Source organism: Mycobacterium sp. NPDC050551 (genome assembly GCF_040674075.1).
Classification (GTDB): Bacteria; Actinomycetota; Actinomycetes; order Mycobacteriales; family Mycobacteriaceae; genus Mycobacterium.
Window position 1 is genome coordinate 626,304 of sequence record NZ_JBFARC010000001.1, and the last position, 230,686, is coordinate 856,989.

Genomic DNA, 230,686 nt, shown 5'->3' on the forward strand with positions numbered 1-230,686 from the left:
CTCCGGGGAGTGCTCGTCGAAGATCACCACGGCGTCGACACAGGCCAGCGCCGACAGCACCCGGGCCCGGTCCTGCTCGGGCATCACCGGGCGGCGCTCCCCCTTCAGCGCCCGGACCGACGAGTCCGAGTTGAGCAGCACCACCAGCGCGTCGCCGAGTTGGCGGGCCTGGTGCAGCAGTCGGATGTGGCCGGTGTGCAGCAGGTCGAAGCATCCGCCGGTGGCCACCAGCGTGCCGCCGCGGCGGCGCAGCCTGTCGCGGACCTCGTCGAGGTCGCCGGTCAGGGCATTCGAATGGCCGGTGCCGGTGTGGTTCCCGCCGACGGGTGCCGCGCTCGACACTCCGACCGCGCCGCCGGTGGCCACGAACCGGCTTGCCGCCTCCACCGCGGTCGCAACGGCCGTGGGCACGTCGTCACCGGCGCCGAGTGCGACGGTGGCCGCGATCGCGAACCGGTCGCCGGCCCCGCAGGTGTCGCGGCGGCCGGTGGTCGCACCGGATGCGGCGGGCACCGGCACATGCGTGCTGCCCGACTCGGTGGCCAGCACGGCGCCACCGGCGCCGAGGGTCACGCAGACCGCACCGGCCCGCCACCGCTGCCGCAACCGCTCGGCGGAGTGCGCATCGCTGTCACCGCGTTCGGAGAAACGTTCCGCCTCGGCCTGATTGGGGGTGACCAGCCAGCAGCCCTGTGTCGGTGCGGCGCCGCGCGGGTGCGGATCCCAGACCACAGGAGTGCGTTCGGCGACGCGCGTCAGCAGTTCCCGCATGCCGGGGTGGGCGGTCACCCCGCGTCCGTAGTCGGCCACGCAGATCGACCGGGCGCCGTCGAGCACCTCGGCCACCTCTGCGGGCAGGTCACCGCCTGCGGCCGCGCCGTCACCGTGGTCCAGGCGCAGCATCGACTGGCCGCCGGCACGGATCCTCGTCTTGCACACGGTGCTACCCGTCATGGGCAGGGCGACCACCCGGACCCCGGCCGCGTCGAGCAGGCCGGTGAGCGCGCGCCCGTCGGCGTCGTCGGCGACCGGCGTCACCAACACCACGTCGCGATCCACCCGGGCCGCCAGCACAGCGGCGAGACCGGCGCCGCCGGGGCGGTGCCACACCCGCTCGGCGTCCACCACCGGTACAGGTGCCTCCGGGCTGAGCCTGGTTGCGCTGCCCTCGATGTCGACGTCGAGCATCGAGTCGCCCACGATCACCACCGGTTCAGCCATGGTTGCTCCCCAGCAGTTCGGCGTCCAGCGCGATGCACAGTCCGTGCACCAGCATCAGGTGGATCTCCTGGACGGTGGCGGTGGTGCCCGCCTCGACGCAGATCGCGTCGTCGCACATGGCGGCCAGTGGATTGGGTGCGGGACCCGCCAGCGCCCAGGTGGTGAGCCCGTTCTCATGGGCCGCCTTGACGGCGGCGAGGACGTTGGGACTGGTGCCGCTGGTGGACAACGCCACCAGGACGTCCCCTGGCCTGCCGTGCGCCCGCACGCCGCGGGCGAACATCTCGTCGATGCCGTAGTCGTTGGCGATCGCGGTGAGGGCCGAGGTGTCGGCATGCAGCGATATGGCGGACAACGGGATTCGCTCGTCCTTGAAGCGGCCGACGATCTCGGCGGTGAGGTGCTGCGCCTCTGCGGCGCTGCCTCCGTTCCCGCATGCCAGCAACCGGCCGCCGGCGGTGAGCACGCCGGCCAGGTGGCGGCCCCACGCGGTGACCCGTGGCGCCTCGACCCCGATGCGGTCCACGGCATCGGCCAGCGCGGAGATGTGTGTCTCGATCACGGCGTACCTCCCAGTCTGTCGACGGCGGCCAGCAGGTCGGCATCGGCGATGCCGTCCAGGCAGGGGTGTCCGGGCACGGGACACGTCCTGGCCCGGGTCAGCCGGCACGGCGCCTGCTGATCACCGAGCCGGATCACGTTGCGGCCGTAGGGGCTCCACTGCGATGCGGGCACGACCGGCGCGAAGAGTGACACCACAGGAGCGCCGACGGCGGCAGCCAGGTGCGCAGGCCCGGTGTTGGGTGTGACCACGACCGAGGCGTGCGCATACACCGCGCCGAGGGTGGCCAGTGTGGTGCTCCCGCCGAGGTCGGTGGCGCCGGCGACGGCCACCGCAGCGGTGAGTTCACGCTCCCCGGGGTCTCCGGTGACCACGACGCGGTGACCGGCGGCCCGCAGCGCCGCCACCATGCCTGCGCTGCGTTCCGCCGAGGGCCTGCGGGCAGGCACGGCGGCGCCGGGATGGAACACCACGAACGGCCCGTCGGCGACGACGGCGGCGAGGTCGCCGGACAACTCCGTCTGCCGGACCATCAGGGCGCCGTCGTCCCCGGCGGGCAGTTCGCAGCCGCCCGCGCGGGCCAGGGACAGCGCCCGTTCCGGTTCCGGAATGCCCTCGGGCACATGGTGGCGCAGGTCGAGCAGCGTCCCCGGGTAGTCCTCGCAGATCGCGCCGACCCACGGCACGGCCGCCATCCGGCAGATCAGCGCCAGCGGCAGCGGCGACTGGTGGAACGACGTGAACACGAACACCCGGTCGGGGCGGATGTCGCGCAGCTGCTTCACCAGCGACTCGACGTGATCGGACGTCAGTCCCGGCGAGTCGAAGTCCACCCACGGCGCCTGCCATTCGACGATCTCGTCGAGGCCGGGCAACAGTTCGGCGGCCGCCCGTCCGCGCGGACCGCAGAGCATCGTCACCGCGTCGTGTGCCGCGGCCACCGCGCGCACCGCGGGGCCGGTGATCAGCACGTCACCGGCGCTGTCCAGCCTGGCCACCAGCGCGGTGCTCATCGGCAGTCCCGGAGGACGAGGTCGACGGCGTCGACGAGCGAGGGTGCGACGCGGGCCAGCGAGCGGGCCTCGTCGACCTCGTGGGGCAGGGTGCGCTGCGTCGGCACCAGCACCGCGTCGGCGTCCGCGGACAGTGCCGCCGCCACGTCACCGCCGGTGTCGCCGATCATCACGCACCGGGCGGGGTCCACGCCCAGCGCCTCGGCGGCCGCCCGGACCATGCCGGGCGCCGGCTTGCGGCACCCGCATCCGTCGTCGGCGTCGTGGACACAGACCTGCCAGGTGTGGAACGGCCCGAGCTCGGCGTCCACCCTGGCGTTGACGGCGTCCAGCTCTTCCGTGCTGATCAGCCCCTTGGCCACCCCGGACTGGTTGGTGACGACGGCGAGCAGTAGTCCCTTGTCCCGCAACCGGTCCAGCGCGGCCGCCGCACCGGGCATCGGCCGCACCCCGGCGGGATCGTTGAGGTACGGGCCGTCCTCGATGATCGTGTCGTCGCGGTCCAGCAGCACCGCCAGCGGCGGATCGCGGCGCGCGGTGCGGAACATCCACTCGCCACGCAGCCGGTGCGCGACGGCGACGGGCGGAATCAGCGTGCTGGTCAAGGTCATCCGGCCGGCCTCGGCAATGGTGTGCGGTCCGGCCCAGAACCGGCGGATCGCGAACTCGGCGGTCAACGCGGCCCACGCGGCACCGGCCCATCGCGCCGTGCGCCATTGGCGGCCGAGCAGCGCGCCGGTCGCACCCACCAGTGCGGCCGTCGTCGCGGTGTGCAGCGGCAGCCGTCCACGGCCCTCGCCCACGGCTACCCGCCAGGTCCGGCCGTGCTTGCGGCGCATCAACGCGTTGTCGCGATTGCCGATCTGTGCGCGCACGCTGCTCATCAGGGTCGCCTGCGCGACCGGATGGGTGGACCGCCTGCCGCCGACGACGATGGTGTCGCCGCGCTGGGTGATGCGCAGCGCCAGGTCCGAGTCCTCGCGGTAGGCCCGCGGAAAGCGGTCGTCGAACCCACCGACGGCGACGAGCGCGGACCGCAGGTAGGCCATGTCGGCGGTGATCCAGCGGGCGTCCGCCAGCCGCTGCGTGCGCTTCTCGTCGTCGGTGGCGCGACGGCCCGGTGTCGCCGGCACCTCGATCACGGCCTGCGAGCCCGCGGCGCCCTCGGCGTCCGCGGCGGCCAGGTCCTCGGCGAGGCGCTCGAACCAGTCGGATTGGGGCAACACGTCGTCGTCGACGAAGCAGATCCAGCGCGCCCTGGTTCCGCGCCAGCCCACGTTGCGGGCGGCCGCCGGACCGCGGCCGCGGCTGCGCAGCACCGTCACCGACAGTGCGGTGTCGAACTGCAACGCCGGATGCGGATCCGGCCGGTCGTCCACCACCACGATGTCGGTGGGCTTCACACCGTCCTGCCCGTCGAGCTCGGCCAGCAGCCGGTGCAGCGACGGACGGCCGATCGTCGGGATCACGATGGCGAAGTCGTCGCTTCTCACCGCGGTCTCCGCACCAGGAACGGCCCGATCGCCAGCACGTCGATCGGCGAGCTGCCGAAGCACTCGAGGGCGTCGCGCGGGCTGTCGACCATCGGCCGGCCCGCGGTGTTGAAACTGGTGTTGACGACCACCGGGACCCCGGTGCGCTCGGCGAACCGGCTGATGGTGGCGTGCAGCACCGGCTGGTCGCGGTCGACGGTCTGGATGCGGGCGGTGCCGTCGACGTGGGTGACGGCCGGAACCCGGTCACGCCACTGCTCGGCGACGTCGTGGACGAACAGCATGTACGGGCTGGGAATCGGCCCTCCGGAGAAGATCTCGGCCGCGCGCTCGGCGAGCACCATCGGTGCGACGGGACGGAACTGCTCGCGACCCTTGACGTTGTTGAGCCGTTCCAGGTTGTCGATGCGGCGCGGGTCGGCCAGCAGTGACCGCGATCCCAGCGCCCGCGGCCCGAACTCCGAGCGGCCCTGGAACCAGCCGATCAGCAGGTCGTCCGCCAGGGCGTCACCCACCGCCGCGGCGAAATCGGCGGGCCGCTCGAACGGCACCGCCGCCTCGCGGAGCACGGCCTCGATCTCGTCATCGGACCAGCCCCGGCCCAGCGCCGCCGACGGCATCGGTGCGATCGGCTCGCCCGCCTCGCCGGCCAGCGACAGCGCCGCGCCCAGTGCGGTGCCCGCGTCACCCGCGGCCGGCTGCACCCATACGTTGCGAAACCCGCTGCGCTGAAAGATCTTCGAGTTCGCCACGCAGTTCAGCGCGACACCGCCGGCGAGGCAGAGGCTGTCGCTGTCCGTGCGGGCCCGCAGCCAGCCGGTCAGCTCGAGCAGCACCTCCTCCACGACGGTCTGCACGCTGCACGCCAGGTCGGCGTGCTCGGGCTCGGGCCGGGCCAGTGCATGCCCCTTGCCCGCGCCCGCCTGGCGTCGGGGCGTGAACGAGTCCCAGTCGACGGGTTCGGTGCGGAATCCGCCGTCTCCGGTGGCGTAGACCAGTTCTCGGAACCGGTCGGCGAAGCGCGGCGCCCCGTAGGACGCCATGGCCATCACCTTGTACTCGTCACTGGACCGGGTGAAGCCGAGGTGCTCGGTGAGCTCCTCGTAGAACAGGCCGAGCGAATGCGGCAGCGCCTGTGTGGCCAGCACATCGATCTTCTGGTCGCGGTAGCTGCCGGCCAGCATCGACGTCCGCTCGCCACGGCCGTCGACCACCAGCACCGCGCAGTCCGGATACGGCGACGCCAGTGCGCTCGAGGCGGCGTGGGCGACGTGGTGGCGCACATAGCGCACGATCCCCGGATCCAGACCGGGCAGCGCGCTCTGCAGGAAGCGCGGCGCCCGCTCGGCGTAGAGGGTGCGCAGGTATTCCCAGTCGCGGTCCAGACCGGCCAGATCCGCTGTGCTCTCGTCCATCAGGCGGGGGTCGTAGGAGTACCCGACGGCGTCGAGGTCGGCAGGGGTGAGGCCGGCCTGCTGCAGGCACCAGCGCGCCGACTGCACCGGCAGCTCCCAGGTCGAGAAGGGCACCGCCTGCTTGCCGTGCTTGCGCCGGGAGAACCGTTCCTCCTCGGCGGCCGCGACGATCTGTCCGTCCACCACCAGGGCCGCTGCGGGATCGTGGAACACCGCGTTGATTCCAAGAATACGCACGAGCTCCCCTAGACTCTCGAACCTGACTGCAGGACAACGGATCCGTCGACGGCATCGGTTTTCTGCCGACGGAACCACTCGACGGTGCGGGCCAGGCCGTCCCGGTAGCCCACCTGCGGTTGCCAGCCCAGCCTGTCCCCGGCGGCGGTGATGTCAGGGCAGCGCCGCTGCGGGTCGTCCTCGACGGCGGGCAGGAAGTGGATCTGCGATTCGTCACCGGCGAGGTCGCGGATGAGTTCGGCGATGTGCAGCACCGACAGTTCATGGGAGTTGCCGATGTTGAACGGGCCTGCGTGCTCCGAACGGGCGAGAGCGATCAGTCCGGCCACGGTGTCGTCGACGTAGCACAGCGAGCGGGTCTGGGCGCCGCTGCCGGTGACCGTGATCGGTTCGCCGGCCAGTGACTGGCGGCAGAACGTCGGCACCATCCTGCCGTCGTCAGGACGCATGCGCGGTCCGTAGGTGTTGAAGATGCGTGCCACCCCGACGTCGGATCCGCGGTCACGCCGGTAGGCGAACGTCAACGCCTCGGCGAACCGCTTCGCTTCGTCGTAGACGCTGCGCGGCCCGATCGGATTGACGTTCCCCCAGTAGGTTTCGGCCTGAGGATGCTCGAGGGGGTCTCCGTAGACCTCGCTGGTCGAGGCGAGCACCAGCCGCGCCCCGCACCGCCCGGCGAAGTCCAGCGCGTTCGCCGTCCCGATCGCGCCGGTGCGCAGTGTGTGCACCGGCAGCCGCAGGTAGTCGGCGGGCGACGCCGGGGACGCGAGATGGAACACCGTGTCGACGTCCGCGGCCGGCACGGTCAGCGGCTCGTTGATGTCTGCCTGCACGAACTGGTAACCGGGCCGGTCCAGCAGCAGCTTCTCCGCGTCGTGGGCGCTCGTCGACAGGTCGTCGACGCTGATGACCTCGGTCCCGTCGGCCAGCAGGCGTTCGCAGAGATGGCCGCCGACGAAACCGGCTCCACCGAGCACCACGACCTTCTTCAGTTCACGCATCATGCGCAGGTACCCCCGGCTCGATCTTGGAAACGCCGTTTGCACCCGGCCGCCCGCCCACGTCGAAGAGTCGCTGGCGATGCTGGAAGGCGGCCGAGGCGGTCATCCGGACGACACGCTCGAAGTGGTCGGGACGGTGACCGGCATCGCAGGCGCCGGGACGAGCCGGTCGTAGATGCGCACGGTGTCGCCGGCGATGCGGTCCCAGGAGTAGCGCGCCCTGGCCCTGTCGCGTCCCGCTGCGCCGAAACTCTGCCGCAGGAAATCGTCGTGCAGAAGCTGATTGACCGCATCGGCCACCTCGCCGGGACGCTTGGGCTGCACCAGCCGGCCGGTGACGTCGTGCACGATCGTGTCGAGCATCCCGCCCACCGCCGAGGCCACCACCGGGATGCCGCAGGCCATCGCCTCGAGCGGCACGATGCCGAATGGCTCGTACCACGGGGTGCACGCCACCACGTCGGCCGACCGCAGCAGGGCAGGCATGGCCTCACGTGCCACCGCGCCGTGGAAGTGCACCCGATCGGCGACCCCGAGTTCGACGGCGAGCTGACGCAGTCGACGCGCCTCGGGATCGGCGTCGAGGCCGGCCACATCCGGGCCGCCGACGATCACCAGTTCGGTGTCCGCGATCGCAGGCAGCGCACGCACCACCACGTCGAATCCCTTGCGCGGGACGAACCTGCCGACACTGACGATGCGGTGCTTCGCGCCCTTCTCGGCGCGGGGCCCATCCGGGGTGAACAGGTCGAGGTCCACGCCGCAGGGCACCACCGAGATGCGGGACCGCGCCCGGCCGAGCCGCATCAGTTCGAACACCTCGTCGGTGCAGGTGGCGGCCACCCAGGTGGCGGTACGCGCCACCATCGCCTCGAGTTTGAGCCGGTCCTGCGGGCTGGTGTCCTGGACACCCTGGTGTCTGCGCTTGACCACCCCGAGCGCATGGAAGGTCTGCACGGCGGGCAGATCGAGGTGGCGGGCGGCCAGCTGGGTGGCGATGCCCGACATCCAGAAATGGGCGTGCGCCACGTCGGGCCGGTCGGCCGACCACTGCTCGTCGAGGTACTGCGCGAACGGGCCCATGTGGGCCAGCAACTCGTCCTTGGGCAGCCGTTCCGGCGGACCGGCGGGCACGTGCACGACGGTGTAGCCCTGCGGCGTCTCGACCCGTTCCGGCAGGTGCGGGTCGTCGCGACGGGTGTAGACGGTCACCTCGTGGCCGCGGCGGAACAGCGCCGCCGACAACGCCGCGACGTGGACGTTCTGACCGCCTGCATCCACGCCGCCCAGCGCGGCCAGCGGGCTGGCATGTTCGGAAACCATCGCGATCTTCATCGCAGGTCCTCCCTCGAGATCACGCACAGACCTCGTCGACCAGGGCATCCCAGTCGGCGAGGAAGCGATCGAGCGCGAAGTGCGCCGCCGCGAAATCACGGGCCGCCTTACCCGCCGCGGTGGCCGCGGGCAGATCGGTGACGAAACCCTCCAACGCGTACGCCAGCGTCTTGACGTCCGCACTCACCACTCCCGCCTCGGCAGGCACCACCAGTGGCGCCATCGTCGAGGCCACCGCCACCACCGGCATGCCGAGGTACATCGCCTCCACCAGCGACAACCCCAGCGACGTCCAGCGGGCGGTGTGCACGTAGACCCGACGGCGTGCGACCTCGGGCAGGAGCGCCGCGGTGGGCACGTCGCCCATGCCGCGCACGCCGGGCCACCGCTTGTCGTCCAGCGCGCCGGTGTCGATTCCCCACACGTCGACGGGCGCGTGCTCGCCGAGTTCGGGCAGCAGGTCCGCGCCCACCGTGCGCCACCGCCGCAGCGGTTCGTTGATCATCGTCGCCGCGGCGGGGATCTCCCCGCTGTACAGCGCGCCGGGATCGGCGATGCCGTGGTCGATGACCCGCGTCGGGGCGCGGCCGCTGTCCCACATCAGCTGGTTGAAGTCGGTGACGTGGACGACGGGGATGTCGGAACGGTCGGCCATCGGGTGCACGCTGTCGACCGCCGAGGGCCGCGGCGCGTTGTGCTCGACGTACACCGCGGGTACGTCGACGCCCGGCTGGCGGCCCAACCAGCGCGCCGCGAGGTCGACTTCCTCCGGCCGCTGCAGGACCACCAGGTCGACGTCGCGGTCACCCAGCTCGTCGAGCGGAACTTCCTGCGCACGCGGCCAATTGCGGCCGAGCAGGCCCTTGCCGTCGGCGTCCTTGGCGGGGCTGACGGGTATCAGGTAGCGGTGCGGACCGGCCACCAGCGATTGGGTCCACGATCCGTGCACGTGCCAGACGAGCAGCACACGCGCACGGTCGGTCATGCGGCGACGGTTATCCGACCCCTCAGGGCCATAAACGTCGAACGTTAGAGATTTCGCAAAGCGACCGGGCCGGGTTCGCAAAGTGGATTTCATCGGCGCGACAGGTCGTTTCGACCAGCTGGGGACGGATACCCGACGCATGGACATCGACGCCCCGACGCGAGGAGAACACGTGACTGAACCCGAAGGCGTCATCGCCTATCCCGGCCGGACGGCGGACATGGACCGGGCGCCGCGCGACGAGATGCGCGACTACGTCGGCCGCGACCTGCTCGCCGGCAAGCGGGCGCTGATCACCGGAGGCGATTCCGGCATCGGCCGCGCCGTCGCCGCAGCGTTCGCCAAGGAGGGCGCGGACGTCGCCATCGCCTATCTCGACGAGGACGACGACGCCCGCCATACGGTGTAGCTGGTGGAGGCGGCGAGCCGGCGAAGCGTGCTGCTGCCCGGCGATCTCGGTGACGCCCAGCACTGTCGAGATGTGGTGTCCCGCACCGTCGATGAGTTCGGCGGCCTCGACATCCTGGTGAACAACGTCGCGTATCAGAATCCCACCGAGGACTTCACCGACATCAGCGACGAGCAGTGGCGGCGCACCTTCTCGGTCAACATCGACAGTTATTTCCGGGTGACCAAGGCGGCGCTCGCGCATTTGCCCGACGGCGGCGCCGTCATCAACACCGGATCGATCAACGGCCTGCGCGGCAACAAGACACTGATCGACTACTCGGCGACCAAGGGCGCGATCCTCGCGCTCACCTACTCGCTCGCACAGTCGTTGGCGGATCGCAGGATTCGAGTCAACTGTGTGGCGCCCGGTCCGGTGTGGACACCGCTGATCCCGGCCACGATGGATGCCGAGAAGACCGAATCCTTCGGTGAACAGACGCCATTCGGCCGGGCGGCGCAACCCGACGAGATCGCGCCGTCGTACGTGTTCTTCGCGTCCGGCACGATGTCGTCGTACTACAGCGGCGAGGTGCTCGCCCCGATCGGTGGCGAGACGCTTCCGGGCTGACGCAGTGGTCAGCGCCCGCACAGCCGACCAGCAGGCGCGACGGGTTTACCCGCAGCGGTCCTCGGGAACACTGCGTCCGTGGGGACGTGCCCCGTCGTGAACACTCACGATCAAGTCGGAAGGTGAGTATGACCGAGAAGAACAGTGGTCCCGAAGAAGGCATCAAGGGCGTCGTCGAGGACGTGAAGGGTAAGGCCAAGGAAACGGTCGGTACCGTCACCGGACGTGACGACATGGTCCGCGAGGGCAAGGCCCAGCAGGACAAGGCGGACGCACAGCAGGACGCCGCGAAGAAGGAAGCCGAAGCAGAGTCGGCCCGCGCAGGCGCCAAGACAGCCGAAGAACGGCAGAAGTCCGAGCAGTAGAACGGACACACGAAAGAGGCCCAGCCGATCGGCTGGGCCTCTTTTGTGCGTGCGGTCAGCCCTAGCTGCTGGGGGTCTGCCGCGAGGTGTCGGGGTGCTCGGCATGCCAGCGCTCCTCGATCCCCCGCACCCGGCGGTGCTCGACGAGGAACCAGACGCCGGAGACGACGAACACGACCGCCGAGATGGAGCCCAGGATCACGCCGACGTCACCATGGCCGCTGGCGGTCGCGGCCAGCGCCCCCACGAACGCGGCCATCGCGATGCCGAGCAGGATCAGTGCCGGCAGGTTCTTGGTGTCCTTCATCGTCTCGCCGGCATGCGGACGGGTGGTCCGTGCGTGGTCGACGGGGTCCTCAGGGCTCTTCATGGTGACTCCTTCAATCGAATGCGGTGACGGCACGCGAGGTGGCGGGCCGTTTCGTCAGCCGAACACCGGTCCGGCAAGGGCCGGCGTGCTGGTGGTGAGCACGAGCAGCATCAGCGTGAGCAGGACCCACCCGGCGCCCTGCCAGGCCCACGACGCCTCGTTGCGCCGCCAGCTCTGATATGTGCGCACGAATGCGCGCAGCCCGCCGAGCAGCAGGATGGCCGGCGCGCCCATGGCGAGCATGGTGCGTTGCGGGGCTCCGCAGGCCAGGGCGTCGGCCACCGAGCCGCTGCAGGTGCTCACCCAGACGGCGGCGACGGCCAGAAACCCTGCTGCGGCCACCGCGACGACGAGCGCGAAGCGCAGGGCGTCACGAACACCGGCCTCAGCCGAACGCAGCTCGTTGGGGTTCTGCAACACGCCGGGGATATTCCCTGACCAGCGACGGGATAAACCTCAGGACCGCACGCGCAGGTGTGCCGTCAGCAACAATCGGTCGTATTCACCGCGCGCCGGCAGCGTCTCGTCGTACTGCAGCGCGAGGAAGTCCTCGGCGATCTGCTCCGACAGCGTCCGCAGCTTGACGTTGGTCTCCTGGGAACGCCACTTCAGCAGCTCGAACGCCGACTCGGCGGTGATCCGGTAGACCACCATGAGCATGCCCTTGGTCTGTTCGATCGCGCCGCGGGCCTCGGCGATCTCCGCCACCGCTTCGGTGATGCCCTCGTTGTGTGACGGGGTGACGTCGACGTAGAAGCCGTGGGTGCCGATCACCGCACCGAACTCGCCGTGCAGGTGGTCGCCCACCACCACGACGTGATGCACCTCCCCGTGCGTGTCGATGATGCGGTGCCGCGTACTGAACGCGCCCGCGGTCCGCCGGATCTCGTCGAGGGTGGCCGCAACCTCCCGGTAGTCGTCGGGGTGCTTGTGCGACAGCACGAGCGCGGTGGTCGGCTCCGCGGTGCCGGGCTCGTAACCGTGCATCCGCTCGACCTGGGGCGACCATTCCCAACGTTCGTCGTCGAAGTAGAACCGGAACCAGCCGACCCGCTGCGACTGCCCGCTCGCGAAAGCGTGCTCGAGTGGGGCCATCCTCCCGTCGCCGTCGGCCAGCTGATCGGTCATGACCTGCAGATTATCGCTCGGTGTGGACCGGGAAATTCGTTCCGACAGCCAGAATGCGCATCGTTTTGTGGATATGGATCACTTGCCCGGTCGGCATGCGGACGGTGTGGTGCGTGACTACCGTCGATGAGTGGACCTCAACACCGTCGGGGTGGTCGACTTCCCCACCGACCGCGATGGGCTGTGGCCGCTCGGCCTCGGCGATGCGGTGTTGGCCGGCGGTACCTGGTTGTTCTCCGAACCGCAGCCCCAGGTGCGCCGCCTGGTCGACGTGACGGCACTGGGCTGGCCGTCGATCACCGTGGGTGACACGGGTGTCGAGCTCGCGGCGACGTGCACGGTCGCCGAGGTGTCGGCGCTGAGCGCGCGGCTGGCGGCGGACAGGCCGGACTGGTCTGCGGCGCCGTTGCTGCACCAGTGCTGCAGCGCGCTGCTGGCGTCGTTCAAGATCTGGGGCGCGGCGACAGTCGGTGGCAACATCTGCCTCGGCCTGCCCGCCGGCGCGATGATCTCGCTGGCCACCGCGCTCGACGGTGTGGCGACGGTGTGGCGCGCAGGCGGCCACGACTACCGCATCTCCGTCGGCGAACTGGTGATCGGTGCAGGCAGCACGGCGCTGGCCGTCGGCGACGTGCTCAGGTCGGTGCATCTGCCCGCCGCGGCGCTCCTTGCCCGCACTGCCTTCCGCAAACTCGCCGCCGCGCCGCTGGGCCGCTCCGGCGTGGTGGTGATCGGCCGCCGCGATGCCGGCCCCGACGGTGGGGCGTTCGTGCTGTCGGTCACCGCCGCCACCGTGCGCCCGTACGTGTTCCGGTTCGACGGTGTGCCTGATCCCGACTCGCTGAGGACGGCACACGCCGGCATTCCGGACACGGCGTGGACCCGCGACGCGCACGGCGATCCGGACTGGCGGCGCGCGATGGCGCTGCTGCTGGCCGGTCAGGTCTGCGCGGAGCTGGCATGAGGTTCGAAATCAACGGCGACGCGCTGGAGGCCGACCCCCGGCCGGGCCAGTGTCTGCGGACGCTGCTGCGGGAGCACGGCCGCGTCGAGGTCAAGAAGGGCTGCGACGCCGGGGACTGCGGAGCCTGCTCGGTGCTGCTCGACGGCGCGCCGGTGCACTCCTGCGTGGTGCCGGCGTTCCGGGCCGCGGGCAGGCGCGTGACCACGGTGGCGGGTCTCGGCACCCCCGGTGACCTGCACCCGATGCAGCGCCGCTTCGTCGAGGCGGCCGGATTCCAGTGCGGCTTCTGCACCGCGGGGATGGTCACCACCGCCGCCGCCCTCACCGAGGAGCAGATGGCGGACCTGCCGCAGCATCTGAAGGGCAACCTGTGCCGGTGCACCGGCTACCGCGCGATCACCGACGCCCTGGTGGGTCGTGTCAACACCGACAAGTCGGCAGGCCACGGTGACACCGGCCGGTCGATCGGTGCGCCTGCGGCCATCGGGGTCGTCACCGGCGCCGAGCGCTACACCATGGATGTCACCCCGGCGGGACTGCTGCACATCGCGGTGCTGACGAGCCCGGTGCCGCACGCCCGCATCGAGGCGATCGACACCACCGCGGCCGCGGGGCTGCCTGGCGTGCACCTGGTGCTCACCCACCGCGACAGTCCGCCGGTCGCGTTCTCCACCGCCCGCCACGAGAACCGACTCGACGACCCCGACGACACCCGGGTGCTCGACGACACCGTCCGCTTCGTCGGCCAGCGGGTCGCCGCGGTGGTGGCCGACAGCCCCGGGATCGCCGAGCAGGCCTGCCGGCTGATCGCCGTGGAGTACCGGGAGCTGCCCGCCGTGTTCGATCCGGACGAGGCCAGGACTGCGGGCGCGCCGCTGGTGCACGGGGACAAGGGCGCCGATTCGCGTATCGCCGACCCGGCGCGCAACACCGTCGCGGAATTTCACGGCGGCGCAGGCGACGTCGAGGCCGGCGTGGCCGAGGCGCTCGCCGGTGGCGGCGCGGTGGTGCGCGGCCGGTGGACGACGCAACGCGTGCAGCACGCGCACCTGGAGACCCACGGCTGCACCGGGTGGACCGACGACCGGGGCCGGCTGGTGATCAGGACCAGTTCGCAGGTGCCGTTCCTGGTGCGCGACGAACTGTGCCGCGTCTTCGGGCTGGCCCGCGAGCAGGTGCACGTGGTCACCGGCAGGGTGGGCGGCGGATTCGGTGGCAAGCAGGAGATGCTCGTCGAGGACCTGGTGGCGCTGGCGGTGCTCCGGCTGGGCAGGCCGGTGCGCTTCGAGTTCAGCAGGACCGACGAATTCACCATGGCGCCCTGCCGGCATCCTTTCCGGATCGAGGCGACGGTCGCAGCGCGAGCCGACGGCGTGCTCACGGCCCTGGCCGTCGACGTGCTCAGCGACGCAGGCGCCTACGGCAACCACAGCATCGGCGTGCTGTTCCACGGGTGCAGCGAGTCGGTGGCCGTGTACCGCTGCGCGAACAAGAGAGTCGACGCCCAGGCCGTCTACACCAACAACCTGCCGTCGGGGGCGTTCCGCGGATACGGCCTGGGACAGCTGATCTTCGCCATCGAGTCGGCGCTCGACGAGCTGGCTCAGCGGCTCGGCGTCGACCCGTTCGACCTGCGCCGGCGCAACGTGGTGGTGCCCGGGGACCCCTTCGTCGACGCGACCTCCGCGCACGACGACCTGACGTTCGGCAGCTACGGACTCGACCAGTGCCTCGACCTCGCGCAGGCCGCGCTGGCGGCGGGCAACGGAGTGGCGCCGCCTCCGGGCGCCCAGTGGCGGGTCGGCGAGGGCATGGCGGTGGCGATGATCGCCACCATCCCGCCGCGGGGCCACTTCGCCGAGGCGTCGCTGAGCGTGGACACCGACGGGATGTACACGTTGAGCGTGGGCACCGCCGAGTTCGGCAACGGCACGTCCACCGTGCACACCCAGTTGGTGGCCGACGAGATGAACACCACCGCCGACCGGGTGCGGTTGCGCCAGTCCGACACCGACAGCACCCGTTACGACACCGGCGCGTTCGGTTCGGCCGGGACGGTGGTGGCCGGCCGCGCGGTGCTCGACGCGTGCCGCGAGCTGCGGGCCGCGGTGCTGGCCGATGCGGCCGACCGCACCGGCGCCGACGTGTCGGCGTGCACGCTCACCGCGTCGGGTGTGCAGTGCGGCGAGCGCTTCGTGTCCTTCGCCGGCCTCGGCGGCAACACCGCCGGCTACGGCAGGCACGACGGCACGCCACGGTCGGTGGCGTTCAACGTGCAGGCGTTCCGGGTGGCGGTCGACGTCGAGACCGGGCGGGTGCGGATCCTGCAGTCGATCCAGACGGCCGACGCCGGCGTCGTGCTCAACCCCGAGCAGTGCCGCGGGCAGGTGGAAGGCGGTGTGGCACAGGCCATCGGCTCCGCACTGTACGAGGAGATGCACGTCGGCCCGGACGGGACGGTGCTCACCAGGGAGCTGCGCAACTACCACATCCCCCAGCTGGCCGACGTGCCGGTGACCGAGGTCTACTTCGCCGACACCTACGACGTGCTCGGTCCGCGGGGCGCCAAGTCGATGAGCGAGTCACCGTACAACCCGGTGGCTCCTGCGCTGGCCAATGCGATCGCCAGGGCCTGCGGCGTGCGGCCGCACCAGCTGCCGATGACCCCGGCCCGGGTGTGGCGGGGTATCCAGGAGGGCGACGGCTCGCAGTAGTCGGCCGCGGTAGTTGTCGGCACCCGCTCCTACGATTGCGCCGTGGCGCGCGTCAAGTGGTTCGTGCTGCTCGCCGCCGTCGCGGGCGTGGCCTCCTTTCTGTGGGGCCTCGATCCGGTGTGGTGCCTCGCCGCAGGAGTTGCCGCACCTGTGGTCGCGGTGGCCGCCGCGCACTTCCTGCGCGGCGCGATCGCCGGTGCGGGCACACCGGGGCCGCGTGAGGATCCGGCGGCGGCGATGTCGGGCACCGAGTTCGAGGACCACGTCGCGCGGATCGCCAGGTCCTGCGGGGTGCCGGTGATCATGACCGCGATCACCGGCGACTGGGGCGTCGACATCATCGTCGGACACCGGCCCAACCGGCTGGCCATCCAGTGCAAGCGCCAGGCGAGGCCGGTGGGCACCGCCGCCGTTCAGGAGGTGGTTGCCGGCGCACCCATGCAGGACTGCGTCCGGACGATGGTGGTCACCAACCACGACTTCACGCCTGCTGCACGGCGACTCGCCGAACGGCACGGCTGCGAACTGGTCGGCCGCGACGAGCTGCCCCGGCTGCGCTCCATCATCCGGCGCGCGACGAGCTGAGCGCGGTGCGCACCGCCGCGAGCGCGGCGTCGATCTCGTCGCGCGTCACGGTCAGCGGCGGCCGGAACCGCACGGAGTCGGCTCCGCTGGCGAGCATGATCACCCGCAGCTCCCACAGCCGCGCGATCAGCGCGTCGCGCTGCGCGGCCGACGGCAGGCTGAACGCGCACATCAATCCGCGGCCGCGGACGTCGCCGACCACGCCCGGGAAGTCGGCGGCCAACCGGTCGAGTCCGTCGCAGAGATACCTGCCGGCCTTGCCTGCGCGTGCCATCAGGTCGTCGGACTCGATCACCTCGAGGATGCGGCGGGCGCGCACCATGTCGGTGAGGTTGCCGCCCCACGTCGAGTTGATCCGCGAGCCGACCCGGAACACGTTGTCGGCGACCTCGTCGACCCGACGGCCCGCCATCACCCCGCACACCTGGGTCTTCTTGCCGAAGGCCACCACGTCCGGTGCCACGCCCAGTTGCTGGTAGGCCCATGCGGTTCCGGTCATCCCGCAACCGGTCTGCACCTCGTCGAAGATCAGCAGCGCGTCGTGCTCGTCGCACAGATCGCGCATCGCCGCGAAGAACTGCGGCCGGAAGTGCCGGTCACCGCCCTCACCCTGAATGGGTTCGGCGAGGAAACACGCGACGTCGTGCGGATGCGCGTCGAAGGCGGCGCGGGCCTGCTGCAGCGACTCGGCCTCGAGCGCGGTCATGGCGTCGTCGTCCAGACCCGGTCGCAGACACGGTGCGTCGATTCGCGGCCAGTCGAACTTCGGGAACCGCGCCACCTTGTTCGGGTCGGTGTTCGTCAGCGACAACGTGTATCCGCTGCGACCGTGGAACGCCCCGCGCAGGTGCAGCACCCGCGTCCCGAGCGCCGGGTCGATCCCGTGCGCCTCGTTGTGCCTGCTCTTCCAGTCGAAGGCCACCTTCAAGGCGTTCTCGACGGCCAGTGCCCCGCCGTCGACGAAGAACAGGTGCGGCAGCGCCGGATCGCCGAGCACCCGGGCGAACGTGTCGACGAAGCGGGCCATCGGGACGGTGTACACGTCGGAGTTGCTCGGCTTGTTCACGGCGGCCGCCGCGAGTTCGGCGCGGAACGCGTCGTCGTCGGCCAGGGCCGGGTGGTTCATCCCCAGCGCCGACGACGCGAAGAACGTGAACATGTCGAGATACCGGTCCCCGTTGCGGGCGTCGACCAGGCACGCCCCGCGGGAACGCTCTAGGTCGAGGACGAAGTCCAGACCGTCGGTGAGCAGGCTGCGGCCGAGCACGTCACGGACGTCGTCGGCTGCGAGGCCGGGGCGCATCATCAAGTCGGTCATTCGGGCATCCTATCGTAATATTTCCTTTGGTTCACACGTGCAACCACAAGTATTCCTATTGACGCGTGCGTGTGGCGCATGTAATCAGCGGGTACCGGCAAGGGATGCTCAAACCTCCCGGCTACGGACTGCTGACCGCTCCGCTCCGCGCCGCCGAGACGTTGAGCCGCACCGCCGCCGCCGTGGCCCTCGAGGCCGTCGGCGGCCCACCCGCCCGTCGCTGCCAGGCCCGTGGCGGCCGCTGCTGGGTCGAGGTGCGAGGACTCGGCGGGCCACACGGCAAGGCCATTGCCGCAGAGGCCATCCGAGCGGTCAAGGGCATGACCGGCGTGCGGTCGGCGTCGCTCAACACGACCGTCTCGCGCATCGTGGTGAGCATCGACGAGGACGGACCGTCGCTGCCCACGCTGTTGCGTGCCGTCGACGCGGCCGAGCGGGCCGCCGACTCCGACGCGCGCCGCAGCCGGCCGGTGAACCTGCCCGGTGACGATGCGGTGCTGGCCGCGCGCACCGCGGGGGCCGCGGTCGCGCTGGCGAGCCTCGGCCTCTCGGTGACCGGCACCGCGCTGCGGCTACGCGGGCTCCCCGACGTGGTGTCCGCCCTTCCGACCCTCGCCGACCACATGCCGCGACTTCGCAAGCAGGTCGAGGGTCGGCTCGGCCCCGACGGCACCGACCTGTTCTTCGCCACCGTCCACGCCGCTGCCGCGGCCCTTGCGGTCTCGCCGGTGTCGGCCGCCGCGGAGTCGGCCCAACGCACGATGCTGGCCGCCGAGGCGTGGAACGACCGGTTGGCCTGGCGCCGACACGAGCCGCGACTGGCCCGGCACGCAGATCACGACCGCCCGCCGACGAGCCGCGTCGCACCGGGGGAAGGCCGCGCCGACCACTACGCCGACCGATCCGCCGCGGTGGGCACCGCAGCGGGCGTGGCGCTGGGTCTGCTGTCCGGCAGCCTCGCGACCGCAGGCGAGGCCGCGGTGGTGGCCGCGCCCAAGGCGGTGCGCACCACGCGGGAGGCATTCGCCTGCGCGCTGAGCCGCGGGCTCACCGCCCGCCACGGCGGACTGGTGCTTCATCCGCGGGCGCTGCGCACCCTGGATCGGATCGACACCGTGGTCGTCGATCCGCGCGCACTGCACACCGACGAGCTCATGGTCAGCCGGGTGCGGGGCGTCACCGACGCCGACCGTGGCCGCGCGTGGGACGCCGCGCGCCGGGCACTGGCGGGCGGAAGGCTCGACGCCGGATGGCATCCTGTCGCCGACATACCGGACGCGGGCGACGACGGCGAGGTGCTCGTCAGTCATGTCCGTGATCCGCACGCGGCGGCGGTGGTGGCCGAGGCACGCCGGTCCAAGCCGCGGGTGGTGTCCATCGCCGACGACGGATTACGCTCCCTGGCACAGGGTTTCGATCATCTGCACCCCCTGGAGGAGTCGATCGACGATGCACTCGCCGATGCCGTGTCGGCGGCCAAGGCCGACGGCGCCACCGTCGCTCTGCTCACCATCGCCGACATGACGACACCCCACGGCGCGGATATCACCGTCGGCGTGCTGCGCGACGGGAAGCCGCCGGTGTGGAGCGCCGACCTCCTCGTCGACGACCTCACCGGTGTGTGGCGGCTGCTGCACGCGCTACCCGCCGCCCGCGATGCCAGTGACAAGGGCGTTCGGCTGTCCCTGTCCGGCTCGTCGCTGGGTGCGCTGATGCTGATCCCCGGCGTACCCGGCCGCGGCCCCGTCTCGGTCCATGCCAGCGCGATGGCCGGGCTGCTGTCGGGCTACGCCGCGGGCAACCGGGTGATGTCGGACGCGCTGCCCAACCCCGAACCGGGCCACGACTGGCATGCGCTGCCCGTCGACGAGGTGCGCGAGCTGCTGCCCCAGCCCACCGACTCCGATTCCGGCGAGGACTCAGTGATCCCGGTGCCGAAGCCACTACGTGCCGCGGCCGTCGGAACATGGCGGCTGGCAGCAGACTTCGTCGGCGCGATGCGCACCAACCTGTCCGATCCGCTGACACCGATCCTGCTGACCGGCGCGATGGCGAGCGCCCTGCTCGGCTCCCCCTTCGACGCCGCCCTCGTCAGCAGCGTGCTGCTGGGCAATGCGGCGCTGTCGGCCGAACAGCAGGTGCACGCCGAGCGCGTGCTGCGCCGTCTGCTCGCTGTGCAGGACCCGCCGGCGCGCCGCCGCATCGCAGACGGCAACGACGAGGAGGTGCCCGCCAAGCGGCTGCAGCCCGGCGACATCATCGAGATCCGTTCCGGCGAAGTCGTTCCCGCCGACGCCAGGGTCATCGAGGCCATCAATGTAGAAGTCGACGAGTCGTCGCTGACCGGGGAGTCCCTGCCGGTGACCAAGCAGACCGGTGCGACGCCCGGGGCGCCGCTGGCCGAGCGTGCGGGCATGCTGTTCGGCGGTTCGACCGTGGTCGCGGGCACGGCCGTCGGCATCGTCACCGCGGTCGGGTCAGCGTCGGAGATGCAACGCGCCATGGCGATGGCGCCGTCGACATCGCGTGAGATCGGGCTGCAGGCCCAGCTGCGCCACATCACCGGCCGCGCGCTGCCCTGGAGCCTCGGCGGCGGCGCCCTGGTGGCGGTGTTGAGCATGCTGCGCCGCACGCCGCTGCGGGAGTCGGTGTCCAGCGCGGTCGGGGTGGTGGTGGCCGCCGTCCCCGAGGGGCTGCCGCTGGTCGCGACGCTGGCGCAGCTGGCCGCCGCACGCAGGCTCTCCGGGGAGTCGGTGCTGATCCGCAACCCGCAGTCGATCGAGGCGATGGCCCGGGTGAAGGTGGTGTGCTTCGACAAGACCGGCACCCTCAGTGAGAACCGGTTGCAGGTCAAGGCCCTTCGCGCCGTCGAGGGACGCATCGAGGACGACGTGCTCGCCGGCGCGGCGGCCACGATCGTCGTCAAGAACGGTCAGCGCACAGAGCACGCCACCGACGACGCCATCCTGCGTGCCGCGGGCGTGGACGGCAGTGCCGTGCCCGACGCGGTGCTGCCCTTCCAATCCGGCCGTCCGTTCGCCGCGGCGCTCACCGGTACCCGGCTGACCATCAAGGGCGCGCCCGAGCGGATCCTGCCCGGACTCGCCGCCGACGGCGAGGAGATGTCGCGGCTGCTCGACGAGATGACCGCCGACGGGCTGCGCGTGCTCGCCGTCGCCGAGTGCGACCTGAGCGACGAGGAGGCCCGCGCGGCGGCCGCGGATCCCGATGCGTTCGAGCGGGTGTGCGGCTGCAACCTGCGGCCGCTCGGAGTGGTCGGCCTGGCGGACACCCTGCGACCCGCGGCCCGCGAACTGCTGGCGCAGCTCGACCAGCGCGACATCGGGGTGCGTCTGCTCACCGGTGACCACCCCGTCACCGCGGCGGTGGTGGCCAACGACCTCGGACTCGACGTCGACCCGGACGACGTCGTGACCGGCGACGCGTGGGAGAACATGTCGGCCGAGGAGCGCGCCGATGCGGTGGCATACCGCGTGGTGTTCGCCCGGATGTCGCCGGAACACAAGATCGACGTGGTGCAGGCGCTCGAGCGCATCGACCTGGTGACCGCGATGGTCGGCGACGGCGCGAACGACGCCGCGGCGATCCGGGCGGCCAGTGTGGGCGTCGGGGTGGCCTCCCGGGGCAGCGATCCGGCCCGCACCGCCGCCGACGTGATGCTGCTCGACGGGCACATCGAGGCGCTGCTCGACGCCATCGACGAGGGCAACCAGCTGTGGCGGCGCGTGCAGTCGGCGGTGTCGGTGTTGTTGGGCGGCAACGCCGGTGAGGTGTGCTTTGCGCTGATCAGTTCCCTCCTCACCGGCCGATCGGTGCTCAACGCCCGGCAGATGCTACTGGTCAACATGCTCACCGATGCGCTCCCGGCCGCCGCACTGGCGGTCAGCCAACAGACCGAGAACGGGCGGGCCGACCGCGACGAGGACGCGATGTGGCGCGCCATCGCCATCCGCGGCGCGGCCACCACCGGCGGCGCCACCGCGGCGTGGCTGATGGCCAGGGTCACCGGGACCCAGCGCCGCGCCGCCACCGCCGCCCTGATCGGGCTGGTGTCCACGCAGATGTTGCAGACCCTGATCGATTCGCGCGCACCGCTGGTGGTGGCCACGAATGTCGGCACGTTCGCGGTGATGATCGGGGTGATCAGTGTGCCGGGGATCAGCCACCTGTTCGGCTGCACACCGGTCGGCCCGGTGGCGTGGGGTCAGGCCTTCACGGCGGCACTGGCGGCCACGGCGGCGTCCGCGGTGGCTCCCGGCGTGCTCGCCCGCGTCACCGGCGTCGGCTCAGTCGTCCTCGATGACGACCACGCCGGCACGCACCAGCAGGGCGTAGAGGTCGCACAGCGGAGGAGTGAGGACCCGGACGGCGCCGCCGAGGAGCGCGTCCTGTCCGAGGCCGGCAAGTAGGTTGCCCATGACTTCGCAAGGTAGAGGCCGCGATCGCCGCTCCGGTGAGGGACACGCCACACACCGGACAACGGAAGGTGACGAACAGGTGACCGAGAACCGGGACTCCCATCGGGAGACCGCCCGCCGCGTCGCAGGCGCGGACCGCTTCGCGCTCCAGCTGCCGGTGCTCGGCCGGGTGCCGTTCCCGCGCCCCGACCAGCTGGCCTTCTACGGCGCGCTGGCGGCGCTGGTGGCGGTCGAACTCGTGGAGTGGCCGGTGGCGGTGGCGATCGGCGCAGGCCATGCGCTGATCACCGGCCGACCTGCGGATAAATCGGACGATCAGGCGACACGACAGGAATAATTACGGCACGCTTTGCCGTCCGTCGTAAAATGTCTGTAAGATGATCGTGCTTCGAGTGCGAACGTTCGCCGCGGTGCGGATCTCCTGGAGCAGGTCTTCGAGTGCCCGCGCCGAGCCGACCCGCACCAGCAGCATGTAGCTCTCGTCGCCGGCCACCGAATGGCAGGACTCGATGGCCGCTATGTGCTCGAGCCGGGTGGGCGCATCATCGGGTTGGGACGGATCGAGAGGGGTGATGGCGACGAACGCGGACAGTTGGTGGCCGACCGCCTCCGGGTTCAGCCGGGCCTGGTACCCGGTGACGACGCCACGGGACTCGAGCCTGCGCACGCGTGACTGCACGGCCGAGACCGACAGGCCCGCACTCGCCGCGAGATGGGCCAGCGTGGCCCGCCCGTCGGCCACCAGCTCGCGAGCCAGGATCCGGTCGATCTCGTCGAGCGGCGCCGACCGGTGCGGATGTTCGTCGGCATCGACCATGGCCGCACTGTATCGCTCCACACCCCGGGAAGAAGGGACATCATGACCACCACGACCACCACGGCGCCGCTGCCGACCGCCGCCGAACTGCGCGGCCGGGTGGCGGACGCGTTGCGCGCCATCGGCTCCCGTGTCGAGCTCGGCGAAGCCGGCGGACCCGGCATGCCCGCGAGCACGCCGATCACCGGCGAGGTGCTCGGCACCGTCACCGAGACCACGGGCCCGGAGACCGACGCGGCCATCGCCGAAGCGGCGCAGGCGTTCACGGTGTGGCGCACCACACCTGCGCCGGTGCGCGGCGCCCTGGTGGCGCGGCTCGGTGAACTCCTCGTCGAGCACAAGTCCGACCTCGCCGCCCTGGTCACCCTGGAGGCGGGCAAGATCCGCTCGGAGGCCCTGGGCGAGGTGCAGGAGATGATCGACATCTGCCAGTTCGCGGTGGGGTTGTCGCGCCAGCTCTACGGCCGCACCATCGCCTCTGAGCGGCCCGGCCACCGGCTGATGGAGACGTGGCACCCGCTCGGAGTGGTCGGCGTGATCACCGCGTTCAACTTTCCCGTCGCCGTGTGGGCGTGGAACACCGCCGTGGCGCTGGTGTGCGGCGACACCGTCGTGTGGAAGCCGTCCGAGCTGACCCCGCTGACGGCCGTCGCGTGCCAGGCCCTGATCGAGCGTGCCGCCGCCGACGTCGGCGCGCCCCCTGCGGTCAGCCGGCTGGTGCTGGGCGGCCGCGAGGTCGGCGAGCGGCTCATCGACGATCCGCGGGTCGCCCTGGTCTCGGCGACCGGCTCGGTGCGCATGGGCCGTGAGGTCGGACCGCGGGTCGCCCAGCGGTTCGGCAAGGCGCTGCTGGAGCTCGGCGGTAACAACGCCGCGATCGTGACGCCCTCGGCCGACCTGGATCTCGCCGTCCGCGCGATCGTGTTCTCGGCGGCCGGGACGGCGGGCCAGCGGTGCACGACGATGCGCAGACTGATCGTGCACCGGTCGGTGGCCGACGAGCTCGTCGACCGCATCGTCGCCGCGTATCGCCAGTTGCCGGTGGGTGATCCGGGTGCCGACGGCACCCTGGTCGGGCCGCTGATCCACGAGACCGCGTACCGGGACATGGTCGGAGCCCTCGAGCAGGCCCGCGCCGACGGCGGCGAGGTGTTCGGCGGTGAGCGCTGCATATTCGACGGCGACTCGGGCGACACCTCGTTCTACGTCACGCCCGCCGTGGTGCGGATGCCCGCGCAGACCGACCTGGTGCACAACGAGACCTTCGCACCGATCCTCTATGTACTCACCTACGACGGGCTCGACGAGGCGATCGAGTTGAACAACGCGGTACCGCAGGGGCTTTCGTCGGCCATCTTCACCGTCGACGTGCGGGAGGCCGAGCGGTTCCTGGCCGCCGACGGCTCGGACTGCGGCATCGCCAACGTCAACATCGGCACCTCGGGCGCCGAGATCGGCGGGGCCTTCGGCGGCGAGAAGCAGACCGGCGGCGGCCGCGAATCCGGGTCGGACTCCTGGAAGGCCTACATGCGCCGGGCCACCAACACGGTCAATTACTCGTCGGAGCTGCCGCTCGCCCAGGGTGTGCACTTCGGCTAGACATAGGAGTGATTTCGGCGCGTTCTCGTTCGCTGAGTGAACGAACGCGCGCCGAAATCGCGGGGTGGGGCTAGCCGCGTTTCTTCGCGGCGGACTTCTTGGCGGGTGCCCTCTTGGCGGTCGCCGTCTTCGCGGGCGCCTTCTTCGCGGGGGCCTTCTTCGCGGGAGTCTTTTTCGCGGGCGCCTTCTTGGTGGCGGTCTTCTTCGCGGCGGGTGCGGTCCTCGCCGGTGCGGCGGCCTGCTTGACCGGAGCGGGGTCGGGCACCGGCGTCAGCACACGAACCGCGGGAGCCGGCGACGGCGGCGGCGCACTCCCCCGCCGGCCGATCCGGCGTGCCACCAGCGCAGCGCCACCGACGGTCACCAGCACCGGCCACTCGACAAGTCCGGCGGCGCCGACTGCGCCGAACGTCAGCAACGCCGCGGGCGTGGAGTGGGATCCGTCTTTGAGCCCGTTGCGGATTCCGGCGGCGGTACCGGTGACGCCGCCCACGATGCCGTTGATCGCGGCGCCGCTCACCGCGCCGGCCGCGGCCGTGGCAGCATTCGCCGTCCCGGCCACGAACCGCGCCGCGCTGCGGACGATGTCCATGGTGATCACCTGCCTCATCGTTTGAAGACGAGGAGTACCCGCATCGCGAGACCCGTAACCGACCAGACTGGTGGCATGCAGATCCAAGACAGCGTCGTCATCGTCACCGGAGCGGGGTCCGGCATCGGCCGGGCGCTGGTCGCCGAATTCGCTTCACACGGGGCCGCCGTCGTGGCCGGCGACATCGACGCAGCAGCCGTGCAGGGTACCGCCGCCCAGGTCGGTGGGCGCGTGGTCGCGATGCGGGCGGACGCCGCGGACACCGATGACATCGCCGCGTTGATCGCCCAGGCCGACAACGAATTCGGTCCGGTGGACTGCTATGTCGCCAACGCCGGCATCATCGGGGCGTCCGGTCTCGGCGACGAGCGGGCCTGGGACCGGATCCTCGACATCAACCTGCGAGCCCACATCCGCGCCGCGACCGTGCTGATCCCCGAGTGGGTGCAGCGCGGCGGCGGGCACTTCGTCGCGGTGGCGTCGGCGGCGGGGTTGCTCACCCAGATCGGCGCGGCCGGCTATGCGGTGAGCAAGCACGCCGCCGTGGGGTTCGCCGAGTGGCTCGCCATCACCTACGGCGACGACGGCGTCGGGGTCACCTGTGTCTGCCCGATGGGCGTGGACACCGCGCTGCTGCGGGCGATCCGGGCCTCGGCCGACACCGCGGTGCGCCTGAGCGCGGACTCCGTCGTCAACGCGGGCAACGTCGTCGAACCCGCCGATGTCGCGAGGCTGACGGTCCAGGCGGTGCGCGACGGCACGTTCCGGGTGCTGCCGCATCCGGAGGTCGCGGGAATGGTGGCGCAGAAGGCAGCGGACCACGACCGCTGGATCACCGGGATGCGGCGCTACCAGCGCTCGCTGCTCAACGACTAGCGGCGGTGTAGTTCGAGCCGGAACCCGCGCGGCATCATGGTCAGCCGCTCGGCGACCTGCAGTTCGTAGTCGGGTTCGGGAATGAGGTCGTAGCGCCGGATCAGCGCGGCCAGCATCAACACGCCCTCGTGCAGCGCGAACTGCCTTCCGATGCATGACCGCTCGCCGGTGCCGAAGGGTTTGTACAGCCCGCCGGGCCGGGCCCGGACCCGCTCGGGTGCGAACCGGTCCGGGTCGAATGCGTCCGGGTCGGGACCCCACCGGGCGTCGCGGTGCAGGGTCGCGGTCAGGGCGAGCGCCCAGTCACCGGCCTTCATCGGGTGCACGCCGCCGAGCACGGTGTCGGCGCGGGCGGCGCGGTAGTAGCCGGGCACCGTCGGCTGCAGCCGCAGGGATTCGTCGAGCACGCGGCGCACGTAGCGCAACTTGGCGATCCGGTCGAAGTCCGGGCGGTCGTCCTCGCCCCACACCTCGGCCACCTCGACGCGCGCCCTGGCCGCCACCTCCGGGTGCCGTGCAAGATAGAACAGTGCGAAAGACATTGCCCCCGAAGTTGTTTCATGTCCGGCGATCAGGAAGTTGAGCAACTGGTAGCGGATGTTGGCGGCGTCCAGATCGGAGCCGAGCATCGTGTCGAGCAGGTCGTCGTGGCGGCCCAGGCCCACCGCTCGGCGTTCGGCGACGATCTCGTCGGCCAGGGCGTGCAGATAGGCCGCGTGGCGGCGAACTCGCCGCTCGGCGATGCGGGTGACGGCGTCGGGCAGGAAGGTCTCCCGCAGCACGCCCACGTAGTCCGAGCCTTTGAGCGCCGCGATCATGTGGTCGACGAACGGGTGGGTCTGCTCGGTGGCGAAGCAGCCGAAGGAGTATCCCGCCGCGCAGCGGCCGATGGTCTCGAGGGTGGCACGGGTGGTGTCCGCCGAGACGTCGACGGTCCTGCCGTCGCGCGCCCGGTCGTCCCAGCGGGCGGTCAGTTCGGCGGCGACGTCGAGCATCACGGCGTGGTAGCGCCGCATGGCGGCCTGGCTGAACGCCGGCATCAACAGGTCATGGGCCCGACGCCAGTTCGGCTCGTCGTTGTATGCGGTGAACAGCCCGTCGCCACCGATCACCCGCAGCGCCTCGATGTCGGGCCCGATGTGCTTGCAGAATCGCGTCTCGTCGTTGAGGTCGGCCACCACGTCGGCGGCGGCCGCGACCACCCAGCGCGCGCCGAGGAAGGTGAACTCGAAGATCGGCCCCAGCCGCGCCATGTCGACCGCCGACTGGCTCGGCGTGTCGGCATGGAAGCCGAACACGTCACCGAGCAGGGGGACCCGCCACGGCGGGTGCGGAAGCGCCGGGTCGCGCCTGTGACTTCTCATGGTTCGGTGTCCCACCGCGAATCGTTGACGGGCAAGCGACGCTCAGCGTCTCACGTGACGCTCGCAACCATGTGCCTCACCTGCGCCCGCGCCGCGGCGTTCGCCGTGCCTTCCACGTCCCGACCGTGAACAGACCAGCATCCAGCGTCGGTATCGGGTTCCGTCTGGCACTATCAGCAATCAAATGCATCGATCAGCCACCGAGGGCAGGAGCGGCGTGCGCAGTTACGTGGTCCGTTGCGCGAGCACCTCGTGAGGCGCGCCGAGACCGCATGGCCGCCGTCGCGCCGTGAGCTGGACGCCGCAGCGGCCGGCGAGGGTCTCGAGACGGTGTTCCAGCCCATCGTCTCGCTACAGGACGGGGGGCGAGTCGGGTTCGAGGCCCTGGCACGGTGGACCCACCTCGGCGCCGGTGACGCCGGCGACGTCTTCGCCCACGCCGCACGAACCGGCCGGGCGGGTGCGCTGGAACGCAAGTGCATAGAGACGGCCGTCGTCGGCGCGCTGGACGCCGGCCTGCCACCGGGCAGCGCCGTGTTCATCAACTGCGAGGCGACAACGCCCTATCTCAGCCCTGCCGACAGCCGGATACTGGCGCACGGCGCCGAGCGATTCCAGATCGTCTTCGAAGTGACCGAACGCAGCCTGCTCACCCACCCGCCCGATCTACTGCGGAAGGTGGTGGCGATGCGCCGGGACGGGTTCGCCTTCGCGCTCGATGATGTCGGCGCGGAACTGAGCTCACTGGCCCTGCTCGACGTCCTGGCACCTGATGTCATCAAACTCGATCTCGCGCTCGTGCAGTCACAACCGCATTACCGACAGGCACGGACCTGGGCGGCGGTGCTGGCGCACCATGAGCACGCAGGCGCGCAGGTGCTGGCCGAAGGAATCGAGACAGCCGAGCACCTTCATCGCGCTCTGGCGCTGGGCGCGACGCTGGGGCAGGGCTTCCGGTTCGGGCATCCCAGCCCGTTGAGCCCCGGGGCCGGCACCGGTGTGCTGCCGCCGGCGATCAGGACCCAGTCTCCCTGCGTGGATCCGGGATCCCCGTTCGCGGCGGTGGGAGGCAATCCGATACTGCGTCGACAACGCCGGGACACCGTCCTCGCTCTGTCGTTGTCCCTCGAACAACAGGCGCTGGAAGCACCCGATCCCCCGATGGTGCTCGCAGCGCTGCAAGACGCACGATTCTTCACCGGAGACACCCGCACCCGCTACCGACGTCTCGCGACACACAGTCCGTTGGTCGCCGTGTTCGGCTGCGGCCTCGACGAAGACCTCGGCTGCGGCATCAGAGGGGTGCGATTCGCGCCGGGGGACTCTCTCGAGAGCCAGTGGATCGTCCTCGCGTTGGGGGCGAACATCGCCGCCGCCCTGGTGTCCCTCGAAGTCACCGATTCCGAGCGCGCGAGCAACGGCACTGACCGACGTTTCGATGTGGCGCTCACCAACGACAGGACACTCGTGACCAAGGTCGCGCGTCAGCTCCTCACCCGCATGCTGACACCTCCGGCGCCGGACCGTTTGTGTTGACGATGGTGCGGCCCACCAGGCGCTAACATCCCCGTAAATTAGTTGCTGTGCCACGCGTGCGGTTCGCCGCCGAGCGGACACAGCGCAGGTCGGTGGTGAGTGCCGCTCATGGGGGTTCAGGGTTGCTGGCGTCGTCGAGAACTACCGTGTTCGGCCGCCTCGTGCGCGAATGGTGGTGTGAACCGATCGATTACACCGCACAGGTGCAGTACTTCAAACGGGCGATGTCCGGAGCCGTCCAGCTCCTGATCGGACTCGGCACCGGGTTCGACGCGGTGATCTCGGCGGTGATCCTGTTGCCGTCCGCGAGCACCGTCGCGTCGCGGGTCGCCGTGGCGGTGTTCGTCGCGCTACAGGCCTTCTGGGCGTGGGTGTGGGTGTCCCGGGAGTGGCCGTCGCGGCGGATGTCGCTCGCATTCGTCGTATCCGCCGACATCGCGATCACCGTGATGGTGCTGCTCGATGCGAACTGGGTGCTCGGCTCGTTCGGGTTCAGCTTCTTCACCATGCTGTCGGTCTACTTGATCTTCTTCGACGGACCGAAAGCACTTGCGGGACACATACTGTGGATCCTGGTGACCGTGGCGGCCTTCGCCGTGCAGGTCGGAGCACAAGCGCAGATCGACGTCACCGGGTTCACCGTGAAAACGGTCGTCTCGGTGGCGCTGGTGGTCGGGACGCCGCTGGGGATACAGGCAGCGATCTGGGCGCTGCGCAACGACGCCAACGAGTCCGTCACCGATCCGCTGACCGGGCTCCTCAACCGGCGTGGGCTGCACCTGCAGGTCGAAGACCTCGTGCGCGACGCCGCCACGACGGGCAGCGAGGTGACCGTGATGGTCGTCGACCTGGATCGCTTCAAGACGATCAACGACAGATTCGGTCACACGGTCGGCGATACCGTCCTGGTGCGCAGCGCGCGCCGGATCAAGTCCGCGGTTCGGGGCAGCGCACTGGTGGCGCGCCTCGGCGGCGAGGAGTTCGTCATCGTCGACCTCGCGGACCCGAACAGCAGGACCCAGCAGGACTTCGATCGCGTCCGTGACGCGATCGCCGCACCGACCGAGCACGCGATCACCGCAAGCGTCGGCATCGCCACCACCGCCGTCACCGACCCCGCTGCGAGGACCGTCGACGCTGTGGCGTTGCTCGACGCCATGATCGAGCGAGCCGACCGTGCGATGTTCGACGCCAAACGCAACGGCGGCAATGCCACGGTGCAGTTGCACCGGTGAGGCGTCCGCGCACCAGTCAATCACCCTGACACGACCCGGCCGGAGTGAACGCACACACGACGGGGTAGTCGGGCGGGATGACTTCTCCAGGACTGATCGTCATCGGCAGCGGGCCGGCCGGTGTGAGCGCCGCTGAAGCGTTCCGGCAACGGGATTCACGCTCGCCGGTCACCATCTTCACCGAGGACGCGGCGCTGCCCTATCAGCGGCCGCCGCTGAGTAAAGAATTCCTGCGCGGGGAGGCCGAAGCCGGCGAGGCGGAGCTGCACCCCGACGACTGGTTCGCCGAGCACGACGTGCGCATCGTGCGGAGTTCGGAGGTGGAGGCCGTCGACGTCGCGGGCCGCACCGTGCGGGTGGACGGGACGACTCACCCCTACCGGTCGCTGGTGATCGCCAGCGGCGCCGGCCCGGTCGCGCCGTCGTTCCCCGGTGGTGACACCGCGCTGCTGCTGCGCTCGATGGCCGACGCACAGCGCCTGCGCGAGACCGCGGAGCGCTCCACGTCGGCGGTGGTGATCGGCGCCGGCTTCATCGGCTGTGAGGCGGCCGCCTCACTGGCGATGCGGGGCATCTCCGCGACCCTCGTCGCGCCCAGCGCCGCGCCGCAGGCCAAACGTCTCGGGGAACGGGCGGGCGCCCGGATCGTCGACATGCTCGCCGCGGCAGGCGCCCGCTACGTGGGCAGCGTCAAGGTCGAGGCCGTCGAGGACGGCGCCGTCCGCCTCGACGACGGCACCTCGATCTCCGCGGAGCTGATCCTGGCGGCCACCGGCGTCCAGCCGCAGTCGACGCTCGCCGACTCCGCCGGACTGGCCGTCGACGACGGGCGCATCCTGGTCGACGCCGGTATGCGGACATCGGCCGACGGCGTGTTCGCCGCCGGCGACGTGGCGTGGGCACACAATTCCGCGGCGGGCCGTCGCATCGCGGTCGAGCATTGGCAGGACGCGGTCGACCAGGGCACAGTCGCGGGCGCCAACGCCGCGGGCGCCGCCGATGAGTGGTCCTCGGTCCCGGGATTCTGGACGACGATCGGCGAGGCGACGCTGAAGTACCACGCGTGGGGCGACGGCCACGACGAGGCACATTTCGTCGAACACGAGGACGGCTTCACGGTCTGGTACGAGCGCGCCGGCGCGGTCGTCGGCGTATTGACCCACAACGCAGACGACGACTACGACCGCGGCGAGGAACTGGTCGAGAAGGGCCGGCCGCTGCCCGCCGACGTGCGCGGCTGAGCTCGTCGGGAGGACTTGTCGGTGGGTGCGGGCACCATGGTGGGGTGGCTGTGCAGACCGATCCGCTCTCCCGCTTCAGTGCGCTGACGCGGGAGTGGTTCGCGGGCACCTTCCCGGCGCCCACCGACGCGCAGACCCAAGCCTGGCAGGCCATCGCCGACGGGCACAACACGCTGGTCATCGCACCCACCGGCTCCGGCAAGACGCTCGCGGCGTTCCTGTGGGCCATCGACCGGCTGGCCGAAGCCGAGCCTCGGCCCGCCACGGCGGGCACCCGGGTGCTCTACGTCTCGCCGCTCAAGGCGCTGGCCGTCGACGTCGAGCGCAACCTGCGCACCCCGCTGACCGGCATCGCCCGCATCGCCGAACGGCACGGCATGCCCGCGCCCGACATCAGTGTGGGCGTGCGCTCCGGTGACACAACGCCCGCCCAGCGCCGCGAACTGATCACCCGCCCGCCCGACGTCCTGATCACCACACCCGAGTCACTGTTCCTGATGCTCACCTCGGCCGCCCGCGACACGCTGGCCGAGGTGCAGACGGTGATCGTCGACGAGGTGCACGCCGTCGCGGCCACCAAGCGCGGCGCCCACCTGGCGGTGTCACTGGAGCGGCTGGACCAGTTGTTGGACCGCCCCGCGCAGCGGATCGGGCTGTCGGCGACGGTGCGGCCGGCGGAGGAGGTTGCCAGGTTCCTGTCCGGCCAGGCTCCGGCCACCGTCGTCGCGCCGCCCGCGACCAAGACGTTCGACCTTGCGGTGCAGGTCCCGGTTCCCGACATGGCCGACCTCGAGAACAACTCCATCTGGCCCGATGTCGAGGAGCAGATCGTCGACCTGATCGAGGCGCACCGGTCGTCGATCGTCTTCGCCAACTCGCGTCGGCTCGCCGAACGCCTGACGTCGCGGCTCAACGAGATCCACGCCGAACGTGCCGGCGTCGACCTCGGCAACGAACCCAACGGCAAGGTCGGTGGCGGCGCGCCCGCCCAGGTGATGGCGAGCGGGGTGTCGATGGGCGCGGATCTGCTGCTCGCCAAGGCCCACCACGGGTCGGTGAGCAAGGAGCAGCGGGCGATCGTCGAGGACGACCTCAAGAGCGGGCGGCTCAAGGCCGTCGTCGCGACCTCCAGCCTCGAATTGGGCATCGACATGGGCTCGGTCGACCTGGTGATCCAGGTGGAGTCGCCGCCGTCGGTGGCCAGCGGCCTGCAGCGCATCGGCCGCGCCGGACACCAGGTCGGCGAGATCTCCCAGGGCGTGCTGTTCCCGAAGCACCGCACCGACCTGATCGGCTGCGCGGTCACCGTGCAGCGAATGCTGGCCGGGGCGATCGAGACCATGCGGGTGCCGGCAAATCCGCTGGACGTACTGGCACAGCAGACCGTGGCGGCCGCCGCGCTCGAGCCGCTCGACGCCGACCGCTGGTTCGAGGCCGTCCGGCGCAGCGCGCCGTTCGCAACGCTGCCGCGCAGCGCGTTCGAGGCCACGCTGGACCTGTTGTCGGGCAAGTACCCGTCAACCGAGTTCGCCGAGCTCCGTCCGCGGCTGGTCTACGACCGCGACACCGGCACGCTGACCGCACGGCCGGGCGCGCAACGGCTGGCGGTCACCTCCGGTGGCGCCATCCCCGACCGCGGGCTGTTCACCGTCTACCTCGCGACCGACTCCGAGAAGCCGTCGAGAGTAGGCGAACTCGACGAAGAGATGGTTTACGAGTCGCGGCCGGGCGACGTCATCTCACTGGGCGCCACAAGCTGGCGTATCACCGAGATCACCCATGACCGGGTGTTGGTCGTCCCGGCGCCCGGGCAGCCCGCGCGGCTGCCGTTCTGGCGGGGCGACGGCGTCGGCCGGCCCGCCGAGCTCGGCGCCGCCGTCGGCGCGTTCACCGGCGAACTCTCCGGGATGAAGGCCGACGACTACGTACAGCGTTGTCATGCAATGGGTTTCAACGACTATGCCACCGACAACCTGCGGCGCCTGCTCGACGACCAGCGTGAGGCCACCGGCGTGGTGCCCACCGACACCACCTTCGTGGTGGAGCGGTTCCGCGACGAGCTCGGCGACTGGCGGGTGATCCTGCACTCCCCCTACGGCCTGCGGGTGCACGGCCCGCTGGCGCTGGCGGTCGGGCGACGGCTACGTGAGCGCTACGGCATCGACGAGAAGCCCACGGCCTCCGACGACGGCATCATCGTGCGGCTGCCCGACACCGATGTCACCTCCGGGGAAGCGATCTCGTTCGCCGACCTGTTCGTGTTCGACGCCGACGAGATCGAGCCGATCGTCACCGCCGAGGTGGGCGGCTCGGCTCTGTTCGCCTCGCGTTTCCGTGAATGCGCGGCCCGCGCCCTGCTGCTGCCGCGCCGCCATCCCGGCAAGCGGTCGCCGCTGTGGCATCAGCGCCAGCGGGCGGCACAGCTGCTCGATGTGGCCCGCAAATATCCTGACTTCCCCATCGTGCTGGAGGCAGTGCGCGAGGTCCTGCAGGACGTGTACGACGTGCCCGCCCTGATCGAGCTGATGCATCGGGTGGCCCAGCGCCGGCTGCGGATCGTCGAGGTCGAGACCGCCACGCCATCGCCGTTCGCGGCGTCGCTGTTGTTCGGCTACGTCGGCGCGTTCATGTACGAGGGCGACAGCCCGTTGGCCGAGCGGCGTGCCGCCGCACTGTCATTGGACAGCGTGCTGCTCGCCGAACTGCTCGGCCGGGTGGAACTTCGCGAGCTGCTCGACGCCGACGTCATCGCCGCCACCATCCGCCAGTTGCAGCACCTCGCCGAGGACCGGCGCGCCCGCGATGCCGAAGGGGTGGCCGACCTGCTGCGGCTGCTGGGGCCTCTGACCGAGGCCGAGGTCGCCGAGCGTGCGACCACCGACGACGTCGCCGGCTGGCTCGACGGACTGCTGGCCGCCAAGCGTGCGCTGCGGGTGAACTTCGCCGACCGGACCTGGTGGGTCACCGTCGAGGACATCGGCCTGCTGCGCGACGGGATCGGCGCGGCGGTGCCCGTCGGGGTGCCCGCGACGTTCCTGGCCAACGTGGCCGACCCGCTCGGTGAGCTGCTCGGCCGCTACGCCCGCACCAACGGACCGTTCACCACCGGGGAGGCGGCGGCGCGCTTCGGCCTCGGCGTCCGGGTCGCCGCCGACGTGCTGGGCCGGATGGCGGTCGACGGGAAGCTGGTGCGCGGCGAGTTCACCGATGTGGCGTCGCCCGGCGCCGTGGGCGGCGAACAGTGGTGTGACGCCGATGTTCTGAAGATCCTGCGCCGCCGCTCGCTGGCTGCGCTTCGGGCGCAGGTCGAGCCGGTCAGCACCGCCGCCTACGCGCGATTCCTGCCGGCGTGGCAACAGGTCGGGTCCGCGCACAGCTCGGGGATCGACGGCCTGGCGACCGTGATCGATCAGCTCGCCGGGGCGCCGATACCGGCGTCGGCCATCGAGCCGCTGGTGTTCGGCCAGCGGGTGCGCGACTACCAACCGGCCATGCTCGACGAGCTGCTGGCCTCAGGCGAGGTGACCTGGTCAGGGGTGGGTCCGATCGGCAGCGGCGACGGCTGGATCGCGTTCCACCCGGCCGACTCCGCGCCGCTGACTCTGACCGCCCCGATGGAGATCGAGTTCACCGACACGCACCGGGCGATCATGGAGACTCTGGGCGGCGGCGGCGCATACTTCTTCCGCCAGCTCACCGGCGACGACGGCGAGTCCGTGAAACAGGCTCTGTGGGAACTGATCTGGTCTGGATGGGTCACCGGTGACACGTTCGCGCCGGTGCGCGCGAAGCTGACCGGCCCCAGGCGTTCGGGCGGTCGGCGGGCAGGCGCCCCGGCGCACCGGCAGCGTCAGCGGGCGCCGCGGTTGAGCCGCTACAGCGTGGCGCACGCGCAGGTGCGTACGTCGGACCCGACGGTGGCCGGGCGGTGGTCGGCACTGCCCGCGGCCGAACCGGACTCCACGATGCGCGCGCACCTGCTGGCCGACATGATGCTCAGCCGGCACGGGGTGCTGACCAAGGGTGCGGCCGCCGCGGAGGGCGTGCCCGGCGGATTCGCGATGCTCTACAAGGTGCTGACGGCCTTCGAGGATGCCGGCCGGTGCCAGCGCGGCTATTTCGTCGAGTCGCTGGGCGGCGCACAGTTCGCCGTGGCGTCCACCGTCGACCGGCTGCGGACCTATCTCGACGGCGTGGACCGGGAGCGGCCCGAGTACCACGCGGTGGTGCTCGCCGCGGCGGACCCCGCCAACCCGTACGGCGCGGCGCTGCCGTGGCCCACCCGCAAGTCGGCCGACGGCGACGGACGGGAGGACCCCACACACCGGCCGGGCCGCAAGGCCGGCGCGCTCGTCGCCCTGGTGGACGGGGAGCTGACGTGGTTCCTCGAGCGCGGCGGACGATCGCTGCTCAGCTTCACCCAGGACGCCGAGGCCCACCACGCGGCGGGCGCCGCGCTGGCCGAACTGGTGGCCGCCGGCCGGGTGCCGTCGCTACTCGTCGAAAAGGTGGACGGGGCGGCGGTTCTCGACCCGGGCGCCGGCGGGCAGCACGCCGCGGTGCAGCAGGCGCTGACCGATGCGGGCTTCAGCCGCACCCCGCGCGGCTTGCGGTTGCGCTAGCTGCCTCAGGACGCGGGAGCCGACGAGCGATCGGTGCTGTTGCCGGAATCGGACCGCTCTGCGCTCTCGGAGTCGGCATCGTCCTGCGAGTTTGCGCCGCGGGTACCCGACTTCGTGCGGGTGAGGGATTCGACGGCCTTGCGCACCGAACGGAGTCCGTCGCCGGGCTTGTAGCCACCGGACGTCGACTTCTCGGTGGACGCAGACTTCGAGGCAGGCGTGGCGCGGTTGATGCGCCACGACTTCTTCGGCGGCGCCGGCTCGGCGGCTGTCTTCGCGCCGAGGTCGGAGTCGGCCGCCGCGGTCGCGGGCGCCGGCGGCGTGTTGGCGGTGGTTCGCGCATTGTCGGTGTCCCGCAGGGTTGTCGAGGGCGATCCCAGCGAGCCCAGCTTCTGCACGGTCTCAACCGCGCCCGAGGCGACCGACTGCGCGTCGCCTGCCCACTGGTCGGGGCTCGGCAGCAGCTTGAAGCGCACCGGCTGGCTCGGGGCGGTTTCGCCGTCCGGGGTGCGGTCGTAGCCGGTCTCGATGACCGCCCGCAGGAACGGGTCGAGCGCCTCGATGACGTCATCGGGCACGCCCAGCGACCGCAGCGGCTGCGTCAACGGCAGTTGTCCGACCGCGTTGGGAAGCAGGATGTCGGTGACGTTGCCGTCGGTGGAGACGACAGCGCCGGCCGGCGGGTTCTCCGGGTCGATGTCGACGTCCTGGTAGTAACCGCTGTGGAGGTAGACGTACCCGAGGATGGCGTTCGCATCGGCGACGGGGTTCAGGAAGTACACGGGGGCGTCGGCCACACCGTCGTACTGCTTGGTGACCTGGATGATCTTCGTCTCGCCGGACGTCGTGCCCTCACCGAAGGTCGCGCCGACAAGGGGCAGCGTGAAGGCGGGGAACCTCGTGAGCAGGCCGCCGTCGTTGCGCCGCGGGTTCGCGGCGAGGATCACGACCACGTTCTTCGGGTCGTAGCCCGATTCATCGTCGGCTTCCAAGTCCTTGATGGCCCGCACCACGGCGCTGGCGCCCTGCGAGTAGCCGACGACGTACAGGGTGTCGGCGCCCTCGTCGGCGAGGATCTCGGCCTTGAGCTTGTCGACGGCTTCCTGCTCCGACTCGTCGAACGTCGGTGCGCCCAGGCCATGGCTGAGGATGCTCACAATCCCCAAAGAGCCGGGGTAGTCGACGAACACGTTGTTCGGGTCGTTGTCGTACTGACCGGCGAAGCTCCTCGCCATCCGCTCGGATGCCGAGCCGGGGAGCTCGTCCCTGTCGGTCAGGAACGGCGACACTGTGCCGTCGACGAAGATCGAGTGATCGGCCGCCAGTCCCACCTCGGCGATGGTCGGGTTCGTCGCGTACACGGCTGCCAGCGCTCCGGCCACCGGAAGCGCGAGCCCGGTTGTCACGACTGGCGCGAGCTTCATCCGCCGCGACAGTTTGCGATGTTTCCCCACAGCGAACCCCACCAAGCTCCCAGCCCCACCTGGCGGTCGCTCAGGTCCGCACGAAGTGTAGCCGTCTCCCCAGGGGATACGCACTATTTGAAAAGGCCGAGAACCACCGCGGGCGCAAGCATCGAATCGGCCGAACCGGAATCACAAGATCATTTGCGGGCCGGTCGCATAACTCATACGCCGCCGCTTCGGCGGACCGTCGTCAAGCAGACCCACAGCTAGCATTTCAGCAGGACCGTCCACCGCGACCGAGGAGCAGTGCAGCGATGCCCGAGGGGGACACCGTCTACCGCACCGCCACCGCCCTGCGCGAGGGACTGATCGGCAAGACGGTGACCCGCTGCGACGTCCGGGTGCCGCGCTACGCCGCGGTCGACCTCACCGGCGACGTCGTCGACGAGGTGCTCACCCGGGGCAAGCATCTGTTCATCCGCATCGGCGCGGCGAGCATCCACTCACACCTGAAGATGGACGGAAGCTGGAAGGTCACCCCGGCGTCCCGGCCCAGCCGCGCCGGCCATCGCATCCGGATCATCCTCGAGGCCGGCGAGGGCGCAGACGCCGTGCAGGCCGCGGGCATCGACCTGGGGGTGCTAGAAGTGCTCGAACGAGCCGGCGACACCGACGCCGTCGCGCACCTCGGGCCGGACCTGCTCGGCGACGATTGGGAGCCGCGGATCGCGGCGGCCAACCTGGCTGCCGACCCCAGCCGGCCGCTGTCGGAGGCGCTGCTCGATCAGCGGGTGATGGCGGGCGTCGGGAACGTGTACGCGAACGAGATCTGCTTCGTCTTCGGGCATCTGCCGACCACACCGGTCGGCGAGGTCAAGGATCCGCTGCGGGTGGTGCAGAGGTCGCGGGACATGTTGTGGCTCAACCGGAACCGGTGGAACCGCACCACCACCGGCGATACCCGACCGGGCCGCGACGTCTGGGTCTACGGCAGGTGGGGAAAGCCGTGTCGCCGCTGCGGCACACCCATCAGGCGTGACGACAGCGGCGACCGGATCAGCTACTGGTGCCCGAACTGTCAGCGTTGACCGGGCACCGGAGCGGTCATTTCGGCAAGGCGAGCCGGACGATCTTGCGCACCACGGTCGCGAACTGGCGCGGCAGCGGACCGCTGTTGTAGGGAACGCCGTAGCGGCGGCAGATGTCCTGCACCTGGGTCGAGATCTCGGCATGGCGGAAGGCCGGGATGTCGGGGAACAGGTGGTGCTCGATCTGGAACGACAGGTTGCCGCTCAGCAGGTGGAACAGCTTGCCGCCGGTGAGGTTCGCCGAACCGAGGACCTGGCGGAAGTACCACTGGCCGCGGGTTTCGGCCTTGGTCTCCTCGATGCTGAACTCCTGGACGTCCTCCGGGAAGTGGCCGCAGAAGATGATCATGTACGACCACACATTGCGCATCAGGTTGGCGGTCAGGTTGCCGGTGAACACCCAGGGGGCGAACGGGCCGGCCAGCAGCGGGAATGCCACGTAGTCCTTGAGGGTCTGACGCTTGGTCTTCGCCCAGATACCCTTCAACACCTCACGCTTGTCGGCGATCGAGATCTGACCGGACGTGATGCGCTCGGTCTCCATCTCGTGCAGCGCGACACCGTACTGGAACAGCACCATCAGCAGGAACGCGTAGACCGGGTTGCCCAGGAAGTACGGCTTCCACCGCTGATCCTCAGTCATCCGCAGGATGCCGTAGCCGATGTCGCGGTCCATGCCGACGATGTTGGTGTAGGTGTGGTGCATGTAGTTGTGCGAGTGCCGCCACTGGTCGGCCGGGCAGGCGGTGTCCCACTCGAACTTCTTGCCGGACAACGCCGGATCGCCGGTCCAGTCGTACTGGCCGTGCATGATGTTGTGGCCGATCTCCATGTTGTCGATGATCTTCGACAGGCCGAGCATCGCGGTGCCGGCCAGCCAGAACGGCGGGAAGATGCCACCGAACAGCAGGGCCCGGCCGCCGACCTCGAGGGTGCGCTGCGCCTTGATGACGCGGCGGATGTAGGTGGTGTCGCGCTCGCCGAGGTCGGCGATCACGCGCTCACGCAGTGCGTCCAGCTCGCGGCCGAAGGCCTCGGTCTGTTCGGGCGTCAGCCGGATGGTACGTCCGGCGACGGTCTTCTCCAGAGTTCTCTGGGCGGGATTCGCGGTGGGAGTCTCGGTTTCGGGGGTGGTGATCTCGGGAGTGGTCGTGATGGTCATGACTTTTCTCCTTTCTTAGAGCGCGAGGTCGACGTCACCGACGGGGACGGACACGCAGATCTGCACGTCCTCCTCGTCGGTGCCCGACACCGCGCCGGTGATCAGGTTCTTGACGGCGCCGCGGGTCTTGCGGCGGGTACAGCTGTGGCAGATGCCCATTCGGCATCCGCTTTCCGGGGTGAGTCCGGCCGACTCGGCCTGTTCGAGCAGCGGCCGTCCGTCGTCGGTGACCTCGACCTGACTGTCGGCGAAGGCGACTCGGCCGCCGGTCGACCCACCCGACAGGTCGAAGACCGGCGGCACGAAGCTCTCCGCCAGTGCGTTCGGGAAGTGCCGGCGCACCGCCTCGACGAGTGCCGGCGGCCCGCACACGTAGACCGCGTCGGGTTCGGGCATCGCGGCGGCGATGTGCTCGACACCGAACCGGCCGTTGAGGTCACTGCCGGCGGTGTCGCGGGTGAAGCCGTGCAGCACGCGCACCCCGGACATGGCTCGCAGTTCGTCGCGGTAGCAGGCCTCAGCGGCGCTGCGGGCGTAGTGAACGAAGGCGATCTTGCGGTCGGACCCCTCGGCACGCATGGTGCGCAGCATCGACATCACCGGCGTGATGCCGCTGCCGCCGGAGACGAACAGCACCCGTCGCGGCCGCGCAGCGGGCAGCGTGAACTCGCCGCCGACCGAGTCGAGACCGACGATCATCCCGGGCCTGGCGTGGTGGAACAGGTGCGTCGACACCAGGCCGCCGTCGTGGCGGCCGATGGTCAGTTCGATGTGGCGGGCGCCCTCGGCGCTGGCCGGTGAATAGCAGCGGGTGCGGCGACGGCCGTCGATCTCCACCGACAGGTTGATGTGCTGCCCCGCCCGGAATCCGTGGAAGGCCTGGTTCGGCTCCAGGGTCAGGGTCACGCTGCGCGGCGTCTGGCGCGCCACAGCGATCACCTTCGCCCTGGCGTCGCCCATGGTCCAGGTCGGTGTGACCAGTTCGGTGTAGCGGTCGACGCCGTGCGGCCCCGTGAGCAGGTCGACCAGCGGCGAGGCGAGCACCCTGTCTCGAAAGCCTCGCGTCAAAGTTTCAGTGAACATGTGTACACCGTGCAGCAGTACGGTAGGGTTCGTCAATGATATGAGTGCAGATAGTGGTGGGTTTCACACAGTGAACAGTCGTTCGCCGAAGTCACATACAGGCAGGTCAGGAAAGTCCCGCTCACGGGATGCCCTCACGCGCGAGGAGCGTAAGGAGGCCACCCGCCGGGCCATCGTCGCCGCGTCCCTGGCACTCCTGGAGAACCGCAGCTTCAGCGCGCTGAGCCTGCGGGAGGTCACCCGTGCCGCCGGCATCGCGCCGACGGCGTTCTACCGGCACTTCGAGTCCATGGACGCTCTCGGCCTCGTCCTCATCGACGAGTCGTTCCGGTCTCTTCGCGACATGCTTCGCGGCGCCCGCGCAGGCAAGCTCGACCCGAACCGGGTGATCGAGTCCTCGGTCGAGATACTCGTCGCCGGCGTCAACGCCCGCCGCGAGCACTGGCGCTTCATCGGTCGCGAGCGGTCCAGCGGGGTGAGCGTCCTGCGCTACGCGATCCGCACCGAGATCCGCCTCATCACCTCGGAGCTGGCGATCGACCTCGCCCGCTTCCCCGGCCTGACCGGATGGAGCAGCGAGGACCTGAACATCTTGGCGAGCCTGTTCGTCAACGCGATGATCTCGATCGCCGAAGCCATAGAAGACACGGCGGATGCCTCTGGTCCCGCACTCGACGAGATCAAGCGGACCGCGATCAAGCAGCTGCGGATGATCGTCATCGGGATCGCCGGCTGGCGCAGCGCGGACTGACCGCTCAACGCGTCAGACGGTTAGCGTGGCGGCCATGACCACCCTGGACCTGTCCCATCCGCGGCCCGACGTCACCGTCATCACCCTGAACCGGCCCGAGAAGCTGAACGCGCTGTCCTACGAACTCGTCGAGGATCTGCACGGCGCGATCGACGGCATCGTGGCCGACAACGACTGCCGGGTGGTGGTGCTCACCGGCGCGGGCCGCGGGTTCTGCTCGGGCCTGGACCTGACGGCGCCGAACCCACCGGAAGCCGCAGGCGGAACGGAGTTCCCGCGCTCAGGGATGCGCTGGCAGGAGCGGATCGCCGAACTCACCACGCGGCTGCACCGGTTGCGCCAACCGGTGATCGCCGCGGTCAACGGGCCGGCCTACGGCGGCGGATTCGCAATCGCCCTGGCCGCCGATATCCGCATCGCCGCCGAATCCGCCCGGTTCTGCACGCAGTTCATCAAACTCGGCCTCGGCGGCTGTGACATCGGGGTCAGCTACACCCTGCCTCGGATCGTCGGCGCCGGGCCCGCGTTCGACCTGATCCTGACCGCCCGCGACGTCGACGCCGCCGAGGCGTTGCGCCTTGGCATCGTCTCCCGGCTGTCACAGGACGGATCGGTGCTCGACGATGCGCTCGCGGTGGCCGAAACTCTGTGCAGCTACGGCACGTTCGGTCTCGAGTCGACCAAGCAGGTGCTGTGGGCGAATCTGGACGCCGGCTGCCTCGAGACGGCGCTGCAGGTGGAGAATCGGAGTCAGATCCTGGCATCCACCAGCGGCGAGATGGCCGCGGCGAGTGAGGCGTTCCGACACCGGCGCCGGTGACCGGTCATTCGAGGAGCCAGAGGACGAGCGCAATGAGGACGGGGACGGCGCACAGCCCGTACAACGCATACCGTGGCACCCGCTCCCACCGCGGCGAGACGACCATCAGCAGGATCGCGCCCAAGCACCCGACGACCAGCAGCGCCGCCTTCACCAGAGACATCCCGAAGGACACCGTCGCCACCCCGATGCCGACGAGGATGCCGGGCAGCAACACCAACGGCACCTGACGATTCGGGATCCCCAGCGGCAGCGGCGCCAGCGACGCCGATTCGGGCAGGTCGAGATCCGGCCGGTGATGCCGAAGCCAGTCGCCGATCGGTCCGGCCGTCCACTGTGTGTCGAATTCGTGCGGGAAGATCACCCCGCCATTGCGGCCCAGGATCGCCCACGCGCGGGCCGTCGACCACCGCGGCGACATCGGCAACAACTCGATGCTCTCGATGCCGCGCCAGGAAACCTCGGTGACCTTTCCTCGCCGCGCCAGCAGCAGACCGCCGGAGTGCAACGTCAGGCGCTGGGCGGCTTCGCCGCGACGGATCCGGGTGCTGTCCGATCCGTCCAGCTCGACCGGCTCCTCGAAGGGTTCGTCCACGATGTCTAGCGGGGAGTCCCGCCGCCATCCACGATGATCGCCTGGCCGGTCAGATAACTGCCCGCATCGGAGACGAGTAGCAGTGCAGCGCCCACCATCTCGTCCGGAGAGGCGAGCCGCTTCTGCAGGGTCGCATTCGCCATGCCGTCGATCACGTCGGTCGGGTTGTTGCGCATCATGTCGGTGTCCACAGGGCCGGGCGCCAGTGCGTTGACCCGGATGCCGAAGGGTGCGTACGCGGCGGCCATCGATCGCGTGAACGACAGCAGCGCCGCCTTGCCCGCGGCGTACATGGACACTCCGGGCGCGAAGTTGAACGCGCCCACCGACACGGTGTTGAGCACCGCCGCCGCGGGGCTGGCCTTCAGGTGCGGCAGCGCCTGCTGCACCAGGAACACCGGTCCGCGCAGGTTGACCTCGAACGACTTCGTCCACGCCTCCGGCGTCATCTCACCGAGCGGTTGGGCGAGCGCGTTGGCCGCATTGTTGACCACCACGTCGATGCCGCCGAACTCGTCGGCGGAGCGGGTGACCAGTGCCTCGAGGGAGTCGAGGTCACCGAGGTGCGTGGGTACGCCGATGGCGCGGCCGCCGAGGCCGCACAGGTGCGCCGCGGCCCGTTCGCAGGCGTCGGCTTTGCGGCTGGCCACCACGACGTCGGCGCCTGCGAGGACGAACCCTTCGGCGAGTGCGAGTCCGATGCCGCGGGTGCCGCCGGTGACGACGACGGTGCGGCCGGTGAGGTCGAAGAGACGGTCGAACGCTGCGCGGTCCACGGCGTCAGTGAATCACGCGCCGTCCGTCAGGCCGCGAGAAGCGGTCAGATGCAGCCGCTCACGCTGATCCGTCGTCCGACGTTGGCGCACACGTCGACGTTCGGCCGCGGCGGCGGGGGCACCCACACCGGCGGCGGTGGCGGTGGGGGTGGAGGCGGCGGAGGCGGTGGCGGGGCTCCCGGCGGCGGTGGCGGGGGCGGCGGGGGCGGCGGTGGCGGTGGCGGGGGTGGCGCCAGCGCGTCGTTGAGGTAGTACAGCGGGTCGGCGCAGGTGCTCACGTCGACGTGGCGACCGCCGACCGAACCGCACAGCGTGGCATCGGCGACGGGCGTGATCGGGGTGACGAGACCACCGACGAACAGCAGCGCGGTCACGGCAACGGCGAGGCGCCTTGAGGTGTGCACGTGAATATGTTGCGTCATGGGGATCTCCCCGACGACTGTTCCGCCGTTTTGCCTCGAGCTTTTGGTGCAGCGCGAGGCGTCGAGGTCTGCATCGCACAGATCGGTGAGGCCTGAGAACGGTTCGCTGACTTCCGCCGATCTTCGCTGATTCAACTAGAAACCACTTTGCTGCATCCCAATTATCAGCGGATTGATCGTGAAATCCGCCGCCGGAGAGAAATTCGGCGCGCAGCCCCGAACCCCACTCAGCTATTTCTCAGGAAGCCGGACAGGAGTGCCGCGGGAACTTCGCCGGCCCCGGCCCGCTTCATGATCAACGACTCTCCGGCGCGATGAAGGAACGTCACAAACTCTGTCAGGCAATGACATTGCGGCAGTCCTTTACTTCGCGTGTCGCGCCGAGCCGCATGGCGGCGGGGTGAAATCTCCAGCCGCAGATACTGAGAAGGAGCAACCTCAGGTTTGTTGCCCGAGGAAGAATAGGGCGCCTCGCAACCACTCAGCTCCCGCCGTGACCGCTCCGCACGTTTTTCAAACGTACTTTTCCGGGTTTTCTGAAACAGCTATCGATCTTGGCAGTTCTGAACTTAAAGTTTGCTGAACCCGCGTTGGGGGCCTCGAGTCGAGGATCAGGGAGTAGGGGAAACCGGGATGGCTGCTGCCCAAAATCGCCAAGCACGTCGGCGTCAGCGTCGTGAGAGCAAGGCGGCGCGCATCTGCCCGCCTCAGGCGGTGGCTCCGAGCGCCACGCTCGCGCGGATTCCCGCGTCCGCCCCGATGCCCGGCTATGCCCGGTTCATCGGCCGTGTGGGTGCTTTGGCGGTCGCGCTGGGTGTGGGTGCGGCGGTGGCGACCGGTTACGGCGTGCCGGTTGCCCACGCGGACGACACGACGCAATCGTCGAACGACAACGACAAGGGCGACGGAGATTCCGGCCAGGACAACAACAACAACAACAACAACAACGAGAACGAGAACCAGGGCGACGACGACGGGGACGCCGACGACGACGATGATTCGCGGGACGCGAAGGGCGACGACACAACTGTCGGCGACCATGAGGAAGGCGACGACAGCCAGGCCAAGCTGTCTGAGGACGACCTCGACACGGACGACGGCATAGGTGACGATGAGCAGCAAGAGCAGGTCGGTGGCACCCTCCTGCTCCAGGGTGACCCGATCGGCGGAGCTCCTGCGCCGGCGAAACTCCCCGTAACCCCAACGCCGCCAGTGGATGTTGCGCCCCCTGCGCCGCCGGCCGATCCACCGCCGCCTGTCCCGATCCCGGAGGCACCGAAAGCGCCGATCGACGTGATCCAGCCCGCGGTGGGCGATCCCAATGCTGATGCGGACCAGCACGTTCCCGTTCCCGTACCCGGCGGAGGTGCACCTCTCGAGGCCGACACCGGCCCGAGTGGAGTCGACCAACTACTCGAGGGTGCCACCCCGGTCGAGTTCACTGTCGAGGAGCTCGGCAACGGCGCCGCCAACAGGGTGACCACCTTCAACGTCGAGGATTCGCAGGGATTCTCGGCCCTGATCGCGCCCGAGCCGAACATCATCGAGCCCGAGCAACCAGATCTCTTGGCCGGCCTTGCGACGTTCCCCAGCGTCGTCGCCCGGTTGGCGTACACCATCACCGCAGCGTTCCTGTCTCCATTGCTGGTGGGGGGTCCCACCGCACCAGCACAGCCGCCGCTGTTGTGGGCGGTGCTCGGTTGGGTCCGCCGAGAGTTCCAGCGCACACTGGACAATCAAACCCCCACCGCCGTCGATGACCCGGCAGTCACCACCAGCGAAGACGTAGCCGTGACGATCTCTGCGTTGACCAACGACGCCGACACCGACGAAGACCCGCTGACCGTCACCGACTTCACGCAGCCGGAGCATGGCACCGTCACCTACGACGCGACGATCAAGCAATTCACCTACACCCCCGACGAGGACTTCCACGGCACAGACACGTTCCAGTACGCGGTCTCCGATGACGGCGCCGCACCGCACCAGCACGGAATCCTGGGCGGCCTGTACAACGTCGGCCACCAGGACACGGCCACCGTCACGGTGACGGTCACACCGGTCGACGACGCACCGGTCGCGCAAGACGATGCCGCAACGATCGCCGAAGGCAGCTCTCAGAACATCGCAGTCTTGTCGAACGACACGCTCTCCAATCCGAATTCCACGATCAACCCTCAGACGGTTGCCATCACCCGACACCCGACCTTCGGCACCCTGACGGTCAACAGCGACGGCACGATCACCTACCAATCCAATGGTGCCGAGGTGACAGCGGACAGCTTCGAGTACACCGTCGACGACACCCTCGGCGCCACGAGCAACGCCGCCGCGGTGACCATCACGATCACACCGACCAACGACGCACCGGTGGCGGATGATGAAACAGCATCCGTGGATGAAAATGGATCGACCGTCATCGACATCCTCACCGGCGACTCCGACGTCGACGGAACCATCGATCCGTCGAGCGTGCTCATCGTTCAACCGGCCAATGGAACGGCGACACTCAACGCAGACGGAACCGTGACCTACCTGTCCAATGGCGCCGACGTTCCCACGGATTCGTTCACGTACACCGTGAAGGACAATCTGGGAACGTCCAGCAATGTCGCGACCGTCACGATCACCATCACACCGGCCAACGACGATCCGACAGCCAAACCGGACGACATCTCGGTCGGCGAGGACAGCACCGGCTACACCATCAATCCTGCGGATCTCCTGGCCAACGACACCGACGCCGACAACCCCAACAGCGATCTCACCATCACCAGTCTCGTCGGCAACGCAGGCGGCGGCACCATCACCACGAACGGCTCCGGCGGCTGGACCTACACACCACCGGCCAGTGCCCAATCACTTGCGGTCAATGAAACATCGACCGAGACAGTGACTTACACCGTCAGCGACGGCGCCGGAGGCACCGCCCAAGGTACCGTCAAGATCACCATCGTCGGCGCCAACGATGCGCCCACCGCTGACGCCCTGGTGGGATTCCTCCGCGAGGATCAAGAGGTACCGCTGACCGACGAAGTCCTGCTGTCCTTCACCAACGATCCAGACACCAGCGACACCCTGGTGATCACGAATATCAGCGACCCGGCCAACGGCACGGTGATCGACCACGGCGACGGTACCTACACGTACAAGCCCGACCTCAACTTCAACGGGCAGGATTCGTTCGAATACAGCGTCTCCGACGGAACCACCACGACCACTGCGACTGTCACGATATACCTGTCGGAGGTCGACGATCCTGCAGTCCTGGAAAGCGACTCGGCCACTGTGGCCGAAGACTCCGGCGCCACCACAATCGAGGTGCTGGACAACGATAGAGACGACGACGGCGCACTGACCATTTTCAGCGTGACCCAACCCACCGGTGGCACCGTCACGATCAACCCCGGGGGGACATCACTCAGCTACACACCCGACCCCGAATACAACGGTGGCCCCGACTCCTTCACCTACACCGTCAGCGACCCCGACGGGCATGTCGCCACCGGGAGCGTCACCGTCACCGTGACCGCCGTGCCAGATTCTTCGATCGCCAACGACGACTCCCTCGAGGTCGCCGAGGACTCCGGTACCACCACCATCACGGTGCTCGAGAACGACTTCGACCCCGACGGCCCTCTGACGATCACCGACGTGACACAACCCGTGGGTGGCACCGTCGCCATCACCGGTGGCGGCACTGCGCTCACCTACACCCCTGACGCGAACTTCAACGGCGGTGACAACACCTTCACGTACACCGTCTCCGACGGAACGAGCACCGCAACCGCCACGGTGACCGTATATGTCACGCCTGTCGCTGATCCCACCATCGCGGGCAACGACGCCATCACCGTCACCGAGGACTCAGGTTCAACGACCATCGATGTGCTCGCCAACGACTACGACCCCGACGGCCCTGTGTACGTCACCAGCGTCACGCAACCCGTCGGCGGCACCGTGGCCATCAATCCCGGTAACCTCTCGGTGCGGTACACCCCTAATCCGAATTTCAATGGCGGCCCGAACACGTTCACCTACACCGCCACCCAGAACGGGGTGAGCACGACGGCAACTGTCACCGTCACGGTCACCGCCGTCAATGATGTGCCGGTCGCCAATGTCGACTCCTTCACCACAAACGAGGACACCGGGGTCACAAGGACCCTGCCTGCGACCGATGCCGACGGCGTGGGCGGTCTGACCTACTCGTTGGTCACCAACCCGACCCGGGGCACCATCACGAATTTCAATCCGGCCAACGGCACGTACACCTACACCCCCAACCCTGCACAGCAGGGCCTGGACACCGGCGAAAGCGCACCCGACAGCTTCACGTACCGCGTGAACGACGGCACGGTGAACAGCAACACCGCTACGGTGAACATAACGATCACCGGTGTCAACGACGCTCCGGTGACCGGCGGCGACGTAACCATCACCACCGACGAGAACACGTCGATCACGCGCACGCTCCCCGTCGGCAGTGACGTCGACGGCGAAACGCTGACTTATCAACTCGTCACCCCAGCGACCCACGGCACTGTCTTCAACTTCAACGGCGTCACCGGTAGCTACCTCTACTCCCCCAACTCCGCCCAGCAAGGTTTGGACACCGGCGAAACTCGAACCGACAGCTTCACCTACCGCGTCAACGACGGCACCACCGGCAGCACCACGTCAACCGTGTACGTCACCATCACCGGCGTCAACGACGCGCCAGTCGCAGTGGGCGATTCGTTCACCACCACGGAGGACACGGCAGTCACCCGAACGCTGCCCGCGGGCACCGACGTCGACGGCGAGACGCTGACCTACGTCCTCGATACGAACCCGACCCACGGCACCATCTCGAACTTCAACGGCGCGACTGGCTCGTACACCTACACGCCGGCGGCCAACTACCTCGGACCCGACAGTTTCAAAGTCCGGGTCAATGACGGCACCGTCGACAGCGCGAACGCTGCGACCGTCACCATCACGATCACCACCAACGACAATGCCGACGACAACGAAATTTCCGGGACCATCACGGTAGCCGGCACACCGACAGACGTGGTCTTCAGTCCCGATGGAACGAAGGCTTACACCGCCAACGCCAACGGCACGATATCGGTCATCAACACCTCGACCAGAACACTGATCGACACCAACACCTCGACGGGAGCAGTCGACCCGATCACGCTGCCGGTGAACCAAATTCCGCAAGCAATAGCGGTGAGTCCGAATGGCACACGCCTATATGTGGTGACGAGGGATTCCAACACCGGCGCAGGACAGATGCGGATCTACCGCACCGACACCTACACGCAGGTGGCCACCTTCGGTGTCGGCGGCAACCCGGTCGACATCGCCGTCGACGGAACCCGGGTCTACGTTGCGAACAATCCCGGCACCGGCTCCGGCTCGATCACCGTCATCAATGCCAACACCGCCACCGACAACTACGCCATCATCGGATCGATCACCCAGCAAATCGGACAGCCTGTGGCCTTGGCGGTCAGCGGTGGCCGGCTCTACGTCGTGGACGCCGACAGCCAGACCGGTACCACATCAAGCGTCATCGAATACAGCACCACCGGAGCCTCGAACACCTTGCCGACTCGCATCGGACAGGTGGACTTCAGCAACTATGACCAGAACGGGTTCGTCGTCAATCCTGCCACCAACACGGGGTACGCAGTCGGGACCGTGACAGGAGGCACATCCTATGCCACGGTGGCGCTCTACAATTTGAATGGCACTATCGACTTCATACAGGGAAGTGACATCGCCCTGCTCGGCGGCTCACCCGCGGGGCTCGCGTTGAAGGGCAGTCGGCTCTATGTCGCCGTCGGTGACGGCAGCACATGGGTGGTCAACACCACAACCAACGCGGTAATCGATGCCGACCCGAATGCGTTCGGCAACAATGCGATCACGCTGCCCAACGGGGTCGACGCGACCGACGTGGCGATCTCTCCCACTGGTGCCTACGCGTACGTCTCGGGAAGCGACGGCAAACTGTATATCGTCAACATCATTCCCTCGGTCTGATCTCGACGCCAAAGGCGGGGATTCGCACAGCGATTCCCCGCCTTTGGTCATGTCAGAGCGCCCGCGCGTCCAGCGCCGCCGCGATCGCCCCGCGCCGCGGCGGCACCTGCTCGACGCGCACTGCGTCGCCGACACGCACCACCCCAGTGCGCACGACGTCGGCGTACGCCCCGACCGACGGAGAGTCACCACGCACTGGCACGTCGCGCTGGCGGTCGCGGGTGATCGTGCGCAGGATCCGCTGATCGCGGGCCAGCCCGGGCTGGGCTCGGGTGGTGACGATGCACCGCGGCGTTGGCATCACCACGTGCAGCAGCACTTCGGCGCCGATGTGCAAGTCACAGCCGAGCCAGCCGTCCTCGGCGTCCGGTTCCGCGTCGACGAGCAGATTGGGCCGAAACCGTCGGGCATCCCAGTCTCCGTCGGGATGCCGGTCGGCCAGCCAACGCAAGGTGCCCGTCGCCGCGAGATGTACCGGCGCCAGATCCACTAGCGCGCCCGGGTTTTCGGTCGCCAGGCGTACCTCGACGCCGAGCAGCTCGGATACCCGTCGGGTCAGTGCGTCGTCGTCGTCCTGTATCACCGCGCCGTCACCGAACTCGACCTCGATGGGCGGCGCCGGATCGTCGGTCGTCGGCTCCCGCAGATACCGGGCATGCCAATTCAGCAGCTTGCCATGCTGTTTGGCGCTGATCCGCTCACCGGACTCCACGGCGAAGAATGCCCGCACCCGGTCACCGAGCACTCCCCCGTCGACGAACGTCAGGTGGTCGGGCTGCTCACCCCACATCGACTTGACCGGGTGGCGCCAGAGCCGTTCGATCACGCCCACAGTGTCTGTCCCGTCGTGAAGCACCGGGTCGCGCCGGTGAGTGGGTCCTCGAATTCGAGGTGCTGCGCCAGGAGCTGCAGTGGCCGGCCGAAGTCGTCTGCGGCCACGTCGAGCACCCGGGGGTAGAGGGGGTCGTTGGTGATCGGCACGTCGAGCGAGTTCATGTGCACCCGCAGCTGATGTGTGCGGCCGGTGCGCGGCGTCAGGCGGTACCGGTCGTCGCCGAGATGCTCGACCACCGTCTCGGCATTCATGTCACCCGGCTCCTCGTAGGCCTGCAACCGACTGCGCTGCTTGACGATTCGGCTGCGCAGCACGATCGGCAGCGCGACGGTCGGCGTTCCGGCGGCCCGCGCCAGGTAGGTCTTGCGCACCGCGCCGCGGGCGAACATCGTCTGGTAGGCCCCCCGCACGTCGCGGCGCACCGTGAACAGCAACACCCCCGCCGTCAGCCGGTCCAACCGGTGCGCCGGCGACAGGTCCGGCAGCGAAAGCGATCGGCGCAGCCGCACCAGCGCGGTCTGCGCGACATGACCACCGCGCGGCATGGTGGACAGGAAGTGCGGCTTGTCGACCACGACGATGTCGTCGTCGCGGTGCAGCACCGGCACGTCGAACGGCACCTCCACCTCGTCGGGCAGGTCGCGGTACAGGTAGACCAACGAATTCGGCGGCAGCACAGTGCCCGCCGTCACCACACTGCCGTCAGCCGCCAGCACCTCACCGCCGAGCACCTTCTCGGCCGCGGCCTCACCGAACCGCGAAGCCAATTCGACGAGCACGGCACCGCCGCGCAACCGGACCCGCGCGGGACCCACGCCGTCACGCACCGGCAGCGGCGCCGCCCGCCGCGTCACTTCAACGGAACCGGTTCGAGGATCTCGGCACGCGCCTCGGGTGCGGCGGCCCGCAGCGCGTCCGCCGCCTCGTCGTCGTCCTGCGACTGGGACAGCACCTCGGCCTCCACCCGGGCCAGGTACGTGTCGACCTCACGGTCGATGTCCTCGGCGCTCCAACCCAGCACCGGCGCAACGATTTCGGCGACCTCGCGGGCGCAGTCGACGCCACGGTGCGGGTACTCGATCGAGATCCGCATCCTGCGGGCCATGATGTCCTCGAGGTGCAGCGCACCCTCGGCAGCGACGGCGTAGGCCGCCTCCACCTTCAGGTAGACCGGCGCCTCGGTGATCGGGGTCAGCAGCTCGGGATCGCCGTCGGCAAGGGCGAGGACGTCACCGATCAGCGAGCCGTACCGGTCCAGCAGGTGGCGCACCCGGTAGGGATGCAGGCCGTAGCGCGCACCGACGCTCTGGGTCTGGTTGATCAGCGCGAAGTACCCGTCGGCGCCCATCAACGGCACCTTCTCGGTGATCGACGGCGCCACCCGGGCCGGGATGAACTCGGCGGCCGCGTCGATCGCGTCCTCCCCCATCACCCGATAGGTGGTGTACTTGCCGCCCGCGATGGCCACCAGGCCCGGGGCCGCAACGGCGACCGCGTGCTCGCGGGACAACTTGGAGGTCTCCTCGCTCTCGCCTGCCAGCAGGGGGCGCAGTCCGGCGTAGACGCCGTCGATGTCGTCGTGGGTGAGCGGAGTGGCCAGCACCGTGTTGACCGTTTCGAGGATGTAGTCGATGTCGGCCTTGGTGGCGGCCGGATGCGCCAGGTCGAGATTCCAGTCGGTGTCGGTGGTGCCGATGATCCAGTGCGTGCCCCACGGGATGACGAACAACACCGATTTCTCGGTGCGCAGGATGATCGCGACCTCGCTGACGACACGGTCGCGGGGCACCACGACGTGCACGCCCTTGGAGGCCCGGACCCGGAACCGGCCGCGCTCCTTGGACAGCGCCTGGATCTCGTCGGTCCACACGCCGGTGGCGTTGACCACGACGTGGCCGCGCACATCGGCGACCTCACCGTCCTCGGAGTCACGGACACGCACCCCGATCACCCGGTCGCCCTCGCGCAGCAGCGACACCACCTGAGTCGAGGTGCGGACCACCGCGCCGTAGTGCGCGGCGGTGCGGGCCACCGTCATCGTGTGGCGGGCATCGTCGACGACGGTGTCGTAGTAGCGGATGCCGCCGATCAGCGAGCTGCGCTTGAGCCCGGGCGCCAACCGCAACGCTCCCGACTTCGTCAGGTGTTTCTGCGCGGGGACGGATTTCGCGCCGCCGAGCTGGTCGTAGAGGAAGATGCCCGCGGCCACGTAGGGGCGCTCCCACCAGCGGTTGGTCAGCGGGAAGAGGAACGGCATCGGCTTCACCAGGTGCGGCGCCAGGGTGGTCAGCGACAGCTCCCGCTCGTGCAGTGCCTCGCGCACCAGCCCGAACTCGAGTTGTTCGAGGTAGCGCAGACCGCCGTGGAACATCTTGCTGCTGCGACTCGAGGTGCCGGAGGCGAAGTCGCGTGCCTCGACCAGCGCCACCTTGAGGCCACGGGTGGCGGCGTCCAGGGCGGCGCCCGCCCCCACCACGCCGCCGCCGATCACCACCACATCGAACTGCTCGGTGCCCAGCCGCTGCCATGCGTCAGCGCGATATACAGGGCCCAGGAAGGTCTGTCCGCTGCCTGCGATCGGGTCGCCCACTGGAGATCCTCGCCTAGTTACTCGTCGGTACGGTTTGCTCGTACCCCAGGTTACGTGCGGTCAGTCCAGATCGTCGTGTCTCATCAGGCGGCGGCCGGCCTCGGTGATGGATCCCGACAGCGATGGATACACCGAGAAGGTCTGCGCGAGGTCTTCGACGTCGTTGCCGTTCTGCACCGCCAGCGCGATCGGCACGATCAACTCCGAGGCGATGGGCGCCACCACCACACCCCCGATCACCACGCCGGTCGCCGGTCGGCAGAAGATCTTGACGAAGCCGCGGCGCAAGCTCGACATCTTGGCCCGCGCGTTGGTGTTGAGCGGCAGCATCACGGTGCGCGCGGGCACCGAGCCGTCGTCGATCTTGGACTGCGGGACGCCGACGGCGGCGATCTCCGGCCGGGTGAACACCGCGGCGGCCACCGTGCGCAGCCGGATCGGTTCCAGGCCCTCCCCCAGCGCGTGGTACATCGCGATGCGGCCCTGCATGGCCGCCACCGAGGCGAGCAGCATCAAGCCGGTGCAGTCACCGGCGGCGTAGATGCCCGGCACCGACGTGCGGGACACCCGGTCCACGTTCAGGTAGCCGCCCCCGCCCAGCTCGATGCCGACCCGCTCCAGGCCCAGTCCGGTGGTGTTGGGCACCGAGCCGACCGTCATCAGCGCATGGCTGCCCTCCACGGTGCGACCGTCGGTCATCGTCACCAGCACCCCGGTGTCGGTGCGGGTGACGGACTCCGCCCGGGCGTTCTTGACCAGCGTCACGCCGCGTTCGAGCAGGGCGTCCTCCAGCACCGCCGCGGCGTCGGAGTCCTCGTGCGGCAGGATCTGGTCGCGGCTCGCCACCACGGTGACCTTGACCCCGAGTTCGGTGTAGGCGTTGACGAACTCCGCGCCGGTCACCCCCGACCCGACCACGACCAGGTGTTCGGGCAGCGCGTCCAGGTCGTAGAGCTGGCGCCAGTTGAGGATGCGGTCGCCGTCGGGCTCGGCGCCCTTCAGGACGCGCGGCCGGGCGCCGGTGGCGATCAGCACGACGTCGGCCTTGAGTTCGCTCTCGGTGCCGTCGTGCGCGGTGACCTTGACGGTGTGTGCGGCCATCCCGGGCATGTCGTCGACCAGTTCGCCGTGGCCTGCGATCAGCCGGACGCCCTCGTTGCGGAGGCGTTCGGCGATGTCGGCGGACTGCGCTGCCGCCAGAGTCTTCACCCGCTCGTTGATGCGCGGCAGTGAGATCTTGGCGTTGTCGAAGTCCAGCGCGTAGCCGAGATCGGGCGCCCGGCGGAGTTCGGTGCGCACGCCGGTGGAGGCGATGAAGGTCTTCGACGGCACGCAGTCCCACAGCACACACGCCCCACCCAGCCCGTCGGTGTCGACGATGGTGACGTCGACGTCGTCTGGACCGCGTGCGGCCGCCACGAGCGCTGCCTCATATCCGGCGGGCCCGCCGCCGATGATCACGATGCGGGTTGCCACCGCTCCAACCTATCGTCCGCCGCCGCCCGCGGCCGGGTGGATCGCATCCACACCGCAACCCGCGCTGCCCGCGGTTGTGAGATTCGCCGCCGGTCCTGTTCGCGGACGGGATCGGATTATGCTCTCCTACCGTGCCGCTCTACGCCGCTTACGGCTCCAATATGCATCCCGAGCAGATGATGGAGCGCGCACCGCATTCCCCGATGGCGGGCACGGGCTGGCTGCACGGCTGGCGATTGACCTTCGGCGGGGCGGACATCGGCTGGGAGGGCGCCCTGGCGACCGTCGTCGAGGATCCGCTGTCGAAGGTGTTCGTCGTCCTCTACGACATGACCAAGGAGGACGAGGACACCCTCGACCGCTGGGAGGGCTCCGAGCTCGGCATCCACAAGAAGATCCGCTGCCGGGTGCACCGGCTGTCCTCGGACACCGACACCGATCCGGTGCTGGCCTGGCTGTATGTCGTGGACGCGTGGGAGGGCGGCCTGCCGTCCGCGCGCTATCTGGGGGTGATGGCCGACGCCGCGGAGATCGCGGGCGCCCCGGCCGAATACGTCCACGACCTGCGGACCCGGCCGTCGAGCAACATCGGCCCCGGGTCCAGCTCGAGCTAGGCCGTCAGCAGCTCGACGCGGTCGGCCCGCAGCCGGTCCAGCCGGGCGGTCGCCTCGTCGATGCGCGCGGCCACCCTCTGCTGGATGCGGTGCACCCCGGTGATCGCCTCGGTCACCTTCTCCTGCGCCTCGATGATGCGGTCACGGACCGCCAGATCGGTGAAGAAGTTGTCGAACCAGACGTCGAAGACCCTGGTCAACTCGTCGAGTTCGACGAGCCGGACGCCGGCCATGTGCACGTCGGACAGTTCGGCGGTGAACGCGCGCAATGCGGAGTCGGCCGCCCGCAGCAGCGCCGCCACCTCGTCGAGCCGGTCGTTCTTGACCATGCTGGCGATCATGCCGCCGTCGAACCAGGTGTCGTAGGCCGACCAGGACCGTGCGCTGTCGAGCGTCTCGGACGCCGCGCGCAAATGCTCCAGCGCGGCCTCACCGGTGTCGAGCGCCTGTCCGAGCTCGCCGAGTTCGGCCGCCGCGCCGCCCTGCTGCCGGGCGATCTCCACCAGCCTGGCCGCCTGCGGGTCGTTGTGCTGGCGCATCCAACGCTCCTTGTCGGCCAACGCGCGGCCGAACCGCGCCTGCACGTCGCCGAGGCGGGCGCGGCGCCGCTCGAGGTGGTCGACCACCGTCCGGTCGGCGTCGGCGCGGGCCTGCCGGGTGCGGTACTCGTAGTCGGCGGCCTGGTGTTCGGCTGCCTCGCGGGCGAGGTCGTCGTCGTGAGATCCCTTGAGATACGCGAGGATCGACGTGAGCGACATCTTCTCCAAGCGGGTGACGTCGGCTTGCTCGTCGGCCAACCGGGCGCGCGCCTGCGCCGCCGCGGACGCCGACGCGTCGGCCTGCTGCTGCGCGGACTCCAGCTTGCGGCCCAGCGACCGGTGTTCGGCGAGCGCGGCCGCCGCAGAGGCCAGTTCGTCGTCGTGCGAAGACGTCATGGTGGCAGCCTAAGGCCGCTCAGGAGGGGCGCTTCGCACCAATTCCCCTGCCGCGCTCCTCAGATCAGGCCGGCCTGCTCGATGATGTTGACCAGCACCCGCACGCCGACGCCCAGCGCCCGCTCGTCGAGGTCGAAGTTCGGCTGGTGTAGATCGAGCTGCGGGCCGCGGCCGCTCCACACACCGAGGCGGGCCATCGCGCCCGGCACTTCCTCCAGATACCAGGAGAAGTCCTCCCCGCCACCGGACTGGCGGGTGTCGGCCAACGCGTCCGGCCCGGTGGCTTCGATGGCGTGGGTCAGGATGCGGGTGGCGACCACGTCGTTCACCACCGGCGGCACGCCCCGCCGGTACTGCACCGTGTGTTCCAGGTTCAGCGGCGCCAGTAGTGAGGTGACCGCTTCGGTCACAATGGATTCCAGCGTCAGCCAGGTCTCCCGGCTCGCGGTGCGGATGGTGCCGGCCAGTACGCCGTTCTGCGGTATCGCGTTCGCGGCCACCCCGGCGTTCACCGCACCCCACACCATCACCGTGCTGTTGCGCGGATCGATGCGCCGCGACAGCACCCCGGGCACCCCGGTGATCAGCGTGCCCAGTCCGTAGACCAGGTCACCGGTCAGGTGCGGGCGCGAGGTGTGCCCGCCGTGCGACTGCAGGGTGATCTCGATCTGGTCGGCGGCCGACGTGATGGGCCCCGGCCGAACCGCGACCTTCCCGACGGCCAGCCGCGGGTCGCAGTGCAGGGCGAAGATCCGCGACACCCCGTTCAGCGCCCCGGCGGCGATCGCATCGATGGCGCCCCCGGGCATCAATTCCTCGGCGGCCTGGAAGATCAGCCGCACGCCGACCGGCAGATCCGGCACCGACGCCAGCGCGAGCGCCGCGCCCAGCAGCACCGCGGTGTGGGCGTCGTGGCCGCAGGCGTGCGCGACGTTCGGCACCAGCGAGGTGTACGGCGCGCCGGTGCGTTCGGCCATCGGCAGCGCATCCATGTCGGCGCGCAGCGCGATCCGCGGGCCGACCTCAGGGCCGAAGTCGCACGTCAGCCCGGTGCCGCCGGGGAGCAGCTTTGGCTTGAGGCCCGCGTCGGCCAGCGCGGTGGCGACGAACTGGGTGGTCGCGAACTCCTGGCGGCCCAGTTCGGGGTGGGCGTGGATGTGCCGTCGCCAGGCCACCAGGTCGCCGTAGTGGGTGGCCAGCCAACGGTCGGCGGCGTCCTGCAGCGTCATCGCACCCGCCTCGCCTGGCGGTCGAGCACGCGGTCCCGCTGCTCGGGTGACTCGGCCAGCGCGACCACCGTGCGGGCCAGCATGGTGGCGCCCTCGACGACCGCGGTGTCGGCACTGGGTCCCGCGGCGGCCGCGGTGAACGCGGGCTGGTGGATCGAGGCGCCGCCGGCGTCGATGCCGATGACCGGATGGATGCCCGGCAGCACCTGGGTGACGTTGCCCATGTCGGTGCTGCCCAGCGGCACGGACGCCTCCAGCTCCTGTGCCAGCGGTTCGCGGCCCAGTCGGCGCATCTCCGCGCGGAAGGTCTCGGCCAGCCAGCGGTCAGGGGTGAGCTCGGCGTACGGGGGCGCGGTCTCGGCGACCTCGTGGCGACAGCCGGTGGCAACGGCACCGGCGGCGAAGCAGCCGGCCATCCGGCCCTCCAATTCTTCTAGCGACGGGGAGTCGACGGCGCGCATGGTGTAGCGGAGTTCGGCGTGCGCGGGGATGACGTTGGTCGCCTGGCCGCCGTCGGTGACGATGCCGTGCACCATCTGACCGGGCGAGAGCTGTTGGCGCAGAAGGCCGATCGCCACCTGTGCGACGGTGACCGCGTCGGCGGCGTTGATGCCGAGATGCGGCGCGACAGCCGCATGGGACTCGCGGCCGGTGTAGGTGACCGACACCTCCGAAAGCGCGAGCGATCGTGCCGCGGCGATGTCGACCGGTCCGGGGTGCAGCATCACGGCCGTCGCGACGTCGTCGAACGCACCGGCGGCCAGCAGCAGCGCCTTTCCGCCGCCGGCCTCCTCGGCCGGTGTGCCGATCAGCGCCACCGTGAGCCCCAGTTCGTCGGCGACCTCGGCCAGCGCGAGCGCCGTACCGACCGCCGATGCGGCGATGATGTTGTGTCCGCAGGCGTGGCCGATGCCGGGCAACGCGTCGTACTCCGCGCAGATTCCCACCACCAGCGGACCGCTGCCGAAGTCGGCGCGAAACGCCGTGTCGAGACCGCCGAGGGGCGTCGTGACCTCGAAGCCGCGCTCGGCGACCAGGGCCGCCGTCTTGGCGCAGCTGCGATGCTCGGCGAAGGCGAGCTCGGGCTCGGCATGGATGGCGTGTGACAGCTCGACCAGGTCGCCGCGGCGGCGTTGCACGACGTCCTCGACGCGTGACGACGCGGTGGCGGTGGGCATTTCCGCAGTATCTCACTTGAGCTTTGCCCGCGCCGCGGGCGTCGTCGCGGCGCGGGAACGGCAGCTAAGCTCGCCTACCGTGACTTCACCGGACGCGGCCGCAGCCGCCGCGGCGGCCGCGATCACCGAACGCACCGGTGTCGACGCCCACGACGTCGCGGTGGTGCTCGGGTCGGGCTGGGCGCCCGCGGCCGATGCGCTGGGCGACCCGGTGGCGACGGTGCCGATGGCCGAACTGCCCGGATTCACCCCGCCGAGCGCGCAAGGCCATCGCGGTCAGGTGCTCTCGATGCAGATCGGCGGCCGGCGGGTGCTGGTCCTGGTCGGGCGGATCCACGCCTACGAGGGACACGACCTGCGCCACGTCGTGCACCCGGTGCGGACCGCATGCGCGGCGGGCGCCGCGACGGTGGTGCTGACCAACGCCGCGGGCGGTCTCCGGCCCGAGTACACCGTGGGGCAGCCCGTGCTGATCAACGACCATCTCAATCTGACCGCCAGGTCGCCACTGGTCGGCGCACAGTTCGTCGACCTGGTGGACGCGTATTCGCCGCGGTTGCGTGCGGTCGCCCGCGAGATCGAGCCGTCGCTGACCGAGGGCGTGTACGCCGGGTTGCCCGGGCCGCACTACGAGACGCCCGCCGAGATCCGGATGCTGCGCACCCTCGGCGCCGACCTGGTCGGCATGTCGACCGTGCACGAGACGATCGCGGCGAGAGGGTGCGGCGCCGAGGTGCTGGCCGTCTCGCTGGTGACGAACCTGGCTGCCGGCATGACCGGGGCACCGCTGAGCCACGAGGAGGTGCTCGCCGCAGGGCGTCACTCCGCCACGCGGATGGGTTCCCTGCTCGCGGGAGTCATCTCGCGGCTCTGATCGTCGCCGCTGTCCCGGCGGCCGAGTCGCCGACCGAGGCGCACCATCGCGCGGGCGAGCAGCGGCGCCGCGAACAGCATCAGCAGCACCCGCAGCACCTGGGCGGCGATGATGAACGTGACGTTGGAGCCGGTCTCGACGGCGGTGGCGAGCACCGCGTAGACGCCGCCCGGGCTGGTGGCGAGGTAGCCCTCGAGCGGGGTCAGCGACGTGAAGTGCGCCAGCAGGACGCCGAGACCGGCGGTGCCGACGCCGAGGGCGACGATGAGGCCGACGGCCGTGGGCAGGATCCGGGCGATCGCGCGCAGCGACTCGGTGGTGAAGGCCAGGCCCGCCTGCCAGCCGATCATCATGTAGGCGACCTGGACGAGCACCATGGGCACCGACAGCCCGAACGACAGCCCGGAGAGCTGCAACGCCACGGTCAGTCCCAGCGGGCCGAGCAGTCCGGCGCCCGGTACGTGCAGGAGCCTGCCGCCGACGGCGCCGACCACGACGAGCGCGGCCATCATGGCGAGACTGAGATACCAGGGCGCGGTGTCCGCGGGCACGATCGAGGCCGGATGGGACCGGTCGGCCTGGTAGACGAGGGTCACGACCACGGGCATCGAGGCGGTGACCATGGCGACGCGCAGGTACTGCACCACCGACACCACCCGGTCGTCGCCGCCGAGTTCACGCGCGATGGCGACGAGTCCGGAGGCACCGCCTGCGACCAGTGCCAGGCTGCCGGTCAGGGGGCTGACGTCGCGGTGCAGTCCGAGCACCGCTCCGGCGATGAGGCTGAGCACCAGGGTGGCCACCACGACCGCGAGCACGATCGGCCAGTCCGCGCCCAGCGTGGCGGCCGCGTCGTGCTGGACCATGGTCCCGATGTAGACGCCGAGGATGCCCTGTGCGGCGACACCGGCCCGGCGCGGGATGCGGGCGGGAGCCAGCGAGGCCAGTGCGAGCGCGATACCGACGACGAGGGCGGCGAAGAGCGCGGCGGAGGGCACGTTGATGAGCGTCAGCGGCACGGTCACGCCGACTGTCGCCGCCACCAGGAGCAGCCACTTCAGCGCCCGCCGCATCGCACCTCCTCGTTTCACGCACTGTTCGACATCAAGTATGTCCTTGGTAATACATGATCGCAACACTGCTGAATCTCACTAGACTCAGCAAAGAACCAAGGTATAACTTGGCTATGGCCAGAATCGACGCCTCCGACACCGCCGCCACCGAACTGCGCGAGGCGGTCATGGGGGTGGCCCGGCAGCTGCGCCGGCACCGCCCGGATCACGGGCTCACCCTCAGCCAGATGGAAGTGCTCGGCGAGGTCAGCCGGTCCGGGGTGACCACCCCTGCCGAACTCGGAGCCCGGATGCAGGTCAGGGCGCAATCGCTCACCGACGGCATCAACGAACTCGTCGGCCGTGCGCTGATCGCTCGCAGGCCTGACGAGCGGGACCGGCGGCGCCAGTTGATCGAGCTCACCCCGGCGGGGACGGCGCTGCTCGAGGCCGACCGCGCCGAGCGCGACGCGTGGTTGCAGGCGACCATGCGCGACGTCCTGTCGGATCTGGAATTCGACCTGCTCATGCTCGTCGCACCAGTGCTCAGGAAGCTGGCTTACACCGACGGTAAATTGGGCACACTTGGCCCATGACTCAGTCGGTGACCTCGACGACCGTGCAGGAGTGGATCGCGCACGACCCCGACCCCGAGACCGCGGCGGAGTTGTCGGCGTGTAGCGAAGAGGAACTCGACGAACGCTTCCGGCGGTCGTTGACCTTCGGCACGGCGGGTCTGCGAGGCCCACTGCGCGGCGGGCCGAACGGCATGAACCTCGCCGTCGTGCTGCGCACCACCTGGGGTGTGGCGCAGGTCCTCGAGCGGCGCGGCCTGGGCGGCACCCAGGTGGTCGTCGGCCGCGATGCGCGCCACAAGTCCGACGAGTTCGCCCTCGCCGCGGCTGAGGTGCTCACCGCCCGGGGGTTCGAGGTGATGCTGATGCTGGCCGCGGTGCCCACCCCGATCGTGGCGTTCATGGTGCGGCACATGCACGCCACCGCCGGCATCCAGATCACCGCGTCGCACAACCCGCCGGGCGACAACGGCTACAAGGTGTACTTCGAGCACGGTCTGCAGATCAACTCGCCCATCGACGAGGAGATCGAGTCCGCGATCGCCGAGGCGCCGCCCGCAGACGAGATCCCGCGGGCCAAGGTCGAAACCGGTGGGATGGAGGAGATCCGGCATTACATCGCCCGCGCGGCGAACGTCCGCCACACCACCGACGATGTGCGGGTGGCTCTGACGCCGCTGCACGGGGTGGGCGGCGACTACGCGCTCGACGCACTGGTGCGGGCCGGGATCACCGACATCCACGTGGTGGAGAACCAGTTCCAGCCCGATCCCGACTTCCCGACGGTGGAGTCACCCAACCCCGAGGCGCCCGGGGCCACCGACGCCCTGCTGGAACTCGCGGCGGACAAGGACGCCGACATCGCCATCGCGCTGGACCCCGATGCCGACCGCTGCGCCGTCGGCGTCCCGACATCCGATGGCTGGCGCATGCTGTCCGGCGACGAAACCGGTTGGCTCCTCGGCGATTACATCCTCACGCAGATCGATCCCGGGCCGGTGTCGGAGGACGTGCTGGTGGCGAGTTCGGTGGTGTCGTCGCGGATGCTGGCCCGGATCGCCGAGGCGCACGGCGTTCAACACCTGGAGACGCTGACCGGGTTCAAGTGGCTGGCGCGCGCCGACGATCAGATACCGGGGTCGACCCTGGTCTACGCCTACGAGGAGGCGATCGGACACTGCGTCGACCCGTCGGCGGTGCGCGACAAGGACGGCATCAGTGCGATGGTCCTCGCGTGCGACCTGGTCGCCGCGCTCAAGGCGCAGGGCCGCACCGTGCAGGATGCGCTGGACGCGCTCGCGCGCCGGCACGGGGTGCACACCACCGCCGCGGTGTCGCGGCCGGTGGCCGACACCGACGAAGCCGCCGACGTGCTGACCCGGCTGCGCGACACCCCGCCGGACCGGTTGTGCGGCCACGAGGTGACCGTCACCGACCTGCTGCAGGCGGACGGCCACCAGCGCACCGATGCGCTGGTCTTCACCGGCGGCGACGCCGAGACCTCCGTTCGGGTGGTCGTCCGGCCGTCGGGCACCGAGCCGAAGGTGAAGTCCTACATCGAGGTTCGGGTGTCGTGCCACGACGACGAAGACCTGGAGGCCGCCCGCGGCCGGGCCAGGGAGCTGCAGGACGAATTGAGCGCCGTCGCCGGACGGTGGTGAGGCCTCAGCGCGGCCCGAACTGGCGGTCGCCGGCGTCCCCGAGTCCCGGCACGATGTAGGCCACGTTGTTCAGTCCCTCGTCGACGGCGGCGGTGTACAGCCGCAGGTCAGGTGCCACCCGCTCGAGCGCGGTCAGCCCCTCGGGCGCGGCCACCACGCAGATGGCGGTGATGTCGACGGCGTCGCGGGCCTGAAGCAGGCCGAGGGTGTGCGCCATCGAGCCGCCGGTCGCCAGCATCGGATCGAGCACGAAAACCGGCCACCGGCTCAGGTCGTCGGGCAGCGACTCGAGGTAGGGCGCAGGCTCGTGGGTGTCCTCGTTACGCGCGACCCCGACGAACCCCACCCGTGCCTCGGGGATCAGCGCGTGCGCCTGGTCGACCATCCCGAGCCCGGCGCGCAGCACCGGAACCAGCAGCGGTGGATTCGCCAGCCGGTGACCGGTGGTGTCGGCGAGAGGGGTGCGCACCGCGATCGCCTCGGTCTCCGCGTCGCGGGTCGCCTCGTACACCAGCATCAGGGTCAGGTCGCGCAGCGCGGCACGGAACCCGGCGTTGTCGGTGCGCTCGTCACGCATCGTGGTGAGCCGCGCCGCGGCCAGAGGGTGGTCGACGACTCGGACGTCCATCACCGAACCCTATCGGCGATCGCGGCGCCGGGACCGGTGGAACCGGCGGACGGTGCCGGCCGTCGTAATCCGCATGCACGCCGACACCCTGCTCGCCGACACCGGGGCGATCCGCGCCTTCGGTCGCGCCGCCGACGTCCAGGCCGCCGAATTGCTCGCGGCGGCCGCCACCCTCGCGGCCGCCCCGGCGCCGACGGGACTCGGACCGGTCGCGGCGCGGTTCCTGACCGCCCTCGCCGAGGCGATGTCCGCCGGATCGCGTGAGATCGCCGCGCTCGGCGAGCGGGTGTCGGCCGGCGCCGCGGCGGCCGACGTGTCGGCGATGAATTACGACGCCGGCGCGCAGCGCGGCGCCGATCGACTGGTCAGGGCGGTCTGACCATGCCGAGCGCGCTGGTCGCGGCGCTGTCGGCGCCGATTCGCGACGTGCGATCGATGGTCGGGCCGGGCTGGTCGGGCGGCGAGCCCACGGCGGTGCTGGACGGCGTGCGCAATGCGCTGACGGGCGTGTCGGCGTCCGTGGGCGAGGCCGCACACGACGTCGCCGGAGTGTGGCGGGGCGCCGGAGCCGACGGGGCGACAGCCTTCACGGCGTCGGTCGTCGCAGCCACCGATGCGCTCGCCGCCCACGCCGAACGCATCGGCCATGCCGCGCGTGATGCGGATGCGGCGGTCGCTGACGCGCGCGCACGGCTGGATGACATCGTGGCCGGGTTCGAGGCCCGGGCCGCCGCACTCGAACCGCATCTCGACGATCCGGGCGTCGCCGAGGAGTTGGTGGCCGAGGCGAGGCGGTCGTTGCGGGAGGCGATCGCGGTGGTGGAGGACCTCCGCGCGCAGCTCGACGCGCGGGCCGCCGACGTGACGGCGCCGTCGGGCGCGCCCGCGCCGACCAGTCCGGCGGGGTTCTCGGCGCCGTCGGTTCCGGGCATGGGTTCGGGATCGGGTGGCGGACCGGGTGCGGGTGGCGGCTTGTCGGAGCTGGGGTCCGGGGCTGGGGCGGGTGTGGCGGCGCTGGCGTCGGCGCGCCGCCCGTCCGCCGCGCCGACGCCGGACGCGCGAACCTTCGGCGACGGGGCGGCGGTGCGGTTGCCCGACGGCAGTACCGCGACGGCGCCCAACAAGGTGGCCGCGGACGCGGTGCGCCACGCGCTGACCCAACTCGGCGTCCCCTATGACTGGGGCGGTACGACGCCGGGGGTCGGCCTGGACTGCAGCGGCCTCACTCAGTGGGCGTACGGCCAGGCGGGGTTGGACATCCCACGGTTGGCCCAGGAGCAGGACATCGGCGTCGCCGTCGACGCCGGGTCACTTCTGCCCGGCGACCTGGCGGTCTGGGACGGACACGTGGCGATGGTGGTCGGTGACGGCACGATGATCGAGGCGGGTGACCCGGTGCAACTGTCGGCGATTCGAACCACCAACGCGGGTCAGGGTTTTCAGGGCTTCTGGCGACCGACGGCGTGAGCGTCTTCGTCATGCCATGGCGTCGGCGAATGACGCCGTCAACGGATGAGCCGGTGCACCGCCGCGGACAGCTCGCCGTACAGAGACAACTCTGCCCGCAGCGGAGAGAGGACGAACTCCTCGCCCACCGCCTCGACCCGCCGGCCCAATTCGGCGGTCGCACGCCGCCTGCGACGGGCCGCCCCGACGGCCACGAAAGGTCTGATCAGTACTCGGAGTACCAATCCCAACGCGAGTCCACCGACGAGCAGCACCGTCGGCCATGCGAACGGCCCGAGTGAGGGCGCGTCGAGACCGATCTGCAGGTACGCCAGCACTGCGAGCAGCCCGAGCCACACGCCGCCCGCGACTGCAGCAGCGAGTAGCGCCCACTGGACGGCCCCGACCAGACGCCACCACCGCGGTGGCCGATTCGTCCCGAGGTCCGCACCGCCGACCGCCCGGTCCAGTGCATCGGGCACCGCCCCGGCTCGTGACTTCGCCGCTTCGAGCAGCATCCGCGGCCATGGCGCCGGTAGCCCGCTCGACGCGGTGTCGGCAAGCGAGCGGACCGCGCTGTCCACCCCCGCCCGCGATGCCGCAGAAGCCGAGGGCAACGAAGTCCGGCGAAGGACTTCGTCCCCCACGCTGGACTGACCTATTCCCAGTCGGCGCAACGGATCTGGTCGCAGGTGGTGTATCCACCGCAGCGGCGGCCAGCCAACCGCCGCGAGACCCCGCCGCTCATAGGCTCGGCCGACGGCACCGACTACGGCGGGAACCCCTGCGGCCCCGGCGAGGGTGCTCTGCAGCCGTCGCTCCGCGTCGCGCAGGGCCGGCACCGATCGGGGCGGCGGCACCAGCGGCGCGAGCCGTGCTGCCGTCGTGTCCAGATCCGCGCTCACCCGCGCCGTTCGCGCCTTGTGGTTCGCCACGGTCGCGACGAGGAATTCTCGCAACGGCGCAGCCCCATCCGGTGTCACCGCTGACGTCGCGAGCACCCGCACGCCGCCCAGCCCATCCTCGGCCAGCAGGCGGTCGAGGTCTCGCACACAAGCAGCCACGTCGGGAGCGGCCAGCCGGTCCGACTGGTTGAGGGCTACCACCATCACGTCACGGTGCGCGGACAACGGGCGCAGGTAATCGTCGTGCAGAACCGCGTCGGCGTACTTCTGCGGGTCCAATACCCAGATGAAAGCGTCGACGAGGCGGACCAGCCGATCCACTTCGGCCCGATGTGACACTTCGGTGGAGTCATGGTCGGGCAGGTCGAGCAGCACCAACCCGGAGAGCTCCGGAGCAGCTGACGCGTCGCCGTGCTGCCGGGACTGGATCTCCAGCCAGTCCAGTAGTTCCGTGGCGCCGTCGGGGCCGAAGACAACAGCTTGGGTGGCGGAAGTGGTCGGCCGCCGAACACCGACCTCGGCAAGCGAGGCCCCGGCGACGACGTTGAACAACGAGGACTTTCCGCTCCCGGTCGCTCCGGCCAGCGCGATGACGGTGTACTCACCCGACAACCGCAGCCGGCTGCCCGCCCGCTGGTCCAGGTCGCGCAGATCCCTCAGGACGTCGTCGGGCAGCCGGCCGGTCCCGAGGGCTACCACCGACGACAGCGCCGCCAACCGATCGACGAGCGTCACCGCAGCACCGTCGCGACGCGATCGGCGGCCGCTCGCAGTTCGTCACCCGACACCAGTTCCGACTCGGCGCCCAGCACGTCGCCATATCGGGCGGCGTCCTGGTGCAGGAGACCGTCGACTCGAGCCAGTAGTTCGTCACGGGCCTGTCGGGCCAGTCCGCGGACGGCCTGCTCACCGAAGATCGCCTCGAGCACCTTCTGGCTGGCCACTGTGGTGCCTCCGGCTACCGCGATCTCGGCGCCGGTCAGTCCGGCCGTCTGACTGAAGACCGCGAGCATGACGACCAGACCGGCGCCGTTCACGCCGTACGACGCCAATCGCGCCCCCGACCGCTTCGACGCGCCTTCGGTACGGACCAGTTCGAGCACGTATTCCTGCCAGTCGCGGACCAGCCGTTCGACGGCCTCACCAAGCCCGGAGGCCGGCCGGGCCAGCTCGTCGGTCAGTAGTGGCGCACCGGCCTGGTGCCGCGCCCAGCAGCCGTAGGACAACTCAGCAGCCTCCTCGACTGCGGCCCGAATCACGGTCGCAATGCCGGTCTCCAACGCCTCACCGAGCTCCTCGATCGGAGTGGACCGCCCGGTGACCGCCGCCACCACCCGGTCGCGGACCCGCCCCACCCGCGACTCCAATTTGCGTAGGAACTCGCCCGTGCCGACCACGTCCTGCCAGCGAGCCAGCACCTCACCGCGCAGCAGCGCGCCGTCGCGAACCGCCTCGTCCACCCTCGCGAGCGCGCTGCTGTATGCCGACGACACGCACGACTCCAGCTGCGTGCGCACCGCGAACTGTCCGTCGGCCGCATCGGCCAGCGCGTACGTCCGTGGCGGCAGGCTGCGCAGCGCACCGTCGAGCGTGTAGCGCACCACCGCCGCCCGCTGCTCCGAGTCGGCCGTCAAACTGGCCAGCCACGAGCCGATGGGTGCGGTCGCCTTCTCACGCAACCGCCCGGCGCGTAAGCCCTGCTCGGCGATCACGAACAGCGGCGCCTCGCGCAAACCGTTTGCAGCCAGCATGTCCGACAGGTGCGCGGCCACATCCCTGATCGCCTCCTGCGGGCAACGATTGAGCACTATGGCGATTGCGGTGCCACGGTCGCGGGCAGTGTGAAGCATCTGCCACGGCACCGCGTCGGCGTAGCGGGCGGCGGTCGTCAGGAAGATCCACAGATCGGCGGCAGCCAGCAGTGTGGCCGCGAGCTCGCGGTTGGTGCTCACGACGCTGTCGATGTCCGGGGCGTCGAGCAGTGCGAGGCCGGGGCCGATTCCCGGGTGCGGCGCGAGGCGCAGGCCGTCCGGCCCGGACGAGCGCGGCAAGTGCGGCAGGATCCGGTCATCGGTGAACCAGACCAGGTCTGACGGATGACACACGATCACCGGGCCTCGGGTGGTTGGCCGCAGCACACCGGCCTGGCTCACGTCGTCGCCGACCAGCGAGTTGATCAGCGTCGACTTCCCGGCGCCCGTGGACCCGCCGACCACCGCCAAAAGCGGGGCGTCGATGGTGCGCAGCCGGGGGATCAGGTAGTCGGCCAGCTGCCCGGTCAGCTCCCGGCGGTCAGTTTCCGCCGGCCATGCCGACGGCGCCGGCAGCGGAAACGTCGTCCGCCCCAGCACTGCGCCCAGAGCAGCCACCGCGTCGATGAGGTCGACGGCTCCCGTCATCGCTTCAGCCTGCCCTAGATACGTCGCGAAGGCGGGTCGGTTCGCGCCGAAAGGTCCGCCGCCGGCGGTCAGGCCTCGACGACGACCTTGATGCGTTCCAGGGTGGTGCGCATGTCGCGGAGATTGCGTCGCTTGCGCGGATACCCGAGGAACTCGATCGGCCGCAGGAACGGCGACTCGATCGTCCGGAACGACTCGGTCACGGCGGTTCCGTCGCCGTCCGGCGCGAAGGCGTAGTGCCAGTTGTTGACCGCCCGGTCACCGGCCAGGACGGCGAAGCCGAACTCACGACCCGGTTCGCACGCTGTCACCCGGCAGGTCGCCCAGTAGACGGGGCCGATCTCGTTGCGCTTGACGTGGCCACGGAACCGGGCACCCACCGCCGGACCGTTCGCGCCGTCGAGCCATTCGGCCTCGAACACCTCGGGCGAGAACCGCCCGGTGTTGCGGACATCGGCCACCAGACTCCAGATGTCCATCGCGGGCGCCTTCATGTGGACAGTCACAGCTCCGCGCATCCGCCGAGACTAGCCCGGCCCGCGGGTGTCGGTCGGCGGCCGGGACGGAACCTGACGGTTGCCATTGCCGTCTGAACGACATGGACGACTTCGAGGCGACGATGGCCCGCGCGCGGGCGCAGGCCGCAATGCTCGACGGTGCCGCCGAGGCACTCTGCGACGCCGAGCGGGCCGAGGACGCGACCCGCCTGCTCGAGGCTTTGCGCGCCGACCTGGAGCGCTAACCCGGCACGAGCCTCACGACCCGCCAGGGCACGTCGTTAGGCTGTGCCGCATGGCTGCTGACATCGTGCCGGTTCGGCTCGGGCTGACCAAGGGTGATCTGTACACACTGTGGGCTCCTCGCTGGCGGGATGCCGGCGACGAGTGGGAGGCGTTCCTCGGTGCGGGCGACGACCTCTACGCCTTCGAGTCGGTGGCCGACCTGGTCGCATTCGTGCGGACGAACACCGAGAACGACCTGACCGACCACCCGGCCTGGACGAAGCTCACCGAGGCGAACGCGCACCGGTTCACGCCCGCCGACGACCGCACGCACGACATCGTCGGCGTGCCCGAGGTCGTCGCCGACAAGCCGACCGAGGAGTCGGTGAAGGCGCTGCACGCCACACTGGCGCTGGTGTCGTCCATCGGCTCGGTGTGTGACATGCCCGCGGTCACCAAGTTCTTCAACGGCAACCCGGTGGTGGGCTCCCTCGGCGGCGGCGTCGAGGCGTTCAGCGGCCGGGCCGGACGCAAGCGGTGGGGCGAGATCGAGGCGGCGGTGGGGCGCGGCTGGGACGGCGTCCTCGACGCGATCGACGAGATCGTCACCATCCCCGACGTCGACTCCGCGGCCGCCGAGAAGGCCGGGGCCGAGCTGCTCGAGCCCGCGCCCGAGGTGGAGGACGAGGACGTCGCGGCGTCGGTCGAGACCGCCGAGGACGACGACGAGGCCGAGGTGGTCGAGGGCGACGCGCCCGAAGACCAGGCAGCCGGCCTGGTGCTCGGCAGCGACGACGACTTCTGGCTCAAGGTCGGCATCGACCCGGTACGCATGATGACCCGGTCGGGCACGTTCTTCACGCTGCGCTGCTACCTCGACGACGAGCCGGTGTTCCTCGGCCGCAACGGCCGGATCAGCGTGTTCGGCTCCGAGCGGTCGCTGGCCCGCTACCTGGCCGACGAGCACGACCACGACCTGTCCGATCTGGCCACCTACGACGACATCCGCACCGCCGCCACCGACGGCTCGCTGGAGGTCGTGGTCAGCGACGAGAACGTCTACGTGCTGAGCGGCATCGCCGACGACATCTCCGACGGACCCGACAGCCTGGACCGTGAACAGCTCGAACTGGCCGTCGAACTGCTGCGCGACGTCAGCCAGTACGCGGAGGACACCACCGTCGAGGAGAAGCTCGGGCCGGGTCAGCCGCTCGGCAAGGTGATCGCCTTCGCGCTCGACCCCGACTCCGCTGACCGCCCGAAGCCGCCGTACGCGAAGGCCGTGGCGCAGTGGGAGGAGCTGGAGAGCTTCGTCGAGTCGCGGCTTCGCGAGGAGTAGCGGTCCGGCGATGACTTCCGGCGCCCGGGCCGGTCGATAGTGGCATGACCCGATCGATCTCAACGCACACCATCGACGTCCCCGGCGCCCGCCTGTACTACGAGGTGCGCGGCGAAGGTCCGCTGCTGCTGGTCATCGGCTCGCCGATGGCCTCGGCGGAGTTCGCGCCCCTGGCCGACGCGCTCGCCGACCATCACACCGTCGTCACCTACGACCCCCGGGGTTATGCCGCCAGCACGGTCGACGACCCGGACGCACCGTGCGGTGTCGAACAGCGCGCCGACGACGTGGCGGCGGTGCTCGACGACCTCGGCGCCCAGACCGCCGACCTGTTCGGCTCCAGCGGCGGAGCGGTCACCGGCTTGGCGTTAGCCGCCCGTCGTCCCGGCCGGATCGGCACCCTGGTCGCCCACGAGCCGCCCGTCATCGAACTGCTGTCCGACGCCGAGGAGCAGCGTGCCGGCGCGCGGGCGGTCATCGACACGTTCCATCGCGAGGGCTTCACCGCCGGTTGGGCACACTTCATGCGCAACGCCGGGTTCGAGGTGTCGGTGGACGATGCGCCGCAGCTTCCGGAGGAGCAGTCACCCGACGAGGCCCGTCAGATGGCGAGGTTCTTCGACATCGATCTCCTGCCGACATCGCTGTACCTGCCCGACATCGAGGCGCTCACCTCCGGCTCGACCCGCGTCATCCTCGGGGTCGGCGTCGAATCCGGCGCCCTGATCACCCACCGGACGTCCCTCGCGCTGGCGGAGCGGCTTGGTGCGCCGGTCGCGCAGTTCCCCGGTGACCACGGCGGTTTCATGGGCGCGCCGGCGGAGTTCGCCGATGCGCTGCGCGAGGTGCTGACGTCGTCGCGCGCGGCTCAGCCGACGAGGACCGCGTAGCGCGGCTTGATGACGTCGTCGATGAGCGCCAGCCGTTCGTCGAACGCGATGAACGAGGACTTCATGGCATTGATGGTGAATCGCAGCAGATCGCTCCAGCCGTAACCGAATGCCTCGACCAGCCGCAGCATCTCGTTGCTCATCGTGGTGTCGCTCATCAGCCGGTTGTCGGTGTTGACGGTCACCCGGAAGCGGGACCGGGCCAGCAGGTCGAACGGGTGCTCGGCGATGCTGTTCACGGCACCGGTCTGCACGTTGGAGCTCGGGCACAGTTCGAGCGGAATTCTCTTGTCGCGCAACAGCCCCGCCAATCGTCCCAGCCGCACCGACCCGTCGCCGGCCACGGTGATGTCGTCGACGATCCGCACCCCGTGGCCGAGCCGGTCGGCGCCGCAGAAGGCGATGGCCTCGTGGATTGAGGGCAGTCCGAACGCCTCCCCCGCGTGAATCGTGAAGCGCGCGTTGTTACCTCGCATGTATTCGAACGCATCGAGATGACGGGTGGGCGGGTAACCGGCCTCGGCGCCCGCGATGTCGAAACCCACGACTCCCCTGTCGCGGAATCGGATCGCGAGCTCGGCGATCTCGCGGGACCGGGCGGCGTGGCGCATCGCGGTGACCAGACACCGCACGGTGATCGACCGACCCTCGGCGGCGGCCGCCTTCTCGCCGTCGGCGAAGCCGGCCAGCACCGCGTCGACGACGGCGTCGAGCGACAACCCGCCGTCGATGTGCAGTTCGGGTGCGAACCGGATCTCGGCGTACACCACGTTGTCGCCGGCCAGGTCCTCGACGCACTCGAAGGCGACGCGGTGCAGTGCCTCCGGTGTCTGCATCACCCCGACCGTGTGGGCGAACGGCTCGAGGTAACGCACCAGCGACCCGCTGTGCGCGGCGGTCCGGAAGAAGTCAGCCAGGTCGTCGACGTTGTCGGCGGGCAGGTCCGCGTAGCCGTACTGCCCGGCGAGCTCCAGAACGGTGCCGGGCCGGAGACCGCCGTCGAGATGGTCGTGCAACAGCGCCTTGGGTGCCTGCCGGATGTTGTCGATCGTCAACGGCAGCGGTCCGGTCGTCGTCATGGCTCCATCTTCCGTCCGGTCAGGTGATTCGGTCGAGGATCAGCGGGCGGTGCGGTGGCGCGGCGTCGCCGACGGCCCAGCCGCCGTCCAGTTCGGCCAGGGCGGGCCCGAGCCGCTCCGGGGTGTCGGTGTACAGCGTGAACAACGCCTCGCCCGCCGACACCGGCTCGCCGGGCCTGCGGTGGATGTGGACGCCGGCTCCGAACTGCACCTGCTCCCCCGGCGCGGAACGGCCCGCCCCGAGGCGCCACACCGCCAGGCCCACCGCCATCGCGTCGATGCGGCCCATCGTGCCGCCGCGCGACGCCGTGACGGTCTCGGTGTGCGCGCCCAGCGGCAGCGGCGCCGTCAGGTCCCCGCCCTGCGCGGAGACCAGGTCGCGGAACCGGTCCATCGCGGTGCCGTCGCGCAGGGTGTCGGCGGGGTCAACGCCGTCCAGTCCGGCCGCATCGAGCATCTCGGCGGCCAGCGCGAGCGTCAGTTCCACGACGTCGTCGGGGCCGCCGCCGGCGAGCACCTCGAGCGACTCGGTGACCTCGACGGCGTTGCCCACGGCGCGGCCCAGCGGCACGTCCATGTCGGTCAGCAGCGCGCGGGTGGCCAGCCCGTGCGCGGCGCCCAGGTCGACCATCGTGCGGGCCAGCGCACGCGCCTCCTCCTCGGACGGCAGGAACGCACCGGAACCCACCTTGGTGTCCAGCACGAGCGCCCGGGCGCCCTCGGCGATCTTCTTGCTCATCACGGAACTGGCGATCAGCGGCAGCGACTCCGTGGTGCCCGTCACGTCGCGCAGCGCGTAGATCTTACGGTCGGCCGGTGCGAGGTCGCCTGCGGCGAAGACGGCGGCGCCCAGGTCGCAGAGTTGTTGACGGATCTGCTGTTTGGACAGTTCGGCGGAGAAGCCGGGGATCGCCTCGAGCTTGTCCAGGGTGCCGCCGGTGTGGCCGAGCCCGCGACCGGCGGCCTGCGGGACGGCCCCGCCGCAGGCCATCACGACGGGCACCAGCGGGATGGTGATCTTGTCGCCCACCCCGCCGGTGGAATGCTTGTCCACCAACGCCAATGGCCTGCCGTCACGGCGCAGGCCGGTGAAGTCGAACCGCTCACCCGAGGCCACCATGGCCGCCGTCCACCTGGCGATCTCGGCGTCGGTCATCCCCCGCAGGAAGATCGCCATCAGCAGGGCGGCCATCTGACCGTCGTCGACGCGGCCGCGGGTGTAGCCGTCGATCACCCAGTCGATCGCCGCGTCGGACAGCACGCCGCCGTCCCGCTTGGTCCGGATGACCGTCGGCGCGTCGAATGTGAACTGCGTCACGGGCTTTCCCCCGCGTCACGACGGGTCATGTCCTCGGGGCCGAACGCGTCCGGCAGCAGCTCGCCGAGCGGGCGGGGGCCACGGGGGTGGTCGATCAGCAGGCCCGGTCCGCCGTGCTCGAGCAGCACCTGGCGGCAGCGCCCGCAGGGCATCAGCACCTCGCCGTCGGGGCCCACACACGACAGCGCCACAAGCCGTCCGCCGCCGCTGGAATGAAGGTCGCAGACCACAGCGCACTCGGCACAGAGACCCAGGCCATATGAGACATTCTCCACATTGCATCCAGCCACCAGCCGGTGATCGTCGACCAGCGCCGCCGCGCCGACACGGAACCGCGAGTACGGCGCGTAGGCATGCGCCGATACGGTAATCGCCTTGCGGCGCAACATGTCCCAGTCGATCTCAGCGGTCATGCCGGGCCGTCCGAGCCGTTTCTGAATCCATTCCGAACACCTCGTCCCGTAACCCGAAGTCCCAGATAGGGCACCCTAATTTCGCCCTCCTGATCGGGGCATACGGCTACACGCTAGTTCGTTCGTCAGTACAAAGGGGATTAGAGTCGCCCCGAGGTTTGGGGCCCGGATTTCAGGGCCGAGCCCCAGGCGTCCACCGATGGCGTTGGAGGGTCACATGAGTACCGCGACATCACCCGATACGGACATAGCCGCGCCGCGGTCACAGCCGGCGAAACGCCGGACCCTGTACCGCGGCGACCCGGGCATGTGGTCGTGGGTGCTGCACCGCATATCGGGCGCGACGATCTTCTTCTTCCTCTTCGTCCACGTGCTCGACACCGCGCTGGTGCGCGTCAGCCCGCAGGCCTACAACGAGATCATCGAAACCTACAAGTCGCCGATCATCGGCCTGATGGAGATCGGCCTGGTGGCCGCGGTGCTCTATCACGCGCTCAACGGCATCCGGGTGATCCTGATCGACTTCTGGGCGAAGGGCCCGCGCTACCAGCGGCAGATGCTGTGGGTGGTGGCCGGCGTCTTCCTCACCGTGCTGATCGCGTCGCTGGGCGTCATCGGCATGCACATGGCGGAGCGATTCCTATGAGTGGCGAGAACCCCTACGACCACATCAGCGACCGCGGCGGTATCGCCCCGGTGATGCAGCGCAGCCACGACCGGCCTGCCGGGCTGGACAACCCGCGCGCACCGCGCCGCGCCGCCGGCATGCCCAACTTCGAGAAGTACACCTGGCTGTTCATGCGAATGTCTGGTGTCGTCCTCATCTTTCTCGCGCTGGGCCACCTCTTCATCATGTTGATGTGGGAGGACGGCGTGTACCGCATCGACTTCAACTACGTCGCCGAACGCTGGTCGTCGCCGTTCTGGCAGACCTGGGACCTGCTGCTGCTGTGGCTGGCGCAGCTGCACGGCGGCAACGGCATGCGCACGATCATCGCCGACTACGCCCGCAAGGACTCCACCCGGTTCTGGCTGAACACCGTGCTCGCGCTGTCGATCCTGTTCACGCTGGTGCTCGGCACCTATGTGCTGGTGACGTTCGACGCGAACATCTCATGATCGGGAGCTTCTGAATGATCCAGGAACATCGCTACGACGTCGTCATCGTCGGGGCAGGCGGCGCGGGCATGCGCGCGGCGGTCGAGGCCGGTCCACGCGCCCGCACGGCGGTGCTGACCAAGCTCTACCCGACGCGCAGCCACACCGGCGCAGCACAGGGCGGTATGTGCGCCGCGCTGGCCAACGTCGAGGACGACAACTGGGAGTGGCACACCTTCGACACCGTCAAGGGCGGCGACTACCTCGCCGACCAGGACGCCGTCGAGATCATGTGCAAGGAAGCCATCGACGCGGTGCTCGACCTCGAGAAGATGGGGATGCCCTTCAACCGCACCCCCGAGGGCCGCATCGATCAGCGCCGGTTCGGCGGCCACACCCGGGACCACGGCAAGGCGCCCGTGCGGCGGGCCTGTTATGCCGCTGACCGCACCGGCCACATGATCCTGCAGACCCTCTATCAGAACTGCGTCAAGCACGACGTCGAGTTCTTCAACGAGTTCTACGCGCTCGACATCTCGCTGACCGAGACGCCCGGTGGGCCGGTGGCCACCGCGGTCATCGCCTACGAGCTGGCCACCGGTGACATCCACATCTTCCACGCCAAGGCGATTGTGTTCGCGACCGGCGGTTCGGGCCGGATGTACAAGACCACGTCGAATGCGCACACACTGACCGGCGACGGGCTGGGCATCATCTTCCGTAAGGGACTTCCCCTGGAGGACATGGAGTTCCACCAGTTCCATCCGACCGGCCTGGCCGGGCTGGGCATCCTGATCTCCGAAGCGGTGCGCGGCGAGGGCGGGCGACTGCTCAACGGCGAGGGTGAGCGCTTCATGGAGCGCTACGCGCCGACGATCGTCGACCTCGCACCCCGCGACATCGTGGCGCGGTCGATGGTGCTCGAGGTGCTCGAGGGCCGCGGCGCCGGGCCGAACAAGGACTACGTGTACATCGACGTGCGCCATCTCGGCGCCGACGTGCTCGAGGCCAAGCTGCCCGACATCACCGAGTTCGCCCGCACCTACCTCGGGGTGGATCCGGTGACCGAACTGGTGCCGGTCTACCCGACCTGTCACTACGTGATGGGCGGCATCCCGACCAACATCAACGGCCAGGTGCTGCGCGACAACAACAGCGTCGTCCCGGGCCTCTACGCCGCAGGCGAGTGTGCGTGCGTCTCGGTGCACGGCGCCAACCGGCTGGGCACCAACTCGCTGCTGGACATCAACGTGTTCGGCCGCCGCGCCGGCATTGCCGCGGCCAACTACGCCGCGGGCCACGACTTCGTGGAGATGCCGGAGAAGCCTGCCGACATGGTCGTCGGCTGGGTCGGCGACATCCTCTCCGAACACGGCAACGAGCGCGTCGCCGACATCCGCGGGGCCCTGCAGCAGTCGATGGACAACAACGCCGCGGTGTTCCGCACGGAGGAGACCCTCAAGCAGGCGCTCACCGACATCCACACGCTCAAGGAGCGTTACGCACGCATCTCGGTGCAGGACAAGGGCACACGCTACAACAGTGATCTGCTGGAGGCGATCGAGCTGGGCTTCCTGCTCGAGCTGGCCGAGGTCACCGTGGTCGGCGCGCTCAACCGCAAGGAGTCGCGCGGCGGCCACGCCCGCGAGGACTACCCGAACCGCGACGACACCAATTACATGCGCCACACCATGGCGTACAAGCAAGGGGCGGATCTGCTGAGCGACATCCGGCTGGATTACAAGCCGGTGGTGCAGACCCGCTACGAGCCGATGGAGCGGAAGTACTGATGAGCGCGCCCGCAATCGAGAAGAACGACGCCACCACACCTCCCGTGCCGGAGGGCTCGGTGATGGTGACGCTCAAGATCGCCCGCTTCAACCCGGAGAACCCGGACGCCGCAGGCTGGCAGAGCTTCCGGGTGCCCTGCCTGCCGAGCGACCGGCTGCTCAACCTGCTGCACTACGTCAAGTGGTATCTCGACGGCACGTTGACGTTCCGGCGGTCGTGCGCGCACGGCGTCTGCGGAAGCGACGCCATGCGGATCAACGGCGTGAACCGGCTGGCGTGCAAGGTGCTGATGCGCGACATGCTGCCCAAGAAGGCCTCCAAGCAGCTGACGATCACCATCGAGCCGATCCGCGGGTTGCCCGTGGAGAAGGACCTGGTGGTCGACATGGAGCCGTTCTTCGACGCCTACCGCGCCGTCAAGCCGTTCCTGGTGACCAGCGGCAACCCGCCGACCCGCGAGCGCATCCAGAGCCAGACCGACCGCGCCCGCTACGACGACACCACCAAGTGCATCCTGTGCGCCTGCTGCACCACCAGCTGCCCCGTTTTCTGGACCGAGGGCTCGTACTTCGGACCGGCGGCGATCGTCAACGCGCACCGCTTCATCTTCGACAGCCGTGACGAGGCGGCGGCCGAGCGGCTGGACATCCTCAACGAGAAGGACGGCGTGTGGCGCTGCCGCACCACGTTCAACTGCACGGAGTCCTGCCCGCGTGGCATCCAGGTGACGCAGGCGATCCAAGAGGTCAAGCGCGCCCTGATGTTCGCCCGCTAGGTTCTCTTCTCCGCCGAGCGTGAGCTTGTTCGTCAGTTCCGGCGGAATTCTCGCGCACTAGCTCACGTTCGGCGCTCGAACGTCAGGACTCGGCTTCAGCCGGCTCTGGTTCGGGCTGCGGTTCGGGCGGGTCCTCGCCGGCCTGCCTGCCCACCTGTTCGCCGTAGTAGCGGATGATCACCGCCGCCGCGGCGGCCACCGGCACGGCCAGGAACGCACCGACCACCCCGAACGTCGAGGCGCCCAGCGTCACCGCCAGCAGCACGATCACTGCGTGCAGCTTCATCGACTTCGACTGCAACCACGGCTGCAGCACGTTGCCCTCGAACTGCTGCACGGCCAGGATGATCCCCAGCACGATGAGCGCATCGACCGGTCCGTTGGAGACCAGCGCGATGAGCACGGCGAGGCCACCGGCGACGAAGGCGCCGACGATCGGCACGAACCCGCCGATGAACGTGATGATCGCCAGCGCATAGGCCAGCGGGACGCCCACGATCACCAGCCCGATCCCGATGAGCACCGCGTCGACGAGACTCACCAGCGCCTGGGTCCGGATGAATCCGCCGAGGCTCGTCCAGACCCGGTCGAGGACCTCTGCCAGGTGGGGTGCGGCCGGCTTGCCGACGATGCCCCGCAGCCACGGGATGAAGCGTGGGCCGTCCTTGAGCAGGAAGAAGGTCACCACGAGCGTGGTGAACACGGTCACCAGGGCCGACGTGGCGGCGCCAACGCCGGTGAACACGCCCGACGCGATCTGCGCGCTGCTCGAGTTCAGCCGATCGGTGACGGCGGCGACGGCCGAGTTCAGTTGCGCCTCACTGATGTTCAGCGGCGGCCCACCGAGCCAGTCCTGTATCTTCACCACGCCCGCCGAGGCCTGTTCGGCCAGTTCCGTGGACTGCTCGACGATCGCCGGCGCCACCGCGGCGACCACACCGGCGATCACCCCCATTGCGATCAGCAGGACCACCGCGACCGCCGCCGCCGGAGGGACACCCCTGTCGCGCAGCCAGCGCGCCGGTGGCCACAACACCGTGCACACGATCAACGCCAGCACGACGGGCAGGATGACCACCCACGTCTTGCCGACCACCCACGCCAGACCCCACAGTGCCGCGGCGACCGCGACGAGCTGGACCGCCACCACCGCGGTCGACCGGAGGTGCGCGCGATAGATCGACCCACGGCTGGGCAGCGCCGTCGTGTTGTCAGTCACCCCTGACTTCTACCCGCGATCGGACGATCCGAGTACTCGATGGCCGAATTCGGTGTCACACTTTCGCGGGCTGTCTCGTCTGAAGGGTATGACCATGAATCATTCGACATCACGCATCGAGCCCGTCACCCCCAAGCGCGCGTCACTGCTGACCAAGCTGATGTACCGGACGGCCAGGCGCCGCTTCGGCGAGGTGCCCGAGCCCTTCGCCGTCGCCGCCCACCACCCGCGGCTGATGCTGGCCAACCTCGTCCACGAGGGCATGCTGCAGTCCGGATCGAAGAAGCTGCCTTCCAGCGTCCGCGAACTGGCCGTGTTCTGGGCGGCGCGCACCGTGGGCTGCTCGTGGTGTGTTGACTTCGGGGCAATGCTGCAGCGCCTCGACGGACTCGACGTCGACCGGCTCAAGGAGATCGACGACTACGCGACGTCCCCGCGCTACACCGACGACGAGCGAGCCGCGATCGCGTACGCCGACGCGATGACCACCGATCCGCACACCATCACCGACGAGCAGGTGGCCGATCTGCGGCAACGCTTCGGCGACGACGGGGTGATCGAATTGACCTACCAGATCGGGGTGGAGAACATGCGTGCCCGCATGTACTCGGCACTGGGGATCACCGAGCAGGGCTTCAGCTCCGGCGACGCCTGCCGGGTGCCGTGGGCGACGGAGGGCAGGAACGAAGCGGAGAGCCGGTGAACTTGTCGGGGTTCGCGACATCCCAGATGGCGCAGACCTTCCCGTCGCGGACGGTGACCGCCTGGATGTGCGGCGCCATCTCCGGCCATTCGCCGTCGGCGGCCAGACCCGCGGTGTAGAGCCCGATCTCACCGTTGACGAGGGCGAGCTGCCCCGCCTCGAAGAATCGCGGGCCGTAGCGGCGGGCCAGCCCGAAGATGAACCGGGCGACCTTGTCGGCGCCGTGGATGACGCGGGCAGCCGTGGGTGCCTTGCGATTCGAGTCGCCGGTGAAGGTGACGTCGGGGTGCAGCAGCTCGACGACGGCGGCCATGTCACCCGACGCCATGGCCGCCATCAACTTCCCCACCACCTCGTCGTGGGACGGGTCGCGGGCCGGCGCCTGCGCATCGGCGACGATTCGCCGTGCACGCGAGCCGAGTTGGCGGGCCGAGGCTTCGGTGGTCCCGAGCACCGCGGCGATCTCGCCGAACGGCAGCGAGAATCCGTCGTGCAGCACGAAGGCGACCCGCTGGTCGGGTGTCAGCAGTTCCAGCACCACCATGGCCGCGAATCGCGCGTCCTCGGCGGCGACCACCGCGGCGAGCGGGTCGCTGTCGCCGAAGCCGGTGACGACCGGTTCCGGCAGCCATTCGCCGACGTAGGTCTCCCGCCGCCGGGCAGCCGAGCGCAGGCGGTCGAGGCCGATGCGGCTGACCACCGTCGTCAGCCAGGCGCGTGGGTCGGCGATTCGGGCGCGGCCGTCGCCCAGCGCATCCCATCGCAGCCACGCGTCCTGCACCGCGTCCTCGGCGTCGGCCACGGAGCCGGTCAGCCGGTAGGCCACCGAGAGCAGGTGCGGGCGGGCCTGCTCGAAGTCCAGGGTGCGCTCGGCGGTGGTCACGTCCCAAGGGTAGGTCCGCGGGCCACGGTCGGGTAGTGCACTACTCACGCCAGGTGCAACGGCAGACGCGATGCTTCGACCCATGGCGGCGAACGACGATGGACGGTTCTGCGATCGCGTGCTTCGGACCGGTGGTCGGGTGGGTGACGTCCCGGATCCCGGACCGACGGACCGGATGTGTTTCGCCGTCGTCCGTCGCGACTCTCACCGCCGCGGTCGGCGTGGCCGCGGCGGTGAAGACCTCCGACGGTGAGCGGCCCGGGTCTACTCGGGCTCAGCAGCAGGAATCGGCGCCGGCCGGCTCGGCCGCCCCGGACTCAGCGGAGCCGCCGCAGCACACCCCGTCCTGCGCCTCGCCCGACTCGTCGAGATGTTGCGGGCTGGTGCCGAAGGTGTCGGAGTCGGACAGCACGGTGTAGACCTCCCACTTCTCCCCGGCCGGTCCGGTCACCCAGACCTTGTCCTGGGTTGCGAAGCAACACGTGGTGCCGATCTCCTCGTCGGTGAACAGACCCTCGTCGGTCAGCCGGGCGATCTCGGCGTGCACCTGCTCGCTCGACGCGACCTCCACGCCGAGGTGGTTGATGGTGCCGCCCTTGCCGGGGTTCTCCAGCAGCACCAGCTTCAGTGCCGGCTCGGTGACTGCGAAGTTGGCGTAGCCCGGCTTCACCTTCGCCGGGGTGGTGCCGAACAGCTTGGAGTAGAACGTGATCGCCTCGTCGAGGTCGTCGACGTTGAGGGCCAGTTGGACACGGGACATGATGAACCTCCATTACGGATGAGACATATATCGAACTGACGCGTCGGACTCAGGATGCCACCTTTTTGATATATGTCAAGACAGATGGCATGATGGCCCCATGCCCAAGGCGCTGCCCGTCATCGACATGTCGGCCCCGGTGTGCTGCGCCCCGGTGGCCGCAGGCCCGATCAGCGACGAGGACGCCCTCGCCGTCGCGATGCGACTCAAGGCGATCGCGGACCCGATGCGGGTGAAGATCATGTCGCACCTGTTCAGCTCCGATGCCGGCGAGGAGACCAGCGGCGGCCTCGCCGCCGTGCTCGACCTCAGCGAGTCCACCGTCAGTCACCACCTCGGCCAGTTGCGCAAAGCGGGTCTGGTCGAGTCCGACCGACGCGGCATGAATGTCTTACATCGAGTCAAACCCGAAGCGCTGCAAGCACTCTGCGTCGTTCTCGATCCCTCCTGCTGCACGTAGCGGGAATCCGCGGCGGCACGGGGCCTGCACAGTCGATTCACGCGAGACAACGTGGGTCAGGCAACCGATTCCGTCGCTGTGTTACCCATACGAAAACTAATCCGTTGTATCGACCCACGTACACCACCGGAACCGTATATTTCCGGCATGGCAATCAAGGAACCGCCGACCTCGGCTGTCGGCGACAAGGGGCTGCAGGCGGGGGCCCTTGGCCTGGTCGGCAACATCGTCATCGGCCTCGGCGCCGTCGCACCGGCGTACAGCCTCGCCGCGACGCTGGGCTTCGTGGTGCTGGCGGTCGGCGACAAGGCGCCTGCGATGTTCGTGCTGGCGTTCATCCCGATGCTGTTGGTCGCCTTCGCCTACAAGGAGTTGTCCCAGGACACGCCTGACTGCGGAACGACCTTCACCTGGGGCACCAAGGCGTTCGGCCCGTGGATCGGCTGGATCGGCGGGTGGGGTCTGGCGGTATCGGCGATCATCGTGCTGGCCAACGTCGCCGAGGTGGCGGCGATCTACCTCTACCGCTTCCTGGGCACACTCACCGGCGGCGAGGAGAACAACTTCTTCAACAGCCTCGCGGACAGCCTGACCGCCAAGGTGCTGCTCGGCTGCTTCTTCATCCTTGCCATGACGGCGGTGAGTGCCAGGGGAATCGTTCTCTCCGAACGCATTCAGAACGTGTTGATCGGAATCCAGTTCGTCGTGCTGGTGGGTGTCAGCGTCGTCGCACTGGGTCGGGTGTTCGCCGGCAACGCGGGCGAGCAAGCCATCAGCCCGTCGCTGTCGTGGCTGTGGCCGGGCGGTCTGGACTCCTCGTCCATCGCCGCGGCGGTCATCCTGTGCATCTTCATCTACTGGGGCTGGGACGCCTGCCTGGCCGTCGGCGAGGAGACCAAGGACCCCGGCCGGACGCCGGGCATCGCCGCGGTGATCACCACGCTGATCCTGGTGTGCACCTACGTGCTCGTCGCCTTCGCCGTGCAGTCCTTCGCCGGGTTCGGCACCGAGGGCATCGGCCTGAAGAACGAGGAGAACGCCGACGACGTGCTGACCATCCTCGGCGATCCGGTGGCAGGGATCGTGGTGTCCGCGCTGTTGATGCTCACCGTGTCGATCTCGGCTCTGTCCTCGACGCAGACCACGATCCTGCCGACGGCGCGCGGAACCCTGTCGATGGCGGTGTACGAGGCCATTCCGCAGCGCTTCGCCCGGGTGCATCCCCGGTTCATGACCCCGGCGTTCGGCACCATGGTGATGGGCGTCGCGGCGCTGTGCTTCTACCTCGTGCTGTCGTTCGTCAGCCAGAACGCCCTGCAGGACTCCGTGGCGTCCCTTGGCCTTGCGGTCGCGTTCTACTACGGCATCACCGCATACGCCTGCGTCTGGTACTTCCGGCGAACCCTGTTCACCTCGGCCCGGAACCTGTTCTTCCGCGGCATCTTCCCGCTGCTCGGCGCCGCGGCGATGACGTGGGCGTTCGTCAAGAGCGCGATCGACATGGTCGCCGAGGACTACGGCGAGACCGCGTACGGCGGTGTGGGTGGCGTGTTCGTCCTCGGTGTCGGCATGCTGGCTCTCGGGGTTCCCCTGATGCTGGCGTGTTTCGCATTCGGCACCAAGCGGTTCTTCCGCGGTGAGACGCTGACCGCGAGCACCGAAGTCAAGGTTCCCGACACCTTCTGATGTCGTCGCCTCGAGAGAAGGACCAGTCATGCATCTGACAGTCGGATATCTGGCCACACCGACCGGCGACGACGGTGTCGCCCTTGCCAGCGCACTCGCCAGGACCTTCGACGCCACCGTGGACGTGGTGCTGGTGGTCCGCGAGGAGATGCCCGACGGCAGCCCGGGCCGCAGCGAGTACCAGCGGTTGCTCGTCGAGCGCGGCGAGGAGTGGGTGTCGCGCGCGGTGGATGCGTTGGCGGCCAAGGGTGTCAGCGCCGGATCGGCGGTCACCGTCGGCGAGTCCTTCGCCCAGTCGCTGCTGCAGTTCGCCGAGGAGAAGTCCTCGGACCTCATCGTGGTGGGCGGCGCCCGCGACGGGTTCTTCGGCGGCCACACCATCGGCCCCGTCACCGGTGCGCTGCTGCATTCCTCGCCGATCCCCGTGGCGCTCGCACCGCGCGGTTACGCCGAGGATCCCGACGACGACATCGCCGCCATCACCGCGGCGGTGCCCACCCGGCCCGGCGACGACAACCCGCTGCCGTTCGCCCTCACCCTGGCCAGCGCCGCCGGTCTGCCGATCCGCATGCTGTCGCTGGTGTCGGCGGAGAATCTCGCCGAGGCCGAGAGCGTGAAGGAGGTGCGGCAGTTCCAGATCGCCGCCGCCGAGGAGAACCTCGCCGTCGCGGCGCGCGCCCTGCCCGACGCACCCGAGATCGAATCCCTGGTCGCCGAGGGCATGACCCTGGAGTCCGCGCTCAAGAAGCTCAGGTGGGACGACGGCGCCCTGCTCGTCGTCGGTTCCAGCCGGTTCGCCGCACCGAGGCGGATCTTCCTGGGGTCCACGGCCGCCCGCATCCTGGCCGGCGTCGACGTCCCCGTGATCGTGGTGCCCCGCGAGTGACGGTGGTCAGCGCCGCCTGAAGATGGTGCGGTGCCACTCCTTTTCGGCAACCCCGGTGATGTCGCTCATCACGTGTTTGACGGTGAGGTACTCCTCGAGGGAGTAGTCGCTCATGTCCTTGCCGAAGCCCGATGCGCCGACGCCGCCGTGCGGCATCTCGCTGATGATCGGGATGTGGTCGTTGATCCACACGCAGCCGGCCTGGATCTCGCGTGACGCCCGCTGGGCGCGGTACACGTCACGGGTCCACGCCGACGCGGCGAGCCCGTAGTCGGTGTCGTTGGCCTGCCGCAGGGCGTCGTCGTCGTCGGTGAACGGCCGCACGGTGAGCACCGGCCCGAAGATCTCGTCGCGGTACACCTCGGAGTCCTCGGCCACGTCGGCGATCAGCGTCGGCGCGTAGAACGAACCCGGAAGGTCCGGTGTGGTGCCACCGGTGACGATCCGCCCGCCCTGGCCGGGCGCCCGCTCGACCATGCCGGCCACCTTCGCGCGGTGTGCCATCGAGATCAGCGGGCCGAGGTCGGTGTCGGGGTCGTGCGGGTCGCCGACGACGATCTTGCTCATCACCTCGGCGACCCCGGCGACGAAGTCGTCGTAGAGGTCGCGTGCCACGATCGCCCGGGTCGCGGCCGTGCAGTCCTGGCCCGTATTGATCAGCGCGCCGGCCACTGCTCCCTGGATCGCGGCGTCGAGGTCGGCGTCGTCGAACACCACGAACGGCGCCTTGCCGCCGAGTTCCAGCTGGGTGCGGTGGCCGTACGCGGCGGCGGCGGCCATCACCTTGCGGCCGACCGGCGTTGACCCGGTGAACGTCACCAGGTCGACGTCGCGGTGGCCGGCCAGTGCGCTGCCGACGTCGTGTCCCGCACCGGTGACGACGTTGAGCACACCCGCGGGCAATCCGGCCTCGGTGGCCAGCCGGGCCAGGGTCAGCGTGGTCAGCGGGGTGATCTCGGCGGGCTTGATCACCACCGCGCACCCGGCGGCGAGCGCGGGCAGCACCTTCCACACCGCCATCTGCAGCGGATAGTTCCACGGCGTGATGGTGGCGACGACGCCGATGGCCTCGCGCCGGATGCTCGAGGTGTGGTCGCCGGAGTACTCCGCGGTCGCCTTGCCCTCGAGATGTCGCGCCGCGCCCGCGAAGAAGTCGATGTTGTCGACGCTGCCCGGGACGTCGAACTCGGCGGCCAACCGCACCGGCTTGCCGGTCTGACTCACCTCCTCGGCGACGAGGTCGTCGGCGTGCTCGTCGGCCAGCTTCGCCAGCCGGGCGAGCACCGCCGACCGGTCGGCGGGGGTGGCGGTGGCCCAGCCGGTCAGCGCGCGCCGGGCGGAGGCGACGGCCGTGTCGACGTCGCCGGGGGTGGCCAGCGCGTACTCGGCGACGACCCGGCCGCTCGCCGGATCGATGACCCGGTGGCTGTCGCCGCCGGTCGCCACCGCCGCCCCGTCGATCCAGCTGCCTGCCACGTTCGTCGCCACGGTCATGCGCCAACGCTATCCGACGGCCCCTACGCGTGGCTACGCAATCCAGCCGCCGCGCAGGCTCGAAACAATCGATTTCATACGTCTGGTTGCCTGCAACGACGGATTCCGTGCACAATCACTGGCATGACCAATCCGGATGGTCAACCCGTCACCCCACCCGTCGGCTTGCGCGTCAACCCGTCGCGGCCCGGCGCGTTCCAGCTCGACGAGCTGTCCAAGGCCATCATCGAGAAGCTGCAGCAGGACGGCAGGCGCTCGTATGCCGGAATCGGCAAGGCCGTCGGCCTGTCCGAGGCCGCCGTGCGCCAGCGGGTTCAGCGCATGGTCGACGCCGGCGTGATGCAGATCGTCGCCGTCACCGATCCGATGCAGCTGGGCTTCGCCCGCCAGGCGATGATCGGCATCCGCTGCACCGGCGACACCACCAAGATCGCCGACAAGCTCGCGGGCATGGCACAGGTCGACTACGTCGTGCTCACCGCCGGATCCTTCGACGCCATCGTCGAGGTGGTCTGCGAGGACGACGACGACCTGCTCGACCTGCTCAACACCCAGATCCGCGCACTGCCGGGAGTGATATCCACCGAAACGCTTGTCTACTTGAAACTTGTTAAGCAGCAATACAATTGGGGTACACGATGACAACAACCGATATCACCGAACCAGTGACCACCGATCTGGCCGCGAAGGCCAGCAGGTACCTGTGGGGGCACTTCGCCCGCCACGGAGAGAACATCTCGCCGCCGATCATCACCCGCGGCGAGGGCACCACGATCTGGGACGACAAGGGCCGCAGCTACATCGACGGCCTGTCCGGGCTTTTCGTGGTCCAGGTCGGCCACGGCCGCGCCGAACTGGCCGAGGCCGCCGCCAAGCAGGCCGAGAAGCTGGCGTTCTTCCCGCTGTGGTCCTACGCCACTCCCCCCGCGATCGAACTCGCCGAGCGGTTGGCCAACTACGCACCCGGCGACCTCAATCGCGTCTTCTTCACCACCGGCGGCGGCGAGGCCGTCGAGAGTGCGTGGAAGCTGGCCAAGCAGTACTACAAGCTGGTCGGCAAACCCGGAAAGCACAAGGTGGTTTCGCGTGCGGTGGCCTACCACGGCACGCCGCAGGGCGCGCTGGCCATCACCGGTGTCCCGGCGTTCAAGGCGCCGTTCGAACCGCTCACCCCCGGCGGGTTCCGCGCGCCGAACACCAACTTCTACCGCGCCCCGGCGAACTACGCGCACGACGAGAAGGCGTTCGGCCAGTACTGCGCCGACCGCATCGCCGAGGCCATCGAGTTCGAGGGCCCCGACACCGTCGCGGCCGTGTTCCTCGAACCCGTGCAGAATGCCGGCGGCTGTTTCCCGCCGCCGCCGGGCTACTTCGAGCGGGTCCGCGAGATCTGCGACCGCTACGACGTGTTGCTGGTCTCTGACGAGGTGATCTGCGCGTACGGCCGGATCGGCTCGATGTTCGCCTGCGACGACTTCAACTACGTGCCGGACATCATCACCTGCGCCAAGGGCCTGACCTCCGGCTACTCGCCGATCGGCGCGATGATCGCCAGCGACCGGCTGTTCGAGCCGTTCAACGACGGCAAGACCGCCTTCGCCCACGGCTACACGTTCGGCGGTCACCCGGTCTCGGCCGCCGTCGCGATGGCCAACCTGGACATCTTCGAGCGTGAAGGCCTCAACGCCCGGGTCAAGGAGAACGCACCGGCGTTCCGCGCCACCCTCGAGCGGCTCTACGACCTGCCGATCGTCGGCGACGTCCGCGGCGAGGGCTACTTCTACGGCATCGAACTGGTCAAGGACAAGGCGACCAAGGAGACCTTCAACGACGAGGAGTCCGAACGTCTGCTGCGCGGCTTCCTGACGCCTGCACTGTTCGAGGCGGGCCTGTACTGCCGCGCCGACGACCGTGGCGACCCGGTGGTGCAGCTGGCGCCGCCGCTGATCAGCGGACAGGCCGAGTTCGACGCGATCTACGACATCCTGCACAGCGTGCTGGGTGAGGCGAGCCGGCGACTCTAGGAGGTAGGCGGGTGTCGCCGGAACGGAAGCCGCCGATCGACCCGGTGCGGTGGCAGCCGCCGCCGGTGACACCGCTGCCCGAATTGCCCGCTCCCGCAGTGACCGTCGTCCCGGTACCCGGCCACGCCCCCGAGGACGTGGTCGTCGACGCCGACGGCGCGGTGTGGACCGGGGTGGACGACGGCCGGATCCTGCGGATCGATCCCGACGGCCGGGCCGACGTGGTCGCCGACACCGGTGGCCGGCCGCTCGGGCTCGCGATCGCGCGCGACGGCAGACTGCTCATCTGCGACAGCCCGCGCGGCCTCCTCACGCTCGACCCCCGCAGCGGAGTGCTGCAGCCGCTGGTCGAGCACATCGACGGCCGGCACCTGCAGTTCTGCTCGAATGTTACTGAAACAGTAGGCGGCACAATCTATTTCACCGAGTCGACCAGTGCGTTCACCTATCAGCACTTCAAGGGCGCGGTGCTCGAGGCGCGTGGGCGCGGCGGACTGTTCCGGCGGTCCACCGACGGGACGGTCAGCACCGTGCTCGACGGGTTGTACTTCACCAACGGTGTCACCCCGACCGCTGACGGATCGGCGCTGGTGTTCGCCGAGACGCTGGCCCGCCGGCTGTCCAAGTACTGGCTCACCGGTCCGCAGGCGGGTCAGGTGACGCCATTGGTGACGGGACTGCCCGGGCACCCCGACAATCTGTCCACCGGTGCCGACGGCCGCATCTGGTGCGCGATGGTCTCTCCGCTCAACACCACCGCCGAGTGGCTGGCACCCCGCCCGCCGATCCTGCGCCGACTCCTCTGGCGGCTGCCCGAGCGGTTCGCTCCCCAGCTCGAGCCCGAGGTGTGGGCGGTGGCGTTCGATCCGGACGACGGCAGACCCGTCGCCGGGCTGCGTACCGGCCATCCCGGCTTCGGCATGGTGACGGGTCTGGTCGAGGCCGGTGACCGGCTCTGGCTGGGCTGCATCGGGTCGGCCGCCGTCGCGCACGTCCCGCTCGACCAGTTGTCGCTCTGACGGCGCCGAAGTCGTTGAGATTGTCGTGAGATCGCGAATCGGTCTGCGATCGCGATCTGGAAGCAAACTCAACACCGGCTGAGTCACTTCAATCACTTCCGTCACAGCGTGGCTCCGCGCAATGCGGTAGTTGGTCGCCTAATCTGCGCAGACGATGGCAAAGTCACGCATCCTCTGCACCCGCGCCGCAGGGCTGCTGGCCGTCGCGGCGGTGGCCGCGGCGCCCGCACTGCTCGGCGCGCCCGCCGCCGGCGCCCAACCGGACGCGGCGCCCATCACGTGTCCGTACCGGGCGACCACCCCGCCCGCCATCGACGCGTCCGAAGAGCCCAAGCCCGGTCAGGCGCCGCCCGCCCCGCTTGCGGTACCGGACAAGACTCCGGGCGGAGACGGGCTGTCGGGCTGTGGCGTCATCACCGCGAACGGCACTCCGCCGCTGCCGAACGACATCTCGGCCGAAGCGTGGGTGGTCGCCGACCTCGACAGCGGCGACGTCATCGCCGCGAAGGACCCGCACGGCAGACACCGGCCCGCCAGCGTCATCAAGGTGCTGACCGCGATGGCCGCCATCGACCAGCTCAACCTCAACAAGACCGTGCCGGGCACCGCCGACGACGCCGCGGCCGAGGGCACCCGGGTGGGGGTCGGCGAGGGCGGCGTGTACACGATCAACGACCTGCTGCACGGCCTGCTCATGCACTCCGGCAACGACGCCGCGTACGCGCTGGCCCGCCAGCTCGGCGGCTGGGACACGGCGCTGCGCAAGATCAACGTGCTCGCCGACCAGCTCGGCGGCCGCGACACCCGGGTGGCCACACCGTCCGGTCTGGACGCACCGGGGATGAGTACGTCGGCCTACGACCTCGGATTGTTCTACCGCTACGCCTGGCAGAACCCGACGTTCACCGACATCGTCGCCACCCGCAGCTTTCAGTTCCCGGGCCGCGACGGCACCCCCTACGAGGTGGTCAACGACAACCAGCTGCTGGTCAACTACCCGGGCGCGATGGGCGGCAAGACCGGCTTCACCGACGACGCGGGCCAGACGTTCGTCGGCGCCGCCGAGCGGGACGGCCGCAGGCTGGTCGCCGTGCTGATGCGTGGCACCCGCCAGCCGATCGCGCCCTGGCAACAGGCCGCGCACCTGCTGGACTACGGATTCTCCGTGCCCGAGGGCACCAAGGTGGGCACCCTCGTCGAGCCCGATCCTTCGCTGCAGACCCCGCAGGCTCAGGAGGTCAAGGCGGACGCCGCCGCGGCAGCGCAGGCCGCCGCGGTGCTGCCGCCGGCCGACGCGATGCCCGTGCGGGTGGGCGTCGGGGTGGTCGGGGCGATCATCGTGTTCGGCCTGATCATGGCCGCCCGCTCGCTGAATCGCCGCGTGGCGCAATAGGGCTCAGAGATCGGTCTGCGGGCCCCAGGCGTGCCGGTCCTTCTTGGCCGCCCGCTTGCCGAGCTTGCCCTCGGCCACCAGCATCGCGAGGCTGTCGAGCACGATCCGCGAGCTGATCAGCGCGGTCTGTTCGGCCCAGTCGTAGGGCGGTGCGCACTCCACCACCTCCAGGCCGGCGAGCCCCTCGGCGGAGATCATCCTGATCAGATTGATCGCTTCCCGCGGCAGCAGACCACCCGGTTCCGGCCAGCCGGTGCCCGGTACGAAACCGGCGTCGATGACGTCGATGTCGAAGGACAGGTACACCGCCTTGGCGCCCTTCCACGCCGTCTCGAGTGCGAGCTCGACGACCTTCTCCAGCCCGACCCGCTCGATGTCACCGATCGAGATGACGGTGGTGCCGCGTTCGCGGCCGACCTTCACCCCGGCTCGCGGCGCCTGCCACCCGCCGATGCCCACCTGCACGAGATTGGTCGCCGGCGCGTTCTTGATGTTCGTCGCGTGGAACCACGGCGTGGTGTGCATGCGCTCGTCGAGATCGGTCTCCTGGGTGTCGACGTGGCGGTCGAAGTGGATGATGCCGATGTTGCCGTCGACGTGCGGCGCGATCCCGCGGATGGTGGGGTAACCGATCGAGTGGTCTCCGCCCAGCACCACGGGGAACACCCCGCGGCTGTAGACGTGCGAGATCGCCTGGCTGATCTGGTCGAACGACTTCTCCAGGTTGCCCGGAATGGTGAACACGTCGCCGATGTCGACCATGTTGAGCTGCTCGCGCAGATCGATGCCGAGTTCGTAGCAGTACGTGCCGAACAGGTTGGTCGAGCGGCGAATACCCTGCGGGCCGAATCGGGCGCCCGGCCGGTAGGTGGCGCCGGAGTCCAGGGGTGCGCCGAAGATCGCGACCTCGGCGTCGCTGACGTCGTTGACGTCCTCGAGATAGGGGCAGTTCAGGAACGTGCCACGCTCCCCCGCGAAGTGCGGCAGTTCACCGCGAGAGAAGGTCGGGATGCTCCGGTCCACCAGGGTCGGCGAACCCTGCAGACCGAACGCGAGGCCGCGCTGGATCTCCTCGTCGTGCCGGAACAAAGAGATGCGCGCTTCGGCTTCCTGGGCCCAGCGGCCCTGGCTCGCGGCGAATCCGTCGCTGTGCGAATGGGTGTGCGGCGCGCCGCCGTTCCGGTGCCGGTGAGCGGGTCCGCCCGTCTCGTGGGTGTGCGCTTCGGGGTCGTCCTGCTCAGCCACGGTGTGGACTCCTTCTCACGAGGTTTCCCATCGACAGTTCAGCCGGGTCGTCGATAGGCAGACGGCGATTCGTCGAGAGCGCTCACGCTACCGCCTTTCGGCCCCGGGATCGGGGACCTCCGCGGAATGTGTTGCGCGCGAACCGATGTACGGCAGCGATGGCGAGACGGGCGGTGCGCCTACTTCTTCTCCCCGACCAGCGCGTCGACGGGGGTGGGTGCGCCCTCACGGTCCTTGACGACGCGGTAGGCCGCGTACCCGACCACGAGGGTCAGCACGACGAAGATCAGCGCGAAGTATTGCAGGAACAGCGAGTCGCCCGCCGGGTTGTAGACCTCCTGGCGTGGCCAGCCGATGTTCACCACCAGCAGGGCGCCCATCACGACCGCGATCAGGTTCACCGGGATACCCCACCTGCCGAGGTCCATGATCGGCTTGCCGTAGGACAGGCTGGTCCCGCGAAGGCGGTGGATCAAGGCCGGCACGGTCACCATCAGATAGGCCAGGTAGACGATCACCACCGACACCGAGGCGATCGCGGCGAAGACACTGGATTGGCCGAGGTTCACCAGCAGCACCAGGATCGCCAGGGTGCTGACCGCGATCCCGGTGATCACCGGGGTGCCGGTCCGCTTGTTGACCTTGGCCAGGAATTTGCCGAACGGCAGCCGGTTGTCGCGGGCCATCGAGAACATCACCCGCGACGCCGAGGCCTGGATGGCCAGCGTGGCGGAGAAGATGGCCACCGCGACCAGGGCCAGCAGGGTCTTGCCGAGCCAGGTGTCGAGCTGACTCTCGATCACCCAGGCCATGCCGCCGCCGGCCAGGTCGTCACCGAGCGTGGGAGCCGACATCAGTGCGGCGAGGATCATCAGACCGCCGCCGAGGAACGACACCAGCAATGCGTTGACGATCGCCTTCGGCGCCGTGCGGCGCGGATCGCGGGTCTCCTCGGAGAGCTCGGCGGCACTGTCGAAGCCGTACATCACATAGGCGGCCATCAGCATCGACGCCAAGAAGGCGGGCAGATAGCTCACGCCGCTGCCGTGGCCCCCGGTGTCCGCAACGGCCTGTACCGGGTTGCGTTCGGCGGTCAGGAACATCGCGCCGACGATCAGCACCACACCGATGATCTCCAGCGTCACCCCGGTGACGGTGATGCGTGCCATGAACCGCACACCGGCGGCGCTGATGATGGTGCACAGCACGATGGTGACGGCCCCGAGCAGGATTCCGTTCGTCGCGCCGTCGACCGACAGCGGGTCCATGTCCGAGCCCACCACCTGGAATCCGCTCCAGATCGGGGGCAGCACGGTCTGCATCGCGATGGCCAGCGCGGCGATCGACACGATGTAGCCGACCAGCATGAACCATCCGGCGAACCAGCCGACGGCATCACCGGCCAGCCGTCGCGACCACTGGTAGATCGCGCCGGCGACGGGGAACTTGCCGGAGAGCTCGGCGAAGATCAGGCAGACGCAGAACTGGCAGAGGAACACGATCGGCCAGGTGAAGAAGAACGCCGGTCCGCCGAGGGCGAAGCCGAGCGGGAAGAAGGCGAACACCGTGGTCAGGATCGAGACGAAGGAGAAGCCGGACGCGAACGCGGCGTAACCGCCGATGCCCCGGTGGAGTTCCTGCGTGTAGCCCAGCTCCTCCAGCGTCGACGCGTCCTCCTTCGAGGAGATCGAGGGATCGGAGGTGGCAGTCATGACGCGCCACCCGGGTGCCGCCGACTATCTGTCATGCGACAGAAATTAGGTCAGGTTCGTTTTCCAGGCGTTTCGTGAATGTCACGGCTGTGTGACCAGGTGGCCGCAGGGTGACAATCGTCGGCATGGCATCGGTGTTCTCGGACGGGCATGACGTCGAGCGCGCGCTCAGCCGGATCGGTGCGGCCGCCGGCGAGGCGGAACTGCGCGACGCCATCGAGCGCGCACTGCAGGTCATCGCTGCCGAGCGGCGCGTGCGGGTGCCCGAGCTGGCCGCTGCATGGTCCGCGGTTCTGCTGCACGGCGCGGCAGGCGCCCTCCGGCTGACAGCCGGGCCGTCGACATGGACCTGGTTCGCCTCCGGCAGCGCGGCCCGTGGCGAGGCGGTGCCGTACTCGGACGTCGAGACGATGGTCGCGCTCGACGATTCGGTCGGCGACGACGACAAGGCCGCTGCGCTGGCACGCGCCGCCGACGTGCATGCGTTGCTCGAGCGCTGCGGCATCCACGGCGACGCGAACGGGGTGATGGCCAGTAGGCCCCGCTTCTGTCGTCGCGCCGCCAGTTGGTCCGCCGGGATCGAACACTGGTCGGCGGAACCCCACCGCGACCGCGGTGTGGTGATGACCGGCCTGATGGCGGATTCCACCGGGCTGCCCGGTTCGGCGCCACTGCCGGGCGACGCACTGCGGGCGCAGGTCGTGGCGGCCGCCGAGGGCAGCTACCCGGTGCGTCAGGCGATGCTGCAGGACGCCACGGCCGTGCGCGCCGCCGTCCCGTCGCGGCTGCGGGTGTTCGCCAGGAACGCCGACAGCGTGGACGTCAAGATGGCGGTGATCGACCCGGTCGTGAAGATCGCCCGGTGGGCTGCCCTCTCGGTGGGTTCCGGCGCGTTGTCGACACAGCTCCGGCTGGACGACGCGGCGTCGGCCGGCGTGCTCGAATCCGGCGACGCGGCCACGCTGAAGGACTGTTTCGAGTGGCTGCTGGGGTTCCGCTGGCGCACGCGGGCAGCCGGTTTCGTCGCAGGCCGCGCCGTCGGGGACGTGGTGTCGCTGTCCGAACTGGCCCCGCAGGAACGGGCCGCGTTGCGCAGCGTCGCGCGCGAGGTGGGCGGGGTCAGCCGGAAGCTGACCTATCTCGCATCGACGTCGGCGTTTCGCTGACCGGTCGCAGATCCGCATGTCCACCCCACCACCGGCACCCGACGTCGCTGCGACGATTGCGGCCCACCGCCTGGAAGGGTGGCAACCGGTCGACGAGCACGTCGCGGCGCTGCACGCGCTGGCCCGCGGGGACGTGTCGTTCACCGACTACCTCGCGCGGTTCCGCGACCGGTACCCGCCGCCGCAGCCCGACGTCCGCAGATTCCGCCTGCGGCGCGCGGTGCCCTACTTCATCCCCGGAACCACGGTGTTGCGCAACGAGTTCGGCGTCACCTCGGCCGAGACGCTCGACGACCTGGAGTTCGTGGCCACCGCGGGCCGGATGGTCCTGTGGTTGCGCCCGGCACCCGACCGCCCACACGTCGACGACCTCGACATGCGGGTGATACACCGGTACCTGTTCCGGGACGTCTACTCCTGGGCCGGCGAGTACCGCACCACGGAACTGCGGCGCGGCGAACAACACTTCGCGTGGCGGTCCTCGATCGCGGGGCGCATGGACACCGTGCATGACGCGGCGCGTGAGGTATCGGCGGCCTGCGACGGCGCCGACGCCTCGCGGGTGGCCTACGAAATGGCCCGAATCTACGCCGACTACAACCAGATTCACCCGTTCCGTGAGGGCAACGGACGAACCGGCGCCGCCCTGCTGCAGATCGTGGCCCGGCGCTGCGGACGGAGCCTCGACCTGGGTCGGATCAGCCGCGACGAATGGTATGCGGCCGCGAAGGACAGCATGCCGTTCCGCCGCGACGGCCGGGCCAGTCACCGACCGTTTCTCTACCTGCTCGGACCCGCACTGGACGACGGCCGGCGGTGATGTCGGCGCGGTGACGTGGTGCACATCCGGCCGCCATGGTCCACGATGGGGTCATGCCGCTCGCCCGGGGACGACCCCGCCACCGCGACCAACGGCGCCCCGGCACCACGCCCCGCGACGAGATCCTCGACGCGGCAGGCGAGTTGTTCACCACCCTCGGCTACACGGGCACCTCCACCCGGTCGATCGCGGAATCCGTCGGCATCCGGCAGGCGTCGCTGTATCACTACTTCAAGACCAAGGACGAGATCCTGTGCGCGCTGCTGGACCAGACCGTCGGTCCGACACTGTCGTTCATCGCCACCCTCCGCGATCTCGAACCCGGCTTGAGCACAACGGAGCAGCTCCACGTCCTGGCGACGTTCGATGGTGAGAAACTCCTCGCCAACCGGTGGAACCTGGGCGCGCTGTACCTGCTGCCCGAGCTGCGCGACGCCCGGGTCGAGTCCTTCTGGTCGGACCGGGAGCGGCTGCGCCTGCACTATCTCGCTTTGAGCCGGTCCGTCATCGAGCAGACCGGTGTCGACGAGGCGGCCGCCGACCTACCGTTCCGACTGGTGGAGTCACTGGTCAACGTGTGGTCGATGCCCGCGGGCGCGCAGCGTGAGCAACTGCCCCTGCACGTGGCCGACGCGGGCATGCGCGTCCTCGGCATCGCCGACGGCGACACCTCCGCACGACGCGCGCGCACCGGGAATGTGTTGCGGCACAGCGCTCCCGAACTCGTCCGGACCGCCGGCCGCTCCTGACACCGACCCGTCTCTAGTCCGACCAGGTGCGCAGCAGCGCCTCTGCGCCCGAGCACAGTTGCTCGATCAGCGTGGCGGCGCCGGGCGCGGCCGTCACCATGCCCACCCCCTGTCCGGCGTTGACGGGGACGGGCCTGCCGTCGGCGCCGCGCAGGACCCGCTCCGGGATCGTCGACGGCCAGGCATATCCGTGTGCCCGGTCGAACTCGTCGGTGACCACGGTCGCGTCGCCTGCGGCGGCGAGCAGCGCGGCGCGCGCCTGCGGCGGCGTCAACGCCTCGGCGCACGTCGCGAACACCGTGCCGAGCCACGCCCCTGACGCCCCTGCCGCCAGCACCGCGGCCAGTCCCCGTGCCGACGCGATGCCGCCCGCGGCCAGTACCGGCACGTCGACCCGGTCGAGTACTTCGGTCAGCAGCGGCAGCGTCCCCACCCGGGGTTCGCCGTGGCCTCCGCCCTCGGCGCCCCGGGCCACCAGCACGTCGACGCCTGCGTCGACCGCGCGCAGCGCCCCGTCGACGGTGCCCACCTGGGTCGCGACCCGCACACCGGCCGCGTGCGCGGCCGCCACCCACGCCCAGTCGTCACCGAAGCTGACCGACAGCACGGCGGGACGGGCGGCCAGCGCCACCTCGAAGAGCCGTGGCTGCGCGCCGATCACCCAGTGCACCAGGCCGATGCCGAACGGCAGGCCGAGATCTGCCACCTCGCGCAGTTCCGCGCTCAACTCCTCCGGTGTGGCAGAACTGCCCATACCGACCATGCCGAGTCCGCCCGCGCGGGACACCGCGGCGGCCAGCCTCCCGCCGGCCGCGCCGCCCATCGGCGCGTTCACGACGGGCGCGCGCAGATTCGTCGCGCGAGACCATGGCGTTGTCAGCGACACGGGTGGTGACACCACCGATCCGAAGCGGCGGTCACTGACGCCGGCGCAGGCGTGAAAGCCCCGCCGCACCAAGGGCTCCCACCGCCGCGGCGGCGAGCGCACCGGTGACTCCGACGCCTTCGCGGATCTGCACCCGGGTGGTGATCTGGGCCGGGTCGGGCGGGCTCACCGGCGCGATGGCGAGGTTGTCGGTCGACGTGGCAGCCCATGCGGTGGAGAACAGGATCAGCCGCGCGGTGATGTAGGCGAACACCATCAGCCCGAGCACCGGACCGAACGTCGCGCCCGCGGGCCCGGTCAGGACGGACTTGAGGTAGAGCGACGCGACCTGCTTGAAGACCTCGAAGGCGATCGCCGCGAGCAGGCCCGCGCGGACGCTGCTGCGGAACGTGACCTTCTCCCTGGGCAGCCTGGCGATCATCCAGGTGAACAACAACCACGAGATGCCGAGCGCCACGAACATCGACACCACACGCAGCCCGACGCCCAGCCCGGGGATGCCCTCGATACCGAGCCAGGCGAGCACCCGCGCGATCAGTCTCCGATCGCCCAGTGCGGTCAACGCCACGGTGACCACGATGGCCACGAAGGCCGAGAGCAACGCGAGCAGGTCCGACACCTTGGTGCCGATGAAGTTGCCCTGCTCGCCGCGCTGTTGCCACATCGCGCTCAGTGCCTCGCGCAGGTTGGCCATCCACCCGATACCGGCCCACGCGGCGGTGGCCAGGCCGATGATGCCCAAGGAGGTGCGCGACTCGATCGCCGTGTTCATCAGCTCGACCAGTTGCTGACCGAGACTGCCGGACACCGTCTGCCTGATCCGGTCCTGGATGCCGGCGAGCACGTCTGGCTGACGGGACAGCACGAATCCGGCGATGGAGAAGCCGAGCATCAGCAGCGGGAACAGCGCGAAGACCGTGAAGTAGGTGATGCCCGCGGCGAAGAAGTTGCCCTTCGACTCCTGATACCGGTCCTGCGCCCGCATCACGTGGTCGAACCAGCCGTAGCGCGCGCGCAGCCGGTCGAGAATGCCGGGCTTGGCCTCGTCGGTCATGCCAGCCTCCCGTGTGCGCCTCAGCGCGGTCGCTTGAGGAAACCCAGACGGTCGTATACCCGCTCGAGCGTCGCCGCAGACACTTCCCTGGCCCGCTCGGCACCGGCGGCGAGCACCGCCTCGAGTTCGGTCGTGTCACCGAGCAATTCGTCGACCCGGTCCCGGATGGGGGTGACGTACTCGACCACCGCCTCGGCGGTGTCCTTCTTCAGGTCGCCGTAGCCGCGCCCCTGGTACTGCTCGACGAGTTCGTCGATGTCGGTACCCGTGACCGCCGACTGGATGGTCAGCAGATTGGACACCCCGGCCTTGGCCTCGCGGTCGAACCGGATCTCACGCTCGCTGTCGGTGACCGCCGACCGGATCCGCTTGGCCGTCACCTTCGGGTCGTCCAGCAAGCTGATCAGTCCGGCGGTGGTGGACGCCGACTTGCTCATCTTCGCCGTCGGCTCCTGCAGGTCGTAGATCTTGGCGGTGGTCTTGGCGATCAACACGTCCGGGACAACGAAGGTGTCGGAGAACTGTGCGTTGAACCGCTGCGCCACATCGCGTGCGAGCTCGAGGTGCTGGCGCTGGTCCTCCCCCACCGGCACCAGGTCGGTGTCGTAGAGCAGCACGTCGGCGGCCATCAGCACCGGATAGGTGAACAGGCCGACCGTGGTGGCGTCGGAGCCCTGCTTCTGCGATTTGTCCTTGAATTGCGTCATCCGCGACGCCTGTCCGAACCCGGTGAAACACCCGAGCACCCAGGCCAATTCGGTGTGCGCAGGCACGTGGCTCTGCACGAAGATGGTGCTGCGCGCCGGGTCGATGCCCAGCGCCAGGTACTGCGCAGCGGTCACCAGCGTGCGCCGCCGCAACGTCTCGGGGTCCTGCGGGACCGTGATCGCGTGCAGGTCGACCACGCAGAAGAACGCGTCGAAGTCGTCCTGCATGCCGACCCAGTGCTTCACCGCACCCAGCGCGTTACCCAGGTGAAGGGAGTCCGAGGTGGGCTGCACGCCCGAGAAGACCACGCGGGGCTGCCGGGGCGGCATCTCGACAGGAGAGTTCATGATGACCCGATCTTTTCATGGCGGGCCAACGGCATTTCGCCGCCGTCAGCTGTACTCGACGGTGACCGGCGCGTGGTCGGACCACCGCAGCGCGTAGGCGTCGGCCCGCTCGACCCGGGCCGACCGCGCCCTGGCCGCCAGCGGGCCGGTGGCCAGCTGGTAGTCGATCCGCCACCCGGCGTCGTTGTCGAACGCCCGCCCCCGCCAGGACCACCACGAGTAGGGACCGGGCACATCGGGGTGCAGCACGCGCACCACATCCACCCAGCCGGAATCGAGCAGGTCGGACAGCCATTGCCGCTCGCCGGGCAGGAATCCGGACTTCTTCACGTTGCCGCGCCAGTTCTTGATGTCGTTCTCGGTGTGGGCGATGTTCCAGTCCCCGCACACCACCGCCTCCCGGCCGTCAGCGTCCAGCGCGGCCATCCGCTGCGCGAGCGCGGCCATGAACCGCTCCTTCTCCAGCTGCCGTTCGGTGCCCGCCTCGCCGGTCTGTACGTAGACGCTGGCCACGGTCACCCCGGCAGTACTCACCTCGACGTAGCGGCCGTGCTCACCGAACTCGTCGGAATCCATCCGCCGCACCGCGGTGACCGGGTGGCGGGACAGCACCGCGACGCCGCTGCGGCCCTTGATGTGCGGGCTCGCCGCGGCCATCTGCCAGCCGTCGGCCAGGGCGGGGGCCAGCGCGCCGGCCATCTGGTCGTCGTCGGCGCGGGTCTCCTGAAGGCAGACCACATCGGCGGCGGAGCCGGCGAGCCACGCGAGCAGGCCCAGGTTCTCGGGCGTGCGCTGCCGGACCGCGGCACGGATGCCGTTGACGTTGACGGTGCTCACGATCAGCCGGGTCACGGCGCCAGACCCTAACGGACGATATTGCGGTACCCGCGGTATCACCTTTAGTGTCGGCAGCATGACCGAACGCGCACCGATCCACCTGGGCACCGGCGAGCCGATGCTGCTGCTGCACCCGTTCATGATGTCGCAGAACGTGTGGAAGGGCGTTGCCCCGCGGATCGCCGACACCGGCCGCTACGAGGTGTTCGCGCCCACGATGCTCGGCCACAACGGCGTGCCGCGCGGGCCGTTCTTCCTGGACAGCGCCTCGCTGGCGGACGACGTCGAGCGCAGGATGGACGCACTGGGCTGGGGCACCGCGCACGTCGTCGGCAATTCGCTGGGCGGCTGGGTGGCGTTCGAGCTGGAGCGACGCGGCCGCGCCCGCACGCTCACCGGCATCGCGCCGGCCGGCGGGTGGCGGCACTTCACCCCGGCGAAGTTCGAGATCGTCGGAAAGTTCCTGGCCGGCCTGCCGCTGTGGGTGGCCACGCTGGTGCTGGGTCAGCACGTGCTGAAACTGCCGGTCACCCGCTATCTGACCCACCTACCGGTGAGCGGGACGCCTGACGGCCTGTCCGACGAGGACCTCGCCGAGATCATCGACGACGTCGCGCACTGCCCGGCGTACTACCAGCTGCTGGTCAAGTCGCTGACGCTGCCGGGCCTGCTGGAGATCGCCGAGGGCAAGACCCCCACCCACCTGGTGATCTGCGAGAAGGATCGGGTGCTGCCGCATCCCCGGTTCACCCGCCACTTCACCGACCACCTGCCCGAGAGCACCGAGGTGACCCACCTCGACGGCGTCGGGCACATCCCGATGTTCGAGGCGCCCGATCGCATCGCCGAGGTCATTCTCGGCTTCGTCGACGGCCACGTCGGCAGGCAGCGCGCCACCGGCTAGTTCGTTCTGCTTCTCGCGCGTTCGCGCCGCCTGCCCCCAGCCATGGTGGCAGCCGCGGCGCGGCGTGCGTTAAGCTGCTGATCGGTCATGAGCGCCAGCGTCAAGCCCCGGCTTGCTGGCCGGCAACCCTCCAACCGCGGTGGGGTGCCCCGGGAGACGACCAGGTTGAGTAGCCGACTGGTTTTTTGAACACAGTCGGCCACACGGCAAGCGCGGGTCCGCAGGTACGGGCCCCCCGACAGACAGGGAGACCTGGAACCGCCATGAGCACACCCGAAATCACCGACGACCCGACGGCGAACTGGTCGTTCGAGACCAAGCAGGTCCACGCCGGACAGACGCCCGACAGCGCCACCAGCGCACGGGCGCTGCCGATCTACCAGACCACGTCGTACACGTTCCGCGACACCGACCACGCAGCGGCGCTGTTCGGGCTGGCAGAGACCGGCAACATCTACACCCGCATCATGAACCCGACGCAGGACGTCGTCGAGCAGCGCATCGCTGCCCTGGAGGGCGGCGTGGCGGCGCTGTTCCTGTCCTCCGGCCAGGCCGCCGAGACGTTCGCGATCCTCAACATCGCCCATGCGGGCGATCACATCGTGTCCAGCCCACGTTTGTACGGCGGCACCTACAACCTCTTCCACTACACGCTGCCCAAGCTCGGCATCGACGTCAGCTTCGTGCAGAACCCCGACGACCTGGAGTCGTGGCGGGCAGCGGTGCGGCCGAACACCAAGGCCTTCTTCGCCGAGACCATCTCCAACCCGCAGATCGACATCCTCGACACCCCCGGCGTCTCGGGTGTCGCCCACGACGCCGGGGTGCCGCTGATCGTCGACAACACCATCGCCACGCCCTACCTGATCCAGCCGATCAGCCAGGGCGCCGACATCGTGGTGCACTCGGCCACCAAGTACCTGGGCGGACACGGCAACGCGATCGCCGGTGTGATCGTCGACTCCGGCACGTTCGACTGGACCAACGGCAACTTCCCCGGCTTCACCACCCCGGACCCCAGCTACCACGGCGTCGTCTTCGCCGAACTGGGCCCGCCCGCCTACGCGCTGAAGGCGCGTGTGCAACTGCTGCGCGACCTCGGGTCCGCGGCCGCCCCGTTCAACGCCTTCCTGATCGCGCAGGGCCTGGAGACGCTGAGCCTGCGCGTGGAACGCCACGTCGCCAACGCCCAGAAGGTGGCCGAACACCTGGTCGGGCACGCCGACGTGCTGTCGGTGAACTACGCCGGGCTGCCCACCTCGCCGTGGTACGACCTCGGAAAGCGCTTGGCGCCCAAGGGAACCGGTGCCGTACTTGCCTTCGAGCTGGCCGGTGGCGTCGACGCGGGCAAGGCCTTCGTCAACGCCCTGACGCTGCACAGTCACGTGGCCAACATCGGCGACGTCCGCTCGCTGGTGATCCACCCGGCATCGACGACCCACGCCCAGCTGTCACCGGAGGAGCAACTCGCCACCGGCGTCACCCCCGGCCTGGTGCGCCTGGCCGTCGGCATCGAGGGAATCGACGACATCCTTGCCGATCTCGAGCAGGGCTTCGCCGCGGCGAAGGCGGCCAAGTGACAATCTCTGACGTGAACATCGCGACGCTGCCCGCCGAAGGCCATGTCGGCGTGGTCGGGATCGGTCCACTGACGCTGGAGAGCGGCGTCGTGATCGACGACGTGAACATCGCCGTGCAGCGCTGGGGCGAGCTCTCGCCGAACCGCGACAACGTCGTGATGGTGCTGCACGCCCTCACCGGCGACTCGCACATCACCGGGCCTGCCGGTCCGGGGCATCCGACCGCCGGCTGGTGGGACGGCGTGGCCGGCCCGGGCGCCCCGATCGACACCGACCGCTGGTGCGCGATCTCGACGAACGTGCTCGGTGGCTGCCAAGGGTCGACGGGACCGTCGACGACCGCCCCCGACGGCCGGCCGTGGGGATCACGGTTCCCGGCGATCACCGTGCGCGACCAGGTGGCGGCCGACGTCGCGGCGCTGGCCGCGCTCGGCATCACCGAGGTGGCCGCGGTGGTGGGCGGCTCCATGGGCGGCGCGCGTGCGCTGGAGTGGGCGGTGGGCCATCCCGACGGCGTGCGGGCGGCCCTGGTGCTGGCGGTCGGCGCCCGCGCCACCGCCGACCAGATCGGCACGCAGAGCACCCAGGTCGCGGCCATCACCTCCGACCCGGACTGGCAGGGCGGCGACTACCACCACACCGGGCGGATCCCCCACACCGGGATGGAGATCGCCCGCCGGTTCGCGCACCTCACGTACCGCGGCGAACAGGAACTCGACGAGCGGTTCGGCAACGACGCCCAGGGCAACGAGGACCCGACCACCGGCGGCCGGTTCGCCATCCAGAGCTACCTCGAATACCAGGGCGCGAAGCTGGTCGAGCGGTTCGACCCCGGCACGTACGTGACGCTGACCGACGCGCTGTCCAGCCACGACGTCGGCCGCGGCCGGGGCGGCGTGGCCGCCGCGCTGAGGAGCTGCCGAGTGCCGGTGGTGGTCGGCGGCATCCCGTCTGACCGGCTGTACCCGTTGCGGCTGCAGCAGGAGCTCGCCGAACTGCTGCCGGGCTGCGCGGGGCTGAACATCGTCGAATCCCGCTTCGGCCATGACGGCTTCCTCGTGGAGACCGAGGCCGTCGGCGCACTGATCCGCCGCACCCTGGACCTGGCGGCGCGGTGAGCGAACACGCCGACGACCGTTCGCTGTCGTTCGGCGCGGAGGCGGCGGCCTACGAGCGCGGCCGGCCGTCCTACCCGCCGGAGGCGATCGACTGGCTGCTGCCGTCGGGGGCGCGCGACGTCCTCGACCTCGGCGCGGGCACCGGCAAGCTCACCACGCGGCTCGTGCAGCGCGGCCTCGACGTGGTGGCCGTCGACCCGATCCCGGAGATGCTCGAGGTGCTCTCCACCGCGCTGCCGGACACCCCGGCCCTGCTCGGCACCGCCGAGGAGATCCCGCTGCCCGACGACAGCGTCGACGCCGTGCTCGTGGCGCAGGCGTGGCACTGGTTCGATCCCCAGCGCGCGGTCAAGGAGGTCGTCCGGGTATTGCGGCCCGGCGGGCGTCTCGGGCTGGTGTGGAACACTGCGGACGAACGGCTGGGCTGGGTCAAGGATCTGGGCCGGATCACCGGGCACGAGGAGGACCCGTTCAACGACAGGGTCACGCTGCCCGAGCCGTTCACCGGCGTCGAGCGTCGCCGGGTCGAGTGGACGAACTACCTCACCCCCCAGGCCCTCATCGACCTGGTCGCCTCGCGCAGTTACTGCATCACCTCGCCCGCGGAGGTGCGCACCCGCACGCTCGAACAGGTGCGTGAGCTGCTGGCCACCCATCCGGCGCTGGCCAACACCAGTGGGCTGGCACTGCCGTACGTGACGGTGTGCATCAGGGCGACGCTGGGCTGAGCTCTTCGAGCTGGCCGGCGCCGAACCACCTGGTCAGCGACTGCTGCAACCGCGCCCGGTCGGCAACCTCGAAATCGTCCATCGCGCAGGCCACGTAGCCGTCGGGCCGAAGGAGGAGCACCGCAGGCCCACCGGTCACCGGCACGGAGACTGCGTCCACCCTGTCCGCCCACGGCGCCGCGACAGTCGACGCGGCACCGCCGTACGCGTCGATCAGGACACCCCGGGCGCCGTGCAGCAGATCGGTGACCCGTCGCCCGTCGTCGAGCACGAGATCGGGCACCATGAACCCGCTCAGCGGATGGTCGTCGCCGATGTCGTAGCGGACGTCCGAACCCGCGAGGGTGCGCGCGAGGTGACGCGCCACCTCGGCCTGACTCGCCAATTCGCCGAAGAGTTCGCGCAGTGCGCTGACTTCCGGGCCCGGCGCCGCGAGCGCGAGCTGAGCCAGCGAGTGCATCATCACCCGCTCGCCGACCGGACGACGCTCGGATTCGTAGGTGTCGAGGAGCCCGTCGGGCGCCCACCCGTTCACCACCGCCGCGAGCTTCCAGCCGAGGTTGACGGCGTCCTGCATGCCGAGGTTCAGACCGGGCCCACCCATCGGTGAGTGCACGTGCGCGGCATCACCGACCAGCAGGATTCGTCCCGCTCGATAGCGTTCCGCCAGCCGGGAATTGATGCCGTCGAGACGGCGCAACGCATGCGCATCCGGTGTGCTCGGCGCTTCGATCGCCACGTCGACACCGAGCACGCGACCGACACTGTCCTGCAGTTCACCGATCGTCATTGCAGCGTCGCTGCTGCCCGGCGTCCAGCTGTACTCGATGGTGCCGAGCATCGGCCGGTCCGGCTCGAGCGGAAAGACCACCACGGTGCCGTTCTCGAATCTGCTGACGCCGAAGGCGAGTGTCCCGAAGCCCTCGATGTCGTAGCCGCGGCCGGGCACGAGTTCAGCCTCGGGCAGGTGGACGTGGGCGATCCTGCTGACGATCGGGGAGGTGTGGCCGGGGAACCCGATACCCGCGGCCTTGCGCACCATGCTGCGGCCGCCGTCGGCGCCGACCAGGAATGCGGCGTCCACCCGGTGCTGCCGGTCCTGCGTGGCGACGGTCAGCGCCACGCCGTCATCGTGCGAGTCCACCGCGGTGAGCTCACTCCCCCAACGGATGTCCACACCCAGGTCACGCGCCCGCTTCTCAAGGAGGCGGACCAGCCGCGGCTGCGGAAGGATGAGCGCGTACATCGGATTGTCCTCGAGGCCGAGGAAACTCAGCGACATCCCGGCGAACATCCAGCCGTGGGCCGGTTGCGGTGGCCCGTCGTCCCCGCCGAACGCGTGGTATAGCCCCCGCATGTCGAGCTGCCGGATCACCTGTCCGACAAGGCCGTTGGCCTTGGGTTCTGCGCTGGGTCCGGGCAGTGCGTCGAGCACGACCGGCCGTACGCCCGCGAGCGCCAACTCACAGGCCAGCAGCAGGCCGTTCGGGCCGGCCCCGGAGATGGCGACGTCCACGCGTTCGTCGGTCACGCCGTCCTCCCGGTGGATCCACTCGGCTCAGGCAGTCCCGCGGCCACGTCGGCGAACGCCGTGCGCAGCAGTTCGGGCAGGGCGACCGGGGGTTCGGCCCGCACATAGGTCTCCATGGCCGCGTCGCCGACAGCGCGGATGACCGCAGCCACCAGTCGCGGGTACATGTCCTTTTCGGGGTCGGTGCCGGTCCGTTCGGCGATCGCCTCGAGCCACTCGTCGAATAGCTCCCTGTTGGTCGCGTCCCGGATCTCGGGGCTCAGCAACAGTTTCCGGACCTCGGCGAGTTCCCGGCGGTCGGGAATCCTGCTCTCCTCGCTGTCGGTGTCGCGGAAGTCGGCCTCGAGCGGACTCAGCACGGCCTCGCTGATCGAGGTCCACAGCGGCTCGCCGGCGGGGCGTCGCCGCAGCTCGTCGATGCTGTGTCGCAACCGCTCGGTCTGGCGGTAGGCCAGCGCCTCGTACTTGCCGGTGAAATAGTTGTTGAACGTCCGCAACGACACGCCCGCCAGCTCGGCGATCGCCTCGCGGGTGACGGCATCGAAGCCGCGTTCGAGCGCGAGTGCGAGTGCGGCGTCACTGAGCGCGCGGCGGGTGTCCGTCTTCTTGCGTTCCCGTAGTCCGGCCATACGGGCCACCCTACGCTTTATTGCACGGTAGGCAATATTGCCCGCTGTGCACCTTTCAGCTCGTGCCCAACGGATCGATCGTCCACGCGACATAGAACATGGTCGCGCTCACCGCCGCAGTTGTAGCAAAATCCGTTGCGCGAGAACGTACAACGAGAAGGCCCGCCCTGTCGTCGGAGAGCGCGAGGCGCAGGGCCGCCGCGACGCCCACGCCGATGGCCATCACCAGTGCACCGCGTCGCCAGTACCCGGCGACCACCAGGCCGAAGGCGGCGATGAGGATCAGGCCGACCGCCAGGATCGGCCACTGCCCCGCAAAGACCTTGCGGGCGAACTCCTTCGGGGTCATCGCCCCTTTTCGGCCCGCTCGACGACATTGGTCAGCAGGAACGCACGGGTCAGCGGTCCGACGCCGCCGGGATTCGGCGACACGTGACCCGCCACCTCCCACACGTCGGGCGCGACGTCGCCGACCAGCTTTCCGGCGTCGTCCCGGCTGACACCCACGTCGATCACCGCCGCGCCCGGCCGCACCATCTCGGCCGTCACCATGTGCGGCACGCCCGCCGCGGCCACGATGATGTCGGCCTCCAGGGTGAACTGCGGCAGGTGCCGGGTGGCGGTGTGGCACAGCGTCACCGTCGCATTCTCCGACCGCCGCGTCAGCAGCAGGCCCAGCGGGCGGCCGACCGTGACGCCGCGGCCGATGACCACGACGTGTGCGCCGGCGATCTCCACCTCGAAGCGGCGCAGCAGGTGCACGATGCCGCGCGGGGTGCAGGGCAGCGGCGCCGGCTCGTTGAGGACCAGGCGGCCGAGGTTGGTCGGATGCAGCCCGTCGGCGTCCTTGTCCGGGTCGATGCGCTCGAGTGCGGCGTTCTCGTCGAGGTGCTTGGGCAGCGGCAACTGCACGATGTAGCCGGTGCACTCCGGGTTGGCGTTCAGCTCGTCGATGGTCTCGTCGAGGGTGGCCTGGCTGGTGTCGGCGGGCAGGTCACGCCGGATCGAGTTGATGCCCACCTTGGCGCAGTCCGCGTGCTTGCCGCGCACGTAGGCCTGCGACCCGGGGTCGTCGCCGACGAGCACCGTGCCCAGTCCTGGCGTGCGACCGGCCTCGGTCAGCGCCGCGACCCGGTCCTTGAGGTCGACGAAGATCTCGTCGCGCGTGGCCTTGCCGTCCAACGTGATCGCACCCACACAGTCCAGTCTCGCATGCGCTGTGACAGGCTCGACGTCATGGACACTCAGCCCAATGTGTTCACTCCGGCCAAACTCGGCCCCGTGACGCTGCGCAACCGCATCATCAAGGCGGCGACATTCGAGGCGTCCACACCGGACGCCCTGGTCACCGACGACCTGATCAAGTACCACCGGCTGCCCGCGGCGGGCGGCGTCGGCATGACCACCGTCGCGTACTGCGCGGTGACCCCCGGCGGACGCACCGACGGCTGGCAGATCTGGATGCGGCCGGAGGCGGTGCCCGGCCTGCGACGGCTCACCGACGCCGTGCACGCCGAGGGCGCCGCCATCAGCGCCCAGATCGGGCACGCCGGACCGGTCGCCAACGCCCGCACGAACAAGGCCAAGGCGCTGGCCCCGATGCGGTTCTTCAACCCGCTGTCGATGCGGTTCGCCAGGAAGGCCACCCGCGACGACATCGAGGCGGTGACACGGGCGCATGCCAACGCGGCGCGGTTGGCGATCGAATCCGGGTTCGACGCCGTCGAGGTCCACCTCGGCCACAACTACCTGGCCAGTTCGTTTCTGAGCCCGCTGCTCAACCACCGCAAGGACGAGTACGGCGGGTCGCTGGAGAACCGGGCCAAGGTCGCGCGCGGCCTGGTGCGTGCCGTGCGTGACGCGGTGGGCAACCAGATCGCAGTGACGGCGAAGCTCAACATGACCGACGGGGTACGCGCGGGGATCCCGATGGAGGAATCGCTGCAGACCGCCAAGTGGCTGGAAGAGGACGGCGGACTCGATGCCATCGAGCTGACCGCGGGCAGCTCACTGGTGAACCCGCTGTACCTGTTCCACGGCGATGCGCCGGTGAAGGAGTTCGCCGGCGCGTTCAAGCCGCCGCTGAGCTGGGGCATCCGGATGACCGGCAAGAAGTTCCTGCGTGAGTACCCGTACCGCGAGGCGTTCCTGCTGGACAAGGCCCGGCAGTTCCGCGCCGAGCTGACGATGCCGCTGATCCTGCTGGGCGGCATCACCAACCGCGAGACGATGGACCTCGCGATGGCCGAGGGGTTCGACTTCGTGGCGATGGGCCGCGCGCTGCTGGCCGAGCCGGACCTGATCAACCGGATCCAGGCCGACGCCTTGGTCCGCTCCGCCTGCACGCACTGCAACAAGTGCATGGCGACCATCTACAGCCACACCCACTGCGTCGTCACCGGCGCGCCCGACGCCCTGGTCTGACACTTCAGTCCGCGGGCACCAGCGCCCGTGCGCAGTCCTCGACGATGCCCGGCCGCCGCGCTGCGCGGTAGCGGCGGCAATTCCGGTGACGGTACCGATAGAGTTGATCGCGATGAGCCGACCAGCACCGCCTGCGCTGACCGTTCGTTACGAGGGCTCCACCCGCACGTTCGCGCCGGGCAACGACGTCGTCATCGGCCGCGACCTGCGCGCCGACGTGCGAATCGCCCACCCCTTGATCTCCCGCGCCCACCTGGTGCTGCGGTTCGACCAGGGCCGGTGGGTGGCGATCGACAACGGCAGCCTCAACGGCATGTTCGCCAACGGCCGCCGCGTTCCCTCTGTCGACATCCGCGACGGCCAGACCCTCAACATCGGCAACCCCGACGGCCCGCAGGTGTCGTTCGAGGTCGGCCGCCACCAGGGTTCGGTGGGTAGCCCGCCGCCGACCACCGCGGTCCCGGTCGCGCGCCCGAACACCGGCTGGAACACCCCGCTACCCCACACCGCTCCCGGGCGCCCGCACATCGCGACGCCGCCCACCTCACGGCCGCAACAGCGCTACCCGAGCGGCCCGCAGCAGGGGTATCCGCCCTCGTCGCAACAGCGGTATCCGACCGGCCCGGCGTCGCATCAGACCCGGCCGCCGATGTCGCAGCCGATCTCGCAGCAGTCAAGTGAGCCGGTCACCCGCATGGGGCCGACTGCGGCACCGCGATCCAGCGACGGCGGCAATCTCGCCACCAGCATGCTCAAGATCCTGCGACCGGGACGGTCGCCGGAGACGCCTGCGGGAGCGGTGAAGATCGGTCGCGCGACCGACAACGACATCGTCATTCCCGACGTGCTGGCCGGGCGTCACCACGCCTCGCTGGTGTCGACCGCGCAAGGCACCCAGATCGTCGACAACCGCAGCATCAACGGCACCTTCGTCAACGGGTCGCGGGTCGATTCTGCGTTCCTCCAAGAGGGCGACACCGTCACGATCGGCAACGTCGACCTGGTGTTCAGCGGCGGCACCCTCGTCCGGCGCACCGAGACCGCGGCCGCGACGGCCACCGGCGGTCTGGACGTGCACGGCGTCACGTGGACGATCGAGAACAACAAGACGCTGCTGGACAACATCTCGCTGACGGCGCGGCCGGGCACGCTCACCGCGGTGATCGGTCCGTCGGGCGCAGGCAAGTCGACCTTCGCCCGGTTGGTGGCCGGCTACACCCATCCGTCCAGCGGAACGGTCACCTTCGAGGGCCACAACGTGCACGCCGAGTACGCGTCGTTGCGGTCCCGCATCGGGATGGTGCCGCAGGACGACGTCGTGCACGGGCAGCTGACCGTGCGTCAGGCGCTGATGTACGCCGCCGAGCTGAGGCTGCCGCCGGACACCACCAAGGACGATCGCGAACAGGTCGTCATGCAGGTGCTCGAGGAACTCGAGATGACCAAGCACCTCGAGACCCGGGTCGACAAACTCTCCGGCGGACAGCGCAAGCGGGCCTCGGTGGCACTCGAACTGCTGACCGGCCCGTCGCTGCTGATCCTCGACGAGCCGACCTCGGGCCTGGACCCGGCGCTCGACCGCCAGGTGATGACGATGCTGCGCCAGCTGGCCGACGCGGGTCGCGTCGTGCTGGTGGTCACGCACTCCCTCACCTACCTCGACGTCTGCGATCAGGTGCTGCTGCTGGCGCCGGGCGGCAAGACCGCCTTCTGCGGGCCGCCGTCGCAGATCGGCGCGGCGATGGGGACGACCAACTGGGCCGACATCTTCAGCACGGTCGCAGGCGATCCCGACGCGGCGCAACAGCGTTGGCTCGAACTCAACGGCCCACCGCCCGCCCAGCCGCCGGCCGATCAACCGGCCGACCTCGGCGAGCCGTCGAAAACCAGTCTGCGAAGGCAGTTCTCGACGATCGCCCGGCGCCAGATCCGGCTCATCATTTCCGACCGCGGCTACTTCATCTTCCTCGCGCTGTTGCCGTTCATCATGGGCACGCTGTCGCTCTCGGTGCCGGGCACCGTCGGCTTCGGCGTCCCGAACCCGATGGGCGACGCGCCCAACGAGCCGGGCCAGGTGCTGGTGCTGCTCAACGTCGGTGCGATCTTCATGGGCACGGCGCTGACCATCCGCGACCTCATCGGCGAGCGCGCGATCTTCCTCCGCGAGCAGGCAGTCGGCCTGTCCACCACCGCGTACCTGCTCGCGAAGGTCTGCGTGTACTCGGTGTTCGCGATCATCCAGTCCGCGATCGTCACCGGTATCACCATCGCGGGCAAGGGGTTCGGCGAGGGATCGGTCGAAAGCGGTTCGGTACTGGGCAATCCGTCGCTCGAACTCTTCTTCGGGATGGCCGCCACCACGGTGACCGCGGCGATGGTCGGCCTCGCGTTGTCGGCGCTGGCCAAGACCAGTGAACAGATCATGCCGCTGCTGGTGATCGCGATCATGTCGCAGCTGGTGTTCTCCGGCGGCATGATCCCCGTGACGGGCCGCGTCGGCCTCGACCAGATGTCCTGGATCACCCCGGCCCGCTGGGGATTCGCCGCATCGGCGTCGACAGTGGACCTGATAAGGCTGGTGCCGGGACCGTTGACGCCGAAGGACTCACACTGGGAACACACCGCAGGCACCTGGCTTTTCGACATGGGGATGCTCGCGGCCCTCAGCATCGGCTACCTGACGTTCGTGCGGTGGAAGATCCGGCTGAAGGGCGCCTGAGCGCTCCTCTGACCTACGGGTGGCTGGCCGTCCTGTTGGTCACGACACGGCTGCAGCGGGCGGCAGGACGGAAGCGGTCGCGCTTGCTGCGCCAGCAGTCGACGAATCTGCACCATCTGTCGCGGGAACCGCTGCGGGTGCTCGTCGCCAGCCTCTTCTGGCTCGACGGGCGACGCTGGTGGCCCTACGTGCCCGTGTATGCGGCGGTGCTGGCGCCGGCCGAGCGGCGGATGGGCTCGGGGCGGTGGCTGTTGGTCGGCCTGACCGCACACGTGGTCGGGACCGTGGCCGGGCAGGGATACCTGCGCCGGTCGATCCGCTCCGGGCAGGCGCCGCCGCGGCTGGCGAATGCGCGCGATGTCGGGGTCAGTTACTTCGTGCTGGGTGTCGCGGGCGCCGCGTCGCGGTACCTGCCGCAGCAGTATCGGACGGGCGCTCAGGCGCTGGGAGCCGGTGCGCTCGTCGTCGACGTCGTCGTCCAGCCGACCTACACCGAGGTGGGGCACCTGACGGCTTTTCTCACGGGGTTGAGCCTGACTCGCCTGTCGCGATAGCTGTTTCGACGCGCACCGGGTTATCCACAACCGCTGTTCGCTTCTTTCGTGTGTCATACCCCTCTGCAATAATCGAATGTATGTTCGATCCGGCGCAGGCAAGCTTCGACCAGGTGCTGGCCGTCACGCGCCCGGAGTCAATCGAGGCACGTGAGTTGCTCTCCGCCGTGGTGGCGGCGGCGCGCCGGGAAAACCAGCAGGCCGCGGCGCGGTTGACCGCGATCGGCGAGCTGTATGCGGTGCGGTTCGCCGAGCGTGATGAGCTCAGCGACCAATGGGCCGTGGACACCGAATCGGCGGTGGCCGTCGAAATCGGCGCCGCACTGAACATCGCCTACGAGCGGGCCAAGGACCAGGTCAGCCTCGCCCGCGGCCTGCGTGAACGCCTACCGTTGGTCGCGGCGATGTTCCGCGCCGGTGCGCTGACCCTTGACATCGTCGACACCCTGCTGCACCGCACCACGTTGATCACCGACCCCGCGGTGTTGACCCACGTCGATGCCACCCTGGCCGGTGCGGCGGCCCGGTTGATGAGGCTGAGCTACGGGCAGGTCTGCGGGTATGTCGACCGTGTGATTGCCACCCACGATCGGGATGCGTTGCGGCGCCGCCAGAAAGCCGCCGACGAGCGTGAGGTGTGGGTGATCGACGGCCTCGATGGGATGAGCAGTTTCGGCGGCACCATGCCCACCACCGGGGCCCGAGTGTTCGACAACCGCCTCGACGCGCTCGCCGACACCGTCTGCCCCGAGGATCCCCGCACCAAAAAGCAGCGCCGCGTCGACGCCATCGAAGCCCTCTCCCGCGGCGCCGACCACCTGGGCTGCCGATGCGGCAACCCCGACTGCCCGAACAAGAACGCGATCGCCGCCCCCTTCGTCATCCACACCATCACTGGACCGAACGCCGACGCTGACGGCGGGTCTGCGGCCGGCATTGAGGCCGCCGCCGAGGATGCGGACACCTCGGCCGACACGTCGGTCGACACCACCGACACTGATACCGAGGCGACCGCCCAGGACGCTTCTGTCGATGATTCGGTGGCGAGCCTGGCGCACAACGACGGCATCCTGCCGCCCGAACAGCTCTTCGGCCTGGCCGAGCACGCCACCATCCGGCCGCTCATCCACCCCGGCGACGCCGCCCCCGAGCCCCGCTATACCCCGTCGCGGAATCTGGCGGAGTTCGTGCGGTGCCGCGACATGGGCTGCCGATTCCCCGGCTGCGACGTGCCGGCCTTCAGCACCGACATCGACCACACCATCCCTTACAGCCAGGGCGGGCCCACCCAGGCGTCGAACCTCAAATGCTTGTGCCGCCTGCACCATTTGATCAAGACGTTCTGGGGTTGGCACGACCGCCAACACCGCGACGGGACGGTCATCTGGACGAGCCCGGCGGGCCAGACCTACACCACCCGACCGGGTTCGGCGCTGCTCTTTCCGTACCTGTGCACCCCGACCGCCGCGGCGGTCTTCACACCGCGACCCGACGACCACTGCGGTGAACGCACCGCGATGATGCCCAAACGGCAACGCACCCGAGCACAGAACAAAGCAGCCCGCATCGCCGCCGAACGCCAACAGAACCACGAACACCGCGAAGCCCGCCGCCAAGCCCGCCAACAAGCACTCGACAAACTCTTCGCCCCCCAGCCACCACCCCAACCCGGCGACGAACCCCCACCCTTCTAGCCACACCACGGCCACCACCGCCGACGCCACCACACGTCGGCGGTATCCGGTTGCGCGAGTGAGGGTTCAGTGCACGTCCGGGTGCACCGCGCGCAACTGCGCACTGTCCCAGTAGCCGCGCTGGTGCTCGATCAGCCCGTCGCGGACGTGAAAGAACCCGCAACCGCGAAAGCCGTCCGGGTCGATCCATTCCAGCGCGGCCCAGTCACCGTCGACGACCAGGTTGATCGGTGTGCACGTCAACGGGCCTGCCGCGAACGTCTCACGATGGAACTGCTCGATCGCCGCGCGGCCGACGACGGGCTCCAGCGCGATCTGATGGTTGACCGCGTCCTCCGCGTACAGCGCCGAAAGCGCCTGCGGGTCACCGGTGTTGAACAGTTCCACCCAGCGCTCGATGGCCTCTCGCGTCGTCACCGGCTCCACCTACTCCGCGTTGACGTCGAGCCCGTGCGCGGCGGCATACGACAACGCCTGCTCGATGTCGATCTTCGCGCCGCGCACCGCGGCAGTGGTCCAGAACGTCGGGTCCATCCGTGCGCCGCGCAGATCCGCCTCGCCGAACTTGGCCCCGTTGCATCGCGCACCGGTGAGATCGGCACGGCGCAGCACCGCCTTGCGCAGGTCGGCGCCGACCAGCCCCGCCTCCCGGAGCCGGCAGTCCGACAGGTCGACCCCGCGCAGGTCGCAACCGCCCAGCACCGCCAGGGTCATGTCCACCTCGACCAAAACGAGCGGCCGCAGCCGGCACTCGGTGAACTCCGACCCGAGCAAGCTGCAATGTTTGAACGTGCTGTGCCACAACGTGGTCCGCCGGAACCGGCAGTTCCGGAACGCCGTACCGACATGCTCGGACTCACTCATGTCGACACCGCTGAAGTCGCACCCGTCGAACACCACCCGATCGGTGCGCAGCCGGCTCAGGTCCTCGTCGCGGAAGTCGCGGCCGACGAACTCCTCCTCGACCCAGACCGTGTCACCGCTCACCCGTCAGCCGGGCAGCGCGCTGAGGCTGTCGAGGGCGTACTCGGTGACGGCGATCAGGGCGGCCTTCGCCGAATGCCGGTCGCGGGCATCCACACTGACCACCGGGATGCGGTCGGGCAGCGCGAGCGCCTTGCGCACCGCCGCCGCGGGGTGCTTAGGCGCATTGTCGAACTCGTTGACCGCGATGAGAAACGGCAGCCTGCGCGCCTCGAAGAAGTCGACCGCGGCGAAGCTGTCCTGCAGGCGCCGCACGTCGACGAGAATGATCGCGCCGATCGCCCCACGCACCAGGTCGTCCCACATGAACCAGAACCGGCGTTGCCCCGGCGTGCCGAACAGATACAGCACCAGGTCGTCGCCGAGCGTGATGCGGCCGAAGTCCATCGCTACCGTGGTGGTCCGCTTGTCCGGAGTGGCGTCGAGTCCGTCGAGTCCGGCCGACGCGTTGGTCACCAGGGCCTCGGTCCGCAACGGCATGATCTCCGACACCGCACCCACGAACGTCGTCTTCCCGGCACCGAACCCGCCGGAGATGACGATCTTGGTCGAGGATGAGCGCTCGCGCGAAGACGCTGTCCCCGCGGCGTCGCGTCGATCAGAGTGCCCTGAGGCCACGCAGCGTCCTTCCTATCAATTCGCGACGTTCGTCGTAGCTCGCCGAGTCGTCGAGGGTGACGTGCACCCGTAGATAACCTTGCGTCACCAGGTCGCCGATCAGCACGCGCGCCACGCCGAGCGGAACGGACAACTTGGCCGCGACCTCGGCGACCGAGGGGCTGTCCACGCACATCGCCACGATCCGGCCGCGGATGTCACTTGCCGGCCAGCGCGGCGCCTTGCCGGACCTCAACGTCTCCACCGGCGCCTCCATCGGCAGGTGGACCCGAGAGTCCGTACGACCCGCGGTCAGAGTGTACGGCCGCACCAGGCTCGGCGCGGGCCCGGCGTCAGCTACCGGATCCGGTTCCCAACCGGTCGATTCGCCTCTGCCGCTCGGAATTTCCATCGCCGGTCACGAGTGCTGCGGAGTCCGTCGAGCCGACTGCACCACGGTGCCGACCCGCTCTACCAGTACCGCCATCTCGTAGCCGATCTGGCCGATGTCACACGACCGCGTGGCCAGCGTCGCGAGGTTCGATCCGTCGCCGACCCGCATCAGCAACAGGTAGCCGTTCTCCATCTCGACCACCGACTGCAGCACGTGGCCGCCGTCGAACAGCTGTGCTGCCCCGGTGGCCAGGCTCGCCAGCCCCGAGGCGACGGCTGCGAGCTGGTCGGCCCGCTCGCCGGGCATGTGCTCGCTGGCCGCCATCAGCAGGCCGTCGGCCGACACCAGCACCGCATGCGACACACCCGACACCTCGCGGGCGAACTTCGAGACCAGCCAGTCGAGCGACTCGCGAGGGGACGGCCGTGTGAACGCGTCCCTGGGGTTCGCGGTGCTCCTACTGTCCGGAAACGTCATTCGAAATCTGATCCTCTGGTCTCACGGGCGTGCGTGCGGCCGGCGTGCACACCGCCGAAGTGGTTGCTGATGCTCGCGCGGACAGCGTCCGGATCGCGCAGCGGAAGCGACTCCGACCCATTGCCGGCGTCGACCGCCGATGCTACCTCGTCGTCCGGGTCGACGCTGCGATGCGCTCCGCCGTTGCGGTGCCCGCCGTTGACCGGCTCCACCCCGCCCGGCACCAGCCGGGCGCCCGGCTGACGCACCGGCAGACCCTCGTCGGTGTGCGCGACGACGGGCGCCTCGTCGGCCGCCTCAGCCGCTGACCAGCCGTGATCCCAGACCGACTCCCAGTTGAGGTCGCTGCTGTTGGCGATCTCGTGGGGATCGATAAGCCACTCCGACAGCATCTTCTGATAGATCGCGTCGTCGGATCCGGCGGTCCCGGACTCTCCGCCCGCCGGCTCGCCCGGCAGGTCGGCCGGACCGCGGACCGGCTCGACGGCGGCCGCGGGCGCAGCCTCCCGCACCGGCCGCTCCTCCTGCGGCGGTTCGACCGGCTCGGGCCGGTGCACGCCGTTGCTGGCCACTTGGGCGCGCGAGGCGAAGAACGCCGAGGTGTTCGTCGGACCCTGCGGCTCGGCCGGCGTCTGGGCCGGCATCGAGTCCTCCGGCCAGTCGTCGACGGGCTGCAGGTCGGGCTCGTCGACCGGCGGTGGCGCGGGAACGCCGGAGATGCCACTGGCACCGGGACTGCGCTGCGGCAACAGCGACATCGGGACGTCGGCGTGGCCGTTGCGGTACGCGGCCGGCTCGTCCCGGGCCGCATCGCCGAACCCGTCGCCGTACCCGGTTCCGTTCGCGTACTCATGGCCGAGCGGCTGGACCGCCGGGTACTCGGTGAAGCCCGTGTGGGCGTCCCCGGCCGCATACGGCTCGGCATACGGCTCGGGCGCCGCGGCGTCACTGCGCGCGATCAACTCGACCGGCACGTATACCCCCGCGGTGGTGCCCGAATTCGGCTCCTCGGCGACCGTGGCGCGCAGCCGGACCACCAGGCCGTGCTGGGTGGCCAGCCGGCCGACCACGAACAGGCCCATGTGCCGGGCGGTGTACGGGTCGACCTCACCGCCGGACTGCAGGCGGGCGTTGGCCACCCGAAGGTCGGGCTCGGTCATACCCAGCCCGATGTCGCTGACCTCGATCACCAGTCCGCCGTTGCCGGTGTGCACCGCCGACACCCGCACCTGCGAGATCGGCGGTGAATAGCGCAGCGCGTTGTCGAGCAGCTCGGCGAGCAGATGGATCAGGTCACCGGACACCGGACCGGCGATCTCGCTGTCGGGCACCGTCGCGGTGATCACCCTGGCGTAGTCCTCGACCTCCGAGGCGGCGGCGTTGATGATCTCCGCCACCGGCACCGGCGCGGCCTGGTCCCGCGGGATCTTCGCGCCGGAGAGCACCAGCAGGTTGGCGCCGTTGCGGCGCATCCGGGCCGCGAGGTGGTCCAGCCGGAACAGGCTCTCCAGCCGCTCGGGATCGTCCTCGTTGCGCTCGAGCCGGTCGATGAGTGACAGCTGCTGATCCACCAGCGACCGGCTGCGCCGCGACAGCGTCTCGAACATGTCGCCGACCTGCAGCTGCAACCGGGCCTGCTCGCCGGCCAGGAACACCGCCTGCTCGTGCAGTTCGTCGACGGCGTGGGCGACCTGGCCCACCTCCTCGGTGGTGTGCACGGGGATGGGAGCGACCGGGCCCGGCTCACCGCCCGCCCGCACCCGCTCGATCTCCGCGGCCAGATCCTCGTGGGCGACCTTGAGGGCGCTGTCACGCAGTCGGCGCAGCGGCCGCACCAGCGAGCGCGCCACCAGCAACACCACCACCAGCGCGATGACGATCGCGACGGCCACCAGGACGGCGTCGCGGATCGCGGCGCTGCGCTGAGCGGCGGCCTCGTCGTTCACGGCCGCGGGGATGCTCGCGGTGAGGTCGGCGATCATCTTGCCGGCGATGCCGTCGGTCACCTGCTGGGACTGGAGCAGTTCGGGGCTGCCCACCAGCACCACGCCGGGGGTGGCCAGCATCGACATCCGCTTGAACATCTCGCTGCGCAGCGTGGCGGCATCCTGGGACGCCGGTCCGAGCAGCGCGGCCATCCCGGTGACCGTCGACGGTTCGGTGCCCGCCAGTGTGGTCATCGACACGCGCAGTTCGGGCTCGGGCACGTCACCGCCGCGGGTCACGAGCATGTGCTGCAACGCCATCTGTCCGCGGGCGCCGATGGCCCGCGACAACGCCTGCGCCTCGACCTGTACGTCGGCGGTGTCCGCGCGCGCCGACCCGGTGACGGCGGTCTCCGAGGTGAGCAGCAACGCCCCGTAGGCCAGCACCCTGCCCCGGAGGTCGATGGTGTTGGCCATCACCTTGTTGATCAGTTCCTGGCCGATGGTGAGCAGGTTGTTGACGGCCGACTCGACGTCGTCCACGACGTCGGTGTTCTCCAGCCGCTCGCGCAGATCGGCCTTGCGGGAGTCGAAGTCGGCCAGCGGTTGCTGGGTGGGGGCGCCCTCGGTGGCGGCCACCATCGCGTCCTCGAACGCGGCCATGTAGTCGCTGATCGCCGGGATCATGTCCGCCCGTTCGGAGGCCAGGCGCAATTCGGACGCCTCGTTCGCGCTGGCGTTGATCCGCAGCCCGCCGAATCCGCCGGCCAGCAGCAGCGGCACCAGCACGATCGCAAAGACCTTCCAGCGCACCGGCCAATTGGTCGGCGACCACGGCGACGGACGCCTGGGCGGCGCGGCGGGGCCGCCGGCGGCGCGCGCGCTCAGTGATGGATCGTGATTCATAGGTTTCCTGCTGTTTCGCCGTATGCGGGCGGCGCGGTTCTACGCCTGGGTGCGCCTGGCAATTGCACGAGTATGACAGCCACTTGCGGGCGATTCCACAATTCTTACTGAACAGACAGAGTTCACAACGGTCCTTCAGTGTCGGCTCGTGGTAGGCGAGCAAACCATTTCGGCCACCGGCGATTCAGCTGCGATCATCGTCGGATGTTCCGGGTGATGTTCTACTCACCGCGGATCGCGCCGAACACCGGCAACGCGATCCGGATGGTGGCGGCGACGGGTTGCGAACTGCACCTCGTCGAACCGTTGGGGTTCGACCTGACCGAACCGAAGCTGCGCCGTGCCGGTCTGGACTACCACGACCTCGCGTCGGTCACCGTGCACCCGAATCTCTCCGCGGCATGGGACGCCCTGACCCCGAAGGCCGTGTACGCGTTCACCGCGCACGCGCACACGCCGTTCGCCGACATCGACTACCGCCCCGGCGATGTGCTGATGTTCGGTCCGGAACCGACCGGCCTGGACGACGAGACACTGGCCGATCCGCACATCACCGCGACCGTCCGCATTCCAATGCTCGACGGCAGGCGGTCACTGAACCTGTCCAACGCCGCCGCGGTGGCGGTGTACGAGGCATGGCGCCAGCAGGGATTCACCGGCGCCGTGTAGCGGCGCCTACCAGGTGTCCCAGTGGGTGAGCTGCTCGGCGGGCAGCCGCTTGGCCGGCTTGAAGTCGGTGCCCTTGGTGTAGGCGATCGGGAACAGCCCGCCCTGGGAGTACTTGTCGAAGGGGATGCCCAGCAGCTCGGCGGCCTGCTTCTCGCCGTCGCCCATCAGGTGCAGCGAGGTCCACGCCGACCCGAGGCCGCGGGACCGCAGCGCCAGCATGAAACTCCACACCGCGGGCATCAACGACCCCCAGAACCCGGCGCTCATCGACGCCGGTGCGCCGTCGGGCCTGCCTTCCAGGCACGGGATCAGCATCACCGGCACCTCGTGCAGGTGTTCGTTGAGGAACTTCGCCGAATCCATCACCTTCGGCGTCCGCTCGTCGCGGCTGTCGCCGTAGGCGGGCTTCTTGGCGTTGAGGTACGGCGTCGCGTTCGTGCGGTAGATGTCGGCGATCGCCTTCTTCTTCTCCGCGTCCTCGACGAACACCCACTGCCAACCCTGTGCGTTCGACCCGGTCGGCGCCTGCAACGCGATCTCCAGACACTCCATCAGCACGTCCCGCGGCACCGGCTTCTCGAAGTCCAGGCGCTTGCGCACCGAACGGGTGGTGGTCAGGACTTCGTCGGCAGACAGGTTCAAGTTCATTTCCGCGAGACTACATTCGCTTCCATGGCAGTCGACTTGACTCAAGAGGTTTCCGGCAGGCTCGAATCAGACCATTTCGGGTGGCTCACCACGGTGGCGAAATCGGGGCAGCCGGTGCCCCGGCTGGTGTGGTTCTACTTCGACGGCACCGACATCGTCGTCTACACCCAGGGGCAGGCGGCGAAGGTGCGGCACGTCGAGAACCACCCGCAGGTCAGCCTGAACCTCGACTCCGACGGCAGCGGCGGGGGCATCATCGTGATCGGCGGCGAGGCCACCGTCGACGCCACCGACGCCGACCCGCGCGAGGATGCGCCGTACTGGGCCAAGTACTCCGCCGACGCGGAGAAGATCGGCATCGCCGACGCGATGGCCTCCTACGGCACCCGGCTCCGGATCCGCATCCATAAGGTGTGGACCACGCCGACCGCGGGGTGACCGTGCACAACGCATCTGATTTCGAGCGGCCCGTCAGCACCTGGCAGGACATCCCGGGCTGGTTCACATGGCGCGGCGGCCAGGAGGAGGCGGTGGCCCACTTCGGTGACGGCAGCCGCTTCGTCGAGGTGGGCTGCTACCTGGGCAAGAGTCTGTGCTCACTGGCCGAGGTGGTGCGTGCGAGCGGTCGCGACATCGCCGTGACCGGTGTGGACACCGGCCGGGGCAGCGGTCCGGAGGGTGTCAGCGCCGTCAACGCTCACGGCCCCGCGGTGGAGTTCGGCGGCGGCACCTTCGCCGGACTGCTGCACCGCAACCTGATCGCCTGCGGCGCAGCAGATCTGGTACAGCTGCTGATCACCGACTCGCTGGCGGCCGCCGCGCTGTTCGCCGACGAGTCACTGGCCTGGGTGCACCTCGACGCCCGGCACGACTACGACAGCGTGCGGGCCGACATCGCGGCGTGGCTGCCCAAGGTGCGTCCCGGCGGATGGCTGTCCGGCGACGACTACAACCGGGACTGGTTCCCCGGCGTGGTCGACGCGGTCGGCGACACGCTGCCCGGCGCCGAGGTGTGGTGGTCGACGCAGTGGCGGTGGCTCAAACCCTGACGTTGTCGGCGACCATGCCGCGGTGCATCACCCGGTCACCGTCGACGCCGTCGTGGTCCGCACGGTGCATCACGCACCGGTTGTCCCACATCACCACGTCGCCGGGGCGCCACTGGTGGCGCAGCACGTTGTCCTCGCGGGTGGAGTGTGCGACGAGCATCGAGACCACCCGGGCCGCCCGGTCCGCGGACAGTCCGCTCACCGCCGCACACCGCTTCGGCGTCGACAGGTACAGCGCGGTACGGCCCGTCAACGGATGCGTCAGCGCCACCGGGTGAGAAGCCGAGGTCTCGTCGTCGTCGCTGAGGTCGAGGCCGGTGACGACGTGGGTGATGGTGCGACCCCGCAGATCCCCGCGGACGTGCGCGGGCAGCGTCTCCCACGCTCGGTACTGGTTGGTGAACAGGGTGTGGCCCCCGTGTCGCGGCACGTCGACGGCGCGCAGCGCGGTGTAGGCGGGAGGGCGGCGCACATAGGTGGTGTCGACATGGAAGTTCGACCGCGGCGGCGTCGTCCGCCCGACGTTGCTGATGACGTTCAGGTCGGCGAATCCGGGCACCGGCGTCTCCCCGGCCGTGAACATCAGCTCGCCGAACGCGCGTAGGAACGCCAGGAATTCGGTGTCACCGACACACTGGCCGGACATGATGACCACGCCATGGCGGGCGAGCACCTGCCGCAACCGGCGGACGGTCGCGTCGTCCAGCGCCCCGACCCGCAGGCCCTCGACCCGCGCGCCGACCGGCGCCAATTGCCTCACCTGGAACACGACGCCGATCCGATCTCGTTCTGCCGCAACACGTGCGCGAACAGATCGGCCACCTCGCAGCCGTCGGCCGCGGCCATCATGGCGATCACGCTCGATCCGGCGAACGAGCAGTACAGGCCGGCCTCGAGGAACCACGGCTCGCCCTCGGGGTCGATGCGGAAGTCGAAGAGGCCGTAGTGCCGGCATCCCAACGCCCGGTAGCAGGCCCTGGCCGCGGCCCAGACTCGTTGCGTCACAGTGTCGTCGGTCGGGACGATCCACGCCCGGCTGACGTCCTTGGCCACCAGGACCAGCTGACCGTCGGCGCCGCGAGCCAGCTTGTCCCCCGCCGTGCGGATCGGCTTGCTCGACGGATCCACCGCGTACTCCTCGAGGGGCAGACACCACAGGTCGCCGTCGCGCTCCACCACGCCGCAGCGCACTTCGCGACCCAGCTCGACGTAGGACTCGACGAGGACGCCGGAACCGTGCGCCGTGGCGGCGTTCACCGCGGCGCCGAGCTCGGCGCCGTCACGCACCAGGCTGACTCCCGCCGAGTTGTCCGCGGCGGCGGGCTTCACCACCACCGGTAGCGGGATGCGCAGGTCGTCGCCGGGCCGCAGTGTCTGCCCGTCGGGCACCGAAACTCCGGCGGCGGCGACGACCGCCTTCGCCGTCGCCTTGTCGGCGGTCATCGCCATCACCTCGGGCCGGTTCCCCAGGTAGGGCAGCCCGAGCAGGTCGAGCAGTGCCCGGAACGTCGTCATGCCGGGGCGGCAGAACATCTGCGGCACAACCACGTCGATGGGCATGGCGCAGAGCCGGTCGACGGCTGCCGCGGTACTGTAACACTCTGCGGCAGCGATACTCTCGGTGTCCAGGGTGGCGGGGAAACACCACATGCCGCCCGGTGCTACATAGGCGATCTGGTGGCGGTACCGGTGCGAGGCGTCGAGTGCGGCGAGGCAGTCGCGGGCGTACAGCCGGGACAGGTCGGCGTGGAACTCGTCGACGGGCGAGCCGACGAGGTGCAGCACCGAGATCATCAGTCGCCTCCTGCCTCGACGAGCTTGCCGATGTTGAAGTCGATCCGGGTCCACCCCCGGCCGCTGCGCAGGTTGGCCAGCAGCAGCGAGGGAATCTGCAGATGGTGAACCATCAGGTACGGCAACGGATCCCACAAGGAGAAGATCGCGTCGCGGCCCCGCAGCATGGTCGCCGGCCGACCGCCTCGGGTCAGCAGACGCCACAGCTCGTGGTAGGTCCAGTAGGTCGCCCGGGCATCGGCGGCCGGGGTGATCTCGATGTGCTGGGTGTCGAGATACGCGCCGGCGACCCGGGGATCGTCGCCGAACACGGTGATCGCGGAATGCGTCCGCGGGTTGCATTCGATGGCGTACGGCGTGCCGTCCGCTGCCTCGATGAAGTCGAAGGACACCTGGCCGGTCAACTCCAGGCTCTTGACGAGATGTTCGACCCAGTGCCGGATCCTCGGCTTGTCGACGTGCGCGTAGTTCACCTGGAACGCCGACGACTCGCAGCAGCAGTAGACCCGGATCGCACCGTCGCGCACCGTGGCGTGGGTGCAGTACTCGCGGCCGGGGATGAATTCCTGCAGGATCCACGGGTCGTCGCCGGAGATGGCCAGTGACCGGGCGTATGCCGCGTTGCGCTCGGGTGTCTCACGGGTCAGCGGGGTCAGGTCGGTCCGGCCGACCGGGTGATAGGCGATCCGCTTGAGGACATAGGTCTTGCCCTCGGGGAAGTCGAACTCCTCGACCTGCCGCGCATCGGTGATGCGATGGGTGTCGGGCACGCTCAGGCCCAGAAATGCCGCGAGTCGGGAGAATTCGGACTTGTCGTCGAGGGCGGCGACGATGTCGGCCTGACCGTGCACCACGTCGCAGACGCCGTCGAGCAGCGTCCGTGCCCGCGCGTCGGGCACGCTGGCCGCCGGGCTCGACACCGGCACGACGACGTCGACCCCTTCCCGGCGCACCACGTCGAGCAGCGCCTCGGCGTAGCCGGGGTCCGACGGGTCCGGAACACAGTGGAACGCGTCGACCGCTGTGGAGAAGCGGTGGCCGGTCCAGCGGTACTTCGCCGACTCCACCAGGACCACGCGATGCCCGGCGAGGTGGAAGGACCTCGCCAGCTGCAGCGCCTTGGTCATCTTGCCGCCCGTGAGCAGAACAGTCCGCACCACAACGGGTCCCGGCGGCCGGGCCGGCGGCGGGCGGCGGCGCGCCAGCGCCAGCCCGACGACGGCGAGGTCGATCGGCAGCGTGGCGCACAGCGCGGCCAGCGCCGCCACCGTGCGTCCCGCGTGCGACCGCGCCGTGGCCGTCACCAATCGTCCACCAGGACGTCGGCGCGGCGGATGAGGGTGAGGCCGTCGCGGACGGGGAGCAGCACCTGCTCGACGCGCGGGTCGGCGGCCACGGCGGCGTTGAAGGACGCGATCGCCGCGCCGTTGGCCGTCGGCTCACCGCTGACCGCGTACGGCTGACCTTGCATCAGCGTGTTGTCGACGGCGATCACCGCGCCGGGCGCCAGCAGATCCGTGTCGAGCAGGACCTCGAGGTAGCCCAGGTATCCGGCTTTGTCGGCGTCGATGAACACCAGGTCGAACGCCTGCAGCTGATCGTGGCGGGCGCGTTCGGCGAGCATGCCCAACGTCTCCATCGCCGGCGCCACGGCGACGGTGATCTTCTTGCCCGACGGGGACGCGGCGAAGCACTGCCGCGCGAAACGGGCTGCGTGCTGGTCGATCTCGCATGCCACGAGGACACCGTCGGCGGGCAGCGCCTCGGCCATGGCCAGCGCGGAATAGCCGGTGAACATCCCGATCTCGAGCACCCGGGTGGCACGGGTCATGTGCACCAGGAACTTCAGTGCCTGTCCCTCGACATGGCCGGAGAGCATCTCGGCCTCCAGCCCGTCGGTCCAGTCCGCTTCCTGGGTGCGACGGGCGAGTTCGGCCAGCGCGGGCGACTCGGGGGTGGTGCACCGGTCGAGATAGGAATCCAGTCCGGCCGCGACATCGCGGGCCCGGGCCAGCCTCGTCAGCGTCTCTGCGTCGACGTCAGGCGTGGTCTGCAGCCGTCGCCAGACCTCGTCGAGCTCCGCGGCCAGGATGGTGGACGGGGTCACCGCGCGAGGCATGCGGCGCTGCTCGGATTGCACGCTCATGAGGCCACGACCGGCTCTGTGGCGGTGAACATCTCGATCCCGTCACCGCCGCGGTCGAGCTCGATACACAGCTTCTTGTGCAGTGTCAGCGTGTCGGACAGTTCTTCGACGGAGACGTCGTTGAGGAAGCGGCAGCGCCCGATCGGGTCGGGGATCGCCGCCCGCAGGGTGCCGTCGCGGGTCTTGAGGATGGAGTTCGTCGCCTGCTCCAGCAGTTCCGGGGTCAGGTGGTCGCTGTCCAGCGCGAGGCCTAGTCCGCTCATCACCGCCAGCACGCGGTCGCGGTCGGCGGTCGAGAGGTGTCCGCGCCGCTCGGCGAGGGTGACCGACAGCGCCATGTCGATGTTGATGGCGTGCCCGTGGAAGAAGGGCACCGGTGGTGACAGCTCGAGTGTCGGGCTCCAGGTGTGCCCGAAGGCGATCACCCGGTCCAGGTCGATCTCGTGCAGGTTGGGCGCTTCGAGCTCCAGCATGGTCGCGATGGCCTGATAGGTCAGCCGGTCGCCGACCCGGCGGAGTTCCGGTGTGCCGTCGAGGTGGCCGAATCTGGTGGAAAGCAGTGCGGGACCGTGCTCTTCGAGCATCTGGAAGATCTCGGCGTTGCCGACCACCGCGATCTTGATGAGTTCGGCCATGCCGTTGCGCACCTGGTCGGCCGGCAGGGTCTTCAGGAACGAGAAGTCGAGGAACACCCGCTGGCTGGCGTGATAGGCGCCCAGCCGGTTCTTGTGCTTGCCGTAGTTGACCGCGACCTTGATGGAGACGCTGGCGTCGATCAGGCCGATCAGCGTGGTGGGAATGCGGATGTACGGGGTGTTGCGCCGGTAGCTGGCACAGGCGAATCCGGCGACGTCGGTGGTCAGCCCGCCGCCCACGACGAGCACCGGTTCCGTGCGGACCAGTCCGAAGGCGTCGAACTCGCCGACGATGCGCTCGAAGGTCTCCAGCGACTTCGCCGTCTCCCGGATCTGCACCGGAACCACCGTCAGCGCGATGCCGTAGTGGTCGAAGTAGCGGTGGATCGCCTCGCGGTAGAGCGCGTAGACGGTCTCGTCGATCACCATCAGGGCGCGGCCGTAGGGCAGGTAGCACTCGACGAGGTCGGGGCGGTCGACGTCGAACACGCCGTCGACGTAGAGCAGGTCGTATTCGATCTTCTCGTAACCCTCGACGTGGAAGGCCTTCTCCGTGGCCGACACCCGGGCAGTCATGTCGCTCATTCCGCGAACCCCTCGCTCACGGCCAGCGAGACGACCCGGCGCTGGTCGAGATGGTCGACCGTCTCGGCCGCCGAACCGAAGTCTGCGCCCTCGGTGTTCTCGTTCGGGAAGGCGATGCATGTCACCCCGGCGGCCGACGCGGCCTTCACCCCGCCGGCGTTGTCCTCGATCGCGACCGACTTGGCGGCGTCCTCACCGAGTTGTTCGAGTGCCCAGACATAGCACGCGCCATCGGGTTTCGGTGTGTCGACCGCATCGCTGTCGACGATCAGGTCGAACGGATCTGCGCCGAGGTGCGGTTCGAGCGCGGACAGCAGCGCGGTGATGTTGGCCCGCGACGTGGTGGTGACGAAGCCGAGCTTGACGCCCTTGGCCTTGGCGGCGTCGATGACGTCGGCCACTCCTGGCCTCGGCGCCAGACCGGAGTCGGCCACCAGTCGCTGGAAGATCTCCGACTTGGTGGCGTGCACGGCGGCGGCGTCGATCTCGTCGCCGACGGCCTTGGCGTACTCGTCGATCCGGTCGGCCCCGCCGTTGGAGCCGAGCAATTCGCGGTAATCCTCCTGCGACCAGTTCCAGTCGAGTCCGTGGTCGGCGAACGCATCGTTGAAGGCCCGACGTTGCAGCTCGGAGGTATCAGCAACCGTACTGATCGAGCCGAAGAGGATGGCGGCCATGAGAGATCCTTCCTGGTCCACGACGATTCACACGACGTGCGAACGCCGTTCACTTGGGGGAGACAGCTATCAGCGCCGCGGACGCCCGCTTCTCGACACCCCGCGTACAACCAATCTGACCGTTCACTACTGAACAGTTCATCCATTAGTGCACACTGAATGCACTAATGGAAGACTTGTCCATCAGATAATTTCTGTCGGATCGATGACGCGAACGAGGGAGGTGATCGCACGGGACCCGAGGACTCACGCGTCGCCCGTACCCGCGCCGACGTCTCCCGCGCAGCGCTCGATGTGCTGATCGGCGAGGGGTGGGAGCAGGTGACCCATGCCCGGGTGGCGGAAGCGGCCGGCTACTCCAAGTCGACGCTCTACACCCACTGGCCGTCGCGTTACGACCTCATCGCCATGGCGATCGACTCGCTCGGGGACATGCCCCACCACGAGCCCACCGGCGAGCTGCGGGCCGACATCGTGGGCGAGCTGACGGTGTTCCGCCAAGCCATCCGCGAGCTGCGGCTGGACCAGATCCTGTCCGGGATGGCGCAGTCGGCGTCAGTCGAAGACGTTGCCGCACTGCGTGACCGGGTCAACTCGGCGGGCCAGCGCAATCTGCGGGACATGCTGGCTCAGCGATTCGACGGCGCCGACCTCGAGGCGACCGTGTCGATGCTGACCGGTGTCGTCGCCTGCCCGTCGCTGATGTTCGGCAACCTCCCCGAGGACCGGGTGATCGCCGCAGCGGTGGACATCGTGTTGGGGCACAAGATCTAGCGGCTCACGCTCACCGGAAGTCCCTCGACTTCGACACCACCCGCAGGTCGAGCTTCTCCAACCGGTCGGCAACCACGGTCACCGCGCCGGTGGCGTTCTGCACGATGCCGCGGATCACCATCGCCGGCGCGGTCTGCGCCAGCCGGCGGTGCCGCGCCCACACCCCGGGCGCGCACAGCACGTTGATCATCCCGGTCTCGTCCTCCAGGTTGACGAACGTCACGCCCTGCGCCGTCGCCGGTCGCTGCCGGTGGGTCACCGCACCCGCGACCAGCACCCGGCTGCCGTCCCGCACGCCGAGCAGCTTGTCGGCCGGCACGACTCCCATCGCGTCGAGATGCTCACGCAGGTACTGGGTGGGATAGCTGTCCGGGGACACGCCGGTGGCCCACACGTCGGCCGCGGTCAGTTCCAGCTCACTCATCCCCGGCAGCGACGGCACATGCGACGACGAACCGACACCCGGCAGCCGGTCGGGCCGTTCGGTGGCGGCCGCGCCCGCCGCCCACAGCCCCTCGCGGCGGGTGATGCCGAAGCAGCCCAGCGCCCCCGCCGTGGCCAGCGCCTCGGTCTGCGGCACCGACAGTTGCACCCGGCCGGTCAGATTGAGCAGATCGATGAAGGGGCCGTTGGCTTTCCGCTCGTCGACGATCTTCTCGGCGAGCTCGTCGCCGATGTGGCGGACGCTGCCGAGGCCCAGCCTGACGTCGAGCCCGTGGTTCTCACACGTGGCGTGCGCCAGGCTGGCGTTGGCATCGGGGCCGTGCACGGTGACACCGTGCCGCCGGGCGTCGGCCACCAGCGACTGCGGCGAGTAGAACCCCATCGGCTGGGCGCGCAGCAGCGCGGCGCAGAACGCGGCCGGATGGTGCAGCTTGAACCACGAGGAGTAGAACACCAGCGACGCGAAGGACAGCGAATGACTCTCCGGGAAACCGAAGTTGGCGAATGCCTCGAGCTTCTCGTAGATCCGGTCGGCCACGTCACCGGTGATGCCGTGCCGGTTGCGCATCCCGTCGTAGAAACGGCCACGCAGCCGGCGCATCTTCTCGGTGGAGCGCTTCGAGCCCATCGCCCGGCGCAGCTGGTCGGCTTCCGCGGCGGTGAAGCCCGCGCAGTCGACGGCCAGCTGCATCAGCTGCTCCTGGAACAGCGGCACTCCCAGCGTCTTCCGCAGAGCGGACTCCATCGACGGGTGGTCGTAGGTGACCGGCTCCTCGCCGTTGCGCCGCTTGATGTACGGGTGCACGGACCCGCCCTGGATCGGCCCGGGCCGGATCAGCGCCACCTCGACCACCAGGTCGTAGAACAGCCGCGGCTTGAGCCGCGGCAGGGTGGCCATCTGCGCACGCGACTCCACCTGGAACACGCCGACCGAGTCGGCCCGTTGCAGCATCTCGTACACGGCGGGCTCGGAGAGGTCGAGCTGGGCCAGGTCGACGTCGATGCCCTTGTGCTCGGCGACCAGGTCGATGCAGTAGTGCAGCGCCGAGAGCATCCCCAGCCCGAGCATGTCGAACTTCACCAGACCGATTGCGGCACAGTCGTCCTTGTCCCACTGCAACACGCTGCGGTTCTCCATGCGGGCCCACTCCACCGGGCACACGTCGGCGATCGGCCGGTCACAGATCACCATGCCGCCCGAGTGGATGCCCATGTGTCGCGGCAGATTGGAGATCTGCTGGGCCAGGTCGATCACCTGCTCGGGGATGCCCTCGACGTGCTTGGTGTCCGCGAGTCTGCCCCACTGCCCGAACTGCTTGCTCCAGGCGTCCTGCTGCCCCTGGGAGAAGCCGAGCGCGCGGGCCATGTCGCGCACGGCGCTGCGCCCGCGGTAGGTGATGACGTTGGCGACCTGGGCGGCGTAGTCGCGGCCGTAGCGCTGGTAGACGTACTGGATGGCCTGCTCGCGCAGATCGGACTCGATGTCGATGTCGATGTCGGGCGGCCCGTCCCGCGCCGGGGACAGGAACCGCTCGAACAGCAACTCGTTCGCGACCGGGTCGACGTTGGTGACGCCGAGGGCATAACAGACCGCGGAGTTGGCCGCCGAGCCGCGGCCCTGGGCCAGGATGCCGTTCTCCCGGCAGAACCGGGTGATGTCGTGCACCACGAGGAAATAGCCGGGGAAGGACAGCTCTTCGATGACCCTCAGCTCGTGTTCGATCTGGTGATAGGCCAGCGGCGCCCGCTCCGGCGGCCCGTACCGGTCGCGGGCCCCGGTCATCACCAGATGCCGCAGCCAACTGTCCTCGGTGTGCCCCGGCGGGACGTCGAAGGGCGGCAGCTGCGGGGCGATCAGTGTCAGCCCGAACGCACACTGCTCGCCGAGGTCGGCGGCGGCCAGGACCGCTTCGGGGCAGTGCGCGAACAACCGCGCCATCTCCTCACCCGACCGCAGGTGCGATCCGCCCAGCGGCGCCAGCCAACCCGCCGCGTCATCGATCGAGTTGCGGGCCCGGATCGCCCCCATCGCCATGGCCAGCCGTCCCCGCGAAGGCGCAGCGAAGTGCGCCGCGGTGGTGGCCACCACGCCCAGACCGTAGCGCGGTGCCAGCTCGAGCAGCGCGGCGTTGCGTTCGTCGTCGTGGGGATGGCCGTGGTGGGTGAGCTCGACACTGACCCTGTCGCGGCCGAACCGGTCCACCAGGTCGGCCAGCGCCGCGCCTGCGGCTTCCGGGCCGCCCTGCGACAATGCCTGACGCACATGGCCTTTGCGACAGCCGGTGAGGATGTGCCAGTGACCGCCCGCCGCCTCGGTGAGCGTGTCGTAGTCGTAGCGCGGCTTGCCCTTCTCCCCGCCCGCGAGGTGGGCCCTGGCGATCTCGCGCGACAACCGGCGATAGCCCTCGGGTCCGCGGGCCAGCACCAGCAGATGGGGGCCGGGTGGGTCGGGCACCTCGGTGCGGGCGGTGTTGCCCAGCGACAGCTCGGCGCCGAACACGGTCTGCACGTCGAGTTCATGGGCGGCCTCGGCGAAGCGCACCACCCCGTAGAGCCCGTCGTGGTCGGTCAGCGCGATGGCGCGCAGATCCAGCCGGGCGGCCTCCTCGACGAGCTCCTCGGGCGTGCTGGCCCCGTCGAGGAAGCTGTACGCCGAGTGCGCGTGCAGTTCGGCGTACGGCACCGACGAGGCGAGCCGGTTCTCCGCCACCGGCTCGTAGGCGCCGCGCCTGCTGGACCAGGCCGGACTGTCACCGCCGTCGCCGGTGGGTTCGGCCAGGGGCGCGCCGGCGCGGCGGGGCTTGCTGTTGAGCACCCGCTCCATCTCCGGCCAGTTCGACGGCCCGTCGTTCCACGCCACCCGACCAGTGTATCGAACGCGCGTTCGAACGACTCGGTTGCGCTGACCCTCTGACCCCTCGCGGACGCTGCGGTGTGTTTGCCGTCCGTCGGTCGACGTCCGTGGTCATAATCGTGTGTGATCTGGCTGCTGCAGATTCCTGCGCCGATTCTCGGTCTGCTGTGGGTCGCCGCCGTCGTCGGGTTCTCCGTCGGCGGCCTTCTCGTGTTCCGCAAGGCCGTTTCCCACACCCGACTCGAGAACGCGAATGCGGTGTCCAGCACGGTATTCCAGCTCGCCGGCGTCCTCTATGCCGTCCTCGTCGCGTTCGTCGTGGTGGTGGTGTGGGAGCAGTTCGGTGACGCCGAGGACGCGAGCGGCCTCGAGGCCAGTGCGATCGCCGATCTACTCCGCGACTCGGCTGCTCTGCCTGCGGAGTCCCGCGTCGCGGTGCAGCAGAGCCTGATCGCCTACACCCGGGATGTGATCGACGACGAGTTCCCGCGCATGCGTCGCGGCGAGACCATCGAGGAGCAGTCCGACGAACTGGCCGACGTCTGGGAGACCTACCTGACGGTGCAGCCGGAGAGCCGCAACGAGATCGCCTTCTTCGATCACGCGATCGTCCGGTTGAACGACCTCAGCGCCAACCGGAAGATGCGGGTGTCGACCGGCGAGGCGTCGGTCCCCGGCGAGCTCTGGGTCCTGCTGCTTGGCGGCGGCGGCGTGGTGATGGCGTTCACCTTCCTGTTCGGCACCCGCGACCTCCTGGTTCACGCGCTGGCAGTGGGGCTGACGGCGGCTCTGCTGGGCTTCGTCATGTACCTCATCTTCGCCCTCGAGCACCCCTACGTCGGCGCGCTCTCGGTGGAACCCGCCCCGTACGTGACGGTGCTGCAGGTGTGGTCGGAGTAGTCGCCGACCCGGCGCTCGCGCCGCCCTAACCGACCGGAGTGTCCACCGGCGCCGGTGTGTCGCGTCGCAGCGTCTCCCCCCGGAAGAACCCGGGGCTACGCACCCGCCAGACCAGCATCAGCACGGCGCCGAGCAGCAGGATGCCGAAGCCCATGTAGAAGACCAGGCCGATACCGCCGATCGACGTGCCGCTGCCGTTCTCGGGATTCATGCTCTCCCGCACCGAGATCACGAACACCGCGGCCAGCACGAGTCCGCCGAGCAACGGGAACAGGAACTTGAAGACCGCGTTGTGCAGGCTGGCGAACAACTCACGGCGGAAATACCACACGCACGCGAACGCGGTGATGCCGTAGTACCAGCAGATCATGATGCCCAGCGCCGCAATGGTATCCAGCAGCACACTCTCGGAGAGCAGGCTCACCACGGTGTAGAACACCCCGGTGACCACACCGGCGACGACGGTGCTGAACACCGGCACCAGGAACCGCGGGTGCACCGATGCGAACCGGTCCGGGAACGCGCGATAGGCGCCCATCGCGAGCATTGCGCGCGCCGCGGGCAGGAACGTCGTCTGCAGGCTGGCCACCGACGAGGCGAAGATCGCCAAAAACAGCAGCGGTCCGGCCCAGGTGCCCAGCACCGGGTCGGCGAGCGCACCGAACACGTTGTCGGCGTTCTCCTCGTTCCCCAGTCCGAGGCCGTCGGCGCCGACGCCGGCGTACATCATCACCGCGACGGCGACGAGCAGGTAGGTCAACAGGATCGACAGCACGCACACCAACCCGGCCCGGCCCGGCACCTTCGTCGGGTCCTTGGACTCCTCGCCCAGCGTCAGGCAGGTGTCCCAGCCCCAGAACGCGAAGATCGACCCCGTCACGCCGATCACGAAGGCGCTCAACGCCAATCCGGTGAAGGGGTTGAACCAGTCCAGGTCGAACGCCAGGCCCGCCGGCGCGTCACCGGCGCCCACATGCCAGAGCGCCGCGACCGCGAACGCCAGCAGCACCACCATCTGGAAGCCGACGAGAATGTACTGGACGCGCTGGCTGGTGGTGATGCCGCGGCTGGCGATGTAGGTGGCGACCGCGATGAAGGCCAGAGTCGTGAGGATGTTGACCACGGTGTTGTCCGCGAGGTCGGCGATCTCCGGCCGGTTGAGGATCCGGGCGAAGAACAGGTAGAAGAACTCGACCGCGATCGCGGCGAGGTTGGACAGCACGATGATCGACGCCACCACCATCCCCCACCCGCACATCCACCCCACGTAGGGACCGAACGCCTTGGTGGACCAGGTGAACGACGCACCGCAGTCCGGCGCGCGGGAGTTCAACTCGCGGTAGGCGTAGGCGGTCAGAAACATCGGGATGAAACCGGCGATGAAGATGGCGGGCATCTTCAGCCCGACCGCGGCGACGATCAGCCCGATGCTGGCCGTCAGCGTGTACCCGGGTGCGACACAGGAGATGCCGAGGATGGCACCCGAGAGTGTGCCGACCTTGCCCGCGGCCAGCCCCTTCGACTTCAGACCGGTGTCGCCGTCGCGCGGGGTCACGTCCGTCATGGGAGGTCCTCGTCACCGAGCTGGTCGCGGGGCACGACGACCATCGGCACGTCGAGGACGCGCAGCATCTTGGCCGCCGTGGAACCGAGGAAGAGCCGCTTCGGTGCGCTGAGGCGGCTCGAACCCACCATGATGATGTCGCCGTCGCGCCATTCCAGCTTGCTGACGGCGCTCTCCACCGACGGCCCGTCGACCACCGTCGATGTCACCGGAAAGCCCTCCGGCAGCTCACTTTTCGCTGTGTCCAGCGTCCGCGCGGCATGGTCGAGCGCTCGCCTGTGCACGGCGTCGGCATCGCCGCGCAGGGTGCCGAAGGTGGGGTCGAGTGCCACCAGCGACACCAGGCGCAGCGGCGTGCCCGCCGCCATGCTGAACCGAACCGCGTTGTCCAGCAACAGATCGGCACCCTCGCGCTCACCGATGGCGCATGTCACCTCGCGGACCCGCTCGATCCCGGACAGCCGCGCTCCGCGCGGGGCGACGGCCACCGGCACCGGCGACGAGTGCAGCAGTTCGTTCACCACCGAGCCCAGGGAGAAGCTACCGGCCAGGCCGCCACCCGATCCGCCCACCACGAGCGCGTCCGCCTCGAGCCGGCCCGCCTCCCGGATGAGCCCGTCGGCGTAGGAGGCGGAGAAGCTGACGTGGCCCTGGGTCACAACGTCATCGGGCACCGCCCCGAGCGCCCGGTCGAGCCACTCCGTGGCCTGCTCGGCGAGCAGGTCCTCGTAGCCACCGGTCGTCACCATCGCAGGCACGCCGCGATCGGGTGGCATCACAATGCAGGCGTGCACCTCGGCGCCGAGTGTGCGGCCCAGCCGCACACCGAGCGCCAGGGCGTCACCGCCCCCGGGCGTTGCGAGAAAACCGACCACCAGTCTCACGACCACCACCGCCCGTTCGCGTCTCGTCCGACCGTCGTGATGATCCTGTCAACCGGGACAACGGTTGGCGACGGCTTCGGCGAAATACGCGCGCCGGGACGCCCGCTCAGTCGGTGTACTCGGCGGTGCCGTCCTCGAGCACCAGCCTGCTGTCCGCGCCGTCCGGGCCTGCGGCCTCGGTGCGGAACACCGCCCGGCCGGGGTCCGTGCGCCAGATCGAGGTCGTCAGCGTCTCGCCGGGGAACACCGGGGAGGTGAAGCGGGCGCCGACGGCGGTGATCTTCGTGGCGTCGCCGCCGCCGAGCGCGGCCACCAGTGCCCGGCCCGCCACGCCGTAGGTGCACAGGCCGTGCAGGATCGGCCGCGGGAAACCGGCCAGTTCCTTGGCGAACCACGGATCGCTGTGCAGCGGATTGCGGTCACCGGTGAGCCGGTAGAGCAGCGCCTGGTCCTCTCGGGTCGGCAGGGCGATCTGCGCGTCGGGCGCGCGGTCGGGGATCTGTGGCGCCGCCGGGCGCTCGCCGGGCCGGCCGCCGAAACCGCCCTCACCGCGGATGACGGCGGTGGACACCGTTTCCGCGACTAGTTGACCGGTGTCCGGGTCGGTGCCGGTGCCCTTGAACACCAGGATCGCGTTCTTGCCCTCACCCTTGTCCTGGATGTCGGCCACCTCGGAGACCACGCTCAGCTTGCCGGCCGGTGGCAGCGGTGCGAACAGCCGGATCTGCTGGGACCCGTGCAGCAGCATGCCGAAGTTGAAGGACCCGACTTCGCCGACCGCACCCCATGCGGGGCTCGCGATGACGGCGTAGGTGGGGAGCACCTGCTGCTCGACGTCGTGGCTGTTCTCGGTGGTGAACGCCAGATCGGCGGTGCCCGCACCCACCCCGAGCGCGTACAGCAGGGTCTCACGGTCGGTCCACTCGAGCAGTTGCGGTGCGGACTTCTTCCCCACGGCGGTCGGGTCGATCGGCATGGACACTCCCTTCTCGGCTGAGACGGACCATACCGGTATCGCAAAGACGGTTAGTAGATCGAATAGTGGCTATGGAAGGGGAATGGTCGACCCGAGCGGGCACTTGGCGATGAGTGCGGTGCTCCGGCTGCACCGGTCGATGACGGCGACGGTGGACCACCAGTTGAAGTCGGGCTTCGCACTGCGGCTCATCGACTACGAGATCCTCAAGGAGTTGCAGCAGGCCGACGGGGTGCGGTTGCTGGGCGAGGTGGCCCGGCGGCTGTCGGTGCACGCCACGACGGTGAGCATCGCCTGCGACCGCCTCGCCGAGCGCGGTCTGCTGACACGGCAGCGCCACCCCACCGACCGGCGCGCCACGCTGGTCACGATCACCGGTGAGGGCCGGGCGGTCGCGGAGGGGGCGACGGCGGCGCTGTGCAGCGTCGGCTTCGGTGTCACCGCCGACGACGCGCGCACCCTGACCGAGGCGTTGACGAGTCTGTACGGCAGCGTCACACCTTATTGACCTTTGCCGGGCCAGGGGTGACCATGGCCTTCATGCGCTATGTCGTTACCGGCGGTACCGGGTTCATTGGACGCCGGGTCGTGTCCGAGATCGTCGCCCGCAGCACCGCCGCCCAGGTGTGGGTGCTGGTCCGCCGCGAGTCGCTGTCCCGCTTCGAACGTCTCGCCGGCCCGTGGGGTGAACAGGTCCGACCGCTGGTCGGTGACCTGACCGCGGCCGGTCTCGACCTGACCGACGAGGCCGTCGGCGAGCTCGGCGACGTCGACCACGTGGTGCACTGCGCCGCTGTGTACGACATCACCGCCGACGACGCCGCCCAGCGGGCCGCCAACGTCGACGGCACCCGCGCGGTGATCGAGTTGGCCCGCCGCCTCGACGCCACCCTGCACCACGTGTCGTCGATCGCGGTGGCGGGCAGCCACCGCGGACAGTTCACCGAGGACGATTTCGACGTCGCGCAGGAACTCCCGACGCCGTATCACCAGACCAAGTTCGAGGCCGAACTGCTGGTGCGGTCCGCTTCCGGCCTGCGCTACCGGGTGTACCGGCCCGCCGTGGTGGTCGGCGACTCGCGGACCGGCGAGATGGACAAGATCGACGGCCCCTACTACTTCTTCGGTCTGCTGGCGAAGCTGTCGCGGCTGCCCGGTTTCACCCCGATCGCGCTGCCCGACACCGGTCGCACCAACATCGTTCCGGTCGACTACGTGGCGCGGGCGCTGACGGAGTTGATGCATGCCGAGGGCCGCGACGGCCAGACGTTCCACCTGACCGCACCGGGGACCATCGGACTGCGCGGCATCTACCGGGGTGTGGCGAAGGCCGCGGGCCTGCCGCCGCTGCGCGGCACGCTGCCGCGGGTGACGGCCGCGCCGGTGCTCGGCGCGACCGGGCGGCTGAAGATTTGGCGGAACATGGCGGCCACCCAACTCGGCGTGCCCGCCGAGATTCTGGACGTCGTCGACCTCGTCCCCACCTTCACCGCCGACAACACCGTGGAAGCGTTGCGCGGCACCGGCATCGAGGTTCCTGCCTTCTCCTCGTACGCCCCGCGGCTGTGGCGGTACTGGGCCGAGCACCTCGATCCCGACCGGGCCCGCCGCGACGATCCGGCAGGCCCGCTGGTGGGCAGGCATGTCGTCATCACCGGGGCCTCCAGCGGCATCGGCCGCGCCGCCGCCCTTGCGGTCGCCGCACGCGGGGCGACGGTGTTCGCGCTCGCGCGCAACGCCGAGGCTCTCGACGACCTGGTCGCCGAGATCCGCGCCGCGGGCGGTCAGGCGCATGCCTTCACGTGCGACGTCGCCGATTCGGCGTCCGTGGACGCCACCGTGAAGGACATCCTCGGCCGGTTCGACCACGTCGACTACCTGGTGAACAACGCCGGCCGCTCGATCCGCCGGTCGGTGGCCAACTCCACCGAGAGGCTGCACGACTACGAGCGGGTGATGGCCGTCAACTACTTCGGCGCGGTGCGCATGGTGCTCGCGCTGCTCCCGCACTGGCAGGAACGCCGGTTCGGCCACGTGGTCAACGTGTCCAGCGCGGGCGTGCAGGCGGCGAGCCCGAAGTACAGCGCCTACGTGCCCAGCAAGGCCGCGCTCGACGCGTTCGCCGACGTGGTGTCCACCGAGACGCTGTCCGATCACGTCACGTTCACCACGATCCACATGCCGCTGGTGAAGACCCCGATGATCGCGCCGTCGCGCAAGCTCAACCCGATGCCGCCGATCACCGCCGACCACGCCGCCGCGATGATCGTGCGGGCACTGATCGACAAGCCCGCGCGCATCGACACCCCGGTCGGCACCCTCGCCGACATCGGGATGTACTTCGCGCCCAAGCTTTCCCGCCGCGTGCTGCATCAGATCTACCTGGGCTATCCGGATTCGGCCGCCGCCAGGGGCGTCGACGCCGATACGGTCAGCGCACGCCGGCCGGCGCGTCCGTCCCGCCCGGCTGCGTCTCCGATCCGGATGCCGCGACCGGTCAAGCGCATGGTGCGACTCGTCCCCGGCGTGCACTGGTAACGCCGCGTATCCTCTCCGAGATGCCGATCCACAGCGGTGATTCCGCTGCGCCACAGCCGGTGTTCGTCGATGTCGACACCGGCGTCGACGACGCGATGGCGTTGGCGTACCTGTTCGCCAGCGCCGACGCGGAGCTGATCGGTATCGCCTCCACCGGCGGAAACGTTGACGTGCACCAGGTTTGCCACAACAACCTCGGCCTGCTCGAGGTGTGCCGGGTGGCGGACGTTCCGGTGTCCTGCGGCGCCGACGCCCCGCTGAACACGCCGATGCGCACCGCCGGCGACACCCACGGCCCGGAGGGCCTGGGCTATGCGCAACTGCCGCCGACCGACCGGAAGTTGACCGCACACGACGCCGCCGAGGCCTGGGTGCGCGCCGCACATGCCCACCCGGGTGAACTGGTCGGGCTGGTCACCGGGCCACTGACCAACCTCGCGCTCGCGCTGCGGGCGGAGCCGTCGCTGCCCCGGTTGCTGCGCCGGCTGGTGATCATGGGCGGCGCGTTCGACTACCGGGGCAACACCACTGCGGTGGCCGAGTGGAACGTCAGCGTCGACCCCGAAGCGGCGGCCGAGGTGTTCGGCGGCTGGGGTGCGGCGTGGGGTTCCGGAGACGAGCAGGGGGCGCCTGGCCATCTACCGATCGTGTTGGGGCTCAACCTCACCGAGAACATCGCAATGACCCCGGCACTGCTGAGCCGGCTGGCGGCCGCCGCGGATTCGCCGACCGCGCCGATGAGTGTGCTCGACGACCGCGGCACCCGGTCGGTGGCCGCCAATCCGTTGATCCGGGTGCTCGAGGACGCGATGCGGTTCTACTTCGAGTTCCACTTCGACGACGGCGAGGGGTATCTGGCGCACCTGCACGATCCGCTGGCGGCAGCGGTGGCCCTCGACCCGGAACTGGTGCGGTACCGGCAGACCACGGTCGACGTCGAGTTGACCGGCTCACTGACCCGCGGGATGACCGTGGCGGACTGGCACGGCAGGTGGGGACGCAGCCCCAACGCGCTCGTCGGCGTCGAGGTGGATCCCGCGGTGTTCTTCGACCGGTTCATCGCCCGGGTCGGCGAATTCGCCCGTCGTCTGGGCTGATCCGGTGTTCACGGCCGGCTATTCATAGACCCCCTCGACGTACCACCGCCGTTGGCGGTAGCACAGCAGCAGCGCCTTCTCCGGTTCGCCGCCGATCAGCACCTGCGCCCGCGCGGTGCGCCCCTTGGCGCGATCCTGGTCCCACCACCGCTCATCGACCGGCCACGGCCCCGCCCACCAGCTCAGGGAACCGCGGAACCCCCCGCCGTCCAGCCGGGCCGGATCACCGGAGAACATTCCCCGGTGGGTCACCCGCACCGGATCGCCCTGACCGTCCAGCAATTCGACCGGATCGTCGAGCAGCACCGTGGGCGACGGCTCGGGCAGCCGGCCGGGCCATGGCTGGTTCGGGTCGGCAGCCGGGACCGGTTCGTCGCCGAACGGGGTGAGCGTGATCCGCTCGGCGGGTCCGCGGCCGCCGCTGAGCACCGGCACCTGCACCGCCTCCGGACCGAGCAGGCCCTGCACCCGGACCAGGGCGCGGCGGGCCCGCAACCGGTCCTCCTCACCGACGCCGCCCCAGAGCGGTAGCTGCAACGCCTCGGCCGAGATCACCTCCACCGGGCGCAGCCGCAGCACCGTGACCGCTGCGGTCGGCCGGTCGTGTTGATTGCGCCGGTTCAGCCACCCGTCGAGCTGCCAGCGCACCCGGTCGGCGGTGGCATCCTCGGTCAGCGGTTCGGCGCATCGCCACACCCGTTCCAGCTCTTCGCCGTTGGCGGTGACGGCATGGATGGCCAGCCGGGTGCAGCCGACCCCGGCCGCCTCCAGGCTGCGGTGCAGGTCGCCGGCCAGCGACCGGCCGGCGAAGGCGGCGGCATCCACCCGGTCGATCGGCGGGTCGCAGTCCATCACGGCGTCGAGTTCCGGCGGGGGTTCGCGCCCCGACGGGCCACGGGCCGGCTCGCCGCGGGCGAACCGGTGCGCGGACACGGCGTCGGCGCCGAACCGGGACGCCACATCGCTGCGGGACAGCTCTGCGAACTGGCCGACGGTGCGGATACCCATACGCCACAACAGATCTGCCAGCTCATCGCGCCCGGGTGCGGCAAGGCTCGGTTCGGTGGCCAGCTGCCGGATGGACAGTGTCGACAGGAAGCCGGCATCGCCGCCGGGTTCGACGATCCGGCCGGCACGGGCGGCGAAGACCGCGGTGGCCAGTTGGTCGGCGATACCCACCTGGCACTCGGCGCCCGCCGCGGCCACCGCGTCGACCAGCCGCTCGGCGGCGGCCTGTTCGGAGCCGAAGTAGCGGGCCGCCCCACGGACCGAGAGCACCAGCAGGCCCGGCCGCAGCACCTCCGACCGGGGCACCAGGTCGTCCACGGCGGCCGTCACGTGCTCGAAATGCCGGGCGTCGCGTGCCGGGTCGGCGGGCGCCACGTGGAGTTCCGGACAGCGGGCCTGCGACTCACGGCGGCGCAGACCGCGCCGCACCCCGACCGCCCTCGCCGATGCCGAACACGCGATCACCCGGTTGGCCAGCGTGACCGCCACCGGGGCCGTCGGTGCCAGCCCTGCCGCGGCCGTGGCGGCGACCGCGGGCCAGTCCATGCACCAGACGGCCAGCACCCGGGAGGGCACGGCGCCTCACTCCCCCACCGCACGCAGGGCGCCGACGGACCGCCCGCACGCCCGCATGGCCAACCGCACCCGGCTGATGCGCCCACAGCCGGGCACCGGCCTGCCGGACCGGCCTGCGCCGCTCACCTCGTAGCCGCACACCCGGGCCTCCAACCGGGCCGAGGCCCCCTGCCACTCGCCGTCGGTGACCAGCAGCGTGCAGCCCTTCTGGCGTGCGCGGGCCACCACCGCCCTGGCCCGGCCCGCGGTCACCGAACGCCCGCCCAGCCCGAGCACCACCAGATCCATGCCGTCCATCAGCACCGCGGCCACCTCGACCGGGTCGGCCCCCGGATCGGGGATGACGGCCAGCCGGCTCAGGTCCGCCCCCATCTCCACAGCAGCAAGCAGGCCCACGTCGGGCTGACCCACGATGGCCGCGTGCCCGCCTGCGGCCGTCACCGCCGCCACCATGCTCAGCGGCAGCGACCGGGCGCCCGTCGCCACCGCCACCGTGCCGCGCGGCAACGAGGTGGGCAGCAGTCCGGCCAGCGATTCGGGCAACGGCAGCAAAGATTCCGACTCGGTGAGCGGGTCGACAGACGGGGCCACGCCACGGCGCCCGGAACCGACTTTCCCGCTGACCGCCGCCATCTGCTTGCGCAGGTGTTCTACCTGTTCAGTATGGTTGAGGCGGCGCAGATCAAGACTCGTCGCGGCTGTCACAGCAGCACCTCCCGCACCATCCGATTCACCCGTTGTTCGAATGCATGTTCGATGCCCTGAGTAAACACCTCGCCTCTGACACCGTCAAGCGGCGGACCCCCTCGTCGAGCGTTTCCACTGCGCGGGCGATCCGCCGCGCCACCGGCGCCGAATCATCCACATGACGTCCTTGCACACGCTGGTGAAGCTGCCCGTTCAGATCGCCGAATCGGCCGGTTCGATCGTGGGTCTGCGGTTCGGCACGGAGGAACCCCACCACCGGGTCACCGATCGGATCGGCGACGTGGAGATCCGGGTGTACGGTCCCCGGGTGGCCGCCGAGACCGTCGTCGCCGCCGATGACGACGCCGCGCGCAGCATCGGATTCCGCCGGCTGGCCCGCTACATCTTCGGCGGCAATCACAGCGGGACCTCGATCGCGATGACCGCGCCGGTCGCCCAGTCCGGGGCCGAGGGTGAGCAGATCGCGATGACCGCACCGGTCGCCCAGTCGGGTTCGGGCACCGGCTCGACGATCCGGTTCTTCATGCCGTCGAAGTACAGCATCGAGACGCTGCCCCAACCCGACAGTGCGGCGGTGCGCCTGGTGACGGTGCCCGCAGAGACCGTCGCGGTGCTGCGGTACAGCGGCGACCGCAGCCCGGCCGTCGTCGCACGCAAGGGCGCAGAGCTGCTCGACGTGCTCGCCGCGAGCGACTACCAGGCCGAGGGCGAGCCCGTGGCCTGGTTCTACGATCCCCCGTTCACGCTGCCCTTCCGGCGCCGCAACGAGGCCGTCGTCCCCGTCACGACCCGCTGACGGCTACTCCCACTCGATGGTGCCCGGCGGCTTGCTCGTGACGTCGAGCACGACGCGGTTGACGGCGGGCACCTCGTTGGTGATGCGCGTGGAGATGCGCTCGAGCACCTCGTAGGGCACCCGGGTCCAGTCGGCGGTCATCGCGTCCTCACTGGAGACCGGGCGCAGCACGATGGGATGGCCGTAGGTGCGGCCGTCGCCCTGCACACCCACCGACCGGACGTCGGCGAGCAGCACCACCGGGCACTGCCAGATCTGGTTGTCCAGACCGGCGGCGGTGAGCTCCTCCCTGGCGATCGCGTCGGCGCTGCGCAACGTGTCGAGCCGGGCGGCGGTCACCTCGCCGACGATGCGGATGCCCAGGCCCGGTCCGGGGAACGGCTGGCGGGCGACGATGTCCTCGGGCAGCCCGAGCTCGCGGCCGACCGCGCGCACCTCGTCCTTGAACAGCAGCCGCAGCGGCTCGACCAGCCGGAACTTCAGGTCGTCGGGCAGGCCGCCGACGTTGTGGTGGCTCTTGATGTTCGCGGTGCCCGACCCGCCGCCGGACTCGACGACGTCGGGATAGAGCGTGCCCTGCACCAGGAAGTCGACGTCACCACCCTTGTCCTGCACCAATTCGCGCACCGCGCCCTCGAACGCGCGGATGAACTCGCGACCGATGATCTTGCGCTTGCCCTCGGGGTTGGTCACCCCGGACAGCGCCTGAAGGAACCGGTCGGCGACGTCGACGGTGACCAGGTTGGCACCGGTGGCGGCGACGAAGTCACGCTGGACCTGGGCCCGCTCACCGGACCGCAGCAGGCCGTGGTCCACGAACACGCAGGTGAGCCGGTCGCCGATGGCGCGCTGCACGAGTGCTGCCGCCACCGCGGAGTCCACCCCGCCGGACAGGCCGCAGATCGCCCGGCCGTCGCCGATCTGGGCGCGCACCTGCTCGATCAGCGCGTCGGCGATGTTGGCAGGCGTCCACTTGGCGCCGATCCCGGCGAAGTCGTGCAGGAAGCGGCTGAGCACCTGCTGGCCGTGCGGCGAGTGCAGCACCTCCGGGTGGTACTGCACACCGGCCAGCCGGCGGGCGCGGTTCTCGAACGCGGCGACCGGGGCGCCGCTGCTGGTGGCGACGACATCGAAACCCTCGGGCGCCGCGGTGACCGCGTCGCCGTGGCTCATCCACACCGGCTGCGTGCCGGGCAGATCCGAATGCAGTTCGCCGCCAGCGACTTTCAGCTCGGTGCGGCCGTACTCGCTGGTGCCGGTGCGCGCGACGGTGCCGCCGAGCGCCTGCGCCATCGCCTGGAACCCGTAGCAGATGCCGAACACCGGGACATCGAGATCGAACAGCGCCGGATCCAGCTGGGGCGCCCCCTCGGCGTACACACTGGCCGGGCCGCCGGACAGCACGATCGCCTGCGGATCGCGGGCCTTGATGTCCTCGACGCTGGCGGTGTGGGGCACGACCTCGGAGTACACCCGCGCCTCACGCACGCGACGGGCGATGAGCTGGGCGTACTGCGCGCCGAAGTCGACCACCAGAACGGGCCGCGGGCCCGAGGGATCGGCGGGAGAATTCACTGGCCCAGTCTAGTGGGGGTGCCGAATCAGCTGCCCGGGTCGTCGAGTGCGGTTCCGGACGGGCTAGGCGTAGGCCACCCCGGACGCCGTCTCCGTCCCCGATCCCGGCAGTGCATGCCACGGGCAGTACGCCAGGTAGGAACTGATCGTCAGCACCACCGCGTGGTCCCGGTCGAGCTGTGGCTGGTCGGACATCACGTTGTCGATGACCGTGAGATGGGGCACGCCCTGGTCGAGCGACGTGCAGATGCCGTGGGCGTACTCGAGCATCGCCCTGAAGTCGGTGAAGGCCACGCCGTCCCGGCTCAGTTGTTCGAGGAACTCCCCGTCACTGGGTGTCGCGCCCGCCGGGGCCGCCAGCAGCAGCGCCGCCGACAACGCCGCGGCAGGGATCGCCGTGCGCATCCGCCTCAGCAGCCTCATCGACATTCCTTCTCGCCCGACGCCCCTTCCGAAACTACCCCCGGGGTCCACGACGCAAACCCAGAAACCCGACACACGCAGGGCTTTCACCCCGGCGTAGGCCTCGCCGCCCACGTCCGACGCATGCCGTTCGGCGAAAGTGGGCATTGAAGAGGTACTGCGCGTTCGACGACCCGACGAAAGCGAGGTGGCCAGTGCTTGGTCTACCCGACGAGGTACGCACCTGCCTGTTCGACCTCGACGGTGTCCTCACCGACACGGCGAGCGTGCACAAGAAGGCATGGCAGGCGATGTTCGACGACTTCCTGCGCCAGCGGGCGGACGACACGGGTGAGCAGTTCGTGCCGTTCGACGTCGACCAGGACTACCTGGAGTACGTCGACGGCAAGCGCCGCGACGACGGGGTGCGCTCCTTCCTGTCCAGCCGCGGTATCGAGCTGCCCGACGGCGACGCCGACGACCCTCCGGACGCCGAGACCGTGGCCGGGCTGGGCAACCGGAAGAACGACCTCTTCCAGGAGACGCTGCGCACCGACGGCATCGAGGTGTTCGACGGCTCCCGCCGGTACCTCGAGGCCGTCGCCGCCGCGGGGCTCGGCGTCGGGGTGGTGTCGTCGAGCGCCAACACCCGCGACGTGCTCGAGGTCACCGGCCTTGCCCGGTTCGTCCAGCACCGAGTCGACGGAGTCACGCTGCGCGAGGAGAACATCCCGGGTAAGCCGGCCCCCGACTCCTTCCTGCGGGCGGCTCAGCTGTTCGGTGTGGCGCCACCCGCGGCGGCCGTGTTCGAGGACGCGCTGTCCGGGGTCGCCGCGGGCCGGGCCGGCTACTTCGGGTATGTGGTGGGCGTCGACCGGGTGGGGCAGGCCGACGAGTTGCGCCGCAACGGCGCCGACATCGTCGTCACCGATCTGGCCGATCTGCTGGACGAGTCGTGATCTCCCACGACGCCTTCCCCGTCGAGCCGTGGCAGGTCCGGGAGACCGAGCTCGACTTCGACCTCCTCGACGAGTCCGAGTCGTTGTTCGCACTGTCCAACGGCCACATCGGATTACGCGGCAACCTCGACGAGGGCGAACCGCACGGGCTGCCCGGCACCTACCTCAACTCGTTCTACGAGATCCGGCCACTGCCGTACGCCGAAGCGGGCTACGGCTATCCGGAGGCGGGTCAGACCGTCGTCGACGTCACCAACGGCAAGATCATGCGGCTGCTGGTCGACGACGAACCGTTCGACGTCCGATACGGCGAGCTGTTCGATCACGAGCGCATCCTCGACCTGCGCGCGGGCACGCTGACACGATGCGCGCACTGGCGCTCGCCGACGGGCAAGCAGGTCAAGGTCACATCCACCCGGCTGGTGTCGCTGGACCAGCGCAGCGTCGCGGCCATCGAGTACATCGTCGAGGCGATGGACGAATTCGTCCGCGTCACAGTGCAATCCGAATTGGTCGCCAACGAGGACCAGCCGCAGACGTCGGACGATCCGCGGGTGGCGGCGGCGCTGAAGACCCCGCTCGAGGCGATCACGCACGAGAACACCGACGCGTCGGCGGTGCTGGTGCACCGCACCCGCGGCAGCGCGCTCATGATGGCGGCCGCCATGGACCACGAGGTCGACGTGCCCGGCCGGGTCGAGGTGCACACCGACTCCCGCGACGACCTGGCACGCACCACGGTGATCTGCGGGCTGCGACCCGGTCAGCAGTTGCGGATCGTCAAGTACCTCGCCTACGGCTGGTCCAGCCTGCGGTCCCGGCCCGCGCTGCGCGACCAGGTCGCCGCCGCGCTGACCGGCGCGCGCTACGTCGGGTGGCAGGGGCTGATCGACGCCCAGCGCAAATACCTCGACGACTTCTGGGACTGCGCGGACGTCGAGGTCGACGGCGACCCCGACATCCAGCAGGCGGTGCGGTTCGGACTGTTCCACGTGTTGCAGGCCAGCGCACGCGCCGAACGACGTGCGATCCCCGGAAAAGGCTTGACGGGCACCGGATATGACGGCCACGCCTTCTGGGACACCGAGGGTTTCGTGCTGCCGGTGCTGACGTACACCAAACCGGCCGCGGCGGCCGACGCGCTGCGCTGGCGGGCGTCGACGCTCCACCTGGCCAGGGAACGCGCCGCCCAACTCGACCTCCAGGGCGCCGCTTTTCCGTGGCGCACCATCCGTGGCGAGGAGTGTTCGGCGTACTGGCCCGCGGGGACCGCGGCGTGGCATGTCAACGCCGACATCGCGATGGCGTTCGACCGGTACCGCACCGTCACCGGTGACGATTCTTTGGAGGAGGAGTGCGGGCTGGCCGTGCTGGTCGACACCGCGCGGCTGTGGATGTCGATCGGTCACCACGACCGGCACGGCGTGTGGCACCTGGACGGCGTCACCGGTCCGGACGAGTACACGGCCGTGGTGCGCGACAACGTGTTCACCAATCTGATGGCCGCGCACAATCTCCGGGTGGCCGCCGACGCCTGCACCCGGCGAACGGAGGCGGCCCGCGAGATGGGAGTGACCACCGAGGAGACCGCGGCGTGGCGGGACGCGGCCGCTTCGGCGCACATCCCCTACGACGAAGAACTCGGCGTGCACCAGCAGTGCGAGGGCTTCACCACGCTGGCCGAGTGGGATTTCACCGACAACACCTCCTACCCGCTGCTGCTCAACGAGCCGTACGTGCGGCTCTATCCGGCCCAGGTGATCAAGCAGGCCGACCTCGTGCTGGCGATGCAGTGGCAGAGTCACGCCTTCACCGACGAACAGAAGGCCCGCAACGTCGACTACTACGAGCGGCGCACCACCCGCGACTCCTCGCTGTCGGCGTGCACCCAGGCGGTGATGTGCGCCGAGGTGGGGCACATGGAACTCGCGCACGACTACACCTTCGAGGCGGCGCTGATCGACCTGCGCGATCTGCACCACAACACCCGCGACGGGCTGCACATGGCGTCGCTGGCCGGGGCTTGGACGGCGCTGGTGGCCGGATTCGGCGGGTTGCGCGACGACGAGGGCGTGCTGTCCCTGGACCCGCATCTGCCCGACGCGTTCTCCCGGTTGCGATTCCGCTTGTGCTGGCGGGGTTTCCGGCTGACGGTGAACGCCGAGCACGACGAGGTGACCTACACGCTGCGCGACGGCCCCGACGGTGAGTTGACGATCCGGCACGCGGGTGAGGAACTCCAGGTCACCACCGCCGAGCCGACCACCGTCGCCGTGCGACGGCGCAAGCCACTGCTGCCGACACCTCCGCAGCCGCCCGGTCGCGAGCCGCTGCGGCGCCGCCTCACCGGACAGGACTGACCACCGCATCGCCGGCCGCCGTCACGGCTGGTCAACACCTATGCTCAGCGGATGGGAAGGCTGCTCGGGCTACTACGGCGAGGTGAACTCGCGATCGCGTTGATGGCCGACCGGGTGGCGGGCGACCGACGGCGGGCATCCAGCCTGCGGGCCGCGCACCGCTACTGGTCGGCGCCGGGCGACGACGATGCGTGGCAGTCGAACTCGCACTGGCGGACCGGTCTCGCGGACGACCTGTGGCAGGACGTCGGCAGGCAGCACCTCGACATGTACCGCGTGTTCGCCGCAGGCCTGGGCCGTACCGGCGGCCCCGGCGTGACCATCGAGTGGGGATGCGGCGGCGGAGCCAACGCCGCTTCCTTCGCTCCCCTGGCGTCACGGTTCATCGCCGCCGACATCTCCGCCGACAGCGTCGCCGAGTGCCTGACACAGGTGCGGGCGGTCTGCGACACCCCGGTGCAAGGCATCCACATCGACATCGCGGATGCGGTGGCGGCGTCCGACGGGCTCGAAGGCAGCTGCGACACGTTCCTGTGCTACTACGTCATCGAGCTCACGGCGGCGCCGAAGGACGCGCTCGACATCTTGGCCATTGCCGAACGGGTGCTCACCAGCGGCGGAATCGCCGTGGTCCAGGTGAAGTACCACACCGCCCAGCTCGGCACCCGCGGGCGGGGCGGTCGCGGCTACCGGCGTCACCTGGCGCAGACGACCACCTTCGCGATCGACGAGTTCTGGGAGCACGCCGCCGCGAGCGGACTCATCCCGCGGCTCGTCACGCTGGTGCCGAGGAACGAACTCGACTCCAGGTATGCCTACTACGCGCTCACGAAGCCGTGACCGCGCGCTGAATCAGGCGCCGCGTGCCTCCGCGGTGGTCGGGTCACGCCGGTTGACGTCCTCGGAGCTGGCATTCCAGTCCAGCGCGGCCGGCGCACCCTCAGGCACCACCGGGTGCTCGGGCGCGATCGGATCGAGCCGGCGGTAGCCCTCGCCCTGTGCGGGCCGCAGGTCCTCGGCGCCCTTGTTCGGCCACAGCGACGCCGCCCGCTCCGCCTGGGCGGTGATACTCAGCGACGGGTTCACGCCGAGATTGGCGGAGATGGCCGCGCCGTCCACCACGTACAGCGTCGGATAGTTGTACACCCGGTGGTACGGGTCGATGACCCCGTGCTCGGGGCCGTCACCGATCACCGCGCCACCCAGGAAGTGCGCCGTCAGCGGGATGTTGAACAGCTCACCCCAGGTACCGCCGGCCACGCCGTCGATCTTCTTGGCGATGCGCCGGGTCACCTCGTTGCCGACCGGGATCCAGCTCGGGTTCGGCTCGCCGTGGCCCTGCTTGCTGTCGAGCATGCGGAAGCCGAGCTTCGTCTTCCTGGTGAAGGTGGTGATCGAGTTGTCGAGGTTCTGCATGACCAGCGCGATCATGGTGCGCTCGCTCCAGCGCCGCGGGTTGAGCAGCCGCAGCGTGCCCTTCGGATCGGCGCCGGCGTTGTGGAACAGCTGCTTCCAGCGGGGCACGTCGGTGCCCTGGGGGCCGGCGCCGTCGGTCATCAGCGTCTGCAGCAGGCCCATGGCGTTGGAGCCCTTGCCGTACCGGCAGGGTTCGACGTGCGTGTCGTCCGTCGGGTGGATGGACGACGTGATGGCCACGCCGTGGGTGAGGTCGAGGTCGTCGCGGACCTGGAGCCGGCCCGCGCCGACGATCGACTCGGAGTTGGTGCGGGTGAGCAGGCCGAGCCGGTCCGACAGCTTCGGCAGTTTCCCGGTGTCGCGCATCTTGAACAGCAGCTTCTGGGTGCCGTAGGTGCCCGCCGCGACGATGACGTGCGTGGCGGTGAACGTGCGGCGTTTCCTGCGCAGCAACCGGCCGGTGTGGGCGGTCTTGACCTCCCAGACCCCGTCGGGCCGCTGCTGGAGGCTGGTCACGGTGGTCATCGGGTGGATCTGGGTGCCCGCCGACTCCGCCAGTCCCAGGTAGTTCTTCAGCAGGGTGTTCTTGGCGCCGAAGCGGCAGCCGGTCATGCACTGGCCGCACTCGATGCACCCGGTCCGGGCCGGGCCCGCGCCGCCGAAGTACGGGTCGGGGACCGTCTTGCCGGGCGTCTTCTCGCCGTCGGGGCCGAAGAACACCCCGACCGGGGTGGGCACGAAGGTGTCCCCGACGCCCATGTCCTCGGCGACCTCTTTCATGATGCGGTCGGCGTCGGTGAACGTGGGGTTGGTGACGACGCCGAGCATGCGCTGCGCCTGCTCGTAGTGCGGCAGCAACTCGTCGCGCCAGTCGGTGATGTGCTTCCACTGCGGATCCTTGAAGAACGGCTCGCGCGGCACGTACAGCGTGTTCGCGTAGTTGAGCGAACCGCCGCCGACGCCCGCGCCCGCCAGGATCAGCACGTTGCGCAGCAGGTGGATGCGCTGGATGCCGAAGCACCCGAACTTGGGCGCCCACAGGAACTTCCGCAGGTTCCAGGAGGTCTTGGCGAACTCCTTGTCGGCGAAGCGACGGCCGGCCTCCAGGACGCCGACGCGGTAGCCCTTCTCGGTGAGTCGCAGCGCGCTCACGCTGCCGCCGAATCCCGAGCCGATGATCAGGACGTCATAGTCAGGCTGCATCACACCAGTATGAGTTACCGCTGGGTAACTTTTCTAGACAGGTGGACCTAAGTTGTCAACGCGTCACACTTGCGCCGGCCGCGGTCAGGATCCGACGGCCAGACCGACCTTCTGGAACTCCTTGAGGTCGCAGTAGCCCGCCTTGGCCATCGCCCGCCGCAGTCCGCCAACCAGGTTCAGCGAGCCGAACGGATCGTCGGACGGGCCGTCAAGCACCTGCCGCAGCGACGGCCGCTCCCCGACCGCGACCTGCAGCAGCGCGCCGCGGGGCAGCGAGGGGTGGGCGGCCGCGGCAGGCCAGAACCAGCCGCCGCCCAGCGCCTCGGCCGCCGTGGCCAGCGGGGTGCCCAGCACCGCCGCGTCCGCACCGCACGCAATGGCCTTGGCCAGGTCGCCGGAGGTGTGGATGTCGCCGTCGGCCAGCACGTGCACGTAGCGGCCGCCGGTCTCGTCGAGGTACTCGCGGCGGGCGGCGGCGGCGTCGGCGATGGCGGTGGCCATCGGAACGCTGATGCCCAGCACCTCGTCGCTGGTGGTGACGCCGCTGGTGGAGCCGTACCCCACGATGACGCCGGCCGCGCCGGTGCGCATCAGGTGCAGCGCGGTGCGGTGGTCGAGCACACCGCCGGCCACCACCGGCACGTCCAATTCGGAGATGAAGGTCTTCAGGTTCAGCGGCTCGCCGTCGGACGCCACGCGTTCGGCCGACACGATGGTGCCCTGGATGACCAGCAGGTCCAGCCCGGCCGCGATCAGCGACGGTGTCAGCGCCCTGGCGTTCTGCGGGCTGACCCGCACGGCCGTCGTCAGCCCGGCATCCCGGATCCGGGCCACCGCGGCGCCGAGCAGCTCGGGGTCGAGCGGCGCGGCGTGCAGCTGCTGCAACAGCCGGATCGCGGCGGACGGCTCGGGCTCCTTCTCCGCGGCCTCGAGCACCTGGGCGATCTTCTCCTCGACGTCGGCGTGCCTGCCGATCAGTCCCTCGCCGTTGAGGACGCCGAGGCCGCCGAGCCGGCCCAGCTCGATGGCGAAGTCGGTGGAGGCGAGTGCATCGGTGGGGTGCGACAGCACCGGCATGTCGAACCGGTAGGCGTCCAGCTGCCATGCGGTCGACACGTCCTTGGACGACCGGGTGCGCCGGGACGGCACGATGTTGATGTCGCCGAGCTCATAGGTACGGCGGGCGGTGCGGCCCATGCCGATCTCGACCATGTCGCGCATGCGCGTCAGACCCCGCGGGCGTAGTAGTTCGGCGCCTCGACGGTCATCTGGATGTCGTGCGGATGGCTCTCCTTGAGCCCCGCGGCGGTGATCTGGACGAACTGCGCCTGCTGCAGGTGCTCGATGGTGGCCGACCCGGTGTATCCCATCGCCGCCCGCAGGCCGCCGGTGAGCTGGTGGATCACCGTCGACAGCGGTCCACGGAACGGCACGCGGCCCTCGATGCCCTCGGGCACCAGCTTGTCCTCGCTCAGGGCGTCGTCCTGGAAGTAGCGGTCCTTGGAGTAGCTCTTGCGGGTGCCGCGGGTCTGCATCGCACCGAGCGAGCCCATTCCGCGGTAACTCTTGTACTGCTTGCCGTTGACGAAGATCAGGTCGCCGGGGGCCTCGGCGGTGCCGGCCAGCAGCGAGCCGAGCATCGCCGTCGACGCGCCCGCGGCCAGCGCCTTGGCGATGTCGCCGGAGTACTGCAGCCCGCCGTCGGCGATCACGGGCACCCCGGACGGCGCGCAGGCGGCGACGGCCTCGAGGATCGCGGTGATCTGCGGTGCGCCGACACCGGCGACGACACGGGTGGTGCAGATCGAACCCGGCCCGACACCCACCTTCACCGCGTCGGCCCCCGCCTGCACCAGCGCTGCCGCCGCGGCGCGGGTGGCGACGTTGCCGCCGATCACGTCGACACGGTCACCGACGGCCATCTTCACCCGGTTCACCATGTCCAGCACGCCGCGGTTGTGCGCGTGCGCGGTGTCGACGATGAGGACGTCGACACCGGCGTCGGCCAGCGTCATCGCCCTGGTCCAGGCGTCGTCGCCGACACCGACCGCCGCGCCGACCAGCAGCCGGCCGTCGGAGTCCTTGGTGGCCAGCGGGAACTGCTCGGTCTTGACGAAGTCCTTCACCGTGATCAGGCCGGTGAGCTTGCCGTGGTTGTCGACGATCGGCAGCTTCTCGATCTTGTGCCTGCGCAGCAGCCCGAGCGCGGCTTCGGCCGACACCCCCTCCTGCGCGGTGATCAGCGGAGCCTTGGTCATCACCTCCGACACCGGCTTGCTCTGGTCGACCTCGAAGCGCATGTCGCGGTTGGTGATGATGCCGACGAGTGCGCCGTTGTCGTCCACGACGGGCAGCCCGGAGATGCGGAACCGCGCGCACATCGCGTCGACCTCGGCCAGCGTGTTGGTCGGCGAGCACGTCACCGGGTCGGTCACCATGCCCGCCTCGGAGCGCTTCACCGTCTCGACCTGGCCGGCCTGCTCGGCTGCGGGCAGATTGCGGTGCAGCACGCCCATACCCCCGGCGCGCGCCATCGCGATGGCCATCCGTGACTCGGTCACCGTGTCCATCGCGGAGCTGACGAGCGGCACCCGCAGCCGGATGCGCTTGGTCAGCCTGCTCGAGGTGTCGGCCATCGCCGGGACCACGTCAGAGGCGGCCGGCAGCAACAGGACGTCGTCGAACGTGAGCCCGAGCATCGCGACCTTGGTCGGATCGTCACCGCCGGTGGGCACCGGTACGGCGATGGGAACGCTGCTTTCAGCGATCGACATGGGCCTCGACATCCTTACTGCCTCCATCGGGGCGAAGCGTGATACTCAATCCTATCGGCTCAGCAGTCGCAACTCGCGATTCCATTCCCGGTCGCCGCGCCGGAGCAACCGCTGGCGCGATCCCAGTGGGGCTGCGTACTCTGGACGCGTGCGAGACCACTTGCCGCCGGGTTTGCCGCCTGACCCGTTCGCCGACGATCCGTGCGATCCGTCGGCTGCGCTCGATGCGCTCGAACCGGGTCAGCCGCTGGACCCGCAGGAACGCACCGCGGTGGAAGCCGATCTCGCCGATCTGGCGGTTTACGAAGCACTTCTGGCCCACAAGGGCATCCGTGGTCTCGTGGTGTGCTGCGACGAATGCCAGCAGGACCACTACCACGACTGGGACATGTTGCGCGCCAACCTGCTACAGCTGTTGGTCGACGGGACAGTGCGGCCGCACGAGCCGGCCTACGACCCGGAACCCGACGCCTATGTGACGTGGGACTACTGCCGCGGGTACGCCGACGCGTCGCTCAACGAGGCCACGTCGGAGTCCGACGGATACCGCTGACCCAGCCGGTCATTCACTCGCATCCTGCGGCGTGGCCACCTCTGGCAGTACCAGCTCGGGCATCTGGAGCACCGGCGGAATCGACGCAGGCCCAGGATTCTGCGCACCACCGCCACTGAGACGCGGCTGCGGCAATTCGACCGGCTCCTCGGCGGGCGGCTGCTCCGCCTGAGGCTCTTCGACCGGGGGCAGCGGCACCTGGGGCAGCTGCACCGGCGGCGGCGGGACCGGTGGCGCGGGGATGACGGTGCTGGTGGGCACCTGCGGCTGGGGCGTCGGGATCGGCCGCGGGCTCGGGGTCGGCAGCGGTGCCGGCTGCGGGCTCGGGGTCGGCAGCGGTGTCGGGCTCGGCCGGGGCGACGGGGTCGGCAGCGGCAACTGTGACGACGGGGTCGGCAGCGGCGTCGACGGCGACGCGGTGCCGTCCGACGGCGATGTGGTCGGCGACGATGTGGTCGGCGATGACGTCGAACCGGGGATCTCTCCGGGACTCGTGGTCGTCGACGTCGAGGTGGTGGCGTCCGGGTCGAGGATCACCGGCAGCGGCAGGTCCGGCGGGATCTCGGGCAGCACCAACGGCGGCGCGTCCGGCGGCACGGTCGCGTTGACGTCGCGGGTGTCCACCTTCGCCGACAGTTGCTGCCACTGCTCCACGAGCTCTTCCTGGCGGGTGGAGTCGTCCACCGCGGCGACCGTCGTGGTCATCGTCTGCAGCTTGTTCTGGGCGGCCGTCCAATCGCCCTGGTCGATCAGTTGCTGGACCTCGGCGAGCTGCGACTGCGCAGCCAGCACCACCTGGTCGTCGCGGGTCTGCTGCTGTTCGCCGAACAGCGCGGTGCGCAGGCCGTACAGCGGGTCGTCGGGCCCGGCGCCCGCGATCACCGCCCCGAAGCCACCGACGGCCAGAACGGCGGCCGCCACCGAGCCGAGCACGGCCATCGAGGCCCGGCTGCGCTGCCGCGACGACGCCGACCGATCCAGTGCCTGGACCGCGTCCCGGGTGGTCACCACCGAGGTGACCGGCGGCTGCCGGACCTCGTCGCGCCAGCCGGCGAGCATGTAGGCCAGTTCGGCCTCACCTGCGTCGGTGGAGTAGACGGGCTGCTCGCCGGCGAGCGCGTCGAGGAAGCGATCGGTGCGGTTCACCTCGTTCAGCGAGGGATCACCGCCGTTGTTGGTCCATCGTCCGAAGTCAGGCATGGTCATGCCCCGTCGCCATGATCTCCTGCTTGAGCCGGGCCAGCGCGCGGTGCTGCGCGACGCGCACCGCGCCCGCAGTGCTGCCGACCGTCTCCGCGGTCTCCTCGGCGCTCATCCCGACGACGACGCGCAGGATCAGGATCTCGCGCTGCTTCTCCGGCAGCTTGGCCAGCAGGCGGTTCATCCGGGCGGACGACTCGGCGTCCATCGCCATCTGCTCCGGGCCGGCGTCGGTCGAAAAGCGTTCGGGCACGACGTCGGTCGGTTCGGAGCGGTTGCGGGCGGCCGCACGGTGGGCGTCAGCAACCTTGTGAGCAGCGATACCGTACACAAAGGCCAGGAACGGGCGTCCCTGATCCTTGTAGCGCGGCAGCGCCGTGATGGCGGCCAAGCACACCTCCTGAGCGATGTCATCTGCTGAGAGACCACTTCGTTCGCCCGCCCCGATCCTTGCCCGGCAGTACCGGACGATGATGGGCCGGATGATCTCCAGCACCTCCCGGAGCGCGTCCCGATCACCGGCCACTGCCTCAGCAACGACAGCATCGAGACGATCTCTCGAATTTGTCATCGTGTGCGGCTTCTCCAGCGTTACGAACGCCGACACTCTCGTCGGTGTGGCTGAGCTAAACAATAACGACCGTGCCGAGGCGGCCCGGGGTCAGCGATCAGACCACACGCCGCCCCTGTGCCGCACAATATCGGCGCTGCGGTCTCGAACGGCGGCGACGCGCTCCGCCGTGAGGGTCGCGCTTCCGATGTCGGCGAGCAGACAGGCCAGCGCCCATTGCAGCGGGATCAGGCCCGCGGCGTCGGCGTCGGCCAGCGCGGCGTCGGCCACCGGACGGGCGTCGTCCACGGCGCCGGCACTGCACAGCGCGGCGGCCAGGATCACCTTCGACTTCACAGCGTGCCGGGTGGAGCCGAACGGCTCCGCCGCGGCGACCCCTCGCCGGGCGTGGTCGGCGGCGGCGTCGCCGTCGCCGCGCGCCATGGCCAGTTCGGCCGATACCCAGCCGAGCCGGATGCGCGGCCGAGCGGATGCGGCGGCGTCGATCTCGGTGCGCACCCGGTTCAGCAGTCGCTCCGAAAGGTCGAACCGGCCGGTGCCCAGCGCGTCGGCCGCCAGGCCGGTGAGGGCGTCGGCGCGGGCCTCCGGGTCCCCGCCCGCCAGGACCAGTGCCCTGCCGTCCCAGTGCCGTGCATCGGCGTGCCCGCCGAGCTGGCGCAGAAACGACGCCCGCGTGCTGTGCGCGAGGGACACCAGCGGCGCACTCTGCGACCGGCACACGACGTCGAGATCGGCCAGCGCCGCGCCGTAGCGGCCCTGCCCACCCGCCGCCACAGCGCGCAGCCACCGGCCCTGGGTGTCCCCGGCGGACGGCAGCGGCCAGCGGCCCGGGTCGTCGCCGAAGGCGGCGCGCCGCAGGGCGCTCGCTGAAGGGGTGATCATCGCTCGGCGACGGTACCAATCACGATGGGCGGGCCGTTGCCGGCAAATTCTCCGACGATCCGGATCGACGGCGGTTAACAGTTGATGGTGGGCGGGTTACCACCGTGTTACGGCGCTCGCCGAGGTGCCGCAGCCGGAGTGCAGAACCAGCTCCGTCGATCAGCGGAAACGCGTGAAGCGCACTGGTCGAGGGTGATTCGCTATCACCTTCTGCGTTGCCCGCAGGTCGCAACAATGAACGTGACGTAAATTCTCAAGCTGCGCTTATGTCATTGAGCACACGTGCAGGCTATTGACGGAATTTCTGGAGCACCCCTACTTTGTGTGCACGAGTAGTCATCGGCGACACACGCTCGGATCGGTTTCACAACTCACGCTCTCCCGCGTTCTCCACAAGAGTGTGTAGAGAGGGGTTTACCCATGCCACAGCCGCAGCAGCTGCCTGGACCCAATGCCGACATCTGGGACTGGCAAATGCAGGGCCTTTGCCGGGGCGTCGATTCGTCGGTGTTCTTCCATCCCGACGGCGAGCGCGGCCGTGCCCGCGCTCAGCGGGAGATGCGCGCCAAGGAGATGTGCCGGAGCTGTCCGGTGATCGCACAGTGCCGTTCGCACGCGCTCGCCGTGGGCGAGCCCTACGGCATCTGGGGCGGTCTGAGCGAGGCGGAACGCGAACTGCTGCTCAAACGAGGCATCCGCCGCACGGCCTGACGAACCACGTCGACGAGGCCCCACTCCGGCAAACCGGAGTGGGGCTTCGCCGTTTCCGCATAAACGCCTGTCTCCCGGAGGGTGAACGCGCCCGAAACTCCCACATCGCAACGGCGCGCGCCGCTAGATTGATTCGCGACGACCCGTTTCTTCGACGTCCCTCCACCCCGTCCGCGCGACGAAGGGAGCTCCCATGAGCACGGCAGCCGAACGCGCAGCTCAGCTCGAACTGGTGTCACGGTTGAAGTCCTCCTACCCCGAACTCCCCGACGCTCCCACGCCCGACCTGCTCGACCACGCCCGAATCACGGCGTACCTGAAGCCCGTTCACGACGTCGGCGGCGAGCCGTGCGCTCCAGAAGAATTCGTGAACAAGGAATACGAGCAGTGGGAGGAGCTCACCTACGTCATCTGCGAGGTGCTCGCATGGCGCGGGATCTGGCTGTCGGAGGAACGGCGACGGATCGGCAACGTGGACGTCGGCCGGGCCGAGTACCTCGGACTGCCCTACTACGGCCGGTGGCTGCTGGCAGTCGCCCGCGTCCTGGTGGAGAAGCATCACCTGGCGCTCGGTGAGATCAGCGAGCGAATGGCCGAGGTGTCCGCGCGGTACGCCGGCGGCCTCGACGGCAAAAAGCTGGAAGCGAAGCCGAAGTCCGAGGGCGACGGCTCGCAGGTGAAACGCAACAGTCACCACATAGACGCCGTCGGTAAAGGAGATCCGCAGAAGTACTCGGGCCTGGCCGGCGAGCCGGCATTCAAGGTGGGAGACCGGGTCACCGTGCGCGAACTGCCGGTGATCTTCTACACCCGCACACCGGAGTACTGCCGCGGGGCGACGGGTGAGATCGCCTCGGTCGCCTACGAGAGTCCCGCCGCCGAGGACGAGACGTGGGATCGCGAGGACGCGACACCCGAATGGTTCTACGTGGTCCAGTTCACCATGTCCGAGCTGTGGGACGGCTACACCGGAGCCGCCACCGACACGCTGCGCACCGAGCTGCCCGAGCGCTGGCTCGAATCCGCCCACTGACCGCCGGTTTTCGAGAGGGATCCCATTCATGTCTCACGACCACGACCACGACCACGACCGGACCGTCAAACCGATGGTGGACGAGGTCACCGATTTCGAGGTGCTCGAGATCGCGCTGCGGGAGCTGTGCATCGAGAAGGGCATCTTCACCGCCGAGGAGCATCGGCGCTTCACCGAGTTCGCCGAACAGATCGGGCCCACCCCGGCGGCCCGCCTGGTGGCCAGGGCGTGGCTGGACCCCGACTTCAAGCAGCTCGCCCTCACCGAACCTATGACGGCCAGCAAGGAGTGCGGCGTCGACTGGATGGAGCCGACCGGCTTCGGCACGCCGAGCGACTTCACGGCGTTCGAGATCCTGGCCGACACACCGACTCTGCACAACGTGATCGTGTGCGCGCTGTGCTCGTGCTACCCACGCCCCATCCTGGGCAACTCCCCCGAGTGGTACCGCACCCCCAATTACCGTCGCCGCCTGGTGCGGTGGCCCCGCCCGGTGCTCGCCGAGTTCGGTCTTTACCTGCCCGACGACGTCGAGGTGCGGGTGCAGGACTCCAATCAGAAACACCGGTTCATGGTGATGCCCATGCAGCCCGAGGGCACCGAGGGCTGGAGCGAGGACCAGCTGGCCGAGATCATCACCCGCGACTGCCTGATCGGAGTGGCGTTGCCCAAGGCGGGCGTCACCACGAACGTCATCACCAAGACGCGTCCTGCGACGCATCCGATTCCGGCCGAGTGAGGGCCCGTCGTGTCCGCCGAGCGTGACCCCCAGCCCGTCGACGAGGTCAAAAGCGCTGTGCTGCAAGAGATCGTCGAGCGCAATCAGGTGTGGCCGCGGATGGCGGCCAAGTACGGCGTGGAGAATCCCGTGCCGCCGTGGAAGACCAGCCTCGACGGCCTGTGCGACGCGCTCGACCAGGCGGCGTGCGACGCGAACGTCCCGAACTTCAAGGAACGCCGCGACGAGGAAGACGCCCTGTCGGCGAGCAGGTACGCCGATCTGCCCTACCCCGAGAACCAGTTGATGGCCCTCGCGCACTCGCTGCTGGCGCGAGGCGTGGTCGACGAGGCGACGCTCCAGCAGCGCCTCGCGAGTGTCCGGGCGCGTCTCGAGGCCTAGGCGGCACCGCGCGGCGTCGTGGTTACCCTCGTGGTGCCATGACTCGACGTTTCGCGCTCCTGCTGCTCGTGTGTGCCCTCTGGACCGGTTCCACAGCGTGTTCGCTGTTCACCGGTAGCGACCCGAAGGACGCCCTGCAGTCATTCGCCGATGCGCTGCAGCGCAAGGACTCCCCCGCCGCCGCGGCCACCACCACCGACCAGGCGGCGGCCGCGTCCGCCATCACCTCGATGTTCGACGGCATGCCCAAGGACACCACGGTGACCGTCGACGTGGGGGATGTGTCCGAGGACAACCACCAGGCGACGCTGAGCTACTCGTGGACATTCGGACCCGAGCGGAACTTCCGGTACGACGCGACGGCGACCGCGACGCAGTCCGGCGACGAGTGGCGCGTGCGATGGGAGCCGACGGTGCTGCACCCGGACCTCGCCGCGGGCATGCACTTTCAGTACAGCGACGACAAGAACTTCCTCACCCCCGTCACCGATCGCGACGGCCGGCCCCTGATGACGTGGCAGACCGTCGGCGTGGTCGACCTCCGCCGGGACCACCTCGCCTCGGCGGCCGCCCTGGCGGCGCTGCTGCAGCAGTTCGCGCCGACCATCACCGACGCCACCATCGCCGACCAGTTCGCAGCCACGCAGGGTGACACCGTCACGGTGATCCGGCTCCGGGAGGCCGACCTGGCACTGGTGCGGGATCAGTTGACCCGGATTCCGGGTGTGACGGTCACCGAGCAGGGCGCGCTGCTCACCGCCGACCGCGCCCTGGCCTCGCCGGCGATCAGCGGGCTGCAGGACGTCTGGCGCACGAAGATCGACGCGGCCGCCGGCTGGTCGGTGGCGCTGGTCGACGGTCAGGGACAACCGACCTACGACCTGACATCGACACCGGCCAGGGACACGCCGCCGATCCGGACCACCCTGGACACCCGCCTGCAGTTGCTCGCGCAGGCGGCCGTCGCCGCGGAATCCCGGCCCGCCGTCCTGGTGGCGATCTCGCCCAGCACCGGTGGCATCCTGGCCGCCGCGCAGAATGCGCCCGCCGATGCTCAGGGGCCGATTGCGTTCTCGGGCACGTACCCTCCGGGCTCGACGTTCAAGACCATCACCACTGCGGCGGCGCTCGAAGCGGGCATCGCGACACCCGACAGTCCGCAGGCCTGTCCCGGTCGCGTCACGGTCGAGAACCGGACGATCCCCAACGACGACGAATTCGACCTGGGCACCGTGCCCTTGACGACGGCGTTCGCCCGCTCGTGCAACACCACCATGGCGGTGCTGTCCGACCAGCTGCCCGCCGACGCGCTGCCCGACATGGCGAAACTGTTCGGCATCGGCGTCGACTTCGTCATCCCAGGCCTGACCACCATCACGGGCAACGTGCCCGACGCGGACACCCCGGCGCAGAAGGTGGAGAACGGCATCGGTCAGGGCACGGTGACCGTGAGCCCGTTCGGCCTCGCGGTCGCCGAGGCCAGTCTCGGGCACGGGTCGACGATCACCCCGACGCTCGTCGTCGGCGAGAAGACCACGGCGGACATCGAGTCCAAGCCCATCCCGCCGGCCGTCGTCGACAGCATCCGCGCCATGATGCGCCAGACCGTGGCCGACGGCACCGCGAGCGAGCTGCGTGACATCCCCGGTCTGGGCGGGAAGACGGGCACCGCGGAGTTCGGCGACAACACCAGCTCGCACGGCTGGTTCGCGGGCATCGTCGACGACATCGCGTTCGCGACCCTCGTGGTCGGCGGGGACACCTCGGCGCCCGCGATCGCGGTGACCGGCGACTTCCTGCGCCCCGCCGTCGGCGGCTGACGCACGCTCGGGGTTTGATTTTCCCGTGTCAGGGCACCCTCAGTGAAGTGGCGGGTGCAACGCGGTTGCGTTGACAGGCTCGCTATGAGGTGGGTACGGGGTCAACCCTCTCGTTGAGAAAGCAGCGCTCGCCCGTGCCTACCGCACCTTTCGACAATTTCTGACGCACTCGTCGATCAGCCGCCGACTTCGCATAATCTCGGTTCATGGCGAGTAAGGCGTCCAGGAAGACGAACAACGGCTTCGCCGATCAGGCGGCTGCCGATGCGGCCGAGATGGGCGTCGACGGCCAAGCCGCGAGCCACCTCGACCGCGCCCTGATGGGCGGTCCACCACAGCGGGTGGGACGTTTCGAATACCACTACCTCACCGACACCTGGACGTGGTCGGACACGGTCGCCCGCATGCACGGCTACCAGCCGGGCGAGGTGACACCCACGACCGAACTCGTGCTGAGTCACAAGCACCCCGACGATCTGGCGCAGGTGCGCGCACTGCTGCAACAGACCTCGGCGCCGTTCAGCAGCAGACACCGCATCATCACCAAGGACGGGAACACGCGCAACGTCGTCGTCGTCGGGGAAGCTGTCACCGATGACGACAAGCGGATCGTGGCGACCCGCGGCTTCTACATCGACATCACCGCGAGCGTCCACGCCCAGATCCAGGAGACGATCAACGAGGAACTCGAGGTCATCGTCGCCCACCGCGAGTCGATCGACATCGCCAAGGGCATGCTGATGGCCGTCTACGACCTCACCGCCGACGCCGCCTTCGCGGTGCTGCGGTGGCGCTCGCAGGAACTGAACATCAAGCTGCACGTCGTCGCGCAGACACTGGTCGACACGCTGCCCACGTTGCTTCGGACGTCGGACCAGACGCGCGCACCCGTCGACCACTACCTGATGACCCTCGAGGCGCCCGCGACCGAATGACGGCAGGTCGGGTGCGATGCGCCGTCCGGCCTCATGACCGGCGCGACCGCACCGCCCGGATGAGGATGTAGCCGGCCACCCCGAGTATCGCGAGCACACCCAGCCACGGCAGCAGCAGGCCGACGAGCAGGAACAGTGTGCCCGTCACCGAAACCAAGGCGTCCCAACCGCGTTCGACCTGACCGAGGAAGCCCTGGTACTGCTGCGGTGACGGCCCGCCGACCTGCTCGGCGACGAAGGTGACATCGACGGTGCTGTAGTCGATCCGGTCACCGAGTTGATCACGCTGCGCCCGCAGGCTGTCCAGGTCGGCCTGGCGTTGCGACAGTGCGTTCTCGGCTGCGATGAGGGCCTCGGGATCCCTGGCGTCACGCATGATCGCCAGCAGCCGATCGACCGACGTCTGCAGAGCCTTGATCCGCGCGTCGAGATCGACCCGTTGAGAGGTCACGTCCTCCGATCGGGTCTCGGCGGTCTCCACGGTGCCCAGCGTCTTGAGTTCGCGCACCACGCCGTCCAATTTCGGCGCGGGCACCCGCAGCACGACCGAGGTGAGCGCCCGCCCCCGGCCCGAGCCGGAATCCTCCGAACGGCTGTCGACCCGCCCGTCGGCGTCCTCGACGATGACCGCGGCCTTGTCGGCGGCCGTCGACGGGCTGGCGACGGTGATCGTCATCGACGCGGTCTTGACGACGTCGCGCTGCTCGGTCAGCTCTTGCGGCGGTCCGTTCTGGGGCGCCGGTGCGCCTGCGGCGTCCTTCATGTTGCCCGCCGCAGGTTCCGGACCGGTGCTGACGGGCGATCCCGCGCACGCCGTCAGCAGGGTCAGCGCCGCCGTCGCCACGACCGTCCGCACCAGATGCGTTCTCATGACTGGAAACCTAGCCATCCGAGCGGAGAACGCCTGCGTTTGTGCGGAATTCACAGGATCGGCAACAAGCGTCACTGCTGCGACGGTCGATCTCCCCAGCCGGAATTCGCGACCACATCGAAGAACGTCAGCGATCTGCCGTTGAAGAGTTCGTGCACGTGAGCAGGAAACGTGAAGGGCGGCGCCTTCATCGGATCGGCCTGGACGCCGCGGTCGATGGCTCGGGCGATCGCGTATCCGAGGTCATCGCGCGGCCAAGCGTCATGGACACGCTCGGCGAAACCCGCAGTCAGTCGGCTTTTGTCCATACCGTCGATGTCCAGGGAGATGCCGGAGAACGCCAGTGACTGCACGTGGCCGAACCGTTGCGCGAGGCCGAGACTGGTGTGCAGGGCGATGGACTGCCACACGGTGACGGTCCGGTCCTCGGCGATGCCGTGGTCGCGAAGGAACCGCGCAGCGGCGTCGGCGCCGTCGACCTCGAATCGCTGACCGCCCGTCCCGTAGTCGGTGATGCCGAGGTCGTGCAGCAGGCAGGCGAGGAAGAGGGTCTCCTCGTCGAGGCCGTCCTCGCCGCGGCGGTCCGGGGTGGACGCGAGCTCGCGCGCGAACAGGAAGCTGCGGACGCAGTGGTTGGCGAGGAACGCCGGTGAGACGTCGAACACCAGCTCCACTGCTGCTGAGGCGATGTCGGAGTCGGGAAGATCCCACTGGGCGCCTCGGGTGGTCAACGGGAGGTCGTGCCGACTGGTCATGTCCTCATGGTGGTCAGCCGATCCACCCGCAGCCAGTGGCCGGAGTGTCACTCACCGCCGGGATCCGGCCACCGCCGAAAATCGTCAACGAGCCGGGTGGAGCTCGGCCTTGAGGGCGGCGTTCTCCTCCTCCAGGGCCGTCAGTCGTCGGCGCAGATCCGTGAGCACGGGTTCGAGTTCCGCAGCGGTGAACCGGGGCGTGATGTGCTGGGGGCAGTTCCAGTCGAACGCGTCCACGGTGACGACTACCGCGCGCTCCACCACCGCGTCGTATTCGGCATCGGCCAGCGACCGGATCAATGCCGGATCCTCGTCGGCCGTCACGATCTTGGCGTGCCCGAAGACCTTCAACCTCCGCCGCCGGGCGTAGTCCATGGCGATGATCGCGACCCGGTCGTTCCCTCCGATGTTGCCTGTGCTGATGTACTGCAGGTTGCCGCGGAAGTCAGCCCAAGCGATGGTGCCGGAGTCCAGGACCCGGACGAATCCCGTTGGCCCACCGCGAAATTGCACATACGGCCATCCGGTCTCACCGACCGATGCGAGATAGAACCCGTCGCGCTCGGCCAGGAATTCGGCTTCATCTTCGGTCAGCCGGTCCGGTTCGGCGGAGGTGCCTGCAGCGACGCGCTTGCGCGCGTACACCCGGTCGCTGCCGTGCTCGCGCTGCACCGCCTGCACGTCGTCGGTGAAAGCGATCGCGGGGTAACGCCTACTCATGCATCCTCCAGCCGACGTATGTCCATCACATCAGCGTCGGAGCGTGCCCAGGAATTCCCGGTCGCGCCCGTGATCCCACCCAGGGAGTACCGCACCCTGCACGAATTGGTCGCCGACGACGATCAGGTGGTCGCGCGGTGGCGGGGCACCGCAACCGCGCGCGACGGCGTGCCGTACGTCAACGAGTACGCATGGGTGATGACCATGGCGAATGAGCGGGTGACCCGCGTCGTCGCCTATCTGGATCTGGTCGCACTCGACGACCTGATCACCCGCGTACCGCTGCCCCGGTGATCTTTCGCGTTAAGAGGCGAAGCCGGCAGGCACGCCGAACACCTGCACCTCGACTGTTTTTCCCTTCACGGCATGGAATCCACGGTCGATCAGTCCGGGCGGCCGAACGGTCAGGGCGCCGACGCACTGGTGGGTGAGCAGAATCGCATCGCCGGTGGTCTTGGTGAGCTGCTCGACGCGCGCGGCGACGTTGACAGTGTCGCCGATCAGTGTGAATTCGAGCTTGCCTCCGCCACCGATGGTTCCGGCGATCACCGAACCCGTGTTGACACCGATGCCGATCCGGAGGCCGTCGCCGAATCGTTCGGCGACGAGGCGGTGGATCGAGACCGCGGCCGACACGGCGGCGTCGGCATGGTCGGCCAGGTCGTTGGGGGCGCCGAAGACGGCCAGCGCGCCGTCGCCCAGGAACTTGTTCACATGGCCGCCGGCGTCGACGACGGCAGGCACCACGATCCCGAAGAGCGCATTGAGGCGGGCGACGGTGTCCTCGGCGGTGTTCGCCTCCGCGAACGGGGTGAAATCGCGGATGTCGACGAACATCACCGTCACCTGGCGCCGTTCACCGGTGAACACGTCGTCGCCCTGCTGCAACAGCCGCGTCGCCAGATCCGGATCGACGTAGGTCCCGAACGCGACCTGAAGTCGTTGTCGTTCAGCCAAACCCGCCTGCATACGGTTGAACGACGCTGCCAGCGCGCCCAGGTCGTCGTCCTGAACCACCGGCAGACGTCGGCCGTAGTCACCGACGGCAACACGTTCAGTCCCTTCGGCGAGGTCGCGGATCGGTCGTAGGAAGGGCGAGATCGTCATGACCGCGACCGGCCCGGAGATGAGGGTCAATGCACATCCGATCACGACGGAGACGACGGGGTCGTCACGGGCACGGTCGATCACGGACGCCGTCATCGCGGCCCCAGTGGCGAATGCGAACGCCATCGCGAGCATGGTGAGGTTGGACCAGACGGCAAATGTCGGGTGAGAGCGCGGCAGGGAGTCGCCGATTCCTGTGTCACCCGCGATGGCGGCCCGCGCCGGCCGCAGCGATCCCTCACTGAAGCTGTGCACACCGATCACCCCGATGGCCGCTCCGTACAGGGCACCGACAACCCCGTATTGGGCCAGTCGCCACCCGGTCGCGCCGGCAATCGTGGCGACGACGAGCCCGAGGCAAGCCGCCCAGACGACATCGGTTGCGAGCACTCGGGCGGTCGTCCTCCGCGCGTAGATGAAGGTGGCGCGTAGCGCTTCCACCGGATCGACCTCGTGGCCTGCTGCCCACTTCTCGATCAGCCGCAACTGCTCCGAGCCCGGAAGAATCAGGAGGTAAACCCGCACCAGCATTGCGACACTGGTGATGACCGCCGCCTCGACATAGCGATCGGATCCCTCGAAGGCGACGATGATCAACGGGTAGGCAAGATAGACCGAGAGCCCCGCGGGGTATATGAGGGCACAGATCGCCCATGAGTAGATCGGCCCGTACCGATCCCACACCCACTGAAAGATCCGGTCCATGTCGCGACACTAAAGCGTCCGCCCGATGGACCTGCCGCTATTGGTGGAGCCCCACCTTTCCTGAGCGTCTACTCGTCCAGATGATGGCCGTACCCGTGATCCTCGTCGACGGTGAGCGCACGGTCGCCGCGAGATCAGGGATCGGGAGTCAGAGGACCGGAACCCAGCACGATGGTGATCTCGGTGGTTGTCGCGGTCGTTCGGTAAGCCGGGGGATTCGTGCCCACGACGCGGTCCTTCAGCTCCGGTGATGACGGTAACGACGCCTGCTGGAACTGCCCGAAACCTGCGTCCGTCAGCTCGCGAACGGCATCGGCATAGGTCATCGACCGCACCTCGGGCACCGTTACCTGCGCACCACCGGTCGAGACGTCGGGGACGGGACCCGTCGACACATTGAGCGTGATCTCTTGCCCGGCGCTGACCGCGGTATCGGCGCCGGGGTTGGTGGTGATCACAAGACCGGGCGGTACGGTGACGTCCGCGATCTCCAGGATGCGGGTCTTGAAGCCGCCGTTCTGCAGGACGGCGACCGCATCGGCCGAAGTCCTCCCGTTCACATCGGGAACCGCCACGTCGCGGGAATTGCCTGCAAGGACGTTGATCCCGATCCCACCCCCGATGATGAGGACAGCCAGCACCGCGACCGCGATCAGCCAACGCCTGGTCGACCGGCCTGCGTGACCCGACTGCTGTGTCACCAACTGCTCTGTCGGCGGATTCCTGTCGGACGTGCCGGCCAGCGCTGAGTCGCCGTCGGCGGCGATCCCCGCCATTGAGGCGTACGGGGTCAGTCCACGATGCACGCGAACGAGGTCGGTGCGCATTTCTGCGGCGGTCTGATAACGATTGTCGGGGTTCTTGGCCATCGCCTTGAGCACCACGGCGTCCAGGTCGGGGGTGAGCTCACTGTTGAGCGTCGACGGCGCAACCGGCTCTTCCTGAACGTGCTGGTACGCGACCGCCACGGCCGAATCCCCTGCGAACGGCGGTTCGCCGGTGGAGATTTCGTAGAGCACACACCCCAGCGAGTACACGTCGGCCCTGGCGTCGACGCGAAGGCCGCGGGCCTGTTCGGGCGACAGGTACTGGGCGGTGCCGATCACCGCGCCGGTCTGAGTGACGCCCACGTCGCTGTCGGCGATCGCCTTGGCGATACCGAAGTCCACCACCTTCACCGAGCCGGCCGTGCCGATCATGATGTTGGCCGGCTTGACGTCGCGATGGATGATCCCGCGCTGGTGACTGAAGTTCAGCGCCCGGCACGCATCAGCGATCACCTCGATGGCCTGCCGTTGGCGCATGGCCCCGTGGCTACGCACGTAATCGCGCAACGTCACACCGTCGACGTACTCCATCACGATGTAGGACAGCGTCCCGCTCGGCGTCTGCACCTCACCGGTGTCATAGACGGCCGCGATGGCAGGGTGGTTCAACGATGCCGCATTCTGCGCTTCTCGCTGGAACCGCACACTGACGCTGGGGTCCTGGGCGAGGTCGAGACGGAGCAGTTTGATCGCGACGTCACGATGCAACCGCAGATCGCGGGCCAGGTGGACTTCGGACATACCACCCAGGCCGAGGATCTCGCCGAGTTCGTACCTGCCCGACAGGCGCCGCGGAGAAGTCATGGCGATGTCCCGGTCGTCGCTGGCGGGGTGGGGTCCTCGGCCGGCGGCGCACTGCCCATGGGCAAATCCGGTGCCACCTGCCGATCGTGGCACGTTTCGGCCGCATCCGCCCTCAGAGCCGAGATGTCGGCGAACGAGCGGGTGAGACCTGGTGAGTCACCCGACCTCGAATGGACGTCGCCACATGGCATAGAGGGCCGGGGAATCCGCGACGGCCAGCTCGCGCACCAACTCGAATCCATGACGCTCGTAGATGCGCCGATTCTCGGGACACGAGGCTTCGAGATAGGCAGGCATGTGATCGCGGTCGGCCTGGCTGAGCACCGCCGCGAGTAACGCGGTGCCGATGCCTTGTCCCTGCCCGGCCGGCTCGACACCCATGAACGCCAGGTACCAGCAATCGTCCGTGGGGTGGTTGTCGTCGAGTACCGCGAACAATTGCGTCATCCGCGCCGCAGAGGCTTCGTCTCCGGCACTTTCCACGAGCTCCCGACCGAAACGCTCGGCGTCCTCCTCGGTGACCAACTGCTCACCCGGCGGCAGCCACAGGGCCGCCCCGGAGCCGCCACCCGCCGCATACACCCCGCCGTGCGGCCAGCACGCATTGACGAAGCTCGAATAGAAGACCGACGCGCTGCGGCGTCGTTGGGCATCGTCGGGAACCAGCCACCGGTAAATGCGGTCGTCGAAGAAGGCTTTACACAAGGTGGTGACGACCTGGGCGCGCTCGCCGTCGGTTGCGGGATGAGCCGCCACCATCCCCGCTGCTGTCATGACGCCACCCACTCAGGGTCGGACTCGTTCACCGAGTTGACTACCGACAGTGAACACCTTCGAATCGGCGACCGGCCGTGTTTGGACAGTTCGCGCGCTGATGGGACGTGAGCGTTTCCCGTTACATCGGTGATCCGGCACCGTAGTAGTCAGCGGTGTCGACCCACGTCTGTCGGTGGAGCTCAGAGCCGCAGGAGCGCGGCAACCTGTTGGGCATCCTCACGGCAGTAATCGCGAAGTGCCATGAGTCCCACCCACAGTGGTACTGAGAGTTGTGAACGTGCCGAGGCGGACCGCAGTACCGCCTCGAGGTACTCGAGCAGGTCCATCACGGACGTGATCTGTCGATGCCTCAACGGCTGATGCTCGTCGAGTCCGCGGTCGACTTCGGCGTTGTTGGGAATGAGGTGCACGTAGTCGACGTCGAGCAGAGCGATCGCCACGAACTCGGGTTTTCCTCCGCGGTAAACGTTGCGGAAGAAGGCCAGGAGTTGACTTCGGAGGAACACCTTGTTGTCCGGGTCGACGCCTCGACGCAAGGACTCCTCGCAGAACTCCCGGTGCATTGCCCGCAGCACCGTAGCTCTCAGGGTGTCGCCCGGCCGGTAGTCGGCCCAATCGCACGATCCCGATCCGGTCGGTGCGAGCAGACCCCGGGCCACCATGGCTCGAGCGTTCTGCCGCCAAAAGACGAGGTGGCGGTCGCGGGTGAAACCGAGGACGCTGACCCCCAATCCGTTCGCGAACGGATACGTCCCGAGTTCGTCCAGGCGGCGGGCGTCTCCATGCTCGGTGGCCGGGTAGTTCAGGTCGAAGAACACTCGCGGCTTCTCCGACTCTGCGAGCAGGATTCGCGCCCGACACAGTTCGTTGGTGAGGAATGCCTCGTAGTAGGACGTGCGAAAGACTCTGACCGATTTTGCCGTCGTCAGCACCGGCGAACAGAACCCGAGCTTTGGTTCGTTCCGGAAATCACGGTCGATGTATTTGCGTCCGAAATACCGCAACACCGATTCGACCTCGGTGCGCTGCTCGCGCAGCCGTGCGAGCAGTGCAGTGCCGAACGCCGGATCGACCTCGAGCGGCCAGTCGGCACCGGCCGTGCGCAGGTGAGCGTTGAGGTGCCGCGAATAGAGAATCGCCGCTGAGGGCACGCTCGAGTCACAGACGAGCTGGAACCCGTCGGCCTCTTCGTCGCGAGAGGGGAGCATCTGCCGTAGATGGTTATCGCGAACCTTCGTCTGCACTTCCAACCGCGGCACCACGGCGAGGCCTCGGTACAACTGCCACGCCGACGCGCAGAGCCCCGCGATTCCGGCGACGGTGAAGAGAATGATCTTGCTCGGATCGAACACCGCCGCCGCGATCCCCAGAGCCAGACTGACAGTGCTGGCAACGAGGAGCAGACCCCGGCGTGGATTGAGTCTTGCGGCCACGAAGATCAGTCGATCCAAGCGGCCGGCAGCCGTTCTTGGCAACTTGTGAACTAGCGGCATCGGTGATCCATCGGCGCGTCCCTCCCCCGAGTCGTCGGCTCAACTTAGCGGATGCGTCGCAGCTAAGAGCGAATGCGAACGTGGCGAACGCCTTTCCGAAACGCCGAACAGCTATCCGGCGTCTTCGGGAATCCGTGTCCGCAGCACTTCCGGCTCCACGGCGCGGTGAAAGCCACGGAAGGCGTCGCCGGCCACGTTGCCACCGACTCGCATCGCGTTGGGATTGAGCGACGCACCGCCGTCGATGCGGATACAGCTACCGGTGAGGTATGCCGCCGCCGGGGATAGCAGGTAGACGATGGCAGCAGCGACCTCCGCTTCCTGAGCGAAGCGCTTCAGTGGTGTCACCCCGATCGAAGCGCCGACGAGTGGACCCGCGATGTCAGGGTCGTAGGTGTCGAGGCCAGAGGACGCGACATAGCCCGGCGCTACCGCGTTAACACGCACGCCTGGTGCCCACTCGAGCGCAAGGGTCTGGGTGAGATTCAACATTCCGGCTCGCGCCGCGCCGGAGTGAGCCATCAGCGGCATACCGTCCCATACGTTCGCGAGCATGTTGACGATCGCACCGCCGCCGGCTTTCATGGCCTGCCCGTACACCTCTCGGGACACCAAGAAGCCACCGGTCAGATTCGTCGCGAGAACCGTCTCCCATCCCTTCTTGCTGATCGCCTCCGCCGGCATTGGGAATTGGCCGCCGGCGTTGTTCACCAACCCATCGATGTGGTTGTGTTCTCTGAGGATCGCCGCAACGGCTGAGCGAACAGCGTCCTCATCGCGCACATCGAAGTCGTAGACCGCGGCGTTGCCGCCATCCTCGTGAATTTCGTCGGCTGTCCGCCTCAGCTTCTCCAGCTTGCGGCCAGTTATCACCACTTCGGCGCCAAGGCTTGCCAATTCGTGAGCCACGCAACGACCGATTCCGGATCCGCCTCCGGTGACGACAACCGTCTGCCCGTCGAACAAACCTGGTCGAAAGATGGACGCGTACATGCTCCCCCCGGCATTGCCACTGGTCTTGAGCCTGGGCGTGGGCCCGGGAACTTCCACAGTGTGACCGAAAGTCAGGAATGCCGACGGGAAACCGCCACATGATCAGCGCTACCGCTCCGAAGAACGAAAACACCCCCGGCCTAGCGACCGGGGGTGTCTCGTACTACCTGTGTGATCTAGTGCGCGTGGCCGTGGTGGCCGTGCCCGTGATCCTCGTCATCAGCCGGCTTGTCGACGATCGCCGTCTCGGTGGTCAGGATCATGCGTGCCACCGACGCGGCATTGAGCACCGCGGACCGGGTGACCTTGACCGGGTCGACGATGCCGTCCTCGGACAGGTCGCCGTAGGTCAGCGTGGCCGCATTGAAGCCCTGTCCGTTCGGCAGGCCCGACACCTTGTTGGTCACCACGGCGCCGTCGAGACCCGCGTTGGTGGCGATCCAGAACAGCGGAGCCGACAGCGCGGAGGAGAAGACCTCGACGCCGAGCGCCTCGTCGCCGGTGAGCGATCCGCGCAGGCCGTCGAGCGCCGAGCGGGCCTGAACCAGCGCCGCACCGCCGCCGGTGACCACGCCCTCCTCGACCGCCGCCTTGGCCGCCGACACGGCGTCCTCGACGGCTTCCTTGCGCTTCTTCATGTCGGTGTCGGTGGCGGCGCCGACCTTGATCACCGCGACACCGCCGGCCAGCTTGGCCAGCCGCTCCTCGAGCTTCTCGCGGTCCCACTCCGAGTCGGTGGACTCGATCTCCGACCGCAGCTGCTTGGCCCGGTCGGCGATGGCCTCCTTGCCGCCACCGCCGTCGACGATCACGGTGCTGTCCTTGTCGACGACCACGCGCCGGGCCGAACCCAGCACGTCCAGGCCGGCCTCCCGCAGCACCAGGCCGACGTCGGGATTGACCACCTGCGCGCCCGTGACGATGCCGAGGTCCTCCAGGAACGCCTTGCGGCGGTCACCGAAGAACGGCGCCTTGACGGCGACGGCCTTGAGCGTCTTGCGGATGGCGTTGACCACCAGCGTCGACAGTGCCTCGCCCTCGACGTCCTCGGCGACGATCAGCAGCGGCTTGCCCGACTCGGCGACCTTCTCCAGCAGCGGGAGCAGGTCGGGCAGCGAGCTGAGCTTGTCGCGGTGCAGCAGCACCAGGGCGTCCTCGAGGACCGCCTCCTGCGAATCGAAATCGGTGACGAAGTAGGCCGAGACGAAGCCCTTGTCGAAGCCGACGCCCTCGGTGACCTCGAGCTCGGTGTTCAGTGTCGAGGACTCCTCGACCGTGACGACGCCGTCGGCGCCGACGCGGGTCATCGCCTCGCCGACCAGCTCACCGATCTCCTCGTCGCGCGAGGAGACGGTGGCGACCTGGGCGATCGCCTTCTTGTCGCTGACGGGGGTGGCCGCGGCGAGCAGCGCCTCGGACACAGCGTCGGCGGCCTTGCTGATCCCGGCGCCAAGCGCGATCGGATTGGCGCCGGCGGCCACGTTGCGCAGGCCGGCCCTGATGATGGCCTGGGCCAGCACCGTCGCGGTGGTGGTGCCGTCGCCTGCGACGTCGTTGGTCTTGGTGGCGACGGACTTGACCAGCTGTGCGCCCAGGTTCTCGAACGGGTCCTCGAGGTCGATCTCGCGCGCGATAGTGACACCGTCGTTGGTGACGGTCGGACCGCCCCAGGACTTGGCCAGCACCACGTGGCGGCCGCGCGGGCCCAGTGTCACCTTGACGGCGTCGGCGAGCTTGTCGACGCCGACCTCCATCGCCCGGCGCGCAGTCTCGTTGAACTCAATCTGCTTGCTCATAGAACTGCTTCCTGCTTGAACGGATGTCGTTGAAGAAAGGGGGTGCGAAAGAAGAGATGGAACGCATGCCGCCCCGGACATCACCCGCGAATACGGGGATCTCCGGGGCGGAACACGTCACTACTTGGAGACGACTGCCAGCACGTCACGCGCCGACAGGATCAGGTATTCCTCGCCGTTGTACTTGATCTCGGTGCCGCCGTACTTGCTGTAGATGACGGTGTCACCTTCCGAGACGTCCAGCGGGATTCGCTTCTCGCCGTCCTCGTCCCAGCGGCCGGGGCCGACAGCGACGACGGTGCCTTCCTGAGGCTTCTCCTTGGCGGTGTCGGGGATGACCAGACCGGAAGCGGTCGTGGTCTCGGCCTCATTGGCCTGTACGAGGATCTTGTCCTCGAGTGGCTTGATGTTCACGCTCGCCACGATGGAGCCCTCCACTATTTCGGGTGTAGATCCGGGCACACCCCGGACCTGTGTGTTACCAGGTGTTCGGCATGCGTCCGGTTCGTGCGCCGTCGTCGCGGGTGCCGGCGCAGGGGTTGGCCGCCTGCCACCTAGCACTCTATACATGCGAGTGCTAGCACTCAAGGCTCGGGTAGTGCCTATCGCGAATGGAGAACGCGAAGGTCACCGAAGAATGCGGTCACCAGCGGATTGAGCATGTCCGCCCGCTCCCACTGCAGGAAGTGGCCCGCCCCCGGCACCACGACCGGTCCGGCGCGATCGGTGAACGCCACCTCGCAGGTGTGCAGGAAGTCGGGGCCGATGACATGGTCGTCCATGCCGTAGAGGATCAGGGTCGGCACGTCGACCTTGCGGTCCAGGATCGGCGGTTCACTCATCGGCCTTCCGTGCATCAGCTGGTAACACGCCCAGCCGGCACGCATCCGCTCCTCGGTGGTGAAGGGCTCGGTCATGAAGTCGGTGTCGGCGGCGCTGAACGTGCCAGGCGACGCCCACAGCCGGTGGCCGTACATCCCGCCGATGTACCGCCTGCGTTTGGCCGGTGAATCGAGTTCCGCCGCCAGCGCATCCGGTGTCACACCCTGCAGATGGCGGTAGTCGGCGGTCGGTCCGTCGCCGAGCGCGAGTATCGATGCGACGTCGATGCCCGCCGCCACGAAGTCGTCGAACACGAACGGCGGCACGGTGTTGAAGTAGACGAGCTTGTCCACGAAGCCGGGATACCGGTGCACCATGTCGACGGCGATCGCGCCGCCCAGATCACCGCAGACGACGCCGCACCGCTCGTGACCGAGCACGTCGTGGACGAGCAGGTACAGGTCGCGGCTCCACGCCGCGAGGTCGTATACGTCGTCGGCCGAGAGGTCGGAGTCGCCGAAGCCGCGCAGGTCGGGAGCGATCACCTCGTGGCCGGCCGCGGCCAGCGGACCGATGTTGCGCCACCAGATCCGCTTCGTCTCGGGATACCCGTGCACCAGCAACAACGGGTAGCCGCCGAGGCCTTCGTGCACGAACGCGAGAGACAACCCGTCGCGGTGCTCGCTCGCGGGAACGTGGCGGCGGTGGATCTCGAACGCGTCCGGCGCGGGTGTCGCCGGCTGTGCAGGTCGCAACCGCAGGTCGTAGTGCACGGCAGCGAGTCTGCCGCACCCGCCGTCAGATGTTCGCGGATCGAACAACAGGTGCGCGGCGGTTCAGCCGGCCTGTTGAATCACGCCACCTGACCCTTGACGACCGGCAGACCCGGATCGCTGGCCACGTCGAGCGGCGATGGCGCCGCGCCCGCGGCTATCAGATGCGCGGCGAACGAGGCGATCATCGCGCCGTTGTCGGTGCACAGTCGAGGGCGCGGCACACGCAGCGTCAGTCCGGCTGCGGCGCAACGCTCCTCGGCGAGCTCACGCAGCCGCGAATTGGCCGCCACCCCGCCGGCGATAAGCAGTGTCGACACCCCGAGTTCGGTCGCGGCCCGCACCGCCTTGAGTGTCAGCACATCGGCGACGGCCTCCTGGAAGCCCGCCGCGACGTCGGCCTGCGCCGCATCCGGGTGGCTCTCCACATAGCGGGCGACGCTGGTCTTGAGCCCGGAGAAGCTGAACGCGTACGGGTCGTCGCGGGGGCCGGTCATCCCGCGCGGGAAGACGACCGCGTCGCGGTTTCCCTCGCGCGCCAGTTCGTCGAGCACCCTGCCACCGGGGTAGCCGAGCCCGAGCAGGCGTGCGACCTTGTCGTAGGCCTCCCCCGCCGCGTCGTCCACGGTGCTGCCCAGTTCGAGGATCGGCTCGCCGAGCGAACGGACGTGCAGCAGGTGGGTGTGCCCGCCCGAGACCAGCAGCCCGACACACTCCGGCAGCGGGCCGTGGTCGTAGACATCGGCGGCGAGGTGCCCGCCGAGGTGGTTGACGGCGTAGAACGGCACCTGCCAGGCGGCCGCATACGCCTTCGCCGCGGCCACCCCGACCAGCAGCGCCCCGGCCAGCCCGGGTCCGATGGTGGCCGCCACGACGTCGGGCCTGCGCACACCGGCGGCTTCCAGCGCCCTCCGCATCGTCGGGCCGAGCGCCTCGAGGTGTGCCCGGGAGGCGATCTCCGGCACCACCCCGCCGAACCTGGCGTGCTCGTCGACACTGGACGCGACCTCGTCGGCGAGCAGCCGCACGGCACCGTCGTCGGTCAGTTCGGCGACGCCGACACCGGTCTCGTCGCAGGAGCTCTCGATGGCGCAGATGATGGTCATGGCGGATCGCGCCTCATCGTATAGGCGTCGGCGCCGCTGACCCGGTAATACCGTTTGCGCAGGCCCACCACGACGAAGCCGGAGCTGGTGTAGAGCCCGATCGCCGGGTCGTTGTCCGTGCGCACCTCGAGGAACACCACACCGTCGCCGGCGTGCACGAGCACCTCGTCGAGCAGGCGGCGGCCGATGCCCCGGCCCTGGTACCCGGGGTCGACACCGATGGTGTGGATCTCATACTCGTACGGGGCTTTTCGGCCCAGCCGTGCGATTCCGGCATAGCCGACCAGCGTGTCGTCCACCCGGGCGGCGACGTAGTGGTTGTGCTTGGCGGCCAGTTCGGTGCGAAACGCCTGCGCGGGCCACGGGTCGTCGCCCGGGAACAGCAGGGACTCCAGTTCCGCGCACCGTGCAGCGTCCGTGGGCTGCAGCGGGCCGTAGACGACCGTCATCGCCGTGCCGTCGGGGGCTTCGCATCGGGCCTGCGCAGATACAGCGGCACCAGCGGCGCGGGCTCCGCCTCCCAGTCCGCGACCGCGCGCACCAGCCCGGCCGGCGACGGGTACACCGGAGCCAGGCGCGGCAGGTCGAACAGCACGGCGTGTTCGGGCGAACCGGCCACGGCGCCTGCGCCTGCGGGCACATCGGCCGGTGCACTGACCGCGGGCCCCTCGGTCCGCACGCCGTTGCGGTAGCGCGCCCAGTACACCTCGCGGCGACGGGCGTCGGTGACCACCAGCAGGTCCGCGGCCGCGGACGCGTCCACACCGATGGCATCGAGGCTGCACACCCCGTGCACCGGGATGCCCAGCGCGTGCGCGTATGCGGCGGCGCTCGCCATGCCGACCCGCAGCCCGGTGAACGGCCCGGGGCCGCACCCGACAACGACGGCGTCGAGCGCGTCGACCGCGACGTCCGCCTCGCGCAGCGCCGCGAGCACATTCGGGGTCAGTTGTTCGGCGTGCGCGCGGGCGTCGACGGTGACCCGCTCGGCGAGCACGGTGACCTCGGCACCGGAGCGGCGCACCACACCGGCGCTGACCGCGGGTGTGGCGGTGTCGATGGTCAGGATCAGCGTGCTCACTGCGTGCTCCACCGCCAGACCGCGCTGCGGGTCTCGGTGTGCGCACTGCGTTCGAGCCGGATGTCGAGGTGGTGCTCGGAGAGCCGTTCGGCCAGACCCTCTCCCCATTCGACGACCACCACGGTGTCGTCGAGATCGGTGTCGAGGTCCAGTGAGTCGAGTTCGGCCAGCAGGTCGGCGCCGGGATGGTCGAGCAGCCGGTACATGTCGACGTGCACCATCGCCGGTGCGTCCGGCCGCCGCGCCCGGTGCACGCGGGCCAGCACGAAGGTGGGCGACGTGACCGGCCCGTCGACGTCCATAGCCTGCGCGATCCCCTTGGCCAGCACGGTTTTTCCCGCGCCCAGCGGTCCGGAGAGCACCACCACGTCACCGGCGCGCAACTGTGCGCCCAGCCGCGCGCCCAGGGCGACGGTGTCCTCTGCCGTGGCCAGTTCCGCCGTCCCGCCGGACCGCTCAGCCATGGGGCCGGGTCCGCTCCCGCAGCCGCCGCCCCAGCGCGACGAGCTTGGAGGGGGTGGCGCGCTCGACCAGCCGCACCAGCGCGTCGTCGATGGTCTCCGGCTCTTCGAGCTGCACCAGATGTCCTGCGCCGCCGACGATCACGAGCTCCGACTTGGGCAGTGCCGCGGCCATCTCCTGCGAGTACTCCATCGGGGTCAGCAGATCACGGTCACCGCAGGCGACGAGCGTCGGCACCTTGGCCAGCGTCGCCAGTCCTGCGGTCTCGTCGTGCACCTCGAGCGCGTGCAGGAATTCGACCAGCGTGGCGATCGGGGTGTCGTGCATCATCCGCTCGGAGAACGCCACGATGCTCGGGCTGATCTTCTCGTCGCCGTAGGAGGCCGCCCGCAGCACCGGGCCGATCACCGCGCGCGCCGCACCCCGGGTGCGGTGCACCGCGCCGGGTGCGTAACGCGCCGCGAACCGCACCGCCTCCAGCGCGGGGTTCTTCAGGATCTCTCCCAGCGGAGACCGCGAAACACCCTCGGCGGCAGAGGAGATCAGCGCGGCGCCGACGACGCGGGTGGGATAGCGGTGAGGGAACTGGCGGGCGTGCGACAGCACCGTCATCCCGCCCATCGAATGGCCGACCAGCACCACCGGGCCCTTCGGCGCCGTCACGGCCAGGACGGTGTCGAGATCCTGACCGAGCTGCGTGACGGTGTAGGTGTCCGGTGGCGCCGCACCGGACCGGCCGTGACCACGCTGGTCGTAGAACACCATCCGCACCTGCGGCCCCCACTGCTCGGCCAGACGGGCCCGCTGAAAGTGGAATGCGCCCATGCGCAGACAGAATCCGTGCGCGAACACGACGGTCAACGGCGCGTCCTGGGGCCCGGTCTCGCGGACCGCCAGCGGCACCCCGTCCGTCGTCGTCACCACCGAACTGCGGTCGGCGTCGAGGAGTTCGAAGTCTTCGTCGAGGTGAGGGTCGTCGTCGGTGACCCGCCGGGTCAGCGACCTCACCACCGTCGAACCGGCGAGCCCGCCGACGGCCGCCAGGCCCGCCGCACCGGCCAGCCACCCCGCGCCGCGCAGACGTCCGCGCCTGCGTGCCTGTTCGCCGGTCACTGGGCCGGAACCGCCTGCGGTCCACCGCGGTACACCCTCGCGACCCGGCCCCGTGGACTGGTGACGATCTCGTAGTTGATCGTGCCGAGCAGGTCGGCCCAGTCCTGGGCGGTCGATTCGCCGGCGTCACCCGGACCGAACAGGACGGCCCGGTCCCCCTCGGCGACGTCCACCCGACCCGGGCCGAGGTCGACGACGAACTGGTCCATGCAGATGCGGCCGACGCCCCGCCGCAGCCGTCCCTTGATCAGCACGTCGAGGCGGCCGCCGAGGCTGCGGAAGACACCGTCGGCGTAGCCGATCGGCAGCAACGCGACGGTGGTGTCGCGTTCGGCGATCCAGGTGTGGCCGTAGGAGACACCGTCGCCGGCGCCGATCCTGCGGACCATGGCCACCGGGCATGTCAGCGTCATGGCCGGCCGCAGCCCCATGTCGCCGCGCTCCGGGATCGGCGTCTGCCCGTAGACGGCGATGCCGGGCCGCACCATGTCGTAGGCGAGGTCCGGGCGGGTCAGCGCCGCCGGTGAATTGCACAGGTGCACCACCTCGAAGCGGACGCCGCGATCATCCGCCAGATCGCGCATCTCGGTGAACCGCCGGGCCTGCCGGTCGTTGACCGGGTTGTCCGGTTCGTCGCCGAGCGCGAGGTGCGACATCAGCCCCCGCAACCTGATCGCGTCGTCGGCCTGCGCCCTGCGCAGCGCGTCGAGCAGTGCCGGGTACTCGGCGGGGCTGACACCGTTGCGGCTCAGTCCGGTGTCGGCCTTGACGGTGACCGTGGCGGTGTGTCCGGTGCGGCGGACCGCGTCGAGCAGTTCGTCGAGTTGGCGCACCGAGGACACCGCGATCTGCACGTCGGCCGCCACGGCGGGGGCGAAGTCGGCGCCCGGCGGGTGCAGCCAGGCCAGCACGGGCGCGGTGACGCCGTCGCGGCGCAGCGCCAGCGCCTCGTCGAGGGTGGCCACGCCCAGTTCGGCCGCTCCTGCGGCGAGCGCCGCACGCCCGACGGCACCGGCCCCGTGGCCGTACCCGTCGGCCTTGACGACAGCCATCACCTGCGCCGATCCGGCGCGTTCGCGCAGCACGGCGATGTTGTGGGCGATCGCGTCGAGGTCCACCACCGCCTGCGCGGTGGTGGTGAGGTCGGTCGGCGGCGCAGTCATCTCGTCACCGATTGTCCCAGAGGTCACCGGGGCGCCGCCGGGGCCGCCCGCAGGACTAGTGCGAGAAGGGCTGTATCTCGTCGAACCGGCCGTCGGGTTTGAGCGCGTCGAGGTGACCGAGCACGGTGACGATGTCGTCGTGCAGCGCCCTGGCGAGGTCGGTCGAGAAACCCTCGCGCACCACCACCCGCAGCACCGAGACGTTCTCGGCGCCCTCGGGCATCGTGTAGGCCGGCACCTGCCACCCGTACCCGCGCAGGGCCTGGGAGACGTCGAATTCGGTGTAGCCCGGATCGCCCTTGAGCCGGAAGCTCACCACCGGGATGGCCGAGCCGTCGGTGATCAGCTCGAAGTGCTCGCTGTCGCGCAACTGGTCGCCGAGCCACCGCGCGGTGTGCGACAGGGAATGCATCACCTGGGTGTATCCGGCCCGGCCCAGCCGGATGAAGTTGTAGTACTGCCCCACCACCTGGTTGCCGGGGCGGGAGAAGTTCAGCGTGAAAGTCGGCATGTCGCCGCCGAGGTAGTTCACCCGGAACACCAACTCCTCGGGCAGGTGCTCGGCACTGCGCCACACCACGAACCCGATGCCCGGGTACGTCAGTCCGTACTTGTGGCCGCTGACGTTGATCGACACCACCCGCGGCAGCCGGAAGTCCCACACCAGGTCCGGATGCAGGAACGGCACCACGAACCCGCCACTGGCGGCGTCCACGTGCACCGGGATGTCGAGCTTGCGTGACCCCGCCGCGAGTTCGTCCAGTGCCGCGCAGATCTCGCCGATGGGTTCCAGCTCACCGGTGTAGGTGGTGCCCAGGATCGCCACCACGCCGATGGTGTCCTCGTCGACGTGCTCCAGCACCTGTTCGGTGGTGATGACGTAGCGATCCTCGGCCATCGGCAGGTAGCGCGGTTCGATGTCGAAGTAGCGGCAGAACTTCTCCCACACCACCTGGACGTTGGCGCCCATCACCAGGTTCGGCGTGCGCCCTTTCCAGTCCTCGTTGCGCTGACGCCACCGCCATTTCAGCGCCAGCCCCGCCAGCATCACCGCTTCACTCGAGCCGATCGTCGACACGCCGACGGCGCTCGCCGGTTCGTCGTCGCGCAGGTCTTCGGCGTGGAAGAGGTCGGCGACCATGCACACGCAGCGCTGCTCGATCGCCGCGGTCGCCGGGTACTCGTCCTTATCGATCATGTTCTTGTCGAACGTCTCGGCCATCAGCTTCTCGGCCTCAGGGTCCATCCACGTCGTGACGAACGTCGCGAGGTTGAGCCGCGAGCTGCCGTCGAGCATCAGCTCGTCGTGGATGAACCGGTACGCCGACTGCGGGTCGAGGCACTCCTCGGGCATGCGCAGCGACGGCACCGGCGCCATCGCCAGCCGTCCGGTGTACGCGGGAGAGATGTGGGGGGCGGGCTTGTGCCTGCGCGACATGGCGTTTCCTCTCGAGTTACAGCTGGGCCAGTGCGGTCCGGATGTGGGCCAGGATGCGTGACGCCGACGTCGGCGCCGGGTGCGGTCCGGGATCGACCGCCGAGGCGCCTGCGGCGCGGGCGTGCACGAAGGCCGCGGCAGCGGCGGCCTCGCCGGGCGGCAACCCCGCCGCCAGCAGCGCGCCGATCACGCCGGACAGCACGTCACCGGATCCCGCTGTGGCCGCCCAGGATTCGTCGGCACGGTTCAAGTAGACGGACCCGCCCGGCTCGGCGATCACGGTGACGTTGCCCTTGAGCAGCACGGTGGCGCCGAACTGGTCGGCGAGCCTGCGGGTGGCGGCGATGCGGTCGTCGCCGGGCGGTGAGCCCGCGAGGCGGGCGAACTCGCCGGCGTGCGGGGTGAGCACCGTCGGCGCTCGCCGGTCGGCGAGCAGGTCGGGGTGGGCGGCGAGGATGGTCAGGCCGTCGGCGTCGACGATCACCGGAAGGTCCTGGTCCAGTGCGAACACCAGGGCTGCGGCGCCTGCACTGTCGGTGCCCAGTCCGGGCCCCACGACCCACGCCTGGACGCGGCCTGCCTCCTGGGCGCTCGGCGTGGCGATCACCTCCGGCCACAGCGCGAGCACCTGCTGGCCCGCGGTGCCGGCGTAACGCACCATGCCCGAGGTGGCGGCCACGGCGGCGCCGGTGCACAGCACGGCCGCACCGGGATAGGTCGACGACCCGGCCAGGATGCCTGTGACTCCCTGGGTGTACTTGTCGTCGCGGGGGCCGGGAATCGGCCAGCGCGCCAGCACGTCGCCCGCCTCGAAGCTCACCGCGAGAGGGGCAGGCAGTTCGAGGCCGATGTCCACGAGTTCGACGCGCCCGCAGTCGCCGATGGCGTGCACGGGCTTGTAGCCGCCGAAGGTGACGGTGAGCGCGGCGCGCACGTGGTCGCCGTCGGCGGCGCCGGTCGCGACGTCGAGCCCGCTGGGCAGATCGACCGCGACGACGGGGATGCCTGCGGCGTCGACGGCGGCGAACACCTCGGCGGCGCCGGGTCGCAGCGGGCCGCTGCCGGAGATCCCGACGACGCCGTCGATCACGAGATCGGTTGCGGGCGGGACCTGCTCGACCACCTGCCCGCCTGCGCGCCGGAACGCGACCAGCCCCGCAGGGTGCGCGCGGTCGGGGGTGAGCAGGACTGCGGTGGCCGCCACCCCGCGGCGCCGCAAAAAGGCCGCCGCCCACAGCGCATCGCCGCCGTTGTCACCGGAGCCGACGACCGCGCACACCCGCCGCCCCGCGACACCACCGGTGCGCAGCACCAGTTCGCGGGCGATCGCGGTGGCCAGCCCGTGCGCAGCGCGGCGCATCAGCGCGCCGTCGGGCAGGCGTTGCAGCAGCGGCGCTTCGGCGTCGCGGATCGCATCCGCCGAGTAGTAGTGCCGCATCACCGCAAGCCTACGGTCTGGGTGAGGTACTCCTGGGCTGTTCGGGCCGATGGCACACGGCTTCGACGTTGACGCCGTCCGGGTCGAGGACGAACGCTCCGTAGTAGTCGGCGTGATACTCGGGCCGCAGCCCCGGTTCGAGCAGCGACCGGCCGCCCGCGGCGAGCGCTGCGTCGTGGAACGCACGCACCGTCGCCCGGTCGTCTGCGGTGAAGGCCAGGTGCATGTTCGAGCCGACGGTGCCGTCGGCCACCAGCCAGAAGAACGGCTTGGGATGGCGCCCGAACCCGTGCATCTCCAGCTGTCCGGCGGCCGGATCGGCGGGCACCTCGAGCAGCTCGACGATGCCGAGTACCGCCAGCACGGGTTCGTAGAAGGCGAGCGAGCGGGCCACGTCGGGCACCGCGATGTTGAGGTGGTCGATGAGCGACCCGGTGAAATCGGGCATGGCGGAACCGCCGCTTCCTGCCGTAGTGTTTGATTGCGCAACGCAATATCTGCGCTGTGCAAATACTTACCCGTGCAGTGAAGCACCCGAGCCGAGGGAGCGCAACCCGTGCCCGAGCGATCTGCAGGCCGAACCGCCGCCGTGCGCGACGCCATCGAGGCGATGGCCGGCTGGCAGGTCCTCGTCGCGCAATTCAACGACCTGGTGGCCCGCAGGCTCGGGGTGTCGCCCACGGAGACCCAGTGTCTCTACGTGCTGGCCCGATTCGGACCGGCCACCCCCGGCGAACTGGCCCGGCGGGTCAACCTCAGCAGCGGCGCCACCACCCGGATGCTCGACCGCCTGCTGGCGGCGGGCTACATCACCCGCTCCCCCGACCCGCATGACCGTCGCCGCGTGGTGATCGCGCCCGCGGGCGACGGCATCGCCCGTGTCGCCGCAATGTACGAGCCGCTCAACGCCGACCTCGCCGGCCTGCTCACCGATTTCGGCGGCGCCGACCTTCAGCGGCTGGCCCGCTTCGCCCGCGCGGCCGAGGAGGTCACCGAGGGGCGGATCAGGGAGCTCTGACCCGCACCGAGCCGACGGTTGTTGACGCCGCGTCTCGACAATTGGGTCAACAACCGTCGTCTCGGCGAATCAACCGCCGTCGACCTCGTCCCAGAACCGCCCGGCCCGTGCGGCGATCTCGTCGGGAAATTCGCCGTTGATCGCGTGCGAGGCCGCCGGCCACAACTCGACCTGACCGCGGCGTAGCAACTCCCGCGCCCTCGCGGCGGCCCGGGGTGCGTCGTGGATCACGCTGCGTCCGGCGATCAACGCCAACACCGGGATGTCCAGCGCCCGTAGCTCGTCGTCTGCGAACCGCTGCGGAAGCGGCTGCCGAAGAACAAAGTCGGCGGTGCCCGCCGATATCAGGGCCGCCACCGGCACACTCTCGTCGACGTCGGCGCCGCCGGAGAGCCAGCGCAGCACGCGGCGGCGCACAAACCGCGGCGTGCCGGGCAGGCCCATCGGCGCCACGGCGAGCATGGTGCGGACCGGGATCGGCGCGAACGTCATCACCGGATCGAGCAGGGTCAGCGATGCGGCCCGCCCGGGGACGCGCACCGCGTGGTTGGTGGCCGTCCAGCCGCCGAAGGAGACCCCCATCAGGTGAACCGACGACAGGTCGAGGCCGGCGAGCATGTCCTCGAACCACTGCGCCTGGTCGTCGGCGCCGCGCAGCGGGCGGGCCTGCACCGACATCCCGGGCTCGCCGAGCAGGTCGACGGCGTACACCGTGCGGTGCGCCAGCAGGCCGGGCAGATTGGCGGCCCACATCGGCGTCGATGCATTGCGCCCGGGCAGCAGCACCACCGGCCGGCCGGGGCCACCCTCGAAGCGGTACACCCGGACGGAGCCGAAACCCGTTGCGACGTCCACCGACTCGTCAGGCGGTGGCAGGTCCGCCTCGGCCCGGCGGTAGGCGTCGCGGAAGTGCGCGTGTGCGGCGTCGTCGCGGAAGCGCCCGACTCCGCCCACCCAAATTACTCGACGGTGACGGACTTGGCGAGGTTGCGCGGCTTGTCGACGTCGTACCCGCGGGCCTGCGCCACACCGGCGGCGAACACCTGCAACGGGATCGTCGACAGCAACGGCTGGAAAAGTGTTGATACCGCGGGTATCTCGATCAGGTGATCGGCGTAGGGCCGCACGGTGTCGTCACCCTCCTCGGCGATCACGATCGTGATCGCGCCGCGGGCCTGGATCTCCCGGATGTTGCTCAGCAGCTTCGAGTGCAGCATCGCGGCGTTCTTCGGCGACGGCATCACCACGATAACCGGCAGGTCGTCCTCGATCAGCGCGATCGGACCGTGCTTGAGCTCGCCTGCCGCGAAGCCCTCGGCGTGCATGTACGCCAGCTCTTTGAGCTTGAGCGCGCCCTCCAGCGCCACCGGGTAGCCGACGTGGCGCCCGAGGAAGAGGATCGTCGGCGACTTCGCGAACCATTGCGCCAGTGCGTAGACCGAGTCCATGGTGCCCAGCACCTGCTGCACGAGTTCCGGCATCGCCTCGAGCTCGTGGTACTCGCGCTCGACCTCGTCGGGGTACTTGGTGCCGCGGGCCTGCGCGAGCGCCAGGCCCACCAGGTAGTTGGCCGCGATCTGCGCCAGGAACGTCTTGGTGGACGCCACGCCGATCTCGGGCCCTGCGCGGGTGTAGAGCACCGCATCGCATTCGCGCGGGATCTGGGAGCCGTTGGTGTTGCAGACTGCGAGCACTTTGGCCTTCTGCTCCTTGGCGTGCCGCACCGCCTCGAGCGTGTCGGCGGTCTCCCCCGACTGTGAGATCGCGATCACCAGCGTGCTGCGGTCGAGAACCGGGTCGCGGTAGCGGAACTCGCTGGCCAGCTCCACCTCGACGGGCAGCCGGGTCCAGTGCTCGATCGCGTACTTGGCCAGCAGCCCGGAGTGGTATGCCGTGCCGCACGCCACGATGAAGACCTTGTCGATCTCGCGCAGCTCCTGATCGCTCAGGCGCTGCTCGTCGAGCACGATGCGGCCGTCGACGAAGTGGCCGAGCAGGGTGTCGGCCACCGCCGTCGGCTGCTCGGCGATCTCCTTGAGCATGAAGTACTCGTAGCCGCCCTTCTCGGCGGCCGACAGGTCCCAGTCGATGTGAAACTCACGGAAGTCGTCGGTGGCCTCACCGTGGAAGTCGGTGACGCGGTAGCCGTCGGCGGTGACGACCACCGCCTGGTTCTGCCCGAGTTCGACGGCGTCACGGGTGTGCTCGATGAACGCGGCGACGTCGGAGCCGACGAACATCTCGCCGTCGCCGATACCGAGGACCAGCGGGGTGGAGCGCCGGGCGGCCACGATGGTGCCGGGATCGTCCGCGCTCGCGAACACCAGCGTGAAGTGTCCTTCCAGGCGCGGCAGCACGGCCATCACCGAGCCGACGAAATCACCCGCGGTGGGGCCGTGGTGGTACTGCCAGGACACCAGGTGCACGGCGACCTCGGAGTCGGTGTCGCTGGCGAACTCCACGCCGGTGGCCTCGAGCTCGTGCCGCAGCGGCGCGAAGTTCTCGATGATGCCGTTGTGGACGACGGCGAACTTGCCCGTGGCGTCGCGGTGCGGGTGGGCGTTGCGGTCGGTCGGCCGGCCGTGGGTGGCCCAGCGGGTGTGCCCGAGGCCCGTCTGTCCCGCCAGCGTGTCGGGATCGGTGCATTGGAGGACCTCGCCGAGGTTGGCCAGCCGGCCGGCCCGCCGCTCGATCGTCATGCCGCCTTCGCCGTCGAGCAGGGCGATGCCGGCAGAGTCGTAGCCGCGGTACTCCATCCGGTGCAACGCGTCGACCACGATGCCGCAGGCGGGGCGCTGCCCCACGTAGCCGACGATTCCGCACATAGGGGTCCAGGGTAGTGCAAGCGCTGCGGTCTGCCGCCCGATGACCACCTCGCACCGGAGCTGAGCTGCGACGATGCTGTCGATGGCCGCTGGTTCGGCGCTACGGCAGCGGCATCGCCAACGAAGCGGGTGAATGGACCCCGCCGGAGTTTGCCGCGACGGACGTCTGTCGTGCGTCGTGTGACGTTCAGGCTTAGCAGACTCTTTGCGTACGCAAACAAGGACGCGCAGACACCCCGGGTAGCCGGGCCTGAGGGTTGCCTCGATTACATAATTCCCGTCGTGACCCCATCGATCTTGAAAAGACTGGCCGTCGCCCCGGTGATCGCACTGGTGACGGGCGCACTCCTCGCGCCGCTTCCCGCGGCCACCGCCGAACCCGCCGCGGCGCCCGGCGGCGCGCACATCACCGGTGTCGAGCACGTCAACGAGCGATGGGACAAGGTCTCGGTCTTCTCGCCGTCGATGAACAAGGTGATCGTCAACGACGTGTTCAAGGCGCCGAAAGCCGGTGCGCCGACGTTCTACCTGCTGCCCGGAATCGACGGCGGCGACGACATCGCCGGCGGCGGCATCGCCCCGGGCGCCAAGAGCTGGTTCGGCATGACCGACATCCAGGGCTTCTTCGCCGACCGCAACGTCAACGTCGTCTCGCCCCTGGGCGGTCAGTTCAGCTGGTGGACCAACTGGGTCAGCGATCCCGGCAAGCAGTACCAGACCTACATGACCCGCGAACTGCCGCCGCTCATCAACGCCGAGTACGACACCAACGGCCGCAACGCGGTCGGTGGCCTGTCGAGCACGGGTGGCACCGCGCTGGACTACGCCGTTCAGGCGCCGGGCCTGTTCCAGGCGGTCGGGTCCTACAGCGGTCTGCTCAACCCCGCCGACAACGTCCAGCAGGTGTCGCTGACGCTGGGCAGCGGCGGGCAGAGCGCCGAGGCCATGTGGGGTCCCCCGGGCGGACCGGAGTGGATCGCCCACGACCCGACGCGCAACGTCGCGAAGCTCAAGGGCACCGCGGTGTACGTCGCCGCCTCGGCCAGTGGCGGGGTGGGCGCCGTCGACCGGCTCCCACCGGGATTCGGACCGAACATCACCGGCGGATTCATCGAGCGCGTCGTGTTCGACAGCACCCGGATCTTCGCCGACGCGGCTGCCGCCGCCGGTGTGCCGATCACCTACATCGTCCGTCCCGACGGCTCCCACACCTGGGGTCTGTTCGAGTCGGAGATGCAGGAGTCCTGGAACACCACCATCGCTCCCGCCCTGGGCGTCTAGCCGAGTGCCGCTTCGGCGGCGGTGAGATACGGTCGGTTCGTGCCGAGCACCAAGAAGCTGTTCAAGGCGCTGACCCGCCGCGGACCGCACCGCGTCCTGCGCGGTGACCTCGCCTTCGCCGGACTACCGGGTGTCGTCTACACCCCCGAGTCGGGCATGAATCTGCCCGCGGTGGCGTTCGGCCACGACTGGCTGGCCGGTGACTACCGCTATCACGGGACCATCGAGCACCTGGCCTCGTGGGGCATCGTCGCCGCAGTGCCTGCCACCGAGACGGGCCTGGCGCCCTCGGTGCTGAACCTGGCGTTCGACCTGGGCACCACCCTCGACATCATCAGCGGCGTGCGCCTGGGGCCGGGCCAGATCAGCGTGCACCCCACCAAGCTCGGCTTGGCCGGGCACGGTTTCGGCGGGTCGGCCGCCGTGTTCGCCGCGGCGGGCATGCCGTCGCGGGTGAAGGCCGTCGCCGCGTTGTTCCCGACGGTGACCAGTCCGCCGACCGTGCAGCCGGCGGCGTCGCTACAGGTGCCGGGCCTGATCCTGGCCGATCCGGGCGATCCGATGTCGCTGCGGTCCAACGCGGTGGAACTGGCGCGGGCGTGGCGTCCGGCCACACTGCGGGCGGTCCACAAGGTCAAGGCAGGCGGCCTCATCGAGGGCAGGCGGCTGGCCCGTGTGGTCGGGCTGCCCGGCGCCGACAAGGGCACCCAGAAGATCGTCCGCGCCCTGCTCACCGGCTATCTGCTGCACGAGCTCACCGGCGACAAGGATTACCGCGACTTCGCCGACCCCGAGGCCGCGCTGCCCCGGGCCGACGTGCTCGATCCGTTCTCCGATGATCCGGTCGACCTGGAGAACAAGGTCGTCGCCCTGCTCAAGCCCTGACCCGCCGCACTCCCAACCAACCGGTTGGGATAGGTTCTGGAGTCATGCGGACTGGCATCTTCCTGAGCTACGCCGGCGGCTTCAAGGAAGCGGTCGAGGACGTCGTCGAACTGGAGAAGGTCGGTGTCGGCATCGCGCTGGTCGCCGAGGCCTACTCCTATGACGCGATCAGCCAGCTGGGCTATCTGGCGGCCAAGACCTCGACGATCGAGCTGGGCTCCGGGGTGGTGCCGATCTACGTGCGGACACCGTCGCTGCTGGCGATGACGGCCGCCGGTCTGGACTACGTGTCCGACGGCCGGTTCCGGCTGGGTATCGGCACTTCGGGACCCCAGGTGATGGAGGGTTTCCACGGTGTGCCCTTCGACGCCCCGCTCGGCCGCACTCGCGAGGTCGTCGAGATCTGCCGCCAGGTGTGGCGCCGCGAGAACGTCGTCCACAACGGCCGGCACTACCAGATCCCACTGCCCGCCGATCGCGGCACCGGCCTCGGAAAGCCGCTGCACCTCATCAATCACCCCGTGCGCGAACGCATTCCGATCACCATCGCCGCACTCGGTCCGAAGAACGTAGAACTGACCGCCGAGATCGCCGAGGGCTGGCAACCGGTGTTCTTCTTCCCGGAGAAGGCCGACGACGTCTGGGGCGACGCACTGCGCGGCGGATCGGCCAAGCGCGATCCACAGCTCGGGCCGCTCGACGTGATGGTCAGCGCGAGCCTGGCCATCGGTGACGACGTCGAGGACAGGCTGGCGTGGGCCAAACCCCAACTGGCGCTCTACATCGGCGGCATGGGCGCCCGCGGGCAGAACTTCTATCACAAGCTCGCCACCCGCTACGGCTACGGCGAGATCGCCGATCACATTCAGGATCTGTTCCTGGCGGGCAAGAAGGCCGAGGCCATCGACGCCGTGCCCGACGAACTCGTGCGCAGCGTGTCGCTGGTCGGCACACGGGGTTTCGTCAAGGAGCGGTTGGCCGCCTTCGCCGAGGCCGGCGTCACGACGATGCTGGTGCACCCGTTGACCGGCGACCGTCGTGAGTCGGTGCGGTTCGTCGAGGAACTGCAGTCGCTGCTGCCCTGATCGCCGACGCATCCCGGCGCACGGTGACCAGCGCCATAGCGGCGATTCCGGTCCCAACCGGTAGACTGCTCTCAGCGGCATCGTCTGTTCTGCCTTTTGCCGCTTCTCGATCGTCAACCGAGCGCCGCGGGAAGTCACCCGCGCCGGGCAGGACGACCACACTACTTTTTCGGAGTATTCAACCTTGTCTGTGCAAGAAACCGGTGGGTCAACCGTGCCCTCCTTCGCCGACTTCGACCTGCCCAAGTCCGTCGTCGATGCCCTCTCCGCCGCCGGCGTCGAGAGCCCCTTCCCCATCCAGTCCGCCACCCTGCCCGATTCACTGGCGGGCCGTGACGTGCTGGGCCGCGGCCGGACCGGCTCCGGCAAGACCTATGCCTTCCTGCTGCCGGTCGTCACCCGGCTGGCCAACGACGCGAAGCCGCGGCGTCCCGGGAAACCGCGTGCGCTGATCCTCGCGCCCACGCGTGAACTCGTCGCCCAGATCGACGCGGCGCTCGCCCCGCTGGCCGAGGCGACCGGCCTGCGGTCTGTCGTCATCTTCGGCGGCGTCGGCCCGCAACCGCAGATCAACAAGCTGCGCCAGGGCGTCGACATCGTGATCGCATGCCCGGGCCGTCTCGAAGACCACGTCCGTTCGCACCACGCCGACCTGTCCGCAATCGAGATCACCGTGCTCGACGAGGCCGACCACATGGCCGACCTCGGCTTCCTGCCCCCGGTCAAGCGGCTGCTCGACAAGACGCCGCGCGACGGACAGCGGATGTTGTTCTCCGCCACACTCGACGGCGGCGTCGACGTCATCGTCAAGCGCTACCTGCACAACCCGATCGAGCACAGCGTCGACTCGGCGCAGTCACCGGTGTCGGCGATGGTGCACCACGTGCTGCACGTCGACGGCACGACCGCACGGGTCAACGTGCTGACCGATCTGGCCGCCTCACCGGGCCGCACCATCGTCTTCGCCCGCACCAAGCACGGCGCGAAGAACCTCACACGGCAACTCAACTCGCGCGGCGTACCCGCCGTCGAACTGCACGGCAACCTGTCGCAGAACGCCCGCACACGCAATCTCGCCGCGTTCTCCGACGGCTCCGCCACGGTGATGGTCGCCACCGACATCGCCGCACGCGGTATCCACGTCGACGACATCACCTTGGTCGTGCACGCGGACCCGCCCGTCGAGCACAAGGCCTATCTTCACCGGTCGGGCCGTACGGCCAGGGCCGGAGCCGACGGCACCGTGGTGACGCTCATGCTGGACGCGCAGGTGTCCGATGTCCGGACGCTGACCCGCAAGGCGGGCATCAAGCCGACGATCACCCGCTTCAGCGGCGCTTCGCACCCGGTGTTGCTCGAGATCGCCCCGGGCGAGCGTAGTTTCGACGGCCCGCTGGTAGTGGCCACGCCGGTGAACGAGCAGCCCGAACCGCGTCAGCAGTCGGGCCGGCGGCGCAAGCCGAACCGCGGCGGCCAGGGCGGCGGCGGTCAGAACGGCGGCCAGAGCCGTGGCGGCCAGCGCAGCGGGCACTCCGGCGGCCAGGGCGGCGGCGGTAATCGTCGCGGCCAGTCCGGACGGACAGGCGGCGGCCGGACCACCACCGCCGCGTCGTTCTCGGCCGGGTTGTCACGCGGCCGCTGATCGGCGACGAGTTTTCGGAAGGCCCGCGGGATCACCGCGGGCCTTCTGCTTTTCTATGGGACTTCGGGTGCGGCGGGCGCTGTTCAGTACTGTTCCGCGATCGCTTGGGCGACCGTCCTGATGCGGTTCATGTCCAGTGATAGGTCCACGATGTTCATCGTCGGCACCAACCGCTCATCCGCGACCTGGAATTCGGGGCCGACGACGACATCGAACACCCCACTTGCGGCGTCGCCCGCCACCCGGTGCCCGCCGAGGTCGAACTGATCTGTCGAGTAGTCGAGGTGTTCCGGCCGCAGATACGTCGAGGACGTCGTCACCATGTCGCTGTTGTCGATCGTGAACGCGCACGCGTTGACCGACGAATTCGCCACATCGACGTCGACGCGGTGCGCCGATCGCAGCCGCTCAGGCGCCGCGCACGGGTCGGCCCCCGTCAGCACGGTGGTCGGGAAGTCGGTCGAGCCCCATCCGGGGCGTTCGGCGAATTCGCGTACGGCGGTGCGTATCACCTGCTCGCCGACCGCGCAGGCGTCGGCGTCAGGCGGTGCGGACGCGTGCACGATCAGCCGCGTGCTGTCGGGATATGCGGCCAGCATGCCGCACGTCCAGCGCACGACCTCCTCGCGCGGTGGGGCGTCCGGCGCCTTCATAGCCGAGGTGACGGCGACATCGACACCGTCGACGTCGAGATGTTCGGCCCAGGCCGGCGGTTCCGCCGGAGGGACCGTTGCGACGTTCACGCCGATGTTGACGTCGACCTCGTCTTCTCCGTCGACCGTGTGGGCGTCACAGCTCAGAGGCATTGTCTGACCGTCGATGGTCAGCGGCTGACCGGCGACCTCCGACGCGTCACCGAAGAGCGCGCAGGGGTCGACGCTGCGCAACGACCGGATCACACTGAGGCGGTCAGCGGCCGGTGCATTCTGCGACGGCTCCGGTGAGTCCGCCGGCGCCGAATCGTCTGGCGCACATCCGGCGAGCAACGCCGCGACGACCACGGCGATGCGCAGTACGACAGCCTTCACGCGCATCAGCCTAAGCAGGTTTCGGACTGCCTCGTCGCACCAATCCTCACTCGCCGGCCTGCGGGACTTCGTCGGCCGCGATCTCACACGGCGTGGCAGCCTGATCCGACGGCGGTACCGGTTCGGCGGCGGCGACCTGCCCGGCGGGTGGCGGCGGTGTCGGTGGCGGCTCAGCGGGCGGCTCCTCGACAGGAGGCTCTTCGACGACCGGCTCCTCGGCAGGTCGGCTCGGCGTGGAAGTTTCGGCGCACTCCGGCGCCGCAGGTGTAGAGCCGGCCGCTTCGGTGGGTGCCGGTGAACCGCCACCGCCTGCCGGATTCACCACACCGGCACCGGAGTCGGACTCGGAGTCGTCTCCCGGCTCTTCCACGGCAGCCTCTTCATCACGCGGATCGGCGCCCTCGTCGTCGGGTGACTCGAGCTCGTCGACACCGGACAGCGCGTCACCCGACGATCCGAGCAACCCGCCGAGCATGTCGGCGAACTGCTGCCCCATCCCGGACAGCCCGGATCCGACGTCCGGCAGCCCACCCATCGCGGGCGCCGACGACGGCGCGGGCGCAGCGGCGGCAGGATTCACTGACGGCGCAGGCGGTTCGGCAGCCGACACCGCCGGCTCCATCGCGGCGGGTGCCGGTCCCCCCGCGGTGGGTGTCAACGGCGAGGCCTGCGACGGCGCTGCGCCGGCCGCGGGAACGCTCCACGCCGGCGAACCACCGGAAGCGGGCGCCCCGCCGTCGGTTGAATCAGCGAAAGGCAGACGGGCGACGGTTGTTTCGACCACCCCGGCCGGTACGGTGTGAACTGCCGCCGGACCCCAGTCGGCGGGCACCTCGAACAGGGTGGCGGGTTCGGCGGCGAGCTTCGTGGTCGCCGCGTCGTAGGCGGCCACCACGTCGTCGGTACCCGCCCGCATCGCGCTGACCCATTCGTTGCCCACCTCCTCGGCGACGAACGGTTTCACCCGCAGATCGACCAGTTCACTCGCCGCCACGCGGTCTCCGGCTCCGGTGAGCACCGTCCGTGCGGCCGCCTCCCACTCCACGCTCTCGCTCGTGTCGGCGATCGCCTGCGTGGCCTGGACCCTGGCATCGACGCTGTGCCACAGTCGGTCCCGCAGATCCGTGAGCACATCGGCCGCGGCGGCCAGTGCGGCCGTCGCCGTCGCCGACGCGTCGCCGTGCCGCCGCAGGAACTCCCGAGCCGACTGCCCACCGGAGCCGGCCCAGGAGTCCGCCAGCGCGCCGGCAGTACCGTCCTGCACGTCGCGGGCCTGCTCGGTGGCCGCGACCGCCGCGCGCAGCCGGGCACAGTCGGCGTCGAGTGCCCGCAGGTCCATGCCGGCCTCGCTGCCGTACCAGCCGTGCACCTGATCTGCGTGGGCGGTGAGGTCTGGGTGTTCGAAACCCAGGGCGGCGCAGGCTGACACGTAGGTGTCGAGGGTGTCGACCGCCGGTTGCCCGTCGGCCAGCCGGCCGGCGACGTCGAACTGGACGGTCATCGCTCAGCCGACCCGACGTGCCGCGGCCGTGTCGGCGTCGGCGTAGCGGTCCGCCGAAAGCCGCAGCAGCACTGCGATCTCCGTTGCCGCTCTCGACCACTGCCGCAGCGGAGCGACGATGTCGTCGACGGCGGCGCGCAGCGCGTCGCCTCGCGTGGTGTGCGCCCGCCCCGCCGCGGCGCCGTCGAAGGTCAGCGCATCCAGGTGAGTGCGGACTGCGGTGTCGACGAGTCGGGCAGCCGATTCGTATCGGTGTGCTGCGGTGTGCAATGCGGCTGCGTCGACGCGAGTGGCGTCACGTTCTCCCATACCCGGGTTGGACGCCGCCGGGGCTGATCCGGTTCCGCGTCAGCGCTGTTCGCTGACCGATTCCGCGACGCGGACGGCGAGCTGGCGAGCGGTGTCCTCGTCGGCGGCCTCCACCATCACCCGGACCACCTGCTCGGTTCCGGAGGGCCGCAACAGGATCCGGCCGGTGTCACCGAGCTCGGCCTCGGCCTGCGCGACGGCTGTCTGCACCGACGGGGCCTGCGCGACCGTCGCCTTGTCGGCGACCTGGACGTTGATCAGCACCTGCGGAAGTGTCTCCATCGGCGCGGCGAGGGCGGACAGGGGCGAGCGGGTCTGGGCAATCCGCGACATCAGCCGCAGGCCCGTGACGATGCCGTCCCCTGTGGTGCCGAACGACGGCAGCACGATGTGGCCCGACTGCTCACCGCCGAGGGTGTACTCGCCGGCACGCAATTCCTCCAGCACGTAGCGGTCGCCGACGCCGGTGGTGCGCACCTCGATGCCTGCCGCCCGCATGGCCAGGTGCAGGCCGAGATTGCTCATCACCGTGGCGACCAGCGTGTTCGACGCCAGTTCGCCCGCTTCCTGCATGGCCAGCGCCAGTACGACCATGATGGCGTCGCCGTCGACGACGCGACCCGTGGCGTCCACCGCGAGGCACCGGTCGGCGTCACCGTCGTGGGCGAGGCCGAGGTCGGCGCCCTGCGCGACGACGCTGGCCTGCAGGGTTTCCATGTGGGTGGACCCGCACCCGTCGTTGATGTTCAGGCCGGTGGGTTCGGCGTTGATGGCGATGACGCGGGCCCCTGCGGCGCGATAGGCGAGCGGCGCCGCCGTCGACGCCGCGCCGTGCGCGCAGTCGACCACCACGGTCAGGCCGTCGAGGCGCGTCGTGACGGCCTTGCCGACGTGGCGCAGGTAGCGCTCGAGCGCGTCCTCGGCGTCGACCACTCGGCCGATGCCGGCACCGACCGGCCGCTCCCCGGGTCCGGCCTGCACAAGCTCTTCGATCCGGTCCTCGGTGGCGTCGTCGAGCTTGTGACCACCCGGCCCGAAGATCTTGATGCCGTTGTCGGGCATCGGGTTGTGTGAGGCGGAGATCATCACGCCGAAGTCGGCGTCGTAAGCGCTGGTCAGATAAGCCACCGCGGGCGTCGGCAACACACCGACGCGCAGCGCGTCGACGCCTTCGCTGGTCAGCCCGGCGATGACCGCGGCCTCCAGCATCTCGCCGCTGGCCCGTGGATCGCGGCCGACGACGGCGATGCGGCGGCGACCATGTTGGCCGGTGGTGCCCAACCTGCGGGCTGCCGCCGAACCCAGCGCCAGCGCCAACTCGGCCGTCAGGTCCCGGTTGGCGACGCCGCGCACCCCGTCGGTGCCGAAGAGTCGACCCATGCTGCACAACCTCTCACACATCGCCGTGCGAGAGCCAACTGCGGACGTCGTTGGCCGTGCCGCCGTCGAATCGGTATCCGAACGCGACTCACCGCCCGCATCCATGCGGATACGGGCGGTGAGACTCGGTTCAGTTAGCGGTTCGGGCCGCCCCGAGTTCCGGGTTGCGGATTTCCGGGAGGAACCTGCCCCGACTGCCCCGGGGTTCCGGCGTTCTGAGTCACGGTGACGTCGCCACCTGGGAGGGGGCAGAACGTCTGGGTGTCGCCGGTTTGGTCGACCTCGCCGAGGACGGCAGCGGTCACGTCGGTGCCGCAGATGGCTGCGAGCACCTGCGCGGCCACGCCGACGTTCACGTTCTCGAGGATTGTCACGTCTCCGACCCCGACGTTGACGAGACCGTCCTGCACGTTGAGCGGCTGCGCGGTCGCACTGCCCATGCCAACCGTGAACAGCAGCGAACCGCCGATCATGGCACCTGCGGCTGTGGTCTTCATGATGTTCTTCATTTCAATGGATCCCTTCAGTCGTGGAAGTTGCGGTCCGGCCCCTCGACGAGCGACTGGACTCGTACCGGAGACAGGAATTGCCTGCCAACGCCGTGATGGCGCCCGAACTTCCTGACAGAGGGCTTCCTCGATCAGAGGCAAGATCAAACCGAAATCACATGATTCTTTTCGGAAGGAAGCGTATACTGGCCACCATCTAATTAACTGGTGCGTCAATAATCTTACCGCTTCGCGCAGGTGGAGGCCCTACCTCTTCATCGGGGCTCGCTCGCCGCTCGTTACTGGCTCATTACGCGACGTCACCCGTTTGAAACGACTCACCGCCCGCGTCCGGGCGGACACGGGCGGTGAGATCGGTCAGATCGCCGAAACTATCCGGTCTGGACCGGCGCGCTGTCAGGCGTCTCGACGCGCTCGGGGCCCGTCTCTGCGGTGCCACTCTCGGCGCCCTCGGGCTGCGAGGAGGCCGCGGCGTTCTGGGTCACCACGAGGTCACCGCCCGGGAGTCCCGCGCACACGGTCTGCTCGGTGCCCTCGGCGTCGACGCGGTCGGCCAGGGCGGTCACCTCGGCGACCTCGGAACCGCAGATCGCGGCGGTCTTGGTCGCGGCCTCGTCGGTGCTCACACCTTCGAGAATGGTCTGCTCTGCGACCGCGACGTTCACCAGGCCGTCCGGCGTGGAATGCAGGGGCTGCGCCTGCGCGGTGCCCAGGCCTGCGGTGATCAGCAGTCCGCCACCCATCAGGGTGCCCGCTGCGACGTTCTTCACGATGCTCTTGGCGTTCGTCATCAATCACTCCTCTCGGATCCGGTAGCAACGGTCCGGTCTGCGACTCGCGTCGCACCAGAGGCGGGGTCCCGCCGACGCCGCAAGGCGTCCGTGCTCCGCGATCGAGGCTTTCGCAGCGGAGGGGCGGAACTCAAGCTCGGCGCCGCCGAACCGGGCACACCGTGATACGCCCTAAGTAACTGTCGCGCCGTCGCTCCCGCGCACAGCGCCGGCCCGCTTTACTCAGATCCCACTGTGCGACGGCTCACAAACGCCGATCGCCGAGCATGCACGCGGCATGCTCGGCGATCGGTTTCGCGTCTGTGCGCAGATCAGCGCTTCGAGTACTGAGGCGCCTTGCGGGCCTTCTTGAGGCCGTACTTCTTGCGCTCGATGGCACGCGGGTCGCGGGTGAGGAAGCCGGCCTTCTTCAGCGCCGGCCGGTCCTCGGGCTGCACGATGATCAGCGCCCGGGCGATCGCCAGACGCAGCGCGCCGGCCTGCCCGGACGGGCCGCCACCGTCGAGGTGCGCGAACACGTCGAAGCTCTCCAGCCGGTCGACGGTCACGAACGGCGCCTTGATCAGCTGCTGGTGCACCTTGTTGGGGAAGTAGTTCTCCAGGCTGCGACCGTCCAGGTTGAACTGGCCGGTGCCCGGCACCAGGCGCACGCGGACCACGGCCTCCTTGCGGCGGCCGACGGTCTGGATGGGCCGTTCCATGTAGACCGGCTCGCGGGCCTCGGTCGCCTCGGCGGCCTCGGTCACCTCATCGGTCACGGTGGCCTCGGCGGTCACGTCTTCGGTCGTCACGTCTGCGGTCGTTTCGGTCACTGGGCCACCTGCTTGATCTCGAACGGAACCGGCTGCTGCGCGGCGTGCGGATGGTTGGGACCCGCGTACACCTTGAGCTTCTTCTGCACCTGGCGGCTCAGCTTGGTGTGCGGCAGCATGCCGACGATCGCGTTCTCGACGACGCGGGTCGGGTGCTTGATCAGCAGCTCGCCGATGGTGCGCCTGCGCAGGCCGCCGGGGTAACCCGAGTGGCGGTAGGCGAACTTCTTGGTGAGCTTGTCGCCACCGATGGCGACCTTCTCGGCGTTGACGATGATGACGAAGTCGCCACCGTCGACGTTGGGCGTGAACGTCGGCTTGTGCTTGCCGCGGAGCAGCTTGGCTGCTTCGACGGCGAGCCGGCCGAGGACCACGTCGGTGGCGTCGATGACGTACCACGAATGCGTGGTGTCACCCGCCTTCGGCGTGTACGTAGGCACAGCGCTTACCTCTTCTTCTCGGGGATCCCGGTGACCCGGGTGCCGGTCAGGCGTTTGGCGGTGAAGTGGTCTCGGCGACCGACAGTGACCCGAGAACTCCGTGCGTACCGCACGCCAACGGAGCAGCTTACCGGTGGGTGTCGTCGCAGGTCAAAACGCCCTTTACGGCTGCCGTGCGGCGGGCCGGCCAGGATGTCGAGGCTACCGTCGCCGCAGGTCGTCGCCGGGTCGGCTCGCGACGCCCCCACTGCGTTGACCAGCCGCAACAGTCGACGCAGCGGTGGCGGCGGTTTTTGCGCTCACGGCTGTGAACGCCTCGACATCACGACCCTCCGTGCAAAAACCAGTCCTGCCGCACACAGCTGTGCGGTCCCGCCGGGCTCCCCTCCCAGCAGGACCGCACAGAGTCTGTGTGGCGTCGGCTGTCACCTCCCCCAAGCGGCAGCGGCGCTGCGATCGGTCGCCGCCATGTCGTCGGCGCCGTCGCGGACCGCGTTGCCCAGACTGAACAGGATCTCGTTCAGAGCCGCGGCCGACTGATCCCACCGCAGCTGCTCGGCGCGGTAGGCCTCGGCGGCTTCGCGGGTCCAGATCTGTTGCAGCGGCGCGATGTGCGAGCGCAGTTCGTCGAGTGCCGCGTTCAGCCGCGCCGACGTCTGGTGGATCTCCTGACGCACCGTGTACTCGATTTCGTCGAAGTTGTAGGACAGCACCTGGTCCATGACGGTTCCCGTTCTCTCAGAGGTTCGTCGCGACGGCGTCGATGCGCTGCGAGTGACCGTCGCCGGCGTCGCGCAGCGTCCGTTCGTTGTGCCGGATCGTTTCGGCGATTCGCTGCAGCGCCCCATGGAGTTTCGTCGACTCGGCGTTCCACCGTTCGACGACGTCGCGGAACCGCGTCGCCGCCACACCGCCCCACACCGACGGCGGCACGCTGCCCATCCTGCCGATGAAGGACTGCAGCATCGCGCGGGTGTCCTCATTGCGCGCGTCGACCTTGCCCGCCACCGAGGTCATCAGGTCGAGGTCGGTGTTGAGCGCACCACCGATGGGTGTCGTCATGAGATCGCCTTTCCAGTGTGGTTGTGAGATATCAGGTTCGACGCACCGCAAAGTCATTCGGTTCCCGGGCATTCTCAGAAGATCGCGTGAGCGGATCGGACGGCCCGATCACAGACGGGCCCGATCGGCCGCTCGGCATCCGACGGTTCCTGACACCCGATGCCGATCCGCACCCCGCCGTCGACGAACACCGACCAATCGATGTGGCGCCCAGGGCGGATCTCGCGGTAGGACGCGACGGGTCGCCCACCCCTGTGGTCATCGGGCACGAAGTCGGTGAAGACGCCGGGCGTTTCGCCGGCCAGGGCGGCGCGCAGGGTCTCGGCGGCCGCTTCACGTGTCGTTCCGGGCAGCACCGGCGCCTGGGTGACCAGCAGTGCCGTGACCGGATCGTCCGGGGATTCCACCTGCACCCGCGCCGACCCGGGTCCGTCGGTGATCCGGTCGACGGTCCACAGCGCCGGTACCTGCACTCCGACCCGTCCCTCGACCAACAGCGTCTCCGGGTCATGGTGCTCGGGCTCGGCCGGATCGGCCCGGTCATCGAAGGCGAGACCCAGTCCCGCGACCGCCAGGACGGCGCCGCCGAGGAGGGCGACGCCGTGGCGTCCGCGTCGATGAGGCGTCGCGACCGTGGTGCCGGTCATCGACGGGGGCGCCCCCATGTTCGCGGCGGCGGACCGCAGGGCACGTCGGTCGACGCGGAGCACGGCGACGCCGTTCGAGCGCAGCGAATCGGCGATCGCCGAGGCGACTTGGCCCGCCCCGGGCACGCCCACCGGCGCGTCGATGACGACGGCGTTCTCGCCCCTCACGGCGTCTGCCACCGCGCGGCCCACCCGCCGCGAATCCTCGGCGCGTGGCACGGCCGCGACGTCATCACCGGTGACGACGACGAAGTCGGGACTGATCTCGGCGACGGCCGGATCGGCCGCGGACACCGCCGCGCGCACCACTTCAGCGCGGGTGACGGTCACCGCGTCCGCTGCCGACCACTGCGCCGCACCGAGCATCCGATGGCAGCGCCGTCGCGGCCACCATGTCGGCACGATCAACACCACCGCCTGCACCGGGCCGCCGCAGGCAGAGCGCAGGACGTCGCGCGACAGCTCGTCGGTGGGAATCGCTCTCTCGTCGACGAGTGCCAGATCCGAGTCGATGAATTCCACTGCTGCCAGGGCACTTTGATCGTCGACGGGGTGGGCACCCGACACCGTTACCGGCCCGACCTCGATCACCGCGGTCACGGCGGCTCGGTCCAGCCCACCTGGACGACCTGGTTGTCCGCGGCCCGTGTGAGCAGCACGGCCCGGCCCGGTGGGCGGAGCGCCGGCCGCACCGACCCGAGCAGCACACCCTCGTCGGGACTGATGCTCATCAGCAGACCCATGCTGCCCAGGTCGCGCAGCTGGGCCAGCACCGGATCGAACATCGCCCGTGCCGCACCGCCCGACCGGCGCGCGACCACGACGTGCAGGCCGATGTCCCTGGCGTGCGGCAGGTAGTCGAGCAGGGACGTCAGCGGGTTGCCCGCAGCACCTGCGACGAGATCGTAATCGTCGACGACCAGATAGATTTCGGGACCTGACCACCACGACCGGTCGCGCAGCTGGCGCTGCGTCACCTCGTCGCCCGGCAGCCGGCCGCGCAGCCGCTCGAGCAGCGCAGGCATGCGGGCGCTCACGGCGCTGGCGGACATCAGGTAGGCCCCGAGGTGGTCGGTGTCCACCACACCGAGAAGCGTCCTGCGGTAGTCGACGATCACGAGTTCGGCTCTGTGCACGTCGTTGGTCCGCACGATCTCGGTGCACAGGGTGCGCAGTGTCGAGGTCTTCCCGCACCCGGGCTCACCCAGCACGATGAGATGCGATTGCTCGGTGAAATCGATACTGACAGCGGACAGTCGACGCTCGCCGACGCCGAGCACGACCCGGTCACCTTCGGCCGATGCCGTGAGCTCGGCGAGTTCCACCCGCTCGGGCAGCAACTTGATCGGCGCCGCGGACCGGCCGGGGTGACGTGCCCGCAGGTCCCGCGCACCGGCGGCGAGCGCCTCGGCCAGCCCGGCGGTGCTCGCCACGCCGTCCAGCCGCGGCAACGCGATCGTGAAGTCCGCGCCCTGGCGGGTCAGTCCGCGCCCGGGTGCACAGTCGAGAAGATCGCGCGCCCGCCTGCGGTCTATCTCGGAGTCCGCCGGATCGCCGAGCCGCAGCTCGATCCGGGTGCCGAGCTGATCCTTCAGCGCGGGACGGATGTCCGCCCACCGTGCTGCGGCGAGGACGACGTGCACACCGAACGACAGGCCCTGCGCGGCGAGCGAAGTGATCGCGGCGTCGAGGCCGTCGAAGTCCTGGCGCACCGTCGTCCAACCGTCCACGACGAGGAAGACGTCACCGAACGGATCGGTGGACACCGCCGGATCACCGGCCGCCCGCCTGCGCCGGAACTCTGACACGGAGTCGATGCCCAACTCCCGGAATCCGACCTCGCGGGCCCGCACCAGCAATTCGAGTTCCGCGACCGTTCGACGGACCAGATCGCCTTCGTGGCGGCCCGCCACGGCGCCGACGTGTGGCAGCGCGCGCAGTGACGCCAGCGCACCGCCGCCGAAGTCGAGGCAGTAGAGCTGGACATCCCGTGGACCGGCGGTCGCCGCCAACGCCAAGACCAGTGTGCGCAGGGCGGTCGACTTACCGCTGCCCGGCCCGCCGACCACCGCCACGTTGCCGTCCGCGCCGGAGAGTACGGCGGACAGCAGATCGCGGCGCTGTTCGAACGGCCGGTCCACCAGGCCGATCGGTACGGTCAGCGGTTCCGGGCCGCCGAGGGACAACAGCTGGTCCAGGGTCGGCGAATGTGTCAAGGGCGGCAGCCACACCCGGTGTGCGGGCGCGCCATGACCGGCCAGCCGGTCCAACACGGTGTCGAGAACGCTGCGGCCGGAGTTTTCGTGGTGCCCGCATTCGGCGGGCGGCCAGGGTACCGGCGCGGCGGTGAAGGGCACGGCGGTCGGCGGATTCGCCGCGACTCGGCGCGGTTCGGGCGCCGGTCCGGAGACGTAGGCGGTGCGGAACCGGACGAGTTCACCGGCGGCCGTCCGTAGGTACGCCCCGCCCGGTGTCGAGGGCAGGTGGTGTGCGTCGGGCACTCCGAGCACGGCCCGGGACTCGCTGGCGGAGAACGTTTTCAGGCACACCCGGTAGGACAGGTGGTTGTCCAGTCCGCGTAGCCGTCCTTCGTCCAGGCGTTGACTGGCCAGCAGCAGGTGCATACCGAGTGACCGGCCGAGCCGCCCGATCGCGACGAACATTTCCGCGAAGTCGGGGTGTTGGCTGAGGAGTTCGGAGAACTCGTCGACGACGATCAGCAGTGACGGCAGCGGAGGCAGCTCGGGACGGCGCGTCCGCGCGCGGTGGTACTCGGCGATGTCGGCGAAAGTGCCCGCGGCGCGCAGAAACTCCTGTCTGCGAGTGACCTCGCCGGAGAGGGCGTCCTTCATGCGGGCCACCAGATGCGCTTCGTCGGCGAGATTCGTGATCACCGCGGATACGTGGGCTGCGCGGTCGAAGCCGAGGAAGGTCGCGCCGCCCTTGAAGTCGATCAGGATGACGTTCAGCCGGTCCGGGGAATGGGAGGCGAGCATGCCCAGCGTGAGTGTGCGCAGGAACTCCGACTTTCCCGAACCCGTCGCCCCGATGCACAGACCGTGAGGGCCCATCCCCCGGTGCGCCGCCTCCTTGATGTCGATCAGCACAGGGTCGCCGTGCTCGCTGACACCGACCGGCACCCGCAGCTCCGTTGCCGCATCGCCGGACCCCCACAGCACGGGCGGGTCGAGGCGGGCAGGGTCACCGATGCCGACCAGGGCCGGCCAGTCGGCGGGGACGACCATCGGATCGTCGGCGTCAGTGGCCACCGGGCGGTAGGGAGCGAGTCGGCGCGCACACGCGACGGCTGCCGCTGCTTCCAGGCCGTCGCGCCGAATACGAGGGCCGTCGCCGAGAACGACGTCGCCGCCGTCGACGATCCATCGGGTCGATTCGCACGTCGTCGTGCCCGCGGCTTCGACCAGAAGGACCGTGACCGACCCGCCGACGTCGAGGTGCACAGGTTCGGCGGCGGCGGGCGATGCGAGGTCGACCACGATCACCACGCGAGAGCACCCGTCGAGGAGTGCGGCCACCGCGTCGCGGGCCTCGGTCAGCGCGGCGTACGTCATCCGTGCCGGTCCGATGCGATCGCTGATGACCGGATGTCCGTGATGCGGGACCCATTTCAGCCAGTCCCAGTGGTGTCCGGTGGTGTCGTCGGTGACCGCGGCGATTCTGACATGCTCCGGGCCGTGCAGTACCGCGACCTGACACAGCACGGACCGCAGGAGAGCGCGTACGTCGTCGCCCTCGCCGGCGACGCTGATCGCATCGGTCGCGAAGAGGTCGACCGTGACGGGCATGTCGGTGACGACGCCACGAGTGCTGATCAGGCGACCCACGGCCGAGGTGGTCACGGGGTCGGGCTCAGCGACGGGTCTCACGGGCGGCGCGATCAATCGGGTGGACAGCGGTTGGGTTCCCAGTCCCAGGCGGACATGGCCGAAGTCGTCGTCGGCCGGTCTTCGCTCCCACATCCGCGGGCCGCCGATCAAGGTGAAGAGCCCGTCGGGCGGCGGGTGACGCCAGTGGGACGAACGATGTTGCGCACGAGCAGTCTCGGCCGCCGCCGCGTCCAGCGCCTGGACGTACCGCAGGTAGTCGCGGCGACCCTGATCGAGTTCAGCGGTCCGCGACCCGCGTAGTCCGTAGGCGAGTGTGCCGACAAGCGACAGCAGCATCATCACCGGAAAGAGCAGGTACATCGGGCTGCGGGGACCCGAGGCGCCGGAGGTGAAGTAGAGCACCATCATGCCGCCGGCGGCGACCACCATCGCGACCGGGAGCAACCGCGCAAGCGGGTTGGCCGGCGTCGCCTGCGGTACCTCCGGCGGCGGTTGCACGGCGATGTCGCCGTCGGCGACTACGGGGACGGGCAGCCGGCTCCCTCGGATGAATTCCATCGTCGATCAGACGGCGACGGCGTCGAAAGCGTTCCATCCCCAGGCGAGAATTTCGCGCGCGCCCGCCCCCGCGCCGTCGGTTACGGTGACATCGCCGACGTTCACGGGGGGTGATGCGGTGTCGGATTCGATGCGCCGGGTCTCGGTGCACAGTAGTGACGGAAGTCGAAGCGGAACAATTGATCTCGCACTTCCGTCGGCGGTGACCATCGCGGAGTTGTTGCCGTCCATCGTCGACACGATCGGTGCGACGGGCCTTGATGCACCGATCCGCTGGCGGCTGTCCCGCGCCGCGGGCGCGGCGATCGATCAGTCGTCGACCCTGTCGGAGGTGGGCGTCCGCGACGGCGAGGTGCTGTTGCTGTCCCGCCACGACCCGCCGGCCCCCACATTCAGATCTCATGACCTTCCGACGGTGGTGGCTGAGGGGGTTGCCGGCGGCCCTCCCCCGCGGCTGATCGCGTCCGCGGCGGCGACCTGGACGGTGGCGGCTGGTGCTCTCGCGCTGGCGTGTGCGGGTGTGGTCACCGGTACGGCAACACATCTCGTCACGATCGGTGCACTCGCCACCGCGGCGGGTGCGGCGGCGGTCGTTGCCGATCGGACGGCTCCCGACCCGTGGTGGCGCCCAACCATGCAGCACGTCGCGCTCGTGCTGGCGAGTGTGCTGGGCTACCGGATAGTGCCCGGCGGTCCCGCCCCGGCCAACTTCCTGCTCGCCGTGTGTTCGCTGACGGTGATGGCGATCCTGGTGCTCCGGTTGTCCATTCGCTCGTCGGTGTGGTTGACCGCGATCGCCGTCACCGGATTGCTCGGGGCGACCGCACTCGGTGCCGCGATGGTGTGGGCGCTGCCGACGGCCGTCCTCGGCACGGTCCTCACCGTGCTCGGCCTCGGCACGCTCAGTTCCGCGGCGAGGCTGTCGGTGCTGCTGGCCGGGCTGACGCCGACGGGCGAGACACCGGCCGGGCACGGTGACGCCGACAGGCGGGCGGTACGGGGGCGGCGGCTTCTCACGGCGCTGGTGACCGGCGCATCCGTTGCGGTGCTGTCGGGCGTGCTGCTCGTCGCGGCCGGCGGCGCCGGGGCTGGGGCCGATGCGCCGTGGCAGGTCGACGCGGGCTTGTGCGCTGCCGTCGGCTCGGCGCTGGTGCTGCGGAGCCGGTCGCACGCCGACGGCTGGTGCCGCAGCGCGCTGACCGCCTGCGGCCTGGGTTGTCTGACAGCGGCATTCGTCGAGGTGTCGGCGTCGATGGCGGGTCAGGCGTTCTGGATCGCGGCGTCGACGGTCGTCGCAGGATCGATCGCGCTGTCACCGGCCGCGCGGTCGGTGGCGGGTCCGGTCGCGGCGCGCGCCGTGGACGCGCTGGAGTACACCGCGCTCACGGCCGTGGTGCCACTGGCCTGTTGGGTTGCGGGCGTGTTCGCCGCGGTCCGCGGGTGGCAGCTGCCGTGACCACGGCGGGCCGGCTGGTCGCAGCGGTCGTCGTCGGTACCGCACCGTTGATCGCGACTCCGGTGGCGGCGGCGGTGACCCCGCCCGCGGTCGACGAGACGCTGCTGCCCGCACCCCGCCCGCCGGCGCCTCCGGACCTGACCGAACCGCAGGGCAGCTGTCTGGATGCGGGCGACGCCCCCGTGGCGGCCGGTGCTCCACACCAGCTCGACATGCTCGCGCTCAACGAGATCCGGCCACTGACCCGCGGCGCCGGCCAGACAGTCGCGGTCATCGACACCGGCGTGACCCGGCATCGGCTGCTGCCGCACCTGGCGCCCGGCGGAGACTATGTGTCGAGCGGCGACGGCACCGAGGACTGCGACGGCCACGGCACCATCGTCGCCGGGATCGTCGGCGCCGCGGCGTCACCCGAGCAGGCGGGCGGTGTCGCACCCGACGCCTCGATACTGACCATCCGGCAGTCCAGCAACCGGTTCCGGGCCGTCGACGATCCAGGCGGCTCGGGTTACGGCGACGTCGAGACGCTGGCGATGGCGGTGCGCAGCGCCGCCGACCTGGGCGCGACGGTGATCAACGTGTCCTCGGTGGCGTGCCTTTCCGCGGCGGAGGCTCCCGACGACCGCCCGCTCGGTGCGGCTCTCGCCTATGCCGTCGACGTCAAGAACGTGGTAGTCGTGGCGGCCGCGGGCAATGTCAGCGGTGCGGGCCAGTGCGCGGAGCAGAATCCCGTCACCGATCCGGGTCGCCCGGCCGTGCCCGACTGGGAGTCGGTCCGCACCGTGGTGAGTCCGGCCTGGTACGACGATCTGGTACTGACGGTCGGTTCGGTCGACGCGTCGGGTGCGCCGTCGGGTTTCAGCCTGGCGGGGCCCTGGGTCGATGTCGCGGCGCCCGGAGAGTCGGTCGTCGCCCTCGATCCCGACGGCGAAGGACTGATCACGACCTTGCCCGCACGGTCGGGCGATGAGCCGATCTCGGGCACCAGCTATGCGGCGCCCGTGGTGAGTGGCGTTGCGGCACTGGTGCGATCGCGGTGGCCGCAGTTGACCGCCCGGCAGGTGATGGCACGTATCGAGGACACCGCCCGGCGCCCGTCGGCGGGCTGGGATCCGGTCGTGGGCCACGGCGTCGTCGATGCGGCCGCCGCCGTCACCGGCACGGCGCCGCCGGTGGACGCGCGCCGCGCCCAACCGGTGCGGGTGGATCCGCCTCCAACCGCCGCCGACCCGGATCCCCGCCCCCGCCGTGTCGCGGCGTACGGCGCCGCGGTGTGCGTCCTAATGGCGGCGGCCATCGCGCTCAGCGCATCAGCCGGGCCCCGGTCCGGCCACCGAGTCGTGCAGGACTGACGCGCGCTCCCTGCTCAGTTCCGGGCCGCGCGGCAACCTCGCCAGAACCGGCCAGGGCGCAGGTGTCGCGGCGGCCGACAGGCCCAGGTGCTGCGCGGTCTGTGCGTCACGCACCCCGAACACGACGCCGACATCGGTCACGAGGTAGAGCGGCCCCGATCCGCCGCCCGAACCGTTGACACCGACGGCACACACGAACAGACTGCGCCCCGCGGGCACCTCCACCGCATCGACCGCGGGACCCTTGCCGTCGGCCTGCGCCAGTGCGACGAGCCCCGGTCCGGACGGAACGGCGTCGGCACGCCACAGGGTGGTGCGCGCCTGCCGAGGACCGTCACCGGCCTGCCATCGCGCGCAGAGCACCGGAGGGTCCGCGATGGTCACTCGCGCGGGAAACGTTCCGACGGGCAGTGTTTCGACCGCCGGGGCCGATGCCAGGGCGGTGGCGGCGATCGTCGGGATGTCCTCGCGCGGCTGGTTGACCGTGAGCCTGATCAGGTCCGCGGTGACCTCGCCGATACGTTGCACACCGTCGGTCAGCACGACGTAGTGCTCGGCGGTCTCGGCGCGCGCCAGCCTCACCACGGTGCCGACCGGATACCCGCCGAGCGCCGCGGGACCCGTCGATCCGGCTCCCGGGATCCTCGGCGCGACGATGGGTGGGTCCTCGGGGATGGCGTCGATCAGGCTGCGTGGCACCTGCCGGGGCGTCCTGCCCTCCAGCCGCAACGCCCGGGTGACGGCACGGTCGCGCAGATCGACCGCGGCACGCCGGCCGGCATGCAACAGATATGTGGTTGCTGCGCTCTCAGACGCCGGTGCGACAAGGACCGCGTCCGTGTCGTCGAAGGGCGCCGCGTCCTGCGGTGAGCCCACCCGCACAATGGTCCGGTCCCCGGAGTCGCAGACGTTCCACAGCGATTCAGCCGCAGGCAGGGTCGTGCCGATCGACGCGGGCGCCCCGGCGATCCCCACTGCCGGACCACGGCGGGCCGACGCGACAGCCTGCTCGCTGACGACCATCGGGAGGTCGGCAGCACCGGCGATGAGGCGCGCGGACGCCAGGTTCAGCACGGGGTGCACGGTGTCGTCGATCCGGACGTACAGCGCTCCGGACTCTCGTACCGCCAAGATGGTCGCGCCGTCGATCGGGCCCTGCGGTCGCAGGAACGCCAGAACGGCGCACCCGCCGATCGCGATGACCGCCAGCACGGCGCCGGCGGTCAACGAAAGCGACTGTGTCCGCATCGGATCGTCGAGCATCCGGACGTCTCCGCGCACCAGCGCGTGCTGCATCCGGCGTGTCAGGAAGCGGTGTGCGCTGACCTGCAGCCGAGTGGTCGTTCGGTCCCGTGAACTCGCCATGACATCCCCCGAGTGGAGCCTAACGGCCTGCGGGACAAGGCGATGTCATCAATTCACAGCGCAGCGGTCAGCGCCACCGCGCCCACACGTAGGGCACCAGCGCCCGTAGGAAGTCCAGGTCGGGGCCCGGCTCGGCCTGCGCGAAGGCCTGCTCGAAGTACTCCTCGGCGACCAGCAGGATTCCTTCGGCGTACTCCCGGGTGAAGGTGATGCTGCCGTAGTCGTCCATCAGCCGTCGTACCGCACCGACCTGCTCGGCCGTGCGCTCGGCACGCGTGCGCCGAAGGTAGTCGCGCACCAGCGGCTTGTCCGCGCCGGTCGCCGACGACATCAGATGCACGAGCGGCAGCGTGCGCTTGCCCTCGTAGAGATCCCCGAGGATCTCCTTGCCGTAGGTCGCCTCGTCACCGACCAGGTTGAGCAGGTCGTCGCGGATCTGGAAGGCCGCGCCGAAGTGAAAGCCGAAGCGCACCAGGGGCCGCAGGTCCGCCGTCCCGCGCGACCCCACCAGTGCGCCGACCCGAAGCGGGTGAATCGTGGTGTACCAGCACGTCTTGTGCATGATGAGGTCGAGGTAGTCGTCCGGCCCGAGATCCTCGACGTCGTCCAGCAGCCAGCCGACCTCGGTGGCCTGCCCTTCCAGGGTGCGCAGCGCCATCGTGTCGAACTCGTCCCACACCTGGTCGGCCAGGTCGCGATCGAGGCGGCCGGTGGCCCGCCGCAGCACCTGCCCGGCGACCACGGCCAGTCCGTCACCGGCGTTGATGGCCGCGGCCATCCCGTGCATCGCCGACAGCGTCGGCCTGCCGCGGCGCATCTCGCTGCCGTCGGCGATGTCGTCGTGGACGAGAAAAGCGTTGTGCAGCAACTCGATCGCGACGGCGATGCCGAGCAGGTCGTCGACCGACGCGCCGAACACCCGCCCGGCAGACAGACACAGCGCCGGCCGCAGGCCCTTGCCGGGCCGCGACGGATAGTCACGCATAGGTGCGTACAGCCACTGGACGGGTTCTCCGTCGGGCATCGCGTCGAGCATCGCGCGGCGAATCTCCTTGGCCACCTCGCGGAGCCGGGTCTCGACGCCGGCCACCAAGCCGGCGCGGTCGGCGATGCTCGTCACGGCGCAGCGACGCGGACGGTGAGCACCACGGGCAGCCACAGGTCGGCGTGCCCCTCGGTCAGCAGCGTGCCGCGGTACACGCCGGCGGCGGTGCCGGGGGCCAGCGTGACGCTCAGCTCGACACCGCGCTTGGACAGCGCGGGCATCGCGGCCTCCGGCGCCGAGAACGACACCGCTTCGGCACCCACCACGGCGCCGTCGGCGGCCAGCAGGTCGCTGCAGCGCAGTCGCACCGGGGCGAGGTCGGTCTCACCGCTGTTGTGCAGCCACACCATCGCCTTTGCTGGGCCCGGCGGCGCCGCCTCGAGGGTGATCTGGCCCGTCATGTCGGCGTCGGCGAAGTCCACGGCCGGGGCGTCCGGACGTGCGGGCGAGTCGCCGGTATCGGACTGCGGAGCGGCTCCGAGCAGTAGCTGACCGGCCATCGCCCACCACGACCTGATCAGCGGCTCCAGATCGGTGGCGCCGAACATGTCGGCGCGCTGCTGATTGGACAGCGGCGCCGCCGTGGTCGGTCGCGTGCCGCTGAGCCCGGCCGTTGCAGCTCGGATGAAGCGGTCGACGAGGGTGCTGGCGGCCTTGAAGCCCTCGGCCTGGATGGCGCTCAGCGCGCGGGCGTTGGCGGAGGCGTCGAAAACCGACGCCCACGGCAGTTCGCTGCCCGATCCGTTGCCTGGTTCAGCACCGTTTTCCCCGGTCACGCGATTCCCCCACCCGTCGATTAGACCCGCCACACTGCTGGCATCACGGTATGCTAGCTGCGCAAACGGGGGCAGGAGGGACCATGGCGGAGCTGCGTGATCTTCTCGAGGTGTACGGGGCACTCGACGAGGCGGCGGCCTCGGATCCGGCGGCCGCAGCGACGTTGAACAGCTTCCTGCCGGGCGCAGGCACCAACACGGGCTGGTACCGGGAGATCGAGCAGTACTTCTTCCCGGATGACGTGCGGTCGCCGAACTTCGCCAGAGCGTGCCAGGCCATCGCCACGGATGCGGCGACGAACGCGTGGAGCGCTCCGCAGAAGTCCCGTCTGCACTACGGACTATGTGTGGCGGCGCGGGTGAAGGACGCGGCGCCGGCGTCCACGCTGTCCGCCTTCTCCGATGCCGAGTTCGATCAGGCGTTGACCAACGGCCTCACGGCGGTCGCGCCTGCCGCGACAGCCGAAACAATCGGACAGTCAGAAGATGTCGGTCCGAATTTCCGCACATGGGTGGGACAGATCCTCACCGGCCGCGACCAGTACTACGCGCTGCGAATCAGTCAGGCGCAGTCGAACATCGTCGATCCGGCGGTTCTCGACATCCCGCTCTGCCGGGCCGCCGTCCGGGTCGTCGACGGGGTCCGCTCGGTCGTCGTGGACACTGCGACGAGCTCGGCGCTCGTCAGCCTGACCAACCTGAAGAAGGTCGTGAACCCGTTCAACTGGGCGGACAACTACGAGGACTTCTTCGTCAGTATGGACACTTTCGCCGAACCGCCTTTCCGCCAGGACCTATGGAAACGCGTGCGCGAAACCGTGGGATTTCGGAACATCCCGGCGACCCAGATCGTCACGGGGCTGAAGTACCACGCGACCGAGGAACTCGACAAGAACGTGGCACGGATCGACTACGACCTCGACGACCCCGCACCCGCCAGGGGCTGCGACGGCAAAGTCCGCGTCGACAAGGGGTACATCAACATGTGGGGCCGGACCGGGGATCCGGACGACCTGGGCGTGAAGGTGCGGACCCGCAAGATCGTCAACATCGCGAACCTCTCGCCGATCGCGCAGAAGCGGCTGGTCTGCCTCACCGGCTACGGCACGGCCTCGAACGAGTTCCTGTTCAACCCCGCCATGAACCCCCGACCGGAAGCCCGTCCGTTCCTGCACTACACCCAGGGCGATCCGTCGCCGAGCGAACAGGCGCAGGCGGCGTCGGCGACGCCTCAAGAGCCTGACACCCATGTCGTTGCAACGGCCGTCGGCATGTGGGCGGACGCTTTGCAGGGATTCACCAACGACTATTTCGACCTCTCCGAGAAGTGGTTGGGCGGCCGACTCACGTTGAGCGACATCACTGATTACACCCAGCAGACAACGGGCCGCCTGGTCAGCGGACCACTGCAATTCCTCGAGAAGATCAGCCAACCCCGGTATCCAGGCGGCACCGGGAGCGGCGGGCAGGGTGGTGCGTCATGAGCACTCCGTTCACCGGCATGCACCTGATTGCGCAGTTCGCCCGTGAAGCCTCCAACAACGTGAGCACGGCGGCCAGCGGCGTGAGCGCGGCCGCCGCCACTGCATCGGCGACCGATAAGGCGGGCAAGTGGGGTATCGACGGCTGGATTCGCGTCTTCCACGATCTGATCGACCTTCAGATCCGGGTCTTCGCCAATGTGCTGCAGACCGGCATCTCGGGTCCGTGGTGGCTGTCGACGACCGATGAGTTGGCCGCGCCGGAGCCGGTCGAGGTGCCGAATCCACAGCCATACCCACGCGCAGTCACACTCTCGGAATTCACCCGGCTCGGGTACCCGAACGTGAAGATCCAGCCCGCTGGCCTCAGCGTCGAACCCCTGCTTCCCGCGAACGCCAAGCAATTGGTGATCACCCTGCGCGACGAACGCTTCATCGGTTCGAACTACAAGGGCATGATCACCCTCACCAACCCCGCCACCGGTGCCGCCGAGGTCCCATTCGAGGTCACCGTAGGACTGTGAGCGAAGTTCCGGAAAAGCCGTCGATCGACGAACTCCTCGACCGGGCAGTGCAGGCCGTCAACCGCGGTGACCGCGCGACGGCCGACGCGCTCGCCGGTCAGGTGCTCGCCGTCGACCATGACAACGCCGACGCCGAGGAGCTGCTCGCCGCCCCCGTCGACAGTGGTGACCTGCGCCGGCTCACCATGATGTTCGCCGATCTGGTGGACTCCACGGCGTTGTCGACGCGGGTGGAACCCGAGATCTATCGCACGGTCGTGGGACGGTACCGCGACGAGGTGATCAAGATCGTCAACCGCTACGAGGGCCACATCGGCTCCACCAAGGGCGACGGGCTGTTCGCCGTGTTCGGACATCCCCGGGCGCACGAGAACGACGCCCATCGCGCCGTGCAGGCCGGCCTGGACATCACCCGCGAGATCGCCTCGCTCAGTGCGCGAGTGCGCCGCCGGTTCGGCTTCGACATCGACGTCCGGGTCGGCATCCACCGCGGCCTGGTGTACCTCGATGTCGCGCAGGACGACGTGTACGGCCTGGGTGCCAATCTCGCCGCGCGGCTCTGCAGTCTGGCCGAACCGGGCACCACGGCGGTGTCTGCGGCGATCGAGCGGGTGGTTCGCGACTCCTTCGAATTGGAGGAACGTCCGCCCCGTGCGGTCAAGGGCGTCGACGAGTTGATCGTGCACCACCGCGTCGTCGCCGAACGCGACGTCGCCCGTGTGCCCCGCGGGCCGCTTATCGGACGCGAGCGTGAACTGGCGTTCCTGCAGGAGAACTGGCGCAAGGCGGTGGAGGGCACGCTCGACACCGCGGGCGTGGTGTTCTGGGGTGAGGGTGGCATCGGCAAGAGCCGGTTGGCGCGCGCGGCCGTGGACCTCGCCGAAGAATCCGACGCCGTGGTCCTCAGCCTCTACGGTTCGCCGTTCCACACCGACGTCGGCCTTCGGCCGGTGCGCAGGCTCCTGGAGCGCCGGTGCGGCATCCGGCGTGGCTCCGATCCGGCGGACAGCCTGCGCAAGCTCCGCGCCGAGATCGAGCTGCAGGGACTGGATGTGGATGTCGCCATGCCGCTGCTGGCGCCCGTGCTCGGCATCAGGCCCGACGCCGGGTATCAGCCGGCCGTTGCCAACGCCGGCCGGCTCTACGATCAGATCGCCACTGCCGTCAAGGATTACCTGCTGGCCAGCGTCGGAAGCGGACCCGGCCTGATCGTCGCCGAGGACATCCACTGGTTCGACGAGGACACCGTCGAAATCGTGCAGTCACTACTGCGCGAGCGGCCCGGCCGGCTGTTCGTGGTCGTCACCGGGCGCAAGGTGCCGCCGCTGGGGAACGAGACTCAGTTCGAACTGAAACCACTGAGCGGCAACGATTCCGACTCCCTGATCCGCACCCTGCATCCGGAGATGACCGACGATGCCAGGCGTGCGGTGCAGGATCGTTGCGACGGCATCCCGCTCTACATCGAGGAGGTGGTGACCAAGGTCCTCGAGCGACAGGCTGATCGCGGCGGCCCCGCCGAGGTGCCCGACACCCTCTACGAGACCCTGATCGCCCGGCTCGGGTCCGGCAGGACGTCGCTGCTGGTCGTCGAGACCGCCGCGCTGATCGGCAGCGTCATCGACAAACGGCTCCTGCGCTCGGTGGTCGACCTGGCCGCCGACGAGGTGGACGCCGTGCTCGACGAACTGACCCGGTCCCGGGTGCTGCGGCAGGACGGCGAGGACAGCTGGCGCTTTCACCACGAACTGCTTCGCGAAGTGGCCGCCGAACTCTCACCGCCGACCCAGCGGCGCCGGCTGCACAGCCGCATCGCCGATGCGCTGTGGGCCTCCGCCGACGGCAATCCCGAGTGGAAACTCGTGGCGTTGCACTATCAGAACGCCGAACGCTTCGACGAGGCCGCCACGGCGTTCCAGGAGGCCGCAACCAACGCCCGCCGGCGCGGTGCGCTCACCGAGGCGCGCGCACACCTGGCCCGCGCGCTGGAGAACGTCGAACGGATCGCGCCGGGGCGGGCCCGCGACCGCCACGAGGTCGCCATCCGGCTCGAGCGTGGCTGGCTCACCTCGACGGCCGAGGGGCACTCCAGTCCCGAGGCGCTCGCCGAGTTCGAGCGCTGCCTCGAGCTGATCGGGGGCGTGGCGGGCAACGAGCTCTACGCCACCCTGAGCGGTATCTGGACCAACTACGCCACCCGCGGCGATCTGCGCCGAGCCACCCAACTGGTCGAGGCGCTGCGCGGCCTCGACGACATGCCCGAGTGGTACCGGGTGGCGACCGACGTGGTGCTGGGCGTGCTGACGGTGTTCCGCGGCGAGTTGCAGACCGCCCGGCCGATACTCGAGGGCGCCGCCGCCGTGGTCGACCGCATCGGCTCGCCGCAGATCGAAGGCGCCTGGTACAGCCCGAACGATCCACTGTCCGGCGCGCACACCTTCACCGGGTTCATCCGCATCCTCCAGGGCGATCTGCGCGGTGCCGAATCGGCATTCGTTCAGGTCGAGAGCCGTTGCGCGCAGCTGCGTTTCCCACACGGTCCCTACACCCTGTGCTACGCCAGGTCGGTGGAACTGTTCGCACATTTCCAGTCCGGCCGGCTCGACCGGGCCGCGGCGCTCATCGAGGTGGTGGCCGAGAGCGCCGCCCGCAATGGGTTCGACGAGTGGTCGATGATCGCCGAGTGCAACCGCAGCACGCTGAGCGCCACGATCGCGTTGATCCGCGGCGAGCGGGACCCGGAGGTGATGAACGGCCACATCGCGGCCCTCACCGGCATCGTCGACCTGTGGCGTGCCCTCGACAACAAGACCTTTCTGGCCTGCTACGACGGCACGCTGGCGCAACTGCTGATGGCGACGGGGAGACTCGACGAGGGCAGGCAGCGCGTCGATCTCGCACTGCAGATGTCCGAGGACACCGGCATGCACTTCTACGACGCCGAGCTGCTGCGCATCCGCGCACACACGCACACCGACATCGATGCCCGCCACACCGGACTGCGCGCCGCCATCGACCTGGCCCGCACCCAGGGCACCACGAACTTCGAGATACGCGCTGCCGCAGATGACTTCGAACTGATGGGTGAGCAGTTCCGGCCCGCGCTGGTCGAGGCGCTGGGCCGGCTGCCTGCAGACGAGAAGTGGCCGTACCTGGCTCGTGCCCGAGCACTGCTGGGGTGAGGCGCTCTCTGGGACGCGTCGCCATCCTCGGCGGCGGCGTGGCGGGCCTGAGTGCGGCTTGGCGGTTGAGCGAGCCCGGTTGGCGGGACCGGTTCGAATCCATCACCGTCTACCAGCGCGGCTGGCGGCTGGGCGGCAAGGCCGCATCCAGCCGCGGGCCGCACGGCCGCATCGAGGAGCACGGCCTGCACGTGTGGCTGGGTTCCTACGAGAACGCGTTCGCGCTGCTGCGCGAGTGCTACACCGAACTCGACAGGGCGGCCACCGATCCCGCTGCGCCCATTCATGATTGGGATCAGGCGCTGATACCGGCTGACAACCTCGCCATGGCCGACCGGTGGGGCGACGGCTGGCTGGTGTGGCCGGGACGGTTCAGCAACAACGATGAGCTGCCGGGAGATCCCGACGCCGACGGCCGCGAACTCACGGTGGTGTCGTTCGTGCAGCGCGCCTCGGAACTGCTGCTCGACTTCACCGACTCGCTCGGGGCGTCCACCGGCCTGACGTTGTCCCCCACGGCCGATCCCGCCGCCGACCGCTCCCTGGAGCTGGTGCAACGGGCGGTGCGCACCACGCTGGGCACACTGTCGGAAACCGGTGCGGCGCACCTCGTCCGCGACGGCGTGCTGCTACGTGCGGTGAACGCGGCCCGTCGGGTGCTGGACTGCGAGAACCGGCCCGACCACAAGCGTTTCTGGCTGCTGCTGTCGCTGCTGATCGCGACCATCCGCGGGATCACCGTCGACAACCTGATCACCGACCCCAGGGGTTTCCGCGCCATCAACGACGAGGAGTACGGGGCGTGGCTGGTGCGCCACGGCGCGCATCCCGACGTGCTCGAGTTCTCCCTCGTGCGGGGGATGTACGACATGGTGTTCGGTTACGAGGACGGCGACTACGAACGACCGAGCTTCGCCGCCGGCCTTGCGGTGATGCTGACCGGGATCGCACTCTTCCAGTACAAGGGGGCCTTCTTCTGGAAGATGACCGCAGGGATGGGCGACGTGGTGATCGCCCCGCTGTATCAGGCACTGCGCCGTCGGGGCGTGCGCTTCGAATTCTTCCACCGGCTCGACGCACTGCACCTCGACGCCGGCAGGCACGTCGTCGACGCCGTCACGATGGGCAGGCAGGTCCGCCTCGCCGAGGGGGTCGACGAGTACGAACCACTGATCGACGTGAAAGGCCTGCCGGTGTTCCCGGCCGCGCCGCTGGCCGACCAGATCGACGGCGGCGCGGCCGACGACCTCGAAACCCACTTCGGCGAACGACACGACGTCGAGACCAGAGTGCTGCGCCGCGGTGTGGACTTCGACCACATCGTGCTGGCCACCTCGCTGGGCATGCTCGAGTTCGTCGCAGCCGAGCTCATCGCCGGCCGCCCCGAATGGCACGAGATGACAACCCATCTGCGCACCGTGGCGACTCAGGCGTTCCAGCTCTGGCTGCGGCCCGAGGAGTCGGCGCTGGGTTGGCACCGACCGGGTGTGACCACCAGCGGTTACGTCGCGCCGTTCGACACCTGGGCGTCGATGCCGCAGACACTGTGGGCCGAGGACTGGCCGGGCGGGGACGAGCCCCGCACGGTTGCGTACTTCTGCGGCGCCTTCGACGCCGCGTGGCCGCCCGGGGACGACCATGCTGCGTACGTCGACCGGTGCCGTCAGCGCGTACTGGACTATGCAGCAACATATCTCGATCGCCACGTCGGTCTCTACCTGCCGGGCAGCGTCACCGCCGACGGCTTCGCGTGGCATCTGCTCAGCGGTGCGAACGGCCACCGGGGCGCGGCCGCCCTGGACACCCAGCACGTCAGCGTGAACGTCGACCCGTCCGACCGGTACGTGCAGTCGGTGCCGGGGTCGGACAAGTACCGGCTGCGGCCCGACGAAAGCGGCTACGACAACCTGGTTCTGGCAGGCGACTGGACCGACTGCGGCATCAACGCCGGCTGCATCGAGGCGGCGGTGATGTCGGGCCTGCAGGCGGCCAACGCCTTACAGGGCCGCACACGCAGGCACCGCATCCGCGGGTTCTACCTGCCGTGACGCCGCGGCGCGGAGCTCAATCCAGCGCTGTGGTCTCGAATGTCACGCCGGCGGCGGGCAACCGGTCCAGCAGCACGTCGCCGATGGCGGTGGCCGGCGTCAGCACCCCGTGGCGGTCGGGCAACCGGTCGTGGTCGACGGCGAGTGCGAGTGCGCTCTCGCCGAGCAGCACCGAGGTCGCCGAATAGCCGGGATCGCCCTGCTGGGCCATCGTCGTCACGTACCGCCGTCCGGTGGTCGTGGTGGTGTACGTCTCGACGCGGTAGTACCCGCGCGCACCTTCGTCGTGCCCGGTGCCGGGCGCGGGGAGAAGCCGTTCGACCAGACCGGGTGGCGCCATCCGCAAGAGGTGACCCCCGAAGCGGGAAGCGCCGGTGATGCCCATGTTGAACATGGCCGCGATGAACGGCGAGGCCGGCGAGGAACCCATGGTCAGGGTCTCGCGGTAGCGGAACCCGCGGCCGTAGGGCCAGCCGAGGAGCGCGTTGCTGCGCCGCACGCAGCGGGTGTTGTACAGCGCCATGACATAGCCACCCGCCCACAGCCCGGTGAGTTCGGGCGCCACCTCGGCGCCGGGGCACAGCGGCAGGTCCGGCTGGGCGCCGAGTTCCGGCTCCGCGGGCCGGTCGGGGCTCAGGCTGTAGGGGTCGTCGAGCATCAACCGCACCGCGGGATCGTCGGTGGCGATCCGCATCAGGTCGAGCATCGTGGAGATCGACCCGCTCGCGTAGCCGCCGGAGTACGCGCGCAGCACCAGCGTCGTGTCGCCGAGTTCGCCCATGGCGTCCTCGGTGACGCGGCGATGCAAGCCGTAGACCGTCAGATCCGAAGGGATGGAGTCGAATCCGCACGAGTGCACGATGCGTGCCCCCGTGTCGCGGGCCTGCTGGTGATAGCGGTCGGCGCAGGTCCGCACGAACGGAACCTCGCCGGTCAGGTCGGCGTAGTCGGTGCCGGTGGCCGCGCACGCGGCGACCACCGGCAGTCCGTGCCTGGTGTACGGCCCGATCGTGCTGACGACGACGCGGGTGCGCGCGCACATCTCCTGCAGCGCCACCGGATCCGACAGCTCGGCAACGAGCAGCGGCCAGCGGCCGGCGCGCTCGCCGAGACCGTCCCGTACCGCGCGCAACCGCTCGGGCGACCGGCCCGCCAGGGCGATGCGAATACCCGGCGCGACCCTGGCGAGGTACCGGGCGGTGAGCTTGCCGACGAAACCGGTGGCGCCGTAGAGGACGATGTCGAGGTCGCGCGGCGCAGCGCCCATGACAGGTGACGCTACCGGCGTCACGAGTCCTTGGCGCGCCGTTCGCGATACGCGGCGACGTGCTGACGGTTGCCGCAGTTGCCGGTGTCGCAGAACATCCGGGACCGGTTGCGCGACAGATCCACCAGCACGGCTTGGCAGTCGGGCGCCGCGCACACCTTGAGCCGTCGCAGCTCGCCCCCGCGGATCAGGTCCGCGAGTGCCATCGCCATCTCCGCGCCCATCCGCTGCCACAGCGGGTCGTGCACCGATGCCAGGTGCAGATGCCACTCCGGCATCTCGGGGTGACGGGTGAGCCACGGCGCCGCCCGGGTGTCGCTGAGAAGCGCGTTGACGAGACCGACCGTGCGCTCCTCGTCGTCCGCGGCTCCCCAGACCACACCGAGCCGCTCGCGCAGCCGGTGCACGTCGGCCAGCTCGGCGGCGTCGCGGTCGCGGCGGCCCGTCCAGCCGAAGCCGTCGAGGTACTCGTCGAGCGAAGCCATGTCGGCGAGCTGTTCACCGTCGACGCGGTCGGTGTTGATCAGCACACACGCCGCGCGCAGGGTGAGCTCTGTGTCATGAGTGAAAATCATTTGACTCATGACTCCCTCCACCGTTAACGTCATGACCAAAGCTCATTTTACTCCTTACATGAAGTGGAGGTCGCCCGATGGCGTCCACGATGCACCCGGCACCGGCCGTCAGCGAGTTCCGGCTCGGCCTGATGTTCGCCGTCGGGTCCGCCCTCGCGTTCGGCATGTCGGGCCCCCTCGGCAAGTCACTCATGGTTGCGGGCTGGAGCCCTACCGCCGCGGTCACCGCCAGGCTCGCCGGCGGCGCCCTGCTGATGGCGCTGTTCGCCACCGCCGTGCGACCGGGCTGGTTTCGCGAGGCGCTGACCCATCGCAGCACCGTCATCGCCTACGGTCTGGTGCCGATCGCCGGCGCGCAGCTGTTCTACTACAACGCCGTCGCCCACCTCTCGGTCGGCGTGGCGCTGCTGCTCGAGTACACCGCACCGGTCCTGGTGGTGGCCTGGCTATGGGTCACCACCAAGCGTCGGCCCAGCACGCTCACCCTCGCGGGCGCGGCCACCGCCGTCGGCGGCATCATGCTGGTGCTCGGCGTGGTCGGCGCAGGCGGACTGGCCGCCGCGCACATCAACATCGTCGGCGTCGGCTGGGGTCTGGCCGCGGCGGTCTGCGCGGCCTGCTACTTCCTGATGTCCGACAAGGTCGGCGGGCAACGGGCCGACGGCTCGGCCGGCCTGCATCCGATCACCCTTGCCGCCGGTGGGCTGGCAGTCGGCGCCGCCACCACCGCCCTGCTCGGCGTGACCGGAGTGATGCCGATGACCTTCACCGCACACGACGCCGTCATCGCGGGATGGACCACGTCGTGGGTGGTACCGGTGCTCGCCCTCGGCCTCATCCCCACCGCCGTGGCCTATTCACTGGGCATCGTCGGCATCTCACGCCTGCGCCCGCGGTTCGCTTCTCTGGTCGGCCTGTCCGAGGTGATGTTCGCCGTGCTCGCCGCATGGCTGCTGCTCGGCGAGGCCATCACCGGAGTCCAGGCTCTCGGCGGCGCGGTGGTGCTGGTCGGCCTGGCCGTGGCCCGACTCGGCGACCGGAGCGACACTGCCGCGACGCAATCCGCGGAATGGCCGGATACATTGGGCGAGCTTCCTCACACGCAGTCCGTTGGCCGCGACTGACCGACGTGTGTGAGTATGAGCCGGTGACGTTGCTTAGCTCCGCTTCCCGATTCGCCGCCACCGCGGCGGCCGCACTGTCGGCGGCCGCCCTCACCGTGGCAGGGCCCGCGCCGGTGGCCGCCGCCCAGGGTTGCTCCGATGTCGAGTTGATCTTCGCCCGCGGCACCAGCGAGCCGGGCGGCATCGGCCGGGTCGGCCAGGCACTCGCCGATCAGCTGCGGCCGCTGCTCGGTGGGCGCACGCTGAGCACCTACGGCGTGAACTATCCGGCCACCTACGACTTCCTGACCGCCGCCGAAGGTGCCAACGACGTCACCGCGCGCATCGCATCGGTGTCCGCGCAGTGCCCCTCGACGCGCTTCGTGCTCGGCGGCTACTCGCAGGGCGCCGCGGTGATGGACATGCTGGCCGGCGTGCCGCCGCTGGGCAACAAGGTCGGCGACATCGGCTCCGCGCCGCCGCTGCCGGGCAGCTACAACAACAAGGTCGCCGCGGTCGCGGTGTTCGGCAACCCCTCGACGAAGTTCGGCATCCCGCTCTCGGCGCGAGGCCTGTTCGCCGGCAAGAGCATCGACGCGTGCAGCGACGGAGACCCGATCTGCTCGGACGGCCGCAACCCGTTCGCCCACACCCACTACGAGTCCTCGCCCTTCGTCACCCAGGCCGCCACGTACGCGGCGGGACTGATTTAGCAACGTCGCGCGTTACACTTCGGCGTGAGCTTCGATCTTGTTCGACGCCGGGTCCTGCACCGGGCGATCATCGTCACCGCCGCCGTCCTCTCGGCCATGACCGCCGTCGTGGTGAGCGGACCGGCAATTGCGACGGCGCAGGACTGTCCCGACGTCGAGGTGGTGTTCGCCCGCGGCACCGACGAGGCGGCGGGGCTGGGCCGGATCGGCAACGCGTTCGTCGAGTCCCTGCGCGGCCGGGTCGGCGACCGGTCTGTCGGCGCCTACTCGGTGAACTACCCCGCAAGCTACGACTTCCTGGCTGCGGCCGCAGGCGCCAACGACGCCAGCGGCCACATCCAGTGGATGGTCGCCAACTGCCCGAACACCCGCCTGGTGCTCGGCGGTTACTCCCAGGGCGCCGCCGTCATCGACGTCATCGCCGCAGTTCCGGTGCCAGCCATCGGCTTCAATTCCCCCCTTCCGGCCAACGTGCCGGATCACGTTGCGGCCGTTGCGGTGTTCGGCAATCCGACGGCGAAGCTGGGCCTCCCGCTCACCCGCAGCCCGGTGTACGGCGCCCGGGCGATCGACCTGTGCAACCCCGGCGATCCCATCTGCACCGACGGCGACAGCGTTGCCGCGCACCGCGACTACGCGGGTGCGGCGGCCGATCAGGCGGCGCGCTTTGCCGCCGGACTTCTCTAGCTTCGCCTCGCCGTCAATTTCTTTGGCTACTATCGGCTGGGTGAATGCTGTGAGCACCTTGGCCCGCCGGTCTGGCCTGGCCGCCTCCGCTGTCCTCGTCGCCGCCGGACTGCTGGTCGCGCCTGCCGCCGCCCCCGTCGACGGCGCCGCCCCCACCGCGTCGGCACAGGCCTGTCCGCAGGTCGAGGTGATCTTCGCCCGGGGACGGATCGAGTCGCCTGGAGCGGGGCTCATCGGCAACAACTTCGTCAGCGCCCTGCGCAACAAGTCCGATAGGGACATCGATCTCTACGCGGTGAACTACCCCGCCGACAACGAGATCGACATCGGCGCCAACGACATGAGTTCCCGTATCCAGGACATGGCCGGCCGGTGCCCCGACACCCGGCTGGTGCTCGGCGGTTACTCGTTGGGCGCCGCGGTCACCGACGTGGTGCTGGCCGCACCGATCGCGGCCTTCGGCTTCAAGAAGCCACTGCCCCCGGGTATGGACCAGAAGATCGCGGCCGTGGCGCTGTTCGGCAACGGCAGCGCGTGGGCAGGCCCCATCGGCGCGCTCAGCCCGCTCTACCGCGAGCGCACCATCGAGTTGTGCCACGGCGCCGACCCGATCTGCAACCCGGCCGATCCGAACACCTGGGAGAAGAACTGGGGTGACCACGCGGCCAAGGCCTACATCAGCGCCGGAATGGTCAACCAGGCCGCCGACTTCGTCGCGGGCCGCGTCTGACGTCAGTCGATCACGCGCAGCTCGCGCGTGACCGTGGTGCGGGCCGCCAGCTGGTCGTCGGGCGGATAGTCCACACCGACCAAGGTGAGGCCGTGCGGCGGCGCGGCGGCGAAGTCGCTCGACCGCCGGGAGGCTGTGAGCAGGCCCGCGCACCAACCGGCGTCGCGCCGGCCCTCGCCCACCGCGAGCAGCGCGCCGACCAATGAGCGCACCATCGACCAGCAGAAGGCGTCGGCGGTGACGTGGGCGGTGATCAGGTCACCGTCGCGAATCCACTCCAGCCGCTGCAGTTCGCGGATCGTGGTGGCGCCCTCGCGGTGCCGGCAGAATGCGGCGAAGTCGTGCAGGCCGATCAGCGGCCGGGAGGCCACCGCCATCGCGTCGACGTCCAGCGCGCGCGGCCAAGCCGTCACGAACCGGGACAGCTGCGGCATCACCCCGTACCGGGCGGTCGACAGCCGGTAGGTGTAGTGCCGGCGCAGCGCCGAGAACCGGGCATCGAAACCATCTGCGGCGCGGGCGATCTCGAGCACCCGGACGTCGTCGGGCAGGAACCGGCCCAACCGGCGCACCAGCGGGCCGAACTCGGTCTCCCCCGGCGGGCTGCGACGCGGGTAGGCGTGCGACAGCGCCGCGGCGGGCACGTCGACGTGGCCGACCTGACCCGTGGCGTGCACTCCGGTGTCGGTGCGGCCGGCGGCTCGCATCACCACCGGCGTGCGGAACACCGTGGACAGCGCCTCGTCCAGCACACCGGCGACCGTGCGCTGACCGACCTGCGCCGCCCAGCCCGCGAAAGCGGTCCCGTCGTAGGCGATGTCGAGCCGAAGACGAACATGCCCGCCACCGGAGTCGATGGCGGGCATGTTCACAGCGTGTCTACTTGGCGTCGTCAGCCTTGCCGGCCTCGTCGGTCGGATCGTCGGTCTCCGTCGACCGGGATGCCTCGGCGGCGGTGGTGTCCTCCGCTTCGGGCAGCTCGGCCACCGCGTCCGCGGTGTCGGGTGCCTCCGGGGTCGAGGCGTCATCGGCCGTCGGGCCCTCGGTGGCCTCCGGCTCGACCGCGGCCTGCGGTGCTGCCGCCGCGGCCACCGGAGCGGCCTTGGACCCTGCCGACCGGCGCGCCCGGTTGGCCTCGGAGGTGACCGTGGTCTCCCGCACCAGCTCGATGACGGCCATCGGGGCGTTGTCGCCCTTGCGTGCCTCCACCTTGATGATCCGGGTGTAGCCACCGTTGCGATCGGCGAAGAACGGGCCGATCTCGGCGAACAGCGAGTGCACCACGTCCTTGTCGCGGATCTTCTTCATCACCTCACGCCGGTTGTGCAGCGTGCCCTTCTTGGCGTGGGTGATCAGCTTCTCCGCGTAGGGCCGCAACGCCCGCGCCTTCGGCTCGGTGGTCTTGATCCGGCCGTGCTCGAAAAGCGAGGTGGCCAGGTTGGCCAGCAGCGCCTTCTGGTGCGACGACGACCCGCCGAGGCGAGCGCCCTTCGTGGGCTTGGGCATGGCGACTATCTCCTAGATGGGGCCGGTCCCCGTATCAGGTAGGACCGGGACGAATTGACCTAGAGCTGTTCGGTTTCGGCGAAATCCTGGTCGGCGTCCAGGTCGTAGCCCGCGTCGCTGTTCCAGGTGCCGGTGGCGGCGTCGTAGCCGGCGACCTCCGACGGATCGAACGTGGCGGGGCTGTCCTTGAGCGAGAGACCCAGCTGGTGCAGCTTGATCTTCACCTCGTCGATGGACTTCTGGCCGAAGTTACGGATGTCCAGCAGATCGGACTCCGTGCGGGCGACGAGCTCACCCACCGTGTGCACACCCTCGCGCTTGAGGCAGTTGTAGGACCGCACCGTCAGGTCGAGGTCGTCGATCGGCAGCGCGAAGCTGGCGATGTGATCGGCCTCGGCCGGCGACGGCCCGATCTCGATGCCCTCGGCCTCCACGTTGAGTTCCCGTGCCAGACCGAACAACTCGACCAGCGTCTTACCGGCCGACGCCAGTGCGTCCCGCGGCGTGATCGAGTTCTTGGACTCGACGTCGAGGATCAGCTTGTCGAAGTCGGTGCGCTGCTCGACACGGGTGGCCTCCACCTTGTAGGTCACCTTGAGCACCGGCGAGTAGATCGAGTCGACCGGGATGCGGCCGATCTCGGCGCCCGACGCCTTGTTCTGCACGGCGGGGACGTAGCCACGGCCACGCTCGACGACGAGCTCGACCTCGAGCTTGCCCTTGTCGTTCAGGGTCGCGATGTGCATCTCGGGGTTGTGCACCGTCACACCGGCGGGCGGCACGATGTCACCCGCGGTGACCTCGCCCGGACCCTGCTTGCGCAGGTACATGGTCACCGGCTCGTCCTCCTCGGACGACACGACCAGGCCCTTGAGGTTCAGGATGATGTCGGTGACGTCTTCCTTGACACCCGGCACGGTGGTGAACTCGTGCAGCACACCGTCGATGCGGATGCTGGTGACCGCGGCGCCCGGAATGGACGACAGCAGCGTGCGCCGCAGCGAGTTGCCCAGCGTGTAGCCGAAGCCCGGCTCCAGCGGCTCGATGACGAACCGCGAACGGTTCTCGGCGACGGTCTCTTCGGACAGTGTGGGGCGCTGAGAAATCAGCATGGTGTTCTTCTATCTCCTTCTCGGCATCCGCTATTTGATGCCGGTCAGTGAACTGCGACGCCCGGGATCGGGCGTGCAGAGGTGTTACTTCGAGTAGAACTCGACGATGAGCTGCTCGGCGAGCGGCACATCGATCTGGGCCCGCTCGGGCAGCTGGTGCACCAGGATGCGCTGACGCTCGCCGACGACCTGCAGCCACGACGGGATCGGACGGTCACCCGCGGTCTCCCGCGCGATCACGAACGGATCGGTGTTCAGCGACTTGTCCTTGACGTCGATGATGTCGTACTGCGACACCCGGTAGCTCGGGATGTCGACCTTGACACCGTTGACGGTGAAGTGGCCGTGGCTGACGAGCTGACGCGCCATGCGGCGGGTCCGGGCGAGCCCGGCGCGGTACACGACGTTGTCGAGCCGGCTCTCCAGGATCTGGAGCAGGTTCTCGCCGGTCTTGCCCGCGACGCGGTTGGCCTCTTCGTAGTAGCGACGGAACTGCTTCTCCATCACGCCGTAGGTGAAGCGGGCCTTCTGCTTCTCCTGCAGCTGCTGGCGGTACTCGCTCTCCTTGATCCGCGCACGGCCGTGCTGGCCGGGCGGGTAGGGGCGCTTCTCGAAGGACTGATCTCCACCGACCAGGTCGACGCCGAGACGGCGGGACTTGCGGGTGGCGGGTCCGGTATAACGAGCCATTGGTCAGATCCCTTCTAGACCCGGCGCCGCTTGGGCGGACGGCAACCGTTGTGCGGCTGCGGCGTGACATCGGAAATGGCACCGACCTCGAGGCCGGCGGCCTGCAGGGATCGGATGGCGGTCTCGCGGCCCGAACCCGGACCCTTGACGAACACGTCGACCTTCTTCACACCGTGCTCCTGCGCCTTGCGGGCCGCGTTCTCGGCGGCCAGCTGAGCGGCGAACGGCGTCGACTTGCGCGACCCCTTGAAGCCGACGTGCCCCGACGACGCCCAGGCGATGACATTGCCCTGCGGATCGGTGATCGACACGATGGTGTTGTTGAACGTGCTCTTGATGTGCGCGGCGCCGTGCGGGACGTTCTTCTTTTCCCGGCGACGGGTCTTCTGGCCCTTCTTGGGGCCGGCCGCGGCCTTCTTTGCAGGTGGCATCGGGGGTTACCTGGCCTTCTTCTTGCCGGCGATGGTGCGCTTGGGGCCCTTGCGGGTACGCGCGTTGGTCTTGGTCCGCTGGCCGCGCACCGGCAGGCCGCGGCGGTGCCGCAGGCCCTGGTAGCAGCCGATCTCGATCTTGCGGCGGATGTCGGCCTGAACCTCGCGGCGCAGGTCGCCCTCCACCTTGATGTTGGCTTCGATGTAGTCGCGCAGCTGGGTGACCTGATCGTCGGTCAGGTCCTTCGTGCGGTGGTCGCGGTCGATACCAGTGGCCGACAGGATCTCCTGCGACTTGGTACGGCCGATGCCGTAGATGTAAGTGAGTGCGATCTCCATGCGCTTGTCGCGTGGGAGATCGACGCCCATCAATCGGGCCATGGGTGTGCCATTCCTTTTCTTGGCGGAGGTCTTTTCCCAGCCCGTTCCCTGCTACTGCCGACGAGTCGACGCTGTAGTAGGGGTCCGGCCTCCGACCGGACGTGATCGAGCGGCGTATCCGCTCGGTGGTGCTGGGAGGTCAGCATTCAGTTGTGAGGTACTGCGGCGCAGCTGTCGGGGCGTGTCAGCCCTGGCGCTGCTTGTGTCGCGGATCGGAGCAGATCACCATGACCCGCCCATGCCGGCGGATCACCCTGCACTTATCGCAAATGGGTTTGACGCTCGGGTTCACCTTCACGGCTTATCGATCCTTCTTCTGTCTCGGGCTTACTTGTAGCGGTAAACGATGCGGCCCCGGGACAGGTCGTAGGGAGACAGCTCCACCACGACGCGGTCCTCGGGCAGGATGCGGATGTAGTGCTGCCGCATCTTGCCGCTGATGTGGGCGAGCACCTTGTGTCCGTTCTCCAGCTCAATGCGGAACATCGCATTGGGCAGGGGTTCGACCACGCGGCCCTCGACCTCTATGGCACCGTCTTTCTTGGCCATGAGTTCTCGGAAGTCCTCCGTGTCCTGTCTTGGTATTGGCGCCGTTCGGCGCAGCAATCGAATCGACTACAACGTGAGCCAGTAGTCGGATATTCCGGAACAGGGGCACGCAAGAGTCGGCGCGGCTGCCGCACCGTTGGTCAATACTACCCGCTCGGCCGCCCGCCCCAAAATCGTCCGACCAGCGCCGCAGCCGCGCCTCGTGCGGCCGCAGCCGTTCATCGGCCGGTGCGACGACCATCCGTGCGTCGTCGCGACGCGAGCCTACGTCGTTCGCCGGTAATTGGTGTGCCAGACGTCTCCGCGGTCACCGAGAATGGACGATGATCACCCTGTTCATGTATTCGTCCGCCCGGAGGATCCCATGACCGCTGTGTACCTCGCGGCGTTCGTCGTCGGGGCTGTCGCGGTGCTGTCGGCGCTCTTGCTCGCCGAGGTGGGACACGGCGACGGGATGCCGTTCCTGAGCCTGACGGGGTTGTCGGCCGCAATTCTCGGGGCAGGCGCAGGCGGCCTGATCGGCACCTGGACCGGACTGCCCGCCGTCGGTTCCGCGGCAGCGGCCGGTGGCGCCGCCGTGGTCATGTACGGCCTGCTACAGGGCGTGCTGCTGCCCTACCTGCGCCGGCAGGAGGCCAACTCGCACCGCGGCCGGTCCTCCTACGTCGGCCTGCTCGGGACCGTCACCCTCGAGGTGCCTGCCGAGGGCTGGGGCGAGGTGTCGTTCGTCGACGCCGACGGCAACCGGGTGCGTTCCCGGGCCCGCACCGACGAGCCGACGGCGCTGCCCAAGTCCACCCAGGTCTACATCGCGGACGTCGACGCCGAGTACGTCCACGTCGTCGCCGTCCCCGATCTCGACCATCCGTCCGAAAGGTTCTGACCCATGTCCGTGCTGATGATCGTGATCGTCGCGGTGATCGCGGCCCTGCTGCTGTTCGTCGCGCTCCCGGTGATCTACGTGAAGAACTACATCAAGGTGCCGCCCAACGAGGTGGCCGTGTTCACCGGCCGCGGCACCCCGAAGGTGGTCCGTGGCGGCGCCCGATTCCGCGTGCCCGGCATCGAACGCGTCGACATCATGAGCCTCGAACCGTTCAACGTCAGCATCAATCTTCAGAACGCGTTGTCCAACAACGGCGTTCCGGTCAACGTCGAGGCGGTCGGCCTGGTCCGCATCGGCTCGTCGGAGGAGGCCGTGCAAACGGCGGTGCAGCGCTTCCTCACCTCGGACCTCAACGAGCTGCAGCGGCAGATCAACGAGATCCTGGCGGGCAGCCTGCGCGGCATCACCGCCACGATGACCGTCGAGGACCTCAACTCCAACCGCGACACCCTGGCGCGCAGCGTGGTCGACGAGGCAGGCGGTGACCTCGCCCGCATCGGCATGGAGGTCGACGTCCTCAAGATCGCCGGGATCTCCGACCGCAACGCCTACCTGGAATCCCTCGGCCAGCGCCGCATCGCCGAGGTCAAGCGCGACGCCGCCATCGGCACCGCCGAGGCCGAGCGCGACGCCCAGATCCAGTCGGCCAAGGCCCGCCAGGCCGGTTCGGTCGCCCAGGCCGAGGCCGACACCGCGATCGCATCCGCCAACCAGAAGCGCGACGTCGAACTGGCCCGCCTGCGCGCCCAGACCGAGGCCGAGAACGCCCAGGCCGACATGGCGGGACCGCTGGCCAACGCCCGCGCCCAGAAGGACGTCGGCATCGCCACCGAGCAGGCGGAGGCCGCTCGCGTCGAGGCCCGCATCGAGGTGGAGCAGCGCCGTGCCGAGCAGGCCCAGGCGGCGCTGCAGGCCGACGTCATCGCACCGGCCGAGGCGCAACGGGCGGCCGACATCGCCCGCGCCGAAGGCCAGCGCCGATCCACCATCCTGGGCGCCGAAGCCCAGGCCGAGGCCGCGGTGCGGGCCGGGCAGGCCGAGGCCGACGCCCGCAAGGCAGCGGCCGACGCGCTGCGCGTCGAGCGGCAGGCCGAGGCGGACAGCCTGCAGGCCAAGCTGGTCGCCGAGGCCGCGGGCAAGAAGGAGCTCGCCGACGCGCTGCGGGTCGAGCAGCTCGCCGAGGCGGCGGGCATCGAGGCCAAGCTGGTGGCCGAGGCGACCGGTAAGAAGGAGATCGCCGCCGCGCTCAACAACTACAGCGCGGACGCGGCCCGGCTGCTGATGCTGCCCGACGTGCTCGCGTCGGTCGTCAAGGCCACCGAAGCGGCCGCGATGCCGCTGGCCTCGGTCGACAGGTTGTCGATCATCGGCGGTTCATCGGACACCCAGGACGCGGTGAGCGGGCTGCTGGGCGTCAGCCCACTGGCTGTGGCCAAGATCGTCGAGTCGCTCAAGTCGTCGGGGATCGACGTGGCCGCGATGCTGAACCGCACGGGGTCGACCGACGTGGCCGGTTCCGACGGCCAACCGGCGCAGCCCAACTCCCATCCGGTCGCGCCGCCGGCGTCCTGACTTCCTGATCAGCCCGTCAGCGCGCCCGTCGGTTCCGCAGCGCCCGGCGGGAGGGCGGAGACCAGGCCGGACTGGATGAGCGCGTCAGTGACGAAGCGCTGCACCGGCCGGGACCGGAAGAACCCGGCGTGCCCGCCCCGGTACCACTCGATGTCCGGGCGTCCCCAGTGCTCCCAGAGGCGACTGACCTGCTTGCGCGGGTGGACGACCTGATCGGCGAGCCCGGCGTAGATGAACCGGCCCGCCGCTGGCACCTGCGGTTGCAGCGCCAGCGGCGAGATCATCCGGCCGAGCGGCGCTGCGAGCTCGATGGTGCGGCGGCGAGGGTCGTCGCGGCGCAGGCCCGAGTGGCGGCCCAACAGTTCGACGAGATCCGCGACGGGCACGCCGAGGACCGCGCAGACGAGGTCGTCGTCCAGGCTGGCCACCAGCGCGGAGATGAAGCCGCCCAGCGACATCCCGTACACACCGATCGGCGCGTCCGGCTGTTCGCGCCGGATCCACGACAGCAGGCTGCGGACGTCGTGGACGGCGTGGGCGGTCGCGTGGATGTCGTCGAGCACGTCCTCGCCCGGGAACACCGCGCCCTTCGGCAGCCCCGCCGCCCGGGGACCGTGCATGGGCAGCACCGGCAACATGACGTTCAGGCCGAGCGTCTCATGCAGGTACCAGGCCCGGAACAACGCCAGATCGATTGCGGCGCGACCCATTTCGGTACCGTGCACGCACATCAGCCACGGCCGCGGGTCAGGATGCCGCAGCATCAACCCGTAGCCCCGCGACATCGCCCGGTAACCCAGCCAGCGATCGCCACCGGGTTCACCGGGCAACGGCCGGTATCCACTCTGCCAACGCAGTCGCGCATACGAGCGGTTGCGCCGCCGCACCGGGCTGACCTCCACGTCGGTCAGCGGCTCGGGCGCAGCGAAGTACCGCTCGGGCTCGTCGAGCAGTCCGCGCTCACCGTAGAACTCGAGTGCCGCCTCGACTTCGCCGTTGATGCGCTCGAATCCGAGCGCGCCGCTGACGGGTCGGCGTGCCCGCAGCCCGAGTAGGACGACCTCGTCGCGGAACGCCTCGGCGGCGAGGGCGACGGTGGGACGCGCGATCGGCATCTGGTCCGGACCGTCGCCGAGGTAGTCACGCCAGGACTTCGCGTAGTAGCCGCCGGTGCGGGTCAGCGGCGCCAGCACGGTGCGCAGCGGCCCCGATCCGGGCAACCGCGGCACGACAGAGCGGCCCGACTCCCGTCCGGCCTCATCGTCGTTGCGTGATCCCATGCGATAGAAGGTAGCCACGCAGGCGAGAAGTATCCGGGAGGCCTTGCTCACAA

Annotated in this window: 210 protein-coding genes, 2 pseudogenes and 1 riboswitch (1 of these 213 running past the window's edge); of the genes and pseudogenes, 86 read left to right on the top strand and 126 right to left on the bottom strand. The window is 69.6% G+C overall.

Annotation, left to right across the window (positions count from 1 at the left end; translation table 11 throughout):
• The 8 genes from rfaE2 to AB0K11_RS03065 all read right to left on the bottom strand — a co-directional run.
• Window positions 1–1,221: the 5' portion of a D-glycero-beta-D-manno-heptose 1-phosphate adenylyltransferase gene (gene rfaE2, locus AB0K11_RS03030; protein WP_364972005.1), read on the bottom strand. The gene continues 168 nt to the left of window position 1, outside the view; only the first 1,221 of its 1,389 coding nucleotides appear in the window; the start codon lies at window positions 1,219–1,221; its stop codon lies beyond the left edge, outside the window.
• Entirely contained in the window at window positions 1,214–1,783 is a 570-nt protein-coding gene (locus AB0K11_RS03035; protein ID WP_364972008.1) for an SIS domain-containing protein, read from the bottom strand. Before AB0K11_RS03035 ends, rfaE2 begins: the two co-directional genes overlap by 8 nt.
• Window positions 1,780–2,796, bottom strand: coding sequence for a glycosyltransferase family 9 protein (locus tag AB0K11_RS03040; protein WP_364972010.1), 1,017 nt, complete (start codon window positions 2,794–2,796; stop codon window positions 1,780–1,782). Before AB0K11_RS03040 ends, AB0K11_RS03035 begins: the two co-directional genes overlap by 4 nt.
• Window positions 2,793–4,289 (bottom strand): HAD-IIIA family hydrolase, encoded by a 1,497-nt coding sequence (locus tag AB0K11_RS03045; RefSeq protein WP_364972012.1) that lies wholly within the window; start codon window positions 4,287–4,289, stop codon window positions 2,793–2,795. The genes AB0K11_RS03040 and AB0K11_RS03045 overlap by 4 nt, the downstream gene beginning before the upstream one ends.
• Entirely contained in the window at window positions 4,286–5,941 is a 1,656-nt protein-coding gene (locus AB0K11_RS03050) for a carbamoyltransferase C-terminal domain-containing protein (protein WP_364972014.1), read from the bottom strand. Before AB0K11_RS03050 ends, AB0K11_RS03045 begins: the two co-directional genes overlap by 4 nt.
• 8 nt (window positions 5,942–5,949) lie before the next feature.
• Window positions 5,950–6,942, bottom strand: coding sequence for an NAD-dependent epimerase/dehydratase family protein (locus AB0K11_RS03055; protein WP_364973678.1), 993 nt, complete (start codon window positions 6,940–6,942; stop codon window positions 5,950–5,952).
• A gap of 102 nt (window positions 6,943–7,044) precedes the next feature.
• Window positions 7,045–8,277 (bottom strand): glycosyltransferase, encoded by a 1,233-nt coding sequence (locus AB0K11_RS03060; RefSeq protein ID WP_364972016.1) that lies wholly within the window; start codon window positions 8,275–8,277, stop codon window positions 7,045–7,047.
• 19 nt (window positions 8,278–8,296) lie between these two features.
• Window positions 8,297–9,262: a glycosyltransferase gene (locus AB0K11_RS03065; RefSeq protein ID WP_364972018.1), complete on the bottom strand. Its 966-nt coding sequence runs from the start codon at window positions 9,260–9,262 to the stop codon at window positions 8,297–8,299.
• Window positions 9,263–9,401: 139 nt separating this feature from the next.
• On the opposite strand from AB0K11_RS03065, the pseudogene AB0K11_RS03070 reads away from it, so the two are divergent.
• Window positions 9,402–10,280, top strand: a pseudogene (locus AB0K11_RS03070) (SDR family oxidoreductase).
• A 128-nt stretch (window positions 10,281–10,408) separates the two neighbouring features.
• A complete protein-coding gene (locus AB0K11_RS03075) occupies window positions 10,409–10,645 on the top strand; it encodes a CsbD family protein (protein WP_269893937.1) in 237 nt (78 codons plus the stop codon).
• A gap of 61 nt (window positions 10,646–10,706) precedes the next feature.
• Here AB0K11_RS03075 and usfY read toward each other — a convergent pair whose 3' ends face one another.
• The 3 genes from usfY to AB0K11_RS03090 are packed head-to-tail and all read right to left on the bottom strand — an operon-like array spanning window position 10,707 to window position 12,143.
• Window positions 10,707–11,015 carry a protein UsfY gene (usfY, locus tag AB0K11_RS03080; protein WP_364972020.1) on the bottom strand — a complete coding sequence of 103 codons (309 nt, stop codon included), beginning with the start codon at window positions 11,013–11,015 and terminating at the stop codon, window positions 10,707–10,709.
• A 54-nt stretch (window positions 11,016–11,069) separates the two neighbouring features.
• The gene (locus tag AB0K11_RS03085; RefSeq protein WP_364972023.1) at window positions 11,070–11,435 is read right to left on the bottom strand and encodes a hypothetical protein; all 366 of its coding nucleotides are present in this window, start codon (window positions 11,433–11,435) and stop codon (window positions 11,070–11,072) included.
• A gap of 36 nt (window positions 11,436–11,471) precedes the next feature.
• Window positions 11,472–12,143: a PAS and ANTAR domain-containing protein gene (locus AB0K11_RS03090; RefSeq protein WP_364972026.1), complete on the bottom strand. Its 672-nt coding sequence runs from the start codon at window positions 12,141–12,143 to the stop codon at window positions 11,472–11,474.
• A 130-nt stretch (window positions 12,144–12,273) separates the two neighbouring features.
• On the opposite strand from AB0K11_RS03090, the gene AB0K11_RS03095 reads away from it, so the two are divergent.
• The 3 genes from AB0K11_RS03095 to AB0K11_RS03105 are packed head-to-tail and all read left to right on the top strand — an operon-like array spanning window position 12,274 to window position 16,406.
• Window positions 12,274–13,107: an FAD binding domain-containing protein gene (locus AB0K11_RS03095; RefSeq protein ID WP_364972028.1), complete on the top strand. Its 834-nt coding sequence runs from the start codon at window positions 12,274–12,276 to the stop codon at window positions 13,105–13,107.
• The gene (locus tag AB0K11_RS03100) at window positions 13,104–15,821 is read left to right on the top strand and encodes a molybdopterin cofactor-binding domain-containing protein (RefSeq protein ID WP_364972030.1); all 2,718 of its coding nucleotides are present in this window, start codon (window positions 13,104–13,106) and stop codon (window positions 15,819–15,821) included. Before AB0K11_RS03095 ends, AB0K11_RS03100 begins: the two co-directional genes overlap by 4 nt.
• Before the next feature lie 42 nt (window positions 15,822–15,863).
• Window positions 15,864–16,406: a restriction endonuclease gene (locus AB0K11_RS03105; RefSeq protein ID WP_364972032.1), complete on the top strand. Its 543-nt coding sequence runs from the start codon at window positions 15,864–15,866 to the stop codon at window positions 16,404–16,406.
• On the opposite strand, the gene lat is transcribed toward AB0K11_RS03105, so the two are convergent.
• Window positions 16,384–17,724 carry an L-lysine 6-transaminase gene (gene lat, locus AB0K11_RS03110; protein ID WP_364972034.1) on the bottom strand — a complete coding sequence of 447 codons (1,341 nt, stop codon included), beginning with the start codon at window positions 17,722–17,724 and terminating at the stop codon, window positions 16,384–16,386. The two genes, AB0K11_RS03105 and lat, sit on opposite strands and share 23 nt — an antisense overlap.
• A gap of 104 nt (window positions 17,725–17,828) precedes the next feature.
• Here lat and AB0K11_RS03115 point away from each other — a divergent pair, with 104 nt between their 5' ends.
• Together AB0K11_RS03115 and AB0K11_RS03120 are read left to right on the top strand one after the other, a co-directional pair.
• On the top strand, window positions 17,829–22,154 hold the full coding sequence (locus tag AB0K11_RS03115; protein WP_364972036.1) for a cation-translocating P-type ATPase: 4,326 nt from the start codon (window positions 17,829–17,831) through the stop codon (window positions 22,152–22,154).
• An 88-nt stretch (window positions 22,155–22,242) separates the two neighbouring features.
• On the top strand, window positions 22,243–22,500 hold the full coding sequence (locus AB0K11_RS03120) for a hypothetical protein (protein ID WP_364972038.1): 258 nt from the start codon (window positions 22,243–22,245) through the stop codon (window positions 22,498–22,500).
• Here AB0K11_RS03120 and AB0K11_RS03125 read toward each other — a convergent pair whose 3' ends face one another.
• Window positions 22,501–22,980 (bottom strand): Lrp/AsnC family transcriptional regulator, encoded by a 480-nt coding sequence (locus AB0K11_RS03125; RefSeq protein WP_364972041.1) that lies wholly within the window; start codon window positions 22,978–22,980, stop codon window positions 22,501–22,503.
• A gap of 42 nt (window positions 22,981–23,022) precedes the next feature.
• On the opposite strand from AB0K11_RS03125, the gene AB0K11_RS03130 reads away from it, so the two are divergent.
• Window positions 23,023–24,579 (top strand): aldehyde dehydrogenase family protein, encoded by a 1,557-nt coding sequence (locus tag AB0K11_RS03130; RefSeq protein WP_364972045.1) that lies wholly within the window; start codon window positions 23,023–23,025, stop codon window positions 24,577–24,579.
• Between the two features lie 70 nt (window positions 24,580–24,649).
• Here the strand turns inward: AB0K11_RS03130 and AB0K11_RS03135 are convergent, their stop codons facing one another.
• Window positions 24,650–25,171, bottom strand: coding sequence for a hypothetical protein (locus AB0K11_RS03135; RefSeq protein WP_364973680.1), 522 nt, complete (start codon window positions 25,169–25,171; stop codon window positions 24,650–24,652).
• Between the two features lie 75 nt (window positions 25,172–25,246).
• Between AB0K11_RS03135 and AB0K11_RS03140 the strand changes: the two genes are divergently transcribed.
• Window positions 25,247–26,047: an SDR family oxidoreductase gene (locus AB0K11_RS03140; protein WP_364972047.1), complete on the top strand. Its 801-nt coding sequence runs from the start codon at window positions 25,247–25,249 to the stop codon at window positions 26,045–26,047.
• On the opposite strand, the gene AB0K11_RS03145 is transcribed toward AB0K11_RS03140, so the two are convergent.
• A complete protein-coding gene (locus tag AB0K11_RS03145; protein WP_364972049.1) occupies window positions 26,044–27,411 on the bottom strand; it encodes a cytochrome P450 in 1,368 nt (455 codons plus the stop codon). The genes AB0K11_RS03140 and AB0K11_RS03145 overlap by 4 nt on opposite strands.
• Window positions 27,412–27,663: 252 nt before the next feature.
• On the opposite strand from AB0K11_RS03145, the gene AB0K11_RS03150 reads away from it, so the two are divergent.
• The 4 genes from AB0K11_RS03150 (at window position 27,664) to AB0K11_RS03165 (ending at window position 36,045) form a co-directional block, all read left to right on the top strand.
• Complete coding sequence (locus tag AB0K11_RS03150) at window positions 27,664–28,947, top strand: EAL domain-containing protein (protein ID WP_364972051.1); 1,284 nt, start codon at window positions 27,664–27,666, stop codon at window positions 28,945–28,947.
• Between the two features lie 146 nt (window positions 28,948–29,093).
• A complete protein-coding gene (locus tag AB0K11_RS03155) occupies window positions 29,094–30,182 on the top strand; it encodes a GGDEF domain-containing protein (RefSeq protein ID WP_364972053.1) in 1,089 nt (362 codons plus the stop codon).
• 77 nt (window positions 30,183–30,259) lie between these two features.
• A complete protein-coding gene (locus AB0K11_RS03160; protein WP_364972055.1) occupies window positions 30,260–31,423 on the top strand; it encodes an FAD-dependent oxidoreductase in 1,164 nt (387 codons plus the stop codon).
• A gap of 44 nt (window positions 31,424–31,467) precedes the next feature.
• Window positions 31,468–36,045 carry an ATP-dependent helicase gene (locus tag AB0K11_RS03165; RefSeq protein WP_364972058.1) on the top strand — a complete coding sequence of 1,526 codons (4,578 nt, stop codon included), beginning with the start codon at window positions 31,468–31,470 and terminating at the stop codon, window positions 36,043–36,045.
• Window positions 36,046–36,050: 5 nt separating this feature from the next.
• On the opposite strand, the gene AB0K11_RS03170 is transcribed toward AB0K11_RS03165, so the two are convergent.
• Entirely contained in the window at window positions 36,051–37,451 is a 1,401-nt protein-coding gene (locus AB0K11_RS03170; RefSeq protein WP_364972060.1) for a PE-PPE domain-containing protein, read from the bottom strand.
• A 314-nt stretch (window positions 37,452–37,765) separates the two neighbouring features.
• Between AB0K11_RS03170 and nei2 the strand changes: the two genes are divergently transcribed.
• Window positions 37,766–38,539: an endonuclease VIII Nei2 gene (gene nei2 / locus AB0K11_RS03175; protein WP_364972062.1), complete on the top strand. Its 774-nt coding sequence runs from the start codon at window positions 37,766–37,768 to the stop codon at window positions 38,537–38,539.
• Window positions 38,540–38,555: 16 nt separating this feature from the next.
• On the opposite strand, the gene AB0K11_RS03180 is transcribed toward nei2, so the two are convergent.
• On the bottom strand, window positions 38,556–39,701 hold the full coding sequence (locus AB0K11_RS03180) for an acyl-CoA desaturase (protein ID WP_364972065.1): 1,146 nt from the start codon (window positions 39,699–39,701) through the stop codon (window positions 38,556–38,558).
• Between the two features lie 15 nt (window positions 39,702–39,716).
• Entirely contained in the window at window positions 39,717–40,784 is a 1,068-nt protein-coding gene (locus AB0K11_RS03185; protein ID WP_364972068.1) for a ferredoxin reductase, read from the bottom strand.
• A gap of 70 nt (window positions 40,785–40,854) precedes the next feature.
• Here AB0K11_RS03185 and AB0K11_RS03190 point away from each other — a divergent pair, with 70 nt between their 5' ends.
• Both AB0K11_RS03190 and AB0K11_RS03195 read left to right on the top strand, forming a co-directional pair.
• Window positions 40,855–41,535, top strand: coding sequence for a TetR family transcriptional regulator (locus AB0K11_RS03190; protein WP_364972071.1), 681 nt, complete (start codon window positions 40,855–40,857; stop codon window positions 41,533–41,535).
• Window positions 41,536–41,569: 34 nt separating this feature from the next.
• Entirely contained in the window at window positions 41,570–42,355 is a 786-nt protein-coding gene (locus AB0K11_RS03195; protein WP_364972073.1) for an enoyl-CoA hydratase-related protein, read from the top strand.
• Between the two features lie 4 nt (window positions 42,356–42,359).
• On the opposite strand, the gene AB0K11_RS03200 is transcribed toward AB0K11_RS03195, so the two are convergent.
• The 3 genes from AB0K11_RS03200 to AB0K11_RS03210 are packed head-to-tail and all read right to left on the bottom strand — an operon-like array spanning window position 42,360 to window position 44,148.
• Window positions 42,360–42,950: a hypothetical protein gene (locus AB0K11_RS03200; RefSeq protein WP_364972076.1), complete on the bottom strand. Its 591-nt coding sequence runs from the start codon at window positions 42,948–42,950 to the stop codon at window positions 42,360–42,362.
• A 5-nt stretch (window positions 42,951–42,955) separates the two neighbouring features.
• Complete coding sequence (locus AB0K11_RS03205; RefSeq protein ID WP_364972079.1) at window positions 42,956–43,726, bottom strand: SDR family oxidoreductase; 771 nt, start codon at window positions 43,724–43,726, stop codon at window positions 42,956–42,958.
• A gap of 44 nt (window positions 43,727–43,770) precedes the next feature.
• On the bottom strand, window positions 43,771–44,148 hold the full coding sequence (locus tag AB0K11_RS03210; protein ID WP_364972082.1) for an RNA-binding protein: 378 nt from the start codon (window positions 44,146–44,148) through the stop codon (window positions 43,771–43,773).
• Between the two features lie 633 nt (window positions 44,149–44,781).
• Here AB0K11_RS03210 and AB0K11_RS03215 point away from each other — a divergent pair.
• Window positions 44,782–50,184: an Ig-like domain-containing protein gene (locus AB0K11_RS03215; protein ID WP_364972084.1), complete on the top strand. Its 5,403-nt coding sequence runs from the start codon at window positions 44,782–44,784 to the stop codon at window positions 50,182–50,184.
• A 52-nt stretch (window positions 50,185–50,236) separates the two neighbouring features.
• On the opposite strand, the gene AB0K11_RS03220 is transcribed toward AB0K11_RS03215, so the two are convergent.
• From AB0K11_RS03220 to AB0K11_RS03235, 4 genes are read right to left on the bottom strand one after another with little or no spacing between them, the layout of a single operon-like run.
• Complete coding sequence (locus AB0K11_RS03220; protein WP_364972087.1) at window positions 50,237–51,010, bottom strand: MOSC domain-containing protein; 774 nt, start codon at window positions 51,008–51,010, stop codon at window positions 50,237–50,239.
• On the bottom strand, window positions 51,007–51,873 hold the full coding sequence (locus AB0K11_RS03225) for a pseudouridine synthase (protein WP_364972090.1): 867 nt from the start codon (window positions 51,871–51,873) through the stop codon (window positions 51,007–51,009). Before AB0K11_RS03225 ends, AB0K11_RS03220 begins: the two co-directional genes overlap by 4 nt.
• Window positions 51,870–53,609 (bottom strand): glycerol-3-phosphate dehydrogenase/oxidase, encoded by a 1,740-nt coding sequence (locus AB0K11_RS03230; protein WP_364972092.1) that lies wholly within the window; start codon window positions 53,607–53,609, stop codon window positions 51,870–51,872. Before AB0K11_RS03230 ends, AB0K11_RS03225 begins: the two co-directional genes overlap by 4 nt.
• A gap of 60 nt (window positions 53,610–53,669) precedes the next feature.
• Complete coding sequence (locus AB0K11_RS03235; RefSeq protein WP_364972094.1) at window positions 53,670–55,085, bottom strand: NAD(P)H-quinone dehydrogenase; 1,416 nt, start codon at window positions 55,083–55,085, stop codon at window positions 53,670–53,672.
• Between the two features lie 131 nt (window positions 55,086–55,216).
• Here AB0K11_RS03235 and AB0K11_RS03240 point away from each other — a divergent pair, with 131 nt between their 5' ends.
• Window positions 55,217–55,699, top strand: coding sequence for a gamma-glutamylcyclotransferase (locus AB0K11_RS03240; RefSeq protein WP_364972097.1), 483 nt, complete (start codon window positions 55,217–55,219; stop codon window positions 55,697–55,699).
• On the opposite strand, the gene AB0K11_RS03245 is transcribed toward AB0K11_RS03240, so the two are convergent.
• Genes AB0K11_RS03245 through AB0K11_RS03255 form a run of 3 tightly spaced genes read right to left on the bottom strand, consistent with a single transcriptional unit; the run spans window position 55,696 to window position 59,041 of the window.
• Window positions 55,696–56,634: a hypothetical protein gene (locus AB0K11_RS03245; RefSeq protein ID WP_364972100.1), complete on the bottom strand. Its 939-nt coding sequence runs from the start codon at window positions 56,632–56,634 to the stop codon at window positions 55,696–55,698. The genes AB0K11_RS03240 and AB0K11_RS03245 overlap by 4 nt on opposite strands.
• Before the next feature lie 59 nt (window positions 56,635–56,693).
• Window positions 56,694–57,863 carry an amidohydrolase gene (locus AB0K11_RS03250; protein ID WP_364972103.1) on the bottom strand — a complete coding sequence of 390 codons (1,170 nt, stop codon included), beginning with the start codon at window positions 57,861–57,863 and terminating at the stop codon, window positions 56,694–56,696.
• A complete protein-coding gene (locus AB0K11_RS03255) occupies window positions 57,860–59,041 on the bottom strand; it encodes a M20 family metallopeptidase (RefSeq protein WP_364972105.1) in 1,182 nt (393 codons plus the stop codon). Before AB0K11_RS03255 ends, AB0K11_RS03250 begins: the two co-directional genes overlap by 4 nt.
• 79 nt (window positions 59,042–59,120) lie before the next feature.
• Here AB0K11_RS03255 and AB0K11_RS03260 point away from each other — a divergent pair, with 79 nt between their 5' ends.
• Entirely contained in the window at window positions 59,121–59,915 is a 795-nt protein-coding gene (locus AB0K11_RS03260) for a purine-nucleoside phosphorylase (protein ID WP_364972108.1), read from the top strand.
• On the opposite strand, the gene AB0K11_RS03265 is transcribed toward AB0K11_RS03260, so the two are convergent.
• Window positions 59,861–60,988 (bottom strand): AbrB family transcriptional regulator, encoded by a 1,128-nt coding sequence (locus AB0K11_RS03265; protein WP_364972111.1) that lies wholly within the window; start codon window positions 60,986–60,988, stop codon window positions 59,861–59,863. The two genes, AB0K11_RS03260 and AB0K11_RS03265, sit on opposite strands and share 55 nt — an antisense overlap.
• Window positions 60,989–61,101: 113 nt before the next feature.
• Between AB0K11_RS03265 and AB0K11_RS03270 the strand changes: the two genes are divergently transcribed.
• On the top strand, window positions 61,102–61,563 hold the full coding sequence (locus AB0K11_RS03270; protein ID WP_364972113.1) for a MarR family transcriptional regulator: 462 nt from the start codon (window positions 61,102–61,104) through the stop codon (window positions 61,561–61,563).
• Entirely contained in the window at window positions 61,560–63,203 is a 1,644-nt protein-coding gene (locus AB0K11_RS03275; RefSeq protein ID WP_364972115.1) for a phospho-sugar mutase, read from the top strand. Before AB0K11_RS03270 ends, AB0K11_RS03275 begins: the two co-directional genes overlap by 4 nt.
• 4 nt (window positions 63,204–63,207) lie before the next feature.
• Here AB0K11_RS03275 and upp read toward each other — a convergent pair whose 3' ends face one another.
• On the bottom strand, window positions 63,208–63,831 hold the full coding sequence (gene upp / locus AB0K11_RS03280; RefSeq protein WP_264016313.1) for a uracil phosphoribosyltransferase: 624 nt from the start codon (window positions 63,829–63,831) through the stop codon (window positions 63,208–63,210).
• 52 nt (window positions 63,832–63,883) lie between these two features.
• Here upp and AB0K11_RS03285 point away from each other — a divergent pair, with 52 nt between their 5' ends.
• Window positions 63,884–64,210, top strand: coding sequence for a hypothetical protein (locus AB0K11_RS03285; protein ID WP_364972118.1), 327 nt, complete (start codon window positions 63,884–63,886; stop codon window positions 64,208–64,210).
• Between the two features lie 2 nt (window positions 64,211–64,212).
• A complete protein-coding gene (locus AB0K11_RS03290) occupies window positions 64,213–65,298 on the top strand; it encodes a C40 family peptidase (RefSeq protein ID WP_364972120.1) in 1,086 nt (361 codons plus the stop codon).
• Window positions 65,299–65,336: 38 nt separating this feature from the next.
• Here AB0K11_RS03290 and AB0K11_RS03295 read toward each other — a convergent pair whose 3' ends face one another.
• The 3 genes from AB0K11_RS03295 to AB0K11_RS03305 form a co-directional block, all read right to left on the bottom strand.
• The gene (locus AB0K11_RS03295; RefSeq protein WP_364972122.1) at window positions 65,337–66,917 is read right to left on the bottom strand and encodes a GTPase; all 1,581 of its coding nucleotides are present in this window, start codon (window positions 66,915–66,917) and stop codon (window positions 65,337–65,339) included.
• A complete protein-coding gene (locus AB0K11_RS03300) occupies window positions 66,914–68,581 on the bottom strand; it encodes a GTPase domain-containing protein (protein ID WP_364972124.1) in 1,668 nt (555 codons plus the stop codon). Before AB0K11_RS03300 ends, AB0K11_RS03295 begins: the two co-directional genes overlap by 4 nt.
• 68 nt (window positions 68,582–68,649) lie before the next feature.
• Window positions 68,650–69,099, bottom strand: a complete 450-nt coding sequence (locus tag AB0K11_RS03305; protein ID WP_364972127.1) for an SRPBCC family protein — start codon at window positions 69,097–69,099, stop codon at window positions 68,650–68,652.
• An 80-nt stretch (window positions 69,100–69,179) separates the two neighbouring features.
• Between AB0K11_RS03305 and AB0K11_RS03310 the strand changes: the two genes are divergently transcribed.
• The 3 genes from AB0K11_RS03310 to AB0K11_RS03320 are packed head-to-tail and all read left to right on the top strand — an operon-like array spanning window position 69,180 to window position 71,532.
• Window positions 69,180–69,323, top strand: a complete 144-nt coding sequence (locus AB0K11_RS03310) for a hypothetical protein (RefSeq protein WP_364972130.1) — start codon at window positions 69,180–69,182, stop codon at window positions 69,321–69,323.
• A gap of 50 nt (window positions 69,324–69,373) precedes the next feature.
• Complete coding sequence (locus tag AB0K11_RS03315; RefSeq protein ID WP_364972132.1) at window positions 69,374–70,642, top strand: primosomal protein; 1,269 nt, start codon at window positions 69,374–69,376, stop codon at window positions 70,640–70,642.
• A gap of 44 nt (window positions 70,643–70,686) precedes the next feature.
• Complete coding sequence (locus AB0K11_RS03320) at window positions 70,687–71,532, top strand: alpha/beta hydrolase (RefSeq protein WP_364972135.1); 846 nt, start codon at window positions 70,687–70,689, stop codon at window positions 71,530–71,532.
• On the opposite strand, the gene AB0K11_RS03325 is transcribed toward AB0K11_RS03320, so the two are convergent.
• From AB0K11_RS03325 to AB0K11_RS03335, 3 genes are read right to left on the bottom strand one after another with little or no spacing between them, the layout of a single operon-like run.
• Window positions 71,511–72,611, bottom strand: a complete 1,101-nt coding sequence (locus AB0K11_RS03325; RefSeq protein ID WP_364972138.1) for an adenosine deaminase — start codon at window positions 72,609–72,611, stop codon at window positions 71,511–71,513. The genes AB0K11_RS03320 and AB0K11_RS03325 overlap by 22 nt on opposite strands.
• 19 nt (window positions 72,612–72,630) lie before the next feature.
• On the bottom strand, window positions 72,631–73,929 hold the full coding sequence (locus tag AB0K11_RS03330; protein WP_364972141.1) for a thymidine phosphorylase: 1,299 nt from the start codon (window positions 73,927–73,929) through the stop codon (window positions 72,631–72,633).
• Window positions 73,926–74,342 carry a cytidine deaminase gene (locus tag AB0K11_RS03335; protein ID WP_364972143.1) on the bottom strand — a complete coding sequence of 139 codons (417 nt, stop codon included), beginning with the start codon at window positions 74,340–74,342 and terminating at the stop codon, window positions 73,926–73,928. Before AB0K11_RS03335 ends, AB0K11_RS03330 begins: the two co-directional genes overlap by 4 nt.
• 217 nt (window positions 74,343–74,559) lie before the next feature.
• Between AB0K11_RS03335 and sdhC the strand changes: the two genes are divergently transcribed.
• Genes sdhC through AB0K11_RS03355 form a run of 4 tightly spaced genes read left to right on the top strand, consistent with a single transcriptional unit; the run spans window position 74,560 to window position 78,006 of the window.
• On the top strand, window positions 74,560–74,988 hold the full coding sequence (gene sdhC / locus AB0K11_RS03340; RefSeq protein ID WP_364972145.1) for a succinate dehydrogenase, cytochrome b556 subunit: 429 nt from the start codon (window positions 74,560–74,562) through the stop codon (window positions 74,986–74,988).
• Entirely contained in the window at window positions 74,985–75,461 is a 477-nt protein-coding gene (locus AB0K11_RS03345; RefSeq protein WP_364972147.1) for a succinate dehydrogenase hydrophobic membrane anchor subunit, read from the top strand. Before sdhC ends, AB0K11_RS03345 begins: the two co-directional genes overlap by 4 nt.
• Before the next feature lie 14 nt (window positions 75,462–75,475).
• On the top strand, window positions 75,476–77,230 hold the full coding sequence (sdhA, locus tag AB0K11_RS03350; protein WP_364972149.1) for a succinate dehydrogenase flavoprotein subunit: 1,755 nt from the start codon (window positions 75,476–75,478) through the stop codon (window positions 77,228–77,230).
• On the top strand, window positions 77,230–78,006 hold the full coding sequence (locus tag AB0K11_RS03355; RefSeq protein ID WP_364972151.1) for a succinate dehydrogenase iron-sulfur subunit: 777 nt from the start codon (window positions 77,230–77,232) through the stop codon (window positions 78,004–78,006). Before sdhA ends, AB0K11_RS03355 begins: the two co-directional genes overlap by 1 nt.
• Before the next feature lie 82 nt (window positions 78,007–78,088).
• Here AB0K11_RS03355 and AB0K11_RS03360 read toward each other — a convergent pair whose 3' ends face one another.
• Window positions 78,089–79,225 (bottom strand): AI-2E family transporter, encoded by a 1,137-nt coding sequence (locus AB0K11_RS03360; RefSeq protein WP_364972153.1) that lies wholly within the window; start codon window positions 79,223–79,225, stop codon window positions 78,089–78,091.
• 94 nt (window positions 79,226–79,319) lie between these two features.
• On the opposite strand from AB0K11_RS03360, the gene AB0K11_RS03365 reads away from it, so the two are divergent.
• Window positions 79,320–79,928 (top strand): carboxymuconolactone decarboxylase family protein, encoded by a 609-nt coding sequence (locus tag AB0K11_RS03365; RefSeq protein WP_364972155.1) that lies wholly within the window; start codon window positions 79,320–79,322, stop codon window positions 79,926–79,928.
• On the opposite strand, the gene AB0K11_RS03370 is transcribed toward AB0K11_RS03365, so the two are convergent.
• Together AB0K11_RS03370 and AB0K11_RS03375 are read right to left on the bottom strand one after the other, a co-directional pair.
• Window positions 79,861–80,811, bottom strand: coding sequence for a sigma-70 family RNA polymerase sigma factor (locus AB0K11_RS03370; RefSeq protein ID WP_364972158.1), 951 nt, complete (start codon window positions 80,809–80,811; stop codon window positions 79,861–79,863). The two genes, AB0K11_RS03365 and AB0K11_RS03370, sit on opposite strands and share 68 nt — an antisense overlap.
• A 274-nt stretch (window positions 80,812–81,085) precedes the next feature.
• Window positions 81,086–81,571: an ArsI/CadI family heavy metal resistance metalloenzyme gene (locus AB0K11_RS03375; RefSeq protein ID WP_364972160.1), complete on the bottom strand. Its 486-nt coding sequence runs from the start codon at window positions 81,569–81,571 to the stop codon at window positions 81,086–81,088.
• 100 nt (window positions 81,572–81,671) lie between these two features.
• Here AB0K11_RS03375 and AB0K11_RS03380 point away from each other — a divergent pair, with 100 nt between their 5' ends.
• From AB0K11_RS03380 to AB0K11_RS03390, 3 genes are all read left to right on the top strand, one after another.
• The gene (locus AB0K11_RS03380; protein ID WP_364972163.1) at window positions 81,672–82,031 is read left to right on the top strand and encodes an Rv2640c family ArsR-like transcriptional regulator; all 360 of its coding nucleotides are present in this window, start codon (window positions 81,672–81,674) and stop codon (window positions 82,029–82,031) included.
• Between the two features lie 147 nt (window positions 82,032–82,178).
• Complete coding sequence (locus tag AB0K11_RS03385) at window positions 82,179–83,717, top strand: APC family permease (RefSeq protein ID WP_364972165.1); 1,539 nt, start codon at window positions 82,179–82,181, stop codon at window positions 83,715–83,717.
• A gap of 28 nt (window positions 83,718–83,745) precedes the next feature.
• Entirely contained in the window at window positions 83,746–84,603 is an 858-nt protein-coding gene (locus AB0K11_RS03390; RefSeq protein ID WP_364972167.1) for a universal stress protein, read from the top strand.
• A gap of 6 nt (window positions 84,604–84,609) precedes the next feature.
• On the opposite strand, the gene AB0K11_RS03395 is transcribed toward AB0K11_RS03390, so the two are convergent.
• Window positions 84,610–86,097 carry a gamma-aminobutyraldehyde dehydrogenase gene (locus tag AB0K11_RS03395; RefSeq protein WP_364972170.1) on the bottom strand — a complete coding sequence of 496 codons (1,488 nt, stop codon included), beginning with the start codon at window positions 86,095–86,097 and terminating at the stop codon, window positions 84,610–84,612.
• Window positions 86,098–86,220: 123 nt separating this feature from the next.
• Here AB0K11_RS03395 and AB0K11_RS03400 point away from each other — a divergent pair, with 123 nt between their 5' ends.
• From AB0K11_RS03400 to AB0K11_RS03415, 4 genes are all read left to right on the top strand, one after another.
• On the top strand, window positions 86,221–86,739 hold the full coding sequence (locus AB0K11_RS03400) for an Lrp/AsnC family transcriptional regulator (RefSeq protein ID WP_364972172.1): 519 nt from the start codon (window positions 86,221–86,223) through the stop codon (window positions 86,737–86,739).
• Window positions 86,736–88,121, top strand: a complete 1,386-nt coding sequence (locus AB0K11_RS03405; protein WP_364972174.1) for an aspartate aminotransferase family protein — start codon at window positions 86,736–86,738, stop codon at window positions 88,119–88,121. Before AB0K11_RS03400 ends, AB0K11_RS03405 begins: the two co-directional genes overlap by 4 nt.
• Window positions 88,122–88,132: 11 nt before the next feature.
• Window positions 88,133–89,140, top strand: coding sequence for an SMP-30/gluconolactonase/LRE family protein (locus tag AB0K11_RS03410; RefSeq protein WP_364972177.1), 1,008 nt, complete (start codon window positions 88,133–88,135; stop codon window positions 89,138–89,140).
• A 154-nt stretch (window positions 89,141–89,294) separates the two neighbouring features.
• Complete coding sequence (locus AB0K11_RS03415) at window positions 89,295–90,533, top strand: D-alanyl-D-alanine carboxypeptidase family protein (RefSeq protein WP_364972180.1); 1,239 nt, start codon at window positions 89,295–89,297, stop codon at window positions 90,531–90,533.
• A gap of 3 nt (window positions 90,534–90,536) precedes the next feature.
• Here the strand turns inward: AB0K11_RS03415 and AB0K11_RS03420 are convergent, their stop codons facing one another.
• Together AB0K11_RS03420 and AB0K11_RS03425 are read right to left on the bottom strand one after the other, a co-directional pair.
• Window positions 90,537–91,778 (bottom strand): agmatinase family protein, encoded by a 1,242-nt coding sequence (locus AB0K11_RS03420; protein WP_364972182.1) that lies wholly within the window; start codon window positions 91,776–91,778, stop codon window positions 90,537–90,539.
• A gap of 179 nt (window positions 91,779–91,957) precedes the next feature.
• Window positions 91,958–93,490 carry an amino acid permease gene (locus tag AB0K11_RS03425; protein ID WP_364972185.1) on the bottom strand — a complete coding sequence of 511 codons (1,533 nt, stop codon included), beginning with the start codon at window positions 93,488–93,490 and terminating at the stop codon, window positions 91,958–91,960.
• A gap of 125 nt (window positions 93,491–93,615) precedes the next feature.
• On the opposite strand from AB0K11_RS03425, the gene AB0K11_RS03430 reads away from it, so the two are divergent.
• Genes AB0K11_RS03430 through AB0K11_RS03440 form a run of 3 tightly spaced genes read left to right on the top strand, consistent with a single transcriptional unit; the run spans window position 93,616 to window position 96,225 of the window.
• The gene (locus AB0K11_RS03430; RefSeq protein WP_364972187.1) at window positions 93,616–94,656 is read left to right on the top strand and encodes a putative nucleotidyltransferase substrate binding domain-containing protein; all 1,041 of its coding nucleotides are present in this window, start codon (window positions 93,616–93,618) and stop codon (window positions 94,654–94,656) included.
• A gap of 16 nt (window positions 94,657–94,672) precedes the next feature.
• On the top strand, window positions 94,673–95,476 hold the full coding sequence (locus AB0K11_RS03435) for a Fic family protein (protein WP_364972190.1): 804 nt from the start codon (window positions 94,673–94,675) through the stop codon (window positions 95,474–95,476).
• Between the two features lie 53 nt (window positions 95,477–95,529).
• Entirely contained in the window at window positions 95,530–96,225 is a 696-nt protein-coding gene (locus AB0K11_RS03440) for a TetR/AcrR family transcriptional regulator (protein ID WP_364972192.1), read from the top strand.
• A gap of 13 nt (window positions 96,226–96,238) precedes the next feature.
• Here AB0K11_RS03440 and AB0K11_RS03445 read toward each other — a convergent pair whose 3' ends face one another.
• From AB0K11_RS03445 to AB0K11_RS03460, 4 genes are all read right to left on the bottom strand, one after another.
• Window positions 96,239–97,123, bottom strand: a complete 885-nt coding sequence (locus AB0K11_RS03445) for a nitronate monooxygenase (RefSeq protein ID WP_364973682.1) — start codon at window positions 97,121–97,123, stop codon at window positions 96,239–96,241.
• Between the two features lie 19 nt (window positions 97,124–97,142).
• Window positions 97,143–98,165, bottom strand: coding sequence for an inner membrane protein YhjD (gene yhjD / locus AB0K11_RS03450; protein ID WP_364972195.1), 1,023 nt, complete (start codon window positions 98,163–98,165; stop codon window positions 97,143–97,145).
• A 20-nt stretch (window positions 98,166–98,185) separates the two neighbouring features.
• Window positions 98,186–99,202, bottom strand: coding sequence for a tryptophan--tRNA ligase (gene trpS / locus AB0K11_RS03455; protein WP_364973684.1), 1,017 nt, complete (start codon window positions 99,200–99,202; stop codon window positions 98,186–98,188).
• A 63-nt stretch (window positions 99,203–99,265) separates the two neighbouring features.
• The gene (locus AB0K11_RS03460; RefSeq protein WP_364973687.1) at window positions 99,266–100,063 is read right to left on the bottom strand and encodes an exodeoxyribonuclease III; all 798 of its coding nucleotides are present in this window, start codon (window positions 100,061–100,063) and stop codon (window positions 99,266–99,268) included.
• 70 nt (window positions 100,064–100,133) lie between these two features.
• Here AB0K11_RS03460 and AB0K11_RS03465 point away from each other — a divergent pair, with 70 nt between their 5' ends.
• From AB0K11_RS03465 to AB0K11_RS03480, 4 genes are all read left to right on the top strand, one after another.
• On the top strand, window positions 100,134–100,961 hold the full coding sequence (locus AB0K11_RS03465) for an alpha/beta hydrolase (RefSeq protein WP_364972198.1): 828 nt from the start codon (window positions 100,134–100,136) through the stop codon (window positions 100,959–100,961).
• 83 nt (window positions 100,962–101,044) lie between these two features.
• Window positions 101,045–101,180, top strand: a riboswitch (SAM riboswitch).
• A gap of 44 nt (window positions 101,181–101,224) precedes the next feature.
• Window positions 101,225–102,541, top strand: coding sequence for a bifunctional o-acetylhomoserine/o-acetylserine sulfhydrylase (locus AB0K11_RS03470; RefSeq protein WP_364972200.1), 1,317 nt, complete (start codon window positions 101,225–101,227; stop codon window positions 102,539–102,541).
• A complete protein-coding gene (locus AB0K11_RS03475) occupies window positions 102,538–103,659 on the top strand; it encodes a homoserine O-acetyltransferase (RefSeq protein ID WP_364972203.1) in 1,122 nt (373 codons plus the stop codon). Before AB0K11_RS03470 ends, AB0K11_RS03475 begins: the two co-directional genes overlap by 4 nt.
• The gene (locus tag AB0K11_RS03480) at window positions 103,656–104,387 is read left to right on the top strand and encodes a class I SAM-dependent methyltransferase (protein ID WP_364972206.1); all 732 of its coding nucleotides are present in this window, start codon (window positions 103,656–103,658) and stop codon (window positions 104,385–104,387) included. The genes AB0K11_RS03475 and AB0K11_RS03480 overlap by 4 nt, the downstream gene beginning before the upstream one ends.
• Here the strand turns inward: AB0K11_RS03480 and AB0K11_RS03485 are convergent.
• Genes AB0K11_RS03485 through AB0K11_RS03500 form a run of 4 tightly spaced genes read right to left on the bottom strand, consistent with a single transcriptional unit; the run spans window position 104,368 to window position 107,744 of the window.
• Entirely contained in the window at window positions 104,368–105,918 is a 1,551-nt protein-coding gene (locus AB0K11_RS03485; protein WP_364972209.1) for an FAD-dependent monooxygenase, read from the bottom strand. The genes AB0K11_RS03480 and AB0K11_RS03485 overlap by 20 nt on opposite strands.
• Window positions 105,915–106,547, bottom strand: a complete 633-nt coding sequence (locus tag AB0K11_RS03490; RefSeq protein WP_364972211.1) for a TetR family transcriptional regulator — start codon at window positions 106,545–106,547, stop codon at window positions 105,915–105,917. Before AB0K11_RS03490 ends, AB0K11_RS03485 begins: the two co-directional genes overlap by 4 nt.
• A 55-nt stretch (window positions 106,548–106,602) precedes the next feature.
• On the bottom strand, window positions 106,603–106,896 hold the full coding sequence (locus AB0K11_RS03495) for a DUF3017 domain-containing protein (RefSeq protein WP_364972214.1): 294 nt from the start codon (window positions 106,894–106,896) through the stop codon (window positions 106,603–106,605).
• Entirely contained in the window at window positions 106,893–107,744 is an 852-nt protein-coding gene (locus AB0K11_RS03500) for a bifunctional methylenetetrahydrofolate dehydrogenase/methenyltetrahydrofolate cyclohydrolase (RefSeq protein ID WP_364972216.1), read from the bottom strand. Before AB0K11_RS03500 ends, AB0K11_RS03495 begins: the two co-directional genes overlap by 4 nt.
• 39 nt (window positions 107,745–107,783) lie before the next feature.
• Here AB0K11_RS03500 and AB0K11_RS03505 point away from each other — a divergent pair, with 39 nt between their 5' ends.
• The 4 genes from AB0K11_RS03505 to AB0K11_RS03520 all read left to right on the top strand — a co-directional run bounded on the left by AB0K11_RS03505 (window position 107,784) and on the right by AB0K11_RS03520 (window position 113,938).
• Window positions 107,784–108,971: an NADH:flavin oxidoreductase gene (locus AB0K11_RS03505; protein ID WP_364972219.1), complete on the top strand. Its 1,188-nt coding sequence runs from the start codon at window positions 107,784–107,786 to the stop codon at window positions 108,969–108,971.
• A gap of 106 nt (window positions 108,972–109,077) precedes the next feature.
• Window positions 109,078–111,690: an ATP-binding cassette domain-containing protein gene (locus tag AB0K11_RS03510; RefSeq protein WP_364973689.1), complete on the top strand. Its 2,613-nt coding sequence runs from the start codon at window positions 109,078–109,080 to the stop codon at window positions 111,688–111,690.
• Window positions 111,663–112,244 carry a rhomboid-like protein gene (locus AB0K11_RS03515; protein ID WP_364972222.1) on the top strand — a complete coding sequence of 194 codons (582 nt, stop codon included), beginning with the start codon at window positions 111,663–111,665 and terminating at the stop codon, window positions 112,242–112,244. Before AB0K11_RS03510 ends, AB0K11_RS03515 begins: the two co-directional genes overlap by 28 nt.
• Window positions 112,245–112,324: 80 nt before the next feature.
• Window positions 112,325–113,938: a DUF222 domain-containing protein gene (locus tag AB0K11_RS03520; RefSeq protein WP_364972225.1), complete on the top strand. Its 1,614-nt coding sequence runs from the start codon at window positions 112,325–112,327 to the stop codon at window positions 113,936–113,938.
• A 66-nt stretch (window positions 113,939–114,004) separates the two neighbouring features.
• Here AB0K11_RS03520 and AB0K11_RS03525 read toward each other — a convergent pair whose 3' ends face one another.
• From AB0K11_RS03525 to AB0K11_RS03550, 6 genes are read right to left on the bottom strand one after another with little or no spacing between them, the layout of a single operon-like run.
• Entirely contained in the window at window positions 114,005–114,355 is a 351-nt protein-coding gene (locus AB0K11_RS03525) for a nuclear transport factor 2 family protein (protein WP_364972228.1), read from the bottom strand.
• Between the two features lie 9 nt (window positions 114,356–114,364).
• On the bottom strand, window positions 114,365–114,925 hold the full coding sequence (locus AB0K11_RS03530) for a pentapeptide repeat-containing protein (RefSeq protein ID WP_364972231.1): 561 nt from the start codon (window positions 114,923–114,925) through the stop codon (window positions 114,365–114,367).
• A 3-nt stretch (window positions 114,926–114,928) separates the two neighbouring features.
• Window positions 114,929–115,465, bottom strand: a complete 537-nt coding sequence (locus tag AB0K11_RS03535; RefSeq protein ID WP_264014946.1) for an ATP/GTP-binding protein — start codon at window positions 115,463–115,465, stop codon at window positions 114,929–114,931.
• A gap of 55 nt (window positions 115,466–115,520) precedes the next feature.
• Window positions 115,521–115,931 carry a DUF742 domain-containing protein gene (locus tag AB0K11_RS03540; RefSeq protein WP_364972233.1) on the bottom strand — a complete coding sequence of 137 codons (411 nt, stop codon included), beginning with the start codon at window positions 115,929–115,931 and terminating at the stop codon, window positions 115,521–115,523.
• Window positions 115,932–115,937: 6 nt separating this feature from the next.
• Complete coding sequence (locus tag AB0K11_RS03545; protein WP_364972235.1) at window positions 115,938–116,390, bottom strand: roadblock/LC7 domain-containing protein; 453 nt, start codon at window positions 116,388–116,390, stop codon at window positions 115,938–115,940.
• A complete protein-coding gene (locus AB0K11_RS03550) occupies window positions 116,387–119,221 on the bottom strand; it encodes an ATP-binding protein (protein WP_364972238.1) in 2,835 nt (944 codons plus the stop codon). The genes AB0K11_RS03545 and AB0K11_RS03550 overlap by 4 nt, the downstream gene beginning before the upstream one ends.
• Window positions 119,222–119,425: 204 nt before the next feature.
• Here AB0K11_RS03550 and AB0K11_RS03555 point away from each other — a divergent pair, with 204 nt between their 5' ends.
• Complete coding sequence (locus tag AB0K11_RS03555; RefSeq protein ID WP_364972240.1) at window positions 119,426–119,890, top strand: tRNA (cytidine(34)-2'-O)-methyltransferase; 465 nt, start codon at window positions 119,426–119,428, stop codon at window positions 119,888–119,890.
• Between the two features lie 6 nt (window positions 119,891–119,896).
• Here AB0K11_RS03555 and AB0K11_RS03560 read toward each other — a convergent pair whose 3' ends face one another.
• The gene (locus AB0K11_RS03560) at window positions 119,897–120,538 is read right to left on the bottom strand and encodes a nitroreductase family protein (protein ID WP_364972243.1); all 642 of its coding nucleotides are present in this window, start codon (window positions 120,536–120,538) and stop codon (window positions 119,897–119,899) included.
• A 24-nt stretch (window positions 120,539–120,562) separates the two neighbouring features.
• Here AB0K11_RS03560 and AB0K11_RS03565 point away from each other — a divergent pair, with 24 nt between their 5' ends.
• Both AB0K11_RS03565 and AB0K11_RS03570 read left to right on the top strand, forming a co-directional pair.
• On the top strand, window positions 120,563–120,976 hold the full coding sequence (locus AB0K11_RS03565; protein WP_364972246.1) for a TIGR03667 family PPOX class F420-dependent oxidoreductase: 414 nt from the start codon (window positions 120,563–120,565) through the stop codon (window positions 120,974–120,976).
• Window positions 120,952–121,587, top strand: coding sequence for a class I SAM-dependent methyltransferase (locus tag AB0K11_RS03570; protein ID WP_364972249.1), 636 nt, complete (start codon window positions 120,952–120,954; stop codon window positions 121,585–121,587). The genes AB0K11_RS03565 and AB0K11_RS03570 overlap by 25 nt, the downstream gene beginning before the upstream one ends.
• On the opposite strand, the gene AB0K11_RS03575 is transcribed toward AB0K11_RS03570, so the two are convergent.
• From AB0K11_RS03575 to AB0K11_RS03600, 6 genes are read right to left on the bottom strand one after another with little or no spacing between them, the layout of a single operon-like run.
• Window positions 121,577–122,356: a TauD/TfdA family dioxygenase gene (locus tag AB0K11_RS03575; RefSeq protein WP_364972252.1), complete on the bottom strand. Its 780-nt coding sequence runs from the start codon at window positions 122,354–122,356 to the stop codon at window positions 121,577–121,579. The genes AB0K11_RS03570 and AB0K11_RS03575 overlap by 11 nt on opposite strands.
• The gene (locus tag AB0K11_RS03580; protein WP_364972255.1) at window positions 122,344–123,381 is read right to left on the bottom strand and encodes a D-alanine--D-alanine ligase; all 1,038 of its coding nucleotides are present in this window, start codon (window positions 123,379–123,381) and stop codon (window positions 122,344–122,346) included. Before AB0K11_RS03580 ends, AB0K11_RS03575 begins: the two co-directional genes overlap by 13 nt.
• Window positions 123,381–124,685 (bottom strand): ATP-grasp domain-containing protein, encoded by a 1,305-nt coding sequence (locus tag AB0K11_RS03585; RefSeq protein ID WP_364972258.1) that lies wholly within the window; start codon window positions 124,683–124,685, stop codon window positions 123,381–123,383. Before AB0K11_RS03585 ends, AB0K11_RS03580 begins: the two co-directional genes overlap by 1 nt.
• Window positions 124,682–125,527, bottom strand: a complete 846-nt coding sequence (locus AB0K11_RS03590; protein ID WP_364972260.1) for a class I SAM-dependent methyltransferase — start codon at window positions 125,525–125,527, stop codon at window positions 124,682–124,684. The genes AB0K11_RS03585 and AB0K11_RS03590 overlap by 4 nt, the downstream gene beginning before the upstream one ends.
• Window positions 125,524–126,747, bottom strand: a complete 1,224-nt coding sequence (locus tag AB0K11_RS03595; protein ID WP_364972263.1) for a sedoheptulose 7-phosphate cyclase — start codon at window positions 126,745–126,747, stop codon at window positions 125,524–125,526. The genes AB0K11_RS03590 and AB0K11_RS03595 overlap by 4 nt, the downstream gene beginning before the upstream one ends.
• Complete coding sequence (locus AB0K11_RS03600) at window positions 126,744–127,424, bottom strand: HAD-IA family hydrolase (protein ID WP_364972266.1); 681 nt, start codon at window positions 127,422–127,424, stop codon at window positions 126,744–126,746. Before AB0K11_RS03600 ends, AB0K11_RS03595 begins: the two co-directional genes overlap by 4 nt.
• Before the next feature lie 201 nt (window positions 127,425–127,625).
• Between AB0K11_RS03600 and AB0K11_RS03605 the strand changes: the two genes are divergently transcribed.
• Window positions 127,626–128,198 carry a helix-turn-helix domain-containing protein gene (locus tag AB0K11_RS03605; protein WP_364973692.1) on the top strand — a complete coding sequence of 191 codons (573 nt, stop codon included), beginning with the start codon at window positions 127,626–127,628 and terminating at the stop codon, window positions 128,196–128,198.
• 10 nt (window positions 128,199–128,208) lie between these two features.
• Here the strand turns inward: AB0K11_RS03605 and AB0K11_RS03610 are convergent, their stop codons facing one another.
• Window positions 128,209–131,502 (bottom strand): error-prone DNA polymerase, encoded by a 3,294-nt coding sequence (locus AB0K11_RS03610; RefSeq protein WP_364972268.1) that lies wholly within the window; start codon window positions 131,500–131,502, stop codon window positions 128,209–128,211.
• A gap of 117 nt (window positions 131,503–131,619) precedes the next feature.
• Between AB0K11_RS03610 and AB0K11_RS03615 the strand changes: the two genes are divergently transcribed.
• Window positions 131,620–132,396 (top strand): DUF4239 domain-containing protein, encoded by a 777-nt coding sequence (locus tag AB0K11_RS03615; protein WP_364972271.1) that lies wholly within the window; start codon window positions 131,620–131,622, stop codon window positions 132,394–132,396.
• A gap of 25 nt (window positions 132,397–132,421) precedes the next feature.
• On the opposite strand, the gene AB0K11_RS03620 is transcribed toward AB0K11_RS03615, so the two are convergent.
• From AB0K11_RS03620 to AB0K11_RS03630, 3 genes are all read right to left on the bottom strand, one after another.
• Entirely contained in the window at window positions 132,422–133,960 is a 1,539-nt protein-coding gene (locus AB0K11_RS03620; protein ID WP_364972274.1) for an APC family permease, read from the bottom strand.
• Complete coding sequence (locus AB0K11_RS03625) at window positions 133,957–134,844, bottom strand: universal stress protein (protein WP_364972278.1); 888 nt, start codon at window positions 134,842–134,844, stop codon at window positions 133,957–133,959. Before AB0K11_RS03625 ends, AB0K11_RS03620 begins: the two co-directional genes overlap by 4 nt.
• Window positions 134,845–134,950: 106 nt before the next feature.
• Complete coding sequence (locus AB0K11_RS03630) at window positions 134,951–135,820, bottom strand: MaoC/PaaZ C-terminal domain-containing protein (protein WP_364972281.1); 870 nt, start codon at window positions 135,818–135,820, stop codon at window positions 134,951–134,953.
• 82 nt (window positions 135,821–135,902) lie between these two features.
• Here AB0K11_RS03630 and AB0K11_RS03635 point away from each other — a divergent pair, with 82 nt between their 5' ends.
• From AB0K11_RS03635 to AB0K11_RS03645, 3 genes are read left to right on the top strand one after another with little or no spacing between them, the layout of a single operon-like run.
• Window positions 135,903–136,328: a MarR family transcriptional regulator gene (locus tag AB0K11_RS03635; RefSeq protein ID WP_364972284.1), complete on the top strand. Its 426-nt coding sequence runs from the start codon at window positions 135,903–135,905 to the stop codon at window positions 136,326–136,328.
• 32 nt (window positions 136,329–136,360) lie between these two features.
• Entirely contained in the window at window positions 136,361–138,358 is a 1,998-nt protein-coding gene (locus tag AB0K11_RS03640) for an SDR family oxidoreductase (RefSeq protein WP_364972286.1), read from the top strand.
• 20 nt (window positions 138,359–138,378) lie between these two features.
• On the top strand, window positions 138,379–139,455 hold the full coding sequence (locus tag AB0K11_RS03645) for a nucleoside hydrolase (protein ID WP_364972289.1): 1,077 nt from the start codon (window positions 138,379–138,381) through the stop codon (window positions 139,453–139,455).
• An 18-nt stretch (window positions 139,456–139,473) separates the two neighbouring features.
• On the opposite strand, the gene AB0K11_RS03650 is transcribed toward AB0K11_RS03645, so the two are convergent.
• Both AB0K11_RS03650 and AB0K11_RS03655 read right to left on the bottom strand, forming a co-directional pair.
• Window positions 139,474–141,009, bottom strand: coding sequence for a DNA polymerase Y family protein (locus AB0K11_RS03650; protein WP_364973694.1), 1,536 nt, complete (start codon window positions 141,007–141,009; stop codon window positions 139,474–139,476).
• A gap of 36 nt (window positions 141,010–141,045) precedes the next feature.
• On the bottom strand, window positions 141,046–141,744 hold the full coding sequence (locus AB0K11_RS03655; protein WP_364972291.1) for a hypothetical protein: 699 nt from the start codon (window positions 141,742–141,744) through the stop codon (window positions 141,046–141,048).
• A 160-nt stretch (window positions 141,745–141,904) separates the two neighbouring features.
• Here AB0K11_RS03655 and AB0K11_RS03660 point away from each other — a divergent pair, with 160 nt between their 5' ends.
• Window positions 141,905–142,543: a heme-binding protein gene (locus AB0K11_RS03660; RefSeq protein WP_364972294.1), complete on the top strand. Its 639-nt coding sequence runs from the start codon at window positions 141,905–141,907 to the stop codon at window positions 142,541–142,543.
• A gap of 3 nt (window positions 142,544–142,546) precedes the next feature.
• On the opposite strand, the gene guaA is transcribed toward AB0K11_RS03660, so the two are convergent.
• Window positions 142,547–144,118, bottom strand: coding sequence for a glutamine-hydrolyzing GMP synthase (gene guaA, locus AB0K11_RS03665; protein WP_364972296.1), 1,572 nt, complete (start codon window positions 144,116–144,118; stop codon window positions 142,547–142,549).
• Window positions 144,119–144,181: 63 nt separating this feature from the next.
• Entirely contained in the window at window positions 144,182–144,541 is a 360-nt protein-coding gene (locus tag AB0K11_RS03670; protein ID WP_364972300.1) for a DUF732 domain-containing protein, read from the bottom strand.
• 194 nt (window positions 144,542–144,735) lie between these two features.
• Here AB0K11_RS03670 and AB0K11_RS03675 point away from each other — a divergent pair, with 194 nt between their 5' ends.
• The 3 genes from AB0K11_RS03675 to AB0K11_RS03685 are packed head-to-tail and all read left to right on the top strand — an operon-like array spanning window position 144,736 to window position 148,679.
• Window positions 144,736–145,479, top strand: a complete 744-nt coding sequence (locus tag AB0K11_RS03675; RefSeq protein WP_364972302.1) for a beta-phosphoglucomutase family hydrolase — start codon at window positions 144,736–144,738, stop codon at window positions 145,477–145,479.
• Window positions 145,476–147,839: a glycoside hydrolase family 65 protein gene (locus AB0K11_RS03680; RefSeq protein ID WP_364972304.1), complete on the top strand. Its 2,364-nt coding sequence runs from the start codon at window positions 145,476–145,478 to the stop codon at window positions 147,837–147,839. Before AB0K11_RS03675 ends, AB0K11_RS03680 begins: the two co-directional genes overlap by 4 nt.
• A 51-nt stretch (window positions 147,840–147,890) precedes the next feature.
• A complete protein-coding gene (locus AB0K11_RS03685; RefSeq protein ID WP_364972306.1) occupies window positions 147,891–148,679 on the top strand; it encodes a methyltransferase domain-containing protein in 789 nt (262 codons plus the stop codon).
• 12 nt (window positions 148,680–148,691) lie between these two features.
• Here AB0K11_RS03685 and AB0K11_RS03690 read toward each other — a convergent pair whose 3' ends face one another.
• From AB0K11_RS03690 to guaB, 3 genes are all read right to left on the bottom strand, one after another.
• Entirely contained in the window at window positions 148,692–150,458 is a 1,767-nt protein-coding gene (locus tag AB0K11_RS03690) for a GMC family oxidoreductase (RefSeq protein ID WP_364972309.1), read from the bottom strand.
• A gap of 84 nt (window positions 150,459–150,542) precedes the next feature.
• Window positions 150,543–151,670, bottom strand: coding sequence for a GuaB3 family IMP dehydrogenase-related protein (locus AB0K11_RS03695; protein ID WP_364973697.1), 1,128 nt, complete (start codon window positions 151,668–151,670; stop codon window positions 150,543–150,545).
• A 14-nt stretch (window positions 151,671–151,684) separates the two neighbouring features.
• The gene (gene guaB, locus AB0K11_RS03700) at window positions 151,685–153,232 is read right to left on the bottom strand and encodes an IMP dehydrogenase (RefSeq protein ID WP_364972311.1); all 1,548 of its coding nucleotides are present in this window, start codon (window positions 153,230–153,232) and stop codon (window positions 151,685–151,687) included.
• A gap of 148 nt (window positions 153,233–153,380) precedes the next feature.
• Here guaB and AB0K11_RS03705 point away from each other — a divergent pair, with 148 nt between their 5' ends.
• A complete protein-coding gene (locus AB0K11_RS03705) occupies window positions 153,381–153,785 on the top strand; it encodes a DUF5319 domain-containing protein (RefSeq protein ID WP_085192450.1) in 405 nt (134 codons plus the stop codon).
• Window positions 153,786–153,794: 9 nt separating this feature from the next.
• Here the strand turns inward: AB0K11_RS03705 and AB0K11_RS03710 are convergent, their stop codons facing one another.
• The 3 genes from AB0K11_RS03710 to AB0K11_RS03720 all read right to left on the bottom strand — a co-directional run bounded on the left by AB0K11_RS03710 (window position 153,795) and on the right by AB0K11_RS03720 (window position 156,438).
• A complete protein-coding gene (locus AB0K11_RS03710) occupies window positions 153,795–154,985 on the bottom strand; it encodes an anti-sigma-D factor RsdA (protein ID WP_364972314.1) in 1,191 nt (396 codons plus the stop codon).
• Window positions 154,978–155,556: a sigma-70 family RNA polymerase sigma factor gene (locus AB0K11_RS03715; protein ID WP_364973699.1), complete on the bottom strand. Its 579-nt coding sequence runs from the start codon at window positions 155,554–155,556 to the stop codon at window positions 154,978–154,980. The genes AB0K11_RS03710 and AB0K11_RS03715 overlap by 8 nt, the downstream gene beginning before the upstream one ends.
• A 90-nt stretch (window positions 155,557–155,646) precedes the next feature.
• A complete protein-coding gene (locus tag AB0K11_RS03720; protein WP_364972317.1) occupies window positions 155,647–156,438 on the bottom strand; it encodes a hypothetical protein in 792 nt (263 codons plus the stop codon).
• 420 nt (window positions 156,439–156,858) lie between these two features.
• Here AB0K11_RS03720 and AB0K11_RS03725 point away from each other — a divergent pair, with 420 nt between their 5' ends.
• The 6 genes from AB0K11_RS03725 (at window position 156,859) to AB0K11_RS03750 (ending at window position 162,057) form a co-directional block, all read left to right on the top strand.
• Window positions 156,859–157,149 carry a WhiB family transcriptional regulator gene (locus tag AB0K11_RS03725; RefSeq protein WP_269893819.1) on the top strand — a complete coding sequence of 97 codons (291 nt, stop codon included), beginning with the start codon at window positions 156,859–156,861 and terminating at the stop codon, window positions 157,147–157,149.
• Between the two features lie 193 nt (window positions 157,150–157,342).
• Entirely contained in the window at window positions 157,343–158,182 is an 840-nt protein-coding gene (locus tag AB0K11_RS03730; protein ID WP_364972320.1) for an SH3-like domain-containing protein, read from the top strand.
• Between the two features lie 28 nt (window positions 158,183–158,210).
• Window positions 158,211–158,921 (top strand): thiocyanate hydrolase subunit gamma, encoded by a 711-nt coding sequence (gene scnC, locus AB0K11_RS03735; RefSeq protein ID WP_264011199.1) that lies wholly within the window; start codon window positions 158,211–158,213, stop codon window positions 158,919–158,921.
• 9 nt (window positions 158,922–158,930) lie between these two features.
• Window positions 158,931–159,302 (top strand): thiocyanate hydrolase, encoded by a 372-nt coding sequence (locus AB0K11_RS03740; protein WP_364972324.1) that lies wholly within the window; start codon window positions 158,931–158,933, stop codon window positions 159,300–159,302.
• 38 nt (window positions 159,303–159,340) lie between these two features.
• Window positions 159,341–161,122, top strand: coding sequence for a penicillin-binding transpeptidase domain-containing protein (locus tag AB0K11_RS03745; RefSeq protein ID WP_364972326.1), 1,782 nt, complete (start codon window positions 159,341–159,343; stop codon window positions 161,120–161,122).
• A 206-nt stretch (window positions 161,123–161,328) separates the two neighbouring features.
• Window positions 161,329–162,057 carry a PAS and ANTAR domain-containing protein gene (locus AB0K11_RS03750; RefSeq protein ID WP_364972328.1) on the top strand — a complete coding sequence of 243 codons (729 nt, stop codon included), beginning with the start codon at window positions 161,329–161,331 and terminating at the stop codon, window positions 162,055–162,057.
• A gap of 31 nt (window positions 162,058–162,088) precedes the next feature.
• Here the strand turns inward: AB0K11_RS03750 and AB0K11_RS03755 are convergent, their stop codons facing one another.
• The 3 genes from AB0K11_RS03755 to AB0K11_RS03765 all read right to left on the bottom strand — a co-directional run bounded on the left by AB0K11_RS03755 (window position 162,089) and on the right by AB0K11_RS03765 (window position 164,403).
• Entirely contained in the window at window positions 162,089–162,820 is a 732-nt protein-coding gene (locus tag AB0K11_RS03755; RefSeq protein WP_364973701.1) for a DUF4349 domain-containing protein, read from the bottom strand.
• A gap of 179 nt (window positions 162,821–162,999) precedes the next feature.
• Complete coding sequence (locus tag AB0K11_RS03760; protein WP_364972331.1) at window positions 163,000–163,683, bottom strand: HD domain-containing protein; 684 nt, start codon at window positions 163,681–163,683, stop codon at window positions 163,000–163,002.
• Between the two features lie 84 nt (window positions 163,684–163,767).
• Entirely contained in the window at window positions 163,768–164,403 is a 636-nt protein-coding gene (locus AB0K11_RS03765; RefSeq protein WP_364972334.1) for a pyridoxamine 5'-phosphate oxidase family protein, read from the bottom strand.
• 18 nt (window positions 164,404–164,421) lie between these two features.
• Between AB0K11_RS03765 and AB0K11_RS03770 the strand changes: the two genes are divergently transcribed.
• The gene (locus AB0K11_RS03770) at window positions 164,422–164,697 is read left to right on the top strand and encodes a nuclear transport factor 2 family protein (protein WP_364972336.1); all 276 of its coding nucleotides are present in this window, start codon (window positions 164,422–164,424) and stop codon (window positions 164,695–164,697) included.
• A gap of 9 nt (window positions 164,698–164,706) precedes the next feature.
• Here AB0K11_RS03770 and AB0K11_RS03775 read toward each other — a convergent pair whose 3' ends face one another.
• The 17 genes and pseudogenes from AB0K11_RS03775 to AB0K11_RS03855 all read right to left on the bottom strand — a co-directional run bounded on the left by AB0K11_RS03775 (window position 164,707) and on the right by AB0K11_RS03855 (window position 182,749).
• Complete coding sequence (locus AB0K11_RS03775) at window positions 164,707–166,215, bottom strand: adenylate/guanylate cyclase domain-containing protein (RefSeq protein WP_364972339.1); 1,509 nt, start codon at window positions 166,213–166,215, stop codon at window positions 164,707–164,709.
• A gap of 146 nt (window positions 166,216–166,361) precedes the next feature.
• A pseudogene (pknB, locus tag AB0K11_RS03780) lies at window positions 166,362–167,846 on the bottom strand (Stk1 family PASTA domain-containing Ser/Thr kinase); the annotation flags it as partial.
• A gap of 156 nt (window positions 167,847–168,002) precedes the next feature.
• The gene (locus tag AB0K11_RS03785) at window positions 168,003–168,620 is read right to left on the bottom strand and encodes a GNAT family N-acetyltransferase (protein ID WP_364972342.1); all 618 of its coding nucleotides are present in this window, start codon (window positions 168,618–168,620) and stop codon (window positions 168,003–168,005) included.
• A gap of 182 nt (window positions 168,621–168,802) precedes the next feature.
• Window positions 168,803–170,056, bottom strand: a complete 1,254-nt coding sequence (locus tag AB0K11_RS03790; RefSeq protein WP_364972345.1) for a hypothetical protein — start codon at window positions 170,054–170,056, stop codon at window positions 168,803–168,805.
• A gap of 171 nt (window positions 170,057–170,227) precedes the next feature.
• Window positions 170,228–171,109, bottom strand: a complete 882-nt coding sequence (locus AB0K11_RS03795; RefSeq protein WP_364972347.1) for an SDR family oxidoreductase — start codon at window positions 171,107–171,109, stop codon at window positions 170,228–170,230.
• A 176-nt stretch (window positions 171,110–171,285) separates the two neighbouring features.
• Window positions 171,286–172,905 (bottom strand): chaperonin GroEL, encoded by a 1,620-nt coding sequence (groL, locus tag AB0K11_RS03800; RefSeq protein WP_364972349.1) that lies wholly within the window; start codon window positions 172,903–172,905, stop codon window positions 171,286–171,288.
• A 120-nt stretch (window positions 172,906–173,025) separates the two neighbouring features.
• A complete protein-coding gene (gene groES / locus AB0K11_RS03805; protein WP_045384501.1) occupies window positions 173,026–173,328 on the bottom strand; it encodes a co-chaperone GroES in 303 nt (100 codons plus the stop codon).
• 179 nt (window positions 173,329–173,507) lie between these two features.
• Window positions 173,508–174,500 carry an alpha/beta hydrolase gene (locus AB0K11_RS03810; RefSeq protein WP_364972352.1) on the bottom strand — a complete coding sequence of 331 codons (993 nt, stop codon included), beginning with the start codon at window positions 174,498–174,500 and terminating at the stop codon, window positions 173,508–173,510.
• A gap of 80 nt (window positions 174,501–174,580) precedes the next feature.
• Window positions 174,581–175,606 (bottom strand): tRNA (adenosine(37)-N6)-threonylcarbamoyltransferase complex transferase subunit TsaD, encoded by a 1,026-nt coding sequence (tsaD, locus tag AB0K11_RS03815; protein WP_364972355.1) that lies wholly within the window; start codon window positions 175,604–175,606, stop codon window positions 174,581–174,583.
• Window positions 175,603–176,055, bottom strand: a complete 453-nt coding sequence (rimI, locus tag AB0K11_RS03820) for a ribosomal protein S18-alanine N-acetyltransferase (protein WP_364972358.1) — start codon at window positions 176,053–176,055, stop codon at window positions 175,603–175,605. Before rimI ends, tsaD begins: the two co-directional genes overlap by 4 nt.
• Window positions 176,052–176,687 (bottom strand): tRNA (adenosine(37)-N6)-threonylcarbamoyltransferase complex dimerization subunit type 1 TsaB, encoded by a 636-nt coding sequence (gene tsaB, locus AB0K11_RS03825; protein ID WP_364972361.1) that lies wholly within the window; start codon window positions 176,685–176,687, stop codon window positions 176,052–176,054. The genes rimI and tsaB overlap by 4 nt, the downstream gene beginning before the upstream one ends.
• Window positions 176,684–177,151 (bottom strand): tRNA (adenosine(37)-N6)-threonylcarbamoyltransferase complex ATPase subunit type 1 TsaE, encoded by a 468-nt coding sequence (gene tsaE / locus AB0K11_RS03830; RefSeq protein ID WP_364972364.1) that lies wholly within the window; start codon window positions 177,149–177,151, stop codon window positions 176,684–176,686. The genes tsaB and tsaE overlap by 4 nt, the downstream gene beginning before the upstream one ends.
• On the bottom strand, window positions 177,144–178,262 hold the full coding sequence (locus tag AB0K11_RS03835) for an alpha/beta hydrolase (RefSeq protein WP_364972367.1): 1,119 nt from the start codon (window positions 178,260–178,262) through the stop codon (window positions 177,144–177,146). The genes tsaE and AB0K11_RS03835 overlap by 8 nt, the downstream gene beginning before the upstream one ends.
• Window positions 178,259–179,425: an alanine racemase gene (gene alr, locus AB0K11_RS03840; protein ID WP_364972370.1), complete on the bottom strand. Its 1,167-nt coding sequence runs from the start codon at window positions 179,423–179,425 to the stop codon at window positions 178,259–178,261. The genes AB0K11_RS03835 and alr overlap by 4 nt, the downstream gene beginning before the upstream one ends.
• 55 nt (window positions 179,426–179,480) lie before the next feature.
• Window positions 179,481–180,863 (bottom strand): glutamate decarboxylase, encoded by a 1,383-nt coding sequence (locus AB0K11_RS03845; protein WP_364972372.1) that lies wholly within the window; start codon window positions 180,861–180,863, stop codon window positions 179,481–179,483.
• 16 nt (window positions 180,864–180,879) lie between these two features.
• Entirely contained in the window at window positions 180,880–182,301 is a 1,422-nt protein-coding gene (locus AB0K11_RS03850) for an NAD(P)H-hydrate dehydratase (RefSeq protein WP_364972374.1), read from the bottom strand.
• A gap of 10 nt (window positions 182,302–182,311) precedes the next feature.
• The gene (locus tag AB0K11_RS03855; RefSeq protein ID WP_364972377.1) at window positions 182,312–182,749 is read right to left on the bottom strand and encodes a VOC family protein; all 438 of its coding nucleotides are present in this window, start codon (window positions 182,747–182,749) and stop codon (window positions 182,312–182,314) included.
• 108 nt (window positions 182,750–182,857) lie between these two features.
• On the opposite strand from AB0K11_RS03855, the gene AB0K11_RS03860 reads away from it, so the two are divergent.
• Entirely contained in the window at window positions 182,858–183,319 is a 462-nt protein-coding gene (locus AB0K11_RS03860) for a MarR family transcriptional regulator (protein ID WP_364972379.1), read from the top strand.
• Between the two features lie 69 nt (window positions 183,320–183,388).
• Here AB0K11_RS03860 and AB0K11_RS03865 read toward each other — a convergent pair whose 3' ends face one another.
• Together AB0K11_RS03865 and glmS are read right to left on the bottom strand one after the other, a co-directional pair.
• On the bottom strand, window positions 183,389–184,273 hold the full coding sequence (locus AB0K11_RS03865; RefSeq protein WP_364972382.1) for an alpha/beta fold hydrolase: 885 nt from the start codon (window positions 184,271–184,273) through the stop codon (window positions 183,389–183,391).
• Window positions 184,274–184,278: 5 nt separating this feature from the next.
• Window positions 184,279–186,144, bottom strand: a complete 1,866-nt coding sequence (gene glmS / locus AB0K11_RS03870; protein WP_364972385.1) for a glutamine--fructose-6-phosphate transaminase (isomerizing) — start codon at window positions 186,142–186,144, stop codon at window positions 184,279–184,281.
• Window positions 186,145–186,426: 282 nt separating this feature from the next.
• Here glmS and AB0K11_RS03875 point away from each other — a divergent pair, with 282 nt between their 5' ends.
• The 4 genes from AB0K11_RS03875 (at window position 186,427) to AB0K11_RS03890 (ending at window position 191,037) form a co-directional block, all read left to right on the top strand.
• Window positions 186,427–187,425 carry an alpha/beta hydrolase family protein gene (locus tag AB0K11_RS03875; protein WP_364972388.1) on the top strand — a complete coding sequence of 333 codons (999 nt, stop codon included), beginning with the start codon at window positions 186,427–186,429 and terminating at the stop codon, window positions 187,423–187,425.
• Between the two features lie 39 nt (window positions 187,426–187,464).
• A complete protein-coding gene (locus AB0K11_RS03880) occupies window positions 187,465–188,310 on the top strand; it encodes a hypothetical protein (RefSeq protein ID WP_364972390.1) in 846 nt (281 codons plus the stop codon).
• 44 nt (window positions 188,311–188,354) lie between these two features.
• Window positions 188,355–189,395 carry an LLM class F420-dependent oxidoreductase gene (locus AB0K11_RS03885; protein WP_364972393.1) on the top strand — a complete coding sequence of 347 codons (1,041 nt, stop codon included), beginning with the start codon at window positions 188,355–188,357 and terminating at the stop codon, window positions 189,393–189,395.
• A gap of 214 nt (window positions 189,396–189,609) precedes the next feature.
• Entirely contained in the window at window positions 189,610–191,037 is a 1,428-nt protein-coding gene (locus AB0K11_RS03890) for a DEAD/DEAH box helicase (RefSeq protein ID WP_364972395.1), read from the top strand.
• An 83-nt stretch (window positions 191,038–191,120) separates the two neighbouring features.
• Here AB0K11_RS03890 and AB0K11_RS03895 read toward each other — a convergent pair whose 3' ends face one another.
• The 13 genes from AB0K11_RS03895 to AB0K11_RS03955 form a co-directional block, all read right to left on the bottom strand.
• Window positions 191,121–192,065, bottom strand: a complete 945-nt coding sequence (locus AB0K11_RS03895; protein WP_364972397.1) for a hypothetical protein — start codon at window positions 192,063–192,065, stop codon at window positions 191,121–191,123.
• A 46-nt stretch (window positions 192,066–192,111) separates the two neighbouring features.
• Complete coding sequence (locus tag AB0K11_RS03900; RefSeq protein WP_364972400.1) at window positions 192,112–193,566, bottom strand: hypothetical protein; 1,455 nt, start codon at window positions 193,564–193,566, stop codon at window positions 192,112–192,114.
• A gap of 3 nt (window positions 193,567–193,569) precedes the next feature.
• Complete coding sequence (locus AB0K11_RS03905) at window positions 193,570–193,875, bottom strand: type VII secretion target (RefSeq protein WP_364972402.1); 306 nt, start codon at window positions 193,873–193,875, stop codon at window positions 193,570–193,572.
• Window positions 193,876–193,914: 39 nt separating this feature from the next.
• Window positions 193,915–195,255 carry a phosphoglucosamine mutase gene (gene glmM / locus AB0K11_RS03910; protein ID WP_364972406.1) on the bottom strand — a complete coding sequence of 447 codons (1,341 nt, stop codon included), beginning with the start codon at window positions 195,253–195,255 and terminating at the stop codon, window positions 193,915–193,917.
• Between the two features lie 134 nt (window positions 195,256–195,389).
• A complete protein-coding gene (locus AB0K11_RS03915; protein WP_364972409.1) occupies window positions 195,390–195,752 on the bottom strand; it encodes a hypothetical protein in 363 nt (120 codons plus the stop codon).
• A 383-nt stretch (window positions 195,753–196,135) separates the two neighbouring features.
• The gene (locus tag AB0K11_RS03920) at window positions 196,136–196,555 is read right to left on the bottom strand and encodes a hypothetical protein (protein ID WP_364972412.1); all 420 of its coding nucleotides are present in this window, start codon (window positions 196,553–196,555) and stop codon (window positions 196,136–196,138) included.
• Between the two features lie 311 nt (window positions 196,556–196,866).
• Window positions 196,867–197,313, bottom strand: coding sequence for a 30S ribosomal protein S9 (rpsI, locus tag AB0K11_RS03925; RefSeq protein ID WP_364973704.1), 447 nt, complete (start codon window positions 197,311–197,313; stop codon window positions 196,867–196,869).
• Window positions 197,314–197,363: 50 nt separating this feature from the next.
• On the bottom strand, window positions 197,364–197,807 hold the full coding sequence (rplM, locus tag AB0K11_RS03930) for a 50S ribosomal protein L13 (RefSeq protein ID WP_364972415.1): 444 nt from the start codon (window positions 197,805–197,807) through the stop codon (window positions 197,364–197,366).
• Window positions 197,808–198,232: 425 nt separating this feature from the next.
• Complete coding sequence (locus AB0K11_RS03935; protein ID WP_364972418.1) at window positions 198,233–198,529, bottom strand: WXG100 family type VII secretion target; 297 nt, start codon at window positions 198,527–198,529, stop codon at window positions 198,233–198,235.
• A gap of 16 nt (window positions 198,530–198,545) precedes the next feature.
• Complete coding sequence (locus AB0K11_RS03940; protein WP_364972420.1) at window positions 198,546–198,869, bottom strand: WXG100 family type VII secretion target; 324 nt, start codon at window positions 198,867–198,869, stop codon at window positions 198,546–198,548.
• A 74-nt stretch (window positions 198,870–198,943) separates the two neighbouring features.
• Complete coding sequence (locus tag AB0K11_RS03945; protein ID WP_364972422.1) at window positions 198,944–200,116, bottom strand: type VII secretion-associated protein; 1,173 nt, start codon at window positions 200,114–200,116, stop codon at window positions 198,944–198,946.
• Complete coding sequence (gene eccCa, locus AB0K11_RS03950; protein WP_364972424.1) at window positions 200,113–203,922, bottom strand: type VII secretion protein EccCa; 3,810 nt, start codon at window positions 203,920–203,922, stop codon at window positions 200,113–200,115. The genes AB0K11_RS03945 and eccCa overlap by 4 nt, the downstream gene beginning before the upstream one ends.
• A 6-nt stretch (window positions 203,923–203,928) precedes the next feature.
• Complete coding sequence (locus AB0K11_RS03955; RefSeq protein ID WP_364973794.1) at window positions 203,929–204,153, bottom strand: hypothetical protein; 225 nt, start codon at window positions 204,151–204,153, stop codon at window positions 203,929–203,931.
• Here AB0K11_RS03955 and eccD point away from each other — a divergent pair.
• Both eccD and mycP read left to right on the top strand, forming a co-directional pair.
• Window positions 204,053–205,378, top strand: coding sequence for a type VII secretion integral membrane protein EccD (gene eccD / locus AB0K11_RS03960; protein WP_364973706.1), 1,326 nt, complete (start codon window positions 204,053–204,055; stop codon window positions 205,376–205,378). The two genes, AB0K11_RS03955 and eccD, sit on opposite strands and share 101 nt — an antisense overlap.
• Window positions 205,379–205,392: 14 nt before the next feature.
• Window positions 205,393–206,730: a type VII secretion-associated serine protease mycosin gene (gene mycP / locus AB0K11_RS03965; protein ID WP_364973709.1), complete on the top strand. Its 1,338-nt coding sequence runs from the start codon at window positions 205,393–205,395 to the stop codon at window positions 206,728–206,730.
• Here mycP and eccB read toward each other — a convergent pair.
• The 3 genes from eccB to AB0K11_RS03980 all read right to left on the bottom strand — a co-directional run bounded on the left by eccB (window position 206,689) and on the right by AB0K11_RS03980 (window position 209,916).
• Entirely contained in the window at window positions 206,689–208,095 is a 1,407-nt protein-coding gene (eccB, locus tag AB0K11_RS03970) for a type VII secretion protein EccB (RefSeq protein WP_364972426.1), read from the bottom strand. The two genes, mycP and eccB, sit on opposite strands and share 42 nt — an antisense overlap.
• 67 nt (window positions 208,096–208,162) lie before the next feature.
• Entirely contained in the window at window positions 208,163–209,215 is a 1,053-nt protein-coding gene (locus AB0K11_RS03975) for a polyprenyl synthetase family protein (protein WP_364972429.1), read from the bottom strand.
• Window positions 209,212–209,916 carry a hypothetical protein gene (locus AB0K11_RS03980; protein ID WP_364972431.1) on the bottom strand — a complete coding sequence of 235 codons (705 nt, stop codon included), beginning with the start codon at window positions 209,914–209,916 and terminating at the stop codon, window positions 209,212–209,214. Before AB0K11_RS03980 ends, AB0K11_RS03975 begins: the two co-directional genes overlap by 4 nt.
• Before the next feature lie 83 nt (window positions 209,917–209,999).
• Here AB0K11_RS03980 and AB0K11_RS03985 point away from each other — a divergent pair, with 83 nt between their 5' ends.
• Genes AB0K11_RS03985 through AB0K11_RS04000 form a run of 4 tightly spaced genes read left to right on the top strand, consistent with a single transcriptional unit; the run spans window position 210,000 to window position 217,151 of the window.
• On the top strand, window positions 210,000–211,400 hold the full coding sequence (locus AB0K11_RS03985; protein ID WP_364972434.1) for a hypothetical protein: 1,401 nt from the start codon (window positions 210,000–210,002) through the stop codon (window positions 211,398–211,400).
• Entirely contained in the window at window positions 211,397–211,921 is a 525-nt protein-coding gene (locus AB0K11_RS03990) for a hypothetical protein (RefSeq protein WP_364972437.1), read from the top strand. The genes AB0K11_RS03985 and AB0K11_RS03990 overlap by 4 nt, the downstream gene beginning before the upstream one ends.
• On the top strand, window positions 211,918–215,103 hold the full coding sequence (locus AB0K11_RS03995) for an adenylate/guanylate cyclase domain-containing protein (RefSeq protein ID WP_364972440.1): 3,186 nt from the start codon (window positions 211,918–211,920) through the stop codon (window positions 215,101–215,103). Before AB0K11_RS03990 ends, AB0K11_RS03995 begins: the two co-directional genes overlap by 4 nt.
• Window positions 215,100–217,151 carry an FAD-dependent oxidoreductase gene (locus AB0K11_RS04000; RefSeq protein ID WP_364972443.1) on the top strand — a complete coding sequence of 684 codons (2,052 nt, stop codon included), beginning with the start codon at window positions 215,100–215,102 and terminating at the stop codon, window positions 217,149–217,151. The genes AB0K11_RS03995 and AB0K11_RS04000 overlap by 4 nt, the downstream gene beginning before the upstream one ends.
• A 16-nt stretch (window positions 217,152–217,167) precedes the next feature.
• Here AB0K11_RS04000 and AB0K11_RS04005 read toward each other — a convergent pair whose 3' ends face one another.
• Together AB0K11_RS04005 and AB0K11_RS04010 are read right to left on the bottom strand one after the other, a co-directional pair.
• Window positions 217,168–218,418, bottom strand: coding sequence for a saccharopine dehydrogenase NADP-binding domain-containing protein (locus tag AB0K11_RS04005; protein WP_364972446.1), 1,251 nt, complete (start codon window positions 218,416–218,418; stop codon window positions 217,168–217,170).
• Window positions 218,419–218,438: 20 nt separating this feature from the next.
• Complete coding sequence (locus AB0K11_RS04010; protein WP_364973712.1) at window positions 218,439–218,993, bottom strand: CGNR zinc finger domain-containing protein; 555 nt, start codon at window positions 218,991–218,993, stop codon at window positions 218,439–218,441.
• Between the two features lie 77 nt (window positions 218,994–219,070).
• Here AB0K11_RS04010 and AB0K11_RS04015 point away from each other — a divergent pair, with 77 nt between their 5' ends.
• From AB0K11_RS04015 to AB0K11_RS04030, 4 genes are all read left to right on the top strand, one after another.
• Window positions 219,071–220,117, top strand: coding sequence for an EamA family transporter (locus AB0K11_RS04015; protein WP_364972448.1), 1,047 nt, complete (start codon window positions 219,071–219,073; stop codon window positions 220,115–220,117).
• Window positions 220,118–220,140: 23 nt separating this feature from the next.
• The gene (locus tag AB0K11_RS04020) at window positions 220,141–220,809 is read left to right on the top strand and encodes a cutinase family protein (RefSeq protein ID WP_364972451.1); all 669 of its coding nucleotides are present in this window, start codon (window positions 220,141–220,143) and stop codon (window positions 220,807–220,809) included.
• Between the two features lie 96 nt (window positions 220,810–220,905).
• Window positions 220,906–221,496: a cutinase family protein gene (locus AB0K11_RS04025; protein ID WP_364973714.1), complete on the top strand. Its 591-nt coding sequence runs from the start codon at window positions 220,906–220,908 to the stop codon at window positions 221,494–221,496.
• Between the two features lie 40 nt (window positions 221,497–221,536).
• Entirely contained in the window at window positions 221,537–222,226 is a 690-nt protein-coding gene (locus tag AB0K11_RS04030; RefSeq protein ID WP_364972454.1) for a cutinase family protein, read from the top strand.
• Between the two features lie 2 nt (window positions 222,227–222,228).
• On the opposite strand, the gene truA is transcribed toward AB0K11_RS04030, so the two are convergent.
• From truA to infA, 8 genes are all read right to left on the bottom strand, one after another.
• Window positions 222,229–223,092 (bottom strand): tRNA pseudouridine(38-40) synthase TruA, encoded by an 864-nt coding sequence (gene truA / locus AB0K11_RS04035; RefSeq protein WP_364972456.1) that lies wholly within the window; start codon window positions 223,090–223,092, stop codon window positions 222,229–222,231.
• A gap of 13 nt (window positions 223,093–223,105) precedes the next feature.
• Window positions 223,106–223,732, bottom strand: a complete 627-nt coding sequence (rplQ, locus tag AB0K11_RS04040) for a 50S ribosomal protein L17 (RefSeq protein WP_364972459.1) — start codon at window positions 223,730–223,732, stop codon at window positions 223,106–223,108.
• 59 nt (window positions 223,733–223,791) lie between these two features.
• The gene (locus tag AB0K11_RS04045; protein ID WP_364972462.1) at window positions 223,792–224,844 is read right to left on the bottom strand and encodes a DNA-directed RNA polymerase subunit alpha; all 1,053 of its coding nucleotides are present in this window, start codon (window positions 224,842–224,844) and stop codon (window positions 223,792–223,794) included.
• Window positions 224,845–224,928: 84 nt separating this feature from the next.
• On the bottom strand, window positions 224,929–225,534 hold the full coding sequence (gene rpsD / locus AB0K11_RS04050; protein WP_269893769.1) for a 30S ribosomal protein S4: 606 nt from the start codon (window positions 225,532–225,534) through the stop codon (window positions 224,929–224,931).
• A 14-nt stretch (window positions 225,535–225,548) separates the two neighbouring features.
• A complete protein-coding gene (gene rpsK / locus AB0K11_RS04055) occupies window positions 225,549–225,965 on the bottom strand; it encodes a 30S ribosomal protein S11 (RefSeq protein WP_264011143.1) in 417 nt (138 codons plus the stop codon).
• A 6-nt stretch (window positions 225,966–225,971) separates the two neighbouring features.
• Window positions 225,972–226,346, bottom strand: coding sequence for a 30S ribosomal protein S13 (rpsM, locus tag AB0K11_RS04060; RefSeq protein ID WP_264011142.1), 375 nt, complete (start codon window positions 226,344–226,346; stop codon window positions 225,972–225,974).
• A 184-nt stretch (window positions 226,347–226,530) separates the two neighbouring features.
• Window positions 226,531–226,644 carry a 50S ribosomal protein L36 gene (rpmJ, locus tag AB0K11_RS04065; protein WP_003879483.1) on the bottom strand — a complete coding sequence of 38 codons (114 nt, stop codon included), beginning with the start codon at window positions 226,642–226,644 and terminating at the stop codon, window positions 226,531–226,533.
• A 29-nt stretch (window positions 226,645–226,673) separates the two neighbouring features.
• Window positions 226,674–226,895, bottom strand: coding sequence for a translation initiation factor IF-1 (gene infA, locus AB0K11_RS04070; RefSeq protein ID WP_003418601.1), 222 nt, complete (start codon window positions 226,893–226,895; stop codon window positions 226,674–226,676).
• Between the two features lie 364 nt (window positions 226,896–227,259).
• On the opposite strand from infA, the gene AB0K11_RS04075 reads away from it, so the two are divergent.
• Window positions 227,260–227,778 carry a hypothetical protein gene (locus tag AB0K11_RS04075; RefSeq protein ID WP_364972468.1) on the top strand — a complete coding sequence of 173 codons (519 nt, stop codon included), beginning with the start codon at window positions 227,260–227,262 and terminating at the stop codon, window positions 227,776–227,778.
• Window positions 227,779–227,781: 3 nt separating this feature from the next.
• Entirely contained in the window at window positions 227,782–229,353 is a 1,572-nt protein-coding gene (locus AB0K11_RS04080; protein WP_364972471.1) for an SPFH domain-containing protein, read from the top strand.
• 8 nt (window positions 229,354–229,361) lie between these two features.
• Here the strand turns inward: AB0K11_RS04080 and AB0K11_RS04085 are convergent, their stop codons facing one another.
• Window positions 229,362–230,633: a hypothetical protein gene (locus AB0K11_RS04085; protein WP_364972473.1), complete on the bottom strand. Its 1,272-nt coding sequence runs from the start codon at window positions 230,631–230,633 to the stop codon at window positions 229,362–229,364.
• Window positions 230,634–230,686: the final 53 nt, after the last annotated feature.

Coding starts and splice junctions, on each gene's coding strand:
- AB0K11_RS03040 (WP_364972010.1), bottom strand. CDS start 2,796: ATGAGCACCGCGCTGGTGGCCAGGCTGGACAGCGCCGGTGACGTGCTG.
- AB0K11_RS03055 (WP_364973678.1), bottom strand. CDS start 6,942: ATGCGTGAACTGAAGAAGGTCGTGGTGCTCGGTGGAGCCGGTTTCGTC.
- AB0K11_RS03060 (WP_364972016.1), bottom strand. CDS start 8,277: ATGAAGATCGCGATGGTTTCCGAACATGCCAGCCCGCTGGCCGCGCTG.
- AB0K11_RS03065 (WP_364972018.1), bottom strand. CDS start 9,262: ATGACCGACCGTGCGCGTGTGCTGCTCGTCTGGCACGTGCACGGATCG.
- AB0K11_RS03075 (WP_269893937.1), top strand. CDS start 10,409: ATGACCGAGAAGAACAGTGGTCCCGAAGAAGGCATCAAGGGCGTCGTC.
- usfY (WP_364972020.1), bottom strand. CDS start 11,015: ATGAAGAGCCCTGAGGACCCCGTCGACCACGCACGGACCACCCGTCCG.
- AB0K11_RS03090 (WP_364972026.1), bottom strand. CDS start 12,143: ATGACCGATCAGCTGGCCGACGGCGACGGGAGGATGGCCCCACTCGAG.
- AB0K11_RS03100 (WP_364972030.1), top strand. CDS start 13,104: ATGAGGTTCGAAATCAACGGCGACGCGCTGGAGGCCGACCCCCGGCCG.
- lat (WP_364972034.1), bottom strand. CDS start 17,724: ATGACCGACTTGATGATGCGCCCCGGCCTCGCAGCCGACGACGTCCGT.
- AB0K11_RS03115 (WP_364972036.1), top strand. CDS start 17,829: ATGCTCAAACCTCCCGGCTACGGACTGCTGACCGCTCCGCTCCGCGCC.
- AB0K11_RS03125 (WP_364972041.1), bottom strand. CDS start 22,980: ATGGTCGATGCCGACGAACATCCGCACCGGTCGGCGCCGCTCGACGAG.
- AB0K11_RS03130 (WP_364972045.1), top strand. CDS start 23,023: ATGACCACCACGACCACCACGGCGCCGCTGCCGACCGCCGCCGAACTG.
- AB0K11_RS03135 (WP_364973680.1), bottom strand. CDS start 25,171: ATGGACATCGTCCGCAGCGCGGCGCGGTTCGTGGCCGGGACGGCGAAT.
- AB0K11_RS03140 (WP_364972047.1), top strand. CDS start 25,247: ATGCAGATCCAAGACAGCGTCGTCATCGTCACCGGAGCGGGGTCCGGC.
- AB0K11_RS03145 (WP_364972049.1), bottom strand. CDS start 27,411: ATGAGAAGTCACAGGCGCGACCCGGCGCTTCCGCACCCGCCGTGGCGG.
- AB0K11_RS03160 (WP_364972055.1), top strand. CDS start 30,260: ATGACTTCTCCAGGACTGATCGTCATCGGCAGCGGGCCGGCCGGTGTG.
- nei2 (WP_364972062.1), top strand. CDS start 37,766: ATGCCCGAGGGGGACACCGTCTACCGCACCGCCACCGCCCTGCGCGAG.
- AB0K11_RS03180 (WP_364972065.1), bottom strand. CDS start 39,701: ATGACCATCACGACCACTCCCGAGATCACCACCCCCGAAACCGAGACT.
- AB0K11_RS03185 (WP_364972068.1), bottom strand. CDS start 40,784: ATGTTCACTGAAACTTTGACGCGAGGCTTTCGAGACAGGGTGCTCGCC.
- AB0K11_RS03195 (WP_364972073.1), top strand. CDS start 41,570: ATGACCACCCTGGACCTGTCCCATCCGCGGCCCGACGTCACCGTCATC.
- AB0K11_RS03210 (WP_364972082.1), bottom strand. CDS start 44,148: ATGACGCAACATATTCACGTGCACACCTCAAGGCGCCTCGCCGTTGCC.
- AB0K11_RS03215 (WP_364972084.1), top strand. CDS start 44,782: ATGGCTGCTGCCCAAAATCGCCAAGCACGTCGGCGTCAGCGTCGTGAG.
- AB0K11_RS03245 (WP_364972100.1), bottom strand. CDS start 56,634: ATGACGTCTTCGCACGACGACGAACTGGCCTCTGCGGCGGCCGCGCTC.
- AB0K11_RS03250 (WP_364972103.1), bottom strand. CDS start 57,863: ATGACGCTGCAGGACGCCGCCGACCGTTGGCTGGCCACCCACTACGGC.
- AB0K11_RS03255 (WP_364972105.1), bottom strand. CDS start 59,041: ATGCCCACCGCCACCGCGTCGTCACGCGTCGAGGACGTCGTGCAACGC.
- AB0K11_RS03265 (WP_364972111.1), bottom strand. CDS start 60,988: ATGCGGCGGGCGCTGAAGTGGCTGCTCCTGGTGGCGGCGACAGTCGGC.
- AB0K11_RS03270 (WP_364972113.1), top strand. CDS start 61,102: ATGGCCAGAATCGACGCCTCCGACACCGCCGCCACCGAACTGCGCGAG.
- AB0K11_RS03275 (WP_364972115.1), top strand. CDS start 61,560: ATGACTCAGTCGGTGACCTCGACGACCGTGCAGGAGTGGATCGCGCAC.
- upp (WP_264016313.1), bottom strand. CDS start 63,831: ATGGACGTCCGAGTCGTCGACCACCCTCTGGCCGCGGCGCGGCTCACC.
- AB0K11_RS03290 (WP_364972120.1), top strand. CDS start 64,213: ATGCCGAGCGCGCTGGTCGCGGCGCTGTCGGCGCCGATTCGCGACGTG.
- AB0K11_RS03300 (WP_364972124.1), bottom strand. CDS start 68,581: ATGACGGGAGCCGTCGACCTCATCGACGCGGTGGCTGCTCTGGGCGCA.
- AB0K11_RS03305 (WP_364972127.1), bottom strand. CDS start 69,099: ATGCGCGGAGCTGTGACTGTCCACATGAAGGCGCCCGCGATGGACATC.
- AB0K11_RS03310 (WP_364972130.1), top strand. CDS start 69,180: ATGGACGACTTCGAGGCGACGATGGCCCGCGCGCGGGCGCAGGCCGCA.
- AB0K11_RS03315 (WP_364972132.1), top strand. CDS start 69,374: ATGGCTGCTGACATCGTGCCGGTTCGGCTCGGGCTGACCAAGGGTGAT.
- AB0K11_RS03320 (WP_364972135.1), top strand. CDS start 70,687: ATGACCCGATCGATCTCAACGCACACCATCGACGTCCCCGGCGCCCGC.
- AB0K11_RS03325 (WP_364972138.1), bottom strand. CDS start 72,611: ATGACGACGACCGGACCGCTGCCGTTGACGATCGACAACATCCGGCAG.
- AB0K11_RS03335 (WP_364972143.1), bottom strand. CDS start 74,342: ATGACCGCTGAGATCGACTGGGACATGTTGCGCCGCAAGGCGATTACC.
- sdhC (WP_364972145.1), top strand. CDS start 74,560: ATGAGTACCGCGACATCACCCGATACGGACATAGCCGCGCCGCGGTCA.
- AB0K11_RS03345 (WP_364972147.1), top strand. CDS start 74,985: ATGAGTGGCGAGAACCCCTACGACCACATCAGCGACCGCGGCGGTATC.
- sdhA (WP_364972149.1), top strand. CDS start 75,476: ATGATCCAGGAACATCGCTACGACGTCGTCATCGTCGGGGCAGGCGGC.
- AB0K11_RS03355 (WP_364972151.1), top strand. CDS start 77,230: ATGAGCGCGCCCGCAATCGAGAAGAACGACGCCACCACACCTCCCGTG.
- AB0K11_RS03365 (WP_364972155.1), top strand. CDS start 79,320: ATGAATCATTCGACATCACGCATCGAGCCCGTCACCCCCAAGCGCGCG.
- AB0K11_RS03375 (WP_364972160.1), bottom strand. CDS start 81,571: ATGTCCCGTGTCCAACTGGCCCTCAACGTCGACGACCTCGACGAGGCG.
- AB0K11_RS03380 (WP_364972163.1), top strand. CDS start 81,672: ATGCCCAAGGCGCTGCCCGTCATCGACATGTCGGCCCCGGTGTGCTGC.
- AB0K11_RS03385 (WP_364972165.1), top strand. CDS start 82,179: ATGGCAATCAAGGAACCGCCGACCTCGGCTGTCGGCGACAAGGGGCTG.
- AB0K11_RS03390 (WP_364972167.1), top strand. CDS start 83,746: ATGCATCTGACAGTCGGATATCTGGCCACACCGACCGGCGACGACGGT.
- AB0K11_RS03395 (WP_364972170.1), bottom strand. CDS start 86,097: ATGACCGTGGCGACGAACGTGGCAGGCAGCTGGATCGACGGGGCGGCG.
- AB0K11_RS03400 (WP_364972172.1), top strand. CDS start 86,221: ATGACCAATCCGGATGGTCAACCCGTCACCCCACCCGTCGGCTTGCGC.
- AB0K11_RS03405 (WP_364972174.1), top strand. CDS start 86,736: ATGACAACAACCGATATCACCGAACCAGTGACCACCGATCTGGCCGCG.
- AB0K11_RS03415 (WP_364972180.1), top strand. CDS start 89,295: ATGGCAAAGTCACGCATCCTCTGCACCCGCGCCGCAGGGCTGCTGGCC.
- AB0K11_RS03425 (WP_364972185.1), bottom strand. CDS start 93,490: ATGACTGCCACCTCCGATCCCTCGATCTCCTCGAAGGAGGACGCGTCG.
- AB0K11_RS03430 (WP_364972187.1), top strand. CDS start 93,616: ATGGCATCGGTGTTCTCGGACGGGCATGACGTCGAGCGCGCGCTCAGC.
- AB0K11_RS03435 (WP_364972190.1), top strand. CDS start 94,673: ATGTCCACCCCACCACCGGCACCCGACGTCGCTGCGACGATTGCGGCC.
- AB0K11_RS03440 (WP_364972192.1), top strand. CDS start 95,530: ATGCCGCTCGCCCGGGGACGACCCCGCCACCGCGACCAACGGCGCCCC.
- yhjD (WP_364972195.1), bottom strand. CDS start 98,165: ATGACCGACGAGGCCAAGCCCGGCATTCTCGACCGGCTGCGCGCGCGC.
- trpS (WP_364973684.1), bottom strand. CDS start 99,202: ATGCCGCCCCGGCAGCCCCGCGTGGTCTTCTCGGGCGTGCAGCCCACC.
- AB0K11_RS03465 (WP_364972198.1), top strand. CDS start 100,134: ATGACCGAACGCGCACCGATCCACCTGGGCACCGGCGAGCCGATGCTG.
- AB0K11_RS03470 (WP_364972200.1), top strand. CDS start 101,225: ATGAGCACACCCGAAATCACCGACGACCCGACGGCGAACTGGTCGTTC.
- AB0K11_RS03490 (WP_364972211.1), bottom strand. CDS start 106,547: ATGGCCGGACTACGGGAACGCAAGAAGACGGACACCCGCCGCGCGCTC.
- AB0K11_RS03495 (WP_364972214.1), bottom strand. CDS start 106,896: ATGACCCCGAAGGAGTTCGCCCGCAAGGTCTTTGCGGGGCAGTGGCCG.
- AB0K11_RS03505 (WP_364972219.1), top strand. CDS start 107,784: ATGGACACTCAGCCCAATGTGTTCACTCCGGCCAAACTCGGCCCCGTG.
- AB0K11_RS03520 (WP_364972225.1), top strand. CDS start 112,325: ATGTTCGATCCGGCGCAGGCAAGCTTCGACCAGGTGCTGGCCGTCACG.
- AB0K11_RS03540 (WP_364972233.1), bottom strand. CDS start 115,931: ATGGAAATTCCGAGCGGCAGAGGCGAATCGACCGGTTGGGAACCGGAT.
- AB0K11_RS03545 (WP_364972235.1), bottom strand. CDS start 116,390: ATGACGTTTCCGGACAGTAGGAGCACCGCGAACCCCAGGGACGCGTTC.
- AB0K11_RS03550 (WP_364972238.1), bottom strand. CDS start 119,221: ATGAATCACGATCCATCACTGAGCGCGCGCGCCGCCGGCGGCCCCGCC.
- AB0K11_RS03555 (WP_364972240.1), top strand. CDS start 119,426: ATGTTCCGGGTGATGTTCTACTCACCGCGGATCGCGCCGAACACCGGC.
- AB0K11_RS03560 (WP_364972243.1), bottom strand. CDS start 120,538: ATGAACTTGAACCTGTCTGCCGACGAAGTCCTGACCACCACCCGTTCG.
- AB0K11_RS03565 (WP_364972246.1), top strand. CDS start 120,563: ATGGCAGTCGACTTGACTCAAGAGGTTTCCGGCAGGCTCGAATCAGAC.
- AB0K11_RS03580 (WP_364972255.1), bottom strand. CDS start 123,381: ATGATCTCGGTGCTGCACCTCGTCGGCTCGCCCGTCGACGAGTTCCAC.
- AB0K11_RS03590 (WP_364972260.1), bottom strand. CDS start 125,527: ATGAGCGTGCAATCCGAGCAGCGCCGCATGCCTCGCGCGGTGACCCCG.
- AB0K11_RS03595 (WP_364972263.1), bottom strand. CDS start 126,747: ATGAGCGACATGACTGCCCGGGTGTCGGCCACGGAGAAGGCCTTCCAC.
- AB0K11_RS03600 (WP_364972266.1), bottom strand. CDS start 127,424: ATGGCCGCCATCCTCTTCGGCTCGATCAGTACGGTTGCTGATACCTCC.
- AB0K11_RS03620 (WP_364972274.1), bottom strand. CDS start 133,960: ATGACGGACGTGACCCCGCGCGACGGCGACACCGGTCTGAAGTCGAAG.
- AB0K11_RS03630 (WP_364972281.1), bottom strand. CDS start 135,820: ATGCCGATCGACCCGACCGCCGTGGGGAAGAAGTCCGCACCGCAACTG.
- AB0K11_RS03635 (WP_364972284.1), top strand. CDS start 135,903: ATGGTCGACCCGAGCGGGCACTTGGCGATGAGTGCGGTGCTCCGGCTG.
- AB0K11_RS03640 (WP_364972286.1), top strand. CDS start 136,361: ATGCGCTATGTCGTTACCGGCGGTACCGGGTTCATTGGACGCCGGGTC.
- AB0K11_RS03645 (WP_364972289.1), top strand. CDS start 138,379: ATGCCGATCCACAGCGGTGATTCCGCTGCGCCACAGCCGGTGTTCGTC.
- AB0K11_RS03650 (WP_364973694.1), bottom strand. CDS start 141,009: ATGGACTGGCCCGCGGTCGCCGCCACGGCCGCGGCAGGGCTGGCACCG.
- AB0K11_RS03660 (WP_364972294.1), top strand. CDS start 141,905: ATGACGTCCTTGCACACGCTGGTGAAGCTGCCCGTTCAGATCGCCGAA.
- AB0K11_RS03670 (WP_364972300.1), bottom strand. CDS start 144,541: ATGAGGCTGCTGAGGCGGATGCGCACGGCGATCCCTGCCGCGGCGTTG.
- AB0K11_RS03685 (WP_364972306.1), top strand. CDS start 147,891: ATGGGAAGGCTGCTCGGGCTACTACGGCGAGGTGAACTCGCGATCGCG.
- AB0K11_RS03690 (WP_364972309.1), bottom strand. CDS start 150,458: ATGCAGCCTGACTATGACGTCCTGATCATCGGCTCGGGATTCGGCGGC.
- AB0K11_RS03695 (WP_364973697.1), bottom strand. CDS start 151,670: ATGGTCGAGATCGGCATGGGCCGCACCGCCCGCCGTACCTATGAGCTC.
- guaB (WP_364972311.1), bottom strand. CDS start 153,232: ATGTCGATCGCTGAAAGCAGCGTTCCCATCGCCGTACCGGTGCCCACC.
- AB0K11_RS03710 (WP_364972314.1), bottom strand. CDS start 154,985: ATGCCTGACTTCGGACGATGGACCAACAACGGCGGTGATCCCTCGCTG.
- AB0K11_RS03715 (WP_364973699.1), bottom strand. CDS start 155,556: ATGACAAATTCGAGAGATCGTCTCGATGCTGTCGTTGCTGAGGCAGTG.
- AB0K11_RS03720 (WP_364972317.1), bottom strand. CDS start 156,438: ATGATCACCCCTTCAGCGAGCGCCCTGCGGCGCGCCGCCTTCGGCGAC.
- AB0K11_RS03725 (WP_269893819.1), top strand. CDS start 156,859: ATGCCACAGCCGCAGCAGCTGCCTGGACCCAATGCCGACATCTGGGAC.
- AB0K11_RS03730 (WP_364972320.1), top strand. CDS start 157,343: ATGAGCACGGCAGCCGAACGCGCAGCTCAGCTCGAACTGGTGTCACGG.
- scnC (WP_264011199.1), top strand. CDS start 158,211: ATGTCTCACGACCACGACCACGACCACGACCGGACCGTCAAACCGATG.
- AB0K11_RS03745 (WP_364972326.1), top strand. CDS start 159,341: ATGACTCGACGTTTCGCGCTCCTGCTGCTCGTGTGTGCCCTCTGGACC.
- AB0K11_RS03750 (WP_364972328.1), top strand. CDS start 161,329: ATGGCGAGTAAGGCGTCCAGGAAGACGAACAACGGCTTCGCCGATCAG.
- AB0K11_RS03755 (WP_364973701.1), bottom strand. CDS start 162,820: ATGAAGGACGCCGCAGGCGCACCGGCGCCCCAGAACGGACCGCCGCAA.
- AB0K11_RS03760 (WP_364972331.1), bottom strand. CDS start 163,683: ATGACCAGTCGGCACGACCTCCCGTTGACCACCCGAGGCGCCCAGTGG.
- AB0K11_RS03765 (WP_364972334.1), bottom strand. CDS start 164,403: ATGAGTAGGCGTTACCCCGCGATCGCTTTCACCGACGACGTGCAGGCG.
- AB0K11_RS03770 (WP_364972336.1), top strand. CDS start 164,422: ATGTCCATCACATCAGCGTCGGAGCGTGCCCAGGAATTCCCGGTCGCG.
- AB0K11_RS03775 (WP_364972339.1), bottom strand. CDS start 166,215: ATGGACCGGATCTTTCAGTGGGTGTGGGATCGGTACGGGCCGATCTAC.
- AB0K11_RS03785 (WP_364972342.1), bottom strand. CDS start 168,620: ATGACAGCAGCGGGGATGGTGGCGGCTCATCCCGCAACCGACGGCGAG.
- AB0K11_RS03795 (WP_364972347.1), bottom strand. CDS start 171,109: ATGTACGCGTCCATCTTTCGACCAGGTTTGTTCGACGGGCAGACGGTT.
- groL (WP_364972349.1), bottom strand. CDS start 172,905: ATGAGCAAGCAGATTGAGTTCAACGAGACTGCGCGCCGGGCGATGGAG.
- tsaD (WP_364972355.1), bottom strand. CDS start 175,606: ATGACCATCATCTGCGCCATCGAGAGCTCCTGCGACGAGACCGGTGTC.
- rimI (WP_364972358.1), bottom strand. CDS start 176,055: ATGACGGTCGTCTACGGCCCGCTGCAGCCCACGGACGCTGCACGGTGC.
- tsaE (WP_364972364.1), bottom strand. CDS start 177,151: ATGGCTGAGCGGTCCGGCGGGACGGCGGAACTGGCCACGGCAGAGGAC.
- alr (WP_364972370.1), bottom strand. CDS start 179,425: ATGACTGCGCCGCCGACCGACCTCACCACCACCGCGCAGGCGGTGGTG.
- AB0K11_RS03845 (WP_364972372.1), bottom strand. CDS start 180,863: ATGTCGCGCAGGCACAAGCCCGCCCCCCACATCTCTCCCGCGTACACC.
- AB0K11_RS03850 (WP_364972374.1), bottom strand. CDS start 182,301: ATGCGGCACTACTACTCGGCGGATGCGATCCGCGACGCCGAAGCGCCG.
- AB0K11_RS03855 (WP_364972377.1), bottom strand. CDS start 182,749: ATGCCCGATTTCACCGGGTCGCTCATCGACCACCTCAACATCGCGGTG.
- glmS (WP_364972385.1), bottom strand. CDS start 186,144: ATGTGCGGAATCGTCGGCTACGTGGGGCAGCGCCCCGCCTGCGGCATC.
- AB0K11_RS03885 (WP_364972393.1), top strand. CDS start 188,355: ATGCGGACTGGCATCTTCCTGAGCTACGCCGGCGGCTTCAAGGAAGCG.
- AB0K11_RS03900 (WP_364972400.1), bottom strand. CDS start 193,566: ATGACCGTCCAGTTCGACGTCGCCGGCCGGCTGGCCGACGGGCAACCG.
- AB0K11_RS03905 (WP_364972402.1), bottom strand. CDS start 193,875: ATGGGAGAACGTGACGCCACTCGCGTCGACGCAGCCGCATTGCACACC.
- glmM (WP_364972406.1), bottom strand. CDS start 195,255: ATGGGTCGACTCTTCGGCACCGACGGGGTGCGCGGCGTCGCCAACCGG.
- AB0K11_RS03915 (WP_364972409.1), bottom strand. CDS start 195,752: ATGAAGACCACAGCCGCAGGTGCCATGATCGGCGGTTCGCTGCTGTTC.
- AB0K11_RS03920 (WP_364972412.1), bottom strand. CDS start 196,555: ATGACGAACGCCAAGAGCATCGTGAAGAACGTCGCAGCGGGCACCCTG.
- AB0K11_RS03935 (WP_364972418.1), bottom strand. CDS start 198,529: ATGGACCAGGTGCTGTCCTACAACTTCGACGAAATCGAGTACACGGTG.
- AB0K11_RS03940 (WP_364972420.1), bottom strand. CDS start 198,869: ATGACGACACCCATCGGTGGTGCGCTCAACACCGACCTCGACCTGATG.
- eccCa (WP_364972424.1), bottom strand. CDS start 203,922: ATGGAATTCATCCGAGGGAGCCGGCTGCCCGTCCCCGTAGTCGCCGAC.
- eccD (WP_364973706.1), top strand. CDS start 204,053: ATGCGCCGGGTCTCGGTGCACAGTAGTGACGGAAGTCGAAGCGGAACA.
- AB0K11_RS03955 (WP_364973794.1), bottom strand. CDS start 204,153: ATGGACGGCAACAACTCCGCGATGGTCACCGCCGACGGAAGTGCGAGA.
- eccB (WP_364972426.1), bottom strand. CDS start 208,095: ATGGCGAGTTCACGGGACCGAACGACCACTCGGCTGCAGGTCAGCGCA.
- AB0K11_RS03985 (WP_364972434.1), top strand. CDS start 210,000: ATGGCGGAGCTGCGTGATCTTCTCGAGGTGTACGGGGCACTCGACGAG.
- AB0K11_RS03990 (WP_364972437.1), top strand. CDS start 211,397: ATGAGCACTCCGTTCACCGGCATGCACCTGATTGCGCAGTTCGCCCGT.
- AB0K11_RS04005 (WP_364972446.1), bottom strand. CDS start 218,418: ATGGGCGCTGCGCCGCGCGACCTCGACATCGTCCTCTACGGCGCCACC.
- AB0K11_RS04010 (WP_364973712.1), bottom strand. CDS start 218,993: ATGATTTTCACTCATGACACAGAGCTCACCCTGCGCGCGGCGTGTGTG.
- AB0K11_RS04015 (WP_364972448.1), top strand. CDS start 219,071: ATGGCGTCCACGATGCACCCGGCACCGGCCGTCAGCGAGTTCCGGCTC.
- AB0K11_RS04025 (WP_364973714.1), top strand. CDS start 220,906: ATGACCGCCGTCGTGGTGAGCGGACCGGCAATTGCGACGGCGCAGGAC.
- truA (WP_364972456.1), bottom strand. CDS start 223,092: ATGCCCGCCATCGACTCCGGTGGCGGGCATGTTCGTCTTCGGCTCGAC.
- rplQ (WP_364972459.1), bottom strand. CDS start 223,732: ATGCCCAAGCCCACGAAGGGCGCTCGCCTCGGCGGGTCGTCGTCGCAC.
- AB0K11_RS04045 (WP_364972462.1), bottom strand. CDS start 224,844: ATGCTGATTTCTCAGCGCCCCACACTGTCCGAAGAGACCGTCGCCGAG.
- rpsD (WP_269893769.1), bottom strand. CDS start 225,534: ATGGCTCGTTATACCGGACCCGCCACCCGCAAGTCCCGCCGTCTCGGC.
- rpsK (WP_264011143.1), bottom strand. CDS start 225,965: ATGCCACCTGCAAAGAAGGCCGCGGCCGGCCCCAAGAAGGGCCAGAAG.
- rpsM (WP_264011142.1), bottom strand. CDS start 226,346: ATGGCCCGATTGATGGGCGTCGATCTCCCACGCGACAAGCGCATGGAG.
- infA (WP_003418601.1), bottom strand. CDS start 226,895: ATGGCCAAGAAAGACGGTGCCATAGAGGTCGAGGGCCGCGTGGTCGAA.
- AB0K11_RS04075 (WP_364972468.1), top strand. CDS start 227,260: ATGACCGCTGTGTACCTCGCGGCGTTCGTCGTCGGGGCTGTCGCGGTG.
- AB0K11_RS04080 (WP_364972471.1), top strand. CDS start 227,782: ATGTCCGTGCTGATGATCGTGATCGTCGCGGTGATCGCGGCCCTGCTG.
- AB0K11_RS04085 (WP_364972473.1), bottom strand. CDS start 230,633: ATGGGATCACGCAACGACGATGAGGCCGGACGGGAGTCGGGCCGCTCT.